General features: G+C 63.4%; 198 protein-coding genes, 4 tRNA genes, 3 pseudogenes, 1 riboswitch and 1 other annotated feature (2 of these 207 running past the window's edge). Of the genes and pseudogenes, 119 read left to right on the top strand and 86 right to left on the bottom strand.

Going from position 1 to position 230,686, the window contains the following annotated elements:
- Positions 1-288, top strand: the 3' end of a protein-coding gene (locus tag AAFP32_RS14975; RefSeq protein ID WP_350269797.1) for a 3-hydroxyacyl-CoA dehydrogenase. The gene continues 474 nt to the left of window position 1, outside the view; only the last 288 of its 762 coding nucleotides appear in the window; the start codon falls outside the window, past its left edge; it ends in the stop codon at positions 286-288.
- A gap of 42 nt (positions 289-330) precedes the next feature.
- On the opposite strand, the gene AAFP32_RS14970 is transcribed toward AAFP32_RS14975, so the two are convergent.
- The 4 genes from AAFP32_RS14970 to AAFP32_RS14955 form a co-directional block, all read right to left on the bottom strand.
- Entirely contained in the window at positions 331-1,011 is a 681-nt protein-coding gene (locus AAFP32_RS14970) for a response regulator transcription factor (RefSeq protein WP_350269796.1), read from the bottom strand.
- Positions 1,008-2,360 (bottom strand): sensor histidine kinase, encoded by a 1,353-nt coding sequence (locus tag AAFP32_RS14965; RefSeq protein WP_350269795.1) that lies wholly within the window; start codon positions 2,358-2,360, stop codon positions 1,008-1,010. Before AAFP32_RS14965 ends, AAFP32_RS14970 begins: the two co-directional genes overlap by 4 nt.
- 96 nt (positions 2,361-2,456) lie before the next feature.
- Positions 2,457-3,875: a serine hydroxymethyltransferase gene (glyA, locus tag AAFP32_RS14960; RefSeq protein ID WP_350269794.1), complete on the bottom strand. Its 1,419-nt coding sequence runs from the start codon at positions 3,873-3,875 to the stop codon at positions 2,457-2,459.
- Between the two features lie 347 nt (positions 3,876-4,222).
- Positions 4,223-5,257 carry a nitronate monooxygenase gene (locus tag AAFP32_RS14955; protein WP_350269793.1) on the bottom strand — a complete coding sequence of 345 codons (1,035 nt, stop codon included), beginning with the start codon at positions 5,255-5,257 and terminating at the stop codon, positions 4,223-4,225.
- A 521-nt stretch (positions 5,258-5,778) separates the two neighbouring features.
- On the opposite strand from AAFP32_RS14955, the gene AAFP32_RS14950 reads away from it, so the two are divergent.
- The 6 genes from AAFP32_RS14950 to AAFP32_RS14925 all read left to right on the top strand — a co-directional run bounded on the left by AAFP32_RS14950 (position 5,779) and on the right by AAFP32_RS14925 (position 12,344).
- Positions 5,779-7,059 (top strand): trans-sulfuration enzyme family protein, encoded by a 1,281-nt coding sequence (locus AAFP32_RS14950; protein ID WP_350269792.1) that lies wholly within the window; start codon positions 5,779-5,781, stop codon positions 7,057-7,059.
- Positions 7,060-7,347: 288 nt separating this feature from the next.
- Positions 7,348-9,288 carry a histidine kinase gene (locus AAFP32_RS14945; RefSeq protein WP_350269791.1) on the top strand — a complete coding sequence of 647 codons (1,941 nt, stop codon included), beginning with the start codon at positions 7,348-7,350 and terminating at the stop codon, positions 9,286-9,288.
- On the top strand, positions 9,276-9,920 hold the full coding sequence (locus AAFP32_RS14940; protein WP_350269790.1) for a response regulator transcription factor: 645 nt from the start codon (positions 9,276-9,278) through the stop codon (positions 9,918-9,920). The genes AAFP32_RS14945 and AAFP32_RS14940 overlap by 13 nt, the downstream gene beginning before the upstream one ends.
- A 1-nt stretch (position 9,921) precedes the next feature.
- Positions 9,922-10,902 (top strand): hypothetical protein, encoded by a 981-nt coding sequence (locus AAFP32_RS14935; protein ID WP_350269789.1) that lies wholly within the window; start codon positions 9,922-9,924, stop codon positions 10,900-10,902.
- 87 nt (positions 10,903-10,989) lie between these two features.
- On the top strand, positions 10,990-11,763 hold the full coding sequence (locus tag AAFP32_RS14930; RefSeq protein WP_350269788.1) for a hypothetical protein: 774 nt from the start codon (positions 10,990-10,992) through the stop codon (positions 11,761-11,763).
- 41 nt (positions 11,764-11,804) lie between these two features.
- A complete protein-coding gene (locus AAFP32_RS14925; protein WP_350269787.1) occupies positions 11,805-12,344 on the top strand; it encodes a DUF421 domain-containing protein in 540 nt (179 codons plus the stop codon).
- Between the two features lie 32 nt (positions 12,345-12,376).
- Here AAFP32_RS14925 and AAFP32_RS14920 read toward each other — a convergent pair whose 3' ends face one another.
- Complete coding sequence (locus AAFP32_RS14920; protein ID WP_101620733.1) at positions 12,377-13,324, bottom strand: amidohydrolase family protein; 948 nt, start codon at positions 13,322-13,324, stop codon at positions 12,377-12,379.
- Between the two features lie 80 nt (positions 13,325-13,404).
- Between AAFP32_RS14920 and AAFP32_RS14915 the strand changes: the two genes are divergently transcribed.
- Together AAFP32_RS14915 and AAFP32_RS14910 are read left to right on the top strand one after the other, a co-directional pair.
- Entirely contained in the window at positions 13,405-14,229 is an 825-nt protein-coding gene (locus AAFP32_RS14915; RefSeq protein WP_101620732.1) for a DUF402 domain-containing protein, read from the top strand.
- Between the two features lie 93 nt (positions 14,230-14,322).
- Complete coding sequence (locus AAFP32_RS14910) at positions 14,323-15,345, top strand: NADP-dependent oxidoreductase (protein ID WP_350269786.1); 1,023 nt, start codon at positions 14,323-14,325, stop codon at positions 15,343-15,345.
- A gap of 92 nt (positions 15,346-15,437) precedes the next feature.
- On the opposite strand, the gene AAFP32_RS14905 is transcribed toward AAFP32_RS14910, so the two are convergent.
- Positions 15,438-16,430 (bottom strand): asparaginase domain-containing protein, encoded by a 993-nt coding sequence (locus AAFP32_RS14905; RefSeq protein ID WP_350269785.1) that lies wholly within the window; start codon positions 16,428-16,430, stop codon positions 15,438-15,440.
- Between the two features lie 109 nt (positions 16,431-16,539).
- On the opposite strand from AAFP32_RS14905, the gene AAFP32_RS14900 reads away from it, so the two are divergent.
- The 7 genes from AAFP32_RS14900 (at position 16,540) to poxB (ending at position 26,958) form a co-directional block, all read left to right on the top strand.
- The gene (locus AAFP32_RS14900) at positions 16,540-16,950 is read left to right on the top strand and encodes an MmcQ/YjbR family DNA-binding protein (RefSeq protein ID WP_101620729.1); all 411 of its coding nucleotides are present in this window, start codon (positions 16,540-16,542) and stop codon (positions 16,948-16,950) included.
- A gap of 45 nt (positions 16,951-16,995) precedes the next feature.
- On the top strand, positions 16,996-18,459 hold the full coding sequence (locus AAFP32_RS14895) for a DUF3375 domain-containing protein (protein ID WP_350269784.1): 1,464 nt from the start codon (positions 16,996-16,998) through the stop codon (positions 18,457-18,459).
- Positions 18,456-19,163: a DUF4194 domain-containing protein gene (locus tag AAFP32_RS14890; RefSeq protein ID WP_350269783.1), complete on the top strand. Its 708-nt coding sequence runs from the start codon at positions 18,456-18,458 to the stop codon at positions 19,161-19,163. The genes AAFP32_RS14895 and AAFP32_RS14890 overlap by 4 nt, the downstream gene beginning before the upstream one ends.
- A complete protein-coding gene (locus tag AAFP32_RS14885; RefSeq protein WP_350269782.1) occupies positions 19,160-22,624 on the top strand; it encodes an ATP-binding protein in 3,465 nt (1,154 codons plus the stop codon). The genes AAFP32_RS14890 and AAFP32_RS14885 overlap by 4 nt, the downstream gene beginning before the upstream one ends.
- Before the next feature lie 41 nt (positions 22,625-22,665).
- Complete coding sequence (locus AAFP32_RS14880) at positions 22,666-23,913, top strand: Wadjet anti-phage system protein JetD domain-containing protein (protein ID WP_350269781.1); 1,248 nt, start codon at positions 22,666-22,668, stop codon at positions 23,911-23,913.
- Entirely contained in the window at positions 23,910-25,073 is a 1,164-nt protein-coding gene (locus AAFP32_RS14875) for an MFS transporter (RefSeq protein ID WP_350269780.1), read from the top strand. The genes AAFP32_RS14880 and AAFP32_RS14875 overlap by 4 nt, the downstream gene beginning before the upstream one ends.
- A gap of 169 nt (positions 25,074-25,242) precedes the next feature.
- Complete coding sequence (poxB, locus tag AAFP32_RS14870; RefSeq protein WP_350269779.1) at positions 25,243-26,958, top strand: ubiquinone-dependent pyruvate dehydrogenase; 1,716 nt, start codon at positions 25,243-25,245, stop codon at positions 26,956-26,958.
- 515 nt (positions 26,959-27,473) lie between these two features.
- Here the strand turns inward: poxB and ribH are convergent.
- The 4 genes from ribH to ribD all read right to left on the bottom strand — a co-directional run bounded on the left by ribH (position 27,474) and on the right by ribD (position 31,347).
- Complete coding sequence (gene ribH / locus AAFP32_RS14865; protein WP_350269778.1) at positions 27,474-27,944, bottom strand: 6,7-dimethyl-8-ribityllumazine synthase; 471 nt, start codon at positions 27,942-27,944, stop codon at positions 27,474-27,476.
- Positions 27,945-28,019: 75 nt separating this feature from the next.
- Positions 28,020-29,486, bottom strand: a complete 1,467-nt coding sequence (gene ribB / locus AAFP32_RS14860) for a 3,4-dihydroxy-2-butanone-4-phosphate synthase (protein ID WP_350269777.1) — start codon at positions 29,484-29,486, stop codon at positions 28,020-28,022.
- Positions 29,479-30,234, bottom strand: coding sequence for a riboflavin synthase (locus AAFP32_RS14855; protein ID WP_350269776.1), 756 nt, complete (start codon positions 30,232-30,234; stop codon positions 29,479-29,481). Before AAFP32_RS14855 ends, ribB begins: the two co-directional genes overlap by 8 nt.
- A gap of 42 nt (positions 30,235-30,276) precedes the next feature.
- On the bottom strand, positions 30,277-31,347 hold the full coding sequence (gene ribD, locus AAFP32_RS14850; RefSeq protein ID WP_350271508.1) for a bifunctional diaminohydroxyphosphoribosylaminopyrimidine deaminase/5-amino-6-(5-phosphoribosylamino)uracil reductase RibD: 1,071 nt from the start codon (positions 31,345-31,347) through the stop codon (positions 30,277-30,279).
- Positions 31,348-31,497: 150 nt separating this feature from the next.
- A riboswitch (FMN riboswitch) is annotated at positions 31,498-31,626 on the bottom strand.
- 166 nt (positions 31,627-31,792) lie between these two features.
- On the opposite strand from ribD, the gene AAFP32_RS14845 reads away from it, so the two are divergent.
- Complete coding sequence (locus tag AAFP32_RS14845; RefSeq protein WP_350269775.1) at positions 31,793-32,269, top strand: MarR family winged helix-turn-helix transcriptional regulator; 477 nt, start codon at positions 31,793-31,795, stop codon at positions 32,267-32,269.
- A 100-nt stretch (positions 32,270-32,369) separates the two neighbouring features.
- Positions 32,370-33,683: an MFS transporter gene (locus AAFP32_RS14840; protein WP_350269774.1), complete on the top strand. Its 1,314-nt coding sequence runs from the start codon at positions 32,370-32,372 to the stop codon at positions 33,681-33,683.
- Positions 33,684-33,766: 83 nt separating this feature from the next.
- Here the strand turns inward: AAFP32_RS14840 and AAFP32_RS14835 are convergent, their stop codons facing one another.
- Positions 33,767-35,263 carry a hypothetical protein gene (locus AAFP32_RS14835; RefSeq protein ID WP_350269773.1) on the bottom strand — a complete coding sequence of 499 codons (1,497 nt, stop codon included), beginning with the start codon at positions 35,261-35,263 and terminating at the stop codon, positions 33,767-33,769.
- Positions 35,260-36,033: an ABC transporter ATP-binding protein gene (locus tag AAFP32_RS14830; RefSeq protein WP_350269772.1), complete on the bottom strand. Its 774-nt coding sequence runs from the start codon at positions 36,031-36,033 to the stop codon at positions 35,260-35,262. Before AAFP32_RS14830 ends, AAFP32_RS14835 begins: the two co-directional genes overlap by 4 nt.
- A 229-nt stretch (positions 36,034-36,262) precedes the next feature.
- On the opposite strand from AAFP32_RS14830, the gene AAFP32_RS14825 reads away from it, so the two are divergent.
- A complete protein-coding gene (locus AAFP32_RS14825; protein ID WP_350269771.1) occupies positions 36,263-36,823 on the top strand; it encodes a DUF805 domain-containing protein in 561 nt (186 codons plus the stop codon).
- A 307-nt stretch (positions 36,824-37,130) separates the two neighbouring features.
- Here the strand turns inward: AAFP32_RS14825 and AAFP32_RS14820 are convergent, their stop codons facing one another.
- Positions 37,131-38,231, bottom strand: coding sequence for a tellurite resistance/C4-dicarboxylate transporter family protein (locus AAFP32_RS14820; RefSeq protein WP_350269770.1), 1,101 nt, complete (start codon positions 38,229-38,231; stop codon positions 37,131-37,133).
- Between the two features lie 242 nt (positions 38,232-38,473).
- On the opposite strand from AAFP32_RS14820, the gene AAFP32_RS14815 reads away from it, so the two are divergent.
- Positions 38,474-39,316 carry an ATP-binding cassette domain-containing protein gene (locus AAFP32_RS14815; protein ID WP_101620756.1) on the top strand — a complete coding sequence of 281 codons (843 nt, stop codon included), beginning with the start codon at positions 38,474-38,476 and terminating at the stop codon, positions 39,314-39,316.
- A gap of 60 nt (positions 39,317-39,376) precedes the next feature.
- On the top strand, positions 39,377-41,554 hold the full coding sequence (locus AAFP32_RS14810) for a YhgE/Pip domain-containing protein (protein ID WP_350269769.1): 2,178 nt from the start codon (positions 39,377-39,379) through the stop codon (positions 41,552-41,554).
- Positions 41,555-41,618: 64 nt separating this feature from the next.
- Here AAFP32_RS14810 and AAFP32_RS14805 read toward each other — a convergent pair whose 3' ends face one another.
- A complete protein-coding gene (locus AAFP32_RS14805; protein WP_350269768.1) occupies positions 41,619-42,341 on the bottom strand; it encodes an AAA family ATPase in 723 nt (240 codons plus the stop codon).
- A 106-nt stretch (positions 42,342-42,447) separates the two neighbouring features.
- Complete coding sequence (locus AAFP32_RS14800; RefSeq protein WP_350269767.1) at positions 42,448-43,047, bottom strand: LysE/ArgO family amino acid transporter; 600 nt, start codon at positions 43,045-43,047, stop codon at positions 42,448-42,450.
- Positions 43,048-43,116: 69 nt separating this feature from the next.
- Here AAFP32_RS14800 and AAFP32_RS14795 point away from each other — a divergent pair, with 69 nt between their 5' ends.
- Together AAFP32_RS14795 and AAFP32_RS14790 are read left to right on the top strand one after the other, a co-directional pair.
- Positions 43,117-43,755 carry a LysR family transcriptional regulator gene (locus AAFP32_RS14795; protein ID WP_350269766.1) on the top strand — a complete coding sequence of 213 codons (639 nt, stop codon included), beginning with the start codon at positions 43,117-43,119 and terminating at the stop codon, positions 43,753-43,755.
- Positions 43,749-44,051, top strand: coding sequence for a hypothetical protein (locus tag AAFP32_RS14790; RefSeq protein ID WP_350269765.1), 303 nt, complete (start codon positions 43,749-43,751; stop codon positions 44,049-44,051). Before AAFP32_RS14795 ends, AAFP32_RS14790 begins: the two co-directional genes overlap by 7 nt.
- Before the next feature lie 24 nt (positions 44,052-44,075).
- Here the strand turns inward: AAFP32_RS14790 and AAFP32_RS14785 are convergent, their stop codons facing one another.
- Positions 44,076-44,675, bottom strand: coding sequence for a TetR/AcrR family transcriptional regulator (locus tag AAFP32_RS14785; RefSeq protein ID WP_101620711.1), 600 nt, complete (start codon positions 44,673-44,675; stop codon positions 44,076-44,078).
- A 170-nt stretch (positions 44,676-44,845) separates the two neighbouring features.
- Between AAFP32_RS14785 and AAFP32_RS14780 the strand changes: the two genes are divergently transcribed.
- Both AAFP32_RS14780 and AAFP32_RS14775 read left to right on the top strand, forming a co-directional pair.
- On the top strand, positions 44,846-45,325 hold the full coding sequence (locus AAFP32_RS14780) for a hypothetical protein (RefSeq protein ID WP_101620710.1): 480 nt from the start codon (positions 44,846-44,848) through the stop codon (positions 45,323-45,325).
- 218 nt (positions 45,326-45,543) lie between these two features.
- Complete coding sequence (locus AAFP32_RS14775) at positions 45,544-47,667, top strand: RecQ family ATP-dependent DNA helicase (RefSeq protein WP_350269764.1); 2,124 nt, start codon at positions 45,544-45,546, stop codon at positions 47,665-47,667.
- 35 nt (positions 47,668-47,702) lie between these two features.
- On the opposite strand, the gene AAFP32_RS14770 is transcribed toward AAFP32_RS14775, so the two are convergent.
- The 3 genes from AAFP32_RS14770 to AAFP32_RS14760 form a co-directional block, all read right to left on the bottom strand.
- A complete protein-coding gene (locus AAFP32_RS14770; protein ID WP_350269763.1) occupies positions 47,703-48,464 on the bottom strand; it encodes a VOC family protein in 762 nt (253 codons plus the stop codon).
- Positions 48,465-48,548: 84 nt separating this feature from the next.
- Positions 48,549-49,322, bottom strand: coding sequence for an isocitrate lyase/PEP mutase family protein (locus AAFP32_RS14765; RefSeq protein ID WP_101620707.1), 774 nt, complete (start codon positions 49,320-49,322; stop codon positions 48,549-48,551).
- 96 nt (positions 49,323-49,418) lie between these two features.
- Positions 49,419-51,143 carry an amidase gene (locus tag AAFP32_RS14760; RefSeq protein ID WP_350269762.1) on the bottom strand — a complete coding sequence of 575 codons (1,725 nt, stop codon included), beginning with the start codon at positions 51,141-51,143 and terminating at the stop codon, positions 49,419-49,421.
- A gap of 172 nt (positions 51,144-51,315) precedes the next feature.
- Between AAFP32_RS14760 and mobA the strand changes: the two genes are divergently transcribed.
- A complete protein-coding gene (mobA, locus tag AAFP32_RS14755) occupies positions 51,316-51,951 on the top strand; it encodes a molybdenum cofactor guanylyltransferase (RefSeq protein ID WP_350269761.1) in 636 nt (211 codons plus the stop codon).
- Between the two features lie 179 nt (positions 51,952-52,130).
- Here the strand turns inward: mobA and AAFP32_RS14750 are convergent, their stop codons facing one another.
- Entirely contained in the window at positions 52,131-53,243 is a 1,113-nt protein-coding gene (locus AAFP32_RS14750; protein WP_350269760.1) for an APC family permease, read from the bottom strand.
- On the bottom strand, positions 53,195-53,542 hold the full coding sequence (locus tag AAFP32_RS14745) for a hypothetical protein (protein WP_350269759.1): 348 nt from the start codon (positions 53,540-53,542) through the stop codon (positions 53,195-53,197). The genes AAFP32_RS14750 and AAFP32_RS14745 overlap by 49 nt, the downstream gene beginning before the upstream one ends.
- A 157-nt stretch (positions 53,543-53,699) precedes the next feature.
- Between AAFP32_RS14745 and AAFP32_RS14740 the strand changes: the two genes are divergently transcribed.
- Positions 53,700-54,674 (top strand): ABC transporter substrate-binding protein, encoded by a 975-nt coding sequence (locus AAFP32_RS14740; protein WP_420883404.1) that lies wholly within the window; start codon positions 53,700-53,702, stop codon positions 54,672-54,674.
- 53 nt (positions 54,675-54,727) lie between these two features.
- Here the strand turns inward: AAFP32_RS14740 and AAFP32_RS14735 are convergent, their stop codons facing one another.
- Together AAFP32_RS14735 and AAFP32_RS14730 are read right to left on the bottom strand one after the other, a co-directional pair.
- Entirely contained in the window at positions 54,728-56,362 is a 1,635-nt protein-coding gene (locus AAFP32_RS14735) for a PDR/VanB family oxidoreductase (RefSeq protein ID WP_350269757.1), read from the bottom strand.
- Between the two features lie 6 nt (positions 56,363-56,368).
- Positions 56,369-57,550, bottom strand: a complete 1,182-nt coding sequence (locus tag AAFP32_RS14730) for an aromatic ring-hydroxylating dioxygenase subunit alpha (RefSeq protein ID WP_350269756.1) — start codon at positions 57,548-57,550, stop codon at positions 56,369-56,371.
- A gap of 180 nt (positions 57,551-57,730) precedes the next feature.
- Here AAFP32_RS14730 and AAFP32_RS14725 point away from each other — a divergent pair, with 180 nt between their 5' ends.
- Both AAFP32_RS14725 and AAFP32_RS14720 read left to right on the top strand, forming a co-directional pair.
- Positions 57,731-58,387, top strand: coding sequence for a GntR family transcriptional regulator (locus AAFP32_RS14725; RefSeq protein WP_350269755.1), 657 nt, complete (start codon positions 57,731-57,733; stop codon positions 58,385-58,387).
- Positions 58,388-58,543: 156 nt separating this feature from the next.
- On the top strand, positions 58,544-59,590 hold the full coding sequence (locus AAFP32_RS14720; RefSeq protein ID WP_193070202.1) for a succinylglutamate desuccinylase/aspartoacylase domain-containing protein: 1,047 nt from the start codon (positions 58,544-58,546) through the stop codon (positions 59,588-59,590).
- 74 nt (positions 59,591-59,664) lie between these two features.
- Here AAFP32_RS14720 and AAFP32_RS14715 read toward each other — a convergent pair whose 3' ends face one another.
- Positions 59,665-60,048, bottom strand: coding sequence for an IS30 family transposase (locus AAFP32_RS14715; protein WP_420883403.1), 384 nt, complete (start codon positions 60,046-60,048; stop codon positions 59,665-59,667).
- 15 nt (positions 60,049-60,063) lie between these two features.
- Positions 60,064-60,123: pseudogene (locus tag AAFP32_RS14710) on the bottom strand (hypothetical protein); the annotation flags it as partial.
- Positions 60,124-60,380: 257 nt separating this feature from the next.
- Here AAFP32_RS14710 and AAFP32_RS14705 point away from each other — a divergent pair.
- Entirely contained in the window at positions 60,381-60,845 is a 465-nt protein-coding gene (locus AAFP32_RS14705; RefSeq protein ID WP_350269754.1) for an SRPBCC family protein, read from the top strand.
- A 70-nt stretch (positions 60,846-60,915) separates the two neighbouring features.
- On the opposite strand, the gene AAFP32_RS14700 is transcribed toward AAFP32_RS14705, so the two are convergent.
- Complete coding sequence (locus AAFP32_RS14700) at positions 60,916-61,209, bottom strand: biopolymer transporter Tol (protein ID WP_350269753.1); 294 nt, start codon at positions 61,207-61,209, stop codon at positions 60,916-60,918.
- Between the two features lie 72 nt (positions 61,210-61,281).
- Between AAFP32_RS14700 and AAFP32_RS14695 the strand changes: the two genes are divergently transcribed.
- Positions 61,282-62,109, top strand: coding sequence for a hypothetical protein (locus AAFP32_RS14695; RefSeq protein WP_350269752.1), 828 nt, complete (start codon positions 61,282-61,284; stop codon positions 62,107-62,109).
- Positions 62,110-62,274: 165 nt separating this feature from the next.
- Here AAFP32_RS14695 and AAFP32_RS14690 read toward each other — a convergent pair whose 3' ends face one another.
- The 4 genes from AAFP32_RS14690 to AAFP32_RS14675 form a co-directional block, all read right to left on the bottom strand.
- Positions 62,275-62,898, bottom strand: coding sequence for an FAD-dependent oxidoreductase (locus AAFP32_RS14690; protein ID WP_350269751.1), 624 nt, complete (start codon positions 62,896-62,898; stop codon positions 62,275-62,277).
- 32 nt (positions 62,899-62,930) lie between these two features.
- On the bottom strand, positions 62,931-63,344 hold the full coding sequence (locus AAFP32_RS14685) for an integrase core domain-containing protein (RefSeq protein ID WP_350269750.1): 414 nt from the start codon (positions 63,342-63,344) through the stop codon (positions 62,931-62,933).
- A gap of 54 nt (positions 63,345-63,398) precedes the next feature.
- Entirely contained in the window at positions 63,399-63,800 is a 402-nt protein-coding gene (locus AAFP32_RS14680) for an IS3 family transposase (RefSeq protein WP_350269749.1), read from the bottom strand.
- Positions 63,762-63,890 (bottom strand) — a sequence feature (AL1L pseudoknot). (Overlaps the previous gene by 39 nt.)
- Complete coding sequence (locus AAFP32_RS14675; protein WP_350269748.1) at positions 63,851-64,162, bottom strand: transposase; 312 nt, start codon at positions 64,160-64,162, stop codon at positions 63,851-63,853. (Overlaps the previous feature by 40 nt.)
- Before the next feature lie 412 nt (positions 64,163-64,574).
- Between AAFP32_RS14675 and dnaK the strand changes: the two genes are divergently transcribed.
- From dnaK to AAFP32_RS14650, 5 genes are all read left to right on the top strand, one after another.
- Complete coding sequence (dnaK, locus tag AAFP32_RS14670; protein WP_350269747.1) at positions 64,575-66,437, top strand: molecular chaperone DnaK; 1,863 nt, start codon at positions 64,575-64,577, stop codon at positions 66,435-66,437.
- Positions 66,437-67,138, top strand: coding sequence for a nucleotide exchange factor GrpE (locus AAFP32_RS14665; protein WP_350269746.1), 702 nt, complete (start codon positions 66,437-66,439; stop codon positions 67,136-67,138). Before dnaK ends, AAFP32_RS14665 begins: the two co-directional genes overlap by 1 nt.
- 145 nt (positions 67,139-67,283) lie before the next feature.
- Entirely contained in the window at positions 67,284-68,309 is a 1,026-nt protein-coding gene (locus AAFP32_RS14660) for a DnaJ C-terminal domain-containing protein (RefSeq protein ID WP_350269745.1), read from the top strand.
- A 14-nt stretch (positions 68,310-68,323) separates the two neighbouring features.
- Positions 68,324-68,761, top strand: coding sequence for a heat shock protein transcriptional repressor HspR (locus AAFP32_RS14655; protein ID WP_350269744.1), 438 nt, complete (start codon positions 68,324-68,326; stop codon positions 68,759-68,761).
- Between the two features lie 87 nt (positions 68,762-68,848).
- Positions 68,849-69,721 (top strand): DUF1206 domain-containing protein, encoded by an 873-nt coding sequence (locus AAFP32_RS14650; protein ID WP_350269743.1) that lies wholly within the window; start codon positions 68,849-68,851, stop codon positions 69,719-69,721.
- Between the two features lie 149 nt (positions 69,722-69,870).
- Here the strand turns inward: AAFP32_RS14650 and AAFP32_RS14645 are convergent, their stop codons facing one another.
- The 3 genes from AAFP32_RS14645 to AAFP32_RS14635 all read right to left on the bottom strand — a co-directional run bounded on the left by AAFP32_RS14645 (position 69,871) and on the right by AAFP32_RS14635 (position 74,935).
- Positions 69,871-71,244: a hypothetical protein gene (locus AAFP32_RS14645; RefSeq protein ID WP_350269742.1), complete on the bottom strand. Its 1,374-nt coding sequence runs from the start codon at positions 71,242-71,244 to the stop codon at positions 69,871-69,873.
- Positions 71,245-71,489: 245 nt separating this feature from the next.
- Positions 71,490-73,568, bottom strand: coding sequence for a hypothetical protein (locus tag AAFP32_RS14640; RefSeq protein ID WP_350269741.1), 2,079 nt, complete (start codon positions 73,566-73,568; stop codon positions 71,490-71,492).
- A 251-nt stretch (positions 73,569-73,819) separates the two neighbouring features.
- Positions 73,820-74,935, bottom strand: a complete 1,116-nt coding sequence (locus AAFP32_RS14635; RefSeq protein WP_350269740.1) for a diacylglycerol kinase family protein — start codon at positions 74,933-74,935, stop codon at positions 73,820-73,822.
- Positions 74,936-75,032: 97 nt separating this feature from the next.
- Between AAFP32_RS14635 and serS the strand changes: the two genes are divergently transcribed.
- Positions 75,033-76,313 carry a serine--tRNA ligase gene (gene serS, locus AAFP32_RS14630; protein WP_350269739.1) on the top strand — a complete coding sequence of 427 codons (1,281 nt, stop codon included), beginning with the start codon at positions 75,033-75,035 and terminating at the stop codon, positions 76,311-76,313.
- 28 nt (positions 76,314-76,341) lie between these two features.
- On the top strand, positions 76,342-77,190 hold the full coding sequence (locus tag AAFP32_RS14625; RefSeq protein ID WP_101620688.1) for an HAD family hydrolase: 849 nt from the start codon (positions 76,342-76,344) through the stop codon (positions 77,188-77,190).
- 3 nt (positions 77,191-77,193) lie between these two features.
- Here AAFP32_RS14625 and AAFP32_RS14620 read toward each other — a convergent pair whose 3' ends face one another.
- The 5 genes from AAFP32_RS14620 to ilvA form a co-directional block, all read right to left on the bottom strand.
- Positions 77,194-78,030 (bottom strand): Cof-type HAD-IIB family hydrolase, encoded by an 837-nt coding sequence (locus AAFP32_RS14620; protein ID WP_350269738.1) that lies wholly within the window; start codon positions 78,028-78,030, stop codon positions 77,194-77,196.
- Positions 78,027-78,581 (bottom strand): hypothetical protein, encoded by a 555-nt coding sequence (locus AAFP32_RS14615; protein ID WP_350269737.1) that lies wholly within the window; start codon positions 78,579-78,581, stop codon positions 78,027-78,029. The genes AAFP32_RS14620 and AAFP32_RS14615 overlap by 4 nt, the downstream gene beginning before the upstream one ends.
- A complete protein-coding gene (locus AAFP32_RS14610) occupies positions 78,578-79,177 on the bottom strand; it encodes a proteasome activator (RefSeq protein ID WP_350269736.1) in 600 nt (199 codons plus the stop codon). Before AAFP32_RS14610 ends, AAFP32_RS14615 begins: the two co-directional genes overlap by 4 nt.
- A 61-nt stretch (positions 79,178-79,238) precedes the next feature.
- Positions 79,239-80,267, bottom strand: a complete 1,029-nt coding sequence (locus AAFP32_RS14605) for an NAD(P)H-quinone oxidoreductase (protein WP_350269735.1) — start codon at positions 80,265-80,267, stop codon at positions 79,239-79,241.
- A 94-nt stretch (positions 80,268-80,361) separates the two neighbouring features.
- Positions 80,362-81,648, bottom strand: coding sequence for a threonine ammonia-lyase IlvA (gene ilvA / locus AAFP32_RS14600; protein ID WP_350269734.1), 1,287 nt, complete (start codon positions 81,646-81,648; stop codon positions 80,362-80,364).
- Between the two features lie 204 nt (positions 81,649-81,852).
- On the opposite strand from ilvA, the gene AAFP32_RS14595 reads away from it, so the two are divergent.
- Both AAFP32_RS14595 and AAFP32_RS14590 read left to right on the top strand, forming a co-directional pair.
- The gene (locus AAFP32_RS14595) at positions 81,853-83,859 is read left to right on the top strand and encodes a maltokinase N-terminal cap-like domain-containing protein (protein ID WP_350269733.1); all 2,007 of its coding nucleotides are present in this window, start codon (positions 81,853-81,855) and stop codon (positions 83,857-83,859) included.
- Positions 83,860-83,961: 102 nt separating this feature from the next.
- Positions 83,962-84,052 (top strand) — tRNA-Ser (locus AAFP32_RS14590).
- Between the two features lie 272 nt (positions 84,053-84,324).
- Here AAFP32_RS14590 and AAFP32_RS14585 read toward each other — a convergent pair.
- The gene (locus AAFP32_RS14585) at positions 84,325-85,698 is read right to left on the bottom strand and encodes an APC family permease (RefSeq protein ID WP_350269732.1); all 1,374 of its coding nucleotides are present in this window, start codon (positions 85,696-85,698) and stop codon (positions 84,325-84,327) included.
- Positions 85,699-86,150: 452 nt separating this feature from the next.
- On the opposite strand from AAFP32_RS14585, the gene AAFP32_RS14580 reads away from it, so the two are divergent.
- Complete coding sequence (locus AAFP32_RS14580) at positions 86,151-87,233, top strand: MBL fold metallo-hydrolase (protein WP_350269731.1); 1,083 nt, start codon at positions 86,151-86,153, stop codon at positions 87,231-87,233.
- Positions 87,234-87,267: 34 nt separating this feature from the next.
- Positions 87,268-88,410, top strand: coding sequence for a C45 family peptidase (locus AAFP32_RS14575; protein ID WP_350269730.1), 1,143 nt, complete (start codon positions 87,268-87,270; stop codon positions 88,408-88,410).
- Positions 88,411-88,420: 10 nt separating this feature from the next.
- On the opposite strand, the gene AAFP32_RS14570 is transcribed toward AAFP32_RS14575, so the two are convergent.
- Both AAFP32_RS14570 and AAFP32_RS14565 read right to left on the bottom strand, forming a co-directional pair.
- Positions 88,421-89,446: a hypothetical protein gene (locus AAFP32_RS14570; protein WP_350269729.1), complete on the bottom strand. Its 1,026-nt coding sequence runs from the start codon at positions 89,444-89,446 to the stop codon at positions 88,421-88,423.
- A 67-nt stretch (positions 89,447-89,513) separates the two neighbouring features.
- Positions 89,514-90,218 carry a TetR/AcrR family transcriptional regulator gene (locus tag AAFP32_RS14565; protein ID WP_350269728.1) on the bottom strand — a complete coding sequence of 235 codons (705 nt, stop codon included), beginning with the start codon at positions 90,216-90,218 and terminating at the stop codon, positions 89,514-89,516.
- Positions 90,219-90,316: 98 nt separating this feature from the next.
- Here AAFP32_RS14565 and AAFP32_RS14560 point away from each other — a divergent pair, with 98 nt between their 5' ends.
- Both AAFP32_RS14560 and AAFP32_RS14555 read left to right on the top strand, forming a co-directional pair.
- Entirely contained in the window at positions 90,317-93,220 is a 2,904-nt protein-coding gene (locus tag AAFP32_RS14560; protein WP_350269727.1) for an MMPL family transporter, read from the top strand.
- A complete protein-coding gene (locus tag AAFP32_RS14555) occupies positions 93,217-95,625 on the top strand; it encodes a YhgE/Pip domain-containing protein (protein ID WP_350269726.1) in 2,409 nt (802 codons plus the stop codon). Before AAFP32_RS14560 ends, AAFP32_RS14555 begins: the two co-directional genes overlap by 4 nt.
- A gap of 367 nt (positions 95,626-95,992) precedes the next feature.
- Here AAFP32_RS14555 and AAFP32_RS14550 read toward each other — a convergent pair whose 3' ends face one another.
- Positions 95,993-98,287, bottom strand: a complete 2,295-nt coding sequence (locus AAFP32_RS14550; protein ID WP_350269725.1) for an FAD/NAD(P)-binding protein — start codon at positions 98,285-98,287, stop codon at positions 95,993-95,995.
- Positions 98,284-100,131, bottom strand: a complete 1,848-nt coding sequence (locus tag AAFP32_RS14545) for an LCP family protein (RefSeq protein ID WP_350269724.1) — start codon at positions 100,129-100,131, stop codon at positions 98,284-98,286. The genes AAFP32_RS14550 and AAFP32_RS14545 overlap by 4 nt, the downstream gene beginning before the upstream one ends.
- 726 nt (positions 100,132-100,857) lie before the next feature.
- Between AAFP32_RS14545 and AAFP32_RS14540 the strand changes: the two genes are divergently transcribed.
- The 6 genes from AAFP32_RS14540 to AAFP32_RS14515 all read left to right on the top strand — a co-directional run bounded on the left by AAFP32_RS14540 (position 100,858) and on the right by AAFP32_RS14515 (position 106,031).
- Positions 100,858-100,946 (top strand) — tRNA-Ser (locus AAFP32_RS14540).
- A 162-nt stretch (positions 100,947-101,108) separates the two neighbouring features.
- On the top strand, positions 101,109-101,702 hold the full coding sequence (locus tag AAFP32_RS14535) for a short chain dehydrogenase (protein WP_350269723.1): 594 nt from the start codon (positions 101,109-101,111) through the stop codon (positions 101,700-101,702).
- A 65-nt stretch (positions 101,703-101,767) separates the two neighbouring features.
- Positions 101,768-102,514, top strand: coding sequence for a GntR family transcriptional regulator (locus tag AAFP32_RS14530; protein WP_350271507.1), 747 nt, complete (start codon positions 101,768-101,770; stop codon positions 102,512-102,514).
- Between the two features lie 188 nt (positions 102,515-102,702).
- Complete coding sequence (locus AAFP32_RS14525) at positions 102,703-103,953, top strand: NAD(P)/FAD-dependent oxidoreductase (RefSeq protein ID WP_350269722.1); 1,251 nt, start codon at positions 102,703-102,705, stop codon at positions 103,951-103,953.
- 58 nt (positions 103,954-104,011) lie between these two features.
- A complete protein-coding gene (locus tag AAFP32_RS14520) occupies positions 104,012-104,911 on the top strand; it encodes a dihydrodipicolinate synthase family protein (protein ID WP_350269721.1) in 900 nt (299 codons plus the stop codon).
- A gap of 34 nt (positions 104,912-104,945) precedes the next feature.
- Positions 104,946-106,031 carry a proline racemase family protein gene (locus AAFP32_RS14515; RefSeq protein ID WP_350269720.1) on the top strand — a complete coding sequence of 362 codons (1,086 nt, stop codon included), beginning with the start codon at positions 104,946-104,948 and terminating at the stop codon, positions 106,029-106,031.
- Between the two features lie 343 nt (positions 106,032-106,374).
- Here AAFP32_RS14515 and AAFP32_RS14510 read toward each other — a convergent pair whose 3' ends face one another.
- Complete coding sequence (locus AAFP32_RS14510) at positions 106,375-107,994, bottom strand: PucR family transcriptional regulator (RefSeq protein WP_350269719.1); 1,620 nt, start codon at positions 107,992-107,994, stop codon at positions 106,375-106,377.
- Between the two features lie 184 nt (positions 107,995-108,178).
- Between AAFP32_RS14510 and AAFP32_RS14505 the strand changes: the two genes are divergently transcribed.
- The 3 genes from AAFP32_RS14505 to AAFP32_RS14495 all read left to right on the top strand — a co-directional run bounded on the left by AAFP32_RS14505 (position 108,179) and on the right by AAFP32_RS14495 (position 111,457).
- Positions 108,179-109,624, top strand: coding sequence for an aspartate aminotransferase family protein (locus AAFP32_RS14505; protein WP_350269718.1), 1,446 nt, complete (start codon positions 108,179-108,181; stop codon positions 109,622-109,624).
- Positions 109,625-109,850: 226 nt separating this feature from the next.
- Complete coding sequence (locus tag AAFP32_RS14500) at positions 109,851-111,227, top strand: inorganic phosphate transporter (protein WP_350269717.1); 1,377 nt, start codon at positions 109,851-109,853, stop codon at positions 111,225-111,227.
- Complete coding sequence (locus tag AAFP32_RS14495; protein ID WP_101620668.1) at positions 111,224-111,457, top strand: hypothetical protein; 234 nt, start codon at positions 111,224-111,226, stop codon at positions 111,455-111,457. The genes AAFP32_RS14500 and AAFP32_RS14495 overlap by 4 nt, the downstream gene beginning before the upstream one ends.
- Before the next feature lie 462 nt (positions 111,458-111,919).
- Here the strand turns inward: AAFP32_RS14495 and AAFP32_RS14490 are convergent, their stop codons facing one another.
- On the bottom strand, positions 111,920-113,752 hold the full coding sequence (locus AAFP32_RS14490; RefSeq protein ID WP_101620667.1) for a phosphoenolpyruvate carboxykinase (GTP): 1,833 nt from the start codon (positions 113,750-113,752) through the stop codon (positions 111,920-111,922).
- Positions 113,753-114,145: 393 nt separating this feature from the next.
- Here AAFP32_RS14490 and AAFP32_RS14485 point away from each other — a divergent pair.
- Both AAFP32_RS14485 and AAFP32_RS14480 read left to right on the top strand, forming a co-directional pair.
- Positions 114,146-114,218 (top strand) — tRNA-Arg (locus AAFP32_RS14485).
- Positions 114,219-114,350: 132 nt separating this feature from the next.
- Complete coding sequence (locus AAFP32_RS14480; RefSeq protein ID WP_350269716.1) at positions 114,351-115,154, top strand: alpha/beta hydrolase; 804 nt, start codon at positions 114,351-114,353, stop codon at positions 115,152-115,154.
- Here the strand turns inward: AAFP32_RS14480 and AAFP32_RS14475 are convergent.
- The 3 genes from AAFP32_RS14475 to AAFP32_RS14465 all read right to left on the bottom strand — a co-directional run bounded on the left by AAFP32_RS14475 (position 115,117) and on the right by AAFP32_RS14465 (position 119,293).
- A complete protein-coding gene (locus AAFP32_RS14475) occupies positions 115,117-115,944 on the bottom strand; it encodes a DNA alkylation repair protein (protein ID WP_350269715.1) in 828 nt (275 codons plus the stop codon). The genes AAFP32_RS14480 and AAFP32_RS14475 overlap by 38 nt on opposite strands.
- A 200-nt stretch (positions 115,945-116,144) precedes the next feature.
- On the bottom strand, positions 116,145-117,566 hold the full coding sequence (gene argG, locus AAFP32_RS14470) for an argininosuccinate synthase (RefSeq protein WP_350269714.1): 1,422 nt from the start codon (positions 117,564-117,566) through the stop codon (positions 116,145-116,147).
- Positions 117,567-117,793: 227 nt separating this feature from the next.
- The gene (locus AAFP32_RS14465; RefSeq protein WP_350269713.1) at positions 117,794-119,293 is read right to left on the bottom strand and encodes an APC family permease; all 1,500 of its coding nucleotides are present in this window, start codon (positions 119,291-119,293) and stop codon (positions 117,794-117,796) included.
- Positions 119,294-119,600: 307 nt separating this feature from the next.
- Here AAFP32_RS14465 and AAFP32_RS14460 point away from each other — a divergent pair, with 307 nt between their 5' ends.
- The 8 genes from AAFP32_RS14460 to AAFP32_RS14425 all read left to right on the top strand — a co-directional run bounded on the left by AAFP32_RS14460 (position 119,601) and on the right by AAFP32_RS14425 (position 129,232).
- A complete protein-coding gene (locus AAFP32_RS14460) occupies positions 119,601-120,689 on the top strand; it encodes a CPBP family intramembrane glutamic endopeptidase (RefSeq protein WP_350269712.1) in 1,089 nt (362 codons plus the stop codon).
- Between the two features lie 54 nt (positions 120,690-120,743).
- Positions 120,744-121,208 carry a DoxX family protein gene (locus tag AAFP32_RS14455; RefSeq protein WP_101620662.1) on the top strand — a complete coding sequence of 155 codons (465 nt, stop codon included), beginning with the start codon at positions 120,744-120,746 and terminating at the stop codon, positions 121,206-121,208.
- 30 nt (positions 121,209-121,238) lie between these two features.
- A complete protein-coding gene (locus tag AAFP32_RS14450; protein WP_350269711.1) occupies positions 121,239-121,805 on the top strand; it encodes an isochorismatase family protein in 567 nt (188 codons plus the stop codon).
- A 164-nt stretch (positions 121,806-121,969) separates the two neighbouring features.
- Complete coding sequence (locus tag AAFP32_RS14445) at positions 121,970-124,297, top strand: MMPL family transporter (RefSeq protein WP_350269710.1); 2,328 nt, start codon at positions 121,970-121,972, stop codon at positions 124,295-124,297.
- A 131-nt stretch (positions 124,298-124,428) separates the two neighbouring features.
- Positions 124,429-125,709: a sensor histidine kinase gene (locus AAFP32_RS14440; protein WP_350269709.1), complete on the top strand. Its 1,281-nt coding sequence runs from the start codon at positions 124,429-124,431 to the stop codon at positions 125,707-125,709.
- Positions 125,706-126,326 (top strand): response regulator transcription factor, encoded by a 621-nt coding sequence (locus AAFP32_RS14435; RefSeq protein ID WP_350269708.1) that lies wholly within the window; start codon positions 125,706-125,708, stop codon positions 126,324-126,326. The genes AAFP32_RS14440 and AAFP32_RS14435 overlap by 4 nt, the downstream gene beginning before the upstream one ends.
- A gap of 91 nt (positions 126,327-126,417) precedes the next feature.
- A complete protein-coding gene (gene chrA / locus AAFP32_RS14430) occupies positions 126,418-127,686 on the top strand; it encodes a chromate efflux transporter (RefSeq protein WP_350269707.1) in 1,269 nt (422 codons plus the stop codon).
- Positions 127,687-127,753: 67 nt separating this feature from the next.
- A complete protein-coding gene (locus AAFP32_RS14425; protein ID WP_350269706.1) occupies positions 127,754-129,232 on the top strand; it encodes a PQQ-binding-like beta-propeller repeat protein in 1,479 nt (492 codons plus the stop codon).
- On the opposite strand, the gene AAFP32_RS14420 is transcribed toward AAFP32_RS14425, so the two are convergent.
- The gene (locus AAFP32_RS14420; protein WP_101620656.1) at positions 129,215-129,799 is read right to left on the bottom strand and encodes a hypothetical protein; all 585 of its coding nucleotides are present in this window, start codon (positions 129,797-129,799) and stop codon (positions 129,215-129,217) included. The two genes, AAFP32_RS14425 and AAFP32_RS14420, sit on opposite strands and share 18 nt — an antisense overlap.
- Positions 129,800-130,112: 313 nt before the next feature.
- Between AAFP32_RS14420 and AAFP32_RS14415 the strand changes: the two genes are divergently transcribed.
- The 4 genes from AAFP32_RS14415 (at position 130,113) to gap (ending at position 134,619) form a co-directional block, all read left to right on the top strand.
- Complete coding sequence (locus AAFP32_RS14415; protein WP_350269705.1) at positions 130,113-131,810, top strand: serine hydrolase; 1,698 nt, start codon at positions 130,113-130,115, stop codon at positions 131,808-131,810.
- 113 nt (positions 131,811-131,923) lie between these two features.
- Positions 131,924-132,268, top strand: coding sequence for a carboxymuconolactone decarboxylase family protein (locus AAFP32_RS14410; protein ID WP_009882529.1), 345 nt, complete (start codon positions 131,924-131,926; stop codon positions 132,266-132,268).
- 123 nt (positions 132,269-132,391) lie between these two features.
- Positions 132,392-133,429 (top strand): GlxA family transcriptional regulator, encoded by a 1,038-nt coding sequence (locus AAFP32_RS14405; protein ID WP_350269704.1) that lies wholly within the window; start codon positions 132,392-132,394, stop codon positions 133,427-133,429.
- A 194-nt stretch (positions 133,430-133,623) separates the two neighbouring features.
- The gene (gene gap / locus AAFP32_RS14400) at positions 133,624-134,619 is read left to right on the top strand and encodes a type I glyceraldehyde-3-phosphate dehydrogenase (protein WP_101620653.1); all 996 of its coding nucleotides are present in this window, start codon (positions 133,624-133,626) and stop codon (positions 134,617-134,619) included.
- Between the two features lie 76 nt (positions 134,620-134,695).
- Here gap and AAFP32_RS14395 read toward each other — a convergent pair whose 3' ends face one another.
- A complete protein-coding gene (locus tag AAFP32_RS14395) occupies positions 134,696-135,010 on the bottom strand; it encodes an XRE family transcriptional regulator (RefSeq protein WP_350269703.1) in 315 nt (104 codons plus the stop codon).
- Between the two features lie 798 nt (positions 135,011-135,808).
- On the opposite strand from AAFP32_RS14395, the gene AAFP32_RS14390 reads away from it, so the two are divergent.
- Entirely contained in the window at positions 135,809-136,981 is a 1,173-nt protein-coding gene (locus AAFP32_RS14390; protein ID WP_219618701.1) for a zinc-dependent alcohol dehydrogenase family protein, read from the top strand.
- A 285-nt stretch (positions 136,982-137,266) separates the two neighbouring features.
- Here AAFP32_RS14390 and AAFP32_RS14385 read toward each other — a convergent pair whose 3' ends face one another.
- The gene (locus AAFP32_RS14385; protein ID WP_350269702.1) at positions 137,267-138,286 is read right to left on the bottom strand and encodes an alpha/beta fold hydrolase; all 1,020 of its coding nucleotides are present in this window, start codon (positions 138,284-138,286) and stop codon (positions 137,267-137,269) included.
- A 222-nt stretch (positions 138,287-138,508) separates the two neighbouring features.
- Here AAFP32_RS14385 and AAFP32_RS14380 point away from each other — a divergent pair.
- Positions 138,509-138,574: pseudogene (locus AAFP32_RS14380) on the top strand (hypothetical protein); the annotation flags it as partial.
- Between the two features lie 62 nt (positions 138,575-138,636).
- Here AAFP32_RS14380 and AAFP32_RS14375 read toward each other — a convergent pair.
- Positions 138,637-139,446 carry a DedA family protein gene (locus AAFP32_RS14375; protein ID WP_350269701.1) on the bottom strand — a complete coding sequence of 270 codons (810 nt, stop codon included), beginning with the start codon at positions 139,444-139,446 and terminating at the stop codon, positions 138,637-138,639.
- An 87-nt stretch (positions 139,447-139,533) separates the two neighbouring features.
- Positions 139,534-140,574, bottom strand: coding sequence for an L-glyceraldehyde 3-phosphate reductase (gene mgrA, locus AAFP32_RS14370; protein ID WP_350269700.1), 1,041 nt, complete (start codon positions 140,572-140,574; stop codon positions 139,534-139,536).
- Between the two features lie 158 nt (positions 140,575-140,732).
- Between mgrA and AAFP32_RS14365 the strand changes: the two genes are divergently transcribed.
- The 5 genes from AAFP32_RS14365 to AAFP32_RS14345 all read left to right on the top strand — a co-directional run bounded on the left by AAFP32_RS14365 (position 140,733) and on the right by AAFP32_RS14345 (position 146,177).
- The gene (locus AAFP32_RS14365) at positions 140,733-141,455 is read left to right on the top strand and encodes a GntR family transcriptional regulator (RefSeq protein WP_350269699.1); all 723 of its coding nucleotides are present in this window, start codon (positions 140,733-140,735) and stop codon (positions 141,453-141,455) included.
- On the top strand, positions 141,452-142,675 hold the full coding sequence (locus tag AAFP32_RS14360) for an anhydro-N-acetylmuramic acid kinase (protein ID WP_350269698.1): 1,224 nt from the start codon (positions 141,452-141,454) through the stop codon (positions 142,673-142,675). Before AAFP32_RS14365 ends, AAFP32_RS14360 begins: the two co-directional genes overlap by 4 nt.
- Positions 142,676-142,741: 66 nt before the next feature.
- Positions 142,742-144,247, top strand: coding sequence for a sodium:solute symporter (locus AAFP32_RS14355; RefSeq protein ID WP_350269697.1), 1,506 nt, complete (start codon positions 142,742-142,744; stop codon positions 144,245-144,247).
- On the top strand, positions 144,247-145,164 hold the full coding sequence (gene murQ / locus AAFP32_RS14350; RefSeq protein WP_350269696.1) for an N-acetylmuramic acid 6-phosphate etherase: 918 nt from the start codon (positions 144,247-144,249) through the stop codon (positions 145,162-145,164). The genes AAFP32_RS14355 and murQ overlap by 1 nt, the downstream gene beginning before the upstream one ends.
- On the top strand, positions 145,161-146,177 hold the full coding sequence (locus tag AAFP32_RS14345) for a BadF/BadG/BcrA/BcrD ATPase family protein (protein ID WP_350269695.1): 1,017 nt from the start codon (positions 145,161-145,163) through the stop codon (positions 146,175-146,177). Before murQ ends, AAFP32_RS14345 begins: the two co-directional genes overlap by 4 nt.
- A 19-nt stretch (positions 146,178-146,196) precedes the next feature.
- Here the strand turns inward: AAFP32_RS14345 and AAFP32_RS14340 are convergent, their stop codons facing one another.
- Positions 146,197-146,712, bottom strand: coding sequence for a GNAT family N-acetyltransferase (locus AAFP32_RS14340; RefSeq protein ID WP_350269694.1), 516 nt, complete (start codon positions 146,710-146,712; stop codon positions 146,197-146,199).
- Between the two features lie 113 nt (positions 146,713-146,825).
- Between AAFP32_RS14340 and AAFP32_RS14335 the strand changes: the two genes are divergently transcribed.
- Positions 146,826-148,079 carry an FAD-dependent oxidoreductase gene (locus tag AAFP32_RS14335; protein ID WP_350269693.1) on the top strand — a complete coding sequence of 418 codons (1,254 nt, stop codon included), beginning with the start codon at positions 146,826-146,828 and terminating at the stop codon, positions 148,077-148,079.
- Between the two features lie 122 nt (positions 148,080-148,201).
- On the opposite strand, the gene AAFP32_RS14330 is transcribed toward AAFP32_RS14335, so the two are convergent.
- The gene (locus tag AAFP32_RS14330) at positions 148,202-148,336 is read right to left on the bottom strand and encodes a hypothetical protein (protein ID WP_350269692.1); all 135 of its coding nucleotides are present in this window, start codon (positions 148,334-148,336) and stop codon (positions 148,202-148,204) included.
- Positions 148,337-148,409: 73 nt separating this feature from the next.
- Between AAFP32_RS14330 and AAFP32_RS14325 the strand changes: the two genes are divergently transcribed.
- On the top strand, positions 148,410-148,661 hold the full coding sequence (locus AAFP32_RS14325; protein WP_350269691.1) for a PspC domain-containing protein: 252 nt from the start codon (positions 148,410-148,412) through the stop codon (positions 148,659-148,661).
- Between the two features lie 82 nt (positions 148,662-148,743).
- On the opposite strand, the gene AAFP32_RS14320 is transcribed toward AAFP32_RS14325, so the two are convergent.
- Together AAFP32_RS14320 and AAFP32_RS14315 are read right to left on the bottom strand one after the other, a co-directional pair.
- Positions 148,744-148,816, bottom strand: a tRNA-Lys gene (locus AAFP32_RS14320).
- 161 nt (positions 148,817-148,977) lie between these two features.
- On the bottom strand, positions 148,978-149,916 hold the full coding sequence (locus AAFP32_RS14315) for a hypothetical protein (RefSeq protein WP_350269690.1): 939 nt from the start codon (positions 149,914-149,916) through the stop codon (positions 148,978-148,980).
- 168 nt (positions 149,917-150,084) lie between these two features.
- Between AAFP32_RS14315 and AAFP32_RS14310 the strand changes: the two genes are divergently transcribed.
- The 3 genes from AAFP32_RS14310 to AAFP32_RS14300 all read left to right on the top strand — a co-directional run bounded on the left by AAFP32_RS14310 (position 150,085) and on the right by AAFP32_RS14300 (position 152,611).
- Positions 150,085-150,672 carry a hypothetical protein gene (locus tag AAFP32_RS14310; RefSeq protein ID WP_350269689.1) on the top strand — a complete coding sequence of 196 codons (588 nt, stop codon included), beginning with the start codon at positions 150,085-150,087 and terminating at the stop codon, positions 150,670-150,672.
- A 259-nt stretch (positions 150,673-150,931) separates the two neighbouring features.
- Positions 150,932-151,597, top strand: coding sequence for a DUF47 domain-containing protein (locus AAFP32_RS14305; protein WP_233430482.1), 666 nt, complete (start codon positions 150,932-150,934; stop codon positions 151,595-151,597).
- Between the two features lie 3 nt (positions 151,598-151,600).
- Positions 151,601-152,611 carry an inorganic phosphate transporter gene (locus tag AAFP32_RS14300; protein WP_350269688.1) on the top strand — a complete coding sequence of 337 codons (1,011 nt, stop codon included), beginning with the start codon at positions 151,601-151,603 and terminating at the stop codon, positions 152,609-152,611.
- A gap of 19 nt (positions 152,612-152,630) precedes the next feature.
- On the opposite strand, the gene AAFP32_RS14295 is transcribed toward AAFP32_RS14300, so the two are convergent.
- The 11 genes from AAFP32_RS14295 to AAFP32_RS14245 form a co-directional block, all read right to left on the bottom strand.
- Complete coding sequence (locus tag AAFP32_RS14295; protein ID WP_350269687.1) at positions 152,631-153,092, bottom strand: DUF4383 domain-containing protein; 462 nt, start codon at positions 153,090-153,092, stop codon at positions 152,631-152,633.
- Between the two features lie 148 nt (positions 153,093-153,240).
- On the bottom strand, positions 153,241-154,989 hold the full coding sequence (locus AAFP32_RS14290; protein ID WP_350271506.1) for an ABC1 kinase family protein: 1,749 nt from the start codon (positions 154,987-154,989) through the stop codon (positions 153,241-153,243).
- Between the two features lie 90 nt (positions 154,990-155,079).
- Positions 155,080-155,637 carry a PadR family transcriptional regulator gene (locus AAFP32_RS14285; protein ID WP_350269686.1) on the bottom strand — a complete coding sequence of 186 codons (558 nt, stop codon included), beginning with the start codon at positions 155,635-155,637 and terminating at the stop codon, positions 155,080-155,082.
- A gap of 150 nt (positions 155,638-155,787) precedes the next feature.
- On the bottom strand, positions 155,788-156,567 hold the full coding sequence (gene pstB, locus AAFP32_RS14280; RefSeq protein WP_350269685.1) for a phosphate ABC transporter ATP-binding protein PstB: 780 nt from the start codon (positions 156,565-156,567) through the stop codon (positions 155,788-155,790).
- 113 nt (positions 156,568-156,680) lie between these two features.
- Positions 156,681-157,820 carry a phosphate ABC transporter permease PstA gene (gene pstA / locus AAFP32_RS14275; protein WP_350269684.1) on the bottom strand — a complete coding sequence of 380 codons (1,140 nt, stop codon included), beginning with the start codon at positions 157,818-157,820 and terminating at the stop codon, positions 156,681-156,683.
- Positions 157,821-157,822: 2 nt separating this feature from the next.
- Positions 157,823-158,713, bottom strand: a complete 891-nt coding sequence (gene pstC, locus AAFP32_RS14270; RefSeq protein WP_350271505.1) for a phosphate ABC transporter permease subunit PstC — start codon at positions 158,711-158,713, stop codon at positions 157,823-157,825.
- Between the two features lie 236 nt (positions 158,714-158,949).
- Positions 158,950-160,053 carry a phosphate ABC transporter substrate-binding protein PstS gene (pstS, locus tag AAFP32_RS14265; protein WP_350269683.1) on the bottom strand — a complete coding sequence of 368 codons (1,104 nt, stop codon included), beginning with the start codon at positions 160,051-160,053 and terminating at the stop codon, positions 158,950-158,952.
- Between the two features lie 277 nt (positions 160,054-160,330).
- Positions 160,331-161,305 carry an NUDIX hydrolase gene (locus AAFP32_RS14260; RefSeq protein WP_350269682.1) on the bottom strand — a complete coding sequence of 325 codons (975 nt, stop codon included), beginning with the start codon at positions 161,303-161,305 and terminating at the stop codon, positions 160,331-160,333.
- Positions 161,302-163,446 (bottom strand): RNA degradosome polyphosphate kinase, encoded by a 2,145-nt coding sequence (locus tag AAFP32_RS14255; RefSeq protein ID WP_350269681.1) that lies wholly within the window; start codon positions 163,444-163,446, stop codon positions 161,302-161,304. The genes AAFP32_RS14260 and AAFP32_RS14255 overlap by 4 nt, the downstream gene beginning before the upstream one ends.
- A 4-nt stretch (positions 163,447-163,450) precedes the next feature.
- Positions 163,451-164,425 (bottom strand): mycothiol synthase, encoded by a 975-nt coding sequence (gene mshD, locus AAFP32_RS14250; RefSeq protein WP_350269680.1) that lies wholly within the window; start codon positions 164,423-164,425, stop codon positions 163,451-163,453.
- On the bottom strand, positions 164,422-165,333 hold the full coding sequence (locus tag AAFP32_RS14245; protein WP_350269679.1) for a winged-helix domain-containing protein: 912 nt from the start codon (positions 165,331-165,333) through the stop codon (positions 164,422-164,424). The genes mshD and AAFP32_RS14245 overlap by 4 nt, the downstream gene beginning before the upstream one ends.
- A 177-nt stretch (positions 165,334-165,510) precedes the next feature.
- Between AAFP32_RS14245 and AAFP32_RS14240 the strand changes: the two genes are divergently transcribed.
- The 18 genes from AAFP32_RS14240 (at position 165,511) to AAFP32_RS14155 (ending at position 188,374) form a co-directional block, all read left to right on the top strand.
- Positions 165,511-166,314 (top strand): ammonia permease, encoded by an 804-nt coding sequence (locus AAFP32_RS14240; protein ID WP_233429380.1) that lies wholly within the window; start codon positions 165,511-165,513, stop codon positions 166,312-166,314.
- Between the two features lie 239 nt (positions 166,315-166,553).
- The gene (locus AAFP32_RS14235; protein ID WP_350269678.1) at positions 166,554-167,153 is read left to right on the top strand and encodes an FABP family protein; all 600 of its coding nucleotides are present in this window, start codon (positions 166,554-166,556) and stop codon (positions 167,151-167,153) included.
- A gap of 1 nt (position 167,154) precedes the next feature.
- The gene (locus AAFP32_RS14230; protein ID WP_350269677.1) at positions 167,155-168,291 is read left to right on the top strand and encodes a folate-binding protein; all 1,137 of its coding nucleotides are present in this window, start codon (positions 167,155-167,157) and stop codon (positions 168,289-168,291) included.
- Positions 168,292-168,543: 252 nt separating this feature from the next.
- Complete coding sequence (gene gabT, locus AAFP32_RS14225; protein ID WP_350269676.1) at positions 168,544-169,908, top strand: 4-aminobutyrate--2-oxoglutarate transaminase; 1,365 nt, start codon at positions 168,544-168,546, stop codon at positions 169,906-169,908.
- Between the two features lie 48 nt (positions 169,909-169,956).
- The gene (locus AAFP32_RS14220) at positions 169,957-171,612 is read left to right on the top strand and encodes a helix-turn-helix domain-containing protein (RefSeq protein ID WP_350269675.1); all 1,656 of its coding nucleotides are present in this window, start codon (positions 169,957-169,959) and stop codon (positions 171,610-171,612) included.
- 250 nt (positions 171,613-171,862) lie between these two features.
- Positions 171,863-173,323 carry a diaminopimelate decarboxylase gene (locus AAFP32_RS14215; protein WP_350269674.1) on the top strand — a complete coding sequence of 487 codons (1,461 nt, stop codon included), beginning with the start codon at positions 171,863-171,865 and terminating at the stop codon, positions 173,321-173,323.
- A gap of 221 nt (positions 173,324-173,544) precedes the next feature.
- The gene (locus tag AAFP32_RS14210; protein WP_350269673.1) at positions 173,545-174,534 is read left to right on the top strand and encodes a TAXI family TRAP transporter solute-binding subunit; all 990 of its coding nucleotides are present in this window, start codon (positions 173,545-173,547) and stop codon (positions 174,532-174,534) included.
- A complete protein-coding gene (locus tag AAFP32_RS14205; RefSeq protein WP_350269672.1) occupies positions 174,531-176,603 on the top strand; it encodes a TRAP transporter permease in 2,073 nt (690 codons plus the stop codon). The genes AAFP32_RS14210 and AAFP32_RS14205 overlap by 4 nt, the downstream gene beginning before the upstream one ends.
- A 230-nt stretch (positions 176,604-176,833) precedes the next feature.
- The gene (locus tag AAFP32_RS14200) at positions 176,834-178,660 is read left to right on the top strand and encodes an ABC transporter substrate-binding protein (protein WP_350269671.1); all 1,827 of its coding nucleotides are present in this window, start codon (positions 176,834-176,836) and stop codon (positions 178,658-178,660) included.
- A gap of 98 nt (positions 178,661-178,758) precedes the next feature.
- Positions 178,759-179,832: an ABC transporter permease gene (locus AAFP32_RS14195; RefSeq protein WP_350269670.1), complete on the top strand. Its 1,074-nt coding sequence runs from the start codon at positions 178,759-178,761 to the stop codon at positions 179,830-179,832.
- Positions 179,832-180,743: an ABC transporter permease gene (locus AAFP32_RS14190; protein ID WP_101620040.1), complete on the top strand. Its 912-nt coding sequence runs from the start codon at positions 179,832-179,834 to the stop codon at positions 180,741-180,743. Before AAFP32_RS14195 ends, AAFP32_RS14190 begins: the two co-directional genes overlap by 1 nt.
- Positions 180,743-182,398 (top strand): ABC transporter ATP-binding protein, encoded by a 1,656-nt coding sequence (locus AAFP32_RS14185; RefSeq protein ID WP_350269669.1) that lies wholly within the window; start codon positions 180,743-180,745, stop codon positions 182,396-182,398. The genes AAFP32_RS14190 and AAFP32_RS14185 overlap by 1 nt, the downstream gene beginning before the upstream one ends.
- Positions 182,391-183,641, top strand: a complete 1,251-nt coding sequence (locus AAFP32_RS14180; protein ID WP_350269668.1) for an LD-carboxypeptidase — start codon at positions 182,391-182,393, stop codon at positions 183,639-183,641. Before AAFP32_RS14185 ends, AAFP32_RS14180 begins: the two co-directional genes overlap by 8 nt.
- 93 nt (positions 183,642-183,734) lie before the next feature.
- Positions 183,735-184,571 carry a serine hydrolase gene (locus AAFP32_RS14175; protein WP_350269667.1) on the top strand — a complete coding sequence of 279 codons (837 nt, stop codon included), beginning with the start codon at positions 183,735-183,737 and terminating at the stop codon, positions 184,569-184,571.
- Positions 184,572-184,668: 97 nt separating this feature from the next.
- Entirely contained in the window at positions 184,669-185,700 is a 1,032-nt protein-coding gene (locus AAFP32_RS14170; protein WP_350269666.1) for a dipeptidase, read from the top strand.
- Positions 185,697-186,407, top strand: coding sequence for a type 1 glutamine amidotransferase (locus AAFP32_RS14165; RefSeq protein ID WP_350269665.1), 711 nt, complete (start codon positions 185,697-185,699; stop codon positions 186,405-186,407). The genes AAFP32_RS14170 and AAFP32_RS14165 overlap by 4 nt, the downstream gene beginning before the upstream one ends.
- A gap of 40 nt (positions 186,408-186,447) precedes the next feature.
- Positions 186,448-187,878, top strand: coding sequence for an APC family permease (locus tag AAFP32_RS14160; protein WP_350269664.1), 1,431 nt, complete (start codon positions 186,448-186,450; stop codon positions 187,876-187,878).
- Between the two features lie 100 nt (positions 187,879-187,978).
- Entirely contained in the window at positions 187,979-188,374 is a 396-nt protein-coding gene (locus AAFP32_RS14155; protein ID WP_350269663.1) for a universal stress protein, read from the top strand.
- Here the strand turns inward: AAFP32_RS14155 and AAFP32_RS14150 are convergent.
- On the bottom strand, positions 188,325-189,227 hold the full coding sequence (locus AAFP32_RS14150; RefSeq protein WP_350269662.1) for a hypothetical protein: 903 nt from the start codon (positions 189,225-189,227) through the stop codon (positions 188,325-188,327). The genes AAFP32_RS14155 and AAFP32_RS14150 overlap by 50 nt on opposite strands.
- A 444-nt stretch (positions 189,228-189,671) precedes the next feature.
- On the opposite strand from AAFP32_RS14150, the gene AAFP32_RS14145 reads away from it, so the two are divergent.
- A complete protein-coding gene (locus AAFP32_RS14145) occupies positions 189,672-191,897 on the top strand; it encodes an HNH endonuclease signature motif containing protein (protein WP_350269661.1) in 2,226 nt (741 codons plus the stop codon).
- A gap of 279 nt (positions 191,898-192,176) precedes the next feature.
- Positions 192,177-193,250: an LLM class flavin-dependent oxidoreductase gene (locus tag AAFP32_RS14140; RefSeq protein ID WP_350269660.1), complete on the top strand. Its 1,074-nt coding sequence runs from the start codon at positions 192,177-192,179 to the stop codon at positions 193,248-193,250.
- A gap of 2 nt (positions 193,251-193,252) precedes the next feature.
- On the opposite strand, the gene AAFP32_RS14135 is transcribed toward AAFP32_RS14140, so the two are convergent.
- Positions 193,253-193,495, bottom strand: coding sequence for a hypothetical protein (locus AAFP32_RS14135; protein WP_350269659.1), 243 nt, complete (start codon positions 193,493-193,495; stop codon positions 193,253-193,255).
- A 128-nt stretch (positions 193,496-193,623) separates the two neighbouring features.
- Between AAFP32_RS14135 and AAFP32_RS14130 the strand changes: the two genes are divergently transcribed.
- Positions 193,624-194,712 carry a C40 family peptidase gene (locus AAFP32_RS14130; protein WP_350269658.1) on the top strand — a complete coding sequence of 363 codons (1,089 nt, stop codon included), beginning with the start codon at positions 193,624-193,626 and terminating at the stop codon, positions 194,710-194,712.
- 199 nt (positions 194,713-194,911) lie between these two features.
- Here AAFP32_RS14130 and pepN read toward each other — a convergent pair whose 3' ends face one another.
- Positions 194,912-197,767 carry an aminopeptidase N gene (gene pepN, locus AAFP32_RS14125; RefSeq protein ID WP_350269657.1) on the bottom strand — a complete coding sequence of 952 codons (2,856 nt, stop codon included), beginning with the start codon at positions 197,765-197,767 and terminating at the stop codon, positions 194,912-194,914.
- 30 nt (positions 197,768-197,797) lie between these two features.
- Between pepN and AAFP32_RS14120 the strand changes: the two genes are divergently transcribed.
- Positions 197,798-199,000, top strand: a complete 1,203-nt coding sequence (locus AAFP32_RS14120) for an FUSC family protein (protein WP_350269656.1) — start codon at positions 197,798-197,800, stop codon at positions 198,998-199,000.
- A gap of 38 nt (positions 199,001-199,038) precedes the next feature.
- Here the strand turns inward: AAFP32_RS14120 and AAFP32_RS14115 are convergent, their stop codons facing one another.
- The gene (locus tag AAFP32_RS14115) at positions 199,039-199,641 is read right to left on the bottom strand and encodes an XRE family transcriptional regulator (RefSeq protein WP_350269655.1); all 603 of its coding nucleotides are present in this window, start codon (positions 199,639-199,641) and stop codon (positions 199,039-199,041) included.
- 65 nt (positions 199,642-199,706) lie between these two features.
- On the opposite strand from AAFP32_RS14115, the gene AAFP32_RS14110 reads away from it, so the two are divergent.
- The 6 genes from AAFP32_RS14110 (at position 199,707) to AAFP32_RS14085 (ending at position 204,304) form a co-directional block, all read left to right on the top strand.
- Positions 199,707-200,501: an AzlC family ABC transporter permease gene (locus AAFP32_RS14110; protein WP_350269654.1), complete on the top strand. Its 795-nt coding sequence runs from the start codon at positions 199,707-199,709 to the stop codon at positions 200,499-200,501.
- Positions 200,498-200,938 (top strand): AzlD domain-containing protein, encoded by a 441-nt coding sequence (locus AAFP32_RS14105; RefSeq protein ID WP_350269653.1) that lies wholly within the window; start codon positions 200,498-200,500, stop codon positions 200,936-200,938. Before AAFP32_RS14110 ends, AAFP32_RS14105 begins: the two co-directional genes overlap by 4 nt.
- Positions 200,939-201,189: 251 nt before the next feature.
- Positions 201,190-201,519, top strand: a complete 330-nt coding sequence (locus AAFP32_RS14100) for a DUF2516 family protein (RefSeq protein WP_101620059.1) — start codon at positions 201,190-201,192, stop codon at positions 201,517-201,519.
- Positions 201,520-201,540: 21 nt separating this feature from the next.
- The gene (locus AAFP32_RS14095; protein ID WP_350269652.1) at positions 201,541-202,356 is read left to right on the top strand and encodes an alpha/beta hydrolase; all 816 of its coding nucleotides are present in this window, start codon (positions 201,541-201,543) and stop codon (positions 202,354-202,356) included.
- A 9-nt stretch (positions 202,357-202,365) separates the two neighbouring features.
- Entirely contained in the window at positions 202,366-203,745 is a 1,380-nt protein-coding gene (locus AAFP32_RS14090) for a glycosyltransferase (RefSeq protein WP_350269651.1), read from the top strand.
- A 34-nt stretch (positions 203,746-203,779) separates the two neighbouring features.
- On the top strand, positions 203,780-204,304 hold the full coding sequence (locus AAFP32_RS14085; protein ID WP_350269650.1) for a YbjN domain-containing protein: 525 nt from the start codon (positions 203,780-203,782) through the stop codon (positions 204,302-204,304).
- A 40-nt stretch (positions 204,305-204,344) separates the two neighbouring features.
- Here AAFP32_RS14085 and AAFP32_RS14080 read toward each other — a convergent pair whose 3' ends face one another.
- Together AAFP32_RS14080 and AAFP32_RS14075 are read right to left on the bottom strand one after the other, a co-directional pair.
- Positions 204,345-204,926, bottom strand: coding sequence for a GNAT family N-acetyltransferase (locus AAFP32_RS14080; protein WP_350269649.1), 582 nt, complete (start codon positions 204,924-204,926; stop codon positions 204,345-204,347).
- A pseudogene (locus AAFP32_RS14075) lies at positions 204,923-205,974 on the bottom strand (bile acid:sodium symporter family protein). The gene AAFP32_RS14080 and the pseudogene AAFP32_RS14075 overlap by 4 nt, the downstream one beginning before the upstream one ends.
- A 129-nt stretch (positions 205,975-206,103) precedes the next feature.
- On the opposite strand from AAFP32_RS14075, the gene AAFP32_RS14070 reads away from it, so the two are divergent.
- Positions 206,104-206,847, top strand: a complete 744-nt coding sequence (locus tag AAFP32_RS14070; RefSeq protein WP_101643135.1) for a phosphoglyceromutase — start codon at positions 206,104-206,106, stop codon at positions 206,845-206,847.
- A 25-nt stretch (positions 206,848-206,872) separates the two neighbouring features.
- On the opposite strand, the gene AAFP32_RS14065 is transcribed toward AAFP32_RS14070, so the two are convergent.
- On the bottom strand, positions 206,873-207,784 hold the full coding sequence (locus tag AAFP32_RS14065) for a LysR family transcriptional regulator (RefSeq protein ID WP_350269647.1): 912 nt from the start codon (positions 207,782-207,784) through the stop codon (positions 206,873-206,875).
- 72 nt (positions 207,785-207,856) lie between these two features.
- Here AAFP32_RS14065 and AAFP32_RS14060 point away from each other — a divergent pair, with 72 nt between their 5' ends.
- Positions 207,857-208,807 carry an EamA family transporter gene (locus AAFP32_RS14060; RefSeq protein WP_350269646.1) on the top strand — a complete coding sequence of 317 codons (951 nt, stop codon included), beginning with the start codon at positions 207,857-207,859 and terminating at the stop codon, positions 208,805-208,807.
- A gap of 20 nt (positions 208,808-208,827) precedes the next feature.
- On the opposite strand, the gene phoU is transcribed toward AAFP32_RS14060, so the two are convergent.
- Positions 208,828-209,490: a phosphate signaling complex protein PhoU gene (gene phoU / locus AAFP32_RS14055; RefSeq protein WP_350269645.1), complete on the bottom strand. Its 663-nt coding sequence runs from the start codon at positions 209,488-209,490 to the stop codon at positions 208,828-208,830.
- Between the two features lie 215 nt (positions 209,491-209,705).
- Between phoU and AAFP32_RS14050 the strand changes: the two genes are divergently transcribed.
- Both AAFP32_RS14050 and AAFP32_RS14045 read left to right on the top strand, forming a co-directional pair.
- A complete protein-coding gene (locus AAFP32_RS14050; RefSeq protein ID WP_350269644.1) occupies positions 209,706-211,076 on the top strand; it encodes a sensor histidine kinase in 1,371 nt (456 codons plus the stop codon).
- A complete protein-coding gene (locus AAFP32_RS14045; RefSeq protein WP_350269643.1) occupies positions 211,073-211,756 on the top strand; it encodes a response regulator transcription factor in 684 nt (227 codons plus the stop codon). Before AAFP32_RS14050 ends, AAFP32_RS14045 begins: the two co-directional genes overlap by 4 nt.
- Before the next feature lie 120 nt (positions 211,757-211,876).
- Here the strand turns inward: AAFP32_RS14045 and AAFP32_RS14040 are convergent, their stop codons facing one another.
- Entirely contained in the window at positions 211,877-212,461 is a 585-nt protein-coding gene (locus AAFP32_RS14040) for a hypothetical protein (RefSeq protein ID WP_350269642.1), read from the bottom strand.
- Positions 212,462-212,746: 285 nt separating this feature from the next.
- Here AAFP32_RS14040 and AAFP32_RS14035 point away from each other — a divergent pair, with 285 nt between their 5' ends.
- From AAFP32_RS14035 to AAFP32_RS14020, 4 genes are all read left to right on the top strand, one after another.
- Complete coding sequence (locus AAFP32_RS14035; protein ID WP_009883639.1) at positions 212,747-213,229, top strand: CarD family transcriptional regulator; 483 nt, start codon at positions 212,747-212,749, stop codon at positions 213,227-213,229.
- A 41-nt stretch (positions 213,230-213,270) separates the two neighbouring features.
- Positions 213,271-214,119: an IspD/TarI family cytidylyltransferase gene (locus AAFP32_RS14030; RefSeq protein ID WP_350269641.1), complete on the top strand. Its 849-nt coding sequence runs from the start codon at positions 213,271-213,273 to the stop codon at positions 214,117-214,119.
- A 65-nt stretch (positions 214,120-214,184) separates the two neighbouring features.
- A complete protein-coding gene (gene ispF / locus AAFP32_RS14025) occupies positions 214,185-214,703 on the top strand; it encodes a 2-C-methyl-D-erythritol 2,4-cyclodiphosphate synthase (RefSeq protein WP_420883402.1) in 519 nt (172 codons plus the stop codon).
- 7 nt (positions 214,704-214,710) lie between these two features.
- Positions 214,711-215,658, top strand: coding sequence for a hypothetical protein (locus tag AAFP32_RS14020; RefSeq protein ID WP_350269639.1), 948 nt, complete (start codon positions 214,711-214,713; stop codon positions 215,656-215,658).
- On the opposite strand, the gene AAFP32_RS14015 is transcribed toward AAFP32_RS14020, so the two are convergent.
- The 5 genes from AAFP32_RS14015 to AAFP32_RS13995 all read right to left on the bottom strand — a co-directional run bounded on the left by AAFP32_RS14015 (position 215,616) and on the right by AAFP32_RS13995 (position 220,989).
- Entirely contained in the window at positions 215,616-216,926 is a 1,311-nt protein-coding gene (locus AAFP32_RS14015; protein WP_420883401.1) for an amino acid permease, read from the bottom strand. The genes AAFP32_RS14020 and AAFP32_RS14015 overlap by 43 nt on opposite strands.
- Positions 216,927-217,234: 308 nt before the next feature.
- Positions 217,235-217,906, bottom strand: coding sequence for an MBL fold metallo-hydrolase (locus AAFP32_RS14010; RefSeq protein ID WP_350269637.1), 672 nt, complete (start codon positions 217,904-217,906; stop codon positions 217,235-217,237).
- The gene (locus AAFP32_RS14005) at positions 217,906-218,997 is read right to left on the bottom strand and encodes an S-(hydroxymethyl)mycothiol dehydrogenase (RefSeq protein ID WP_350269636.1); all 1,092 of its coding nucleotides are present in this window, start codon (positions 218,995-218,997) and stop codon (positions 217,906-217,908) included. The genes AAFP32_RS14010 and AAFP32_RS14005 overlap by 1 nt, the downstream gene beginning before the upstream one ends.
- A gap of 320 nt (positions 218,998-219,317) precedes the next feature.
- Positions 219,318-219,422 (bottom strand): methionine/alanine import family NSS transporter small subunit, encoded by a 105-nt coding sequence (locus AAFP32_RS14000; protein WP_350269635.1) that lies wholly within the window; start codon positions 219,420-219,422, stop codon positions 219,318-219,320.
- Position 219,423: 1 nt separating this feature from the next.
- Entirely contained in the window at positions 219,424-220,989 is a 1,566-nt protein-coding gene (locus AAFP32_RS13995) for a sodium-dependent transporter (protein WP_350269634.1), read from the bottom strand.
- A gap of 296 nt (positions 220,990-221,285) precedes the next feature.
- On the opposite strand from AAFP32_RS13995, the gene cysS reads away from it, so the two are divergent.
- Together cysS and rlmB are read left to right on the top strand one after the other, a co-directional pair.
- On the top strand, positions 221,286-222,737 hold the full coding sequence (gene cysS / locus AAFP32_RS13990) for a cysteine--tRNA ligase (protein WP_350269633.1): 1,452 nt from the start codon (positions 221,286-221,288) through the stop codon (positions 222,735-222,737).
- A 79-nt stretch (positions 222,738-222,816) separates the two neighbouring features.
- On the top strand, positions 222,817-223,752 hold the full coding sequence (gene rlmB / locus AAFP32_RS13985) for a 23S rRNA (guanosine(2251)-2'-O)-methyltransferase RlmB (protein WP_350269632.1): 936 nt from the start codon (positions 222,817-222,819) through the stop codon (positions 223,750-223,752).
- 142 nt (positions 223,753-223,894) lie between these two features.
- On the opposite strand, the gene AAFP32_RS13980 is transcribed toward rlmB, so the two are convergent.
- From AAFP32_RS13980 to AAFP32_RS13965, 4 genes are all read right to left on the bottom strand, one after another.
- Complete coding sequence (locus AAFP32_RS13980) at positions 223,895-225,394, bottom strand: amino acid permease (RefSeq protein WP_350269631.1); 1,500 nt, start codon at positions 225,392-225,394, stop codon at positions 223,895-223,897.
- Positions 225,395-225,525: 131 nt separating this feature from the next.
- Positions 225,526-226,419 (bottom strand): SDR family NAD(P)-dependent oxidoreductase, encoded by an 894-nt coding sequence (locus AAFP32_RS13975; protein ID WP_350269630.1) that lies wholly within the window; start codon positions 226,417-226,419, stop codon positions 225,526-225,528.
- Positions 226,420-226,608: 189 nt separating this feature from the next.
- Positions 226,609-227,877: a DUF4032 domain-containing protein gene (locus tag AAFP32_RS13970; RefSeq protein WP_350269629.1), complete on the bottom strand. Its 1,269-nt coding sequence runs from the start codon at positions 227,875-227,877 to the stop codon at positions 226,609-226,611.
- Positions 227,878-227,880: 3 nt separating this feature from the next.
- Positions 227,881-228,588: an ABC transporter ATP-binding protein gene (locus tag AAFP32_RS13965; protein WP_350269628.1), complete on the bottom strand. Its 708-nt coding sequence runs from the start codon at positions 228,586-228,588 to the stop codon at positions 227,881-227,883.
- Between the two features lie 326 nt (positions 228,589-228,914).
- On the opposite strand from AAFP32_RS13965, the gene AAFP32_RS13960 reads away from it, so the two are divergent.
- Positions 228,915-229,895 (top strand): LacI family DNA-binding transcriptional regulator, encoded by a 981-nt coding sequence (locus tag AAFP32_RS13960; RefSeq protein WP_101620225.1) that lies wholly within the window; start codon positions 228,915-228,917, stop codon positions 229,893-229,895.
- Positions 229,892-230,686 carry the 5' portion of a LacI family DNA-binding transcriptional regulator gene (locus AAFP32_RS13955; protein WP_350269627.1) on the top strand. The gene runs 279 nt beyond the window's last position, so the window shows 795 of its 1,074 coding nt (coding positions 1-795); the start codon lies at positions 229,892-229,894; its stop codon lies off the right edge, out of view. Before AAFP32_RS13960 ends, AAFP32_RS13955 begins: the two co-directional genes overlap by 4 nt.

The following is a 230,686-nucleotide window of genomic DNA, read 5'->3' as shown; positions in this document are numbered from 1 at the left end:
TACTCCGCGTCCAAGGGGGCCATTGCCGCGGTGACCCTGCCGATGGCACGCGAACTCGCATCCTCACAGATTCGCGTCGTCACGATCGCACCGGGAATCTTCGAGACCCCGATGATGGCCGGACTGCCCGAAGAGGCTCAGGAATCCCTGGCGAAGTCGATTCCCCATCCTTCCCGACTGGGTAAGCCCGCCGAATACGCGCAGCTCGCCGAATCGATCATCGCCAACCCGATGCTCAACGGGGAGACCATTCGTCTCGACGGTGCCATTCGCATGGCCCCGAAATGATCTGAACTGCAAGGCCGCTGGGCCGCTGAAACTCTGAGCGGCTCAGCGTCTTTCGTTGACGAGCAGGGCCAGCTGGACGCGGGTGCTGACGTCGAATTTGTAGAAGATGCGCGCCAGGTGGGTCTTCACCGTGGCCGTAGAGACGAACAGCGCCCGCGCCACCTGTGCATTCGTCAAACCCTTTGCGACCGCCTCGGCGATCTCCCGTTCTCGTGAGGTCAGCGGCTCCAGCGGGTCGGGCCCACTGGAGTTCTGCAGTGCCCCGGCACCGGTGGGCCCGAAACGTCCCGCCTCCGTCGCCGAGGTGGTGGCCCCTCCCAGCAGGGAGTCGATGGCGCTCGGGGACAGGGTTCTGGTGCCGTTCGCTGCTGCGCGGACCGCGTGGATGAGCTCATCCGGTGGAGTGTCCTTGAGGATGTAGCCGGCCGCTCCCGAGCGCAGTGCCTGAAGCACGAACTCGTCGGTTCCGAAGGCGGTGAGGATGAGAACCTCGGGGTGGGAGGCCTGAGCCATGAGGGTCCGGGTCGCCTCGAGCCCGTCCATGACGGGCATGCGGATGTCCATGAGGATGATGTCAGGTGAGAGCTCACGGGAGAGTTCGATGGCCTCGGCACCATGGGCCGCCTCGGCGATGATGTCGATGTCATCGGCCGCGCCGAGGAGGAGGCGCAGGCCCGAACGCATGAGGGACTCGTCGTCGGCGATGATGACTCTGATGCTCACGCGATCTCCTCCTTCAGATTCGGCACGGGGATCCGGGCGCGCAGTTCGAAATCGGGGGTCCGAGCCACGCTGAGGTCTCCACCCATGGCTTCCATCCTCTCTTTGAGTCCGCGCAGGCCCAGTCCAGATCCAGCCAGCGACTGGTCCCGCGCTTTCGCGACTGTCGGAGCATCGGCGATATGGGCGTTGCATGCGAGCATCTCGACGCTCTCCAGCTCGGAAATCCACGACAGAGTGAGGAGGAGCTTCTGCCCGGGGGCGTGCTTGACCGCGTTCGTGATCGCCTCCTGGGCGAAGCGATAGATCGTCGTGCGTTCCAGCGCCCCGACAGAATGCAGGAGCTCCGGTGTGAGCGGCTGTGCGTAGGTCAGTTCCACAGTGTCTGATCGGTCGGCGATGAGGCGTTCCAGGTCGGGATCGATCACGGTGCCCTGATCGTCTCCGCGCAGCATGGTCAGCACCTCACGCAGCTCGATGCCCGAGCGGCGAGCGCTGGCCGCGATGAGGCGCGCACTCTCATGCACGGATTCGGGGTCGAGATCCCGGCGCACCGAGAGGGCACCGGAGTACATGGCGATGACACTGAGGTGGTGCGACAGCGAGTCGTGCATATCTCGAGCAATCCCGCGGCGCACCTCGGCGACGGCCCGGTCCTGGCGGGAACGTTCGCGCAGCAGGGTCTGGGCTGCAGTGTCGATGAGACCCTGCTCGCGTGCACCGCGGATGACCCCGATGACGACGAGTATGGCGAAGACAGCGCCGTTGACCAGGAAGATGGGCAGCTCGAACTGCCCGAACGCGTTCGGTGTCAGCGTATAGGCCATGCTCTGGGAGGCGATTGCGACCGCGAGACAGGCGAAGTCGAGTGACCAGCTGCGACGTGCCGACAACGTGATGAGGAGGGCGGAGGCGGCGACCGCGCCGAGGAGGCTGATCGTACCGAGGAGGATGCCGAGGAGCCCGACGGCCACCGGAATCCATCCGCCGGGTCGACGCTGCAGGGATTCGACGGACCCGTCTTCGGCGAGGAATTCCTCCCCTCCGCGGCCGCTGGCAGTCAGGAAATCGCGGAACTTCTCTGCGGCTAGCACCTTGGGTCGCAGGGTCTTGCGTGGGATGGTCCGTCCGTCGAAGAGCAGGACGATCGGCAGGCAGGCCAGAGCGACGATGCCGAAGGCGATGTGGACGAACAATTCGGCACGGAGCGCCCCGGCCTGCCCACCGGCATCCTGCGGATCTGGCCATTGGGCTCCGACGCCGATGGCCAGTATGAGCACGCCGACTGCCAGGCAGACGCCCGTCCAGAGGAGAGCATGCAGAAGAGTGTTGCCGCCGCGATGGTAAGTCACCACTCGAGGCTACCGGTCGCGCTCGCCCGCTGTTGTCGTCCGAAAGGATGAGATCAACCGTGCCGATGGCCGATGACCGACGGCCGCGTTCGTCACTCAAGCGGTGAACTTCACCTCGCTGAAGTCCTTGCGCCACCTCGATACTTCGGTGGCGATCTCGCTCAGAGCCACCTCGGTGCCGGGCCCTGCCCCCGTCTCTGTCACGGTCGTGTCCTGCGTCCGGCCGATGTCGAGGGCCCGCGCCATGAGTTCGGCCATCCGGGGCATATCGGCGGTGGTCATCCCTCGGCGCACGATCTCCGGGGTGCCGATGCGAAGGCCGTTCTGGACGCCGGGCTCTTCGGGCACGGGAAGGCCGATGCCCGAGGTGAGGAAGCCGGCGCGCTCCAAGGTCCGGGCCGCTCTCATGCCCCCGCCGAAGGGTGCGGCCAGCAGCCCGAACTGGTGGGAGTCGGTGAAGCCCTGCCTGCAGCGGAAAGGTTCGACACCACGCGCAGAGAGCTCGGTGGCCAGGGCGGATGCGCTCGCCCTCATCTCGGATGCATAGTCCTCACCGCATTCGATCCAGTCGGCCAGGGTCACGCCGAGCGCAGCGACGGCGCTTGCGTCGAAGTTCGCGGTCAGTCCGGGGAACGCGATCGCGTCGATGCGCTCCGAGAGCTCGGCGTCATTGCTCAGCAGCAGACCGTGGGAGGGCCCGCCGAGGCTCTTGTACGTGCTCATCGACATGAGGTGAGCGCCCTCGTCGAGTGGGTTGGCCCACTGCCTGCCGGCGATCATCCCGCACGCGTGGGCGGCGTCGAAGAGGAGGTGGGCGCCGACGGCATCAGCGATCTCGCGGACCTTCGCCACGGGATGTTCGAAGAGATTGAGCGAGCCACCCATCGTGATCACTCGCGGCTTCACCTCGCGGGCCAGTGCCGCGAGTGCGTCGAGGTCATAGCTGTAGGCGTTGATATTGACCGGGGCGCCGGTGGTCCTGAGCCCGTAGAGTCCGGCCGCGCCCTCGGCGTGGTGGGTGACGTGCCCGCCGATCGTGGTCGGGGAGGCGATGATGTCGTCGCCGGGTTGGCATGTGGCCATGAACGCGTAGAGGTTCGCCATCGCGCCGCTGGGCACGCGCACCTCGGCGAAGGAGGCGTTGAACAGGCGGGCGGCGAGTTCAGCGGTGACGACCTCCACCTGCTCGATGTGCTCGAGGCCCATCTCGTACTTCTCACCCGCATAGCCCAAGGAGGTCCGTGAGCCCGAGCCACTGGACAGCAGGGCCACCGCACGTGGGTTGAGGACGTTCGAGGCGGGGTTGAGATTGAACGCCTCCTCGTCGTGGAGCCGATCCGAGGCGGCGATGAGGTCTTCGATGCTCGCCACGACCTCAGGCATGGTGGCGCTCGTGTCGCCGCGGCTGCTATCGCGGCTCCCATTGCGACTGCTCTCGCCGAGGTGGGTGCGGGAGATGGCCTCGATGCGTTCGCGGCTGCCGGCGGGGACCCAGGTCTGCGGTGTCTGGAACAAGGGCGACTCCTTCGTCGTGGTGGACTCGTGGCGCGACCGGGCCGGTGCGCCCGGACACCTTCGATCCTAGGCAATCGCTGTCCGAATTCCGCGGTCCGAGCCGCAAGAGTGTGTATAAGGTTCATCGTGCGAACGTTGAACGATCAGCACCGCTGTGGACGATCGCAGGGAGGTGGTTCCCGCGACTCACACCGCGGGCAGCCTCGCGAGCACCTCGAACCCGCCCCCTCCGTGACTCCCTGGGCGGCACAGCGAGATTCCCTGGGTCCCTGAGTTGAGGAAGGAATGGGTCACTTTCTCGGGGTGAAATCAGCCCAAAACTTCCACAATTCGCGGTGGGGCTGCGACTACTCGCGCGCGAATGGAGCCCCGAGCTCCTTGATGACCGTTTCGGCGGAACCCGTGTGGGCGCCTCGATGGCCGGTGCCGGCCCACAGATGGAGCCACTGAGGATCGTCGTCCTTCTTCGCCTGGGCGCGGAAGGACTTCGTCAAGTGATGAACCGCCGGGTAGGCATCGACCGCGATCGGATCGAACTTCCGCACGAAGTCATTGACCAGCGCACGAGCCGGCCTGCCGGTGAAAGCACTGGTCAGCTGGGTCTCGTCGAAGTCCTCGGACTGCAGAGCAGCGCGGTGGGTCGGCGCAGTGCCTGCCTCATCGGTGAGCAGAAGTAGGGTACCGACGACCACGGCGCTCGCCCCAGCCTGCAGCAGCTCGTCGACTGCCTCGACACCATCAATTCCGCCTCCTGCCGCCACGGGCAGGTCCACTTCGGCGAGGACGTCGCGAACGAGGTCGGCAGTGGACCGATCCTCGATGGATCTCGTCGGGTCGGCGGTGCCCGAGTGCCCACCGGCACGGGGGCCTTGGACGATGAGAGCGTCGACTCCGCGATCGGCGGCTGTGCGCGCCTCGGCGGTGGTGGTCACGGTGGCGACCACTTGAGTTCCGACGCATTGGAGACGAGAGACCACCTCGGCGCTGGGAATGTTGAAGGTCACCGACACCAGGGGCACGGGATTGTCGACGAGGTAGTCGATCTTGTCGGTGTAATGATCGTCGTCATCAACGGGTTCTGGATCGATGGCGACTCCACGATCGGCCGCGACCGGCTCGAGCGCCGAGGCGAAGGCGTCGAAGGCGCCACGGTCTACGGGAAGGGGGTTCGGAGCGAAGAGATTGACTCCGAAGTTCTCGCTCGTCTCCCGCATGCGCTCGACCAGAGGGGCCAAAGCTTCGGCGCTGAGATAGCCGCCGGCCACGAACGGGAATCCGCCGGCTCGGGCGACTGCAGCTGTGAGTTCGGGCGTCGTCGTTCCGCCGGCCATCGGAGCTCCGATGATGGGCAGGTCAGTGGTCTCGAAGGCGATCGTCGTCATCTTTTCCTACTCTTTACTCGGGCTTCCTGGACGAGGTGGGCTCCTCATGGGATGAGTATTCCTCTGCCATTCTTGCACTCCTGCTGAGCTGTGGCGTTCCAGGTCGGCAGCGATGAGGGTACGTGGTCGGGGGAGCCCAGGCTCACCCGAAAGTAGCGCTTGGGCCGTCTCCGGTCGGAACTCAGAAGTGGTGTGCCGGCGGCCGGCCTGAGGGTGCAGGCGCCCGAGACAACGGCGGTCAGCTTCGACTGGGGGACACTTGGGGACCGATCGAAGTTTCATAGCCTCGGTTTGAACGTGGGCCCTGAAACTTCGATCGATCCCCAGCCAGCTCCAGCGCCGCCGCTGCTCACGCTTTCGACTTTTCCAACCCGCGTGACGAAGAATGACGCCGCAAGACCGGAACATGACGGCCGGTGACACCCAAGGTCAGGGGAGAGGGCATTGAACGAGCAGCCCATCCAGACTGGTGTGACTTCGACCGCGAAGTCGAAGTGTCGTCAGCGAAGGAAGGACCCGCCGTGAGCATCACAGAACCCTTGCACACCGCTCAGCCTGGCATTTCGACCCGCTCGGTGCATTCGGGTGCCAACCCCGAATCGCATACCGGTTCGGTTGTCGCCCCGATCTTCCAGACCTCGACCTTCATGATGGACGCCCCGGGCCAGACCCGTGCCGGCTTCGACTACGCACGCACCGGCACCCCGAACCGCAGCGACCTCGAACAGGTGCTGTGCGAACTGGAGAACGCAACGTTTGCGGCGGCGGTGAACTCGGGCACCTCGGCGGAGGTCGCGGTGTTCTCGGCACTGCTGGGCCCCGGCGATGAGATCATCATTCCCCGCGATATCTACGGCGGCACCTACCGGCTGCTCGTCAACGAGTATGAGCGCTGGGGAATCAGCATCCGCACGGTCGACCTCACCGACACCGAGGCGCTGGCGGCCGAAATCTCGGAGAAGACCGCGATCGTGTGGGTCGAGACCCCGAGCAACCCCGGCCTCGATATCGTCGACATCGAGGAGACGGCCAGGCTGGCACATGCCGCGAACGCGCTCCTCGCCGTCGACTCCACCTTCGCGACACCCATCCTCCAACGTCCCATCGAGCTCGGGGCCGATGTCGTCATCCACTCGACGACGAAGTTCATCAACGGCCACTCCGATGTCATCGGTGGCGCCGTTCTCGCCGGCGACGGCTCGACCTGTGCCCGCGCCGCCGAGGTTGTCGAACGTCTGCAGAACTACCTTGCATCCGTGGGGCTGGGCGTCGCCCCGTTCGATGCGTGGCTCACCCGTCGCGGCATCAAGACACTGCCGGTGCGCATGGCCAGGCACTGTGAGAACGCGCAGGCCGTGGCCGAATGGTTGGAAGGCCGTCCCGAGATCGCCGAGGTGCTCTACCCGGGTCTGCCTTCCCACCCAGGCCATGAGGTTGCAAAGAAGCAGATGAGCGGCTTTGGAGGAGTCGTGTCATTTCGCACGGATACCGAAGCACGTGCCCTGTCTCTGGTGCAGAACACTCAGCTCATCACTCTGGCCGAGTCGCTTGGCGGAGTCGAGTCCCTCATCGATCATCCGGCGACCATGACTCACCTGGCGGTCGCCGACTGTGAGCTCAGCGTCTCGCCGACGTTTATCCGCCTGTCCCTGGGCATTGAGGATATCGGCGACATCCTCGCCGACCTCGAATCGGCGCTTGCCGCGTCGGTGCAGACTCCAGACGGTGTGAGTTCTGGCGTGGAGGCTCCAGTTTCGGACCACTCACTGTCAGCTCTTAAACGCCCTGTTGCAACAGTATGATTTGAGGCTCGCAGTGCCGCGCGCTGTGCCAGTGGTAGCGCATGGAAGTACCGGTAGGAATCGTTGCCAGCGGTGCGTGGTGCGAAGGGTGGCTATGGCGCCTCAGGGTGGTTCGCACTAGGGCGGCGGCGATGGCGCCTCAGGGTGGTTCGCACTAGGGTGGCGGCGATGGCGCCTCAGAATACGAGGCGGGTGTGCGCGTGGTCACTGGGGCGTGGGGAAAACCCGACGTAGGCTAGGCGGTCAACGTGCTGTTGGCAGCTCGCCGACTCCCGTAGCGTATTTGCTATGAGTGAGAACACCCCCACGAACCCGCACGAATCGGAGCCGCAGGGCACCGATTCTCTGGAGCCCCAGTCACCAGAAGCGACACCAGAAGCGACACCAGAATCGGCGAGGTCCATCGGCGCCGAGGCGATCGTCAACGCGCCGCCAACCGCAGAGACTCTCGAGGTTCCACCGAGCCCAGAGTCCTCGGCCGGCGGTGCGACAGATGAGTCCGCTGACACGCCTTCGGCGACGGAAGAGGCGCAGCCATCCGGGTCACCCCAGGTTTCGAAGCCGCCGACGACCGACTATCCGACGCGGCAGGACACGCCAGCATCCCCCCAGACCCGCGTGATGAATGCGAACTCCCCACAGGGATACCCGGGGCAGGGGTTCCCACAGCAGACGCCCGGACAACAGTCCACCCAGGTGCACCCATCCCAGCCTGGCCATTCCCAGTATTCTGGCCATTCCGCACACACCGCAAGCGTCCCGCGCACCTACCCCAACCAGCAATCCGCCCAGTTGCCCAACCAGCATCCTGCATCCGCGGCCGGGCCCTATGGGCAGATGCCGATGCGCCCGGCGCAGCCGATGCAACCGCTTCGGCGGAAGAAGCCGAGGGCGGAGAACGTCACTTACGCACCTGTGACAGGGACGATGCCTCTCACCGCCGACGAGGTGACTGAGATCCCAGCCGACGGACCGATCGAATGGCCGCACAAGCGAGTCGGAATCGTCGGCGTCGCGAACCTCGTGCTCTCTGCCGTGATGGCTGTGGTCTGGGCCTGGATCCCGCTCGGTCTGCTGTTCACCGGCCTCGGTGGAATCTTCGCGCTCGGCCTCGGCGTGCTCGCACTCGTCGCCTGGGTCCTCGTCCAGCAGGGTGCCAACGTGTTCGAGCGCTACCGTGCTGAACTCATCTACGGCGACCGAATCCCGGTTCCGAAGATCGAACGCAGCACCCGTGAATCGGGATTCACCCGCTTCTGCCACAATCGCTGGCTGTACGTGAAGTCCGGCTCGTTCTGGCGCTCGAGTGCCCACCACTACGTGAAGATGCTGCTCGGCGCGATCGTCGTCTTCGGCACTGTCGCCGGCATCTGCGCCGCTGTCCTCGGCATCTTCAGCGCCATCAACCCGGAGGGTGTCACGACCTTCTTCCTCGGTTCTTCCGCCGGCGGGCTGGGACGCATCGGCGTTGCCATCGGCTCCCTCATCGTCCTCGCCAGCTCCCTGGCGATCCTGTGGTTCGCCCCTTACCTTGACAGGGCCCTGGATCGCAGCCTTCTCCCACCTGCACGGACCGCAGCGCTGCAGGCCGAGGTCACCGAACTCGACCGAGCCCGCATGGCCGGGATTGAGGCCGCCGGTGCAGAACGGCTGCGCATCGAACGTGACCTCCACGATGGAGCTCAGCCTCGCCTCGTCGCCCTGAGCATGACGTTGGGCATGGCGAAGTCGAAGATCGACAACGACCCCGAGCGTGCCAAGGAGTTGGTCTCCGAGGCTCACGCCGAGGCGAAGGGCATCGTCAACGAGCTGCGGCAGTTGGCGCGCGGCATCCACCCTGCGGTGCTCACCGACCGTGGACTCGACGCGGCTGTCTCCGCTCTGGCAGGGCGCTCGTCGATCCCGGTCGAGGTCGATGTCCGCCTCTCCGGACGCATCGACCGGGAGGCCGAAGCTGTGGCGTACTTCGTTGTCGCCGAATGCCTGACGAACATCGCCAAGCATTCGGGGGCAACACATGCCCGAGTCTTCATCGCCCCGATCGAGACGGGCGTCCAGGTCGTCATCACCGACAACGGTGTGGGCGGGGCGCGCATCGACCGCTCGGGCCGTCACACCGGGATCGCCGGTTTGCTCGATCGCGTCGGTGCCGCTCGTGGGACACTGAACCTGACCAGCCCTGCAGGTGGGCCAACTACTGTGGTTGTGGAGGTGCCATGCGCATCGTAATCGCCGAAGACTCTGCCATCTTGCGAGCCGGACTCGAGAGGCTTCTGGTCGATGCCGGCCACAATGTCATCGCCGCTGTCCCCGACGCCAACGAACTCCTGGCCACGGTCCACAACACTCCACCCGACCTCGCCATCATCGATGTGCGCATGCCACCGACGTTCACCGACGAGGGCATCCGCGCGGCCGTGCTCATCCGCAAGCAGAATCCCGACGTCAAGGTGCTCGTGTTCAGCCAGTATGTGGAGGAGCAGTACGCGTCCGAGCTCATCGCTGAGAACACCGGTGGCTTCGGATACCTGCTCAAGGACCGAGTCGCCGATGTCGAGGACTTCCTCGCCGCCGTCGACGAGGTCGCCTCCGGCGGCACCGTCTTAGACCCTGAGGTCGTCTCGCAGATCCTCGTGCGCACACGCAAGAAAGACGGACTCTCAACCCTGAGCCCACGTGAACTCGAAGTCCTCCAGCTCATGGCCGAAGGCAAATCGAATGCTGCGATCGCCCGCACCCTCTACCTCAGTGCGGGAGCGGTTGAGAAGCACATCAGTTCGGTCTTCACCAAGTTCGGTCTCACGGCCGACACTTCGGACAATCGACGAATCCTCGCCGTCCTCACTTTCCTCGGAGCATAGAATGCCTGCCACAGTCCACGTCAGCGAATCCACCCGCACGAGCATGCGCGTGATCATCACGATTGCCGCTCTCGTCGTCCTCCTCGTGCCCATCGCCTTCAGCGTCGCCCACGGGGCCTCACGCCTGAACTACACGAATATCGAAGTCACGAAGTCGTTGCCGCCCTCCGTCAAGGATCTGAGCTTCGACCTCGACACCAGTGCCTCGGTGACCGTCAAGACCGCCGACACAACTGAGCCATCTGTCAGGCTCAACGCCACCGGTCCCCGAGGTGAGGCGCCGAAGCTGCAGGTGAGAGGGTCCGGCAGCTCGTCGACCGTGTCGATCGATGAACATCGCAAACTCGAGAACTCCCGAATCGAGGTCATCCTCCCAGCAGCAAGCTCGAAGGAGATGAAGCTCGACTTCAACGGCGGCTTCGGTGCCATCGACATCGTAGGCGACTACCAGGAGATCGTTGCCAAGACCGATGGCGGCGCAGTCGACGTCAACGGCTCGGCCGATACCCTGCAGACCTCGACGGATTACGGCATGACGCATCTGAGCGGAACCTTCGGCACCATCGAGTCCAGGACCGATGTGGGTACCCTTGACGGTTCGAACCTCAATGTCAGTGACCATGTCGACGCTGTGACCTCGACGGGGACGATCGACCTCGACTTCTCCAACGATATGGTTCCGATGTCTGGCATCGTGGCCAAGGCCGACGAAGGCTCGATCGACATCCGTCTGCCGCGTCTGGACCTGGCCCAAGAGAAGATGGCCGCCGAGGCTCCCGCTTCCAAGGACGACGACAGTGAAGATGACGCCAAGGACCTCTTCTACCGCATCAACGCGAACTCGAATCAGGGCAGCGTCGATCTGGCCAAGGATCTCAAGAAGTACGACGCGTCGAAGGATTCCAAGGCCGCCGACGGCAAGACGATCATCCCGGTCGCAGTGAGTGCTGACACCGGAACGATCTCCATCGAACAGAACTAGTCTGGCGCATACGGTGCCCGTCGGCGCAACCGTCGGCGGGCACTGCGGCTCAGCAGTCACCACTCCACCGACATCATGGGATGAGACATGCAGATCACCGTTTATGGGGCTACCGGAACCTTCGGCCGCAGACTCGTGGCACACCTGCGTGAACGTGAGCATTCGGTGATCGCCGCCCACCGCGGCATCGGAGTCGACACGTATGCCAGCGAAGGCGTCACCGAGGCAGCGGAAGGCAGCGAGGTCCTCGTCGACTGCGTCAACCTCATGACGAATAACCGACACAGGGCACTTGACTTCTTCTCCCGCAGTTCACGTTCGATCGCCCTGGCTGCGGCAGAGAATCCGGGGGCGGCGATGGTCTGTCTGTCCATCGCGTTCCGTCCCGAGGTCGCCGCATCCAAACTGCTCGGCTACTACCAGGCCAAAGAACTGCAGGAGCGCGTCTATCGCAGGTTGGTGCCTGCCGATCAGCTGCTGATGTTCCGCTCGACCCAATGGTTCGAACTCGTCGAATCGATGACGTTCACCGCTGGTCCGGTGGCCTTCGTGCCGCGGATGCGAGTCCAAGCGCTGGCCGCAGACGAGGCCGCGCGAATGATGGCCGAGGCCATTGATGCAGGAGAACGGGGAACCCTTGACGTCGCCGGCCCCGAGGTCAGCGACTTCCCGACGATCGCCGGCCGGATCGCTGTGACGAATGCGGATGCAGACTCGGCCCGAGGTACCGGAACACGCTGGTCACGTGTCTCGAAGATCGTTCCCATCCCGCTCCCGGGCCCGATGTCGACCAACGGACTCATTCCAGATTCGCCGAGGTTGTCCGCCGTCACCGTCGATGACTGGCTGCGCACCCACTGAGTCCGCATGTGAAGTTGTAGAATCCAGTCGGGAGGACATACATGAACTGGCTGGAATTCGGGCTCGACGGCATCGACGCGGTGAGGATCATCGTGTCCTCCATTGCGTTCTATATCGGCATCATCCTCCTCGTCAGGGTCTTCGGCCAACGCACCCTGGCCAGCCTCTCAAGCTTTGACCTCGCCTCCATCATCGCTCTCGGCGCGATCATCGGCCGTGCGATCCTCGGAGACACTCCGACCATCATCGCCGGTCTGCTGGCCCTGGCCACCCTGCTGATGCTGCAGGCGCTGACCGGAAAGGCACGGCACTTCCACCGGATTGCGAGTATCGTCAACAGTCCCGCCATCGTGCTCATGGCCGGCGGTGAGCTGCTGACCGACAACCTCGCCAGGGCTCATGTCGATCCCGCCGAAGTGTATTCGAAGCTGCGCATGGCAGGCATCCGGCATCGCGGCGAGGTGGCCTGCGTGATCCTCGAACCGACCGGTCAGATCAGCGTGACCCGGCGAGGGGCGCCCATCGACGACGAGCTCCTCCGCGGCGTCATCGGAGCGGAGAGAATTCCCCGCGAGGACTGAGACTGCCTATGCTGCCCCGCGAGGACTGAGACTCAGCCTTCGAGCCCGAGGATCCGCGCGCCATTGCGCCACAGTACCGAACACATCCAGTCGTCGCCGAGGTCGAGCCCGGCCAGACCTGAGATCTGATCCGCATAGGGGTATGGAATGTTGGGGAAGTCCGAGCCCAGGATGATCTTGTCCTGCAGGCCGGCCAAGCGTTCACGGTAAGCGGGGGCCACCTCGGCGGGGGAGTTGAAGAACCCGGAGGCGTACATGGTCGTGTCCAAGTGCACTCCACTGTAGTCTTCGGCGAGGGTGGCGAAGGCGTCGTACTCGGGCATGCCCATGTGGGCGATGACGAACTGCAGGGACGGGAACCGTTCGAGCACCTTCGCCACAGCCTGCGGGCCGGTGTGGGTGCCGGGCAGCGGCTCGGAGCCGGCGTGGATGACGATGGGCACCTGCGCCTCGGCCAGTGCCGCCCACGCCGGATCGAGGACGCGGTCGTTAGGGGAGAAGCCGCCCACCTGGATGTGAACTTTGAAGAGCCGGGCACCCGCCGCCAGCGCCTCAGGGACATAGTCGGCGGATTCCGGCTCCGCGTAGAGGGTGGCGCAGTGGATGACATCGTCATGTGCGGCGGCGAACTCGCGGTTCCATTCATTGAGCCAGGCTGCCATGCCGGGTTTGTGCGGGTAGGTCAGAGCCGGGATCGCACGGACGCCCAGGTCACGGACGATCTGCAGGCGCGTCTGCGTGTCGTAGCGGTAGTGGATGGGCCACGGGTAGCCGTAGCTGGCTTCGGCAGCGTCGAAGTATGCCCACACCTTGTCGAGGACGTTGGGCGGCAGGAAATGGATGTGGATGTCGGCGAGGCCGGGAATGTCCAAGGCCTCGAGGTAGGCCGGAATCTCGGCATCGGTGCGCGGCGGTTGGGTCGCGGTCGCGTCGCTGCGATTGCTCGCGTCTTTGCGATCGGGAAGGGTGAAGTTCTCCATGCCTCCACCTTAGGCGGCGAACCCTGAGGAAGGTCAGCAGCATCCAGCACCCACCCATGCCGCGCACCTAGACTGCCCTCATGGAGTTCACCGATCCGTACGAGATCGACGTCCCGCCAGGCACGCGTGGCGTGGGCGAGGGGCCGTTCTGGGGCCCTGGCGACACCGTGACCTGGTCGTTCCGGCGATTCGACTTCGACCGCGACCACGCCGAGGTGGTCCGGCCGATGCGTGTGATCGAGGACGGGCCGGCCGGCGCCGTCCTGTGGCTGGCCGGTGGCACCGAGACCACCGACACGAGGATAGTCGGCTGGGAAGACACGGACCCCCATGATGTTCCGCTCCGTGCTCGGTTCCGTCCTCCCGCCGAGGCGCCCCGCCGGATCAGCGTCCCGGGCAGCTGGCGTGGGGTCGGGGTGCTGAAGATCGTGCCGCGCCACGCTCCGTTCTCCGTGTGGGTGCTGCTGAAATCCGGTGCGGCCGGATCGATCTCGGCGCTCTGGTACATCAACCTCGAGGCCACCCATCGTCGCGCGAACGATGCGCTGTACACGAGTGATCACATCCTCGACATCACGTTCCCGCTCGACAGCGAACCACTGCACGCGCGCTCGGCAGAGGGGGCGAACGGGGAACCAGTGCTCAACCCGAACGGGGCGGTGTTCAAGGACGTGGATGAGCTCGCCGCCGCGGCGAACTACGGTGCGTGGCCACGTGAGTGGTCGGATGCCATCCGGCACAATGGTTCGCAACTGCTTGACCACCTCGGCGAGTTCACCTGGGCGTTCGACCCGAAGTGGGAGATGAAGGCTCGAGAGCTGGCGTCCGAGATGACCTCGAATACTTCGCGAAAACAGGAACATCACCGGGTCCAAAGTGGTTGCTACAGCAAGGACTGGATTTAGGCGCTGCCGGTTCGGCCACTGCCGATTCAGCCTCGCAGACACGCAACGACCGCGCGCAGACAGTGCGCGGCGGTGATGAAAGGAAGCATCTCGATGACGACAAACCACAGGATTCGTCTGAATTCTCGTCCGGTCGGCGAGCCGAAGGCGGAGAACTACCTCCTCGACGAGGTTGACCTGCCGACGCCGCAGGACGGCGAGGTCCTCCTGCGCACCCTGTACCTCTCACTCGACCCGTACATGCGCGGCCGGATGTCGGAGGCGAAGTCCTACGCGAAGCCGGTCGAACTCGGCGACGTCTTGGGCGGCGCCACGGTTTCCGAGGTCGTCGAGTCGAACTCGTCGAACTTCTCCGCAGGTGACACCGTCCTCGGCTACGGTGGATGGCAGGAGTACTCCGTCGAGAACGCCGCGCACCTGCGCCGCGTCGATCCGGAGATCGCACCGATCAGCACAGCCCTCGGCGTTCTCGGAATGCCAGGCTTCACCGCGTACGCAGGTCTCCTGGAGATCGGCCGTCCGCAGCCCGGCGAAACCGTTGCCGTCGCTGCCGCCACAGGTCCCGTCGGCTCCGTCGTCGGTCAGATCGCGAAGATCAAGGGTGCGAAGGCCGTCGGCATCGCAGGTGGACCGGACAAGGTCGCCCACCTGAACGAGCTCGGCTTCGACGTGGCACTGGACCACCGGTCGGGCAACCTCAGGAACGAGCTCAAAGAATCGGTGCCGCAGGGTATCGACGTCTACTTCGAAAACGTCGGCGGAGATGTGTTCTCGGCAGTGCTTCCGCGACTGAACACCTATGCTCGTGTGCCTCTATGCGGCCTCGTTGCCAACTACAACCTCACCGAACTGCCGGAAGGCCCCGACCGTTCGGGTGCACTCATGGGCAACATTCTGACGAAGTCACTGACCGTTCGCGGCTTCATCCAGACCGAATTCGTCGAAAAGTACCATGACGACTTCCTGTCCGACATGAGCGGCTGGATCAAGGAAGGAAAGATTCGCTACCGCGAGGACATCCGCCCTGGGCTGGAAAAGGCACCCGAATACTTCAATGACCTGCTCAACGGCCGAAACTTCGGCAAGATGGTCGTGGCCGTCGGCGCGCAGAGCTGAGAACTGCTTCGGAGAGGTCTGTCGGTTGGTGCGTCAGACTACTTGACTGTCGATAGGTGCTGGTCGATCTGTGGCGGTTCCTCGACTGGCACTCACGCGAATTGGGCGAACGCCTCGGCGGGGTCAAGCCCCATGCTCAGGGCCAAGGTCAGGACGATGCGGGCCTTTCGGGAGTCGAGGATCCCGGCGGGAATGAGGCCGGACTCGAGCAGTCCGATCTCACCGCCGGGGTAGCCGTAGGTGCGGGTCAGGCTCGCGCCCGAGCCAGGCCGTGATGCCAGGATCACGGGCATGGCCTCGCCGAGGCGGGCCACCGCCGGCACCAGGTGCTCGGGGACGTGGCCACCGCCGACTCCAGCGAGGACTGCACCGGTGAAACCGGAGTCGATGAGCTGGGTCAGTGTCGCCTCGGGTTCGCCCATCCCCACCTCGACGAGTGCGACCGTGGCAAGTGCTTCGGGGCGGGGGAGGCCCGCGAAAAGCGAGACATCGACGGCGGAGGGCGAGTGGGGGAGTCGGACGGTGTCCTCGCTGAGCCACCCGATGGCGCCGAGGACGGGACCGGAGGAGAACGCCGCAGTCGAGGTCACATGGGACTTGCGCACGAAACGCGGATCGTGGATCTCGTCGTTGAAGACCAGGCTTGCGGGCAAGTTTTCGGCCAGGGGAGAGAGTGCGGTCAGGGCCGCAGCGCGCACGTTTGCCGGTCCATCGGCGCCTGGCAGGGTCGGGTTGCGCATGGCTCCGGTGGCGGCGATATGGGTCGCCGAATCATTGAGCAGCCAGAGGGCGAAGGCGCTCTCCTCCAACGTGTCGGTGCCCTGTGTCAGGACGATGCCATCGGCCTCGCATGTGCGGGCCAGTTCGCGGACCTCGAAGAGCATATCGAGGGTGACATTGGCGCTGGAGACCTGCGACACCTGGGTGAAATCGGCCTGCAGATCCGGCCAGATCTGGTCGAGGCCGGCAGCTGCGGCGATCTCCGCTCCGCTGAGTGCAGGGGCCACGCCTCCCGACTGGTTCGAGGTCGACGCGATGGTTCCGCCGAGGGCGGCGACAAGGAGGTGAGGAGAGTTCGCAGACATGGGGATGATTCTATCGGTCGGCCAGCTGGTTCGATGCTGACCCGTCCACCCTGACTCGTCCACCCTGACTCGTCCATTTAGTGTCATGGCCGTTTGCTAGCATCCAGGCATGGATCCTGACACCGTGCTCGCACTCGCTCATGACCAGGCGATCCAATATCCGTCGGTGGAGATCGAGCACCCGTTCGGGCCGGAGTATGCCGTGTACAAGGTGCGCGGGAAGATGTTCCTGATGTTCTTCGATCTGCGCGGCGTGCCCAGCATGAATCTCAAGATCGACCCACTCGACTCGGAGGTGCTGCGCGACGCCTACGAGGAGATCACCCCTGCCTATCACATGAACAAATTGCACTGGATCACGGTCGCCGGCGCAGGCGAGGAGGATGCCGCAGGCACTACCCTCGACGTGGACCTACTCCATGACCTCGTCCTCGAGTCCTACTGTCTGGTCGTTGCGAAGATGGCCAAACGTGATCGTCCCGTGGACCCGGCGACGTTCGGAGGCCGAGCCGATGACTAACCCCGAAGTTGGCAACGGACCCCACCGGCGCAGACAATAGGTGACATGTCCGCCCTCAGCTCCGCACTCGCCTACAGGCGGCTGCTCGATGCGAATGCCACACTGCGCATGCTGCGGGCCGACCATCTCCCGGTCATGGCCGCGGTACTGGGCACGCACCTGGGCAAGCCCGGCACTCGAATCTCCACCGAAGAGCTGCACGAGTCCATCGACTCGGACCTCGAAGAGCTGCGGGACCACTTCGATCTGTCCACGCGGACGGCCAAGGCCTACTGTGATGATTGGCGCCGGGCGGAGGTTCTCGTCCGCCGGCCCGCCACCTCGGCGAGGGGTGAGACCTACGAACTCTCCGCGGCGGGATTCGACGCCATCCGCATGCTCGAACAGCTGCGCACCCCACCCCAGACCGCGACCGAATCACGACTGGTCAGCCTCGCCCAATCGGTGCGCCAGTTGGCCATCGACACCGACCCGGACAGCTCCCGTCGGCTGGCGTCCCTGCGAGCCGAACGTGACCGCATCGATGCTGAGATCGCCCGCGTCCGCCGCGGTGACCCACGCTCGATCGTCCTCGACCGGCGCCGCGCGAATGAACGCGTTGGCGACATACTCCAACAAGCGCAGGGTTTGCCCGCCGACTTCGCCCGCGTCCGCGCCCGCTTCGAAGAGCTCAACCAGGAGCTGCGGATCTCGATACTGGCCGCCGAGGACTCACAGTCCCAGGTCCTTCACGAGGTCTTCCGCGGCGTCGACCTCATCGAGTCCTCCGATGAGGGCAGAACGTTCTCTGCCTTCTCCGCGCTCGTCCGCGATCCCGAGCAGGCCTCGGCCTTCGACGAGGACATCGCAGCGATCCTCGACCGCGACTTCTCGGCCACGCTGACGGTCGAGACCCGCCGGTCGCTGCGCACCCTGATGCGACAGATGAAGGACGGCTCCCGCGAAGTCTCCGACATCCTCTCCGAATTCGCCCGCGGACTGCGCCGCTACGTCCACTCCCACGAATTCCAACGCGACCGCGTGATGCGCGCGCTGATTCAGAATGCTCTGGCCGCGGCGGCCCCGGTCTCACAGGTCCGCAAACCCTACGACGACCTCGGCGTAGTTCTCGAGCTCTCGAGCATCGCTCTGGGCAGCGTCGGCGAGGTCGTCCTCCACGACCCAGACGAATTCGATGCCGGTGCCGAATTGGGCGAGGCGACTGAGACCGAAATCGACTTCGCTGAACTCATCGCCGTCGCCCGGGAATCCGAGATCGACTTCTCGGAACTGTGCGACAACGTCAACCGGGCGATCCGTGGTGCCGAGCAGATCTCCGTCGCCGAGGTGCTCGACCATTTCCCAGCCTCACAGGGCCTGGCCAGCGTCGTCGGCTTACTATCCCTTGCCAGCACCTATGGCAGCGTCGACCCCGAAGTGCGGGACCGACTCGAATGGGCAGGGGTGGACGGAATTGCGCGCAGCGCCACGATCCGACGCCACTACTTCACCGAAAGCATCACACTATGAGCGATTCCGCAGACACCCCCACAGAGGTTGAAGCCTCCGCCCAGAATCCGAGCGCGCTGTGGTTCGGCGACACCGGGACCCTGGGTGAGCGCACCCGCAGGGTTCTGCTCGAACTGCTCAAAGGCCCGTATGTCTCGGGCGCGCAGAGTCCGCAGCTGTGGTCAGCACTCGTCGCCGATGAGGCCATTGTGCGATCACGGCTCCACGACCTGTTCCTGGAGCTCGTCATCGATAAGATCGACGAATTCGCCTTCACCCGCAAGGTCGTCACCGAGGAGGTCGATGTGCCCGCGGCTGTGCGCAGCGAACGGCTGACCTTCCTCGATACCGCCATGCTTCTCGTTCTGCGTCAACTGCTCCTGGCCGCACCCGGCGAGCGGCGTGTGATCGTCGATCGCGAGGAGGTCTACGAACGCCTCGCGATCTACCGCACCGGCGACGAATCGACGTTCCAACGCAATCTCAACGGTGCCTGGAACCGGATGAGCAACCGTCTGCGTGTCCTCCACAAGGCCGGCGAGGAGCGTTTCGAAATCTCACCGATGGTGAAGTTCCTCATCGACGAGGACCAGGTGCGCGAGCTCATCGACGTCTACGAACGCATCGCGGCGGGAGAGGCCAAGGGCTCCGTCGCCGAGGCAGGTCTCGGTTCCGTCGAGACCGACGATTCCCAGACCGACGATCCTGAGGAGGACGAGGCATGACCGAGGCGCTCTTCCCGATCGACGCTGCGCTCATCGCGGACCAGGCCCGCGCCCGCGGTGCCGATCGTCCCGACGTCGGCAGCCAGTGGCGGCTATCGGAGATTCAGATCGCGAACTGGGGCACCTTCGACGCGGACATCCACCGCATCCCTGTCTCCCACAAGGGCCACCTGATCACCGGGCCCTCGGGTTCGGGTAAGTCCTCGCTGCTCGACGGCATCGCCGCCGTGCTCACCCCGGACAAATGGCTGCGCTTCAACGTCGCCGCCCAGACCGCGGGCAGTCGCATCGATCAGCGCAGCCTCGTCAGCTACGTTCGCGGGGCGTGGACTCGCACAGCGGATTCCGATGAGGACCGTGTCGTCAGCAAGTACCTGCGTCCGCGCGCCACGTGGAGCGGCATCATCCTCCGCTACGACAATGGCACGGACCGTCCGCTGTCGCTGGCCAGGCTCTTCTTCATCAAAGGCTCGGGCACGAAGATGACCGACCTGTCCGACGTCTGCATCCTCGAACGGGCGGGCCTCGACCTCGCCGACCTGCAGCAGTATGCGCGCAGCGGACTCGAGACCAGGAAGCTCAAGACCGAGCGCCCCGACGCACTCATCACCTCAAACGGTTCCCACGCCAGGTTCTACGCTCGGATGCGCAAGGTCTTCGGCATGGCCAGCGAATCGGCGCTGCAGCTGCTGCACAAGACCCAATCGGCGAAGAGCCTCGACAGCCTCGACCGACTCTTCCGTGACCACATGCTCGAACCCCCGGTCACCTTCGACCTGGCCGAGACTGCGGTCAACCAGTTCGGGGATCTCAAGGACGCCCACGACCACGTCGTCGAACTCCGCCGCCAACGCGATCACCTCCTGCAGCTGCGCGAGGCCTCGAACCGATACGACTTCGCCCATGAGTCCGCGGCGAAGTCGATCGCCCTCAACGATGCCCTGCTGCCGTTCCAGAAACGACGCGAACTCGACCTCATGCGCTCAGACCTCTCAGCCCAGCGTCGGGAGTTCGTCGAAATCGAGGTCGCCGCCGACCGGGCCAAGAGGGACTACGACGCTGCAGTCGACGAATACGACCTCGCCCGCCGCGCAACCCTCGACTTGGGCGGATCGGAGGCCGAACACCTGCAGCAGCGCATCGACACGGCTGAAACCGAACGCCGAGCCATCGCCGATAGGTGGGCCAGCCTCGAGCGACAGCTGAAGCAGGCGGACATCGAACAGGTGCCCACCTCGGCGGCGGAATTCGCCGAACTCCAGGCCCAGATCACGGTCACCCTCGACGAGGAGACACAGGCCGCAGGACCCAGCCATGCCGACCACGACCGTTTCTCCAAGGCCCGAGCGCGGGCCAGGGAACTGGAAGCTGAGATCGACTCCCTGCGTCGTTCCGGTTCGACCGTGCCGGGCAATCTGCTCCAGATCCGACAGGAACTGGCCGAGGGCACCGGACTGAGCGAGAAGGCGCTGCCCTTCGCCGCCGAACTCATCGAAGTCGACCCCGACCACGCCGCCTGGACCGGGGCGATCGAACGCGTGCTGCGTCCGCTGGCGCTCACGGTGCTCGTGCGCAGCGAGAACCTCGGTGCGGTCCGGTCCTGGGTCGACTCCCACCGGATCAAGGGTCGACTCGTGTTCGAGGAGATCCCCGCCCAGGCGGCGAGACCACGACCCGTGGGCAGCGCGAAGTCCCTGGTCAACAAGGTCACTGTCGCCGAAACAGGGTTCGGGGAGTGGATGCATTCCACCCTGTCCGAACGCTTCGACTTCGCCTGTGTCGAGCGCCCCGACGAACTTGACGACCATCCCCGTGCCGTGACCAGCAAGGGACAGATCAAGACCTCCCGGACCCGCTATGAGAAGGACGACCGGCGTCGCATCGACGATCGCAGCCAGTGGGTGCTCGGTGACCGGGAGAACAAGCTCGAAGCCCTCATCGCCGCCCTGAAAGAAGCCCAGGCGGAGCTGGCAGAGGCCGAATCCGTCGTCGACGCAGCGAACGCGGAGACCGCACGGGCCCACCGCCGGAAGGGCATCCTCGCCGGAATCCGCGAACAGTCCTGGCGCGATGTGGACCTGGCCGGGGCCAAGGAGACGATCGCGACCCTGGAGAAGGCCCTGCGTGAACTCGAGGACTCCGACGGTGACCTGCAGCAGGCGATCGGGGCCGAACGCGAGGCTCGTGCGGCGAAGGAATCCGCCGAGGCCGCCACCCGCGATGCCGACTACGGACTGCGGCGGGCGAACGAGGAGATCACGAGTCTGCGGGCCGGTCTCAGTCGTCTCGAGGACGACGTCAGTGCCGGGGTCATCCCCGAGGTGGATCCGAGGATTGCCGAGGCGCTCGAGGCCCGGTTCACAACGATCCAGCGCAGCATCAGACGCGAGTCTCTGCCGGAGATCGGCCAGCAGGTCTCCCAGGCCCTGCAATCGGAGAAGGACAAGGCGCAGGCCGTGGCGACCGAGGCAGGTCAGGCCGTCACCCGGCTGGCCGCTGAGTTCAAGGCCGCGTGGTCCTCGGTGGCCTCCGACCTCACCGCCGATGTCGCCGATCGGCATGACTATCTCGGGATGCTCGACGAAATCCTGGCTCACGGACTGCCCGATCACGAGAACAGATTCCGGGACCTGCTGCGGCAGCGCTCCCGCGATCTCATCGGCGAACTCCTCAACGAGATCCACGCCGCACCACGCGAGATCGAGGACCGGGTCGCGCCGATCAACTCCTCCCTCCTGCGGTCCCAGTTCGACGAGGGCCGCTATCTGCGGTTGAAGGTCAAGACTCGGCGCAGTGAAACCGTCAACGCCTTCATCTCCGACCTCCGCAAGGTCGCCGGCGGCACCTGGGGTGAAGAGGACATGGCGACTGCGGAGGACAAATACGACACCCTCGCCGAGGTGATGCGCCGGTTCTCCTCGAGTGAGCACGTCGACAAGGTGTGGAAGAACCAGTGCCTCGACACTCGTCTCCACGTGAGCTTCCTGGCCGAGGAGATCGACGACCACGGTCGCGCGCACGCGACCTACGATTCCGGTGCTGCGATGTCCGGCGGTCAGCAGCAGAAGCTTGTGATCTTCTGCCTCGCAGCGGCACTGCGCTACCAGCTGGCCGATCCCGATGAGGCGATTTCGAAGTACGGCACGATCATACTCGATGAGGCCTTCGACAAGGCCGACACGAGGTACACGCGCATGGCACTCGACATCTTCATCGAGTTCGGGTTCCACATGGTGTTGGCCACCCCGCAGAAACTTCTGCAGACCATCGAACCCTATGTCGGTGCGGCGACCGCGATCGAGAACCCGAGTCGGCAGAAGACCCTGGCAGCGACCATGGTCTGGGACACGGAGAATAGGGAGGAGCCCAGCGGTGGAGCCGACGCGGACGAAACGGTTGTTGGTGACCACGGAGGCATCGGCGATCACGCAGGCACGGATGAGAATGACGATGAGAGCTGAGCGGGTGAGGCGTCGATGAGGACTGACCAGGTGAGGCGTCGATGACGATGCTCACCGTCGCTGAGGCGCGGGCGAAGGCCCGCAACCGCCTGCGCTCATCCATGTCGACCTGGGCCACCCGGCATGAACCGATCGGCACCAGCCCAGACGAGGGCTCCGAGGTCAGTGCTCCCACCGCGGCGGTCGTCGAGATCGCCCTGCACCCGCCCACGGAGAAACAGGTGCTTCAGGACCAGCCGGCCGCAATGGAATGGGCCGGGAGCTGGCGGAAGATCGCCAGCCCCGATGCCGGCGATTCGAAGCCGGAGAACCTGAGCCATCCGGTCGTCGACTGGACCGAGCGCTCCTGGGCGCGGGTCGGCCGTCAACAGATCCCACTGCGCCTGCGGCTGGGAACCCCGGAGACTGTGGCGAATTTCGTCGGTGGGGACGATGCACGACAGTGGCGTCGTCTTCGGGACCGGACCGCGACGATCAGGTCACGGTTTCACGATCAGCACACGGCCGCCTCGGCGATCACGGCTCACACGAAACGGATCCTCGGACTCGGACAGGCCGAATTCGACACCCTCCTCGATGTTGTCGAATGGTTGCGCGATCACCCTGTGGGAACCCTGCGGCCCAGACAATTGCCGATCCGCGGAGTCGACTCGAAATGGTTCGAGACGCACCGCTCCTTGGTCACGGCACTGTTGGAGGCAACCAGGCGACCCGATGCAATAGACGTCCTCGACGCCCAACCGCGGATACGAATGCGCATCCTCGACCCAAATCTTGCGCCGTCAGGTCTGAGCGACATCACCGCGCCCGTGTCCCAACTGAGCGAGCTGACAATCGCGCCGCGGCTCGTCTTCGTGTTCGAGAACCTCGAATCTGTGCTCGCCATGCCCGCCTGGATCAGCGCCGTAGCGGTGCACGGCTCGGGCTATGCCGTGGACAATGTCGCCCGCCTGGCCTGGGTGCACGGGGCTCGCGTCATCTACTGGGGCGACCTCGACTCGCACGGCTTCGCGATCCTCTCGCGGTTGCGTACACACCTGCCGGGAGTGAAATCGACGCTCATGGACGAGGGCATACTCATCGATCACAAAGACCTGTGGGTGCAGGAGCCGAAACCACACGCAGGAAAGTTCCCGGAACTGACTGGGACGGAAGCCCGGGCGCTCGCCCGCCTGCGAACCGAGGGCGATGTCCGCCTCGAACAGGAGCGTATTCCCTGGGGCACGGTGCTGGAACGATTGACCGCCTCGGCGGGGGAGCCCGCGCTGACGGCGGGGGAACAGGGGTGACCGACCGCCCCCGCGGAGGACTGGCCGCCCTCTGCATTGCCGAACTGGCCAGCTGGGGCCTGCTCTACTACTCGCTGCCGGTGGCGGTGACGCCGATCTCTGCCGAGATGGGTTGGAGCCAGACGACCGTGACCGCGGCACTGACCATGGGTCTCATCGTCTCGGCGCTCGCCGGTGTGCACGTCGGCAGACTGCTGGACTCCCACGGTCCACGAACGCTCATGAGCCTGGGCACGGTCATCGGCATCGCGGCATTGCTGCTGGTGGCGGCAGCACCGAACCTCATCGTCTTCTTCCTTGCCTGGGTGCTCGCGGGATTCGCGCAGGCGGCCACGCTCTACCCGCCCGCCTTCGCCGTCGTCACCCGCTGGTACGGGGCAGACCGGGTCAAGCCGCTGACGACGATCACTCTCGTCGGCGGCCTTGCTTCAACTGTGTTCGCGCCGATCATCGCCTGGCTCATCGATGCCGCCGGATGGCGCACAACCTACGTCGTCCTCGCCGGGATCCTGGCAGTCACAGCACTGCCGCTCCACCTGTTCTTCCTCAACCGGAAATGGACCGACGAGGCAGCCGGACAGACTCGGACCCCATCGTGGGCTGAGATCCGCACGATCACACGGTCGAATCGTTTCATCATCCTGCAGCTCGCCGTTGCCCTGTCGACCTTCACCCTCTTCGCTGTGACGATCAACATCATCCCGCTCCTCCTTGAGCGCGGAGCCGCATATGGGCTCGCAGCTGTCGCCCTCGGGCTCGTGGGTTTCGGGCAGGTCGCCGGACGGATCTTCTACCCCGCCCTCGAACGTCACACCACCTCGCGGGCCAGGACTGTGCTGCTGTTCGCCTGTGGGGCGATCGGACTGTGGCTCCTGGCCTTCGTTCCCGGACCGATCTGGTTGCTCATCGGCTTCGGCATGCTCGCCGGCGGCGTGCGCGGATGCATCACCCTGCTGCAGGCGACTGCTGTCGCCGATAGGTGGGGGACAGCCAACTTCGGGGCGATCAACGGAGTCTTCGTCGCCCCCATCACCGTCGGCACCGCGCTGGCACCGGTGGCGGGTCCCGCTCTCGCCGGGCTTGTGGGCGGCTATCCGATGATGGTGATCGTCATGGCCGTGGTGCTGACCGGGACGACGGTGCTCTCGGCGAGGACGTGAGCGCACCGATGGTGGGTTCTCGTGCTGTCTCTGACCTCACAACCGCAGACCGCTGACCCCGGGGATAGACTGAAACCGCGGCACCAGCCTGCGTCGGCACTCTGACTGGGATGCTGACGCGGTCCACCCAGGAGCTGAGAGCTCCACGTGTTTCAACGGAAGGAATCCTATGCCCACCGTCGCAGGAAACATCGTCGATACGCTCGTGGCCAGCGGAGTCAAGCGCGTCTACGGGATCCCGGGAGATTCGCTCAACGGCTTCACCGACGCTCTGCGCGTCAACCCTCAGCTCGACTGGGTCCACGTCCGCCACGAAGAGGCGGCATCCTTCGCCGCCAGCGGCGAGGCCGCACTGACCGGTGAACTCGCCGTCTGCGCAGGCAGCTGCGGACCGGGAAACCTCCACCTCATCAATGGCCTCTACGATGCCCAGCGCTCCCGTGTACCGGTCCTCGCGATCGCCGCCCAGATCCCCAGCGATGAGATCGGTTCGAACTACTTCCAGGAGACCCACCCGACCGAGCTGTTCCGCGAATGCAGCGTCTACGTCGAACACGTGGCGACCGCGGAGCAGATGCCGCGCCTGCTGCGCATTGCGATGCGTGAAGCCGTTGAGAAGCGTGGTGTTGCAGTCCTCGTCATCCCCGGTGACGTCGGACTCACCGACATCTCTGCCGCCGCCGAGGTGGTTCGGTCCTACGCGCCCCGTGTGATCCCCGCCGAATCCCAGCTCGACGCGGCTGCGAAGGCGCTGAACAAGGGCAAGAAGGTCACGATCCTCGCCGGCGCCGGAACGCAAGGCTCCCACGATGAGCTCATCGCCATCGCATCCAAGCTGCAGGCTCCGATCGTGCACTCGCTGCGCGGCAAGGAATTCATCGAATACGACAACCCCTACGACGTGGGGATGACCGGACTGCTCGGGTTCTCCTCGGGATACCATGCCCTCAAGGGCTGCGACACCCTGCTCATGCTGGGCACCGACCTGCCCTACCAGCAGTTCTATCCCGAGGATGCGACAGTCATCCAGGCCGATGTCCGAGGCTCCCAGATCGGTCGCCGGACACGCGTCGACATCGGGCTGGTGGGCACCGTAGCTGACACAGTCGGCGAACTCTTGCCGCTGATCAAGCCGAATCGCAGCAGCACGCACCTGAAGTCGATGACCAAGCACTACGAAAAGACCCGCAAAGACCTCGACGAACTCGCAACTCCGTCGAAGCGGACGATCCACCCGCAGTACCTGACCCGCCTCATCGATGAGATGGCCGACGACGATGCGGTGTTCATCCCGGACGTGGGCTCACCTGTTGTCTGGGCCGCCAGGTATCTGACCATGAACGGCAAGCGTCGGCTGATTGGGTCCTTCAGCCACGGCTCCATGGCCAATGCTCTTTCCCAGAGCGTCGGCGTGCAGTCGGCGTACCCGGATCGTCAGACCATCGCCATGGCCGGAGACGGCGGATTGGCGATGCTGCTGGGCGAGCTCATCACCCTCACGCAGAACAAGCTGCCGGTCAAGGCCGTCGTCTACAACAACTCCTCGCTGAACTTCGTGGAGCTGGAGATGAAGGCCGCCGGCTTCGTCACCTTCGGTACGGAGCTGTCGAATCCCGACTTCTCCACCATCGCCGAGGCGGTCGGCATCAAGGGCTTCCGCGTCGAGAAGTCGAAGGATCTGCCGAAGGTCGTGCGTGAATTCCTCGCCTACGACGGTGCCGCGGTGCTCGACGTGGTCACCGAACGGCAGGAGCTGTCAATGCCGCCGACGATCACCGCGGAACAGGCCAAGGGCTTCGCCCTCTACGCCGTTCGCACGGTGCTCTCCGGCAAGGGCGACGAACTCATCGACCTAGCCCAGGCAAACATCCGCCAGCTGTTCTGAGGCTCAGAGTTCGCTGCAGGGTAGTCGCCTGACGGCGAACTGCAACGCAGAACAGACCCGTCGCCGGTAGAGCAGTTGTCTAGCCGGCGACGGGTCTGTCGTCGTACATGGGGTATTTGCCGACCTTTGGCGATCAGCAAGTTTCTTCGTCTACTTCACAGCGGACTCGCCCAACACCGCCTTAAACCGGACGAGCAATTATGGCACCCGTGATGCTGGGTATTCTGCGGCCGCGTTGACTATTTGTGGTGTCAGGTCTTCTTCGGGGACGATGCTGGCGAGTTCCCAGCGCCGATGAACAGGACAACGTTGAAGTCGATAGGCTCCGAGCCGGATAGCCTTGAACGACATCATGGGCACCCATCGCGACTCGTAGTAGGCGCCACGTGTGCATCTGACAATTTCATCACTCATAGCCATAGTGCCAAGGTACCGAGTGGGCGTTGGCAGCGCATCAGTCTGAAGGATGAATTTCGGCTCCCTCTGCGAGCTGAAATTTGAGGTTCCTTCATTGTTCACACGATCGGGTAGTCCGCCAGAGCCTGCGCGGTGACCAGTGCAGCGGTCATGGCTTCGTGGCCTTTGTCTTCCTGCGAGCCCTCGAGCCCGGCACGGTCGAGTCCCTGCTCCTCGGTGTCGCAGGTCAGCACCCCGAAACCGACCGGTTTGCACGAGTCGATGGCGACGCGGTTGAGGCCGTCAGTGGCAGCCTGGCAGACATAGTCGAAGTGCGGAGTGCCGCCACGGACGACGACGCCGAGTGCGACGACCGCGTCGAAGTGCGGAGCCAGACGTGCCGCAGCCATCGGCAATTCGAAGCTTCCCGGGACTCGAATCAGGGTGGCCTCGGCCCCGGCTTCGGTGGCTGCCCGCTGGGCTCCGTCGACCAGACCGTCCATGATCTGTGTGTGCCAGGATGCTGCAACGATGGCGACTCGAGTATCGGCCGCGGAGACGGTGAGCTCGGGTGCTCCGGAGTGTGCCATGGGTGGATCCTTTCGTAGCGGCCGTGGTGGCCGGCCCAGTCAGTGGTGAGGAGTTCGTGTGAGTGAAGCTGCTGCTCAGCAGTGGTGCTTCTCAGTGATGGACGCCCAGGCCGTGGAGCTTCCGACCACAGAGGGCAGGGTCAGCGTGTGGTGCATGCGTTCGCGCTTGGTGTTCAGGTAGTTCGAGTTCTCCGGCCGTGCGGGGATCTCGAGCGGAACCACAGCCTCGATCGTGATTCCCAGCGCTTCGAGCGCCCGGGTCTTGTCCGGGTTGTTCGTCAGCAGGCGGATGCGGGTCAGGCCGATCGAGCGCAGGATCTCCGCGGTTGCGTGGTAGTCACGGTCATCGTCGTGGAAGCCGAGCTCACGGTTGGCGTCGACCGTGTCCAGGCCCCGATCCTGCAGCGCATACGCGCGGAGTTTGTTGCCTAGCCCGATTCCGCGGCCCTCGTGGCCGGTCATGTAGATCACGGCCCCGCTTTCCTCGGAGATTCGCTGCATCGCCAGATCCAGCTGTTCTCCGCAGTCACATCGGTGAGACCCGAAGACGTCCCCGGTCAGGCACTCCGAATGCACCCGAACCAGAGGAGCGGGCCCCCGCAGCGAAGACTCCTGAGCTGTCGACTCATCGACAACGGCGGCAGAGTCCACTCCGGAGAACACGCCGAGGTGGTCGTGACCGTCGATCGTGAACGCGCGGGCTCTGAAGCTCCCGTGCTTCGTCGGCAGCGGCACCTCCGTCGAGGAATCGATCGCAGGCGGGTTCGCACCCGACTCATGCGTCGAGCTGTGAGCAGTCGAGCTGTGAGCCCTCGATTCGACATCCGAGCTGAGCGCGGCGCTCACAGTGCCTTCGCGTTCTGATTCGTTCAGGTAATCGACGAGTTCTTCGATCGAGACCATCACGAGTGTGTGGGCATCGGCGAACTCACGGAGGGCGTCGAAGCGCATCATCGAGCCGTCGTCGTGGACGACCTCGCCGATCATCGCCACAGGAGTGGCGCCTGCCAGACGCGCGAACTCGACTCCAGCTTCCGTGTGGCCGGGGCGTTCACGGACTCCACCGGATTTGGCGATGAGCGGGAACACGTGTCCGGGGCGCGTGATCGATGCCGGATCGGGAACTGCGGCGGCAAGGTGGCGTCCGGTCAGGGCCCGCTCGGCGGCACTGATTCCTGTGGTCACGCCGACTGCGTCGCAGCTGATCGTGTAGGCGGTTCCCTTCGGGTCTTCGTTGGCGGTGACCATGGGCGGCAGATCGAGCGCAGCGGCACGCTCAGCATCCATGGGTGCACAGATGACACCAGAGGTGTAGCGGACGAAGAAGCCCATGGTCGCAGCCTCGGCGAACTCCGCGGCCATGATGAGGTCGCCTTCGTTCTCGCGGTCCTCGTCATCGACGACGACGATGGGCCGGCCCGCAGCGAAGGCGGCGATTGCTTCGTGGATCGGGTCCAGCCGTGCGTGTGCCTGAACTCGATCGTGCCCAGCGCTCAGCGGAGTCGGGTTGGGCCGCGCGCCTGTCGGGGTGGTCTCAGTCATGGTCGGCTCCTTGCCGGGTGCTGGTGGTTGAGTTGAAGATGACGGTCGTATCTGGGGCGGCACCGAATGACAGCAGGCGGGCGGTGTACTTCGCGAGCACGTCCACCTCGACGTTGACCGGATCGCCGGGGGCCAGCTCGCCGAACGTGGTGTGGGTCAGTGTGGCAGGGATGAGTCCGACCTCGACCCAGGCGTTTTCCGCAGAGGGTTCGGACACCGCAGTCAGCGTCAGCGAGACACCGTTGAGGGCGATGGAACCTTTGCTGGCGGTATAGGGAGCGAGAGGACTCGGGATTGCGATCCGCAGCGTCGACCACTCGTTGTGGTCGTCTCGGCTCAGCAGCTCCCCGCAACCGTCGACATGTCCCTGCACCACATGACCGTCGAAGCGCCCCGCGGCGGGCGTGCATCTCTCCAGGTTGACCTGGTCCCCGGGGCGCAAGGCTCCCAGCCCGGTCAGACGCAGGGTCTCACCCATCACCTCGGCGGTGAAGGGGCCGGGCACTTCCGCGGTGAAGCTGCCAGACGACTCCGCGACAAAGGGGCCAGGCGACTCGGCAGTCGCGCTGCCTGGAGGCGAGGCATCGCCGGTTCTGACCGAGGTCAGGCACACCCCGTTGACGGCCAGTGAGCCGCCGAGACCGAGGTCGTCGACGAGGCCCTTGGCGTCGATGGTGATGACAGCAGAATCGTCCAAGTGGTCGATGGCCGCGACGGTGCCGAGCTCTTCGATGATGCCGGTGAACATGTGCCCTCCGAGTGAGTGTGCGAACAGTGAGTTGATGGTGTCTCAGATGGTGTAGTTGTCAGTGCCGTCAGTGCCGTCAGTGCCGTCAGTGCCGTCAGTGCCGCCGACGCTGGCGCTGCCAGTGATGAAGTGCAGCAGCACATCGGGTCCAAGCCGCTCCACTGCAGGTTCGGCCGTCTCGTCGGGAACCAGGCTGACGGCCTCGCTCAGCGTCGAAGTGCTCATGCCCGAGAGACTGGACTTCCCCGGCCCGATCAGCAGGGGCGCCTGATAGCAGAAGACTTCGTCGACTGCGCCGGCGGCGAAGAAGGCGCCAAGTACGCTGGGGCCGCCCTCGATGAGGATGTGCCGCATACCGTGAGCATGCAGTTCGCCCAGTGCCGCCGTGATGTCGCGTGTGCGCAGGTGAACCGTGTCAGGGTTGAGCGCGAGGAAGGATTCCGGTGGCAGGGGCGTCAGCCCGAGCACGATGGGCACCGGCTGTGAATCCAGCGGTTCACCGCCTGGGCCTCTGGCATTGAGCCGCGGGTCATCGGTGAGGACGGTTCCGGTGCCGACGAGGATCCCGTCGACCCGGGACCGGAACTGATGCGCATGCTCCCTCGACTCCGCCGAGGTGATCCATTGGCTGGTTCCGTCGGAGGCTGCGACCATGCCGTCAAGACTCTGCGCGATCTTTGCCGTGACGAACGGACGCTCGGCGTCGACGGCGTCCCGCCACCGGGCGTTGAGAGCCAGCGACTCGTCGCGGCCCAGGCCGGAGCGGACCCGGACCCCCGCCTCGGCGAGGGTGGCTTCACCGCCGGCAGCGACATCGTTCGAATCCGGCAGAGCGAAGACGACATCGGGGATCCCGGCAGCGATGATCGCCTGGGCGCACGGCCCGGTCCGGCCGGTGTGGTTGCACGGCTCCAGGGTCACGAACAGGGTGGTTTCGGTGAGGTCGACGCCGAGGTCGATGGCTGTGGTGATGGCGTCCACCTCGGCGTGGGGACTGCCCACTCCTGCATGATGGCCGACGACGATCTGCGAGTCCCTCGTCAGGATCGAGGCTCCCACCAGCGGATTTGCTCCTCGGTGGCCGTTTCGCGCAGCCTGCAGAGCCGCGGACATCGCTGTCGTTTCGAGATTGGTGAACCCCGCCTGCATGAAAAAACCTCCCGGCCGATGCCGGGAGGGAGGATATTGCGGGTGCAACTATCAAAAGCGCGCGAGCGTGTGCGACAGCGCATTGGGATGCACCGAACCACAGCGACCGCGGTCGCCATGCTCCTCCCATCCAGACTCTTACTGTCGGTCTCGGAATTTCACCGAGTCAACCACCTGCACGAATGCAGACAGCTCGCGGACTGTCACCGCCGGTACGGATTTTCACCGTCCCCGGAACATGTGACCACAGATTAGCACGCCTCTCGCCGAGGCGCCCATGACATCCATCACACGAGAGCAGCAGGCGCCCTGTCGCCCTACCGCCATGGGCGGTCTCACGAGCGGTGGCAGCTCTGATGGCGGGATGTAAGCCTTGCAATATTGCATAACTAAGGTATATAACTGAGTTATGGATGATGTTGATTCGGCGGAGCTTGTCACTGGTCTTGTCGTCGTCTCCTCGCGCCTGACCAGGGCACTGAGGAGAGTCGTCGGCAACGAAGGCGAACTTGTCACGCTGCGTGCACTCGGCGTTGTCGAGCAGTACCAGCCTGTTCGAGTAGGCCATTTTGCGCAGGGGTATCTGTGCTCTCAGCCGGCGGCGACGAAGGTCCTGGCCCGCCTCGAGGAGGCAGGCTACGTTCTGCGTGAAGCCAGCCTCAGTGACAGAAGGGCGTCACAGTTCTCGCTGACCGACGCCGGTCGCGCAAGGTTGGCCGAGAATCGCACCGTTCTGGCCGAACGGATGGAGCCCTACTTCGAGGCTCTGACTCCCGACGACAGACTCAGTGTCCATCGGGCGCTGGGGCTGGTCTCGCAGTATCTGCAGGAGCAGCATCCCGTGGATGCCGATGAGGTCCAGCAGGACGAGGCGCAGTCCGGCTGATGACGCCCCGCCTCGGCGGCAATCACATCGAGCTGACGATCACATCAGACCAACGACCACAAATCACCACAGATCGACGAAAGGGTGCGCAGGAACAGCAATGAGCGTCTCACCAGGTAATGAAGCACAGATGAAGGATGACGAGGGCGCGGAGGCATCTATTCTGCGTCAACCACGAGCAGTATGGGCAGTTGCGTTTGCCGCGGTCATCGCGTTCATGGGCATCGGACTGGTTGACCCGATCCTGCCCGCAATCTCCGCCGAACTCCACGCATCGCCGTCGCAGTCGATGCTGCTGTTCACCAGCTACCTGTTCATCACCGGTGGCATGATGTTCTTCACCAGCTTCGTCTCCTCCCGGATCGGCGCGAAGACCACGCTGCTCATCGGCCTCATCCTCATCGTCGCCTTCTCCGCCTTGGCAGGCTTCTCCAGCAGCGTCGACCAGATCATCGGCTTCCGTGCCGGCTGGGGGCTGGGCAACGCACTCTTCATCTCCACTGCGCTCTCGACCATTGTCGGTGCGGCTTCCGGCGGTGCCGAGAAGGCAATCATCCTCTACGAGGCCGCCCTGGGCATCGGCATCGCGACCGGTCCGCTGTTGGGCGGCCTGCTGGGAGGGATCTCCTGGCGCGGACCGTTCTTCGGCACCGCCGTCCTCATGGCCATCGGCTTCATTGCCATCGTGATCCTCCTGCCGGGTGGGAAGTCCGGCGTCGGTGGCCTCACAGGTTCGACCGAACCGATCAAGCTCAGTGCCACCTTCCGGGCCCTCGCACGCCCCGGTGTCCTCGTGCTCGGCATCGCCGCGCTGCTGTACAACTTCGGCTTCTTCATTCTGCTGGCCTACAGTCCCTTCCCTGTCGAAGCGGCTGCAGCGAAGGCCGGTATCGAAGACTTCGGGGCCATGGGTCTCGGCTACGTGTTCTTCGGCTGGGGAATGTGTGTGGCCATCACCTCTGTCTTCGGCGCACCTCTGCTGACCAAGCGTCTGGGCCGTCGCCGCAGCCTCGTCGTCGCATTGATCGCACTCGCCGCACTTCTGGCAGTGATGGGATTCCTCGTCGAATCCTTCGTCGGCATCATCGTCAGTGTGATCGTGGCCGGACTGATCCTGGGTGTCCTCAACACCGTCTTCACCGAATCAGCGATGGAGGTCAGCGACCTGCCTCGCCCCGTAGCCTCGGGGACCTACTCAGGCGTGCGCTTCATCGGCGGCGCCATGGCTCCCATCGTGGCCGGAGCTGTCTCCGAGTCGATCAGCACCGGCGCACCCTACTTCTTCGGCGCCGGCGTGGTGCTCCTGTCCGTCGTGGTCATTGTGATCGGATGGAAGGCCCTGCGTCGGGTCGACGGTCACATCGACGAAGCTCCTGTCGACGAGGCGTATGCCCTGACTGGGGGCGATGCCTGAGCTGAGTACACCGAAGGCGCCCGAGAAGCTTGGACTTCTCGGGCGCCTTTCGCGTTGTGAATCGGTTCTCGCAGGTAGTTGGTTCAGTTCCGCAGACGACGGCGTGCGCCACGCGCCATCATCAGAATCAGCACAATCGAACCCGCCATCCACCACGGGCTCGTCAGCGATCCGAGAACGATGGCCGCGACAGCGACCGGCCCGTACGCCACCGCATCAAACTGCCAGGCGAGGATCATCAGGACCGAGAAGTCTCCCACCGGCGTCGGAATCGGAGTCGTCAGCTGCGGCGGCAGCGGTCCTTTGGTGACGGCGTGGATCCGTGCCATTGCGATCTGGATCAGCCCCAGGACGGTGGCCCCGCCGAGGGTGGGGCCAAGGTACCCGATACCGCCGTTGACGAGACTTCCCAGGATCAGGCCCAGCGGCAGTCCGATGATCAGTATGAGCAGGATGTACGCGGCGCCGGTTCGAGCCAGCATTGCACCCGCACTCAGTCGGAAGACCGCCACCGAGCCGGCGGTCTCGGCAGCGAATTCGAGGCCCTCGGTGAATGCTCCGAAGCCTGCATAGATGAGCGAGAATGCTACGGCGAGGGCGGCACCGCTGATCACGAGGCCAGCCTGGGAAGTGTCGGTCATCCTGTCCAGTGAGATTCCGTATTCGAGGAGCAGGGCCCCGAGGGCAACGAGTAGGACGCCAAGACTCGCTCGGCGCGGGGTCCTCCAAGCAGAGAGCCACAATCCCCAGGGGGTTCGGGGAATCGCTGAAGCGAACCTTCGTGGGAGCACCCACGTCCTTCGTCCCGCGCTGGCAGCAAGCCGGTATTCACGGCTCGCCGCACTCCAGTCACCGGTCTTCGTCAAGGTGGAAGACGCCTCGGCGAGGATGGAATGTTTGAACACTGTCTCTGTGCGCAGACGCCCGAGGCAGAACGGAATCAGCCACGGTGCCGAGAGCGCGAGCAGTCCGACCTCGAGGATGACGACGACGGAGAAAACGTCATAGGTGATCGCGAGGATGCTCGTGGCACCAAGGGTTGCTGTGCACCACACAGTGAGGTAGGCGACCTTGGTCTGACCGAGCAGGCGAGCGTTGGCACACGCCATGCCCAGCAGCAGGCCTCCGAAGCTCGTGCACACAACGGTGTCGGTTGGCCAGTTCAGCGCAATGGAACCGGCGACGCCGACGAGCAGGCCGACAATGCCGAGGGTCAGCGTCGCCGCGATGAAGGATCTCAAGGCGATCGCGCCGAGCGACTTCCATCGCGGCTGCGGCGACTGCAGGCGAACCACAGCTTCGAAGAGGCCTGGTGCGATGGGGCCGCGGATCTCGCCGATGGCTATGGCGAAGAGCGCACAGAGACCGGCCGTGTATGACCAGTTCAGTGGCTGTGCAGTGCTCAGAGCGGAGACGACGAGCGGGTGTTGGAGCACGACGACCAGAACGTTGACGAGCACAGGTGTCAGAAAGACTGCGAGCAGCACCATGACGTAGACGGCCATCGTCGTCGACCCGAAGGCTCGCCCGATGCCTGCATGGCGTGCTCGGACGAATGCCCCCGCACTGCTGCCACTCACGAGGGCTCGGGCTCGTCCTGGGGATCATCGGCGGCAGACTTCTCGACGATGTCGATTTGATCGGATACCTGAGTCGCGTCCGCCCCGCGGTGTGCAAGGTGAAGATGGTCGTCGCCGAGGCGGTCGATGACTCGCGGTGAGTGGCTGGCGAGCACGAGCGTGGTGCCGTTCTCCGCACGTTTTTCGAGGACAGCGATGAGCAGATCGAGGCGAGTCGAGTCGAGGCGCTGCTCGGGCTCGTCGAGGATGAGCATCCGCGCGGGACGAACGAGAACCATAGCCAGCTGCATGAGTTGAGTCTGGCCCGAGGAGAGTTCATGGCCGAACCGGTCGGCCAGAAAGTCGATCTCGAGTTCCTCGAGCTGGTGCAGTGCTGCTGTCTGCGGCACGGCCAGTGACCAGCTCATTGCGATGGCTTGGAGATGTTCTGCAACGGTTAGCTCACGGCTGATGGGGGCCCGGCCGATCAGCCCGGTGACGGCTGCGCGGAAATCCGGTCGCCTGTCGTCGGGTGTCTGGCCGCAGACGCTCACCGTTCCCTGTGTCGGTGCCAGGAGGCCGGTGAGGACAGAGAGGAGCGTGGTCTTTCCGCTGCCGTTGTCGCCGCCGATCACCAGGTTGCGGTCCGCAGCCAGTGTGATGTCAGTGGGGGACAGGAGAGCGAACCCACCCGAACTAACGCCCAGACCTTCTGCGTTGATTTCCAAGCCAGGAGCAGCCGAAGTGCGCGACTGTGAGTCTGTCGGGTCGGATCCTGTCGGTCGGGTCATGGGGAGATCCTTCCGTGGTTTGGGCACTCGTCCAGCTTACTAGAATGGCATCCTGCCGCAGTCGAGATCTGACCTGGTCAGCGGTGGTGACGTGCTCGAGCTCGCGTCCGGTCCATTCCACGTTCCAGATCTGGAACACAGCGGATGCACGGTTCAGCGTCCTTTTGTAGCACAATTGATCTCGCACTTCCTGTGCAGAGACGATATTTTCCCTAACACGAAGGTCACCATGTCCTACGACGCGAACAACGCATATCCCGCAGGCCCCGGTGCCACCGGTCCAGGTGCCATGGGCCCTGGCGCTCAGATCCGCGGGGCCGCCAGCCCCGACGATCTCTCCCTTCCGCTCTACGGCGCATCCTTCGGCCAGGCCGTCAAGCGCTTCTTCAAGAAGTACGCCACATTCTCCGGCCGCGCATCGCGCAGCGAGTTCTGGTGGATGGCACTGTTCACTTTCCTGGTTCAGCTCATTCCAATGGTGCTGATCATTGTCGGTGTGGCAATGTCGGCAGGTTCTGCGGCAGCAGTCGATCCATATGACCCGGCTGCTGCGCAGGCGGCGACTTCAGGGCCAGGCATGGTGATTGGACTGATCGGCTATGGCCTCAGCGGCCTCATCGGTCTCGCCATGATCATCCCGAACCTGGCGATCATTTGGCGTCGTCTGCATGATGCGAACTTTGCCGGGCCGTTCTTCTTCCTCATCTTCATCCCCGGAGTCGGCGGGCTGATCTTGTTCGTCCTGGAGCTCCTGCCTTCCAAGCCTGAGGGCCAGCGCTTCGACGTGTGATCGTCTGAGCCTTCTCGCTTGAGGGGGACTCCAATCGCGGGGGTCTGGTCGCAGGGCTTGCCGCTCGAGCAGGCTTGAAGCTGCCGCATGCACACCCTGCATGCGGCAGCTTTTTCAATGCGGTGACGCCGATCGTTGCGTCGCCAACTCATACGCTCAGGGCCGTTCGACACCGCTGCTGCCAACTTATGCAGTTCGTTCCGCAAGAGGCCCCGTCCGCTCCAATCCCTACCGTTGCAGCTGTAGGGGGTGGAGCTGACTGGACGTGATGCTGCCCGCAGCCGCGCTCAGCTCCCCGCCACCAATCTCAACTTGCCTTAGCGTCAGACGAAGTCCGTGCGTTCGTCGACCGCACGAACGACCACACCATTGCGCAGAAGACGATGGCCCAGACGGTCAATCCGATCCAGTACCACTGAGCGCCGATCCACGAGATGATCGGCATCTGGTCGACCTGCCCCACGCTTGTGCTCGCCACGGAGTACATTCCGAGCGGAAAGACCATGCTCCACAGCCCGGCCGAGTATCCCAAGGGAATGCGGTGGCGCACGTGCCTCCAGATACCGGCGATGACGAGAGCAGGGATGAGCCAGGTCGAGATCGACCACAGGATCGCCGAGGCGCCCGCGATGATGACGGTCGTGGCTGCGAAGATCGGGGAGGTGCCTCCTTCGAGGATCTTCGATCCCGCGACGACTGAGATGGCCAGCGCGCCCATCATCACCCAGTACGGAGCGTCGAGGTCCTCGGGGCCGATCCGGTGGAGCAGTGCCCTCACGCCCACGAAGACAGCGCAGGCGAGGTACATGCCGACGCCGACGCTCCAGGCGATGACGGCGATGACTGCGAGCACGGCGCCGAAGTTCGCGTCGGCGGCGGGGGCGGGAAGTTCAGCCATGAGCCCGGACGCAGCGACCGCAACGGACTGAGCCGCCACCACGCAGACGAACCAGGTTCCATTGACCTGCGTGAGTATGGGTGACGTCGACGAGCCGAGGATGGCCGAGAAGGGAATGAGGTAGCCAAGAATCAGCCAGGCCAGGAGGCCGAGGCTGAAGAACGCGAGGGCGATGCGGAAGTGAGACTGCCCCTCCAATGCGGTCGCGAGCACGTTCGTCGCTGCGACGAACGTGAAGTAGCCGAAGGCCTTCGACGGATTGTGGAGATCGCCGCGCAGCTCAGCGGTGTGTGAACAGGCGCGCCAGATGACGAGCACTACGAAAAAGACATAGAGGACCACAGCCAGCCAGAATAGAACGGTCGAGAGCGCTGTCAGCCCCTTGAGGTGAGCACCGATCGACATGATGCCGGTGGCCATGACGGAGGCGAAGCATCCGGGGGTGACAGTGGCCGGGCTCAGCCCCCACGTGCTCTGCAGGTATGTCAGGCTCGTCTGTTCATTGCTCATTGCTCTATGATCTATTATCTGCAATTTGTGGGATTACAGACATTTGCGGCGTTTTCGAGCGCATATTCAGCTTCGATCACTATAGTTACCTATGGGTAACTTGACATGCGTCAGACGGAGCGCCTGCGACAGGGTCCATGTGGCGTAATGTGCTGGGAAGTGGAGCGCGTCAGACTCGCGTTCCCGACGTCATTGGCCAGCACGATCGGTCGACACAGTCGCACACAGTGGGAGCAACAGGAATGCAGAGCAATTCACAGACGCTCACCGACGAGACAGAACAAGCGGTGAGCCTAGTCAGCCTCCGGGATTGGGGGATGTCGGGCAAGCAGGGAGACGTGTTCTCCGGAATCGACCTCGACGTACCCCTGGGTTCGATCGCGATCATCCAGGGCGCGGCCGGAGCCGGCAAGACATCCCTGCTCCTCTCAATCGCGGGCCGCATGCGAGTGACCTCCGGTGAGGGCCACGTTGGCGAACTCGATATCCGGAAACAGACCCGTCGCGTTCGCGGGCAGGTCAGCGTCGGTCATGTCGCCGGGCTCACCGACCTCGAGGACGATTTCACCCTCGCCCAGCACATTGCCGAACGGCTGATCATGCTTCAGCCCTGGTACAAGCCATGGGTGTCGAAGTCCTCCCTGCGCGAGGTCATCGACGTCATTCGCAACACCTTCGAATCCGCCACCGAGGTCATCGACCGCCTGCCTGCTGGGACATTTTCGACGGCGGATGCCAAAGATGCTGATTTCCTCATCGATGACGAAGGGAAGACCTTCGTCTCCGAACTCAGCGGGCTGCAGAAGTTCCTCCTCGAGCTCAGTCTGGCCAGCATCGCTCAGGCACCGGTCGTCGTGCTCGACAACATCGACTATCTGCGCGAGCGGCAGGATCGCGCCCGCGCCTGGGCAGCAATCCTGATCTACCAGGAACTGCGCCGGACACGCGACCCCGAGTGTCCGCTCACAGTGATCGTCTCCTGTGAGGACTCCTCCGACGTCGACCTCGTCATGGATGCACTGCGCTCAGAGGTCTCGCCCACCTCGGTGAGCGAATTGCTCCTCACTCAGCACCCCCGCCACTGAGCGGCCCAGCCCATCCCCGCAAGCTTTTCGAATCTGATCCGATAATAAGGTGTTTCTGCGATGTTCTCTCTGCCTTGGCTCGAACTCTCTCGCTTCAAACGACACACGATCACTCGCCTGGCGATCATCGTCGTTGCCGTCATCCCCGCGATCTACGGCGGTCTGTACCTGGCCTCGAACTGGGCGCCGACCGATAACCTCGACAAACTCCAGGCCGCCGTGGTCAACACTGACGAAGGCGCGAAGAAGCCCAGCTCGGACGGCGAGAAGCTTCACGCAGGTGATGAGCTCGTTGACCAGATCACCCCCGAAGGTGAAGGCGGATTCGATTGGCAGGAGACGTCGCTGAAGGAGGCCAACGACGGCCTTGCCGAAGGCAAGTACTTCGCGGTCCTCGAGATTCCCTCGAACTTCTCCGAGCGACTCGTCTCGACGGGAGGGGACGATCCCGAGCAGGCAGGACTGAACCTGCGCACCGACGATGCGCACAACTACATCGTGGGACAGATGGCAGGAACCATCCTCAACGAGATCAAATCAGGGTTGAACGAGACCACCACGTCCGAATACGTCTCCGAGGTCTACCTCGGCTTCAACGACATCCACTCCTCGACAGAGAAAGCCGTCGACGGTGCAACCCAGCTCAACGACGGTGCAGTCGATCTCCACGACGGAACGGGCGAACTCTCCGACGGAGCACATACCCTCGACAAGGGAGTCGGCAAGCTGCAGACCGGCATCGGTGACCTCGACGACGGAGCCGGAAAGCTCAAGAAGGGCAGCGGCGACCTGAAGACCGGCGCAGATACGCTGGCCAGGAGCACCACCGAGGCGAAGAACGGCGCGAAGAAGTTGTCGACCGGAGCCGGACAGGTGGCCGATGGAACTTCGCAGCTGCGTGACACGGCGGATGAGACCACGGACAAGGCAGAGGACCTGCGGGATCGCGCCGGCGACCTCGTCGAAGGAGCACGACCCAAGCTGAACCAGGCGGAGGACGACTTCGACTCGGCGCGGAAGACGGTGCGCGGCGACGTGGATGACCGAGTTGCACAGCTGCGCGAAGATTACCCCGACGATCCGAACGTGGCGAAACTCGCCGACGACATGGACAACCTCGGCGGAGATCTCGACAAGGCCCACGAACGGGCGTCGAAGGCAGCAGATGAGGCTAAGGATCTCGAGGATCCGGTCAAGGATGCCGTTGATGACGTCATGGGCAAGATCAGGGACGCCGACAAGAAGATCGGCAAACTCGACGACGGTGCACAGAAGGTGGCCACCGGAGCCGACGACCTGCATTCGGGACTCATCAAACTCGACACCGGTGCGGGCGACTTGGCCAAGGGCGCCGGAGACCTCAACGACGGCGTCATCTCGCTCAAGGACGGCACCGAGAAGGCGAAGACTGGTGTTGCGGATCTCAAGGACGGATCCTCGCAGCTCGCGGACGGCTCCGATGAACTCGACAAGGGCGCGAAGAAGCTCGTCGACGGCTCGGGGGAGCTCGCGGACAAGCTCGCCGAGGGGCTCAAGCAGATCCCGACCTATGACAAATCCGACCGCGAGAATCGCTCGGACGTCGTCGCGTTGCCCGTCGATGCCGAGAAGCACAAGGACAACGCCGTGGATGCCTACGGGGAGGGCTTGGCCGCGTTCTTCATCTCTCTCGCCCTGTGGATCGGCGGCATGATCACCTATATGGTCATCAATGCGATCCCCTACCGTGCACTGATGTCATCAGCGAAGTCATCCCGAATCGCCTGGGCTGGTTACGTGCCCGGCATCCTGTTCGGAATAGCCCAAGTGGCGGTGCTCTATGGAGTGCTCACCTTCGCCCTCGACTTCTCCGCCGGCGCCTGGGTGTGGACCCTGCTGTTCTCGATCCTTGTGGCAGCCAGCTTCCATGCGGTCCACCAGCTCTGCGTCGCGGCCTTGGGGGGTGTCGGCAGGCTGGTCGCCCTGGTTCTGCTCATGATCCAGATCGCCTCGGCAGGCGGTACCTATCCGGTGCAGACGGCACCTGGCATCTTCCAGATCATCTCGCCGTTCCTGCCGATGACCCACGCGGTCAACGGCCTGCGGACCCTCATCGCCGGTGGGGACATGTTCATCGCCGCACAGGCTGCAGTCGTCCTGCTGCTCATGACTGCGATCGCTTTGGTGGCAACCATGTTCGTCTGCGGCCGGAAGCGGATGGTCACGCTGACCCAGCTGCACCCGAGCCTGTCGCTGTAGCGCTCACCCCTCGCCAAGGCGGCGGTGCGTTAGCGCGCACAGCCACCTCGGTGAGGGGAGACATTCACCCTTCATCGAAATGCCGTAGGTAGCGCTGAGGTTCATGCAGGAAGCGCCTCCAGTGGTCGACCATGTCGAGTCGATCCCATGTGGATTCGCGCAGCCCCCATTCGCCGACCTCGACGAGTTTGGCTCCCTCGGCTCGGGCGAGGACGGGGGAGTGGGTGGCCATGATGGTCTGGCGCCCCGCGCGATCTCGCTGTCGGATGAGCTGCAGCAGCGTCAGCGAGGCAGTGAAGGACAGCGCGCTCTCCGGCTCGTCGAGGACCCATAGTCCCAAGTCCATGAACTTCCCCGACAGCATCTCGATGAACATCTCGCCGTGAGACTGCTGCGAGTAGTGGTGGCCGCGACCCGCGCCGATCTCCATCAGGTAGGACATATTCTCGTGCATGGTCTCGGCGCGGAGGAAGAATGCGCCGCGCTTGGCAGCGGCACCACGCACGATCTGCACGTGCTCGCTCAGTTCGGGCACCTCCTCGGCGTGGTCTCGCACTTCCCATCCCGTACCGCCTCCGTGCGGGAGATCGAGGGCTGTGGCCAGTGCTTCGATGAGCGTTGACTTGCCCGAGCCGTTCTCCCCGACGAAGACGGTTGTGCGCTCGAACTCGAAGCCATCCAGGAAGTCACGGACCGCAGGAAGGTCGCGCAGCCATTGGCTGAGCTCTGGCGGAGAGTGCGCATGCTTGGTCACGGATCGCAGCGGCAGGTCAACACGAGGGTCCATGTGTCCGAATGTAGTCGCCGGCACGGACACGACAATGAGGGGCAACGACTGTGCGGCAACTGGCGAAGATGGCTGACGCGCCGATGATCCCGGCTCGATATAGCCGCTACCCGAACGCGAGCCGGGCCGCCAGGATCACCAGCACGAGCGCGATGATCACGTCGAGAACCTGCCACACCCGCGGCCTGGCGAGGTAGCGAGAGAGACCGCGGGCGCCGTAGCCGATGCCGAGGAACCACGTGAGAGATCCGAACATCGCCCCGATCGTGAACGGCAATGCTCCGCCGGGCCCCTGCTGATTCGCCAGGTTGCCGAGCATGACGACGGTGTCGAGGTAGACCCCGGGGTTGAGGAAGGTCAGCGCCAGAGTCGTTGCGATGATGGATTTCAGGCTGCGCTGATGCGTGTCCGCTTCGAGCCCCGATGCTTCGCGTGCCGAGCGCAGGCTGCCCCACGCGTACCAGAGCAGATAGGCCACCCCCAGCCACCGCAGGATCTCCAGAGCCCAGGGTGCCAGCAGCACGATCGCACCGATGCCCACCGTGCCCGAGCCGATGAGTGCGATGTCGGCCAGGATGCAGATCGTCAGAACCACGCCGAGGTGCTCGCGCCGAATCCCCTGCCGCAGAACGAGCGCGTTCTGTGGCCCGACGGCGATGATGAGCGACCAGCCTGCGAGTGTTCCGCTGATGAGATGAGTGAGCACCCAAGAAGACTATGGTGCGCTCGATGATAAGAAAAACAACAGAATCTTCATGTGATGCACAATGGCTTAATGAACATCGATCATGTCAAAGCCTTGGCTGCTGTTGTCGACGAGGGCACGGTGGAAGGCGGAGCCTTCGTCCTGGGTGTCACGCCATCGGCGACGAGCCAACGCATCCGCACCCTCGAATCCCGCATCGGGCAGGTGCTCATTCGCCGTACGAACCCGATCACCGTCACCGAGGCGGGGGAGGCGGTGCTGAAATATGCGCGGGAGGTCGAGCTCCTCGAGTCCGAAACCATGGATCGACTGCACGGCATCGACATCGACGCGCCCGACGGCATCGGCAAGGACAACGGTGAAGGGCCTGATCAGAGAAGGCGGGTGCCGACGGTGCTGCGCATCGGTGTCAACGCCGATTCGCTCTCGACATGGTTCCGCCCGATCTTCGCCGAGGTAGCCGGCTGGGACGATATCGTCATCCGCATTGAGGTCGCCGACCAGGACGCGGCCCTGCCGCTGCTGACGTCGGGGAGGTGCTGGGCACCATCACCTCGGCGGAGGCTGGCGGCTATGGCACCCAGGTGCAGAAGCTCGGTTCGATGCGCTACGTCGCCGTCGCGACGAAGGGACTGCTTGCGAAGTACGGCGCGGAGGTTTGTGCCGGACCAAGCGCCGAGGTGGACCTTGGGTCCCTGCCCATGGTGAACTTCGGCAAGGACGATGACCTGCAGTTCACTTTCCTCAGGCGCGCCGGCGTCACGACCATTCCGCCGATGTCGGTGGTGCCCAGCTCGTGGGAATTCGCGGCCGCAGTCGAGGCGGGTGTCGGGTGGGGGCTGATCCCCATCATGCAGCTGGGAGATCTCAGCAAGGACCTCGTGCCGCTCTCATCTGAGCCGAACATCGATGTCCCACTCTTTTGCCACCACTGGAATCTCGCTTCGGAGAAGCTCGGCCGTCTCACCGAGGCGCTCCACCGGTCGGCCGTGCAGATGCGGTGATGGTCGGCTGGATCAGCGCGCCGATCATTTCGGATCGGGTGCTGGTTCGAGTACCTTCGCGATCAGCCACCTGAGCTGATCGAGCGCGGCATCGACGGTCACGCGCTCCGGGGTCACGATCGAGTGCAGGGCCAGCCCATCGAGCATGGTGAACAGCGCAGTGGATGTGGAAGCCACCTCGGCGGGGTCGATATGACCTTCCTCGGCCAGGATCCCGAGCCACCGATGCAGGCACTCATAGGTGAAGTTGTGGCCGTATTCGAGGAGCCGTCGGGTCACCGCACGGCGTTCGGGCCCAAGGGCGCTGATGTGCATCGTGAGCCACAGCTCGAGCTGCATATCGCGGTGTTCGTGTGTGGGAAGGAACTGCGCGCAGCACTCAAAGAGACGATCGGCCGGATCGAGGCTGGGATCTGTGATCGAGAAGTCCTGAACTGCGGTGTCCATTGAATCGCGAGCGATCGCTTCGTGCAGATCGGACTGGGTGGGGAAGTAGTGGCGCAGTGTTGAGGCTCCGATTCCGGCTTCCTTGGCGACCTCTCGCACGCTGAGGTTGGCCTGGCCGGGAGCCGACTGCTCTGCCAGCCGGATCGCCGCCGAAATGATGTCATCGCGTCTGGACATTCGTGGTCCTCTCGGTTCCATGCGTTGTTTCGGTGTCGCGCATCGTTGCCATTCACTGTATAGTACAACGTGCTAGTACGCTGTGCTGGTGCGATGTGCTAAGAGTGTCGGGTGTGCTGAGCAGGTGAGCGCCTCGACCGAGACTTCACCCGATGAGAATGGAACCTCGCATGATCGAAAGTATCCAAGGATTCGCCGGTTCAATCCCCGACTGGCTGCAGTGGGCGGGCATCATGCTCGTCTCCGCGATCCCCTTCGTCGAGTCCTACTTCGGGTCTGTCATCGGCGTCGCCATCGGTCTGAATCCGGTGGTCGCGATCCTCATGGCCATCATCGGGAACGTGCTTTCGATGCTCGCATTCGTCTACGGTGCAGGGGCAATCCGCGACAAAGCGACGAAGAATAGGACCAAGGACGACGAGTCCTCCCAGAAGCGGCAGAAACTCAAGCGCATGTTCGACAAATTCGGCGTCCCCGGCGTCTCGCTGTTGGGGCAGACTCTGCTGCCATCGCAGATCACCTCGATGGCGATGGTCGGCTTCGGAGCCAACCGCAATGCCGTGGCCTTCTGGCAGATCATCTCGATCATCCTCTGGGGCGTGCTCTTCGGCGTCCTCGCCACCCTCGGAGTCAACCTCGCCCTGAGGTGACAGGTCGAGAGCGGGCGCGACGGGCGCGACGGGCGCGCCGGGTGCGACGGGCGGGACGGGCGGGACCAGTGACTAATGGAAACTATGGTCCGATTTTCGGCCTCGGAATCGGCCTAAAACTTCCTTTTGTCGCGACTGCTGCGGGTGCAAGGCGTCGTGTGAGACGCCTTGCGCGAAACGGCTCTTGCCGCGTCAGTGCGGGCATCTAGACTGTGCCCATGACCGAATCCACCCCGACTGCAACGACCATCGACGCCGACGAATTCGCCGTTGCGGCGCAGCGCATCCTGGCCGAACTCACCGCGAACCCCGAGGCACAGTTCCGCGACGGTCAGCTCGAATCGATCCGCGACCTCGTCGTGGAGAAGAAGCGAGTCCTCGTGGTCCAGCGGACCGGGTGGGGCAAGTCGGCCGTGTACTTCGTGGCGACCAGGATGCTGCGGGCAGCGGGCACCGGCCCCAGCCTCATCATCTCCCCTCTGTTGGCTCTCATGCGCGACCAGATCGCCGCCGCCGAACGCGCCGGGGTCCGCGCAGCCAGCCTCAACTCCTCCAATGTCACCGAATGGGACACCGTCCTCGACGATCTCCGGGCCGGCAACCTCGACGTTCTGCTCGTCTCGCCCGAGCGGCTGAACAACCCGGCGTTCCGTGACGAGGTCCTGCCGCAGCTGCTTGCCTTCCTCGGTCTCATCGTCGTTGACGAAGCGCACTGCATCTCCGACTGGGGCCACGACTTCCGCCCCGACTACCGGCGCATCGGACACATCCTGTCCGAACTTCCCGGTAACACCCCGGTCCTGGCCACGACGGCCACAGCCAATTCCCGCGTCGTCACCGATGTCTCCGAACAGCTTGGCCAGGACACCACCGTGGTGCGTGGCGAACTTGCCCGCGATTCGCTGAGACTGGGTGTCCTGCCCGGCCTCGACGCGAGTGGCCGCATCGCCTGGCTGACCTCCCATCTCGGCGATTTCACGGGCTCGGGAATCATCTACACGCTCACGGTCAGCGCAGCCGAGGACATCACTCGGATCCTGCGTGATCAGGGACACGAGGTCCGTGCCTACACCGGCCGCACCGATTCCGAGGAACGAGCAGAACTCGAGCAGCAGCTCAAGGACAACCGGATCAAGGCACTTGTGGCCACCTCGGCACTGGGAATGGGCTTCGACAAACCCGACCTCGGATTCGTCATCCACATCGGTGCACCGTCCTCGGCCGTCGCCTACTACCAGCAGGTCGGTCGCGCCGGTCGTGCCACGGACTCCGCCGATGTCCTGCTCCTGCCGGGGGTCGAAGACCAGGAGATCTGGAACTACTTCGCCACCGCCTCGATGCCCAGCCAGTCCGATGCCAATGCCGTGCTTCAGGCCCTCGCCGAGGCGAACGGGCCACTGTCTGTGGCCCGTTTGGAGACCCTCGTCGGAACCAAGCGCACCCGACTGCAGCTGTTGCTGAAGACACTCGAGGTCGAGGACGCCGTCACCAAGATCAAGGGTGGATACATTTCAACCGGGCGCGGCTGGGTCTATGACCAGGAGCGCTACGAAAAGGTCGCTGCAGTCCGCGCCGCCGAAGCGCAGGCGATGCTTGACTACGAGTCCACGCATGAGTGTCGCATGGAGTTCCTCATTCGTCAGCTTGATGATCCAGAGCCCAAACCCTGCGGGCGGTGCGATAACTGTGCCGGAGTCTGGTGGTCGACCGAGATCTCAGACGAGCAAAGGCAGGCGACAGCAGGGACTCTGCATCGCATCGGTCTGCCCATCGACCCACGCAGCACCTGGCCCAGCGGCATGGCCAACATCGGCGTCCCGCTCAAGGGTAAGATTCCCGCCGGAGAGCTGGCCGCCGAAGGTCGGGCCATCGCACGACTCAGCGATCTGGGGCAGGGGCAGGCTCTGCGATCGTTCCTCGCTCCGGACGCTGCCGACGCGGAGGTGCCGGCACAGATCGGCAAATGGTGCCTCGAGGTCCTGGGCCAATGGGACTGGGAGATCCGCCCCGAAGTCGTCGTCTCGGTCCCGAGTGCGCGAAGGCCGACCACGGTGAGGTCACTGGCAGCCAATCTGGCATCTGCGGGCAGGCTCATCGACGGCGGCGAACTCCTGCAGGTCCATGAGCACGGCAGCCCGGAGGTCAACAGCGCGTTCCGGGTCAAGGATCTCTATGACGCGTTCGTCGTCCCGCCCGAGGTCGAAGAGGCAGTGGCCGGAAAGGCGGTGCTGCTCGTCGACGATGAGGTGGTCTCCCGCTGGACGATGGCCATCGGCGCACGACTGCTCCGGCAGGCGGGTGCCACCGCGGTTCTGCCGTTCGCCTTGGCGCTGCGGGGCTGAGGCCAGCTGACGGAATCAAACTCAGACGCGAGCGCTCACGGATCCTGCTGGAGTTGGAACGTAGCCCCTTCCGGATCGGTGACCGTTACGATGCGGCCATACGGCGAATCCTCGGGTCCGGCGAGCACCTTGCCGCCTAGATCGCCCACCCTTGTCGCGGTGGCATCGGCATCGTCGACGTTGATGTAGTCACGCCAGAAGGACACCTGAGTCCACTCGCTGGCGTCGCAGATGCCGGCCACAGAATTCTCCTCGGCGCCATGCGTCGAATACGGGAAACCCTCCATCGCCACCAGGTCGAAGGAGAAGACATTCCGATAGAACTCGGTGGCGACGGGATAGTTCACCGTCATGAGTTCGAACCACACCGGAGTCCCGGGCGTCAGCGGAGTGTCGAAGCCGGTGAACTCGCCCGGCTGCCACATGCCCACACTCGCACCCGTGGGATCGGTGATGACTGCCATCTGGCCCAGTGGTCCGACGGACATCGGCTCGGCGATGGGAGCCGCTCCCGCGGTGAGCGCTGCCGCGTAGGTGCTCGCGATGTCATCGGTGTGCAGGTAGGTCGTCCACATCGCCGGGATCATCGGATTCGGTGTGCCGTCCATGTTCACAGCGCGCATGGCACCGCCGACAGCTGCTCCATCCTTCGTGATCATGTTGTAGTGGCCGAAATCTGGTCCCTGATCCTCGAATTCCCAACCGAAGATCTCAGAGTAGAACGTCGTCGTGGACTCGAAATCGTGACACGTGTAATCGATCCAGACAGGCTGTCCTGCACGGAGATTCTCAGGCATTGCGGCTCCTCAACATTGCGGTTGGCAGGGCGTGCTCAGCGCGGGTGGGGTTGTGTTGAATCAATGCGCTGGGGTGTGCTGTGGTCAGTGCCAGTTTCTGGTGAACTTGGCGAAGTAGTCATACATTGCGGACTGCAGCAGTGGCCCGAAGGTCACACGCTTCACCCCAAGGTCCTGCAGCTGCGAGAGATCGAGCTCGTCGGGCACGGCACCCTTGATCGGGTGAGCCGTGACATTGAGTGGCAGGCTCACCTGCGACAGTATGGTCTTGAGCGTGTCGGTGTCAGGCAGCCTGACCGGATAGACGGAATCCGCACCCGCCTCGGCGCACAGATTGAGGCGATGGATCGCCTCGGCGGTGGGATCGGAGAAATCACCTGGATTCTTGAACACATCGGTGCGGGCGTTGATCACCACGTGCACCCGTTGCGCGTCCGCGGCGCGACGCAGATCGCCGATGTACTCGGCATGCTCCTCAGCGCTGCGCATCCGTCCCTCGCTGTGGACGGTGTCCTCGATGTTGACCCCCACAGCACCGGCCTCGAGGAGTCCGGCGATGAGATCCGGCGCCGGGGTATCGTAGCCGGATTCCAGATCCGCGGAGACTGGAACGTCGACAGATCCGCAGACGCGCGCGATTCCGGCCAGGGCTTGGCTCAGGCTCATGGCCTCACCGTCGTCGGCCCCCACAGAATTTGCAAGCGGGTGGGATCCGATGCTCAGTGCATTGAACCCCGAGTCGACCATGGCATGGGCCGACCAGGAATCCCATACGGTCGGAAGGACGATCGGATGATCCTGTTGATGGGCTTCGAGCAGGGTGAAGGCGCGTTCGGCAAGAACAGTGAAATCAGTCATGTCCAATACTGTTCCACCGATTGGTTGCTACGATCCAGTAATCTGGCGAGTTCACCCGAAGATTTCAGTTGAATCCTCGTCTTCGCACCCTCGACTTCACAGCCTCGGTGTCCGCGGCGGCTCCTCACGACGGTCGCCGGTGGCTTCGAACGCTGCGGCGAGTTCGATGAGCAACGCATCGTCCCAGCCGCGCCCCGAAATCGTCAGCCCGATCGGAATGTCGGTGTCGGTCATCGTTCCCATGGGCACCGTGACTGAGGGGATGCCGAGGTGGCGTGGCACCAGGTTGCCGTTGGCGACCCAGGTGCCGTTGCGCCACCCGAGGTCCGCCGAGGCTTCGTTGACATCCATATCGGCCGGCCCCACATCAGCCATCGCCGGGTAGATGACGGCGTCGAGGCCGTTGGCGTCCATCCATTCCTCGAGGTCGATCCGGCGGGTCACCTCGAGACCACGGATGCCGTCTTCGAGCTCGGGGATCTCCGTCACCGAGTCATACGGACGGGCCCGCACGATCTCAGGGTAGGTCGCGATGTCGTCATCGAACCCGGTGTAGCGATCCGGGATGGCGCCGTCCGGGTGGGGAAAGATCCTCGACCCGTCCACCTCGGTCAGTGTTGACAGCTTCGGATCTCCGTTGGCGGCGAGAAAATCGTCCCAGGCCCATGCGGAGAGGTCATTGATCTCCCGATCGAGGTAGTCGGTGCCCACGATGCCACGCGTCCTGATCGTCGGGGCGCCGGGACGATCACCTTCGTAGTTGCTCACGACCGGGAAATCGGTTTCGATGACCTCGGCTCCGGCGGCTTCGAGGTCACGCCGGGCCTGTTCCCAGGCGGCGACCACGGAGGCCCGGGTTTCGACCCGCTGCCCCGTCGGCCCTCCGATTCCGCCCTCGGGATTCGTGCCTGCCTCAGTGTCGGCGTTGATGTACATTTTCGGAATGCCGAAGCGTCTGCCCGCCAGTCTCGAGCGGGCGGCGTCGGCATCGGCTGGAAGCAGCGACGCATACGAATCGGGGCGAACAGCAGAAGCGGCAGGGATCTCGACCCAGGGTTGGGTCCGCCAGAAGTCCCCACGGGGCTCGGCGTCGTCGGCGACGATGACGTCGAGAACCTCGCACAGATCGGTCATCGATCGGGTGTGCGGGACGACGACGTCCATCGTGGGCACCAGGGGCCAATTGCCTCGCACAGAGATGACTCCGCGCGAGGGGGTATAGGCGATGAGCGCGTTGTGTGAGGCCGGGGCTCGACCTGAGGACCAGGTCTCTTCGCCAAGGCCGAAGGCAGCGAAGCTCGCGGTCGTCGCCGTACCGGAGCCGTTCGAGGAGCCGGAGGCGAAGGCGCTGGTCAGCCACCCGGCGTTGTACGGACTTTCGGCTCGGCCGTAGAGCCCACGCTGCATGCCGCCATTGGCCATCGGCGGCATGTTGGTCAGCCCCAAGCAGATGGCTCCGGCGCCGCGGAGGCGTTCGATCGTGAAGGCATCCCTCTGTGCGATGAGGTCGGCGAAGGCGGGGGAGCCGGCGGCGACGGTCAGCCCGGTGACCATGTAGCTGTCCTTTGCCGTGTACGGGATTCCGTCGAGGGGGCCGAGCACCTGACCTCGGGCACGCCTGGCGTCGGAGTCGGCCGCCTCGGCAAGGGCTTCCGGGTTGGACACGATCACGGAGTTGAGCCGGGTCTTGGTGTCTGGACCGTCGAAGGCGGCGATGCGGGCCCGATAGGCCTCGACGAGTCCCACCGAGGTGGTCGTCCCGTCCTCGAGCGCCTGTCGCAGTGAAGCGATGGATGCTTCGACGACATCGAACTTCGTCATTCGCGATTCCTCCGTGCAATTCCGGTGTGTACGGGCGCCTCGGCCGGGTCGACGATGTCCCACGCGACACAGCCCGCCATGAACTGGTGATGTCTCACAGTATTGCTCACCGGCGTCGGAAATGTCGTGCGGATCCCGTTGCCGATGCCGTCGTCCCGCGTAGGATCGGGGCATGTCGATCACGGCGATCATACTCAGCGGCGGCCGCTCGAACCGCTTCGGCGGCGTCCACAAACCCGCAGTCGAGCTGGGCGGGATCACCGTGATCTCCCGCATCCTCCGCACGGTTCGCACAGTCGATCCCGACGCCGAGGTGTGGGTGGCCGGACCGGGCGACGGATTGTCTGCCACGGAGCAGGAATCAGTGCATTCTGTTCGTGAGGAACCCGCTTTCGCCGGTCCGCTGGCTGGGATCGCGGCGGCAAGTGCAGCAGCCCGTGCCCACGATGACGCATCGTATGCTCTCGAGTCTGCAACGTCTGCGGATGTGACCCTGGTGCTGGCCGCGGACATGCCCCTGATCACTGCCGACCACCTCGGCGATCTGATCGAAGCCTGCAGGCGCACAGGGTTTCCGGCTGCGGGGACCGATGACCGGGGAAAGACCCAGTTCCTCTGCGCCGCGTGGCCGACGGGGCTGCTGATTTCGCGCTTGGACGCCATCGGGGACCCGACGAACGGTGCGGTGAAGTGGCTGTTCTCGGGGCTCGACCCCACTCTCGTTGACGTGGATCCGGGCATCGTTGCCGACTTCGACACGGCCGCCGCCTTCGACCGAATCCGCACCCGCATCGACAAGGACAGTTGAACCTGGACCACATGTACTCGCCTCAGACGAACGCATGTGGTCGAGCGCAGCTGAATCTGGTTCCGAGAGTGCCGAAGCCGCCCCGACGCGTTCAAACGTCGAAGCGGCTTCGAAGGCGAATCTGCCATATAGACTCAGGCAGTACAGCCTTAGGCAGTACGAACTCAGGCCATACGAACTCAGTCGTCCGCACGCTGAGTCTGCTCGACAGCTTCCACCGCCTCTTCCGGGCTCAGCCGGCAGCTGATGCCGACGTAGAAGACGATGACCGAGAAGATCACGGTCACGACCTCGCCCCAGATGAAGCCCATGATGTCCAGGCCTCCACCGTAGTGGCCGATGAGGCTGAGGAGGACCAGGCCGGCCATCCACAGGATCATCCACCAGCCGGAGCGCATCTTCAGATCCGGCAGACGGGCCTTGTCCTTGGCGAAGATGTGGTGGAGGACCATCACGACATAGCCGATGGCCACAGCCAGGAAGAGCTTCCAGTTCGTCTCCCAGCCTGTCCAGTACACGATGAGGTTCGCGCAGATGAAGCCGATGATCGGCAGCACATCGTTGCCAGGCAGTTTGAACGGACGCTCCTGCTCGGGCAGCTGACGACGCAGCGCGGCGACGACCACAGGCCCTGTGGCGAACGAGAGCACCGTGCCGGAGGTGATGAATCCGACGAGCTTCGCCCACGAGGGGAACGGCAGGAACATGATGCAGGAGACGATGAACACGACGAGGAGCGAGATCCACGGAACACCGTGCTTGTTGAGCTTTGCCAGTGCGCGCGGAGCATTGCCGACCTTCGCCTGCGAGTAGGACAGGCGAGGAGCCAGCGCGGTGTAGATCAGGCCGGTGTCGGCAGGGGAGACGATGGCGTCGGCGTAGAGGATGACTGCCAGCCACACAGCACCCAGCAGCAGCGAGATCTCTGCGAGAGTTCCTGCGTCGTTGTTGAATGCGAGGTTCTTCCAACCGCCCTCGAGGAGGTCCGTGGGCAGGGCGCCGATGAAGGCCGCCTGCAGTGCGATGTAGATGACGCCGGTGACGAGGATTGAGCCGATCACTGCGAAGGGGACGTTCTTCTGCGGGTTCGTGGTCTCGCCTGCGAACTCGACCCCCTGACGGAAGCCGAGGTAGGAGAAGACGATGCCTGCTGCGGGGAGGGCTGCGAAGATCGGTCCGATTCCATTGGGAGCGAATCCGCCGAAGCGCTGGCTTGAGAAGTGGCCGGGGTTGAAGGCCAGGATCATGAACACGACGATGACGAGAAGGATGACGGCGAGCTTCCACCACACGAGGACGTTGTTGAATCGTGCGAAGAGCTGGACGCCGTAGAGGTCTTCTCATCGGCGCTGAAGAGGAACACGGGCTTGACGGTCACGGCCTTCTCGAGGGGTTCGACATCCTTCTCCTTCGAGACGATCTTCTCGGACTGGTTGTCGATGGTGACCTCGTGATCGGCGTCATCGGTGATGGTCTGGGGCCACTCCCCGGAATCGTTCGCTGCGGATTCGCTCGAGCTCTCGGAGGAGTCGGAGCCGCCGCATCCGGCCAGGCCGAACGTGTGTGACGTCAGATGGGTAAGGGGTGTCATCGGTTCTATTTCGTGTGCTCAGTAGCAGGTGGGGTCTTCATCACATTTATGCTATGTGAGCCTAACCTAAGAACTGAGAGGCTGGTCAGGTTAGACTGCCCTTACGAAGATTTCTTTTCCTCGGAGCGCCGCGGCGCTTGCTGCAGCAACCTTGATCATTGCCCTCCTCGCAAGCGGCTGCGCCGCCGATGGTGACCAGGGAGGTAGCGGCGAATCGGGCAACAAAGATGTCGCCACTGGTGGTGAGGCCTTCGGAACCGCGGATGAGGAGACTGCGAAGCTCGGCACCGACGCCGAGCCGGGGGAGTTCCCACGCACGATCAAGCACGCGAACGGGTCGACGGAGATTGAAAAGAAGCCTGAACGGGTCGTCGTCCTCGACACCGGCGAACTCGACGACGTCCTCTCGCTGGGCATCAAGCCTGTCGGAATGGTGACCACCGAAGGGTCAAACCCGGTGCCGAGCTACCTCGAAGACAAGGTCGACGGTGTCGAGACCGTCGATACGATCAATGAGCTCGATCTCGAGAAGATCGCCTCGCTCGAACCCGACCTCATCCTCGGCAGCCAGCTGCGGGCAGACAAGCTCTACGATGAGCTCGACTCGATCGCTCCGACGGTATTCTCGATCCGCCCTGGGTTCCCGTGGAAGGAGAACTTCCGCCTCGTCGGCGACGCCCTGGGAATGGAGAAGGAGGCCACCGCGGACCTCGAGGAATATGCGGAGGAAGCGAAGACGCTGAAGAAGTCCGTCGACGGCAACCCGACGATCTCTCTCGTACGGTTCATGCTCGAGAAACTGCGCCTCTATGCGAATCAGTCACTCATCGGAGTCATCCTCGGCGATGCCGGCTTCAAACGCCCGGAGAAGCAGGACGTCGACGAACTCGCCGTTGAGATCTCACCGGAGAACCTCGATCAGGCCGGCGGTGACTATATCTTCTACACGAGCTACGGTGATCCCAAGGCCACAGGCGAGGACAAGGCCCTCAAATCGAGTCAGTGGAAGGGTCTTGACGCGGTAAAGGACGGCAAGGCGATTCGTGTCGAGGACGCTGTGTGGTTCCTCGGCCTCGGGCCCACAGGTGCTGGGCTCATCCTCGACGATCTCGACGAGTACCTGACTAAGTGAACGTGCTGGGCAGTGCCCCGGTGGCTGCTACGGCAGCAGATGCCTGAAACCGGTCATTCGAGTTCGAGAGTGAGGCCGGAAGTTCCACACGAACGCGAGACGCAGATCATCATCGTCTCACTGTCCGTCCTCTCCTCCTCGGACAGGAGGCTGTCGCGGTGATCGACCTCGCCGTTGATCACCGCGGTCTCGCAAGTGCCGCAGATTCCTTCGCGGCACGAGCTCAGGGGTGCAAACCCTGCGTCTTCCAGTGATTCGAGAACCGACCTGTCAGCGGGAACCTCGACCGACTCGCCTGTGGTCAGCGTGACAGTGAAAGGAGCATCGCCGGTCGATCTGCTGTCGTCGGGGCCGTCGAAGAGCGAAGCTCCCGATTCGGCACTGCTCGGCCCGGGGCCATCTGAGCCGACACCGGCAGTGGTCGAACCGTCGGAGGGCTGAGCCAGGAACAGTTCGGTGCGTAGCAGATCGGGGTTTTCCCATGACTCCGCTGCTTCAGCCAGCTCATTGAGCAGCCCCGCCGGTCCACAAGCGTATGCCAGCTCCCCGGCGTCCGGTTCGATGAGATGTGCCCCGAGATTGAAGCGACCGTCCGCGCCACTTTCATGAATGTACACGCAGTCGCCGAAATCTTCGAGCTCAGCGACGAAGGCCATTGTCTCACGCGACCTTCCGAGGTAGTCGAGCGTCCAGGGGATGCCCCGTCGATGGGCCTCGCGTACCATGGCGATGATGGGCGTGATTCCGATCCCCGCGGCGATGAATCGATAGTGCTCGGCGGGCTCGAGTGGGAAGGTGTTCTTGGGCCCACGCAGCCGAACCTGAGAACCCGGCCGAAGAACCTCATGAACGTGAGCTGATCCGCCGCGCGATTCGGGTTCGCGCAGCACGGCCACCTTCAGAGGCTCCCCCGGTCGGGAGCACAAGGAGAACTGGCGCACCAGTCTCTCGCCCATGAGGACGTCAAGGTGCGCTCCGGGCTCCCAGCGGTGGAGGCCCACAAGTGATGGTGTCCCGGCTTCGCTCTCGCTCGGCGTGAACTCGACGGACAGTACGCCATCGGCCTCCACTCGCATCTGCGTGACGTATGCGTCGAAGAACGACAGCCGTCTGCGCGACCGGGGGCCTGCCTCGGCGGGGGTGTTGGATTCGGCGCCGGCGCCGGCTCCATCGCGAAGTTCTGCTGCGGCGGTGGGCGTCTCGACTGTTGATGGCATTCTCAACTCCTTGTGCGCTTCAGGGGACCCAGCGAAGAGCAGCGGTCCTGGTGGGGGTGAGGCAGTAGACGGTGCGGTCGATTGTGTGTCGGTGAGCTCGACACGAATGGTCTCGTTCACTTCGCCCTCGAGGACGAAGGAGTCACCGGGATGGATTCGCCGCTGCCAAGGACCATCGGGCACCGTGATGAGCGCTTCCCCCGTCTTGACAGCGACGACGATGACATCGCCGGTGCATCGTGTGAGCACAGTCGAGCAGTGGGTTGCGTCGAGAAGCTCGACCGTGTGGACGACGAAGGACTCATCAGTCTTCACAGAGGTGCTTACCCCGTCCGGCGACGTATGAAGAGTGATCGACCAGCGCCACGGGTCGCCGCGTTCGGCGCTGTCAGGGTTGGCGGCCAGGACGCGGCTGCCATCGGGCATGGTCGGTGCGGCGCTGAGGGAGTTCGCGCGCTCGAGCATCCACATCCCCGATCACCTCCCGCCGGCTGCGGTGCTCGTGGCCTCCGCCGAGGTGGTCGACTCGGCTGCGGACCTTCCCGCGCCGGCTGCCGCCGCCTTCTGCGCTTGTCGGCGAGCTGCTGCACCGATGGGCTTTGTATTCGCCGGCGCGCCGGGTCGGCGAGGTTCCTTCGCCTCGCGTTCCTTGGCTTCCTTCTTCAATAGCGCCTGGTGGATGCGACGGGCCTTGGCGACGCCGCCGTCCTGGGCAATGAGGACGTCGAACTCCCGGCCGGGGCGTGTCTGCATTCCCAGCTCCTGCGCCTCGAGCGCGTCCTTGTCCTCTTCGAGCACCAGACCCAGACCCTCACGAAGCTGCTCGGTGGCTTCGACGTTGTCGACGGCGAAGTTGCGGGCGAATGAATAGTAGTACCAGCAGGTATGAGCATCGATCGGGGTGATGGCGTTGAGCACTTTGATGAGGTAGCCCTCTTCTCGTGGCGCGCCCTCTGCCGTGATGCCCGAGTGAAGTGTGAGGTTGTTGGGGACAAAGAATTCGGTGGCGTGGAAGCGATCCCAGTTTCCGTCGATTCCCATCGTGTCTGCGTACAGTGGCGGTGCGGGTACGGAGGGCATGAGTCTGTCCACCAGCACCACATTGTCGTCGACTTCGACTGTGATGCCGTATTCGTAGATGTAGTCGTCGCCGACAGTCGTCTTGTGGAGGAAGGACTCGTGGGTGAGGTCGAGCAGATTGTCGTGCACGAGTTCGGCTCGACAGTCGACTTGGAGGGAGTGCTCGACGGAGGTCCAGTTGGGATCATTCATCCAATGGGTGTCCGGAATATCGCTGGGATCGGCATCCGCAGGGTCGCCCCCCATCCATACCCAGATCCAGCCGTCCTTCTCGTGAAGGGGGTAGGAACGGACGACTGCCCGCTCTGGCAGCGTCGTCTGGCCGGGAACCTTCGTGCACCGCCCATCAGGTCCGTAGGTGAAGCCGTGATAACCGCACTCGATGGAGTCACCCAGCATTCGACCTTTGGACAAGGGGAACGCCCGATGGGCGCAACGGTCGGCAAGCGCCTTGGCCTGATCATCGGAAATGCGGTAGAGAACGATGGATTGTTCGCAGATCATTCTCCGGATGGGTTTGTTCGTCACTTCATCCGACCATGCCGCAACGTACCAGGTGTTAAGGATGTGATCAGCCATGGGGAGCCTCCTTGCTCGAGTAAGCAGAACTTCTTCAATCTACTGTATACAGTGTGTACTATGTCGACATGATTTTGCAATCCGAGGCAATCGCGGAAGAGTAGAGGTAGCAGCAGCGCGGATCACGAGCATCGTGGTCGGCGGATCGAGCACGGACGCTGAGATCGCCGGGAGGAAACGATGGGCACGGAAGACGCCGCAGGCAAGCCGTTGGCCGAGCAGGTCTATGAGAACGTCAGTCGATTGATCGTGAGCGGGGAACTGGCCGCCGGTGAGCCTCTGGTGCAAGAGAAGATCGCGGCGCAGTTCGACGTATCCCGGACTCCTGTGCGCGACGCGCTGACTCAGCTGACGACCGATGGTCTGGCGACCTTGGTGGCCTCGCGCGGGTACTTCGTCACGGATCTCTCGCGAAATCAGGTCGAAGATGTCTTCGAGGTGCGCGCGGCTCTCGAAGAACTCGCGCTCCGATCGGCTTTCGGCAGGCATACACCCAGGGACCTGCTTCATCTGCGAACCCTTGCTGCTGAGGCGAGGCTGTGCAGCCCGACGGATGGTATGGAGGTTTTCGACGTCTCTCTCAGGTTCCATCGTCGATTGGTCGAGCCGTGCCCCAATGGCTACATGCTCGAGCTCCTGGGCTCGGTCTGGAGCCACCCTGTGCAGCGACGCATCGCACTGACGTACACGCCGGGCCGGGAGCACGTGGAGCGGGTCGCTTCCGATCATGAACGGATCATAGACGCCTTGGAGGCGCACGATCTGGCGAAGGCCACGGAGATTCTGCGGATCTGCCACGATCCCGCGGACGAACGTGGAGGCCCCATCGTGGAATGACCGCCGCCGATACGATTCGCCTCCGGCGCGATGTTGCCGACTGAAACGTTTCTGTATACAGTGTGTCCAACACTGGAGAGACTCGGGTTCTATCAATACGGTAAGTACATTCCCGCCAGGAATTCGAGCGATACCACTATTGCGCAAAGGAGCGTTATGACGGTCATTCGAGGCATCGATTTCGAAGAATTCGGAGTCCAGCACGGATATATCGGACTCACTCAGTCGGACAATGTCAACGATTCTGCTCTGATCCCAGTCCCGGTCACTGTTGTCTCGTCAGGTGCAGGTCCTACTGCGCTTCTGGTCGCGGGCACACATGGCGACGAATACGAGGGGCAGGTGGCACTGCAAGCGCTTGCCCGGGAACTGACGCCTGAACACATCAGCGGAACGGTGATCATCGTCCCTGCGGCCAATGCGCCGGCAGTCCGAGTCGGAACCAGGGTTTCGCCGCTCGACGGTGCCAATCTCAATCGTTCTTACCCCGGTTCGGCCGAAGGTGCTCCGACCTGCCAGGTTGCGGAATTCATCAGTCGACAGCTGCTTCCTAGAGCCGATGCGGCATTGGATCTGCACTCCGGAGGCAGCAATTCCGTCTATGTCGATGCGGCTTTCGTCTATCGGGGGCCGACGAAGGAGTTGTGGCAGACCAAATCGCAGATCGCTCGCCGTCTGAACCTTCCGTATGTCATCGTCGTGGCAGAGAAATTCGAACCGGGATCGATCAACTCGGCGGGGGACGACGCGGGGATTCCCGTCGTCGCCACGGAGCTCGCCGGGGGAGGCACAGTCGACCGCCGGACTCTCGCTGACATCCGCAGGGGTCTGCGCCAGTTTTTGACTGATCAGGGAATCCTGTCTGAGGACGTCGAGCTCGCGGCGCTTGCCGGCATCGCGTCGCCTCGAGTCGGTGAAGTCGATCGGCCGGCTCAGCAGTGGCTCGAGCTTGTCTCTGAATCGGGGATACCGGCTGAGATCCCGGGTCTCTTCGAACCGCTCGTCGGCCTCGGCGACGAGGTACTCCAGGACGATATCGTCGCTCTGGTGTACTCGGTCGACGATCCGCATCGAGCACCGGTCGAGCATCGCGCCGAAGTCGACGGTGTGGTCGCGGTGGTTCGTCGCCCGACACTCGTAACGCGCGGTAGCTTCGTCATGCACATCGCTCGCCGAATCGATGCGCCCGAGGGGTTGAAATGAGATTCGCGAGGCGGTCGATCGGCAGGTCCATCGTTGCATTTGCGCTGCTGGGCGTCACCCTTAGATTCAAATCGTCAAGGCAACACCTCTGGTTTTCGGGTGGTGAGGTCGTGCTGGGCCTCGAGCGGTGTTCGGAAGCTCAAACACTTTCGGGGTCGGGTGTTGAGCTCATGAGCAATGACGTCGAGAGCTGATTGGTCGTAGGCCCCGAGGTCGGTCTTCTTCGGCAGGAATTGTCGCGTCAGCCCGTTGGTGTTTTCGTTCGTTCCTCGTTGCCAGGGGCTGCGCGGGTCGGCGAAGAACACCTCGACACCCGTGCTTTGGCTGATGGCCTCGTGCTCGGCCAGCTCCATCCCTCGATCCCACGTCAGTGTCCTGACTCGTCTTCGGACCTGATTGTGATGGTTGAGGCGGTTGATGAGCTGGTCTTTGACGCAGGCAGCGCCACGTCCGTACAGCCAGGAGTTCTCGACTCGAGGCTCGAAGGGCGGAGCAGTCCAATTCTCCAAGGGTCCGGTCGGAACGACATCCACATGTCCTTGCAGGATCAGCGATCGGGCCTTGCGAGACTGCCGGCCGATAGCTGCCTACGATGTTGAAGTTTTGGTCGTCGGGCACGTACCTCTGTCGGCTATTCTGCATTCCTCAACGAGGATCCGGAAAAGCGACCACATTTGCTGTCATTGGTTGCGCACCCCCTCCCCTCATTCGGAATCAGGGTATACCGTGGCCCACAGGGACGGGTCGACCGACCCGTACTCCATCCACCACCTGACGAAAGGTGACAGACATGAGTGACACGAGCATCAGCGCTTCGCGGACGATCGATGCCCCCGTAGAGGACATCTTCCGAATCCTCTCCAATCCAGAGCGTCATGCCGAGATCGACGGCTCGGGAATGGTCCAGTCGGATGACAAGACCGATCGCATCACCGAGACCGGCCAAGTGTTCACGATGAACATGCACTGGGACAAGATGGGCGGCGACTACAAGACCGACAATCACGTCATCGGCTTTGAGGAGAACAAGCTTCTCGCCTGGAAGACGGCACCGGCCGGTGAAGAGCCACCGGGCTGGGAGTGGGTCTGGGAGCTCAAGTCCCACAGCCATGACTCGACCGAGGTCTCCGTGACCTACGACTGGAGCGCTGTCACCGACAAGGAGGTGCTCAAGCAGGTCGACTTCCCGGCCGTCAGCGAAGAGGACCTCGAATCGTCCCTCGGCAACTTGGCAGCCGCGGTGTCCGGAGTCTGACGCCCCGCAGCAGCGCGTGCACCCGGGCTGCTCACGCCTGATGAGGCTGATGAGGCGGCCCTGTTCGAGCTCACCGCAGTTCGTTCAGGGCCGTCTCCGCGCGTTGCCGGCGGTCTTCGACTGACATCTCCCACCAATACTCGCCGCGTTCGCCGAGGCCGTGCTTCGCGACATCCACCCTCCGTCTCGCCTCCGCGAGATCATTCTCAGCACCCCGCTTCTTCGCTTGCTTGACGGCATTCCTCGCAGCGCCGAGGCGGCTCTTGAGTTCCTCGATCACGCTCGGTTCCAGTGCTGGGTCTGTTCGTCGCCACCGGCGTCCCTTGACGATCAGCCACCGCTCGCCATCGCTGTTCTCGCTCATGCGCCGACTGTACCTCTCACCCCGGACGCAGCGCGTACGTCTCGTGGCACCGGCAAATGAGAGGATGGCCTGGTGTCTGACAACCGATCCGCCATCCCCGCCGATTGGCGTGATGCCTTCGCCCCACTCGCCGAGGCGGCTCCGCACTCGCACACGCCCGTGGCCTTGGGATTCGAGCTCGTCCAGGTCATCCCCCGCACTTGGTTCGAAGCTCAGCACTCCGTCCTCCTCGACAAGGACGACGTCACCCCGGGCGCGAATCCGAGCCTCGCGATCCGCCCGCTCATGCTCAGCGAGTCCGGCAACTGGGTGAAGAAGACCCTGACCTGGCGCACCATCGACCGCATGGCCCGGCAGTTCGACATCGACCCGGCCCACCAGGAATGGTTCACCCAACTCGCGGGACTGCGCACCCGCGGGAAGACCGACTTCACGCCCGACGGGGCGCCGTACCACCTCGGCGACTTCCGCACTCCCCTGCTGTGGGATCACTTCACGCAGGGGAAGAAGCTCGGCATCGAGTTCGTCGGCATCAATCCGGCCATGACCATCCGCATCGGGCACAGCGCGAAGGCCGCGATCGATATCCGCTGCAGCCAGAACCGCCTGCAGGTGCCAAATGCCCAGGCGGTTTTGACCGTGGGAAGCCGAGGCCAGGCAAGCCGGCCAATACCGGACGGCTGGGCTCACCTCCATCCGAGATCGGGAAGCTGCTGGGCATCAGCAGGGCACCTGTCTACCGCTACGTTGGTCTGCTGTCTGATGAGACCAAGGTATGACGGTCCTACTTGCCGCCGTCCAGTCATTTGCCGCCGGGCCCATGTGGGAATGAAACACCCGGGTTGGCCCGCCTCCGTGAATGCCTCAAGCAATGGCTCCAACGCCAACCTTGCCGGATGAATCGGCACCCATCTGCTTGATGCAATATGAGAACAACAACCGAAAGGTGTGGGGCCCGGGGTACACACCGGTGACCACGGTGGGAACGACGGGCTTGAGATCAGGAAGCCGCTGAGTCCTAAAAACGGACATCAACGGCTTCCCGCACTGCGATGAACCCCTGGGCTAGTGAACGTCGCTCTTCGACGCCCCGCCTGTGAACCTTGCCATGGTTTCATCGATTTCCTGGACGTGGTGCTCGGCAATCGCCAACGCAGATGTTGCGCCGGGAGAGGGGGCATTTCTCAGCGCAGTGACGCGACCCAGTTGTTCGATAACGAAGTCATCCACCAATTGCCCGTTTTCATCCATCGCCTGCGCGCGGATCCCGCGGGTAATGGGCGTGGATCGTGCTCCGTCCAGGGCCGGGGCGTAAGCGGCGGCTCCCGCAAGGAACTTCTTGCGGGAAACTACTGCGCCAAACTCGTGGATAGCGGCCCTGATATTCCGTGATGCGAACTTCCAGAAGGCTGCGCTGAAGACCACGTCGAGGCTGTCCTTGATCCCGATGCCCCAGCCGCTGTAGTTTTCTCGTCCAAACGAAAGGAACGCGTTGGGGCCCATTAGCATTTCGCCATCAACTCGCTTCGTGAGATGTACACCTAGGAACGGGTAGGCGGGGTCGGGAACCGGGTATACGAGCCCGTTAAGGATGCTCCGGTGTTTCGAAGCCAGCATCGAGTATTGGCCGAGGAAGGGAACAATCTTGGGATACGTTGCCCCTCCGGCGAGACGGGCAATGTCAAGCACCGGGTTTCATAGAGGCTGTTTTTCCTGGTTTTCTATGCAGCTACGCTCGCGGTCGCACCCTGGTTGGTCCACTCAGCTTGGACCTCGAACGGAGGTCGATATCCGATCGCCGAATGCAGTCGTTGCCGGTTGTACCACCCGATCCATTTCGATGTCGCTGCCATCACCTCGATCAACCCCGACCATTCGCGACGGTCGATCAGTTCCGCTTTGTAGACTGAATTCAGTGCTTCAGCCATGGCATTATCGTATGAGTCCCCGCGTGACCCCACCGACGCCACGATCTCGGATTCTGCCAGAGTCTCGCCATAGCGAATCGACCTGAATTGGACTCCGCGATCCGAGTGGTGGACAAGCCTGGACACGTCTTCGCCGGCCCGGAACTTCGCTGCCAGAGCCATCGTCAACGCGTCCCTGGCCAGCGACTCACGCATATGATTCGTCACCTGCCAACCCACGATCTCGCGGTGGAAGACGTCGAGAATGAACGTTGTGTATACTCACCCAGCCTGGGTCGGAATATAGGTGATGTCGGCGACCCAGAGACAGTTCGGACCCTCAGCTGTGAACTCACGTTCGACGAGATCCTCCGGGCACTCCTCGGCCCTGGCCGAGGCCGTCTTCGGACGCTTCCGCCGACGACGAACCCCGTCAATGCCCAGCTGGCGCATCAACCGCTCGACCGTGCACCGAGCGATATTCCCGAACCGGTCCGCATACTCGCGGTTGATCGCCTTCCACATCTTCCGCACCCCGTAACAGGAATAGTTCGCCTCGTAGACGTCCCGGATGGCGGTCTTGAGCTCCCGGTCCCGGACAGCACGGGCTGAAGGCTGGCGTAATTTGTACGCGTAATACGAGCTCACAGCAATCCGTGCAGCAGTCCCTGAAAGGGCGCGCACGATTGGCTCGACTCCGAACTCGTCGCGGTTGTTGTCGATGAAATCGACGATTACTTGGATGGGCGGTCGAGCTCCGCCGCGAAGAAAGCCGACGCCCGGCGAAGTATCTCGTTTGCCCGTTTCGCTTCGGTCAACTCGGCGCGCAGTCGACGGTTTTCGGCCTCAAGGTCGACCGATTCCGTCGGCGTGGCTCTGCCGGAGTCCTTGTGCTTGCGCACCCAAACTCGCAGGGTCTCCTTGCTCAGGCCGAGTTCGTTCGCGACGCGGGTGATTGCCCTGCTCGCGGTCTCAGGATCGGCCTGGGCATGAATGACGAGCTCGACGGCACGAGCTTTGAGCTCATCGGTGTATTTCACTGGCATGAGAGAATCTCCTTCTTCCAATCTCCCTGCCTCTATTATCCCCGGGGCGATCCATGCAGTATCGGAACGCTACGTTGCGAACGACCATATCCTCATGGTCCTCGATTGACAGGTGCGTGAGAAATTTGACACGCCATGGCCAAGAAAGTGAGAAAGTGACAACTTAATCGAGAACCTACAACAGGTCTTTTCCGAGAAACTTTCGTCTATCGGAATAAAATCTCCCTCAGCAAAGTTGAGTCTGGTGTACGCAACTTTGATGAGGCCGACTTGACGGTCGGAACCTCGAAGAGAATACTTGAGTCCGGTTGGCTCAATGTGTGCGGTCGAGTGGTTCTGACTCAAGAACCGGATCCGCCCGATCGCACACATTCGAGTCGAAGATACTCACGACATTTAAGGAGAGAACGTTATGGCACGTGCAGTTGGAATCGACCTCGGAACCACGAATTCCGTCGTCACAGTCCTCGAAGGCGGCGACCCTAAGGTCATCGCAAACTCGGAAGGCGGTCGTACGACCCCATCCGTCGTTGCTGTCAACAAGAACGGCGACTCCCTGGTCGGCGAAATCGCCAAGCGCCAGGCCGTCACCAACATCAAGAACACCGTCGCTTCGGTCAAGCGCCACATGGGAACCGACTGGTCCACAGAGATCGGCGGCAAGAAGATGTCGGCTCCTGAGGTGTCGGCTCGCATCCTGCAGAAGCTCAAGCACGACGCTGAAGAGTACCTGCAGGAAGATGTCAGCGAAGCAGTCATCACCGTTCCCGCCTACTTCAACGATGCTGAGCGCCAGGCCACGAAGGATGCCGGTGAGATCGCTGGACTCAAGGTCTCGCGCATCATCAACGAGCCGACCGCCGCAGCTCTGGCCTACGGCCTCGAGCGCGGCAAGGAAGACGAGACCATTCTCGTCTTCGATCTCGGTGGCGGTACCTTCGACGTCTCCCTGCTGGAAGTCGGCAAGGACGAAGACGACTTCTCCACGATTCAGGTCCGTGCGACCTCAGGCGACAACCGCCTCGGCGGCGACGACTGGGATCAGCGCATCGTCGACTGGCTCGTCGGTGAGGTCAAGAACGGCTACGGCGTCGACCTGAGCAAGGACGCGACAGCGATCCAGCGTCTCAAGGAAGCCTCGGAGCAGGCCAAGAAGGAACTCTCCTCGGCCACCAGCACCAACATCTCGCTGCAGTACCTGTCGATGAGCGAGAACGGACCCATCCACCTGGATGAGACCCTGACGCGGGCGAAGTTCGAGGACCTGACCAAGGACCTCCTTGAGCGCACCAAGGCTCCGTTCCACGCAGTCATGAAGGACGCCGGCGTCTCCGTCTCGGAGATTGACCACGTCGTTCTCGTCGGCGGCTCGACCCGTATGCCAGCCGTTTCCACCGTCGTCACCGAGCTCACCGGAGGCAAGGAGCCCAACAAGGGCGTCAACCCCGATGAGGTCGTCGCGATCGGCGCGGCTGTGCAGGCCGGTGTGCTCGTGGGCGAACGCAAGGACGTTCTGCTCATCGACGTCACCCCGCTGTCGCTCGGACTCGAGACCAAGGGCGGCGTGATGACCAAGCTCATCGAGCGCAACACCCCGATCCCGACCAAGCGTTCGGAGACCTTCACTACGGCTGAGGACAACCAGCCCTCCGTGTCGATCCAGGTCTTCCAGGGTGAGCGTGAGTTCACTCGCGACAACAAGAACCTGGGCACCTTTGAGCTGACCGGCATCGCTCCGGCCCCTCGTGGCGTGCCGCAGATCGAGGTCGCCTTCGACATCGACGCCAACGGCATCGTGCACGTGTCGGCCACCGACAAGGGCACCGGCACCGAACAGTCGATGACGATCACCGGCGGTTCGGCACTGCCGAAGGAAGACATCGACCGGATGGTCCAGGAGGCCGAGGAGCACGCAGAAGAGGACAAGAAGCGCCGTGAGGCCGCCGATGTCCGCAACAATGCGGAGAACCTCGCCTACCAGACCGAGAAGCTCATCACCGACAACGAGGACAAGCTGCCTGAAGAGGTCAAGACCGAGATCAACTCGGATGTCGAATCTCTCAAGGAAGCACTCAAGGGCGAAGACGACGACGCCGTGAAGTCGGCCTACGACAAGCTCGTCGCCAACCAGCAGAAGATCGGCGAAGCCATCTACAACCAGCCAGGTGCCGAAGGTGCCGCTGGTGAAGAGGCCGCGGGCGATGCCGATGCAAGTGCCGACGACGATGTCGTCGACGCTGAGGTTGTCGACGAAGAGGACGAGGAGAAGAAGTAATGACTGCCGAGGGCAACGATCCGTCGTCCGAGGAGCCAGGCTTCACCTTCAGCGACAAGCGCCGGATCGATCCGGACACCGGTGAACTCCGCCCAGAGGCCGACGCACAGTCGACCTCGGCGGAGGCCGGTGAGGCGAATGATGCCAACGGCGCCGAGGATGTCCAGGGCGCCGATGAGAATCTGGCCGATGCCAGTGACCTCGGAGTCGACATTCCGGCCGATGCTTCGACGTTGAACGACACCGAGGCAGCGCAGGGCGAAGAGGCTGCCGAACCCGCACCGGGAACTGAGGCCGCAGCGCACCTGGCCGACCTCAAGCGCATCAACGCCGAGTACGCCGCCTACCGGATGCGGGCCGATCGCGAACGCGAGCGGGCGGCAACCGGTGGCACGATCAAGGCCGTCGAGGCTCTGATCCCCGTGCTTGACGAGGTCCGTCTGGCGCAGGAGAACGGCGACGTCACGGGGCCTTTCGAGACCCACGTCAATAAGCTGATCGACTCGCTGACCAAGGTCGGCGTCGAGCAGTACGGTGACGTCGGCGATGAGTTCGATCCGCGACTGCATGAGGCACTCATGCAGCAGCCTTCGGACGACGTCGAGACTCCGACCGTCTCCCTGGTCATGCAGCCGGGCTACCGTCTTGGTGACCGAGTCATCCGGGCGGCGCGCGTAGGCGTTGCACAGCCGGAGGACTGAGAAACACACCTTCGCCGAGGTGGTCCCGCGAACGTGGAATCACCTCGGCGGCGGTCCGGATCTCCCGGGATCAAGGTCCCGGGGCTGCGGATTGTGAGGAGACAATTGAATACACTGATGAAGAAGACACGGAAGGAGGTGCCAGGTGAATACCGGTCCTCAGAATGATTGGTTCGAGAAGGACTTCTACAAGACCCTCGGCGTCTCCAAAGATGCTTCCGACGCAGACATCAAGAAGGCCTATCGCAAACTGGCGCGCAAGTATCATCCGGATGCCAATCCTGGTGATTCCAAGGCTGAAGACAAGTTCAAAGAGCTCGGCCAGGCGCATCAGGTGCTGTCGGACAAGGAATCTCGCGAACAGTACGATCAGGTCCGCGCCATGGGCGGCGGGGCCAGGTTCAGTGCCGGTTCCGGTGGGCCGGGAGGCAGCGCTGGTGGCGGCTTCGACGACGTATTCTCCGACCTCTTCGGCGGTGGCGGACGGACACGGACTCGTGCGTCCTACGGTGGAGGCGGGGGAGACGTGCCCCCTGACCTGGCTGACCTCCTCAACGGCTTCGGCGGAGGCGGAGGCTATGGCGGTGGTGGTTTCGGTGGCGGATATTCGCCACCGGTCAAGGGCGGTGACATCAAGTCCAGCACCACTTTGTCCTTCACAGAGGCCATCAACGGTGCCTCGGTGAAGCTGAACATGCCGGGTGGGAAGCCTCTGACCGTGCGCACGCCCATCGGCGTCAAGGACGGGCAGAAGATCCGGCTGGCAGGCAAAGGCAAGACCAGCCCCAATGGCGGCGAGGCCGGAGACGTGATATTGACGATCAAGGTCAAGCCACACCCCGTCTTCACCCGTGATGGTGACAACCTGCGGATGGATCTGCCGGTGAGCTTCGATGAGGCTGCCTTGGGCGCCGAGGTCAAGGTGCCGACGCTCGACGGAATGCCGGTGACGATGAAGATCGCCCCAGGCACGCCTTCGGGGCGGACGATGCGTCTGCGCGGCAAAGGCGTGAAAACCAAGAAGGGCACCGGCGATCTGCTGGTGACCGCGGAGATTGTTGTCCCACAGAATCTGTCGAAGGACGCCAAAGAAGCGGTCGAATCGTTCCGCTCGGCGACCGAGAACGAGGACCCACGGGACGGACTGCTCGACAAAGCCAAGGCCAGTTGAGGTGGTGAAGCACGATGCACATATCGACCAGTGCAGCGGTGTACGTCATTTCGGTGGCGGCGGACCTCGCAGGAATGCACCCGCAGACGCTGCGCCAGTATGACCGTCTGGGTCTCGTCATCCCCGAGCGCACCGCCGGCAGAGGCCGGCGGTACACGGGGCGAGACATCGCCAAACTCCGGCTGATTCAGCAGCTCTCGCAGGACGAGGGTGTGAACCTGGTGGGAATCAAGAAGATCATCGACCTGCAGAACCAAGTCGATGCGCTCCAGTCTCGGAACGAGGAGCTCGAGACTGAAGTCAGGTCTCGGATGTCAGCGAAGGAACGCGAAGCACGCGTCTTCGCTGCTGGCTCTGCCGGTGATGTTGTTTCGATTTCGCGTGGCAGGCGTCCTCAAGGGAGGCCCGAGCCGGGCGCGATGGTTCTGTACAACAGGTTCCGGCGCCGGTAGTTTCGAACTGATATGCCCGGAGACTACGGTCTCCGGGCACATCTGAATTGTCGATCGCATGACGCCAGTTGTGTAAAACTGTCTTTCATGGACAGATCCGACAAGATCAAACGGGCCGCCGATTCCGCGGACGAAGCAGTGCAGGAGGCGGCCGACAGCACGTGGTTCGAAAGGACTGCGCGAGCTGGCTTCCTCGCCAATGGGTTAGTGCACACCGTCCTCGGGGTCACCGCGGTCGCAGTCGGTTTCGGGCGAAGCGGTGAGGCCGATCAGACTGGTGCAATACAGCAGATCGCGGCGAAGCCGTTCGGCATGGTGCTCATCGTTCTGTGTCTGATCGGCTGTGCGCTGATGACCCTGTGGTGCCTGGTCAATGCATTCTTCGGCTCGTCATCTTTGCGCGGGGCCGAATCACGTGATCTCCAGGAGCACGAGGGGCGACGCCGATGGATCGACTTCTTCAAGATGTTCGGTTCGGCAATCGTCTATTGTGCGATTGCCCTGACCTTCTCACAGTTCGTCGTCGGCAGCGGGTCTGACTCGGGCAAAGCCAGTTCGCAGGCGTCGGTGACCTTGGCTAAGGCGCCGGGTGGGCTCTACCTTCTCATGGCCATCGGGGTCGTCATCGTCATCGTCGGGATTTCGTTCTGCATCAATGGCGTCGTGTGCAATTGGAAGGACGATCTGCGTATGCCGGGCCAGCGTCCTGTGCGCTCGCTGCTGCTCGCCACCGGGGTCATCGGGTACTTGGGGAAGGGTGTGACGCTGCTCGCGATGGGAATTCTGGTCTTCGTCTCTGCCGCAACCGGAGATCCCGAGGAGTTCACCGGGATTGATGGCGCACTCAAGGCGATGCGTGACCAGCCGTTCGGCCCTTACCTCATGCTCGCTGTCGGCATCGGTCTAGTGCTCTATGGCATCTTCCTCGGTCTGCGTTCGCGTTATGACCGTATGGAATGAGCGGCATGGTCCGGGGTGGACCGTGAGCGGTTCGAAGGTTGCACCCTTCGGCCGCCGCTCACTGCCCGAAGAGATGAAGAGCGCGAACCCGATCAGGATTCGCGCTCTTCTCAGTTGCGGATGAGCTCAGATGAGCTCACGGGCCGATATCAGATCTGTGAAGGATCCTGAACAGCCTTCTTGCGACGCATGGTCATCGTCACCGCAACTCCACCAACGAGGAGGAGTGCTGCACCGCCGACGAGGCCGGTGAGCTCGGTGCCGGTGCGGGGCAGATCGCCGCCACCATTTCCGTCTTCGTCGCCGCCATTGCCGTTGCCGTTGCCGTCTTCGTTTCCGTCGCTGCCACCGGCATTGGCGTCTTCGCCGACGGTGAATGCTCCGGTCATCTCGTCGTCGCCACAGGTGACGCTGACGTCATAGTCACCGAGGTAGGCCGACGGATCACTGGCAGAGGTGCCGTAGACGTTCACGGAGGCATTGCCCTCGTCATCGGCCTTGACGGTGTTGTCGTAGGCGGTGACGTTCGAGTTGCCCTTGGGGGTGACCAGGTAGCGAACGTCCGAGCCGGGCTCGCAGTTCTCGACTGCCAGCGTGACGCCCTTGTTGTTCACGACGAAGTCAGTGGCGTCGATGGTCTCGGGCGAGACGGTCAGCGTGGCTTCAGCAGCCGGGGTAGTCGGCTTCGGCTCTTCGGTCTCATCTTCGGTGACGGTGAACTGGACGGAGTTCGAGACTTCATCGGTCTCGGCGTCGACAGCGAACAGTGTGTAGTCGCCAGCTTCGAGCCCGTCTTCAGGAGCTTTGACAGTGCCGCTGATCTTGCCGTCTTCGTCAGCCGTGAGTTCGTTGTGGAAGAACGGCGACTGGTTTCCCGCTGCGTCGCTGTACATGTTCACCGTGCTGTCAGGAGTGAAACCCTCGCCGGTGACCTTGAGGCCGTCCTTCTCGAAGTCGGAGGCAGAGATCGTCTTATCGTCGAGGGAGACCTTCGGGTCGACCGAGGGTGCCTCTGTCTCTTCTTCGTCTGCGGTGACTTCGAATTCAGCCGGGATTTCCTGCTTCTCTTCGCCGCGCATAACTGTCACGGTGAAGTTGAGTACCTGAGGATCGATGGCAGCGGGATCACCGGTCTTGTTGTAGATGGTGTACTCGACGGTGTCGCCTTCTGCGGTCAGCGGTTCCTTGCCTTCGAAGGACGCGTTGTCAGTGACGGTGTCGCCAGCGTCGAGGCCCGAGACCGTGACTTTGACACCCATGGCCTCGTCAGCGAGGTCAGTCTGGCTGATCTTCTTCGGTGACACCGAGACGGATGCTTCGAGGGCGGCCTGATCCTCGGCGCCGTCTTTGGCTGCTTCCTTGGCAGAATCGGTTTTGTCTGCCTGGCTCTCGTTCTGGCTGACCACGATGTTGGTCTGTTCTAAAACGTCGGCGGAAGGGGCTGTGGGTGCAGCCATGACGGGGGATGCGGCCAGGCCGGTGATGGCCAGTGCCACTGCGGGGGCGAGTGCAAGCTTCTTCATAGTGTCCTTCGTTCTTATAGCTGAGAATGATCTCCTACGCAGGTAACAATAATGACATATTTACGACGTGCATAGTTGTGGTCGTTTTGTTCACACTTGTTGTACGGATCAGTGACAGGCGTCGTCGACCGGCTGGGACGGTGAACCTGTCGAAAATGAGTGTGGCCCCGACCGGAATCGGGGCCACACTCATTCAAGCGCTCACATGATCAATCACATTGAGTGATCACCTGGGTGGTGCCTGATCAGAAGTCGGAAGGCGACTGTCCGACCTTCTTGCGGCGACCGGTCATCGCGATTGCTGCTCCACCGACGAGAAGGAGAATCGCTCCCGAGGCGAGGCCACCAAGGTCTGCACCGGTGCGTGGCAGCTGGCTGCCATCGTTCCCGTCATTGTCGTGTCCGTCGCTGCCGCCGCCATCTGCGCCGGCGGTGACTGTGAACGATTCCTTCATCGTGTCGTCGCCACAGGTTGCACTGGCTGTGTAGGAGCCGACGTATGCCGACACGTTGGCGGAGGTGCCGAAGACACTGACCGAAGCCTTGCCCTCGTCATCGGCCTTGACCGTGTTCTCGTACGCGGTGACCTGGATGCCCTTGGGCGTGACCGCGAAGTGCACCTCCGCGCCGGGCTCGCAGCCCTCGACGGCCAGGGTGACACCCTTCTTGTCATTGGCGAAGTCTGCAGCTTCGAGAGTCTTGGGTGAGACCGAGAACGATGCCTCCGCAGGAGCTTCGGGAGTGTCCCCGTTGTCTCCGTCATCCCCATCGTCTTCGTTGTCTTCAGCGACGACGTTGATGTTGCCGTTCAGTGTCTGCGACTCGGTGCCCTCGCGGTCGATTGTGACCGTGAACGGCACCTTGCCCTCTTCGAGACTGTCCGGGTTGCCCTGGTAGTAGAGGTGGAGCGTGTAGTCTCCGTCGGCATCTGCTGTCTCGCTGTCCCCGGTCAGGGAGTCGGTGATCTTGTCACCCTTCTTCACACCCGAGACGGTGACCGTGACGCCCTTGTCCTTGTTCGAAAGGTCCTCGGCAGTGATCTTCTTGGGATCGACTGTGAGCGAGGCATCGATCGGATCGACGGCGTCGTCTTCGGTGACGGTGAACGCAACATCAGCAGAGTTCGAATCGTCGTCGGGGTCGATCGCCAACAATGTGTATGCACCGGGCTTGCGAATATCATCGGGTGCCTGGACGGTGCCGCTGATCTTGCCCTCTGCGTCAGCTGTGACTTCGCCGTGGAAGAAGGTTCCCGGGGATCCGTCTGGTTGGGTGCGCAGCTCCACCGTGCTCTCGGGGTTGAATCCCTCACCGGTGACCTTGAGGCCCTTCTCATAGAAATCGTGTGCACTGATCTCATCGGTGTCGAGCGAGATCTGCGGTTCGGCTTCGTCAGCAACGTTGATCTCGGCGTTGAGTGTCTCCGGCTCTTCGCCGTTACGCTGAACCGTTGCGGTGAGGGGAATCGGCCCCTCTTTGAGGGTCTCAGCAGGACCGTCGTAGTAGACGCCGAAGGTGAAGTCGCCATCAGCGTCGACAGTCCGGGGCTTGTCAGTGAGGTCATCGGTGACCGTGTCCCCTTCTTCGAGGTTGGTGATGGTGGCCTGGATGCCCTTGTCGGGGTCGGTGAGGTCCTCGGCAGTGACTTCGTCGGGGTTGACTGTGAGGTCGGAATCAATGGCGGTCTGGGCCTCGACAATGGTGGTCGAGCCAGACAACGACTGCGCCGCAACGCCCGCGCGCTGGACCTTGACGGAGAAGTTCTTGGTCCCCTCTTTGAGGTCCTCGGCGTCGCCGGAGTAGCCGAGGGTGAGCGACTCCTTGCCGTCAGCAGCGGCAGTCGTAGCCGGCGCCGTCAGTCCAGAGGTCGTGAGCTTGTCACCCTTTTCGAGGCCGGTCACGGTGACCCTGAGGCCGTCTGACGCGAGGTCTTCGGCCGAGACCGACGAGGTGGCAACCTGCAGCTGAGCATCTATTTTTTCGACTTCGTTCTGAGGATCCTCGGGATCCTTCGAGTCGTTGCCCTTGTCGTCGTCCTTGGGCGCAGGCTTCTTCGCATCTTTGGCATCATCGCCAGATTTTTTGTCTGCCCTGTCGTCCGCTGCTTTCTTGTCTGCAGCCTTCTTCTCGGCTGCGTCCTTCTTCTCCCGCTCAGCCTTTTCCTTCGCGAGCTTCTCGGCCTTCTCCTTCTTGACCTGCTCGGCCTTGGCCGCGGTGGAGTCCGACTGCGTCGACGATGACGGGGTCTCGGCGGCGGCGACTGGGGCGGCCACCAGACCAGTGAACGCGAGGGCCACAGCCGGCGCGAGAATGAGCTTCTTCATTGGAGTGCCTTCAATCTAGAGAGTGTGAGGGGGTGCACATCTGACTGCCATCCTAGATACAGGAAATCCCCTGAACTACTTATGTACGTTTAGTTCAGGGTGAATAGCTGTAACACTTTGGTGAACGATGTGACCACGTCGAGACGCCCTCGTGATGTGACTATCCAGTAGCCGTGACCACAGACGGACCAGTAACCGCATTCTCAGCGTTGCCAGTACCCGCACTCTGAGCGCGGCGAGTAGCCGAACTCTCAGACCGGCCAGGCCCCGGCCCGGATCTGTTTGCGCTGCTCCACGGTGGGCACACGAACGGTCAGCGCCGAAGGCAGGACCTCCATCGCCAGATATCCTGACTGGCCTATCGGATCCCCGTCCAGCTGCACATCGAGCTCCTCACCGGATTCGATGACGACCTTCTGGCACTTACGAATCTCCGTGTGCAGGCCCTTCGATGTCTTGCGGCCCAAGACGGAGGCAAGAACGCCCACCCATTGGCCCAGGTTCTTCGGGCTGACGATGAGGACGTCGAGCATCCCGTCATCGATGACCGCCTGCGGCAGCAGCTGAATGCCGCCCTGCAGCTTCCCGCAGTTGCCGCCGAGCACCGATCGCACGCGTGCCGAGATCCGATAGTCGTCGTCGAAGGTCACCTTCACGTGACTGGGACGGCCGACGAGCTTCCGAGACCCGGCCTCGACATAGGCCAACCAGCCAAGTCGTGACTTGAGATCGGAATTCGTATCGGCCATGACAGCGGCATCGAACCCCAATCCCGTCATCACGGTGAAGACATGAGGGTCCGCGTCCTCGGTGGTCTTGGCGGTTCCGACGTCGATGTTCCGGTTACGGCCCCACAGCGCGATTCGCAGTGCCCATTCGGTCTTGTCGAGGACGATGTCGAGGTTTCGCGACAGCAGATTTCCTGTTCCCAGCGGAACGATCCCCATTGGCGTCGATGTCTGGGCCAGTGCCGAGGCGACGGCTCGAACCGTGCCGTCGCCGCCGGCAGCGATGACGACGTCGACCTCTTCGTCGAGTGCGCGGCTCGCGGCGCCCTCGCCGGGATCCTCGGGTGTGGTCTCGATGACCAACGGTGGGTTCCAGCCTTCGAAGCGACAGATCGCTTCGGCGGTCGAAGCCAGTTGACTGGCATCGGTCTTGGTCGGATTCACGATGAGAGCTGCCCGGTAGCGGCTGGAATTCGCAGCCTCGAGTGCATCGGGATCGGTGCCCCGCGCATACTTCCGAACCCGGTTGAGGGCACGACGGGTCCCGGTGCGGTGGCCGACGAAGAATGCAACGATCAGCACCACGACGATGCCGGCGACGACGATCCACGTCATCAGGGAGTCCAAAGCGATGGTCATGCCTCAAATTTACAGTGCCCAACTTGAGAGTGAGCTGGTCACCCACTCCAGGGGTGCCCGAATGTCGAAAAGAGTCCAGGGCCGTTAAGCTGAGAGGGTGATCGATCTAGCGCTCCTCAGAGAAAACCCGGACCTGTTCAAGGCATCGCAGGAGGCCCGCGGCTCGTCCGTCGACCTCGTTGACGAAGTCCTCGCCGCGGATTCCGCACGCCGCTCTGCCATCACCACGTATGAGGACGCGCGCGCCGATCAGAAGTCCTTCTCCGCTCAGATCGCGAAAGCGGCTAAAGACGACAAGCCTGCGCTTATCGCAGAGGGCAAAGAGAAATCTGCCAAGGTCAAGGCTCTGCAGGCCGAGTCCGAAGAAGCGAGCTTTGCGTTCGACAAGCTTGCAGGCAAGCTTCCGAACCTCATCGTCGAGGGCATCCCCTCCGGTGGCGAAGAGAACTTCGTGACCCTGAAGACTGTCGGCGAACCACGCGACTTCAGCACCGACGGCTTCGAGCCTGCCGACCACCTGGAGATCGGTGAGACGCTCAAGGCGATCGACACCTCGCGTGGCACCAAGGTTTCGGGCTCGCGCTTCCACTACCTCACTGGATTCGGCGCCAAGCTGGAAATGGCCCTGCTCAACCTGGCCCGGGATGTGGCCGAAGAAGCCGGTTTCATCCCGACCATCACGCCCACTCTGGTCAAGCCCGAAGTCATGCGCGGCACCGGCTTCCTCGGCGAGCACGCCGACGAAATCTACCGACTCGAGGCCGATGACCTGTTCCTCGTCGGCACTTCTGAAGTGCCCCTGGCCGGACTCCACATGGACGAGATCGTGGATCTGACCGACGGCCCGCTGTGCTACGCCGGAATCTCCTCCTGCTACCGCCGTGAGGCTGGTTCCTACGGCAAAGACACCCGCGGAATCATCCGCGTCCACCAGTTCCAGAAGGTGGAGATGTTCGCCTACGTCGAGGTCGAGAACGCCGAGGCTGAACACGAGCGCATGCTGTCCCTGCAGGAGAAGATGCTGGGCCTGTGTGAACTTCCCTACCGCGTCATCGACACCGCCGCCGGGGACCTCGGCGACTCTGCGGCACGCAAGTTCGACTGCGAAGCCTGGGTGCCGACACAGGGCACTTACCGCGAGCTGACCTCGACCTCGAACTGCACGACCTTCCAGGCACGCCGCCTGCAGGTCCGCGAACGCTACGACGGCGCCACCCGCCCCGTCGCCACACTCAACGGAACCATGGCCAACACCCGCTGGCTCGTCCCGATCCTGGAGAACCACCAGCAGGCAGACGGTTCGGTCACGGTTCCCGCGGCACTGCGCCCCTACCTCGGCGGCATGGTCGCCCAGGGGCCAGAGGGCCCGCGCTACTGAAGTTCCGTTCCTCAAGCTTGGAGACAAATTGTCCAAACACCTCATCGCGCTCGACATCGACGGCACCGTCGTCAACTACGACGGTTCACTGTCCGAGCCTGTCCGTGAGGTGCTGACGCAGCTCGTCGAAGCCGGTCATCACCTTGTCATCTCCACCGGGCGGGCACTGCCCGGAGCACTTGAGGTCGTACACGCACTCGACCTCAAAGAAGGGTTCGTCGTCTGCTCGAACGGGTCCGTCGTCGTCAAGCTCGACCCGGCTTCGCCGTTGGGCTGGGAGATGCACCACGTCGTGTCGTTCGATCCCAAGGACGCACTGGAGAAGATGTACGAAGCACTGCCGAACGCATTGTTCCTCGTTGAGGACCCCGACCTGCACCGGTGGGCTTCAGGGCCGTTCCCCGCGGGTGAGCTCGCGGAATCGGACACTCTCGACATCGTCGACTTCGAGCAGCTCCTCGAGAAGACCGCCACCCGCATCGTGATGCGTGAGGTCAACGGCACTGCGGAGGAATTCGCCGAGGCTGTCGATCGTCTCGGTCTCCACGAAGTCAGCTATTCGGTGGGGTGGAGCAACTGGCTCGACATCGCTCCCGATGGAGTCTCGAAGGCCAGCGGCCTCGAGCTCGTCGAGTCCGAACTCGGCGTTGACCACGAACTGACCATCTGTGCCGGCGACGGACTCAATGACATCGAAATGATCGAATGGGCCCACCACGCGATCGTCATGGGACAGTCGAAGGATGTACTCAAGCAGCGTGCCTCCGTCGTGACGAAATCGGTCGACGACGATGGCCTGGCCGTGGCTCTCGTCGACTACTTCGACCTCGACCGCGAGGTGCTCTCACTCAGCGGTTCCCGCGACACCCACGCCTAAGGTTCAGCGCGAGGTGCGAGCGTCGAGCACGGCACCCAGATAGCGTGCGACGCCATCCTTTTCGACTGCATCGGTGACGGTGGCTGCGCAGTCCTTCACTGACTGCAGCGCATTGCCCATGGCGACGCCGTGGGCGGCCCAGGTCAGCATCTCGATGTCGTTGGGCATATCCCCGAACGCCATCACCTGTTCGCGAGCAACGCCCAGGTGGTCGCACATGCTCTCGAGCGTCTTCGCCTTCGTGACACCTGCTGGAGCCAGTTCGACGAGCCCGTTGACCGGGTCGGAGAACGAAGCATGGCAGTTGGAGGCGACGAGGGGATCGAGCAGATCGTGGAGAGCCTCTGAATCGTCGGAGCCGATGCTGACGAGGATCTTCACGACGTCACGTGTGGCCAGCTCCGACAGATCCTCCATCACGTGGGCTTGTCGGGGATTGCGCGAGATGAAGTTCTGGTCCACGAGGCCGCCGGTGAGCGTCTCGAATGCAAAATGCGTCTCTGGATGGGAAGAGGTGATCGTGGAGACGATCTCCTCGACGTCGGAGAAATCGATGGTGTGAGCCGACACCACACTCGCCGAGGCGATGTCATAGACGACTGCTCCGTTGAGGCAGATGACGGGACCGAGGTCGGGGATCTGTGCGGCGATCGCCTCCAACCACCTGATCGGTCTGCCTGTGACGAGGACGAAGGGGATGCCCATGTTCTGGCAGCGGTGGATCGCATCGATCGTGGCTGCGGAGATGGGTTTCCAGTCAAGCAGAAGCGTGCCGTCGATATCGCTGGCGACGAGGCCGAGGTCGAAGTCCTCAGGCGGTGTCATCATCTGTCCGGTCATGATTCGGGTGCTCCGTCAGGCCCATTCGATAGGTGTGTTCCTCCAGCTCCGGCGAGGTTTCCCTGGGCGCGATCGAGCAGCTGTGCAGCATCGGAGATGAACCGCTCGGTCGCTTTGACGCTCGGGCTGATCGATCGCCCAGCGATGATCTCCGTGCGGGCCATCGAGGCAGCGAGCACCGCCTCGGCGACCTTCGAAGAGGCCCTGGTCAGAAGTTCCGGAGTGTCACCGATAGCGCGACGGGTGTGGCCGGGAACGACCTGCCCAGAGACCGGGTGATGGGTGTGCAGCCACGCGGTGATCTCGTCGACGGCCGGCACCAGATCATTGAGGTGCTGCGTCCCATCGATGATCATGTTCGCGTCGGCGGATGGGCTCTGTCCCTCGGCTGACAGTTCGTGGATCGCCACGCAGGTGGTGTAGTAGCGGTCGACGGCGCGGATGAACCTGTCGCGGTTGTGTCGCCAGAGTCCAGTGCCGAACTGCTGGTCAGGGCCTTTGCGCGACGGGGATCCGCCCGGCCTGCGCAGCCCGGAGAAGATGTTCTTCACAGGTAATTTCCCGTGCGGCGGCCCTCGGTATCGTCCTGATCCTGGCCGTTCGTGGCTGCGGTCGGAGGAGTCCCAGGTGCCACCATTCCCGGTGGCAGCTCCCCACGTTCGCTGCGTTCCTGCTGAGCCATTGCCTGCTGCGCCATGATCGCAGTCTGAATGCCGTGGAAAAGTCCCTCCAGCCAGCCGACCAGCTGGGCCTGAGCGATGCGCAGCTCGGAGTTCGTCGGAGGCCCATCACTCGTGTCGAAGGGCAGATCGAGGCGTTCGAGTTCGTCGATGAGATCCTTGGACAGGCCGTCCTCGAGCTCGTCGATCGACCGGCGGTGGATCTTCGCCAGACGCTCGCGACCCTTCTCATCGAGATCAGTGCGGCGGACCTCTTCGAGGAGCTGCTTGACCATGGTCCCGATCCGCATCACCTTAGCGGGGGAGGAGACATCGACCGGCGATGAGGACTCCGCGACGAAATTCCCGGCAGGGCTCGTCGGCTGACCGGGAGTGCTCACGGACTGACCGGGGGCGTTGCCCGGCTGCTCCGGGGCGTCCCCTGGCTGATCGGAGGAGCTCTCGGACTGATCGGGATTGCTGGTCATGATCGGACACCTACTTCCTGCGCTGAGACTCAGACATGCTCGACCCCAGCCTCATTGAACCTCAGACGTGCTGTGCTGATTTCGCGGCCGGTGCTGACTCGTCGACGATGAGCAGCACCTTTCCGATGCTCGCGCCCTCTTCCAAAGCGGCATGTGCCTTCGGCGCCTCGGACAGCGGCATCGTCTCATGGATGATCGGGCGGATATCGCCTGAGATCACGGCCGGCCACAACTGTGCGGCCACCTCGGCGACGATTTCGATCTTCTGTTCCTTGGGGCGGGCCCGAAGCGTCGTTCCCGCAACCGACTTGCGCGGCTGCATGAGCGAGGCGATGCTGAGTTCGGCCTTCGCTCCGCCCTGCATGCCGATGATGACGAGGCGCCCGTCGGTGCCCAGTGCCTTGATGTTGCTCTTCAGGTACTTCGCGCCGATGATGTCGAGGATGACGTCGGCGCCGGTGGAACCGTCGGGGCGAACGCAGATGTCGTGGATGCGTTCGACGAAGTCCTCGTCGCGATAGTTGATGACGGCGTCGGCGCCGAGGCTGCGGCAGAATTCGGCCTTGCGCTCGGACCCGACCGTGACGACGATCTTCACTCCGAGGTGCGCAGCGATCTGGATTGCGGCCGTGCCGATTCCCGATCCGCCGCCGTGGACGAGGAGCCATTCGCCGGCCTGGATGTTGGCGTTGCCGACGATATTGGAATGGACCGTGGACAGGACTTCCGGCAGGCCAGCGGCCTCGGTGAGGTCGAGACTTTCCGGCACGCGAAGGAGCTGACCTGCGGGAACAGGGACCGACTCGGCGTATCCGCCACCTGAGAGCAGGGCGGCGACACGGTCGCCGATCTGCCAGCCGGTGACGTCGGAGCCGAGTTCCGCGATCGTTCCCGAGACCTCGAGGCCGGGGATCAGCGTGGCGCCGGCGGGTGGGTCGTAGAAGCCCTGGCGCTGGAGCAGATCGGCACGGTTGACGCCGGCTGCGTGCACTGTGACCAGAACTTCGTCGGCTGCGATGCCCGGGGTCGGTTCCTCGGTGACCCGGAGGACTTCTGGGCCGCCTGGAGTGGAAATCGTGATTGCTCGCATGATTCCACTCTAGTGGCTCTCGCGACTTTCGGCCGAGGCACCTTCAGGCCCTGAGACCAGGTTCAGAGACCAGGTTCGACTGGGACGGCTGGCCTCAGGCGAAGAGACGGAACATCGGTGAGTTCTGGTGCACGCGTTCGATCTCAATCTGTGAGGCGTCCATGCGTTCCAGCAGGTTCGGCAGATCCTCGGCATAGCCGAGTTCGATGCCGACGAAAGCAGGTCCGGTCTCACGGTCGGAGCGTTTGACGTACTCGAACATCGCGATGTCGTCTTCGGGGCCGAGGATCTCGTTGAGGAAGCGACGCAGAGCACCGGGCTCCTGCGGGAAGTCGACGATGAAGTAGTGCTTGAGGCCCTCGTGGACGAGGGAGCGTTCGAGGATCTCCGGGTAGCGGGAGATGTCATTGTTGCCGCCGGAGACCAGGCAGACGACGGTTGATCCCGGTTCGATGGTGATCGGCTTCCCGGTTCCCGGTGCCCCGATTGCCGCTGAGGCGATGGCCCCGGATGGCTCGGCGATGATGCCGTCGACCTGGTACATGTCGAGCATCTCCGTCGCGATTGCGCCTTCGGCAACGGGGCGGACATCGACATCGAGGTCGGAGACGATGTCGTAGGTCAGTGCGCCGGCGCGCTTGACCGCAGTGCCGTCGGCGAACGGGTCGATGTTCTCCAAGGTCACTGGGCGCCCGGCCTTGAGCGCTGCGATCATCGAGGCGGCACCCGCGGGTTCGGCGCCGATGATGGTGGTCGTGGGCAGGTGTTCGGCCGCGTAGGCCGCGACTCCGGAGATCACTCCGCCCCCGCCGACGGGCACGATGATGTAGTCGGGGTCGACCTCGAGTTGGGAGGCGATCTCCACGGCGACGGTTCCTTGGCCGGCGATGGTGCGCAGGTCATCGAATGCGGAGACGAGGAGAGCACCGTTGCGCTCGGCGTACCGGTGGGCCAGTGCCGATGCGTCGTCATAGGTGGAGCCGGAGATTTCGATCGTGACCCGGTCGCCGCCGAAATGGCGGACGCGTTCGATCTTCTGCCTCGGCGTGGTCTTGGGGACGAAGATGGTGCCTTGGATGCCGAGTTCCTTGCACGCGCGGGCGAAGCCCTGGGCGTGGTTGCCCGCCGAGGCGCACACGACTCCGCGGGCACGCTCGGTCTCGTCGAGCTGAAGCATGAAGTTGAAAGCACCGCGGATCTTGTACGACCGCACCATCTGCAGGTCCTCGCGCTTGAGGTAGACGGTGGAGCCGGTGGCGGCGGACAGCCGCTCCGAAATCTGCAGAGGAGACATGATCACGGAGTCGGCAATTCGCGTCGCGGCCGCCTCGACCTCGTTCGCGAGTGTTTGCTGCTGGGGTGACACGTCTTTTTTCAACACGACTCCATTGTGCTCCTACTGTCTTGGCCTTGTGCAACTCGTTCCGGGATAAGGACACCAGGCAGGCGGCCCACCGGCACTCCGCTGAGGCCTGGAAGACGCGGAATCCGGCGCGGAGTTGATGATTTCGGGTGCGCCCTGAACAGCGCGAAGGACGTAACATGATTGGATGGAAGATGCCCGTAATTCCTTCAAGGAGGCGACATGGCCATCAGCAGTGAGCTGGAGCAACTGTTAGCCGGCTGGATACCTCGGCAGTCGTGGTTTCCCAAGCTCGCCGCAGATTTCGGAACCGACCCCGATATCACCCCGATGTCAGTGGCTCGCGCCTTTGTCTACAAAGCCGAGGAGCTTGGTGGATTCGCCGGTCTCGTGACCGTGATCTCTGTCGGTGACGGAACGACTCTGCGTCGGCTCAACATTCCGCTCTCACTGCGCGGAGTCGAAGACATCCACCTGCGCAAGTCGCTGATCGGTCAGATCGACGACCTGGCGCTGGGGCACGTCTTCGTTTACGACGGCGCGGCAGACCCTGTGTTCGTCAATCTCATGGCTGACGCGATCACCAAGCGCAAGGTCTTCGACGGCGGGCAGCTGAGCACAGAATCGCTGCGCCACAGCCAGGAGAAGGCAGCATCACGGGACAAGCAGCCCGCACAGTCTTCAGTACCCGCACAGTCGGCTGCGCCTCAGTCCGCCGACGCCACCGCCGAGGTGGTCCCACCGAAGCCGTCGAAGGCTGCGCTGGTCACGGACTCCCGTGAAGAGCTGCCCATCGACATCCGCCCCATCGAGGTCGCCGATGCAGGCGCCCACAAATCGACGGTCATCATCCACGATGAGTACGAGCCGATGGAACTCAGCTTCTTCCGTGTACTGGAGAACGGGATGCCGTCATCGCTGACGATCCCGGTTCTGCTCACCGAGGCGGGCTCCCGCAGCGTCCCCGAAGTCATCGGTTGGGGCTCGGGCCGGTGGTATGACATGTTCGAAGTCACCGAGATGGAAGCTCCGATGGCGCTGCTGTCCCATGTGGACGTCGACGCCGAACCTGCTTGGCGCGAAGCCGTGGACATCGTGTGCGCCGTCGATTCGGGATCGATCGGTGCCTACAACGCTCAGGCCGCAGAGATGGGTCGGCGCATCGGCGAGCTCCACTCCGACATGGCCGCCGAATTCGGCATCGTCGAAGGCCGGGGAGAGCCGACGAAGCTCCTGGCCAAGAAGTGGATCGAGCGCATCGATTGGGCGCTGGGCCGTGCTCCGCTGGCCCTGGATTCCCTGGTGCCCGAGCTGCGTGCCCACCGTGCGAAGCTGCGGTCACTGGAGACGATCGGTGTGCTGCAGAAGATCCATGGTGAGCTGACTCTCGATCACGTGGTGAGCTCAGGGACCGAGGGATACTCGGTCGTGAAGTTCACGGACTCGACGAACTCGGATCCTAAACCGGTGGCACTGGACCTGGTGGCTTTGCTGCGCAGCGTCGACTACGCGGCCGGATTCGCCCGCCTGCAGCGGACCGGCGAGCTCGACTCCGAGGACGGCGGACTCGTCGTCAACGGCTTCGGCAACGACGCGTCTGCGCTGCGGACCATCTACGACTCCCCGGAATTCCTCTGGGCCTCGCAGGTGCAGAACTCGCTGCTCAGCGGGTACTCCCGCGCCCGTGGCGAAAGCCTGGGCCTCGGGGACCCCGTATTGCGCGCGGCCCTCATCGACAGGTTGCTCGTCGAGGTTGTCACCGAACTGCGCAATCGTCCGAACTGGCTCTCGGTTCCGCTCTCGACCCTGGCCCTGGTACTCAAGGGCAAGCCGGCTCGTTCCGGTGACACCCCCGCCGAGGCGGAGCTCAGTGTTCCTGCGACTGCCGCGGAAGCTTCGAGTGCAGACGCTGAATCTCACTCGCGCCCCGCGGCCCAGCGGGAGCGGAACGCGCAGTCGAGTGGTGCTGCCAGGCAGAGTAAGATTCGTCGCCCGAGCCCCGCTGAACTCTCAGAGACGGTCGATGAGGAGTTCGACGACGAAGAGGACGAGTTCGTCGTCTCGCCCGTGCCTGCTACGTTCGCTGCACGCGGTGCCACCGCGGAGGATTCGGATTCGACTGGTCGCCACGTCGTGGACGAGGGAAAGCACGAGAAGCCGCAGCCTGACGATTCCGAGAAGTCGCTCACCGATGAATCTGAGCAGGACAGCGGCTCAGAGAAGCATTGAAGTCAGGCCTTCGGGAATCGATTAGCACAAGACAATCGGTGTGTGAGAAACTGTTGTGGCTCAGCCTCGCGCTGAGCAGGCCGTGGTTCATGACGAACCCTTGGAAGCGTGTCCGAGCGGCCGAAGGAGATGGTCTTGAAAACCATTGAGCGGCAACCCCGCTCCGTGGGTTCGAATCCCACCGCTTCCGCCAAGTTAAAGTCCCCGTTCGCATCGTGAAAACGACAGCGAACGGGGACTTTTCTTCATCTCAGACGATTCCCATCACGCCTGCGAGCCTGTGGACCTGACCGTCCCCGGCCTTGAACACAACACGTTTCATCAGCCCGGGCTGCAGGCCGTCAATCTGGCGACAGGGATTGCGCAACCCGGTGATCACGAACCTGGCGGCCCCGATCGTCGGCTGTGCGAGCTTCCCGAATCTGCACGTCGAGTCAGATGGGCCGATCGTTTCGACCCGGGACCCTACTCAGTAGCGGCCTCCGGTTCGGACATCTCCGCATCGGCTTCGGGGTCATCGAAGCTGCGGACTGTGCGCTTGAAGCCACGGGTCAGCACGGCCAGATAGATGATCCCGATGGTCAGCCAGATCGCGCCGCCGATCAGTGCGGTCTCATGCAGACTCACCCACAGCACCCCGGTCAGTATTGCGCCGATCGCCGGCATCACCACGTAGTTGAACGCCGACTTGAAGTCGACGACCTGCCTGGTGCGGAAGGCGAAGTGCGCGATGACCGTGAGGTTGACGAAAGTGAAGGCGATGAGCGCTCCGAAGTTGATCAGCGCGGAGATGAATTCGAGGCTGAACGACATTGCCAGCAGGCACACCGCGCCGACCAGGATGATGTTGAACATCGGAGTATGCGTCTTCGGGTTGATGTAGCCGAAAGCCTTGCGTGGCAGCACGCCATTGCGCCCCATCACCAGCAGCATGCGAGAGACCGAAGCATGGGAGGCCAGGCCGGAGGCGATCGTCGCGGCGAAGGCCGCTGCGAGGAAGAAGCCCAAAAAGACGGGCCCCCCGGTGAGGAGGCCGATCTCCGGCAGAGGGTCATCAACGATGTTGAACTGCGAATTGTCGGGGAAGAGCTGCTGCGCGAAGTAGCTGGCAGTGAGGAAGATCAGGCCACCGGAGACCACCGTGAGCAGAATTGCCTTGGGCATGAGGTTCACATGTTTGGCCTCGTTGGTGTACATCGTCACGGCGTCGAAGCCGATGAAGGAGAAGCAGACCACGGTGGCGCCGGTCAGCAGCGCGGACATGTGCACACCCTCATGCATGAAGGGCTCGGGGCTGAAGACGATCCCGGAACCTTCCCCGTTGGTCAGATTGACGACGGCGATGACGCAGAAGAGAGCAACCATGACGATGGCGAAGATCAGCAGAACGGCGTTGAAGTTTGCAGTCCCGCGCATGGAGGTGGCGACGATGCCGGTCATGATCACGGTGTAGAGGACCACCCACACCCAGGGTGGGGCATCGGGGACGAGTGATTCCATATACAGCCGCGCGATGAGGCAGTTGACCATCGGCAGCAGCAGATAGTCCATGAGCGAGGTCCAGCCGACCAGGAACCCGAGTCCTGGGCTCATGGTTTCGCGAGTGTATGTGTAGGCCGAACCGGCGGTGGGGAAGACCTTGACCATTTTGCCGTAGCTGAAGGCCGTGAAGATCATGACGATGAGCGCGATGAGGTACGCGGCGGGTACTGCACCGTTGGTTTCTCCCGACACGATTCCGAACGTATCGAAGACCACCGTCGGCGTCATATATCCGAGACCGAGCCCGACGATGGACCACAGCCCGAGGTTGCGTTTCAGTGAGCCTGACGCAGCCATACCAATCCTCCTCAATGAGTCTTGCCGGATGTTCCAGCGATCGCACCCGACCGTGCATTCGCACAGGCGCAGAAGTGATCTGCGCCATAGATGCTATCCCTTCGGCAACCGAAAGCGCAATCAATCCCACGGATCGAAACGAAATTTCCCCCGACGGCGCGTTATCCGCAACGAATCCAGTAGCCTCTATTGCTGATTGCCGGCTGTGGTGCAACGCAGCAACCAGCAGCTCGCCGAGGTTGGCCGCTCACGCGCAGCACCTGTCCTTGCCTGTGGTGCCGGTCCCATCCCGCCGACCCCATCCCGCCTACCGAACGACCTTTCAGTAACAGCGAAAAGAGAGTAGGTTGATCAGCATTGGCAGTGTGGTCCCTCGGAGGCTTGGGGCCGCGATGGTCCGGTCCCAAGTGGACCCGGCCATGATGCTCGACGAAGAGAGGCAACGACGAACAATGGCGATCGAAACACTCAGTTCAGCGCAGTCGAAGGCGTGGAAAGACAGAGTTCTGCCCCCAGTGGAGAACGTGGCCTACGGTGTCTGGGCGATCCCCGTCCCGATCCCAAACAATCCACTCGTCTACACCTACTGCTACGGAATCGCAGACGGCTCGGGCCTGATCCTCATCGATCCCGGTTGGGACGGCAAGGACCAGTACGTGGCGCTCACCTCGGCGTTGGATTCTCTGGGGTTCACTGTCGCGAACGTGCACGGGATCGCCATCACCCACTACCACCGCGACCACATCGGGCTGGTTCCGGCGCTGCTGAACAAGAACCCTGAGATGTGGGTCGCCATGCACGGCGAAGATCTGCGTTCGATCAAACAGTTCTTCTCCAAGCGCGTGGACCTGGGCACCGGGATTGACCCGAGCATCAACATCGCTCGCGCCTACGGCGTTCCCGAAGACCGCTGGGCCGAGGTCGAGAGCCTCCAGGTCGGCAGCAAGAAGGACAAGGGCGGCGCCGGATCCAAGGATGATTTCGCGCTGCTGATGAACAGTATGCCCGACACCATCACCATCCTCGAGGACGGCTCCGATCTGCCCCTGGAGTCCGGGGCGCTGCGGGCAGTGTGGACTCCTGGTCACACCTACGGCCATTCGGTCTTCATCCGCGAGGAGGACCAGCTGCTGTTCTCAGGCGACCATGTGCTCCCGACGATCACGCCGAACATCGGGCTCGACAGCGGCGCCATCACGCACAGCCTCGGCGACTATCTGGGCTCTCTGGACAAAATCGGAAAGCTGGACGCGGAGGTGGCGGTCCTGCCAGCGCACGGGTTCCGGTTCCAGGGTCTCCACGACCGCCGACGTGAACTCATCGACCATCATCAGCAGCGTCTCCATGAGATCACCGAGCGCATGGACGCCACCGAGGATCACAGCGTCTACTCGATCGCGCAGGGCCTGCACTGGTCGCGCGGATTCGAATCTCTGCACAACTTCAACCTGTTCGCCGCACTGGCGGAGACAGCCGCCCACATGCACTACCTGGATGTCGACGTCGGAGTAGACTCGCTCGTCCCGCAGCTGTGAGGCGAACACGTCTACCTAAGAAGAGGAATCGTCCATGAGCACCGAATATGTTCCCGCCGCCGAGGTCAGGCCCGAGACCTTCACCGCCCGAGCCGCTGACCACGTCCAGCGGGGTGGCCAGCGCGGGCGTGAGCTGCGCACCGGCATCGAATCTGCGATTGCCGGCTATCGGCGCTACTTCGAATTCCTGTCCATCGCCGAGGCGGATGTTCGTGCCGCCGCAGGGTCGAGTCTGGCACGGCTCGAGGCGTGGTCCCCGGAAGCCGCCGAGGAGGTCGCGGCCGTGGCTGAGGGCGCGAAGGTTCCCATCGGCGAACTGATGGAGGTCATCGCCCGTACGGAGATCATGAGTCTGGCACCAGCCTCGGCGACGGAGTGCTCGACCGTGAGCTTCACCCGTCCGGGAGGCTCACTTGCGGCGCAGAACTGGGATTGGGCCGCCGACTTCTCGACGCTGTGGCACATCAATGATGTGGGAGCTGTGCCTGGCCAGCTGCATCACGTGGGCATCGCCGAATATGGGATGCTCGGCAAGATCGGACTCAACGAGGCCGGCGTCGGCGTTCTGCTCAACATCCTCAAACATGAGGGCGACGAGGTCGGGGGAGTGCCCATCCACATGATCCTCGAACGGGTCCTGTCGACTGCGACGACCCTGGACGAGGCGCTCGAGGTCATCCACTCGGCACCGACTACGTCCTCGTCGATCATCACGGTGGTCACCGCCGACGAGGTGGTCCAGGTCGAGATCGCCAATGCCCAGAAGCGCGAGCTTCGAGCCGGAGATTCGAACTCATCACCGGGTGCCGAATCCGGTTCAGGATTCCTGCTGCACACGAACCACTTCCTTCACCCCGACCTCGTACCCGGGAGCCTTGAGCTCAACGCGACGTCGACCTCGCAGGCACGCCACGCTCACCTTCAGCGACGCCTGGAGGACTACTCCAACCGAGCCGGAGCATCCGGTGGTCCCGAGTCGACGGCCGATCTCATCGACATTCTGACCACAGGGCCAGGCGAGGCGCCGGTGTCCTGTGCTCCGGAGCCCGATGCGGCGTACGGGGATCGCTCAGCGACTCTGGTCACCGTGCAGATCGACTCGAAGCGCAAGCTGATCGACCTGGCACCCGGCTCACCCGCCGATGGGATGCACGGCAACCGCCGCTACCAGCTCTGAGCGGTCACCATCAGCTCTGGTCAGCTTCGACGCCGTCCGCAGCGTCGACGCCGTCCGCCCCGTTCGCAGCCTCTTCGCTTGCGGCCTCTTCTTCACGCATAGAGATGATCGTGTCGAGGCCCGAAGCGATCGAGTCCGAATCTTCGAGCGCCGTCTGGGCCAGTCGCCACGGGACCATATCGAGGTTCTGATCACCGACGCGGAAGCGGATGAAGGGCTGCCTGCTGCGAGGGTCGTCGGCCTCGAGGCTCGCACCGTAGCGCCACTGCCCGAAACCGATCCGCCGGATGGTCTCGCCGATGAAGCGCATCGCTCCGGCGACGAATGGGGTCTCCTCCTCGCTCATCATCTCATCGCGTGAGTCGTAGCGGGCCTTGAGCTGCTTGCCCAGCCGGGCGAGGCTCTCGCGCCCGTACTCCCACGAGGAGGGATCGGCCTGCTCCTGGGTCCAGGCGGCGATGCCCGGTTCCACGGTGCCGATGAAGCGGGACAGGAACTCGACCTCTTCCTCACTGGAGTTCTCAGCGGTGAGCATCCCCATCGCCAGACCGGTGCAGTTGCGCCTCGGCTCTCCATCACCGCCGAGGTTCTCGCGGGCCTTGGTCAGCACAGCCGTGAAGACCTCGGCGGTGCGGGCATCGACCGCGGCGAGGATGATGGCCAGGATGGGGATGGGCTCGCCCTTCAGCGGCCCCTCTTCGGTGTCCGGACGGATGAACGGCATCCCGTTTCCGGTCTCCTCATCGTGGTCCCAGGCGCCGCCGATCGCGCGGAGATAGGTCTCGCCGAGGTAGCGGATGAGGCCTTCGACGAATCTGCGGTTCTCCGGGTCGATCACTTCGTCGGGGGAAGAGAAGCGGGAGAGGACGAAGAGTTCGAGCATCGGCAGGGACTTGGGGCCGAAGTCCTTGGGGAACTTCACCGTGGCCCCGTCTTCCTTGTCGAAGGTCTCGGGCAGGTCGGCGAGGACGAAGGCACCGAGGCGGACATCCATGTTGTTGATGAAGGCGTAATATTCGCGCTGTAGTTCATTCACGCCAACTACCTTAGTGCCTGAGAGCTGGGTCGTGGGTGCCCGGAACGGTCTTCGCCGGACAGTGCATCTAGGGCTTGGGTGTGAACTCGAGCAGCCGACCGAGGACGCGCAGGATCTGGGTCGAGTCGATCTCGACGACCTCATGGAGCTTCTTCCCCGCAGCTGCTCGCAGTGATGCTTGCGAATGGACGGCGGTGAGAGCTTCGATGAGGTCTGTGAGGGGAATCGTTGAGACGGCTTCCGCAAAGCCGATGGCGTTTTCGATCAGCGATTGGATCCGCTGGACTTGGAATGAGTTCAGCTCCGCGTACCTGGGGTAGAGCCCGGGTGTGCGCAGACAGTACAGCTCGATCTCATGCTCGGCGATCACCTCGGCGGCGGTGACTCTCTTCTGACTGAAGGTGTCCTCGACGAACTCCATGATGAAGTCCTCGATGTTCTCTGGCCCACTGTGGTTGAGCCGATCGCGCCACCGTTCGACGGTGGCGTCGAGCATGTCGAGGTCGTGCGAGGTGCGCTGTTCGATCGTGGCCAGGACCAGGTCATCACGGCTGGAGAAGTTCGAGTAGAACGCTCCACGGGTGAATCCGGCGGCCTCGCAGATCTCCTCGATCGAGGCCCCATCGATTCCCTTGACGGCGAAGACGGACACGCCCGCCTCCACCAGTGTGGACCGGGTCTGCCTTCTGCGGGCGCTGAGATTGTCTGTGTTCATCGGCATTTCGTCGTTGTGGCGGTGGCGCATCGGTTCGGCCTGGGCCTGAGCATCCAATGAGAATCTTCCAGAAACTCCTGATGCATTTGCGCTGAGGGCGTTGAGTCAACAACAATACAGTGCTGTATCCAATACACTTTTGTATCGAGGTCTTCGTGTCAACATTCTTGTACGCCCTGGGTCGTCGTGCCTACCGCGCTCCCATCCGAGTCATCGCTCTGTGGCTGGTGATCTTCGGGCTCGTCGGTGCCGGTGTCGCGGCCTTCGCCAAGGACTTCGACGATGACTTCACCCTTCCGGGGTCCGAAGCCCAGGTCGCACTCGACTCGATGCGTGCAACCTTCCCCGAAGCCTCGGGCGTCGCCGCTTCGGTCATCGTCGTCGCCGCCGACGGTGATTCGGTCGAGGCCCCGACATACAAGGACGAGATCGAGAAGGAAGTCGATCGACTCGAAGATCTCCCGCACGTTGACGCAGTGACCTCGCCGTTCGACGACACGGTCAAGGGCGCAGTCAGCGACGACGAATCCGCCGCCATGATCTCCGTCCAATACGACGGCACCCAGCAGGAGGTCGGCGAGGCCGCTCCCGACCAGCTCCTGAACGAACTGGATCCGCTTCGTGACGCCCTGCCCGAGGGTTCCCAGGTCGAAGGCGGAGGCGAACTCTTCCAGATCACCGGTGTGGCGATCTCCTGGGTCGAAGGCATCGGCGTTGTCATCGCGTTCATCGTTCTGCTGCTCACGCTGGGATCCTTCCGCGCCGCGGGCATGCCCCTGATCACGGCGCTCATCGGAGTCGGCATCTCCGTTCTCCTGGTCGTGGGATCCACGGCCTTCGGCGCGGTCAACTCCTCCTCGATCATGTTGGCGCTGATGTTGGGCCTGGCGGTCGGCATCGACTATGCCCTGTTCATCGTCTCTCGAGCCCGGGCACTTCTGGCCGAGGGGCATGACCCGCTCGAGGCCACCGGACGGGCGGTGGCCACTGCCGGCTCGGCCGTCGTCTTCGCGGGCATGACCGTGATGATCGCGCTGCTCGGACTGTCCCTGGCTGGAATCCCATTCCTCACCGTGATGGGCATCGGCGCCTCCGGCTCGGTCGTCATCGCTGTGCTGATCTCCCTGACGATGGTTCCCGCGCTGCTGGGACTGGTCAAGGACAAGATCACACCCAAGCCCACGAAACGCTACCGCCGGGCGTTGGCCACGGCCCAGAAGAAAGCCGACGCGCGCGTGGACTCCACTGCCGAGGTGGGGCCCGGCATCGCGGCTACCGTGTCCCGGGAATCGATCGTTGCTGAGGCTCACGCCGAGGCCGGCGAACCGTATCCGCAGACGATCATGAATAGATTCTTCGCGGGTTGGCTGCGAGTGGTGACGAAGATTCCGCTGCTGACGATTGTCATCATCGTGGGCGGACTCGCACTGTTCGCGATCCCCGCCTCCAATCTCCAGCTCTCTCTGCCCACTGCCGGAAGCCAGGAGGAGGGCACTCCCGCCCGGACCACCTACGACCTCATCGATGAGCATTTCGGCCCCGGTTTCAACGGGCCGCTGGTCATGACCAGCGAGATCGTGACCTCCGATGATCCCCTCGACGATGTCGAGAAGATCAAGAACGAGATCGAAGACGTCGAGGGCGTCGACCAGGTCATCCTCGCCACCCCGAACCGGGACGCGACCACGGCCCTGTTCCAGATCATTCCGACCACGAGCTCTGAGGATCCGGCGACTCTCGACACCGTCGACCGGCTCCGGGACCTGAGCGCGGACATCGAGGACGAGGACGGTTTCGACACCGCGGTCACCGGTGCCACCGCGATCCAGATCGACGTCTCCGACCAGCTCGGCAAGGCGCTGGTCCCCTTCGGCATCTTCGTCGTCGGCTTCTCGATCATCCTGCTCATGATGGTCTTCCGCTCGATCGCGGTCCCGATCAAGGCCACCGGCGGCTTCCTCCTGTCCGTTTTCGCCTCCTTCGGCACTGTGGTCCTCGTCTTCCACGACGGACTCTTCGCCGGTCCGCTGGGCATCGATTCGACGGGGCCGGTCATCAGCTTCCTGCCGATCATCCTCATGGGCATCCTGTTCGGATTGGCCATGGACTACGAGGTCTTCCTCGTCTCCGGAATGCGCGAGGCCTATGTCCACGGGGCGAGTGCACGGGATGCGATCAAGGCCGGCTTCGCCTCCTCTGCTCGGGTCGTCTCTGCCGCAGCGATCATCATGTTCTCCGTCTTCGCAGCCTTCGTTCCCGCGGGCGAGCCGATCATCAAGTCCATTGCCCTCGCCCTGGCCTCGGGCATCTTCGTCGATGCCTTCCTGGTGCGCATGTCCTTGGTGCCTGCCATCATGCAGATGCTCGGCGACAAGGCCTGGTGGCTGCCGAAGTGGCTCGACCGCATTCTGCCCAGGCTCGATGTCGAAGGAGAGGGCCTGGCCCACGAGGTGGCTCTGCGGGACTGGCCGGAACCGAATTCCGAGTACCGGGTCTACGGCCGCGGCATCGCAGTCAGCTCGGGCCGGCGCGGATTCTCCCAGGTCGATGTCTCGCTTCTGCCGGGCCAGATCCTCGTCGCCAGCGGCCAAGCCCGCAAGGTACTTCTGCTTGCCCTCTCCGGTCGCGTCGGGCTGACCTCCGGTGAGATGAAGATCGGAGACATGGTCCTGCCCGAACATGCGGGAAGGGTCCGTCGTCGTGTTCCGTACTTCGACCTCGCTGCGACCGGGCCGGGGAAGATGCCAGGGGCACGTGAAGTCTCACAGCTGCGCACCTCGGCGCCGGATCTGCTCATCATCAGCGAAGCAGGTGCACTGGCCGGTGAGAGCGGCCGAGCCGTACGCGATCTCCTGTTCGATCTGCAGGCCGAGGGCACGGCAATCGTACTGGGACTGCCCGACGGTGACGTCACCGGGGTTCTGTCCCCGAATACGAACTATTTCCATCTCGACCTCGATGAGGCCAAGCCCGAGACCGAGCGTGGAACCGACAATGACAACGGCGGCGTGCAAGCCCACGCAGCCGGTCGCAGCGAAATGGAAGGCGTGAAGTCGTGAGACTCGAACGTGCGAACTCGAAACGGCCCGTGACCTGGCTGTCCCTTTTCGGCCTGGTGCTCATCCCGATCATCGTGGCCGCCGGATTCATCATGGCCACGTGGAACAGCACCGACCGCCTCGACACAATCGAGGCCGCGATCGTCAACAATGATGACGGCGCCGAGGTTGATGGTGAGACCGTGCCGATCGGCCGGCAGCTCACCAGTGGGCTTGTGGGCGAAGAGGACAACAATATCCATTGGGTCATCACCGATGAAGAAGATGCCGAGAACGGCATGTCCGACGGGTCCTACGCCGCGACCTTGACGATCCCCGAGGGCTTCTCCCGGGCTGTGACCTCGGTCAGCGACGCCAAGTCCGCGACTCAGACGCAGCTCGACGTCGACGTCTCCGGTGTCGCTCCGGCCGCCGACACCCAGATCGCGCAGTCAGTGGCTGGGGTGGCACGGACGACCTTCAACACGAAGATGACCGAGACCTATCTCGACAACATCTATGTCGGCTTCAACGAGATCGGCGACCAGATGAAGGACCTCGGGGACGCCGCCGGCGAACTCGACGACGGAGCCGAGGGCTTGGCAGAGGGCACGAAGAAGTCCGCCAGCGGTGCGGGCGAACTCTCCGATGGTATGGAGAAGCTCGACACGTCCGGAGCCGAGCTCAACAAGGGCGCCGGAGACCTGTCCCAGGGCGCCGGCGAACTGTCGAAGGGCACCTCGGAGCTCTCGGGCGGACTGCAGGAGCTGAAGAAGTCGACCGCGGATCTGCCCGACAGCACGCAGAAGCTGGCCGACGGTGCCGGAGAGCTCTCCGGGGGAGTCGACGAGTACACGAAGTCGATCGATCAGATCATCAAGGGCTTCGCCGATTCCGGTGACTCCGGCTCCGGCGAGGGCGGAATCGACGAGCTCGTCAAGGGCGGCAAGGACCTCGATAAGGGCGCCCAGGGCGTTTCCGAGGGTGCCGAGGGCCTGTCCTCGGGGCTCGGCCAGTATCGAGACGGTCTTCAGAAGGGCGCCGACCAGGCTGATCAGCTCGCCAAGAGTGGAACCGTGACCGGCCTGGATGACCTCGTGTCGGCAGGCCTGATGTCCAAGGACCAAGCCGAGCAGGCGAGGGCCGGACTCTGCCAGCCGGGCACACCCGATGCAGTCTGTCAGGGCATGGAGCAGGCCTACGCTCAGGGGCTGCTCAATGGCACCTCGGGGGGACTGAACAGCGCCGTCGACGGCCTGGAGCAGAAGCAGGACGGGCAGTCACTGCTCGGAGGTGCGGACAAGCTGGCCGACGGTGCCGGTGAACTCAGCGACGGCATGAGCAAGTTCGTCAAGGGCCTCGAAGACGGCCTCGGCGAACTCACCAAGGGCATGGAGGACATCTCGAAGAACGCCCCGAAGCTGCTCGAAGCCTCGAAGGGTCTGCGTGAAGGTGCCTCCGGTGTCGCCGAAGGCAACCAGAAACTCGCCGACGGAATGCCAGAGCTCAGCGACGGCATCGCCCAGGTAGCCGATGGTTCGAGCGAACTCGACGACGGCGCAGGACAGCTCTCCGACGGACTCGGCGACTTCGCGACCGGCCTCGACAAATACACCACCGGTGTCTCCACCGCTGCCACCGGCACCTCTGATCTCGCGGCCGGGCTGGACACCCTGGCCGAGGGCACAGACAAGTATTCGGAGGGAGTCGGGAAGTTCGCCGACGGTGTGAAGAAGGGCGCGGACCAAGTTCCCTCGTATTCGGCTCCGGAGCGCGACAAGCTCTCCACCGTCGCCTCGGCGAACATCAAGGCGCCGAGCTCAGACTCGACGAGCGATGTGCTGCAGGGTTCGACACTCGCGCTGCTCATCATGCTCGCCCTGTGGGTCGGTGGGCTCGTCACCTACACGGTGCTCAAGCCGATCCCGGCCTCGACCCTGCTGTCGACGAAGTCCTCGGTGGCGGTCTGGCTGCGCGGTCTGGTGCCGGGCGTGATCGTGGGACTGCTGCAGGCGCTGGTGCTGTCGATCCTGGCAGTGAGCGTGTTGGACATCGATGCCGTCCAAGGCTTCGACATCGCCGTCCTGACGTTCGTCTCCGCACTGGTGTTCATGGTGCTCAACTTCGCCTTGGTGGCGTGGTTCGGCGGCGTGGGCAGGTTCCTGTCGGTGATCGCTGTGGTCCTCGCAGTCGCCGGGCGGACGATCGGCGCGGTGCCGCAGTTCTTCGACTTCCTCGCTCCGATCCTCCCGTTGACGCCCGCGATGAATGGCTTCTCCGCGATCACCGCCGGGACCACCGGGGTGGGGGCTGCCTATGGTGGCCTGCTGGCCTGGGCGATCATCGGAGTTGTGATGTCATTGCTCGCGATCGTGCGTGCCCGCACCACGAAGCCCGAAGCCGCTCTCCAGATGGCCGACGCATAGGTGGGCGCGTGGGTGGGCGCGTAGGAGCCCCCGCAGCTTTGAGGGCGCCCACCGCTGACTAGTGGTGGGGCCTCTGGGAGGCGTCATGAGGATTGTTCGGAGAAGCAGCTCGATCGAAGTTTCAGAGCTCACGTTTAAAGTAGAGCTCTGAAACTTCGATCGAGCTGTTTGCAACCAACTCAATCTGACTCAGAGCGCTCAGCCTGCCTCCGAGCGCTCAGTCGCGCCTCGCAGCTCGAGCCGCCTCGCGCTGCTCAGACCCGCGCCACACAGCTCGACCCGCCTCGCGCTGCTCAGACCCGCGCCGCCCTGCTCAGCTACGAGCCTCGCTCGGCGCCCCTCAGAGCATGTGCCGCGTGGGCGTGTCTCAGATGAGGTCGAGAATCGCTGTTGCTGCGGCGTGGGAGTCATTCAGTGTTGCTGCGTTCGTATTGGGATTTGCTGCGATCGCCAATCCCCACTGGACGGAGGAGAGCTGAATGGACAGCGCGAAACGGCGAGGGTGAACGGCGCCTTCGACATCGATCGTGCGGTAGGGACGCGGCGTGAGCGCCAGTCCGTTGAGGAACTTCTCACGACCGTCGTCCAAGGTCAGACGTGCGGGTGTGAGCTGACCACGTTCGACCATCCCGTGTATCAGCACATCGGCGGCCCGGGACACGGCGTTCGTCGGTGAAGCAGCATCTATGACGACGCTTCCCGTGATGCCGCCCGTGACCTGCGCCGAGGTGACCGTGAAGATCTGCGGCAACGGATCCCCGACCGCATACGCAGTGCCGTTGGCTGTCGGTGCTCCGCCCCTACCTGCTTGTGCGCCGCCCGTACCTGCCTGTGGCGCGACATCGGGATTAGCCTCAATGCGCATGTCCGGGCCGATGAATTCGACGAGGCCGGCTTCGGCCAGAGCGAGAAGTTCAGCAATGCGCTGAGGGGGAGGACCGTCGCAGATGCCGGAGACGAAGCTTTCGAACCAACCACAGATCTCCATATCGATGCTGACCCGGTCGATATGGCCGGCCACGATGAGCTCTTTGAGCAGCAGCCGAGACTGCCAGAGTACGGTGAACAGCGACTTCTCGGCGCTGCCTTCGGTGCCGGCTAGAGAATCGTGGAGGTCGGTGCGGAGGAAGTCGAGCATCCACTCGTGCAGGGAATTCGCCTCCCTGGGCCCTCGGCTGCCGAACTGTCGTCCCTCAAGAGGGTTGAGCAGCTCGTGCAGCGACATGCGGTGAGCGGGGTCGGGGACGAGGCTCTCCTCGATCTCCGACCACGCGAAGGCCTCACGGGTGACACGGCCCTGACGCGCAGCCTCGGCGGCTTCGTGCTGCCTCGACCCGGCAGCGTCTGTGTCCCCAGCGTGCGCTTCAGCGGACTCGCGTGACTCCGGGTGGGTCTCTTGCCAGGTGCGTCTGGTCAGGTGTCGGGACACTGCCTCGGCGATGGCCTCACGCAGCTGACCGGGGTCACCGGCGAACGCTTCGGGACGGATCCGGGACAGGGTGCTGTAGTAGGCGAGGCGAAGATCGGCCAGGATGAGCGGCCATAGCTGGTCGTTGAAACGTGCTCCCGCCTTGCGGTCGCTGTCGAGGTCGTCGAGGTCATCGAGGCCAGCCAGGAGCGCGATGTTCTCCCGCGTGAAGTAGCGCAGGGGCCAGGGTGAGCGCGGGTGGGCCGGGCAGATGGGCTTGCTGCGGTAGGGGACGCCGCGGCGTGAGCCGAGCAGCAGGCGAGGTTCCTCACCGCTGCGCACGTAGCGGAGTTCGCCCGCAATGTCGGGGTCTGGGTCGAAGCGGCCCCCACGTTCGTGGGTGAACAATGTCTGCAGGTCGAAGTAGTTCAGTCCCATGCCACGGACGATGACCCGGTTACCGGGTGCCACCTCGGCGACGGGAGCTTCCGCAGGCAGACCTTGTGGGAGGTAGCGTCCGCCGGTGCGCTGTGCGAAGGCCGCGAGTCGGGCACGTTCCTCGGTCTGCGCGCTGGGGATGTGGCCGACGGCGAGGACGACGGCGGAGGCGATGACGGCGGTTCCGTCCTCGCAGCGGACCAGCTGCGGCGGCACGGTTTCGGGATCTGTGGACGTGTGGCCCAGAGGTTCGACCGGCGGGAGATCGACGACCGATTCGACTGTCGTCGGGTGCTCGACGATCTTGACGAAGTCGGGTGCCGTGTCGCGGATGCGAGCATAGGCGTCGCGCAGATAGCGGCCGTAGAGAGTCCGGCTGGGGAACGTCGCATCGACGGGAGCTGTTCCGCCCTCATCGCGATACCACTGAGCCATATCGGGGCCGAAACGATCGGCCGTGTCGTCGGAGGAGACGCGCGGTGCGTCGAGAGAGGCGAAGGAACAGCTGGAGTCGGGGAAGATCGTCTGCTCGGCGATCGTCGTGTTCATCAGCAGGGTCTCGGGCTGATCCGTACGCCACACGATCCCTGCACCTGGCGGGTAGGGATCGATGAGATGGACGACGATAGTGGGCGGGGTGTCTGCGCCTAGGAACCGTTCGGCAGAGAGAGCGACGAGTCTCTCGAGGACCGAGAGCCCGCGGGGTCCGGCGCCGATGATCGCGACCGAGTGTGCCTGCGCGTCAAGAAGGTCCGAGGCGGGAACGTTCGTCTCAGCTGAGCTCCTGGTTCCCGAATGTGGTGAGGAAGTCGTCACTTTTCATCTCCGGCTCCCGGGCCTGGATAGCCGGGGAAGTCGTCGCCGGGCTTGAACCCCTTCGGGTAGCACTTGCCCTGGGCATTGGGCTCACCTGGCTGGGTTTCCTCGGCGCCGTCCTGGCTGCCTTCGCCGGCAGGCGCCTCCGTGGAAGCTTCGTCCTGGGGCTGGTCCTTGGCGGACTCGTCCTTCTTGTCCGTGCCTGCAGTGTTGGTGGGTTTGGGAGTCTCTTCACCCTTCGACGCGCCCTTGACCTCGCCGAGGATCCACTTGTGGAGGAGGTCGAAGTCGGGGTTGTAGGTGGGGGTGACATCATTGTTGATCTGCACCGTCGTGACATCGCCCTTCTGCATGGCGATCGCGAGTTCGATGAAGGCCGGGACCTCGTTCTGCGGAATCGAGGTGGCGATGTTCTGGGTCGCCGAGTTCGCGAGTTTGGGGTACGCCGTGGCGAGTTCGCGTGGGTTGATCTGATCGAGGGTGGTCTTGATCATGCGCTGCTGACGGCACATGCGATCGTAGTTGTCACTGCCTTCACGCGACCGCACGTACCAGAGAGCGTCCTTGCCCTTCAGCGTCTGCGGGCCCGGATCGACCCAGCCGTAGACCTCGTTGGCGACTCCGGACATGGACTTGCCGCCACCCATGGGGATGGGACGTTCGACGTCGATCTTCACGCCGCCGATGGCATCGACGACGTCTTCGAATCCGGCCATATCGACCGCCGCCCAGTAGTCGAGGTTGAGGCCGAGTGAGCCCTCAACTGCCTGCATCGTGGCGAACATGCCCGGTTCCAGGCCGTGCGTGTCGCCGATGTTGTCTTTGTTCTCCTCGCCCCACTGCCAGACGGAGTTGATGAGGTCGACCGACGATTGGCCCGTGGGCCGGAATCCGTCGGGCCAGGTCTTCGCCAATTCGCTGCCTTCGGGGAAGATCGGGAACGCGAGGTTGCGCGGCACAGAGATCAGTGCGGTATTGCCCGTCTTCGTGTCGATCGAGGCGACGAGCATGGTGTCGGGACGTGTGCCCTCACGGTCGTCACCGTTGTCGCGACCGATGAGGAAGACGTTGATGTAGGGTTTGTCGGCCCAGAGGTCTTCGGCGCTCTTGGCATCTCCTGTGCTGTCGCCGAACAGGTTCGAGACCGTATCGCCCTGGACTCGGGCGTAGACAGACCCGACGCCGAAGGGAATGCCGATGATGAGTGCGAGAGAGACGACGAGCACGCCGGCCATCTTGTTCTGCCACGGGGCATAACGGTGTCCTCTGCGCAGCCCGAAGTGGGAGATCACGATCGCGAGGATCCAGATCACGCCGATGATGGCGAGGGCGATCGCGAGGAAGGTCAGCAGCGTCGGACTTGAGACGACTGTGCCGAATGCGCGAACGGGCCCCTTGATGAGGACGTAGAGGAGGGCGATGACGAAGGTGAGGACGAATCCGCTGAGCAGGATGATGCCCAGTGGCCGGAATCGTGTGCGCAGCAGCCCGATGCCAGGGATCAGGGTACTCAGTGAGGTCCAGCCGACGAGGCCGGGGAAGGTTTCTCCGACGCGCGAGGAATGGCGACGTGCGCGCGAGCTTTCCGCCATGTCTGCAGCTTCGTCGGCTCGGCGGTCTCTGCGCCTCGGTGCTGCGCTCTCTTCGTCAGCGGTTCCATCCGCTGATTCCCTCGCCGAGGCGGGGCCGCGGTTGCGTGTATCGGTGGGCTGGGCAGCGTTGTCGGGGGTTGATTCTGGTGTGGCGGCGGTCTGTTCCGGTGTGCTGGCGTTGTGTTCCTGGTCCTCGGCGGCCGATGCCACACCTGCGGCGGAGGCTCCGCTGGCTCCTGCGGCTCGAAGCATCCGTGCTTCGCGGCGAGTGCGTGGTGCTACTGGACGAGGTGTCGGTGCCTTCGACTGACTGTTCGAGGAACTCGGCTGCTGTGAGGAGGGACGACTCGCATCGGCGGGGTCGTGCGATTTGGCTGGATTCTGAGACTGCGCGGGTGGGTTCTGAGACGGGGGAGAGGCCTGTTGCGACTTCGACTGCGAGTTCGACGATGGACGAAGTGAAGTCGACTTATCCTCACTGGCTGTGGCATCGCCGCGGAATCGAGGACGAGAAGAAGCGCGGAGACGGTGACCAGCCGGGCGAGAATCGGGGTCGTTCCCATTCGGCCCTTGCTTGTCAGGGGGAATCTCTGGCAAGTTCTTAACTCCTCGTAGGTGACATCTTGTGCAGTGTGCGTTGCTCACGATGCTGGCCTTCGGCTCGCATCATGATCGATGCCAGCGCAGGGCGCACCTCCGCAGCATCGTTTCCAGACCAGTCAGAGAGCAGACCGCAGAGCACTTCAGAACGATTTTACGCCCGTAGATTGATGAATGCTGGAACTCGCGTGTATGCGGGCAGGGGATCCTGGTCGCCATCCCCATTTATCCAGCGATCCGACTCTAACCGGTTTATGATCAAGGCCACACTTTGTGTGCGCGCTTTGCTCTTCGCCGTTGGTTTCGCATAGGCTGTTCCCCGTAGTGCGAACTGCAGATTCGAGACTCTCTTCGCTGAGAGGTATTGAGTCAATATTTGGAGTCGTGGCTGAGCGGCCGAAAGCGTCACCCTGCTAAGGTGAAGTCCCTTGAACTGGGGACCGAGGGTTCAAATCCCTCCGACTCCGCGTTGTGAATGACCCCCGTCGGGCCAGTGAAACACTGGGCTGGCGGGGGTTTTTCGTCTGCTGGCACTGAATCCCTGGTGTGATTGCTCGCGATCCTCTATGCTCTGGATTGTCAGTCAATCCTGAGTCGTCTGACTATTGCATCTACGAGGAGTCAGTGTCATGAAGATCTTGCTGGTCGGAGGCGCGGGGCACGTCGGAGGGGTTGCTCGAGTCGAGTTGGAAGCCCGAGGGCACGAGGTCGTTGCCGCTTCACGGTCGACTGAACCCGGAGTCGACACCTCGGATCCCGAATCGATCGCCGCACTGCTGGCGGCGGTCGGGTCAGTTGATGCCATCGTCGTTGCGGTGGGGTCCGCAGCGTTCAAGCCACTGACGGAGCTCACGCGTGAGGACTACGCTGAGGCCTTCACCTCGAAGACTCTGGGGCAGGTCGAATTCGTCACGCAGGGCCTCGACTATCTCAATGACGGTGGTTCGATCACGGTAACCACAGGAGTGCTCAGCCGAGAACCTGTGCCGACTGCAGCGGCCGCGGCACTGGCCAATGGTGCCGTCGAATCATTCGTCATCTCCGCCGCGCCCGAACTTCCGCGCGGAATCCGGATCAATGCGGTCAGTCCAAATGTGCTGGCGAACTCTCCTCACTTCCACGACGCATTCGCGGGAATGGTGCCGGTCACCGACGAACAGGTTGCAGCAGCCTTCGTGCGCTCCGTGGAAGGAAACGTCACCGGCAGGGTCATTGCCGTGTGACCCAGCCCGGTCGCCTGACTGAGCTCAGCAATCCGTATCGAGGAGGAGGCGCCGGAGTGGACTCAATGGGACCAGAGGAAGACGATATCGGACGCACACCGGCACGCACGTCCATGTCTCGTACCTCGCAGAATTCGTCCGCGAGCACGGTGGCGCCTCCCGCGTCCAACACGGAGCGCCGGCAGCGCGTCGTCGATGAGATCAAAAGGCGGATCGTCCTCGGCGAGATCCGACCGGGTCAGCGCATCATCGAAGCAGAAATCACCTCTTCTCTCGACGTCAGTCGCCCGACTGCTCGGGAGGCACTCAATCAGATGGCGAGAGACGGTTTTCTGATTCAGGAGGCCTACCGTGGCCTTCGCGTAGCCGATATTCAGTCCGATTCTCTGCTGGAGATCGCTCGTGTCCGGGTCGCTCTCGACACCGAGGCGATCAGCGAGATCCTTGCTGACACGACCGGTTCGCGGATGGGCGTGCTGGAAGACGCGTGGCGGGTCTTCGAGAAAGCGACCGCAGAATCGGACCCGCTTGCCCTGCATGAGGCGCACGTGCGATTTCACCGCGGGATCTGGGAAGCTGCGGACAATTATCTGCTCATGCGCATCTGGCCGGTGATGGAGGCGCAGATGACTATCGTCCTGGCCTATGACCAATTCACACGCACGAATCCCGCGCGGGCTCATGCCATCCATGCCGCACTGATGCGCGCGATTCGCACGGGTGATTCTGCGCAGATCCGGACAGCACTGGATGTCCACACTATGGATAGTGCTCAAGAGCTCGCGCTGCTGACTCCTGGATCGGCTGACTGACCGGTCCCGAGGCGTCAATCGGAGTGTCAGTCGATCCGGCGTGGAGGCCGTTGAAAAACTCTGTGCGAAAGAGCATTGACGCGGTCACATCGAGTGCGTAGCGTGAACCTAACAGGGATTGTCATACAATCCTTTCGGCGTGAAGCTGTGACCAGTGTGGGTCGCGGTCGGCACTGAGGGAGACCTGCATGAAGGTAGTCGTTGTCGGTGGTGGAGTGGTGGGACTGTCGAGCGCCTATGAACTGGCGTCCGCCGGCTGTGAGGTTACGCTTCTCGAATCAGGAAGGTGCGGCGCCGGCGCATCCCATGGCAATGCGGCGAAAGTGGCCCTGGCTGAGAGTACTCCGGTTCCCGGGCCGGGTGTCTTGCTGCAGGGCATCAGATGGATGCTCAGACCCGACAGCCCCCTGTCGATCAAACCGTCTTTGGCGCCCGGATACTTGAAGTTTCTGCTCCGCATGGCCCTGCACTGCAACGCCCAGGACTTTGCAGCCGGACTCGACGTGCACCTGCGGCTGGGAGAAGACGCGAATGCGCTCTTCGATGATTATCAGCGTCAGGGCATCGATTTCGAGATGCATGCTCGTGGGGTTCTCCTGGCATTTGAGACCACCGCTCGATTCGAAGAGCACAGTCAGACCCTGACCGCGTTCGCTTCGGCCGGTCACGCCGCAGAGGAGCTCCACGGCGATGACCTGCTGGAATCGGAACCAGCACTGAGCGACCGAATTCGCCACGGGATCTACTTTCCCGCTGATCGACAGATCGAACCCGACTCTCTGACCCGCGGACTGCTGGCGAAGTTGGGAGACCTCGGTGTGAGAGTGCGTGAGGGAGTGGCTGTGCGCAGCTTCGTGCACAGCGGTGACACTGTCACAGCGATCGTCACCACCGACGCAGAGGTCATCGCGACCGATGCCGTCGTCGTCGCCGCCGGTGTACCGACCGGTGCGCTCCTGGCTGAGCTCGGCGCCAGACTGCCCATCTATTCGGGCAAGGGATACAGCATCGACTACGCTCCGGCGCCGATAGAGCTGAGAACCTCACTGACTCTCGAAGACACCAGGGTCGCAGTCACCCCACTCAACGGCATGCTTCGTCTGGCGGGGACGATGGAGTTCGGCAGCAGAGATGACGAGGTCAACGACATTCGCGTCGAAGCTATCCGGAAAGCGGCCCGCCAATCATTCCGCGACTGGGGCGATGAACCGCCCGGCGAGCGGACTCCGTGGGCAGGCTCGCGACCCATGACACCGGACGGGCTCCCCGTGATCGGCAGTCTGGGGACAGCGAAGAACGCCTACGTGAATTCCGGCCACTCGATGTTGGGGCTGACCCTGGCGCCCGCCTCGGCGAAGGTGCTCACCGACATCATGCTTGACCGGAAATCCAATCTCAGTCCCGACCTCCTCGCGCGGATATCACCACAGCGATTCTGATCGACTCCCACTCTTCGTCCAACGCTGAACGACAGACACCAGTTGAAAGGCCACAATCATGTCACTCACCTTCACCGGCATCTATGCCGCTTGCATCACCCCGTTCAGTCCTGATGGCGGCGAGATCGATATCGCCGGCATCGGGACTCAGGTCGAGCATATGATCGCAAACGGCGTCCACGGATTGGTTCCAGGCGGCTCGACCGGAGAGTTCACCGCCCTCACAGTCGCGGAACGCAAGGCCTGCAACCGGGCCTACATTCAAGCCGCGGAAAAACGTGTGCCCGTGGTCGCGGGAACCGGGGCACTCTCAACAGCAGAGACCATTGAGCTGAGCCGCGATGCTGAGGAAGCAGGTGCCGATGCTCTGATGATCGTTCCTCCCTTCTACGACACTCCGTCATTCGAAGAGATCATCGCCCACTACCGGGCAGTCTCGGAAGTCGTTGACATCCCGATCATGTTCTACAACATCCCGGACGCCACCGGACTTGAGGTCAGTGCTGAACAGTTCGGGCGTCTCGGCCGAGAAGGAGGAGTCGGAAGCTACAAAGACACCAGCGGCGATTTCTCCAAGTTCACTTCCGTCTACCTCGACCATTCCGACGATATTCGGGCCATCAATGGCTGTGACACGTTGACCTTCGCCGCGCTCGCACTCGGAACCAATGCCGGAGTGTGGGGAGCGGCCAGCTTCATTCCCCGCCTGTGCGTCGATCTGTACAACGCGCTGGCTGCCGATTCCGACATGCCGCGGGCACGGGATCTGTGGGAGAAGATTCACCCGATATGTGTATTCCTGGAATCACATAGCTATGCCTGCGGCGTGAAGACCGGGGTTGAACTTGTCGGAATGCCAGCGGGCCCGACTCGCGGGCCGATTCTCCCTCTGGCTGCAGAGCACCGCGAGGAGCTTCAACGCCTCCTCAACGCAGCCGGCCTCGAAACCGTCGCCTGATCGCCTGTCGCCGGTCGAACGAGGTATCGACACAATGACCAACAGGCAGCTTATCCAAACGGTAGACGTTCACGCGGCGGGCGAACCGGGCCGAGTCCTCATGGGCTCTGGTCTGCGAGTCAAGGGGGCGACCATGGTCGAACGTCTCCGCTACTGCCAAGACCACCTCGACGACCTGCGCACTCTGATCCTGCAGGAACCTCGCGGGTACCCCGGGCTCTGCTCACCGCTCATCGTTCCGGCTGCAGATCCCAGTTGTGACTTCGGCATGATCGTCATGGAACAGGGCGGATATCGTCCGATGTCGGGTTCGAATCTCATCTGTGCGGTGACTGCGCTCATCGAAACGGGTGCGATCGATGTCAGCGAACCAGTCACCACTCTGCGCGTCGACACAGCAGTCGGAATCGTCACGGTGCGTGCAAAGGTGGAAGAGGGACGGGCCACAATGGTCACCTTCGACAACGTTCCGGCTTTCGTCCACGGCCTCGATCTGCCTTTAGACGTTCCCGGCTACGGAACGATTCCCGTCGACATCGTCTTCGGGGGACAGTTCTACGTCCAGACCACGGCCGAACACCTCGGCGTCGACCTCGAGCCGGCGAATGCGAAGGAGATCATCCGGGCCGCAGCGGTGATGAGGAAGGCCGCCGACGATGCATTCCACGTCGTCCACCCGCTCATCCCGGAGGTCGACTCGATAGCTCTGCCGATGATCCACGGGCCAGCACGAACCGAGGGCACGCACGGCCGCAATGCCGTGGTCCTGCCCAACGGTGAGGTCGACCTCGATGATCCGAGCACCTGGTCAGGCACTCTCGACCGGTCGCCGTGCGGGACCGGGACCAGTGGCCGCGTGGCCGCGATGTTCGCCAGGGGAGAGCTGGCGGTCGGGGACGAGTTCGTCCACGAATCGATGATGGGTACCACCTTCACCGCCGAGGTGAAGGAGGTGGCATCCGTGGGCGACTTTCCGGCCGTCATCCCAACGATCAGCGGCCGCGGGTGGATCACCGGGTTCCACCAGCTTGTCCTCGAATGCGACGATCCGTTCCCTGTCGGCTATACCGTCGGCGACATCTGGGGGCTGGGAATGGGCCGAATGACGGCCGGGGAGTGACCCGAGCGCCGGGAACTCCGACTGCAGAGCTACCGAGCACAGAAGTACCGGACAGCGATCGTTCGACCGCAATGGAGCAGAGCATGGAACTCAACGGTCACGCCAACCTCGTCGCCGAGGTGCTCGCCGGGATCACCCTGCGCGAAGTCACCCCGACCGAGGACGTCGCGGACCTCGAGCCAACGGCGGGTCGAGCGCGCTCGCGATCTCATCGCAGCGCAGCAACGTCGGGCGCACCATCAGGCCACGAGAATTCGCTGCCGCTGCCGTTCACCATCGAAGAGTTCGCTGGGATGGGAACGAATGCGCTCGGACATTCCGACCGCGCTGATCTATCCCACGGTCAGCCATTCGTGCGCAGCCACAGAATGGCGACGTGGAGTGCAGTGCGTGATTCCGCATCCTCCAGCGAGACGCCGAGCCTGCGCTGCAGCTTGTCCAGTCGTGCGTACAGTGCCGGACGGGACAGGAAGCTGCTGCGGGCAAGTGCTGACTTGTTGCCGCCGTGAGTGGTCAACTGCTCGAGGAGGGTGAGCATCTCCTCACCCTCACCCCCACCCCCACTATCGGCCTCGAGCAGAGGGGCCAGTTCTGCCTCGGCGAAGGCCCGAACACTCGGATCATCGTGCAGGGATGAAAGCAGCCCCCGCAGCCTCACGTCGGAGAATCGGTAGTACTGCCGTTGTCGCAGCTCGAGTGTCGACGCGATCTCGGCCACCTGGGTGGCGGATTCGAGCCCAATGGCAGCGTCGACGATCGACTTGCTCGTCCGCCCGACTCCAACTGTGGTGTCGCGGCTGGGAAGTTCAGCGATGAGCCGCTCGAGGACTGCATCGTCATCGGCACCTGGCGGCAGCGCCACCACGACCCCGAATGAGCCCGATTGCAGACCGGCGGACAGTGTGGAGCAGCGGTGAGCGGTTGCTGCAGATACGAAATCACGGTGCAGTGACCGTTCCCGCAGTTGCAGTGTTGTCGGGTCGGTGTTCGGGCCGCGATCAACGCGCACGACCACGGGAATCATGCGGCCTCGTGGTGTGAAGCCAAGGTCCGCCGCCCGATCTCGGACCTGCTTCTCGTCGACGTCTGCCGATTCGATGATGTCGCGGACCAATCCGCCCTGAGCCGCAACGAGGAGGTCCTGTTCGTCGCGTTCGGCCATCCTCGCCAGAGTCAGAGTCTGTGCGGCGCGCTCGATGACCTGCACGGCCGCCTCGTCAGTTCCCAGACGCCCCGGCGCCAGAAGGCGGCCCCACCGTCGATCTCGCAGTCCCACCGGGGTCTGCAGCCACCGCTGCCCGTGCCCGCTGCCCTCGCCGAGGTGGTCCGTCCCCGTGCTTTCGTGTTGCTCAGTGCGTGACGAGGGTGTGTCACCGGCGTAGGCGAGCAGTCGATGTCCGACGTCTTCGAGTATGACGGGTGAGCCCAGCAGATCCGCCGTTCGATCGACGATGTCCTGGGCTCCAGCACTCTCCAGACTCAACTGTGTGAAGGCCTCGTGGACCGTGCGCGCATGCTCAACGCGGGCCAGCTGGCGATTGAGCAGTTCCTGGTGGGCGAGCTCCGTGACGCGGACGAACTTGATGCGGTGGCGCAGAATCACGATCGGGATCTCACGATCACGGGCGGCAGCGCGTACGGTTTCGATGGCTTCGTCATCAGGTCGGCCATCGTCATGGATGAGTTCGATGACAGCGCCGGAGGCGGAAGCTGATTCGAGCTGATCGAAGAAATTCGCGGTCGATTCCGGTGAAGACCGGTAGGACAAGCCGGTGCTGAGCACGAGTTCACCGCCTTCGAGGAACTGTGCGACATTCTCCGAATCGGCGATGTGCACCCATCTCACCGCACGTCCCAGCTGGTCACCACCGGCTACGACTTCGGGATCGCCACGGCGGATCTCGTCGACGTCGAGCAGGCCCGCGATCGTCAGATCGGGTGCTCGCTGTGACCAGACGTCCAATGTGCGTTTCCTTTCGCCGGTTTGAGATCGCGTGATTTACACAGTGTAAGTCTGAAACGACATATGTTGACAGGGTGTTCATGGTGATTCGAGTTCAGCTGACTCACCATTGAAGAATCAGGGCCACCTCGGCGGACTGACCCACCTCGGCGATATGAAATGAAAAGCGAAAGGATGGCACGTCATGACTGCGATCAGTGCTAACGAAGAACTCGACCATGAGGTCAACGAATCCAACTCCGACGGCTCGAAGCACGACGTGGATCTGGATCACGGCGAACGGGCGTTCACCGCTGACCAGGTACGCGTGGGTCAGCGGGCTCATGACCTCGACCGGGCACACGTCTTCCATTCCTGGCAGGCACAGGGACCCTTCGACCCGATGACCATTCTGGCTGCCGAAGGCCCCTATATCTGGGACGGAGAGGGGCAGAAGCTGCTCGACATGTCTTCGCAGCTGGTGAACACGAACATCGGGCACCAGCACCCGAGGGTCGTCGCAGCGATCCAGGAGCAGGCGGCGAAGCTATGCACGATTGCCCCGCAGCACGTCAATGATGCCCGCTCAGAAGCGGCTCGACTCATCACCGATCGGGCGCCAGGCGACCTCGACCACGTGTTCTTCACCAACGGCGGCGCCGACGCGAACGAGCACGCGATCCGCATGGCGCGCCTGCACACCGGGCGGACCAAGGTCCTCTCCGCCTACCGCAGCTACCACGGCGGCACCCAGCTGGCAGTCAACGCCACAGGCGACCCGCGTCGCTTCGCCAGCGACTACTCGGCCGAGGGCATCGTTCACTTCATGCCCGCCTACCAGTACCGTTCGTACTTCGGCGCCACCACCGAGGCGGAGGAGACGCAGCGGGCACTGCAGCACCTCGAGGACATGATCACCTTGGAGGGGCCGAGCAACATCGCCGCGCTCATCCTCGAGACTGTGCCCGGGACGGCCGGAATCTACGGACCTCCAGCCGGATACCTCGAAGGGGTGCGGGAACTGACGGCCCGCTACGGCATCGTCTACATCGCCGACGAGGTGATGGCCGGCTTCGGCCGCACCGGACGCTGGTTCGCCGTCGACCATTGGGATGTCACCCCGGACCTCATCACCTTCGCCAAGGGCGTGAACTCGGGCTATGTGCCACTGGGCGGAGTCGTGATCTCGGATGCGATCTTCGAGACCTTCCGTGACCGTGTCTACCCCGGCGGTCTGACCTATTCGGGCCACCCACTGGCCTGCGCCGCAGCAGTCGCCACCATCAATGCGATGGACGACGAGGGAATGATCGGCAACGCCGAGCGCCTCGGCCGCGACATCATCGGGCCGGCGCTGCACGAGATGGCGCAGCGTCACCCTTCGATCGGAGACGTTCGCGGAATGGGGTGCTTCTGGGCCGTTGAGCTGGTCAAGGACCGGACCACGCGTGAACCACTGGCGGCTTACGGCGGCAGCTCTCCGGAGATGAATCGGGTGATTGCGGCGATGAAGTCAGGTGGGGTGCTTCCATTCGCGAACTTCAACCGGATCCATGTCGTCCCACCACTGAACACCCCCGATACAGACGTGCGATTCGGTCTCGAGGTGCTCGATGAAGCGCTGAGCGTCGCCGACGAATACGTCGTCTGACAAGCGTGTCCTCATCAGGTCGAGTGTGAACGTCGATACATTCTCTCGCCTGATGGGGGCACATTCCCCCAGCTCACAAGTGAACGCCGGGTGTCCTAAGCGCAGCAGCGCGGAACTGTAGGTGAAGATTCGGGGGAATAGGCGGTAGACTTTTTGCTGATTGAGGTCGCTGCCCGCCAGCTAAATCATCCACGGTCCGAATTGTGTCTACGTTCAAGGTCGCTTAGTGGAAATCATCTTCGTCGTTGTGCTGGTCATCGTGCTGGCACTGTTCTTTGACTTCACCAACGGTTTTCACGACACAGCCAATGCCATGGCGACTCCGATCGCCACAGGAGCGATCAAGCCAAAGACGGCGGTCACCCTGGCGGCAGTGCTCAACCTCGTCGGCGCCTTCCTGTCCACCGAGGTGGCTAAGACCATCTCCGGGGGCATCATCAAAGAGGGCGATGGGGGAGTCCAGATCACTCCGGACTTCATCCTTGCCGGCCTCATCGGTGCGATCATCTGGAACATGGCGACGTGGCGCTTCGGCCTGCCGTCGTCGTCCTCACATGCACTGTTCGGGGGGCTGATCGGTGCCGCGATCATCGGCGCGGGCCTCAACTCCGTCGACTTCGGCGTCTTCTTGTCCAAAGTGGTCCTGCCTGCACTCGCTGCTCCGATCATTGCAGGTGTGGGTGCCTATCTGTGCACGCGCCTGGCCTATGCCATCACACGACGCAATGGCGAAGGCAAGACCGCTCACCGGGCACCGTTCAAATACGGGCAGATCTTCAGCTCCTCGCTCGTGGCTCTGGCACACGGAACCAACGATGCGCAGAAGACCATGGGCGTCATCACCCTGGTGCTCGTGTCCGCGAATCTGCAGGACCACGGAACCGGTCCTCACCTCTGGGTGATCGGAGCTTGCGCGTTGGCGATCGCCCTGGGAACTTATATCGGCGGATGGCGGATCATCGACACCCTCGGCACCAAGCTCACCACCGTCAAGCCTGCTCAGGGACTGGCTGCCGAAACCTCGACGGCCGCGGCCATCCTCGCCTCTTCCCACCTCGGCTTCGCCCTGTCGACGACGCAGGTGGCGTCCGGTTCGGTGGTCGGCTCCGGTCTGGGCCGCAAGGGTGCGGACGTGAAGTGGTCCACTGCCGGGCGCATCGCATCGGGTTGGCTGCTGACCATCCCGGCGGCCGGAATCGTCGGTGGCATCGCAGCAGGCATCGCGCACCTCGGCACCATCGGCGTTATCGTCGACACAGTCATCGCGGTCGTCGCAGTCCTCTGGATCTTCCTCAGCTCACGCAAGGTCGCAGATCCCGAGCTCTCGAACTTCGACACCGTCGGCGAGGCCGTGGGGATCCGCGGTCGTAAGCGCAAGCTGCGCAAGGACCGCAACCGCAAGCGGGCAGCCATGAAGCGTGCCTCTCGCATCGAAGCCCGAGATCAGCGACTTGCTGACAGAGTGGATGCGAAGTCCGGTGCTGGCCTTGACGACGGCGCCAGTTCCGCTGTGGGTACCAACTCCGGCTCCAGCGCTGTGCGCAATCCTGCGGCGGAGACAGATGCTGACGGGGCACACGCAGACAAGGGAGATTCGAAATGATCGAATGGAGCTCTTTCCTCATCGTTGCGGTCGCGACCTGGGTGTCAGCGATCGTGGTCATCACGCTCTTCTCCAGTGCAGTGCGGATGCGGGCAGTCCACGTCGACCTGGCTGCCGAAGGCCAGAGCAAACCCCTGCTCAGGCTCGGCTACTGGGCAGTGTTCGGCGTCTGCAGCATCGTTGTGCTCGTCGGCGTCTACCTGATCGTCCCGGCACTCCACGGCGCCTGAGTGCGTCTCTGACCTTCATTGCATTCCCGCACTTCACGGCGTTGGAGCGGCCGGTATTCCGCGACGGTTGCGGAGCCTATGCTCCACGGTGCTGTTGCATCGGCTGTCGGACCGGCCCGCACGCTCTCTGCATTCCTCCGGGCAGACAAGCCTGAACGCCGAGTGGATGCCTCCCCTGATGTTCACGGTGACATTCGCCCGTGAAGGTCACATTCGCAACCGCTAGCTCTGCATGTCTTCCCCGGAGCATCTCGTCCTACATCTGCAAAGGTGTTCATCGGTGCTCCCGGTAGGTGATGCGCTGATCCCCGAGGACGCCGCTTCCTCGCACATGAAAATCCCCCAACCACCTCGGCGATGGTTGGGGGATTCTCTGTGCGGTTCAGAACCTCACTCAGTCAGCGACGCAACAACTCAGCGACGCAGCAACTCAACGAGGCAAAGACTCAGCGACTCGAAGACTCAGGCGAGGCCCAGGCGATTGCGCAGGTTGTCGACCTCAGCGCGGAGTTCGGCAGGTACCGAATCGCCGAGCTGCTCATACCAGTCTTCGATGAGTCCGAGCTCGGTCTGCCATTCCTCGGGCTTGATCTCAAGTGCCTTGCGCAGCTGCTCGTCGGTGAAGTCGAGTCCCTCGGTGTCCAGGCCGCCTTCGACTGGGGTCAGGCCGAGCGGGCTCTCGACGGCGTCGGCGGTGCCGGTGACGCGCTCGAAGACCCACTTGAGAACCCGTGAGTTCTCGGAGAAGCCTGGCCACAGGAACGAGTTGTCCTCGTCGCGGCGGAACCAGTTCACGTAGAAGATCTTCGGCAGCTGGGCGCCCTCGGTGTTTCCGATGTCGAGCCAGTGCTGCAGGTAGTCACCGACGTTGTAGCCGATGAACGGACGCATCGCCATGGGATCGCGACGAACGACGCCGACGGCTCCGGTGGCGGCAGCGGTGGTCTCTGAGGAGAGCACCGAGCCCATGAAGACACCGTGGTTCCAGTCCTTGGTCTCAGTCACGAGCGGCATGGTCGTCTTGCGGCGGCCGCCGAAGAGGATTGCCGAGATCGGCACGCCGTTCGGGTTCGTCCACTCAGGAGCCAGCGTCGGAACGTTGGCGATCGGGGTGCAGAAGCGCGAATTCGGGTGAGCGGCTGGGGTCTCGGAATCAGGCGTCCAGTCGTTGCCGCGCCAGTCGGTGAGGTGAGCTGGCTTCTCGTCCGTCTTGCCCTCCCACCACACATCACCGTCGTCGGTCAGGGCGACGTTGGTGAAGATGTTTCCGCCGGCTTCGATGGCCCGCATCGCGGTCGGGTTGGTGGTGTAGCCGGTGCCCGGGGCGACTCCGAAGAGACCGAACTCAGGGTTGACGGCGTAGAGCTGGCCGTCGTCGCCGAAGCGCATCCAGGCGATGTCGTCGCCCAGGGTCTCGGCCTTCCAGCCGGGAATGGTGGGCTCGATCATGGCGAGGTTGGTCTTGCCGCAGGCCGAAGGGAATGCGGCGGCGATGTACTTGACCTCGCCTTCCGGGCTCGTCAGCTTGAGGATGAGCATGTGCTCGGCCAACCAGCCTTCATCACGGGCGATCGACGAAGCGATGCGCAGCGCGTAGCACTTCTTGCCGAGCAGCGCGTTGCCGCCGTAGCCGGAGCCGAAGGACCAGATGGAGCGCTCTTCGGGGAAGTGAGTGATGTATTTGGTGGGGTTGCAGGGCCAGGCGACGTCCTCCTGCCCGGCTTCGAGCGGAGCGCCGACCGAGTGCACACACTCGACGAAGGTGCCGCCATTGGCCACGATCGCGTCGAGGGCGGTCTTGCCCGAACGCGCCATGACGAGCATGGAGAGGACAACGTAGGGGGAATCGGTGAGCTCGATGCCGAACATCGGCTGGTCGGCCTCAGCATGTCCCATCACGAACGGGATGACGTACATGGTGCGTCCGCGCATCGAACCGTCGAAGAGCGGCTTGAGGGTCTCCCTCATCTCGGCCGGAGCCATCCAGTTGTTGAGCGCCCCGGCATCCTTCTCCTCGACGGAGCAGATGTAGGTGCGGCCCTCCACGCGGGCGACGTCCTCGGGGTCGGAGGCCGCGTAGAATGAGTCCTTGGTGCCGGTCAGGCGAACGATGGTGCCGGCTTCGACGAGCTGGTCGGCGATGGTGGCCTTCTGCTCATCCGAACCATCGACCCAGACGATATCGTCTGGAGTGGTGAGGGTGGCGACCCTGCTGACGAACGAAAGCACCGGCTCGCTATCGGTCGGTGCGTTCTTCAGCTGGTCAGCGACGACGTCATGGTCGAGGACAGTCATGAGTGGTCTCCTGGTCAATCGGGATTACGGGGTTCCGCCTGTCGGCTGGTACATCTCCACCGTAGGGCTCGGACGGACCGGAAAATCCTGGTTTTGAGTTCTCGGAAGATGTGCATTGGGTCACAACACCACCTCTAAAGACGCACATAGATCAAAGCAATGATGTGTTTTTGCATACGCATGATGCTTCTTTGCAAAAGGTGCAGTTTCATGAAGGCAGTGACCTCAGTATTCTCGCCAGTTCGCTCGTATCAAAGGTCCGTTGAGACGGGCCTGAGGTCTAGGATTCTCCGAATCCGCGAATGTGGCGAAGCGCACTTCCGTCGAATTTGAGCTTGGGTGATTTTGGTGTGTATAGTTGATCGAGTTGCAGGGCGAGAGTCCGGGCGACATGCGCCACTAGCTCAACGGATAGAGCATCTGACTACGGATCAGAAGGTTGGGGGTTCGAATCCCTCGTGGCGCACAGTAGGGAAGCCCCTCACCAGCAGGAACAGCTGGCGAGGGGCTTCTTTTATGAGTTCACCCTCGAAGTCCGGAGAACGGCATAGTCATTGCGGACCCCGACTCCCGGGGAGTCCAGCGCTAGGATTGAACCGTGACCGCAATCATTGCCGATGACGGCGTCAGTCTCGAGTACACGCAGACCGGAGACCCCGCCGGTCGCCCCGTGATGCTGCTGGCGGGGTTCAAGGCACCGGCGACCAGCTGGCGCTACCAGGTTCAACCGTTGGCACAGGCTGGATACGAGGTGTTCTCAGTTGACCTGCGCGGCCACGGAGGTGCCGACCACCCCAAGTCTGGTGTGACCATGGAGCGGCGTGGTCAGGACGTGGCACAAGTTCTCGAGGCTTTGGATCTGCGAAATGTTCTGCTCGTGGGCGGATCCATGGGCGGCAACACCATCTGGTCCTATCTCTCCCAGTTCGGTGCCGATCGCATCACCGGAATCGCTGTCGTCGACCAGACGCCTAAGATGCTCAACACCGCTGACTGGCCGCACGGGTATTACGGCTACGAGGAGTCCAACGTCGACACCTACTTCGCCGAGGGCATTCCTCCCACGGGGCATGGCACCCCCGTCTGGAAGCGAGGCAGGCGCATGGTGCGTCTGCTCAAGGCCATGAAGGGTGTGGATCACAAGCTCAGCCGTGGCGAGCTGGGTCTGCTGGGCGACCATGCGAAGGCCGATTGGCGTTCCGTGATCGAAGGCGCCGACGTGCCTGTGCTCTTCGTCGCCGGAGCCGAGAGCGAGCACTGGCCCTCATCGCACGCAGCCGCATCCGCAGGCCTGGCTCCGCTCGGCTCATCGGCGGTCATCCCCAACGCTGGCCATGCCGCCAACATCGAGGCGCCGGGGGCCTTCAACCAGATCCTGCTCGACTTCGCCGAGTCCCTTTAGCCGCAAGCAGTGCATTCCGCTGCTCAGGCGACAGATGCTTCACCACTTCACGCATCGTCACGCCCGAGGCTCTATGGGCGCGCGGCAGCATCCAGTCGAAGACCATCTCCGGTCGTGTGCGGGCGGTGTCGCGCAGTACCCAGCCGATTGCTTTGCGGATGAAGAATTCCGTCTCTTCCAGCATCGCATCGGAGAGACGTGAGAATCGCTCGAAGTCTCCGCGGCCTTCCCGCAGTGGTCGCAGGTGGGCCAGCAGCGCTGAGCGTCGGATCCAGAAATCGTCGTCGCTCGCCCAGCGTTCGAGCACCGGAGCAAACTCCGCATCATGTTCAGACAACGGGCCGACGGCATCACCGGCGAGTGGATCTACGAGCGCCCAGGTGCGGGACTGTCGCAGCAGTCGTTCGAAGAAGTCACTGTCACCAGCGCCGAGGTGGTCCTTCATTTGGATGAGCACCATCGCCGCCGCGCTGCGACATTCATAAACCGGAGTCGCACTTCCGCTCGGCTCCAACTCCGGAGAACTGCTGTCAGGTCTCTCGTGGTCATTCATGCCGAGGTCACCCGCAGAGTTCCAGAGCTCCTCGGCGAGTTCGATGACTCCGTCGTGGTCAAGATCCGCCATCCGCAGTGCATTGTGGACCACTGCCCGAGTAGTGGGCACGCCGACGCCGTAGTGGACGAGTCCGCTCTTGAGGTAGGCGCGGTCCTTCGCCGCGCGTGCGGAACTGCCACGAGCGCGAAGTTCCGAGTCGATCACCTCGGCGAGGGAATGCGGGGAGCAGGGCATGCCAATGATCATCTCATCGGCTGGTGCGCATTGCCTGCCGCCCACGGTCAATGTGAGCGCCTCAACGAGTCGGCGTGAATGAACTCAGCAGTTGGTGCATTCACTTCGAAATCTGGTGTGAAATCGAAGCGGATGCACCAACTGCTGAGGATCGCCTGCAGTTCAGAGTCTGCTGTGCAGTAGGTACTGACGGTTCCTGGTCAGTCGGTGCCGGTGTCGAAGGCGGCGGAGAGGCCGGCACGGTCGCTGGCCGCGTCGACGTCGGCGGTGGAGTTCGCGATCTCCTCGGCGCCACCGGCCTCAAGGGAGCCGATGAGTTCAGAGGTCGGACCTGAGACGATGCCCATAGCGGCGTACTGCTCGAGACGGGCACGCGAGTCGGCGATGTCGAGGTTGCGCATGGTCAGTTGGCCGATACGGTCCTCGGGGCCGAAGGCGGCGTCGCCCACGCGCTCCATTGACAGCTTCTCCGGGTGGTAGCTGAGGTTGGGGCCAGTGGTGTTGACGATCGTGTAGTCGTCACCGCGGCGCAGGCGCAACGTCACTTCGCCGGTGATCGCCGAGGCGACCCAGCGCTGCATCGATTCGCGCAGCATGAGTGACTGCGGATCCAACCAACGTCCCTCGTACATGCGCCGACCCAAGCGGCGCCCCTCTTCGTGGTAGAGCGCGATGGTGTCTTCGTTGTGAATGGCGTTGAGCAGACGCTCATAGGTGATGTGGAACAGTGCCATGCCGGGAGCCTCGTAGATGCCCCGCGATTTCGCCTCGATGATGCGGTTCTCGATCTGGTCGGAGACGCCGAGTCCGTGACGGCCGCCGATCTCGTTGGCCTTGAAGACCAGGGCGACAGGATCGTCGTACTTCTGACCATTGATCGACACGGGACGACCAGCCTCGAAGCCGACAGTGACCTCTTCGGTTGTGACCTCGACGTCGTCGCGCCAGGCCGCGACGCCCATGATCGGTTCGACGATGTCGAGTCCGGCATCGAGGAATTCAAGCGTCTTGGCCTCGTGAGTCGCGCCCCAGATGTTGGCGTCGGTGGAGTATGCCTTCTCGGCAGAGTCACGGTAGGGGTAGCCGTGTTCGACGAGCCATTCGCTCATCTCCTGGCGTCCGCCCAGTTCCTCGACGAAGTCCGAGTCGAGCCATGGCTTGTAGATGCGCAGCTTCGGGTTGGCCATCAGGCCGTAGCGGTAGAAGCGTTCGATGTCGTTGCCCTTGTAGGTCGAGCCATCGCCCCAGATGTCGACGCCGTCTTCCTTCATGGCGCGCACAAGCATCGTGCCGGTGACCGCACGGCCCAGAGGGGTCGTGTTGAAGTAGGTCTTGCCGCCGGAGCGGACGTTGAAGGCACCGCACTGCAGGGCGACGAAGCCCTCTTCGACCAACAGGCGCTTGGCGTCGACGAACCGGGCGATCTCTGCACCGTATTCCTTCGCGCGCTCCGTCACGGAGTCGAGGTCGGGCTCGTCGTACTGGCCGATATCGGCCGTGTAGGTGCAGGGAATGGCGCCCTTGTGACGCATCCATGCGACCGCGCAGGACGTATCCAGTCCGCCGGAGAAGGCGATTCCAACGTGTTCACCGATTGGGAGTGCAGACAATACTTTCGACATGCTGACCAGCTTAACCGTCGGACCAGCTCATGTCGAATTGTTATACATGGACATGTATTTTTATGTGGTTGAGTGGAGGATCCCGACCCTCGCCGAGTTGGCCTGCACTGCCGGGCAGCTCACTGCGTGGAAACGAGCGGACCACTTGGCTTCGCAGGGACACCCTATAGCGGGTCCGCTCGAAACTAAGTGGTCCGCTCGGCGTTCGGCGACCCGTGGGCTGGATCTCAGCGATTCGAGCGGTGGGAGCGGATCGCCTCGGCGACGGCGATGGCGTCACCTTCGGGGGCGTCGGACTGCCGGTCCGGACGGGCGGTGAAGAGATAGACGACCCCGACCACGAGCACCACGACGAGGCCGAGAAGCACGATCCAGTCGGCGAAGAACGAACCCGAGTCGCCGGGCAGTGCCAACAGGATCATGGCGAAGATCCCATAGGCCAGCGCCGCGATGTTGACGATGATTCCCCAGCCCCGCAGCGACCACGGGCCTGCGGGCCTCCAACCCTTGAAGCGCTGCCGCAGCGCGCCGAGGACGACCATCTGGAATGCGAGGTAGATGCCGAGGATGGCGAAGGAGGTGACCGCAACGAGGATTCCATCATTGAACCAGATCAGCACGCAGATGAGGGCGGGGGTGATGCAGGCGACGATGAGGGCGTTGCGAGGGACCTTTGTGCCGTCGGTGACCTTGGACAGCCACTTGTGACCTGGCATCATCCCGTCGCGGGCGAAGCTGAATATCAGGCGCGAGGCCGCGGCCTGGAGGCTGAGCACACAGGAGATGAATGCGGTGATTGCGACGAGGAGGAAGATCTTCGCCCCGACCGTGCCGAGGCTGCCCTGGAGGATCGCGGGAATGGGGTCCTCGACCTGACCGGCCACGATCTCGTCGAGGTTCGGGGCTGCCAGCACGTAGCCGCCGAATGAGAACAGGGCCGAGACCGCGCCGACGAGGATCGTCATGAGCATGGCCTTGGGGATGCCGCGGGCCGGATCGGACACCTCTTCGGCGACGTCGCCGCAGGCCTCGAAGCCGTAGAAGAGGAAGAGTCCGGCGACCGCAGCGCCCATGAATGCGGCGGCGTAGCTGCCATCACCGGCGGTTCCCATGGAGTCGAAGAACACGCCGAAGCTGTGCTTGCGTTCGAAGATGAGCAGGAACAGGCCGAGGCCTATGACGCCGATGAGTTCGGCGAACAGGCCGATGCGTGCGATCCGGGCCAACCACTTGGTGCCGCTGAAGTTGATGGCCAGGGCCAGGACCAGCAGGCCCAAGGCCAAGAGAAGGGTGGTGTTGCGATTCAGTTCGAAGCCGAACAGACTCGACACGAATCCGGCACCGAACTCCGCCACCGAGGTGATGGTGACGATGAGGGCGCAGATGTAGACCCACGCGGCCATCCAGGCATACCGCTTACCCCACAGTCTGCGTGACCAAGGGTAGATCCCACCGGCGATGGGGAACTGGGAGACGACTTCACCGAAGACCAGGGCGACCAGCATCTGGCCGCACGCGACGATGATGATCCACCACATCGATGGTGGTCCGCCGGTGGAGAGGGCCACAGCCATGAGCGAGTAGACGCCGACGAGCGGGGAGAGATAGGTGAAGCCGAGGGCGAAGTTCGCCCAGGGGCTCATCGATCGTTCGAAGGAGTCCTCGTAGCCGAGGACCGAGAGGTGATCGGAGTCGGAGAGATGTGATTTCGGGGAATGTTCGGTCATGAGATTGCGCCTTTGCACGAATCGACGGTGATTCAACGGTGTTCATCGTATCTCAGAATATGGATGGTCGAGGACGGGAGGGGAGTGAGACGGGAGGGGAGTGAGACGGGAGAGGAGCGAGAACAGGAGCACTGCTTCGGCAGAGGCGAATCGACACGGGGGTCTCCCTCGGCCGGATGGGCGAGATCGATTTCAGTCACACGGCGGAGGTGCACGATCGGCCGACAACGTAGGTTGGATGATGAAAGCAGCACAGACAGCAGAGTGGACCCAAAAGGCAGCGTCGGTGCAGGACTGAGGAGGAACCGTGAGCACGGGAACGGACAGAAGCGACAACGCCACCGTGGGCACAGAGCCCGCAGCCACCTCGGTGGGGGAGGACGTGGACCCCAAGGGCCGACCGCTGGCGATCGTGCCGGCTCAGGTGCCGTGGCTCGAGGTCGCAGTCTTCGGTGTAGTGGCAGCGGTTCTCGCCTGGGTTGCGTGCCTGCCCCTGTGGTTGAGCGGTGAAGGGTTGGGCAATCCACTGCTCGTGCAGGTGTCGGGAATGGCCATGATGTTCACCCCGCTGATCGCTGTGATCGTGGCGATGATCATCCAGCGCCGTCGCACCGGTGAGCCTCGGGCCAGCATCGTCAGGTACCTCGGCATCTGGCCGCTGCGTCCCTTCGGCCGGGTTCTCGGGATGACCGCGCTCGCCTTCTTCGGGATATTCGTGCTCGTGGCCGTGGCCTACCTGCTGGGCGCAGCCTTCGGATGGATGCAGGTTGACCTGCTGGGTCTCTCAGGGTTCAAGGCTCAGTTGGCGCAGCTGCCCGGGCTGGACGAGATCCCGCTGGTCGTGGCTGTCATCGGCTACCTTGTGATCATGGCGCTGGGATCACTGCTCAATGTGATCGTCGCCTTCGGCGAGGAGGTCGGCTGGCGAGGCTGGCTGCTGACGAGCCTGCGTCCACTCGGCACCTGGCCCGCGCTCCTCATCGTCGGAGTGATCTGGGGCCTGTGGCATGCACCGCTGATCCTGCTCGGATACAACTTCGCGCGCCCCGACATCACGGGGCTGGCCTTCATGGTCGGCGGCTGTGTCATGGTGGGGATCCTGTTCGGCTGGCTGCGACTGCGCACGGGTTCGGTCTGGCCTGCCGTCGTCGCACATGCTGCGCTCAACGGTTCGGCGGGGATGCTGCTCGGGCTGTTCATCGACGGATCCGCCTCAACCCCGGACATGGCCTTGGTCTCGTTCTTGGGAGTCTCCGGTTGGATCGTCTCCGCAATCGTCATCGCCGTTCTCTTCGCCACGGGCCAGTTCCGGAAGCGACCAGAACTGGGCATCAAGCAACCGAAGGCTCCCGTGGCGCCTGCAGCCCCCGTGGCGCCGCACGACGAGGCGCTTTGAGGCTGAGCTCAGGCATCCGTTAAGCTCAAAACCCCAAACCTGAAGGAGAATCCCATGGCACTAGGATCATCGTTGCTGCAGACAGCAGGACGCGTACTCACCTCACCGATCTTCATCACCGGAGGATATTCGGCACTGACCAACCCCGGCGGTCGTGTCGCGGCTGCCTCTCCGACGCTCGATGCGATCCGCGAATACGTGCCGATCCTTCCCGAAGACGATGAACTCCTAGTCCGTGCCAACGGCGGACTCCAACTGCTCGCCGGAACCACCATGGCGCTGGGCATCAAGCCACGACTCTCCGCGCTCGCACTCGCCGGATCTCTGGTGCCGACCACACTGGCCGGCCACGCCTTCTGGGACATGGACGGTGCCGACGCTGCCGCTCACAAGACTCACTTCTCGAAGAACGTCGCAGCATTGGGTGGGCTCCTCCTCGTCGCCGGAGCCGGCGCCACCAAGAAGGCGGCCCGGAAAGCGGCGAAGAAGGCTCAGAAGAAAGCCCTGAAGCAGAGCTGACAATCCCGCGTCAGCGCCTATGCTCGAGGTATGGCGAAGGCACTTCTCATCGTGGACATCCAAAACGACTTCACCGAGGGCGGGGCGCTCGGCGTGGACGGTGGTGACGCCGTTGCCGCCGAGGTGACCCGCTTCCTCGGCGCCTCTGCAGGTGACTATGACGCGATCATCGCCTCCCGCGACTGGCATGATGCCGACAGCGACAACGGTGGCCACTTCAGCCAGAGCCCCGATTTCGTTGATTCCTGGCCCGTCCACTGCGTCGCGGACACCGAGGGCGCCGAATACGATCCTCTGCTGACCACAGATGCCATCACCCATCACGTGCGCAAGGGTCAGGGCACTCCCGACTACTCCGCTTTCCAGGGGACAACGGATGCTGGGGAGCGCCTCGGCGACCTGCTGAAGAGCCTCGACATCGCCGAGGTGGACGTCGTCGGCATCGCCACCGACCACTGCGTCTGCGCTACCGTCCTCGACGCGCTGAAGGGCGGATGGTCCGTCTGTGTTCGCCAGGACCTCATCGCTGGTGTCGGCAAGGACTCATCCATGCTGGCTCTGGCTGAGATGGACGCCGCAGGAGCGACGATCATCTGAGACACCTGCGGTGGCGGGTACGGAGATCGAGCCGGCTGACGAAGTGTTTATGCAGGTCACGGTGGTGATTGCCGCAGGTGATGCACTTTCTCCATCTAAAGTTGCAGGTTTAGTCTGAACTCCTAGGCGATGTTTCCAGCTCTGAGAATTGATGAGCTAGAGACATGAACACAACACTCACGAAAAGCGCGAACACGCTCGTGTCGAAGCGCGGGTCGTGGTTCGTCCTCGGCGGGGTCGTCATCCTCGTCACCCTCCTGTTCGGACTCCTGTCCGGGGCAGGCGAGGACCGAGCCAACGAATCAGCTCCGGCCGATGCCGAATCCACCCAGGTCGACCAGCTGTTGAAGAAGTTCCCGGGCGCCAACAAGCAGTCGGTCATGGTCGTTGCCTCCCACGACGACGGCTCGAAACTGAGCTCGAGCGAACAGACCGACTTGGGGAAGCTGGGCGGCTCGCTCGGCGACTACATCGACTCCTCAGGATCGTCTGACTCCTCTGCCAGCGGCGACGCATCCAAGGCGACCGGCCCGATTATGAGCGACGACGGCAAGGCCGCACTGCTCATGGTCCCCATCGAGGTCGGACTGACCAACAGCGACACCGCTGAGACCGTCGAGGGACTTCGTGACTTCATCGCCGGCGATTCGGTAGCCGGTCAGCTCGAGGACTCGGGAATGTCCCTCCTGGTCACCGGTGGTCCCGCGATCGGCGCCGACATCGCTTCCGCGTTCGGCGGTGCAGATTTCACACTCCTCATCGTGACCATCGTCATCGTCGCGCTGCTGCTCATCATCACCTACCGCTCACCGATCCTATGGCTGCTGCCGCTCATCGTCATCGGCACTGCCGACGGCCTGGCATCCACTGTGACCGCGGCCGTCGGCGATGCCCTCGATCTGCAGTTCGACGCGGGCATCATCAGCGTCCTGGTCTTCGGCGCCGGAGCCAACTACGCGCTCCTGTTCATCTCCCGCTACAGGGAGGAACTGGGCCGCGAAAACGATCACCGCATCGCGCTGGGCTCCGCGTGGACCCACACGGCGTCGACGATCCTCGCGTCAAACCTGACCGTGGTCCTGTCCCTGCTCAGCCTCGTCTTCGCCGTGATCCCAGGAACCCGGGGACTGGGCATCACCGCCGCAATCGGCCTCATCATCGCCGCAGCCGCCGTGCTCTTCGCACTGCCACCGGTCCTCGCGATCTGTGGCAAGGGCGTGTTCTGGCCCTTCGTCCCCAAGGTTCAGGAGGCCACTGACGAAACTGCCGCTGACGAGACTGCCGCTGACGAAACTGCTGCCGACGAAACTGCCGGAACGAAGCCCGCAGCGAAATCCTCCATCTGGCGCAGAATCGCGACTCGCGTGGTCAAGAAGCCGGGCATCCACCTCGGCGCCGGAATCATCATTCTCGGCATCATGGCCACAGGGCTCATCGGCACTTCGGTGGGGCTGGACCAGTCCGAGAAGTTCCGCGTGCAGTCCGAATCGGCACAGGGCCTCGACGTGTTGGCTGATCATTTCCCTCCCGGCGAGTCACAGCCGATCTGGGTTGTCACCGACTCGGCGCATGCCGATCAGGTCGCGGACTCCGTGGCAGACATCGACGGGGTCGTACGTGCCAACGTCACCGACGAGACGACGACCGGGGGAACCTCGATCGCGAAGGTCATGGTCACCGGCGAATACGAACCGGACAGCCCAGCGGGCCTCGACCTGGTCACGGACATCCGGTCAGACGTCCACGCGATCGACGGTGCCGACGCACAGGTCGGCGGCGCGGCGGCAACCGAACTCGATGCCCGCGACGGCAATGCTCAGGACTTCCTGACCATTGCACCGCTGATCCTGGCCATCAGCTTCATCATCCTGCTCGGCATCCTCCGTGCACCCCTCGTGGCGGGAACCCTGCTCGTGGTCAACGTGGCGTCCTCGGCCGCAGCGATCGGCCTCGGCGCATTCCTCAGCCGAACGATCTTCGGCCAAGCGGCACTTGATGCTCAAGTTCCGATCCTCGCGTTCCTGTTCCTCGTGGCATTGGGCATCGACTACTCGATCTTCCTGTCCCACCGGGCGAAGAAGGAATCGGTTGTCCACGGCGCCCGCCAGGGCATGATCGAAGCCGTCAGCCACACCGGCGGCGTGATCACCAGTGCCGGCATCGTGCTGGCCGGAGTGTTCGCGGCCCTGGGCATGCTGCCGCTGATGGTCCTGGGTCAGCTGGGACTCATCGTCGGAGTCGGCGTCCTCGTCGACACCGTGCTCGTACGCACGGTCATCGTCCCGGCTATCTTCGGTCTGGCCGGCAACCGGATGTGGTGGCCCAACAAGGCGATCACGCACTCGGAGCACAAGTACGCCGATGCAGCTGCTGCCGCGGCCGGTGACGAAGAGACTCGGGGCGGCCAGACAGATCAGTCCGAGGGAACCCACATCCTCGCCGAATCGGACCAGAACGAAGCCATGGCCCCAGCAGGCCACGGCAGGCACTGACACCGGCCCTGGCATTGGCACTGGTTGTCAGCACCATTGTCGGGGCCAGGGTTCGGTTCTGACGGGCCCCAGCCCAGTCGAAAGGCGCACGCGCCCGCCGCAGATGTGATTGAGTTGGCAGGAAGAACGACGTGCAGGAAGGTGAAACCGTGGGCACACGCGGGTGGACAGAGAGAACCATGGAGATCGGCCAGCACGCGATGGCGCTGGTGCTCACCGTGATCTCGTGCATCCGCGCGATCGGCGGGGGAGCGGCACCCCTGGCCGCGATCGCCGTGAGCATCGTCTTCCTCGCCTGGTACGCCCTCGGCGCCGTGCGAGCTGCCCGCAGCGGTGCGATCGTTCTGGCCAAATGGTGGCTGTTGGTGCTGGCCATCGCCTGGCTGTGCACGTTGCTGGTCTCCGCCGAGTTCATCTGGATGGCCTTCGTCCTGTGGCTGCTTGCCGGACACCTGTTCTCGATGCGCATCGCCGTGGTCTTCACCGCTCTGACTTATATCGCAACGGTTGTGGCGCCCCTGGCCCATTACGGCGAGGTCCAGACCGCGAGCATCATCGGATCGCTCATCGGCGCGATCTTCGCCCTGGGACTGTCCCGCGGCTACATCGAACTCCTGCGCGAGGGCCGCAGACGCGAGGAGCTGCTGCAGTCCTTGGAGGTGGCCCACCAGAATCTGCTCGACCTGCAGGACGAGCTCGCCCTGACCCAGCGTCACGCCGGTGAGATCCAGGAACGCACTCGAGTCTCCCGCGACATCCATGACACGATCGCGCAGGAGATCTCGTCGATCCGTCTCATCGCCCACGCCGAGGTGGACAAGACCACCGATGAACATGCCAGCCAGGTTCTGCGCCAAGTCGAGGATCTCGCGGCACAGAGTTCGCGCGACGTGCGCCGGATCATTGCCGCACTCGCCCCGGCCGAGCTCGAGGACGGAGCGCTGACTGCCGCCATCCGTCGTCTGCTCACCCGCCTGGAGGCCGACACCTCTATCCGCGGCCGCGTCGAGGTCGACGAGTCCGTGCCCTCGCTGCCCGCCGAGGTGGAGGTTGCGCTGCTGCGGACCGCGCAGTCCGCGCTCGCCAACGTCAGACAGCACTCTCAGGCCTCGCGGGTCATGGTCAGCCTCATGGATCTCGACGGGTCGATCCGCATGGACATCGTCGACGATGGTGTCGGCATGGCCGATCCGGAATCGCGACAGCGCGAGTCGGAATCCGGATTCGGCCTCGATTTCATCGGCTCGCGGATGCGTGAGCTGGGAGGCGAGCTTGTCATCGAATCGACGCCTGGTTCGGGCTTCGCGATCTCGGCCACCCTGCCCAGCAATCCGAGACCGACCTCCCGCCAGCACAGCCTCGGCGAGGCTGATGACATCAGAGAAGAACGCACACAAGGAGACAGCGCATGACGATTCGAGTGATCCTCGTCGATGACCACCCGGTGGTGCGGGCGGGCCTGCGGTCCGTCATCGACGCTCCCGACCACATCACCGTCGTCGGGGAGGCCAGCAGCGGCGAAGAAGCGCTGGCCGTGGTCGATGAGCTCGAACCCGATGTGGTGATGTGCGATCTGCGTCTGGGGGAGGGCATCGACGGCATCGAGGTGACGAAGCGGCTGAATGCGCGACCGAAGAAGCCCGCAGTTCTCATCCTCACGACCTTCGACAACGATGCTGAGATCGTTGCCGCCCTCAATGCGGGCGCGGCCGGCTATCTGCTCAAGGACATCAACCCCGAGGACATCTCGACCGCGATTGAGAAGGCCTCACGCGGTGAGACCTACCTGCCGCCCGAGATCTCATCGAAGGTCGTCGCCGCGATGCGCAATCCCGGCCCGAAACTGACCCGAAGGGAACGCGACGTGGTGAAGCTGCTGGCCACCGGTGCCTCGAATGCGCAGATTGCCCAGGAGCTCTTCGTCACCGAAGCGACCGTGAAGAGTCACCTGGTCAACGTGTTCACCAAGCTCGGCGTCGACTCTCGATCGCGTGCTATCCGCGTCGCCGAGGACCAGGGGCTGGTGTAGCTGCTGGCAGGGCGAGAGTTGGCCTGAAATTCATCGATGTTCTCTGTCGCGATGCCGGTCTGCCGGAGCCGCTGCCACCAGAATGGTGAGTATGGGCGAAGTGATGGCAGACGTGGGGAATGAGCGCAGGCATCCCGGCACGATCGCGGAAGTGTTCTGGGCGTTCCTGCGTCTTGGCGTGACCTCGTTCGGTGGCCCGGTCGCGCATCTCGGGTTTTTCCGTGAGACCTTCGTCGCCCGTCGGAAGTGGTTCTCCGACGGGGCCTACGCGGACCTCGTGGCACTGTGCCAGTTTCTGCCTGGACCCGCCTCAAGCCAGGTGGGCATCGCGATCGGACTGCAACGGGCAGGCATCGGCGGTCTGCTGGCTGCCTGGTTCGCCTTCACCATGCCTTCGGCCATCGTGATGGTCGCCTTCGCCTTCGGCATCGCCTCTCTCGATGGTGACACAGGCCTGGGTTGGCTGTATGGGCTGAAGGCCGCCGCGGTCGCCGTGGTCGCTCAGGCGGTGCTGGGGATGGCGAAGAACCTCACCCCGGATGCCAAACGCGCCACCATCGCCGGGGCCGCGATGATCATCATCCTGCTGATCCCGAACCCATTCGTGCAGGTTGCGGCGATTGCGTTGGGAGGTGTCATCGGACTGGTCTGGCTGCGTGGGGAAGCCGTTGGAGAGGCTGGCGGTCAGAATTCGGATGCGAGTGGACGGCCCGGTGGGGACAACGTGCGACAGGACTTCGCAGTGCGCATCTCCCGTCGGGTCAGTGTCGCCGCGCTGACCGCCTTCGTGCTGCTGCTGGTGGCGCTGCCGATCCTGACTGCAGCGACCGGAGATACGAGTCTGCGCTTGGTCGACGTCTTCTACCGCGCGGGCGCGCTCGTCTTCGGCGGCGGTCACGTCGTGCTGCCTCTGCTGGAGGCAGAGACGGTCGCGACCGGTCTCGTGGGACACGATTCGTTTCTTGCCGGGTACGGCGCTGCACAGGCGGTGCCGGGACCGCTGTTCACATTCGCAGCGTTCCTCGGGGCCTCGATAACATCAGGCCCGACGGGGCTGGTCGGCGCCGGCATCGCCTTGGTGGCGATCTTCCTGCCGGCAGCTCTCCTGGTCATCGCTGCTCTGCCTTTCTGGGAGCGTCTTCGTCGCGCACCGTTGGTGAGGCGGGCGCTGATGGGGGTCAACGCTGCCGTTGTGGGCATACTCGCAGCCGCCCTCTATGACCCGGTATTCACCCAGGGCATCACGTCACCTGCCACGCTGGCGCTGGCGGTCGCAGTCTTCATCGCCCAGGTGAAGTGGAAGCTGCCGGCATGGGCCGCCGTCATCGCCGCCGGGCTGATCGGGTTCGTCCTTCTCTGATTCCCCGACTGGGGCTGAAGCCGCGCGCCGCGACATATGATCAGGACATGACCTGGAGAACCGAACGATGAAGTGGAAATCAGCCTTCGCAGTGGTGACGTTGCTGCTGGTCCTCAGCGGGTGCAACGCCGCACCACCGCAGGAAGAAGAGGCGCCGTCTCCTGAGACAGCTCCCACGCTCGCCGACCCGATCGCACTCGACTACCACGCGACCCTGGTCGTCGACGATGGAGCCGGACATGCGCTTGTCACTGACTGGTCTGCGGAAAAGCTGCGCGCGATCGACTTCGCCGGCGATGAACTGTGGAGTATTGATGCCCAGCTCAATGACGACCTGGGCGGCGGTGCCCAGGCCTACTCCGTAGGAGAGAACGTGGTCATCAACGACCAATCGGGCGAAACCACAGCATACTCCTGGGACGATGGCAGCGAAGCTTGGTCATTCCAGATCCCGGAATCACCGAACGTCTGTCACCCGGCACAGGGATTCGCCTCACAGACGACAGGAACCAGCCCCATCCTCAGCGACGATGACCTGATCATCCTTGCATACCAAGGAGTGCTCGAAGACGATGGTTGCGAGCCGACCTCGGAGAACGGGAACGCATTTGTATTCGCCCTCGATCCTGCAACAGGCGAAGAAGCATGGCCGTCGCTGTCGACTGGACCTGAGGGGAAGACCTTCGGAGGCACCCCGATCCATGTGTCGCCCGATCGGCGGTACGGCATCGTGTCCTGGCAGGACGGAGACGAATCGATGATCACCCGAATTGCGCTGGACACTGGTCGGCACACGAGCGTCCCCATCACCTCGGCACGCTCCAACGACGACACCGGAGTCGACTACTACGACGTATTTCCAACGTCCGACCCGACGTCACTGCTCTACGTCTACGGTTCGGAGGACCCGGATGATCCGTACAGTTCGATGGTAACCAGGGTGGCGAAGCTGACGCTTCCCAGCGAACTTCCCGACTCAGATGCAGCGACGTTCGACGGTATCGACGAACTACAGGGCCTCACAATGGAGGACACCTTCGACTCAGTCTGTGCGACAGATCTGGTCTTCACTCCGGATGGCGAGCCCGCATGCATCCAACCCCAGCTGTTCGCCTCGGCGGTCAAATACCAAGGCTCGGATGGATCACCACAGGGATGGTCCGCGGATGCCCCCGAAATGGCGCTGGAATCGATCGGGACCTACGGGACACCGCAATATTTTCCGGTCGACACCAAAGATGGAACTCTGCTGGTCGTGCCGGGGAACGAATCGGGCATCATGGCGTTGAACGCGGAGACGGGAAAGACCGTCTGGAAGGCAGGCGACACCACAAGCGATATGCCCTGGGGCGGGCAAGGAGTGCTTCCGGAGCTCGACCTCGTCATCGTCACCGATAGCAAGAAGACGAGTTTCTACGAATCTGAAACGGGCAAACTCGTCGACGATCATCCCGCCAGCGAGTATGCTCGGCTGAGCTCTGGACAGCGTGTTGCACTTGTGGCCGACGAGGAGTCGACAACGATGTGGTCAGTGGTCGAGGCCTGACGGCTTGGTGAGGCTGTCTGTCTGCAGTCGAGGTAGGTGGCCGTCATCTGCTGGTGCACGCAGCTGTTCGAACGTCGCGAAGAGAGGCCAGAACTGGCTGGGAGGAAGCGGTGCTCCTGACAGTGAGGCTTCGAAGTAGGTGAGGTGGGTCAGCCAGCCGGTCAGGTATGAGTCGATGAGCTCTCCGAGACCAGAGTGTTGGAGGACCAGCGTCGATGCTGTGTTGTTGCCGGTATTTCCGGCGCGATCATTGGTGTCGAAAGTGCGCAGAGACAGGCGGCTTGGGGGATCATCGGGAAACTCCCATGACAGCTCCGCGGTGCTGGTGTGAGAGGGGCCGTCGTCGTGGGTCGCGGACAGAACATTGGAGCGGCAGAGGTACCCATCGTCATGATCGACGATGATCTCGCCGCCGACCCGAGCATCGAACGTTTTGGGCTGCCCCAGCCATTCGTGCACCGTCTCAGCATCCGTAAGATGCCTCCACGCCGAAGACTGGGCATGGGGGAGCGACCACTCGATGGTCAGAACGTCGGCAGGGCGATCCACATGAGCGCTCGTCAGCATTGTCGAATTCTCCTCGCTGAGATGTTCGTTCGTTCCCAGGGTAGAGGTGGGACCGCCAGAAGAGCCATAGGCCAAGCTCGAGACTTGCACGTCCGCCACGTAGGGAACGAGCCGCCATCGCCATGATGTAACTTGAATAACTGATAAGTAACCGATTGCGATGACGGGCCTGGTGGTAGGCTTGTCACCCGACGCGATGTGGTTCGGATTGTGCTCTGGAATGCGAACTCGACTGTGCCGGTTCCTCTCCTGCAGGTAGGCTCTTCCATGCAGATCGGCAGACCATGCAGATCGAGACGGGTGGAGGCGGACTATGGCAGATTGGGACAAGACCCTGCCCGGTTCTGTCGACGAATCAGGCGTACGCCGCGTCGGCGCACTCTCGGGAAACACCAAAGGCATTGCAACGCAGTCCCAGCAGACTGGTGACCAGGCCGACCCGGGCGAACCCCGGGCCGCTGGAGTCGAACTCCAAGACGGTTCCACCCAGCCCCCAGCGGATCCAGCCGAACTGCCCACAGATGGAGCCGAACCTCCAAGTGACGTGCTGCCGCTGCCGCGTGCCGGGGATCTCACCTCGGCGAGCGAAGACGCCATCGTTGACCCCTCCGAGGCGATTCTCGAACGCATCGACCTGGACTCGTGGAAATGGCCGGAGTACTTCGCGTTCTCATTGACTCGGATGGAAGAGCTCTTCCCTGTGAGCGGCATTCCGCGCGGCATCGGCTCGGTTCGCGACCTCGTGACCGAAGAGAACGATTTCCGCCCTCTGCCCATCGACCGTGAGAAGTGGTCCGGTGCGAACGAGAGTTGGTCGACCGTCGGAGATGTCCTGGCCAACACCTTCACCGACGCCTGGCTCGTCACTCGCGATGGGGTGGCTCTGGCGGAGGAGTACGCCTGGCCGATGAAACCGGCCCGCCGGCACATGCTGTTCTCGATCAGCAAGTCCATCGTCTCCGCAGTCGTCGGCGCTCTCACCGATGCCGACCTGCTCTCACCGGACGATCTGGTCACCACGCGCGTTCCCGCACTGTCCAAGAGCGGTTACGCCGGGGCGACGATCCGCGATCTCCTCGACATGCGATCGGGCATCAAATTCTCGGAGGAATACCTCAAGGAGGGATCCGAGATCCGGGCCCTGTTCGAAGCGGTCGATTTCGCGCCGCGGACAGCCACCTCGGCGCACGGGATCAAGAACTTCCTCATGGGTCTGAGCAGCGAGCGCAAGCACGGTGGTCCCTTCGTCTACCGCAGCTGCGAGACCGACGTCCTGGCCTGGATCTGCGAATCCGTCGTCGGGCAGCCCTTCTCCGTCATCGCCAGCGAATACGTATGGTCGAAGATCGGGGCCGCCCATGCCGCCCAGGTCTGCCAGGACCGCTGGGGCGGGTCGATTGCCGACGGCGCCATCAGCAGCACTCTGCGCGACCTGGCCCGGTTCGGTGAGATGATCGCCCGAGGCGGCACCACAGCAGAGGGGGAGCGTGTCCTGTCGGGTCAGTGGATCGATGACATCTTCACCGGTGCGGCCGATTCCGCCCAGGTCTTCGCCGACTCTCCCTCCGGACGGTCCTACCCGGGTGGGATGTACCGCAGCCAGTTCTGGGTGCCCTCGGCCAGCCGTGACGTGGTCATCGGCATCGGCATCCACGGCCAGATGCTCTACATCGACCGCGCCACCCAGACCGTGGGCGTCAAGCTCTCCAGCGATCCGCAGCCGGTGAGCCTGGCCCACCAGCACGGCACCCTGGCCATGTTCGAGGCCATCGCCGAGGCGGTTCCCCGGACGGAGGGATCCCAGACTGTGCCGCCGGCAGTCTCAGATGCTGCCGCAGCTTCGAACGCTGCAGCCGCTCCCGCCGCCGCAGCTCCGAACGCCGCAGCTCCGAACGCTGCAGTTCCCAGCGCTGCCGCAGCAGGCACCATCATTCCGAACGTCGCCGCGCCGGCTGCTGCCGCACCAAGCATCGCTCCGCAGCCATTCGCGGCTCAGCCCGGCATCTTCTGACCGGCGTTCATGTCCCGGTGTCCGTCCTCGTATGACGAAAACGGATGCATCCCCTTGCCTCTGGCAGTAGCGTCATGACTTGGAACGATTTCGATCCCAGGAGGTAGCGCACCATGACTGATTTCTTCGATCGCGAAGGCGATGGAAAATACGACAAGGCCTATAAGGAGACCACCCCGGACATCCTCAAGGCCTTCGGCGATTTCAACAATGCCGTCTTCGCCGAGGATGGGCGTGAGATCCCGCTGAAGTACCGTGAGCTCATCGCCTATGCCGTCGGACTGACAACCCAGTGCGCCTACTGCATCGATGCACACTCGAACGCAGCGGTCAAAGCCGGCGCCTCGGAGACCGAGCTGGCAGAGACCGCATGGACCGCCTCGGCGATTCGGGCCGGGGGCGCATTCGCTCACGGACGCCTCGGCTTCAAGCTCACCGGAGTCCACGACCACAGCTGAGTCCACGACCACAGCTGAGTCCACAACCACTGTTGAGTTGGACTCGGGAGTCGGATCTGGTCCTCGAATGCTCGAACTCGCTGATGGCCTTGGCGAGTTGATTGCCTAGACTGAAGAGCAATCATGACTGATGACTCCCGAACCTCACTGCGCAGAACACCCCGCCTGCAGACTCACCGAATTCTCGTGCTGGCTCTGGACGGGGTGTCTGCCATTGATCTCGGAGTCCCGGTCCAGGTCTTCGGCCGCGGCTCCAATGCGGTCAGCCCCACCGCATCGGTGAACCCGAGCGGCATCCTCCCCGGTGGAACCTGGCCGTACTCGGTTGACATCTGCGGGGACGCCCCGGGAATGGTCACCGGAGCCGACGGTCTCTCCTACTGCATCGATGTCGGACTCGACGCGCTGGAATCGGCAGACACGATCGTCATCCCCGGTGCCACCTCAGTCGTCGATGATGAGCCATCAGCAGCCGTTTTCGGTGCTCTGCTCTCTGCGTTCGAACGCGGCGCCCGGATCGCTGCGATCTCGACCGGTACCTTCGTCCTGGCACGCACCGGTCTGCTCGCGGGACGGCGAGCCACGACCCACTGGTCGACAGCGAAGGAACTGGCCCGACGCTATCCCTCGATCGAGGTCGACGAGAACGTCCTGTTCATTGATGAAGGAGCCCTGCTGACCTCGGCGGGAGCAGCCTCTGCGATCGATCTCTGCCTCCACCTCATCCGCCGCGACCACGGAGTGGGACTGTCCAACCAAGTCGCCCGCCGGTTGGTTGCGGCCGCCTACCGCAGTGCAGGGCAGGCCCAATATGTGCCGCGCAGCGTCCCCGATCCCCTCGGCGAGGTCTTCGCCGACACCCGGGAATGGGCCCTGCAGCACCTCGGCGAATCACTGACACTGACGGACCTCGCAGCAAACGCGGGAGTCTCCGTTCGCACGTTCTCACGTCGCTTCGTCGACGACACCGGATACACGCCGATGCAGTGGGTGCTCAGGGCCCGTGTCGATCTGGCCAGGGAACTTCTCGAGAACAGCGACCTAGGGATCGAGCAGATCGCTGACCAGGTAGGACTGGGCACCGGAGCGAACCTGCGCATGCACTTCCAACGCATCCTCTCGACCTCTCCCAACGAATATCGGCACACGTTCTCCGGCTGAGAATCCAGCCGAGAAGTCGCGCTTCTTCAACTACTTCGGTGCCCTGCTAAACGGCTGGCCAAATACTTTCGACATCTGGCAATACGTCTGGCGAGAACCTTGCGTAGAATGTCTCTATGGCCACTGTCGTCTTCCGTCTGAACGCGAGACTATGGATATGTACCCACATGCAGACCCCCTCCCAAGGAGTGACATTGACTCGCATCGCCATCAACGGTTTCGGTCGTATCGGACGCAGCACGCTGCGCGCTCTGAAAGAACGCGGCAGTGACCTGGAGGTCGTCGCCATCAATGACCTCGGCCCTGTCGAAGACCTGGCCAGGCTGCTCAAGTTCGACACCACGCTGGGCCGCTTCGGATTCCCAGTCGAGGTCTCAGGCGATGAGATCATCATCGACGGAAAGCCGATCAAGGTCCTAGCCGAGAAGAACCCTGCAGATCTGCCCTGGTCTCAGATGAACGTCGACGTGGTCCTGGAATCCACGGGACGCTTCACCAAGTCCGACAAAGCTCGGGCGCACATCACCGCCGGTGCGAAGAAGGTCCTCGTCAGTGCGCCCTCCAAGGGTGCAGACGTCACGCTGGCCTACGGTGTGAACACCGAAGCCTACAAGCCCGAACACACCATCATTTCGAACGCGTCGTGCACCACGAACGCTTTGGCCCCCTTGGCCAAGGTCCTCGACGACCTGGCCGGCATCGAACAGGGCTTCATGACCACCGTCCACGCCTACACCGGTGACCAGAACCTTCAGGACGGGCCACACAAGGATCCCCGTCGTGCCCGCGCCGCCGCGGCGAACATCATCCCGACGTCGACAGGGGCTGCCAAGGCCATCGGCCTCGTGCTTCCGCAGCTCGAGGGCAAGCTCAGCGGCGACGCCATACGGGTCCCCGTGCCGGTGGGCTCCATCGTCGAGATCAACACCACAGTCTCCCGTGAGGTCACTCGCGACGAGGTGCTCGACGCCTACCGCACGGCTGCCGACGGAGAGCTCAAGGGCATCCTCGAGTACGAGACCGAACCGGTCGTCTCAAGCGACATCGTCGGCCAGGCCGCGTCTTCGATCTTCGACTCCGCACTGACTCGCGTCGAGGGCAAGCGGGTCAAGGTCGTCGCTTGGTACGACAACGAGTGGGGCTTCTCTAACCGTGTCGTCGACAACTTGGAGCTCATCGCGAAGGGCTGACTTTCCAGCGAGACAAGAAATTGCCCCGATCGTGCACATCGCACGGTCGGGGCAACTTCTGTGTTCCCAGGTGGTCTCAGACGTCATCGTCGGCGGAAGTTCCGCCTTCGTCTTCCCAGCGCTCGATGGCGCGGACCTTGGCGCGGTTGAACTTCAGGCGCACTCCGTAGCCGCCGTGGGAGTCATCGCGGACGAACCTGGCGCCGAATTCTTCGAGAGCTTCGAGAATGCGGTGCTCCTGCTGTTCGGTGAGGTCGTCGTGTCCCTTCTCGAAGTCCTTGAGTTCGGACTTCTTCACATCGGCTGTGGACGCAACATCCTTGGCGGAAACGCGAACCAGGGCACGGGCTGAGCGAGCCAGCGGCCCGTCGAAGATCTGTTCATTGCTCATGGTCTTACCCTGCCAGAAGAACCCGGAACCTGCCAGAAGCCACCCTGGCTGCGCGAACAGCGGCCCATTCTTCCGATGCTGCGCATTCAGCCTGATGGGAGTCTCGGATGCACCGAATTCCGGATTCGAGGTCCTCGCCGTCCATGGTCACGTGTTCTGGGGAGGCCTCAAAAAATGAGCCGATTCCGCGGCCCGCGACTCAACTCGTCGTTGCGAAACTGATCGCGTGGCACTTCGACCACATGCGGCAGTGCACTGCGCTCCTCAGTGCGAGTGTGCCACGTGTGCGGTCTCGATCTCTTCAAAGGCTCATCTGCTCAGGGAGGTGAAGGAGCGCGGCGCCCGCATGCTCGATGGGTCGGGCGTGGCCGTCAACCAGGGGATCGACGCCTGAGCGCTCGTCAGCGCACGCACGACCGATCCGACGCGAATGCGCGAGATCTCCCTGTCCTTCGGAGCCCGAGGTATGAGCTTCACCCATCAGCGGCGGCGAACGTGGATCACTCTATGTCGGAATTCGAAATGGTGAGTGGCCCGGATACTGAACGAAGGTGTGTGCTGCCGGTGGAAAAGCGCTGGGATATTCCGGGGTGACGCAAGATTCAACACAGCACGAAAGCACGGGAGCACGAAAGTACAGAAGCATGGATTCTCGGAGCCGACGGGACGTCTTGGACACTAAGACCACGGCACAACCAATATTGTTGAAAAGGCCACCATCGAGTGACCACAGGGCACCACCGGAATGCTCCGCTCCAAAGCCGGAGACCCGGTTGTCGTAGAGCCGCGTGATAGTATATGGCACCGACTCTTCGAGGGCCGTTTCAGTCACTTCAGTCTAAATGGAGCGACACCCTTAACGTTCGGTTAAGCAATGTGGAACATCGATGTTTCACAAATCATGGAGGGATCAGTTCGATGCGAGCAGCTGTAGTCAAAGAAGCCAATCAGCCCCTAGTCGTAGAAGAAGTCAAGGACCCGACTCCGGGCCCCGAAGATGCGGTGCTGAGAGTCCAGGCATCGGGTATCTGTCGCAGTGACTGGCACGGATGGCAAGGCGACTGGAAGTGGATCGGACTCGGACTCGAGCTTCCGGCAGTTCTTGGACACGAGTTCGGCGGGGAAGTCGTCTCTGTGGGCAAGAACGTCAGTTCGTTCCGTGAGGGCGACAAGGTGACAGCACCATTCCACCATGGTTGTGGTCGCTGTGAATTCTGTCGGGCCGGACGTCCGAATCTGTGCCTCAATGTAGCGGTATATGGATTTGGTGGTTGGGACGGTAGTTACGCGGAGTATCTGCTGGTCACTCAAGCGGAAACCAACCTGATCTCGCTACCCGAGAACGTCAGCTCGACCGCAGCTGCCGCGCTTGGCTGCAGGTACATGACCGGGTTCCACGCTATCGATCGGGGCCAGGTGTCACCTGGTGACTGGGTCGCGGTGCAGGGTGCCGGTGGTGTTGGCCTCTCGGCGATCCAAGTCGCCGCCGCTGTTGGTGCACAGGTCATCGCCGTTGACATCAGTGACGACAAGCTGCAGCAAGCCCGCGATGCTGGGGCAAACGCGGTGGTTAATTCACGGACTGAGGACGTACCTGAGGCCATCAAAGAAATTACCGCTGGAGGCGCCCACGTAGGGATCGACGCACTGGGGATCCAGGAGACCATCTCCAACTCGATCAATTCGATCCGCAAGGGCGGACGCCATGTCCAGGTGGGTCTAACCGGCTCTGATGAACAGGGGATGGCACAGGTCCCCATCGACGCGATCACCGCCGCCGAAATCGAGCTCGTCGGAAGTTTCGGTAACCCCCAGCCGAAATTCCCGGGCCTGCTGTCTCTTGTAGCTCAGGGACGTCTTAATCCCCAGGCCCTGGTCGAACGGGAAGTTGGACTCGAGGATGTGAACGAGGTATTCAGCAGGATGTCGGAGTTCAAAACCAAAGGATTCAACATCATCACCGCCTTCTAATGCGCATGCTCGCTGGGAGCTGACGAGCGTTCAGTCCCGACATGGGGTCTGATTGCGGTGTTTACAGCCTCTACCAGGGTTTGGATTGCCGGCCCGCCATACGGGTCGGCGACCTAAGCGCTGGTAGACCCCAGATCTGGGTCGCCGTGTTGAGTCGTTTGAAGACACTTCTGGCTACGACCCGATGAGAGCTGTTGCCCTAGTACGGCCTGTCAAGCCACGCGCGCGGGGTCTGCGGGGTCTGAATGCGCGAAGGACTGACCGATGCCCATGTGACGAAACAACCTACTCTGAGCCTCCCAAGATTTCCTTGACCGCGCGATCGATGAATTCGGTGTCGGTGGGATTCGCGCCGATGCCGGCGAAGTGGCCCCAGACTCCAGGTATCTCTCTGAACTCACTGCCCTTGATGAACTCACCCGCACGCTTTTCCTCTTCCGGGGCGAAGTACCGGTCCTCGTGGGCCGGCATCTGGATCAGTGGCACCTTGATGGCGCCGAGTGCCTTGTTGGTGTCGCCGCCGAAGCCGGTCGTGTTGCCGACGTCCCCATGCTTCCACGTCCATAACATTGTCAGCAGATTGTTGGCGTCGCGCTGGAGAAAATGCCCCTCCCAGAAGCCCACCAGAAAGTCGTCGAGGGTCGCATACCCGAGCTGGCGCCACGCCTCGTCCCAGTAGAATTGTGCGGATAGACCCCAGCCCGAGTACACACGGGCGAATGCGCGAAGGCCCACGTCGGGCTGCTGGTCGTACCATCCGTTATGCCAAGCCGCGTCGGCGGTGAGCGCAGCTTCTAGCGAGTTCAGGAATACGATGTTGTTCGGGGACGTCTTGGGCGACCCACAGAATGGGATGAGTCCGTCCATCATGTCCGGGTACTGCACGCCCCACTGATATGTTTGGCCGGCGCCCATGGACCAACCCAACACGAGTCGCAGATGTTCGATGCCGAAGTGTTCAGTCACGAGCTGGTGCTGCGCCCTGACGTTGTCATAGAACGTGCAGTCAGGGAATCGAGAGCCATTGCGTGGCTTCGGTGTGTTGCTGGGGGAAGAAGATTCACCGTTACCGAACAAAGCCGGGATGATGATGAAATACTTCTTCGGGTCCAGGCCCATGCCCTCACCGACCAGCCAGAAGTTGTCAGCAATGAATCCTGAATACCAGGTGGGGTAGACGATCGCGTTGCTCTTCTCAGCGTTGAGCTCTCCGAATGTTTCGTATGCCAACTTCGCAGACTCAACCGTCATCCCAGATTGGAGTTCGAAGTCACCGAGTTCGTAAATCTCGTAGTTGCTTGTCATGATCAGCCATCCTTTTCAATGTGGGGCCGTCAGGTCTGTTAGGTCAGATCATGTGGCCAGGAGTGCTCAGCCTGGCGACGCAGAGAGCTGCATCGAGCGCGTAATCCTGCAGTTCACTCGATTGCGCGAGCTCAATCGCCAGAACCGGACTGCGACACAGTCCGTTAACCGCAAGTTAGCAGGGTTGCGGGTGAAAGCAATGGCAATAATCGCAGTTGTCATTCGGGCGGTGCCATCAGTTGCACGGTGATAGATCCCTGTGCCTTACTGCCCACGCTCACAGCCTGAGGCCATCGGTGCCTGAGTTCGACCACTTCGGAGCCTGAGTTCACCGGCGCTTCAGGCGGGGCTCACTCTGCGCGCTTCTGCTTCCGGTACTCCCTGATGTAGGTGAGGACGAAGATGCCGACAATGATCGCCAGCGTCAGCCACAGGGCGTATTTGTCGACGACCTTGAGCACATCGACGGCGGTCTCACCGAGCTGATATCCCAACGTCGTCCAGATGAGGGTGAAGATCAGGCAGCCGAGGAGGTCGGCGATGAGGAAGAGCGAGAGTCGCATCCTCGTCCAACCGGCGACCAGATAGACGAGGGTGCCCGGCACACCCGGGCATCGGGACACGATGGTCATGAGGAACAGGGCCCAATTCGGGATCCGTTTGAGTGACTCGATGCGCTTGAGCTGCCGCTCGTTCTGCGCGAAGAGCCGCAGCACTCCATCACCCCACCGTCGGCCGGCCAACCAGAACGCCCAGTCGAACTTCGCCATTCCGATGAACCCGGCGACCACGACGAGCCACAACGGAATCTCACCCACGCTGGCGTAGGCACCGGCCGCAACGACTGCGGTCTTCGCGCCATTGATGAACTCCTGCAGAACTGGTGCATTCACCAGCATCCAGGGACGCAGCGGCATGAGCGCCAGGTAGACGAGCGGTACTCCGATGATGATGAAGAGCAGCAGCTTGTCAAGACCCGCGGCCTTCCCCTGCCATGGCTTGAGCGCAGCCCAGGGGTTCTCCCTGGGAGCCGCGTCTGCCTCGCTGGTCGATCTGTTGGTCGCCTCGCCGGACATGCCGGCAGAATGTCCGTGATCGGAGTCGCTGATTTCGGAGTCCCCGCGCCGGGCCTCGTCATCGGGAAGGCGCTTGTCGCTCATCGAGGGCTCCTGCATGGGGCTGTGTGGTCGGCGCTCACGGTATCACGGTGGCACATGCGAACCCTGGCAGAACAGGGCAAGGCGCTCTCAGTCCTTCGTGCTGCGGCGGGCATCTCCCCAGATGTCGACGCCGGAATCGACCGCGAACTCATCGATGGCGATCAGCTCTTCGGCAGTCAGTGGCTGCGCATCGAGGGCCGCAACATTGTGCTCGAGCTGTTCGACTCGGCTGGACCCGATGACCAGCGAAGACACACGATCATCGCGCAGCGCCCAGCTCAGCGCCAGCTGGGCCAGTGACTGACCGCGCGCTGCCGCGATCTCGTTGAGGCCGCGAATGCGCTCGAGATTAGCGTCGGAGAGAAACCCGTCCTTGAACGACGGAGTGTTCTTGCCTGCGCGTGAATCGTCGGGGATCGCACCGAGGTACTTGTCGGTGAGCAGCCCCTGAGCGAGCGGGGAGAACGCGATGACACCCAAGCCCTCGGACTCCGTCGTGTCGAGGAGGCCATCGGATTCGATCCAGCGGTTGACCATCGAATAGGAGGGCTGGTGGATGAGCAGGGGAGTGCCCAGCTCCTTCGCCAGCGCCGAGGCGCGAGCGGTGTCGGCAGCCGAATATGAGGAGATGCCGGCGTAGAGGGCGCGACCCGAACGCACCGCGGTGTCAAGAGCCGCGATGGTCTCTTCCAGAGGAGTGGAGGCATCGGGGCGGTGGGAGTAGAAGATGTCAACATAGTCGAGGCCGAGCCGCTTGAGTGAGGCGTCGAGGCTGGCGAGCAGGTATTTGCGGCTGCCGCCCGGACCGCCGTAGGGGCCGGGGTGCATCGCCCAGCCGGCCTTGGTCGAGATGATGAGTTCGTCCCGGTAGGGCCCGAGGTCCTCGCGCAGCAGGCGCCCGAAGTTCGTCTCGGCCGACCCTGGAGGCGGGCCGTAGTTGTTCGCCAGATCGAAGTGGGTGACGCCTAAGTCGAAGGCCCGACGCACGATGTCGCGCTGATTCTGGAAGGCGATGTCGTCGCCGAAGTTATGCCACAGTCCCAAGGACAGTGCAGGGAGCACGAGCCCGGATCGGCTGACTGGACGATAGCGCATCTTCTCGTAGCGGTCTTCGGCTGCTTGGTACACGGTGCCTCCTGCGGCGGGAGATGGCTCGGGTGCTGACCTCAGCTTAATTGCAGGCAACGAGGATGCCGAGTCGCGAACGACGCAGCGCACCATCTCTCAAGCCGCGAAGTAGACCAGTGGTCTTGATTTTCTAGTGTGTTCTATGACTCAATAGTCACGTGACGAAATTCCACTCGATTCGGGATCAGCTTCTCGACCGCCTTGAGTCAATGGGCGCCGGCGAGCAGTTCCCACCCGAACGCCAGCTCGCCGAGGCGCTGGGCATCTCACGGATGACCCTGCGCCGCGCCATCGACGAACTGGTCGCCAAGGGAGCGGTCCGACGCCGCCATGGTGCCGGTGTCTTCGCCCTCGGACCCAAACTCGACCAACCCCTGGCCGCGAGTTCCTTCACTCAAGACATGCTCGCCCGCGGCATGCGCCCCGGATCTCGTGTGGTCTCCTTCGATGTGACGAGAGCCGGAGCCCACATCGGGCGCAGACTGCACGTCGACGAGAACGCTGAGGTCATCGCGATTCTGCGTCTGCGGCTGGCCGACGAAGAACCACTCGCGCTCGAAGAGCTGCATATTCCATCTGCCCTTGTTCCGGGACTGTGCGCCGAAGACCTGGAGAACAGTTCATTCTATGAGCTTCTGCGCTCGCGCTTCGATATCGTGCTCAACCACAGCGTGCAGACGATCGAACCGACCCTCCTCGATACGGACGAGGCGAAGGTGCTCGGAGTTCCCGAACAGTCACCGGCTCTGCTCTTCGAACGCACCTCGAGCGGGGCACACGGAGTGCCCTTCGAATTCGTTCGTTCCGTCTACCGCGGCGACCGCTACAAGATCCGCACCGAACTCACCTTGCCCGACCAGACCGAAGGAGACCACGCATGATCATCGCCGGACTCATGACAGGCACCTCCGCCGACGCCCTCGACGTCGTCCTCGCCGATTTCGCCCTTGCCGGCCACGACGGCAACGACGGACAGGGAGACGGGAATCAGCGCCAGGACGCCGCAGGCGAACTGAGCGTACGCATCCTCGCCAGCCAGGAGGTCGAATTCGATCACCAGCTGCGCCTCGACATCCTGCGTCTCCTCGAACCCGGCGACGTCCCCCTGTCCCTGGTCTCCAGCGTCGATGCCCGTCTGGGTCGGTTCAGCGCCGAGGCTGTGCAGCAGCTGTGCGCCGAGGTCGGAGTCGACTGCGATCTCGTCGTCTCCCATGGTCAGACGGTGCGCCACGACATCACCGAGGGCCTCGTCACCTCCACCCTGCAGATCGGCCAACCCGCCTGGATCGCCGAGGCGACCGGAGCTCCAGTGCTCTCCGACGTCCGCGCCCGCGACGTTGCGGCCGGTGGCCAGGGCGCCCCACTCGTCGGGATCCTCGACGAGCTCCTCATCGGCGAGGTCGAAACACCGACTGCGGTGCTCAACCTCGGCGGCATCGCCAACGTCACGGTCCTCGCGCCCGATCGCGGTCCTATCGCCTTCGACACCGGTCCAGCCAATGCGCTCATCGACGTCCTCGCCCGCAGGAACACTGCGGGAGAAGAGGGCTTCGACCGCGACGGCAAGCTGGCCGCACTGGGCCAGGTCGACGAGGAGCTGCTCAGTGCGTTGTTGGCCGATCCGTACTACCAGCAGCCGGCACCGAAGTCGACGGGCAAGGAACTCTTCCACGCGGACTACCTCGACCGTTTCCTCGGGACTCGGAGCCACCTCGGCGAGTATGATGCCATCGCCACGGTCACTCAGCTGAGCGCACGCACGGTCGCCGATGCCTGCCGGACCCACGGTGTCACCCGGGTCATCGCCTCTGGTGGGGGAACACGGAATCCGACGCTGATGCATCGTCTGCATACCGAACTCGGCGACGATGTCACTCTGACCAGCACCGATGAGGAATTCGGCCTGCCAGAGGGCAGCAAGGAAGCACTCCTGATGGCCCTGCTCGGATGGCTGACCTGGAACGGGCTGGCTGGAACGCAACCGGGCCTCACCGGTGCCGCCCATCCGAGCATCGCTGGGCGGCTGAGTCCAGGCGAAAACCCCCTGCAGCTGCCGGAACCGCTGCACCGAAGACCCACGTTTCTGAACATCCTGGCCTGACGAGAATCCTGCACCGACGCACAGCTCTCGAAGCAACTGACATCCCTTTGATGAAGGAGAAACACCATGCAGATCATCGACTTTCTGGTGATCATCGTCTACCTCGTCGCCACGGCGTGGTTGGGGCTCAAACTCAGCGGAAAGCAGAAGAACCTCACGGACTACTTCCTCGGCGGTCGGAGCCTGCCCTGGTGGGCGGTGTGCCTGTCCGTGGTCGCCACGGAGACCAGCGCCCTGACGGTGATCGGGATCCCGGTCATGAGCTACCTCGGCGATATCTCCTACCTGCAGCTGGGTCTGGGCTACATCCTCGGCCGGGTGGTTGTCGCCTTCTTCATGCTGCCCCGATACTACGACGGTGAAATGCTCACCGCGTATGCCTACCTTGGCAAACGCTTCGGTGCCTCGACCCAGACGACCGCGGGTGTGACCTTCTTGTTCACCCGCCTGCTGGCCGACGGCATCCGGGTCCTCGCCGCAGCCATTCCCGTCAAGGTGATCCTCGACGGGCTGGGCATCCACACGAACTACTTCGTCATCATCGTCGTCCTCTCCCTGGTCACGATCGCCTACACTTTCATCGGCGGCATCAAGGCCGTCGTCTGGGTCGACGTGGCCCAGATGTGCCTCTACGTCGTCGGCGGCCTCCTGACCATCATCGTCATCACCGCGACCTTCGGTGGCGGATGGGTGGCCGATGCGGTCGAGGCGGGCAAGCTCAACATGTTCGTCTTCGAGGGCAATCCGATCTCGGCAGATTCCTCGTTCATTCCTTCGCTGCTGGGCGGCGCGGTCTTCGCCATGGCCTCGCACGGCTCGGACCAGCTCATCGTCCAGCGCCTCTTGTCCTGCCGGTCCAAGATCGAGGCCCAGAAGGCACTCATCGTCTCGGGCCTCGTCGTCTTCGTGCAGTTCGCGATCTTCCTCGCGGTGGGATTGGCGCTGTGGGCCTACTACGACCACGCTCTGCCGGCCGACCTGGGACTGAGCCGCGATGACGAGATCTTCCCGCACTTCATCATCGAAGGCCTGCCTCCCGGCATCTCGGGACTGCTCCTGGCTGGCATCCTCGCGGCGGCCATGTCGACCCTGTCCTCGTCGCTGTCCGCACTGTCGTCGTCGACGGTCAACGATGTCTACGCACGGTTGAAGAAGACCCCGATGACCGACGCTGAGGGCTTCAAGGTCGGACGGTGGGCGACCATCGGGTGGGGCATCGCCTTCATCCTCCCGGCCACGATCTTCCAATCCGATGAAGGCAACATCGTCATCCTCGCGTTGGGCGTCGCAGGCATCACCTACGGCGGACTCCTCGGCGCGTTCGTGTTCGGCATCATCAACAAGCGTGCCACCGCGGTCGATGCGAACATCACCTTCGGCCTGGCGGTGGCGGTCAACGCCTTCTTCTTCATCATGGAGAAGTACGTCACCGGTGAGGTCTGGGTCGCCTGGCAGTGGTACCCGCTGCTCGGCGTCATCGTCATGGTCTGCGTCGGCGGGCTCCTGTCCCTGCGCCACCCGAAGGCTGCGAACCGGGCCACAGTCGCCGAGATGGAAGGCAGCAACCGTTGATGGCTGAGTCCCCGCGACCGTTGTCCCCGACCGAGCAGCGCAACCCCCGCAGCGCCGGACTCGACGAGCTCGACACCCTCGGCGTCCTGAAGGTGATGAACGGTGAGGACCAAGCCGTCCTCACCGCAGTCGCGAACGTCCTGCCGCAGCTGGCGGAACTCGTCGACATCGCGGCGAAGCGGATGCGCCGAGGCGGCACTGTCCACTACTTCGGAGCCGGTACCTCCGGTCGCTTGGGTGTTCTCGACGCCAGCGAACTCCTACCGACCTTCAACCTCGAACCGGGGCGTGTGGTCGGGCACATCGCCGGAGGTCAGGCGGCACTGGTCAACGCAGTCGAGAACGCCGAAGACTCCGCCGACGACGGTCGCAGGGTCGGAGGAGAGCTCGGGCCAGACGATGTGGCGATCGGAATCGCAGCCAGCGGCTCGACGCCCTACGTCCGCGGTGCGCTTGAGGCTGCCGGTGAGGCGGGCGCGCACACCGTGCTCATCTCGAACAACCCGCAGGCCCCCGTCGCCGAGGCGGCAGCCGCTCATATCGTGCTCGACACCGGGCCCGAGGTTGTCACGGGGTCAACCCGTCTCAAGGCCGGCACGGCACAGAAGCTGACCCTCAACGGCTTCTCGACGGCACTGATGATCGCCTTGGGGCGCACCTGGCGCAACCTCATGGTGTCCGTCGTCGCAACCAATGACAAACTGCGGGAGAGGACCGTGCGCATCCTCTGCGAGGCCGCGGACCTGTCTGATGCCGAAGCGCGAGACCTGTTGGAGCGCTGCGACGGCGAGCTCAAGACAGCGCTGGTCGTCTCCTTCGCCTCGGTGACACCAGCGACTGCGGCGACTCTTCTCGAGGACAACGACGGCTCCGTCAGATCCGCGATCGCGGCAGTGCCTGGACCCGAGAACGCATGAGCGTCTTCGTTCTCGGCATCGACATCGGCGGCACCGGCAGCCGGGTCGCGCTGGCGGAACTCGACGCGAACGGTGATCTCACCGTCGTGGCTACCCGGACAGGTCCCGGTGTCGAGGTCGGTGCGGGCGGAAGCAATGTTTTCTCCATCGCCTCCAGCCTTGTCGAAGCGGCCGAGGAGACGTGGGCCGAACCTTTCGGCCAACTCACCGGAGTCGGTATCGGCGCCACAGGAATCGCTTCGCTTGCCGAGAATCCTGCGCCCGTGCTCGCCGAGATCTCGGACAGAGTGAAGGCACCCGCAGCCGCGGCGATTGACGCGGTGACCGCCCATCTCGGCGCCCTCGGCGGACGGGGAGGTGTGGTCACGGTTCTCGGCACCGGGGCGATTTCGATCGCGCACTCGGGACCGGATGAGCGTGGCGTCTTGTCCCCGAATTGGACCCGAACCGACGGCTGGGGGCATCTGTTCGGGGACCGCGGGGGAGGAGCCTGGTTGGGCAGGCGGTCGCTCGAACTCGCGTTGCGCACCCACGACGGGGTCGACCCGGGTGGACGTTCACTGCTCGAGGCGGCCACGCGAACCTTTGGTCCTCCGGCCACGTGGCCGTCTCAGTTCTACACTCGCGACGGTCGAGCCGGACTGCTGGCCGGATTTGCTGTCGAGGTTGCCGCGCTATCTCGCTCCGGCGACGCAGTTGCCACAGGTCTGCTCCGCGAGGCTGGTGCAGAAGCTGCCCGCAGTGCTCTCGCTGCGGCAAGGCGCCGGAGCCGCGGAGCCCGTGGAACCGGCCCCGCCGATGACCTCGATCAGCCTCCCCATATTGCCCTCACCGGGGGATTGATTCGGGCTGGTGACGCGCTTGTCTCCGGATTCCGGGATGAGGCGACTCGTCTGCGCAGCGACGTCATCATCGAGGAGCCTAACGGTGGTCCATTGATCGGATCCGCGACGCTTGGCCGTCTGGCCGCTGAAGGGAAGCTCCGCGCTCAGGACACTGTGCTGTGGGTCTGAGTCTCTGTCGTGATGCGGATCAATGCAGTGAGACTTCGGGCCGCTCCCGGACCATCCGGACCTCACGCACCCCGTCGTGCTCATCTGTCTTGATCTCGCCATCGCAGGTGAAGCCGTTTCTGCGGTAGAAGGCCTGGGCTCGCGGGTTCGGGTCGGCGACCCAGAGAGACGTTCGCTCTTCGAGGTTGACGACCGCGTCAAGGAGGCGCTGCCCGACGCCCGAACCGTGGATCGCAGAATAGGTGTAGAGGACGAACAGGTGGCGGTCGTTGCCTCGTTCGTCGCCCGGAGAGGGGCCCGACAGAGCGATGCCGACGACGGTACCGTCCTGATCTGCGACCGCGGAGGAGTAGTCTCGCCGATTCTCTGGGGTGAGGAGTGACGTCCACATCCGCCTGCGATTTTCCACCATATCGGGAGAATCGAGCAGTTCATCGGGCATGAGCCCGCGGTAGGTCTCGCGCCAGGTTTCGACATGGACCTTCGCCACTGCCTCGACATCGTCGATGCCGTGAGGTCGAATCACAACAGACATACGCCAGAGGCTACAGCAGGTGGGGGCGAGCACCTACTGCGCGCCGACTGATGTCTTTCGGTTCGTTCGTGGACTAAAATCGGTCCTGTGCCACCAATGCGGAGGAGGGTGTCATGACAGACACCGCGCACGATCAGTTCAAAGACGAATACGACTGCATCATCTCCGGCGGCGGTCCCGCCGGAATCGTTGCCGGGCTCCTCCTGGCACGCGGAGGCGTCAACGTCGTGGTGTTGGAGAAGCACACTGACTTCTTCAGAGATTTCCGTGGTGACACCATCCACCCCTCAACACTGCGACTCCTCGACGAGCTCGGACTCTACAACGAATTCGCACGGATCACCCACCGCAGGGTGACCAACATCAGCCTCATCGGCGAAGACGGTCGCGACTACATCCTCGGCGACCTGTCCAGGCTGCACACGGCGCATCCGTTCATGACGATCGCTCCGCAATGGGACTTCCTCAATCTGCTGGCCAAGGCAGGGGAAGACGAAGCCGGCTTCGATCTGCGCATGGGAGTCGAGATGACCTCCTTGATCTGGGACGACGACCGGGTGATCGGTGTGCGCGCACAGACTCCCGAGGGTGAGGCCGAGCTGCGTGCGCCACTCGTCGTGGCTGCCGATGGGCGCTGGTCGAAGGCGCGGGACGAGGCGGCGCTGTCGATGCGGGAACTGCGCTCGACGATCGACCTGTGGTGGTTCCGGATCGACACCACGGCGCAGCTGGCCGACACTATCGCGCCCCGAGCCAAGGGCGGCAATGTCTTCGTCGCGATTCCGCGCGACGGGCATGTCCAGATGGCCCGCCTCATCCCGAAGGGCGAGGACGCACGGTTTCGTGAGCAGGGGATCGAGTCTCTTCGCCGCGCGGTCGCAGAGACATTCCCCGCGCTGGCAGACGACGTTGCAACGCTCCGATTCGATGACGTGAAGCTCCTCGACGTTCGGCGCAACGAAGCCAGACGCTGGTTCGTCGACGGGCTTCTGTGCATCGGCGACTCTGCCCATGCCATGAGCCCGCTGGGCGGAGTCGGCGTCAACCTGGCGGTCCAGGATGGTGTGGCCACGGCCCGTCTGCTGGCCGAAGCCCTGCGCGCGGGGAATGTCTCCACCCGCGAGCTCAGACGTGTGCAGCGCAGACGAATGCTGACGACGAAGGCCGTTGAACTGCTGCAGGGCGGCATCCACGCGATGATCGAACCGGTCGTCCACAACGGCGGAGCCATCCGCCCGCCTGCGCCGATCCTCTGGCTGCTGACGACGTTCCCTGCGCTGACCGTGGTTCCGGCGCGCATCCTCGGAATGGGTGTCACTGCCGAGCACGCTCCGGACTTCGCACGTCGGCAAGCGGAGCGGGTCTGAGGCTCAGCCCCGGATTCGCCGTTGCCCACCGCAGCAAACGCGTTCCGGACTGCATCGGCTGAATCCTCTGGCCGGGTGAACAGGTAGAAAACCACGAATATGACGACGAGCGTGAGGACGGTCTACTTCAACCACTTCACAAGGGACTCCTCGATGCCGCGCCCAAAATCTGTGATCGTGATCTCAGGCAATGAGAATTTCGTCTCATAAGTCGCCGAGGCGGCCCAGCTCTTCCAGTTCGGTCCCACAGTTGCCATTACGGTTTCCCTCAGCCCGGTTCGATGGTCAGCACCCCTGTGCAGACGGCAGAACCTGCGTACTGTTGAAGGTATGAGAAAACTATTTGATGCCATCCGCAATACCGGTTTCCGTCGTGGCCCCGACAGGGTTCTAGGCGGCATCGCGGGAAGTCTGGCCAGGTCGACGGGGCTGAATGTGTGGCTGATTCGTCTGCTGGTTCTCGCTTCGTTCCTGCTTCCGGTTCTGGGCCTCGGTGCCTATCTCGTCGCTTGGGTCATCACTCCGTGGCAGGACGGGAGCATCCCCGTTGAACAGGCTCTCGGCGGCCGCCTCGAGCAGTGACAGTCCCATAACCTGCAACAACAGCGAAGAACCCCTCCGATCGCGGTGCTGACACCGGTTCGGAGGGGTTCTGTCGTTTGGGTGGGCCCCGTGGGGATCGAACCCACGACCCACGGATTAAAAGTCCGTTGCTCTACCAACTGAGCTAGAGGCCCCGCCCCAACTCGGCCGCGCGAACATACGTCACATCGGTGTTGTTGGAGACTCAATAATATTAGAGGTAAGGGACCCGAATACTCAAACCAGCCAGCGGCAGATCGGAAGTCGACATGAGCCCGCTGCGTTGTCGGCAACAGCAGTGGAGCCCATGGTGTGATCATCCCTCCAGTTCGGGACGGTCATCTCCTGAGCGATTGTTCATCGAAGATCCCGCGTTCGACGAGTCTTCTTCGGCCGCCTCGTCGATGACATCTGATTCGATTGCCTTGTGCTTTTTGATCTTGCCGCGAAGCGCGGCGACGTTCTTCAGCCCTGCCAGCAGTCTGCGATCCTTCTTCGGGGCGACGAACTCCGGATCAGTCTCAAGCGGGAAGATCGTGGGTGCGGCACCGAAGGCTTCTTCCGCTTCTCTGGTCACCTTCCGAGACATCTGAGCGTTGACCACACTGCCGATGACCGCGCCGATGCCGAAGGGCAGCAAACGGCCGATCAGTGAGCCGCCGGCTCGTGCGGCGAATTTGCGGATGAACGTCTTCCGCAGCTTCCGCACCAGCAGGTCGACGACGGGGGCGGGCAGCTGCTTGGTCACGGTTGCGCCCCAGTTGCTGAACATCGACTCTGTGCCACCGGACTGCTTGTTGAAGCGCTGGACGAGGTTCTTCCCGTCCTTGCCGAGCATGAGCCCCAGCACCAGGGCATTCGCGCGATTGGCGTCCTGAACCGGAAGACCATGGATCTCGGAGACCGCCTGGGCGTACAGGGCGGTTCCTTCGAGAAATCCAGCGGTCTCAGCGGTGGCCACACCCAGTGCGGCGGTCGTGCCGAGTCCGGGAACCGCGGCGGTGGCACCGACCGCCGCGCCACCCGAGGTGGTCAGCGTGAGGTAGTGCCGACGAATGATCTTGATCAGCTCTTCCGGAGTCGCATCGGGATTCCTGCGACGCAGGCTGCGCACATAGGCAAGAGCCACTGGGCGCTGGACCGACAGAAGCTTCGACAGCATCGACTGGGCGCGGGGATTGAGGGATCCGTCTTCATTGACAGCGAATTTCGCTGCCTTGTCCAGACCCTTCTTCGCCACTGATGATTTCGCCACGGGAATTCCTCTTCGTTGACTGCGCTCGTCGCCTGCTGGTCGCTGGCACGGATTTGTCGCCAGTTTAGTAGTGGCCATTGTGAGTCGTACGAATGAATCCTGACCGGGAGACGAATTCCCGTCCGGGCTGGATGCTCACCCAGAGTGGGGGACTAGACTGCTCTGACGATGACACAGCCACGCTTCCACCGCCCGATACCTCTGGCCGATCTCGATTCCGTCAGCGACACGAGTGACCCGGTGACCAGGTCAGAGACCTCTCACGCGACCGCAGCGCTGCTGCTCGGAGACTCGAGCGGACAGCGTGATGAGGCTGCGACAAAGCGGTTCGTAGAGTTGGCCGACGACATCGGTCTCGAGGTCATTGCCGAAATGTGGTCTGCGGCGCCTGCCGTGTCCGCGCCAGGAGCGCTCTGGCGTCTCTATGCGCTGCGCGAATGGATCCTCACCGCTCCGCGCGAGCTCGCCGACATGTTCTCCGCCGGGCAGGCCAGGATGACTGACGGCCTCGGGCTCGACGACATCCTGGCCGGAGTCGAGCTTCCCGCAGGTCCCGATGAGGTGGCCCGTGCCATCGATGAGATCTTGGCTGGCGCCTTCCGCGGGGACGTCGTCATCGCCCTCTTGCGAGCTGCAGCGTTCATCGGCATGTGCGCCGAAGGCACCGACCGCTCCGAGACTGCCACTCGGCTGCGCCAGTTCGCGAAGGACCTCAAGGATGCTGCCATCGCCCACCGTCACGGTGGACTGGACTGACCGATCCGCCGCCTGGCTGATCCGAGGACTCGTCCTCCGGGCGGGGAGGCTGACCACATATGTCGACTGTGAGATTTTCAACTCTCGTTCGCCCGCCTCGGCGGTGGACTCATGAGCGTGAGCGAGTATCGTTGTGTGTGGCCCTCGTGGCCACCGGACGCTGGATCTGAAGCCCCGGGCTCCAATTTCAGCCGCTTCGAGCGGCCTACCGCCGAGAGGCGCTCTCGGTTCAGCGTCCGGCACATACAATTGAAGCAACATGCACATTCGTCCGGCTCGACCGGGCCCCGGGCAGGAGGAACGCGTGCGGCTCAAGCGAGTACCGCAGGACACTGTCTTCTACGAACGGCTGTCCGACCTGGTCGGACAGATGAGGCAATGCAATTTGGTGCTTGCCGAACTCTCCGGCATCGAAGTCAGTGAACGTCGGCAGGTTTCGGACCGCCTCCGTGAGATCGGCGATCAAGCCGATGAAGACATGGGAGCCGTGCTTCGTGCGCTGCGCGAGAACTACATCACACCCTTTGACCGCAATGACCTCTACCTGCTCGGTCATCACATGCGCGATATCTGCCACCTTCTCCACGGTGCGGGATTCGTCCTCGCCTCGGAGGCGTTCGATGAGCTGCCCTCCGGCGTCCTTGAAACTCTTGCCGCACTGTCCAACCAGACGGACCACACCTCCCGGATGATCACTCGGCTGCCGGGCAAGCTCGATCAGTGGGACTACGTCGACGCGATCAACCGGCTCACCTATCAGGTGGAGGCCCTGCAGTGGCGGATGTCTGACGCCGTGCCGAACTCGAAGCGCGGTCTGACATACATGACCGCGGTCTCTCAGTTGGGGCAGGCCTTCGTTCGTGCCGCGTATGGGTTCACCGAGCTCGGTAAGGTCGTCGCCGCCATCGCGATCAAGGAGTCGTAGTCCGTGGAGCTGCTCTTGGCGGGAGTCATCGTGACCGCGGTGATCTTCGCCGGTTCGAACGGTTTCCATGATGCTGCGCTGACGGTTGGCAACGCTGTCGTCGGACGTTCCATCAATGCGCGGTGGGCGCTGGGCCTGGCCGTGGTCTTCAACTTCATCGGAGCGCTTCTGGGTGAGGGGATCGCCTCTGTTGTGGCCAATCAGATCGTCCACTTCGAGGGAGACCCCGAGGTCATTCTCACCTCTCTGATCATCGCCTTCGTCGCCGCAACGGCGTGGAGCCTGTTCACGTACTACCTCGCGTTGCCGGTGTCCTCCACGCACTGCCTCATCGGCGGTCTCCTGGGTGCCGGCGTCGTGCTGGGCTTCTCGGTCAACTCCGCCGAGGCACTCGACTCGGTGATCCTGCCGCTCCTGATCTCGCCGATCCTCGGGTTCGTCCTCTCATGGGGGCTGACGGCTCTGCTGTCGAAGACCTTTGCTGCTTCGCCTCCCAAACCGCTCTTCCGCGGTGCGCGCATGGTCGACTCGGTGCTCACCGCCTCGCTGTCACTGGTCCACGGCGTTCAGGATGCACAGAAGATCGCGGCACTGGTCATGGTTGGCCTCCTCGCGGTGGAGGCCAACCCGTACACCCAGCTCTCTGTCGTCGAGATCTCCTGGCCGGTACGGTTGCTCATCGCCGCAGCGCTGGCGATCGGCACCGGCCTGAGCGGATGGCGGGTTGTCCGCACACTGTCGGTCCGCATGGCCGGCCTGGACCCTCTGAAGTCCGCGACAGCGGATGCCACGGCCACGGTGCTCATGTACACGGCGGCACTCATCATGCGGGTCCCTGTGTCGCTGACCTTCATTCTCGGATCAGCGATCCTGGGTACTCAGTACGCCGGCCGCAAGGGTCGAGCCCGTGCCCGTTTCATCCTTCCCATCGCCGGGGTCTGGGTGCTGACCATCCCCGCGGCGGCGGTATTGGCGATCATGATCGGCCTGGTGGTCCGACTGTTCGGTGGCTGAGGGGAAGTATGGCTCAGCTTCACCGCTTCGCGGCGGCGTAAGACTTGCGTCCAAAGACGATGCCGGTCGTGACCATGGCCACTGCGAGAACGAAGTGCAACCAGTTGTCGGCGGTGTTGAGCGGTACGAAGTTGCCCATTGATTCCATCGGAACGACGAGGCCGTAGATCCACAGCACCGCATAGACGATGCCGCCGACGATCAGGAAGGCCCTCGCAAGTCCCCGTGATCGCAGACCCAGGAGCCCGATGATTCCGAACAGCAGGTGGACGATGTTGTGGAGGACCGAGACCTGGAAGATCCCCAGCAGGACCGCCTCCGAGTGCTGGCCGGCGAACATGATCGTGTCCAGGTCCTGTGTGATGCCCGGGACGAACCCCAGGATGCCCACCAGAAGGAACACGGCGCCGAAAATGCCCGATACGAGCTGAACACTGGTGCGTGCGGTGCGGGTGGATAGAGGTGCGGTATGAGTGGTCATGACAAACCTTTCGACGATTCTTGGTGTACATGACCTTGTTCGGAGCCCGACTCGATTCGGATGGGTGGGCGCTCAGATTTTCTCCCCCCGTCCCACCTCACCAACACATCTTCCGCTTCACCGGTCCCGCCTCGCCGCTGCCACGGCTTCAGTCGCTCGAGATCCGACCAGCCGAGAGTCGGTGCCTGCGGCTGAGGCTCCTGTGCCGCAGCAGGGTGGACAGGCTGTGTATGAGCGCCGGGGCCGAGGCGATAAGCAGCAGCGCACCGCCCAGATCCGTCACCGGCAGCAGTACAGCTCCGCCGATGACGAAACCGGTGAACAGCACGGCCGAGATCACCCCGCGGGCCAGCAGCTCGAGGCCAGTGACCCGGCGGTCCAGCGAGGGTGTGGACACCGAGAGTTCGCCGTCCTCGATCCTCTGCACCAGAGAGTCGAGGCGTCCCGGCAGGCCAAGAGTCAGGCGCGCGAAGTGGAGTACTTCCTTCGCCGCAGTGCCGGCGGCCCCTCCCTTCTCATCCTCGATCAGTTCGCCCGCGTAGGGCTCGACGACCTCCCAGATGTTGAACGTCGGATCCAGCGAACTGCACAGACCCGACACCATTGAGAGTGAGCGGATGATGAGGAAGAGGTTCTCGGGAAGCTGCACGGGCAGATCGCGGACTACCGATTCGAAATCCGTGGAGAAGGCCCGCAGCTCCTTCTCACCGACCTCGCGCAGCTGCGCGAACCCCATTCCGCCGAACCGTGCGAAGAGCTCGGTGAGGGTGCGTTCGAGCTCGGCAGTGTCGGCGCCGTCCAGCAGCACTCCGATGAGTTCGACACTGGCGACGAGGCGGCGGGAATCACGGGTGGCCACGGCGATGATGAGTTCCCGTAGGCCGGCGCGCAGGTCCTTGGGCACCTGCCCCATCATCCCGAAATCGACGAAGGTCAGATGCCAGTCGGCCCCCGTCGAGGTGGCCGCGGCAGTGTCCGATCCCACCCCCGCCGAGGTGGCGACCGGGTGGTCCGGGGTCACGAAGATATTGCCGGGGTGGGGATCGGCGTGGAAGAAGCCGCTGCGGAAAAGCTGATCGAACATGGTGTGGGCGAAGGCGGCAGCGACCTCACGGGGATCGATTCCGGCTCGGCGCAGAGCAGTGACGTCATTGGCCTTGATCGCGGTGACGTCTTCCATGGTCAGCACCTGTGGTGTGGTCTGCTCCCAGACGATGCGCGGAGCCTGCACCGAGGCAGGCGAATCCACGGCGAAGGTCTCAGCATTCGCAGCTTCGTGGAGATAGTCGATCTCCTCGAGGCTGACGTGGGCGAACTCTTCGACCAGAGCCGGCATGTCGACGCGACGGGAGACGAACCGGACCCGTGAGAGCCACCCGGCGATCCGGCGCAGGGCACGCAGATCCACTGCGACGATATCGGCGATGCCCGGACGTTGGACCTTGACGACAACCTCGGCGAATCCCAGCTCTGCAGCCGCAGCCGGAGTCAGTGTGGCTGAATGAGCCTGACCCAAGGATGCTGCGGCCAGCGGTCGGGGGTCGAAGGAGGTGAAGGTATCGGTGAGGCGCATGCCCAGCTGCCCCTCGGCGAGGGTGCGGATCGGTTCGAAAGGGACAGGCGAGACCTCGTCCTGCAGTCCCTCCAGTTCCTTCGTGACCTCAGGCGGGAGAACATCCATGCGGGACGAGAGGAACTGACCGATCTTGATCATCAGTCCGCCTAGCTCCACCGCCAGGACGCGGAATCGCTGGGCAGTCGACCGCCAGCGCTCCACCCGTCGACGTGCCGCGAACCGGCCGAGGCCGATCCGCGGCAGCGTCAGCTCGAACCACCAGGCCACGACCATCTGGGCAGCGGCGAAGCGGAGGATCTTACCGGAGCGGGCCCTCAGCATTCGCCGCTGATCGGGGCGATTCTGAGTAGTAGGACTCGCCGTGGCGAGGTCCTGTGTCGGGGCGCCCCGATCGATTCCCGCCGCCATCGCTCAGTCCTGAGCGAGGATCGAATACAGCTTGCGCTTGGTCTCTTCCAACACGGTGACCGCCTCGGCGATCTGTTCCTTGCTGCCTGAACGACCGACCTGTGAGGCAGCCTGCGCCAGCTCGATGCCGGCCTTGGCCAGGTTCGCCGCCCGGGGAGCTTCCCTTCGGCTGGCCGATTCCCATGGGGCGTTGGACTCCGGATCAGATTCGACCTGCTCGCGTCCAGCCACGGTGAGTGAATAGGTTTTGCGCCCGCTCGAGGACTCCGCGCTGATGAGCCCCTCATCCGTGAGCAGCTGCAGCGTCGGGTAGACCGACCCCGGACTGGGCTTCCAGCTGCCGCCGCTGCGTTCTTCGATCTCCTGAATGATCTGGTAGCCGTGCATCGGTGCCTCGGCCAACAGTGTGAGGATTCCGGCGCGGACGTCCCCGCGGTTCATGCGGAAGGGCTGTTTCGGGGAGAAAGACGAACGCAGCTGCTCCATCGCCTCCCAGATGTTGGAACCGCCCCAGTCGCCGCCGCGGCGAGAAGAACCTCCGTGAGTGAATGGCTCGTTCATGATGACCTCCAGGTGTGAATGAAACGCTCTGACGATATAAAACGATATATCGCCGATGTGTTGCTGGGAAGACTGTTCGAGCGACCACGGAGGCAACTCCCAGAGCGTGTTCAGGCGAATCCGACGAGGAAGGAGGCCGGGCGCGGCAGATCAGCCGAAGCGGCCGGAGATGTAGTTCTCGGTCTCTTCCTTCTCCGGGTTGGAGAAGATCGTCGAGGTCTCGTTGAACTCGATGAGCTTGCCCGGCTTGCCGGTGCCCGCGATGTTGAAGAACGCGGTCTTGTCGGACACGCGAGCAGCCTGCTGCATGTTGTGGGTCACGATGACGACCGTGTACTGGTCCTTGAGGTCGTTGATGAGGTCCTCGATGGCCAGGGTGGAGATCGGATCCAGGGCGGAGCATGGTTCGTCCATGAGCAGGACCTCGGGCTCGACGGCGATCGCGCGGGCGATGCACAGGCGCTGCTGCTGACCGCCGGAGAGTCCCGAGCCGGGCAGGCTGAGTCGGTCCTTGACCTCGTTCCAGAGGTTGGCCCCGCGCAGCGCACGCTCGGTGAGGTCATCGGCCTCTGACTTCGACATGCGGCGGCTGTTGAGACGCACACCTGCCAGCACGTTCTCCTTGATGCTCATCGTGGGGAACGGGTTCGCGCGCTGGAAGACCATGCCGACCTCACGGCGCACATTGACCGGGTCGACGCCCGCCGCGTAGATGTCGTTGCCGTCCATGAGGACCTGGCCGGAGACCCTGGCGCCGGGAATCACTTCGTGCATCCGGTTGAGCGTGCGCAGCACGGTTGACTTGCCGCAGCCTGAGGGGCCGATGAGAGCCGTGACCGAGCGGGGTTTGATCTGCATCTGCACACCGTCGACGGCGCGGAAGTCGCCGTAGAAGATGTCGAGATCTTTGATGTCGATCTGCTTGGACAATGTGTTTCCTTATCGTTGGGAACGTCTGGAGCAAGTTGTGCGTGAGTCTGTCGTGTGCTTGAGTGTCCCGGGCCGCTGAGTGAGCGTGACAGCGCCCACCCGTCAGCGACTCATCAGCGCCCTGTCTTCGGTGCCAGCACCTTCGCGATGATGCGGGCCAGGAGGTTGAGGACCATGACCAGCGTGACGAGAACGAGGGCGGCTGCCCAGGCTCGCTCCGAGCTGGCCAGGGCCGCGTCGCCGGGGGAGACCGGGCGCAGCTGCGAGTCGTAGATGTAGGTCGGCAGCGTCGACATCCAGCCGGAGAACAGGTTCCAGTTGAGTGTCTTGGCGAATCCGGCGGTGACCATGATCGGTGCGGTCTCGCCGATGACGCGGGCGATCGCAATGGTGATGCCGGAGAGGATGCCCGACACCGAGGTGGGCAGAACGATCTTGACGATCGTCTTCCACTTCGGCACGCCCAGGGCGTAGGACGCTTCTCGCAGGTCCATCGGCACAAGCCGCAGGATCTCCTCCGTGTTGCGCACGACGATCGGAATCATGAGCACGGACAGTGCCACGGCGGCGGTGAAGCCGGTCTTCGCGATGCCTGCCGCATCCGGCATGATGACGTTCGCAATGGTGGAGAACAGGGCGAAGGCGAAGAGCCCGGCGACGATCGAGGGGATGCCGGTCATCACGTCGACGAGGAAGGTGATGGCCTTGCCCAGTCTGTTCTTGCCCGCGTATTCGACGAGGTAGATCGCGGTCAGCACACCGATGGGGATCGAGATGATGCACGCGGCCAGCGTGATCAGCACGGTGCCGACGATCGCGTGGTAGAAGCCGCCGGCCAATGTTGCCTCGCCGGCGACGTACTGCTGATCGAGGACGCCCTTCATGCCGAGCATCGTGCGGGAGAGGAGGTCGCCGTTGATGGCTGCTCCGCCCTTAGAGACGGTCAGCCAGAGCAGCGAGATGAGGGGCACGCAGGCGAGGATGAACGATGAGGTGACGATGGTGGTGGCCACCCGGTCGGTGGCCTTGCGGCGGCCCTCGTAGGACGTGGAGAGCGCGAACACGGCCACCACGTTGATGAGTCCGGCGAGGACCGCGACGACAGGGGTGTTGAATCCGGCGAAGGCGATGAAGCTGATGATGATCGCGACGATGATCGAGGCGAGGGCAACCACCCAGGGTGTGGCCTTGGGCAGCTGCTTCGAGGTGAAGGTGCGAGGCGTGATCGTCGGATTGTTCGTAGTGGTCAACATTCTCAACCGCCCTTCACCGAGGTCTTGGCAACAATTGCACGTGCTCCCATGTTCACCAGCAAGGTGATGACGAAGAGGACGAGGCCGACCGTGATCAGCTCGGACAGGCGCAGCCCGGCGGCTTCGGGGAAGTTCTGCGCGATCTCGGAGGCGATGGTCTGGTTGCCGCTGACCACCAGGGATGCGGTGAGCAGACCGGGGGAGAGGATCATGGCCACGGCCATGGTTTCGCCGAGTGCACGGCCGAGGCCGAGCATGGTCGCCGAGGCGATGCCGGACTTTCCGAACGGCAGCACCGACATGCGGATCATCTCCCAGCGCGTGGCGCCGAGAGCCAGAGCAGCTTCTTCCTGCAGACGGGGGGTCTGCAGGAAGATCTCCCGGGTCAGGGAGGTGATGATCGGCAGGATCATGATGGAGAGCACGAGGGAAGCGGTCAGCAGTGTGCGGCCGGTGTTCGATACAGCGCCGTTGGCATCGGGTGCGAAGATCGGAATCCAGCCGAACCACTTCGACAGCCACAGGTAGAACGCGGTGAGGTTGCCGGCCAGGGCGATTCCCCACAGGCCGTAGACGACGGAAGGTATCGCGGCGAGCAGGTCGATGACGTATCCGAGGACCGGTGCCAGCTTCCGTGGTGCCATGTGCGTGGTGAACAGTGCGATGCCCAGCGCGAACGGGGTGGCCACGAGCAGGGCGATGGCGGAGGAGATCAGTGTGCCGATGACCAGCGGCCAGACGTAGGAGAAGAATCCGTTGCCGCCGGTGATCGAACTCGGATCGTTGACCTGGGCTTCGATGGTGTCCTTGGACTGTGCCAGAAGGAACAGGGCGACACCCGCCAGGATGAGCAGGATCAGGATACCGGCGATGAGCGTCACGGCCGAGAAGATTCGGTCACCGGGACGAACGACGGCTTTGGGCCTCTGGCCCGTGCCGGTCTCGGGATGTGAGTCCGGTTCAGGTGTTCCGGCGGGGCCGGACACCGTGGTCTGTGTGCTGGTCGGCACAAGTGCTCCTCATGAAACTTGCGGTGGATCCGGTGGACGGATCCTTAGGCGCCGAAGAGCGGCGCAGGGTCGCTGCGCCGCTCTTCGACATATCAACTCTGCCGGTCAGTGGCCAAGAATCAGCCTGCAACCTTGATCGAATCGATGACGGTCTCGATCTGCGAACGCAGGTCATCAGACAGTGGTGCTGAGCCGGCAGAATCCGCTGCCGACTTCTGTCCTTCCTCGGAGACGACGAACTTCTCCCAGGCCTTGACCATGTCCACGGTCTCCTGGTCCTTGTAGGACGAGCAGACGACGTGGTAGGAGACGAGGACGATCGGGTAGGCGCCGGATTCGGTGGTATCGCGAGCCAGGTCGAAGGCGAGGTCGCCTTCGCCTCGGCCCTCGACCTTGTCCGAGGCGTCGACGACCTTGGCGGCGGCATCGGCGGAGAGCTCGACGTATTCTTCGCCGACCTTCACTTTGGCCGTGCCCAGCGATCCGACGGCGGAGGCGTCGGCGTAGCCGATGGCTCCATCAGTGTCGGAGACGGTCTGGACGACACCGTCGGTGCCTTGTGCGGCTTCGCCACCGAAGTCCTTGGGGAAGTCTCCGCTGACTTCAGCGTCCCAGTCCTTCTCGGCCGTGGCCTTGAGGTACTCGGCGAAGTTCTCCGTGGTGCCGGAGTCATCGGCACGGTGAACGGCGGTGATCTTCGTATCAGGCAGGTCGGCGTCCGGGTTGTCGGCCTTGATCGCCTTGTCATTCCAGTTGCTGATGTCGCCCTTGAAGATCTTGGCGATCGTCGAGGGGGAGAGATTGAGCTCGTCGACACCCTCGAGGTTGAACGCCACTGCGATCGGGGAGATGTAGACGGGGAACTCGTAGGCACCTTCGGCGCCGCAGACTTCTTCGCCCTGCTTGGCTTCGTCGTCGTCGAGGTGTGCGTCGGACCCGGCGAACTGAGCGTTGCCGGCCAGGAACTGTTCACGGCCCGCACCTGAACCATCGGGGGAGTAGTTGACGGTCACCCCGGAGTTCTCAGCGGCGAAATCGGCGGTCCATGCGTCCATCGCCGCCTTCTGCGACGAGGCGCCGATGCCGGTGAGGGTGCCCTGCAGGTCGCTGTCGCCACCGCTGCTTGCTTCTTCTCCGGTGGCAGAGGTTCCGCCGCAGGCCGACAGGGTGAGTGCGCCGGCTGCGAGGATTGCAGCGGATGGTGCCAGGTGCTTCAGCTTCACGAAGATGCCTTTCGAGTATGAGAACGCTGTTCGAGATTGCTCGATCTTTCGTGTCCCACGTTAAGGATCGTGTGTAAAGCCCTGGGAGTCGGCCAGTGAACGGGAGGTGAATGAACTCTGAAGGCTTGAGGTCCAGGTGAGTGCTCGACCACAGGGCGAGACGAATCCATCAGAGGGTCCTTCTCGGCACGACGCGGCAATGTACGTCGCAGCGACATGTCGGTCTTCGTCGAACGCATCGCTGGTGGTGACGCGGTGACCCGCGATTACCTCGAAATCAGGTGTCGATCGGGCGGAACCGTTCGAATTCGACGATGCGGGGCACCGCACCCGGACGCACATAGGCGACGAGGACCTCACCGGGTTTGAGGTAAGGGTCCTCGCGCGGCAGCTTCTCCGCGATGCGCTTCGGAGCATGCTTCGCATAGATCTCAAGGATCAGCGGCAGGACGGGCCGGTGGGTGCAGTAGATGACCGGCTTGCCCTTCTCCAACAGCTTCTCGATGAAGCGAGAGGTCTTGTCCGGGTCCGCGGTGCTCGCCTTCTCGCTCAGGCACGAGGCCCTCCGGATCGATTTGCCTGTCGCTGCGGACAGCGGAGCGAGCGTGGCCATGCACCGCTTCCAGGGGCTCGAGATCAGCTTCTTCGTCCCCCACGCTGAGAGCAGTCCGGTCAGTGCCATGGCCTGGCGGGTCCCCAGGGCCAGCAGTGGGCGCACATGCTCCGTCTCATGCCACTTCGCTCGGGGGAATGCCTTCCCATGGCGGACGAGAATGAGTGGCCAGGCCCGCAGGGCATCGGTTGAGTCGAACTTCTCCAGCGCATCGAGCTGGTCGCGATCGGCGTAGGATGTCAGCTTCGTTCGCGCCTCACCGACGGGAAACCACTTCACCTTGTCGACCTCGCGTCGGTTCATCGGTGCGAAGGTATGTTCGCCCTTGACCTGTGCTGACCAGTAGAAGACCTTTTTGAGGTTCTTTCCGCCGACCATGTATTCCGCTGCGGGCAGGGGGATGCCGAGGGTGATGTCGAGTCCCGTCTCCTCCTTGACCTCGCGAATCGCGGTCTCCGGAAGGGTCTCGCCGGATTCCACCTTGCCCTTGGGCCAGGACCAGTCGTTGTAGCGGGGGCGGTGGATGAGTGCGACTTCGAGACCGTCATCGCCCTTGCGCCAGCACAGGGCGCCGGCGGCGAGGACATCGGCGGTGACTCGCGAGGATGCCTGCGCGGAACCGACCGATTTCGCACTCACGCCTCGTCCCCGATCTGTCGTCGTTCGCGATGTCGGCGGATGAGCTCCGTCTGGTACTCGGTGAGACGGTTGCCCTCGTCGTCGGAGGTGCTGCGCGTCCACTTGCCGTCGCTGGCGAGCACGAACGCCGAGGTGGTGTCGGCGAAGGCGAGGTCGAAGAGTTCGATGACCTCTGCTTTGTGATTGTCGGCGATGAGCTCGACGAGGGTTTCGACGCGACGGTCGAGGTTGCGGTGCATCATGTCCGCTGAGCCGATGTAGACGAGAGGATCGCCGCCGTGGCCGAAGACGAACGCCCGCGAGTGTTCGAGGAAGCGGCCGAGCACGGAGCGGACAGTGATGTTCTCACTCACTCCGGGGATGCCCGGCCGCAGTGCGCAGATGCCGCGGACGAAGACCTCGATCTGGACTCCGGCCCGTGACGCCATGTAGAGGGCATCGATGATCGCCTCGTCGACGATGGAGTTGACCTTGATCCGGATCATGCCGGCACCACCGGCCTCGGCGATGGCGATCTCTTTGTTGATGAGTTCGGTCAGCCCCGAACGGACCCGAGTGGGGGCCACGAGCAGGCGTGAGTACTCGGCTCGCGGAGCGTACCCGGAGAGCTGGTTGAATAGCTTCGTGAGGTCGTCGGCAACGTTCTTGTCCTTGGTCAGCAGCCCGAAGTCCTCGTATCCGCGAGCGGTCTTCGGGTGGTAGTTGCCGGTGCCGACGTGGCAGTAGCGGGCCAGCCCCTCGGCTTCCTGGCGGACGACGAGGGAGAGCTTCGCGTGGGTCTTGAGGCCGACGATTCCGTAGACGACGTGGACGCCGGCGCGTTCGAGTTTGCGCGCCCACGTGATGTTGGCCTCTTCGTCGAAGCGGGCCTTGATCTCGACCACAGCCAGCACCTGAATGCCTGCCTGCGCGGCATCGACGAGGGCGTCGATGATCGGGGAGTCGCCGGAGGTGCGGTAGAGCGTCTGCTTGATGGCGAGCACGTTCTTGTCCGCTGCCGCCTGTTCGAGGAAGGCCTGCACGCTTGTGGAGAACGAGTCGTAGGGATGGTGGAGGAGAATGTCGCGGTTGCTCACGGCCGCGAAGACATCGACCTGGTCGCTGGATTCGCGCAGCGAGAGGTCCTTGTTCATCTGCGGGACCATCTTGCGGAAGTGCAGGTCATCGCGGGGGACGTCGGCGATGTCGGACAAGCCGGAGAGGTCGAGCGGGGTGGGCAGCTGGTAGATCTCGTTCTCATCGATGCCGAGTTCGTCCATGAGCATCTCGCGCACGCGCGGGTGGATGTTCTCCGTGATCTCCAACCGGACAGCGGGGCCGAAGCGACGTCGCAGGAGTTCCTTCTCCAGGGCCTTGAGAAGGTTCTCCGCATCATCCTCCTCGACCTCGACGTCCTCATTGCGGGTCACACGGAAGGTCGAGTGGTGGATGATCTCCATGCCCTCGAAGAGAGTGTCGAGGTGTTCGGCAATGATGTCTTCGAGCGCGACGAAGCGGGCGGGAACATCGCGGCCAACGGGGCGGTCCGACTCAGCAGCGACGTTGAAGAAGCGAGGCAGGCGCGGCGGCACCTTGACCCGGGCGAAGAGCTGCTTGCCGGTTTCCGGATAGCGCAGCAGCACGCCGAGGTTGAGCGAGAGCCCAGAGATGTAGGGGAACGGGTGTGCCGGGTCCACAGCGAGAGGGGTGAGGACGGGGAAGACGTGGCCGGCGAAGAATTCGTCGACTCGGGCGCGTTCATCCTCGGTGAGCTCGTCCACCTGGACCTTCGTGATCGACTCCGCATCGAGGCGGGGGCCGATGTCGTCCTTGAGCAAGGCGGCATGGCGGGTCATGAGTTCGTGGGCGCGGACGCCGATCGCGTGCATGACCTGCAACGGCATCCGGCCGGTGACGCTGGGCACGGCCAGGCCGGTGTTGATGCGGCGTTTGAGGCCGGCGACGCGGACCATGAAGAACTCGTCGAGGTTGGTCGCGAAGATGGAGAGGAATCGGACTCTTTCCAACAGCGGCATATCAGGGTCGGAGGCAAGATCGAGGACACGCTCGTTGAACGCCAGCCAGCTGAGTTCCCGGTCGAGGAATCGATCCTCCGGGTCCGGCAGACCCAGTTCCGCTCCGACTGCAGTGATGTCGTACATCGCGTTACTCCTGATTGCGTTCGGTCGAGGAAGCCGGCGCATAGGACACATGCGCCACCGCGACATGGAATCCCAGCCGCTCGTACAAGCCTAGCGCCGGTGCATTGTCGGACTCGACGTAGAGTTCGATCACGTTCGCGCCGGCGGCGACCATCCGGCGCATGCCCTCGATGGTCAGTGCCTTGCCCACGCCCTTGGCATGGATGCTCGGGTCGACCCCGACGACATAGACCTCGCCGAGGCGGCCCTCATCGTCTGAGTCCGTGAGCTTGGTCTGGTGGAATCCGATGATCTGATCATCCCGGATGGCCAGGATCACCGAATCCGGGTCGAAGTCGGGTGCCTGCGTGATCTCAGAGAAGTCCTCCGGCGTCTGCGATCCCTGCTCGGGATGCCAGTCGAAGGCCGCGTTGTTGACTCGCCGCCAGCCGTCCTCATCGCCGGGGGTGAAGGAGCGGATGGTGACGCCGTCCGGGGTCGAAGTCTGCGGTAGGTCGTCGAGGCTGAGACCAGTCTCGGTGCGCATCTGATACAGCACCCGGTCGCGCCCGAGCCCGTGCTTGTTCGCCAGTCTCTGGGCTGCAGGGTGGTCGCCGTGTGACCAGCACCAGGAGGAGGGCTCTTCGTCGAGGATCGCCGACAGCAGTGCCTGGCCATGGCCGCGTCCGCGGTGGTCGGGGGCGATGAGGAACTCGGCCGCGTGTCGATCACCCTGGAGAGCACGGATGCCGAACCCGATGAGAGTCTCGCCGCCCTGTCCGTTGACGCTGTCGGTGCTGTCATCGGCATAGACCCGCCAGACGCTCGAAGCCGTCGGGGCAGAATGTGATTTCTCGTCGCCGGTGGCGATGGCCAGGAGTCCGCCGGAGATCTCAGCGGACCCATCGGCGGCAGCCACGCGGTCGAGGAAGGTCACCTCCGCCTCGGCGAGAGTGATGATCGGTGAACTGGTCACGGCTCCACTGGCTTCGATTCTCATACCTTCACGTCTTCCTCGTTCGATTCTGCTTCTGGCTGTTCATGCCCCGACGCTTCTTCAGTATCCGACGCTTCGTCAGTATTCGACTCTGCCCCATCGCCGTGTGCGGCCGCGGAGTCGGGACTGAAACGGTAGCCGACGTAGCGGACGGTGTGGATGGCGTTCTCGAAGTCTTTGCCGAGTTTCGCACGCACACGACGGACATGCACATCGACGGTGCGGGTTCCGCCGAAATAGTCATCGCCCCAGACCGCGAACAGGATCTCGTCGCGGGTGAAGACGCGTTCGGGGTGCATCGCGAAGAACTTCAGCAAGGCGAATTCGCGGTAGGTCAGGTCGAGGCTGCGCTCGCCCAGGTGTGCAGTGAATGCGGTTTCGTCGATGCGCAGGGCCCCGCTGACAACGATCATGGGCTCGCCTGCGCTCGTCCAGGGACCGCTTGCGCTCCAGGACGGGCTATCGGGCCGCGGTCCTCCGGGCCCGGCCGCCGAGCCGGTTGTGCTCACGCCGGATCCGCTTCCCCACGGTGTGGCGCTCTGTGGCACCTGTGTTCGGTGGTGATCACGTGCCAGACGCAGGCGGGCCTCCACTTCGGCAGGGCCGGCAGTGGTGAGGACGATGTCGGAGACGTTCCATTTCGCCGAGGTGGTGGCCAGGCCGCCTTCGCTGAGCACGACGATGATGGGAGCTGCCAGGCACAACTGCGCCACCACCTCGGCGATGGCAGGCGCCAGGGACAGGTCGAGACAGGCGTCGGCGACGACGATGTCGGCAGTCACCGAGTCGGTCTCTGCCCGCCTCAGCTGATCGAGGCTGAGGCGTTCGACCTGGTGGCCGAGGTACTGCAGGCACGCTGGGGCCAGAGGGGAGTCGAGCCGGGGTGCGGGGCAGATGTGCAGGATTCGCATGTGCTGGCATCCACCTCCTCGAGCTCGGCGCGGCCGCCCAAGCTGCGGCCTGGGGAAAGTATACCGAGCCTGTATCCGTCCAGCCGAGCATGCATGAGCCGGTCTGCGGACATCGGAGAGGATCGCCGATCTCGGCTCAAATCGCGTCGTTGCGGCCGAGTAAGGCAACATAGTGCTGTGATCAGATGGATTCGAGTAGCTGTCGCCCTGGTATTGGCTCTGGCCCTCAGTGCCTCCGTGTACTGGGGCTACACCTTGTTCCTGCTGGCGACCGGACTCATCGTCTTCGGCGTCGCCTACGGATGGCCCCGGCTGACGGACTCCCCGCAGCCGCGCGCGACGTCGATCATGCTCGGCCTCTTCGGTGTGGCGGGACTCATCGCGGCGTTTCGCGACGACGCTGCACCCTATCTTGACTGGCTTCCGGTCCTGGCGGGCCTGGGCCTGCTGTGGACATTCGTGCAGAACCTGACCCGCGGAATCGGGGCATCGGACGCCGTAGCCAACGTCTCAGCCCAAGTTGCGGGCGTGGTCATCGCGCTGTCCGCAAGCACCTGGGTCGCGGCGATCACCGTGCCCGGCGACAAGGAAGCCATCGTCGTCGGCCTCGTCTCGCTCATCGTCGCCGGTTGTATGACAGCCCTGCCCTGGCCTGCGATATACACCTCTCCGCTGGCGATTGCGATGTCGACTGCGGTCGCCGGGATCCTCGCGGTCCTCATCTTCAAGGACGCTCTCAGCTGGCCCGTGTCGTTGGCCCTCGGTGCCATCATGGGACTGTTGGTCGCTGGGGTCGACCGCATGCTCGGGCTCATCGCCTACTCCCAGTACCAGGCTGTGAGCCTCGAGATCGCCCAGAACATCGAGCTGAAGAAGAGTGTGGAGAAGGCCCGCAGCTTCGCCGTTCAGCTCGCACTCGGAGCTACTCCCATCGCCCTCGGTGGTGTCGTCGTCTACTCCCTGGAACGCATCGCTTTCTGAAGTTCGACGTGAAGTCGGATGTGTAGTCCGACGTGGTGAGCTCGACTCTGTGCTGGCGCCGGGCTCAGAGCTTGGGCGGGGTGGGCGGAGGGCTGTGGGGAAATGTAGACTGAGGGCATGGAAAACCTTGTCGCTCTCGAAATCTTCTTCTCCAGTCTCGTCGGCATTGCCGCACTCGGCGCCCTGGGCGTCGGAGTCAAGGTCGTCACGGCGCTGTTCAAAGACAATCGCTGAACTCGATGATCGAACTTGATTCCTCGGTCCATCCCGAGCTCGTTCCCCTGTCCTGGCTGATCGGTTCGTGGGAAGGTGTGGGAGTCGTCGGCTATGCGGACACTCCCGAGAAGCAGTTCGGCCAACGGGTCGACTTCATCGCCCACCCCGATACACCCTTCCTGCAGTACACCGCGCATGCGTGGCTGCTGACCGAAGACGGCGAACTGGAATCGACGCTGACCCTGGAGACAGGGATCTGGCAGCTCGTTCGCCCGCGCGATGCCGGTGATGTGGGCCCGGGAATGCTCGTGCCCACCGAAGAGCCCAGCTTCACCTCGGCGGCCGCCGTCGACACACTGCGAACGAACGATGACGGATTCGAGATCGAAGCCGAAATCGTCCACCCGCACGGTGTGATGGAACTCTACGCAGGCCACGTCAAGGGCCCGCGTGTCGACCTCTCGACCGACATGGTCGCCCGGACCAAGACCGCGAAGGAGTACACGGCTTCGACCCGCATGTACGGCCTCGTCGGCGGGGAGCTCATGTGGGCCTGGGACATGGCCGCACTGGGCCACGAACTCGCCACGCATTCCTCCGCTCGACTGAAGAAGATTGCCTGATATGACTGCCTCATCGCTGAGTCGCCCACTGAGCTCCACAGCGGTCTTCGGTGCCGACGAGCTGGCGCACACTCCCGCGCACTACGGTTCGCCGCTGCGCGAACAGCGGGCACTTCTTGAAAAGGGCGCCATCGTCGATCTGCCGCACCTGCGGATTCTGCGTATGACCGGAGCCGACCGTCTCACCTGGCTGAATTCCATCACTACGCAGAAGCTCGACACACTGGCGCCGGGAGTCTCCACCGAGACCCTGGTGCTTGACCCGAACGGTCGCATCGAAGGCTGGCTGAAGCTCGTCGACGACGGTGAGTCGCTCTGGGCGATCAGCGAGCTGCGCACCGACGAGACCCTTGAGTTCCTCCGCAAGATGGTCTTCATGATGCGGGTGAGCATCGAGGACGTCAGTGATGAGTTCCAATGCATCGGCGGCGTCGTGACGCTGCCCGACAGCCTGCCCGTGACCCAGCTGTACTCCGACCCCTGGCCGCATATCGGCACCGGTTCGGCCTCGTACGCGCAGGTTGATCTCGGCCTCGAGGTGGCAGGGGAGGACCACCCCGGACTCGAGACTCAGTTCGTCATCGGCATCGTCAGGCGTACGGACCTGCAGGCCACCTCGGCAAGCGAATTTCAGATGGCCGGATACGACGCCTGGGAAGCCGTGCGGATCGCCGCCTGGCGGCCGGGTGTCAACGAGATCGACCACAAGTCGCTCGTCGGCGAACTCGACCTGCTGCGGACCTCGGTGCACCTGGCCAAGGGCTGCTACCGCGGTCAGGAGGCCGTGGCCCGCGTACACAACCTGGGTCAGCCGCCTCGGCGCCTCGTCTTCGTCCACCTCGACGGATCCGGGCACATTCAGCCCGAGGCCGGTGCCGAGGTGCTCGCCGAGGTCCGCGGTTCAGAGCGGTCCGTGGGGCAGCTGACCTCGGTGGCTCTGCACTGGGAACTCGGGCCGATCGGTCTGGCCGTGGTCAAGCGCAATCTGGGTGCCGAGGCCGAACTCAGTTTCGATCTGGGCGATGACGCGCACCGCGTGGCCGGGGCCCAGGAGACGATCGTCGCGCCCGTGCGTGAACACGACATCGAACTTCCGGGACGCAACAAGGACACCGACATGCGGAATCAGCACCGCTGAATTTCTCCCTCAGCGGAATCGGTGTCGTAGCTCTCGTCGGCTGCAGATCCGTTCACCGGCCTCTGTGTCCGAAGCCACACCATCCGGCGTTCGACCGCCGCGATTTCAGGTATTCTGCGACGGCTACGTCGGCATTTGAGACCGCATCGGCGACGACGGATTTCGTATCTCTGCATTCCTCGACGGGTGCAATCTGCTCAGCCTGCGGACGGTAAGTGACAAGAACCGTCGTGAGGCCCTATTCTTCCCGTTATGACAGCTTTGGAAATTGGCGGCGAAGCTCTGCCGCAGGAACGTAAGATCGTCACCGAGATCCCCGGGCCGAAGTCCCGTGAGATCGAGGCGCGTCGCCAGTCGGCAGTGGCCCCGGGAGTCGGTTCCAGCCTCCCCGCCTATGTGGTGGCAGCCGGCGGCGGAATCCTCAAGGACGTCGATGGCAACCAGATCATCGACCTGGGAGCCGGCATCGCCGTGACGACGGCAGGCAACTCGAACCCACGAGTGGTCAAGGCCGCCACCGAGCAGCTTCAGTCCTTCACCCACACCTGCTTCATGGTCAACCCCTATGAGGGTTACGTCGAGGTCGCCGAGGCGCTCAACCGCCTGACCCCGGGCGATCACGAGAAGCGCTCCATTCTGCTCAACTCCGGCGCGGAGGCAGTCGAGAACGCCGTCAAGATCGCCCGTGCCCACACCGGCCGCGACGCCGTCGTCGTCTTCGACCACGCCTACCACGGCCGCACCAACCTGACCATGTCGATGACTGCGAAGGCCAACCCCTACAAGGCCGGCTTCGGTCCCTTCGCCGGTGAGGTCTACCGCGCACCCATGTCCTACCCGTTCCGCGACAACGACGCGGCCGGGACCAAGGTCAGCGGTGAGGAAGCGGCCAAGCGCGTCATCACCATGATCGAGAAGCAGATCGGCTCCGAGCATGTCGCTGCGATCGTCATCGAGCCCATTCAGGGTGAGGGCGGCTTCATCGTCCCGGCCGAGGGCTTCCTGCCTGCACTGGTCGAGTTCGCCAAGGACAAGGGCATCGTCTTCGTCGCCGACGAGGTCCAGGCCGGCTTCGCCCGCACGGGCAAGATGTTCGCCTCTGAGTGGGAAGAGATCGTCCCCGATATCATCACCACTGCCAAGGGCATCGCCGGCGGTCTGCCGCTTTCGGCCGTGACCGGTCGCGCGGAGATCATGGACTCGGTCGGACCGGGTCGCCTGGGCGGAACCTACGGCGGCAACCCAGTTGCCTGTGCGGCAGCGCTCGGCGCCATCGCCTCCTATGAGGAAGACGGACTCGTCGACAATGCCGCGCACATCGGCGAGATCGTCACCGATCGCCTCACCAAGCTGCAGGGCAAGTACCCAGAGGTCGGTGACGTCCGCGGCCGCGGCGCCATGATCGCTGCCGAGTTCGTCCAGCGCGACTCGATCGATCCGAACCCTGACCTGGTCAAGAAGATCGCGGACTACTGTGCGAAGAACGGTGTCCTCGTGCTCACCACGGGAACCTTCGGCAATATCCTGCGCTTCCTGCCACCGCTGACGATCTCCGACGAACTCCTCAACGACGCATTCGACGTCATCGAAGAGGCTGTCGCCGCTTCTGTCGGCTGAGCCGATTCGCTGCACTGAACCAGCGCTCGCGTTGACTACAGTGGGCCTATGAGCGAAACGAATGCCCTGCGCGTCTTCCGTCTGCTGCGGGAGACCGCAGGGTTTCTGCTTCCCCTGACTCAAACTGATGCTGACGTCGAGGTGACTCGCATCGAGTTCGACCTCGACCTCGACCTCCGAGGTTCCACTGCCGATCTCAATTCCCCTTCTGATCGTGCTGGAGCGGTCGTCCTCGTCACAGAAGCCGTGGATGGTCCGGTGAGGCTCAATGCGATCCGTGAGAGGTACTTCGGTGCCGCGGCCCTGATCGTTCCCCCGGGAACGCATACCCACCTCGGGCAGGGAGCAGATGCAGCAGCGTCGCCCATTCTGCTCGAGCGGTCCACAGGTGTGACATGGTCCGAGGTGCTGGTGCAACTGCGTCAGCTCAACGAGGGTGCATCGAGCGCTCTGGCCTGGCCCGATGTCGATGATCTCAGTGCACTGACTGCGGTCATCGCGGAGATGACAGGGGCCTCCATCACGATCGAGGATCCCGCCTCGCGTGTACTCGCGCACTCCAACCTCGGCGATGAGATCGACGATATTCGACGGGAGACGATCCTGTCCGGTGCGATTCCAGATTGGCGGATTGCCGAGCTTGAGGAGTCCGGGTTCCTCGACGTTGTCCGCCGCTCGACCGACGTCGTCGAGCGGTCTGCGGCGGGATCCACTCCTGCCCGTTCTGTCATCGCACTGCGCAGCGAGGGCGAGCTGCTCGGCACGATTTGGGCCGCCTACCCGGATTCGGTGGATCCCGCATCTCTGCGCGACGTCCTCCGGGATGCGGCCCGTGCCGCGATTCCCGTGATGCTGCGAACCCTGCGACGCTCCCCGTTCGAGAAGCGGATCCGTCGTGAGGCCCTCGGCTCGATCCTCGACGGCTCACCGGACTTGGGCCCGGCCGCGACCCTGCTCGCGCTGCCCTTCTCGGGGCACTACGCAACCCTGGCCTTCGCCGAGGTAGCCCCCGACCGTGAGCCTGTTCTCCGGTTCCATCTGCGGGCGGCCTTCGCCGATGCCGTCCTCGCCCACGACCCTGTGCACGGGCACCTGGCCGTGCTCGTGCACATGGCTGAGAGCCTCTCCGCAGTCGAGATCAAGACTCATGTCGCCTCGGCGCTGCATCGGTCTCTGCCTCCCACCGAATCGCTGAACTTCGGCGTCGGTGCAGCTGTCGAACGCCTCGATCATGTTCATCGATCATGGACCGAAGCGGTCTACGTCGTTGACGCCCTGCTGGCCCGGGAATCGAATGTCGTGGTGGGCGGCGATGGTCCATCCGGAGCGCATGCTGCGGGGCCGAGCGCTGGTCCCTCCGGCGAGCTGGTCCGCGGAGCAAGTGCAGAGGACGTCGCGGCCGAACTCGTCGGGCTCGAAGCCGCTGACGCGCTGCTGTCCGTGGGGCCTCGCATCACGGATCCCGCCCACGTCCTTGCCAACCATGATGAGAGACACCAAGGGCAGCTGCTCGAGACTCTGCGCGTGTACTTCGCGACTGTCGGCAACTCCGCGGAGGCCTCCCGCCGTCTGCATGTCCACACGAATTCGCTGCGGCATCGCCTCAACCGGATCGAGGAGATCACAGGACTGTCGACCGCGGAACGGGCCGGGCGCCTGTGGCTGGAGCTCGCGGTGCTCGTGTTCGATCGCGAACACCGCTGACTCAGCGGTGTCGCACCACCGCCAGCAGCAGGACCGCGGCTGCTGTGTATCTCAACGCTGACGCACCGTCGCCGTCTGATCAGCGACGTCGGAGATTCCCAACCGCTGTCGTGAGTGCTCAAGGGCCGTGCTGACCATGTGGGCCTTGTGGTGATCGTACAATCGCTTTCGGCCAAGATTGGCAGATTATTGTCCGTTCATCCTGGTGCCTGCGTCCTAGAGTGACACCACACCACTAACGAAGGACAGCATGCACAAGAGTCAGTCGGGGCCGTCGGCCCAGGTCAGCCGGGATCGCGTGATCAGGGCAGTAGCGAATAGTTCCGCGGGCGCGAACGGTCCAGGCGGACTGATTCCGACTCTCGATGACACGACGCCGGTGATCGGCCTCATCGACCTCGACCACATTGCCGGCGCCTACGAGCAGCTGACCTCGGCATTCGTCGGCGAGCACGAGGTCCTCCACGCTGTGGCATGTAAGGCTGTGCCGCTGAGGCCGCTGCTGAGCTTCTACGCCGAGGCGGGTGGCGGCTGTGAGGTCGCCAGCCCCGGTGAGCTCGAGCTGGCCCTCGCCGCGGGCTTCGCTCCAGAGGCCATCGTCTTCGACTCCCCGGCGAAGACCCTGACCGAGCTGCGCCGGGCTGTCGAACTCGGGGTGTCGATGAACATCGACAATTTCGATGAGCTCGAACGACTCGACGCACTCCTCGAAGGGCAGACCACCTCGGCGAGGGTGGGGATCCGGATCAATCCGCAATCGGGAACGGGGACGATCGGTGCGCTGTCCACTGCCACCCAGACCTCGAAGTTCGGCATCGGGCTGGCCGACCCTGGGGCTCGCGAGGCACTTATTGAGGCTTACCTGGCACGTCCCTGGCTCACCCAGATCCACGTGCACTCGGGCTCCCAGGGCGTCAGCCTTGACCAGGCCGCCGAAGGCGTCGCCGCGATCGTCGAGCTGGCGCAGGAGATCAACGCCCGCGCCGCAGTGTGGAATGCGACGTCATCCCAGGTGCACGGGTGGGACCGCCAGATCACGCGCATCGACATCGGCGGGGGACTGCCGGTGAACTTCGCCGGGGAGGACATCACCCCGACATTCGCCGAATACCGGGCTGTGCTCGAAGCCCACGTTCCCGAGTTGTTCGACTTCGACATCATCACAGAATTCGGACGTGCGCTTCTGGCCAAGGCCGGCACCATACTCACCCACGTCGAATACGCGAAGACCACAGGCGGCCGCCGCATCGCCATGACCCACGCCGGCGTCCAGGTCGCCACCCGCACGGCCTATGCGCCCGACGACTGGCCGCTGCGAATCCTCCCGTTCCACCCTGACGGCAGTCCCAAGACCGCCGAGGCGGTTCCCACCGATGTCGCCGGTCCTGCCTGCTTCGCCGGTGACCTCCTGGCCCGTGACCGCATGCTGCCGCGCCTCGACGCCGGCGACATCGTGGCCGTGCCCGACACCGGGGCCTACTACTTCTCCAACCCGTTCTCCTACAACCTGCTCCCGCGGGTGCCGATCTTCGGATACCGCACGGTGCCGAGCACCCCGGGCACGGGCAACGCGGGTGCGGGCGCCGCGACCGGCGAAGGTGACGCAGGAACGGGCGCCGACGCCGCCCCCGGCGTCCACGATGGGGAGGTCGAATTCTCGCTCATCCGGCGCGCTCAGAGTCTCGACGAGATCCTCGCCGAGGCGACCTAGGGCGACTAGGGGATGCCGCTGCCGAGCACTGCAGTTCGGTGAGCCGAGGGACCGGACCTGCAGGTGCAGGGATCCTGATACCGTTCGTCCAGTGGTGTTAACGATTCAGCAAACTTTCAGCTTGGGGCTTCGTGAGACGACGTTTTCCGCTTAGTCTCTACTGAAGGCGGTCGAGTAAAGAACAACTCGGCCTGGGACATCAAACCGGAAGAGTGGATCAGATGATGAATATCAGACGTATGACAGTTGCGGCTGTGGCAGCGCTCGCGCTGACGCTGTCGGCTTGCGGCTCGAGCGGCGGCAGTGACGGCGGCGACGATCAGACCACAAACGACCTGACCTTCGGCACGGGTGGCACCTCGGGAACCTACTATCCTCTCGGCGGAGAGCTCGCGACGATCTTCGAAGACAATGTCGACGGTCTCACCGTCAACTATGTGGAGTCCGGTGCCTCGGCTGAGAACCTCGGCAAGATCTACCAGGGTGAGTGGCAGCTGGGCTTCACGCAGAGCGATACTGCCAACAACGCGGTCAACGGTGAGCTCGAAGACCTCGACGGAACGAAGATCGACAATGCCGGTTGGATTGCCTCTCTCTATCCCGAGGCCGCCCATATCATCGTCCGCGAGGATTCCGGCATCAAGTCGGTCAAGGACCTCAAGGGCAAGAAGATCGCAGTCGGTGACGCAGGGTCCGGAACCCGCGCGATCTCTGACGCAATCCTCGATGCTGCCGGCATCGGCGAGTCGGACTACACCCCGGAGATCACGGACTTCGGTGCGTCGACCGATATGCTCGCAGACAAGCAGATCGACGCCACGATCTTCGTCGTCGGCACGCCTGTGGCCGGGCTGACGCAGCTGGCGGCGACCACCGACGTCAAGCTCCTCGGCCTCGACAAGGAAACGACATCGGCAATTGAAGAGGACAGCGGTGCCGAGTCCTACGACATCCCTGCTGACGCCTATGACTTCCTGAAGGAGGACGTGCCCACGGTGTCGGTCTTCGCCTCCTTGGTGGCCTCCACGGACCAGGTCAGCGAGGACACTGCCTACAATATGACCAAGGTGCTGTTCGAGAACTCCGACAAGGTCACTCTGGATGTCGGGAAACTGATCACCAAGGACACCGCAATGCTGGGCATCGGCGATGTGCCGCTGCATCCCGGAGCCCAGAAGTACTACGAAGAAGAGGGCATTGACCTGCCGTGAGTGAGCACCCGACACCGCCCCGGCCATCCGAGTCCTCGGCCGGGGCGGTCGCCGAGCAGACTGCGAAGGCGGAGCAGGCATCCGCCGAGGTCCTTCGCAAGGTAGACACCTCGAGTCGTTTCCGCACGAATCTCGGGTGGTGGGCGTGGGTGATCGGCGGCATCTGCATCGCCTTCACCTTGTACCACCTCTACGCAGCGCTGGAGCGTCCATTCAACACCTGGATGCACTCGTCCCTGCACCTTGCGGGCGCGACTGCCCTGATCTTCTTCCTCTACCCGGCCAGCAAGAGGCTGCTCGACGCACCAACCAGCGGAAACCGGGTTGCGGATGTCCTCATCGGTCGCGGCAAGGGGATCCCCTGGTACGACGTCCTTCTCGGGCTGGCAGCTCTCGCCTGCAATCTCTACGTGTTCTTCGACTACACGCGCCTGGTGAGCAACTCGGTGCAGATTCTCGGGTACTCAGACCTCGACTTCGTCGTGGCAGTACTCGGCGTGCTTCTCATCCTCGAAGCCACACGCCGATGCGTCGGTCTGCCGATTGTCATCATCGCCGGCGTCGCCCTTCTCTACGGTCTCTTCGGCAACTATCTCCCGGTGTTCAGACACTCGGGACAGAGCGTCGAAGATCTCGCCACGAACATGTTCCTGTCGAGCGGCGGTGGCATCTTCGGCACACCGATCCAAGTGTCGGCGAACTTCATCTTCCTGTTCCTGTTCTTCGCGGTGATGCTCGTCCATACGAACATCGGTCAGTTCTTCAATGATCTCGCTTTCCGACTGACCGGCAGGTTCACCGGCGGCCCGGCGAAGGCGGCCGTGGTGGCCTCGGGCCTGCAGGGCATGGTCTCGGGCTCATCGGTGGCGAACACGGTCGCCTCGGGGTCGTTCACTATTCCGCTGATGAAGAGGGCCGGGTTCAAACCCCATTTCGCCGCCGCAACCGAGGCCACGGCCTCGACCGGCGGCCAGCTCATGCCACCGATCATGGGCGCGGCGGCGTTCATCATGGCTCAGAACGTGCCCGACCTCGAATACAACGGGCTCATCGTCATCGCGATCATCCCCGCTCTCCTCTATTTCCTCGGAGCATTTCTCTCCATCCACTTCGAGGCAAAGACGACTGGCATCCTCGGAATGGCGAAGAGCAGCCTGCCCAACGGCATCGACCTGCTCAAGCGCTTGGATCTGCTGCTGCCCCTGGTCGTCATCATCCTCACACTGCTCTCCGGCATGTCGCCGATCCGAGCGGCCCTGTTCGGCATCGGCACCGGATTCATCCTCAGCTTCCTGCGCAAGGCCACCAGGCTTACGCCGCGAGCTTTCGTCGAGCTCCTCATCGGGGGCGCACGAACTGCGCTGCCAGTCATTGCAGCATGCGCGACTGCTGGGATCGTCGCAGGTACAGTCACAGTGACCGGCCTCGGCGGGCAGCTGGGCAAGGGACTCGTGGATCTGGCGGGCGGCAACTTCTTCATCGTTCTGTTCATGGTGATGATCGCTTGCCTGGTGCTTGGAATGGGGCTGCCCACGACAGCGAACTACGTGGTCACGGCCACCATCGCCGCCCCGATCCTGTACAACAACTTCGACGTTCCGCTCATTGCCGCGCACATGTTCGTGTTCTTCTTCGGCATTCTTGCCGATATCACACCTCCTGTCTGTCTGGCAGCCTATGCCGGTGCGGGCATCGCGGGGGCGAACCCGATGCGCGCAGGAGTCACCGCGCTGCGGATTGCCATCGCGGGCTTCCTCATCCCCTATGTCTTCATCTTGGAGCCGGCGCTTTTGCTGCAGGGAAGCTGGCAGGACACGGTGATCGCCCTGATCACGCTGATCGTCGGTATGGTCGGGGTCGCGGCGGGTATGGCGGGCTACTACTTCGGCTCGGCGAACGTCGTCGAACGAGTGCTGCTTGTCGCCGGCGGCATAGCCTTGGTCTACCCGAGCCTGTGGATCTCGGCGGCGGGCCTGATTGTGCTGATCATCATCGCAATCGAGCAGAAAATGCGAAAGGCGACCACCTCTGAGCAGATCGCTGCGGGTCTCGCGGAGCAGAAGGACTGACTCCGGGGCGGATCGCGGTGCTGACGGTTCGTCGTCGGCACCGCTTGCCGGGGTGAGACTGTGCATTTCTCACAGTCAATCATGTGCGACATTGTGAGGTGTTGTGTCATTAACGCCGACGATCAGCCGTAAAGTGAGGCAGGACACAATGATTTGTCACAAGGTGCAGTGTGCGCCGGTGATGATCGAGTGCCGCTGAAATCACGGCCATCTCGAAGCGAAGGACAACGATGCTCACGAATCACAAGCTGCGCAGGCGGCTGGGAACGTGCCTTGCCGGACTTGCGGCAATGGCTCTTGTCGGATCCATGGCAGCCGCACCAGCCCAAGCAGAGACCACAGAAGCCGCCGAGGATTCTAAGGTGCTCCGGATCGCCACGGACGGTTTCATCGATTCGTTCAACCCGTTCACCTCCTTCTACCTGCTGCCGACGAACTCGTTCCGGTACATGTACGAAAATCTCGTGAACAACAGTGCCGAAGACGCTCAGCCCACCGAGGGTCTCGCCACTGAATGGGACACCGATTCCGAGGGCAAGGTCTGGACGTACAAGATGCGTCCCGATATGAAGTGGTCCGATGATGAACCACTCACCTCCAAAGACGTCGCCTGGACCTACAACCAGATGATGGAGAAGGACGAACTGTCGGTGGCCAACGGAGGACTCGTCGAGAACTTCGACAAGGTAGAGGCACCCGATGACTCCACACTGGTCATCACGCTGAAGAATCCCCAGTCCAACAACCCCGGCCAGGAGATCCCGGTCGTGCCCGAGCATGTCTGGTCGAAGATCGACAAGCCCGGTGAGTTCAAGAACGACGAGAAGTCCGTGGGCTCGGGCCCGTTCCAGCTCGAGAGCTACGAGGCGAACAAGTCTGTCACTCTCAAGTCCAACCCGAACTTCTGGCGCGGCGAGCCCAAGGTCGATAAGATCCAGTACCGCTACTACACGAACTCCGATGCTCAGGTGCAGGCCATCCGCTCCGGCGAGGTCGACTTCATCACCGGACTGAGCCCGGAACAGTTCAAGGCCATCGAAGGCGCCGACAACGTCGAGACCAATGTCGGCAACGGGCGTCGTTTCCAGGGAATCTCCATCAACTCGGGAGTGGCCGATGCCAAGAACAACGAGTTCGGCACCGGCAACGAGGCGCTGAAGGATAAGAAGGTTCGTCAGGCCATCCGTGCTGGAATCGACATTGACACCCTGCGCGATCAGGTGCTGCAGGATTACGGTCAGCCGGCCACGAGCTTCATCCCCTCGGTCTACGAGAAGTGGGCACTGCCTGCCGACAACCCAGTGGTCTCCGGCTTCGACGTCGAGAAGGCGAAGAAGCTGCTCGACGAGGCTGGCTGGAAGGAAGGCTCCGACGGCATTCGCGAGAAGGACGGTGAAAAGCTCGAGCTGCGCTTCCTCACAGATGCCGACGCCACGACCGAACAGAACACGGCGAAGTTCCTCAAACCGTGGATGAAAGACATCGGCATCATGCTCAAGAACGAAGCCAGCGATGTCGACACCGTCTCGGAGCGGACCACCAAGGGCGACTACGACATGTACTTCTCCGGCTGGTCGATCAACCCGGATCCTGATTACCAACTCGGCATCAACACCTGCGACAGCCGTCCAGACGCCGACGGCAACGGCGGCACCTCGCAGGATGGCTACTGCAGCAAGGACTTCGACAAGCTGTACGAGCAGCAGCACGTCGAACTCGATGAGAAGAAGCGCGTGGACCTCGTGCATCAGGCTTTGGCCCAGCACTACGAGGACACAGCTTCGATCACGCTGTGGTATCCGAGCCAGCTCGAGGCCTTCCGCTCCGATCGATTCACCGGCTTCACCAAACAGCCCACTGACGGCGGCATCATTGCCAACCAGGTCGGCTACTGGGGATACAGCTCGGTCGAGCCCGTCAGCGCGGAGGACGCTTCCGGCGACGGTGGCGGCTTGGGCGCCGGCGGCTGGATCGGCATCGCTGCCGCAGCCATCGTGGTCATCGGCGGAGGCGGCTTCCTGATCAGCCGTCGCAAGAAATCCGACGATCGCGAATAGTCCCAGCCCCAGAACCATCGTCCCGAGCGTCGTGACCACGGTGCTCGGGACGATGGTCCTGCACCACCTGCTTCCCCAGCGAGACCAGGAGTTCTCCAGTGACAACACCGACACACGATCTCCCCACCCCTGCCGGTGGCCCTGACCCAGGAGGCTCCGATGGCCAAACCGGTCGCGATATGGACGAGCCGCCGAAGGGCGGATCCTTCCTCGGTTACCTCCTGCGCAAACTCGGCGGCGCCCTGACCTCGATGGTTCTCGTCATCGTCCTCGGCTTCTTCGCCTTCCGGATGCTGCCCGGCGACCCCGTTCTCAAGATCGCCAAGGAACGGCCAATGAGCCCGGCACAGATCGCTGAGCTGCGCAGCCAGTACGGTCTCGACAAGCCGGTGATCGTCCAATTCTGGGACTATCTGGTCGGTATCTTCAGCGGCGACTTCGGCGAGAGCTATGTCTACCGCAAACCCGTTTCCGCGCTCATCGTCGAATACCTGGGACCCACGCTCCTGCTCACGGCCACCGCGGCCGTCATCGCGATCACGCTGGGCCTGTGGCTGGGCCAGCTCTCGGCCTGGCGCCGCAATTCGCTCTTCGACAAGATCGCCTCCTCGACCTCGCTCGTGTTCTGGTCGGTGCCCACCTTCTGGCTGGGCCTCATCCTCCTCATGATCTTCGGCGGCACCCTGCAGTGGCTGCCCACCGGCGGCATGATCACACCTGGGCTGAACCCTTGGTCATTCGCCGGCATCATCGACGTCATCAAGCACCTCATCCTTCCGGTCATTACGATGGTTGCTGTCGTCTATGCGCAGTTCCTCATGGTCATGCGCGCCTCGCTGATCGAAGAGATGAGTGAGGACTACCTGACCACTGCCCGAGCCAAGGGCCTGACCGAGGACGAAGTGCGCAAGAACCACGCGGTGCCCAACGCGCTGCTGCCCACGGTCACCGTCGTGTTCATGCACATCGGTGGGCTCATCGCCGGTGCCGTCACCGTCGAGGCCGTATTCTCCTGGCCCGGTCTGGGCAAGCTCACATTCGAAGCGATCAGCGGACCCGACCTGCCGCTGCTGCAGGGCACCTTCGTCGTGTTCTCGGCCATCATCATCGTCATGAACCTGGCGGCGGACATCGTCTACCGCTTTCTGGATCCACGAGTCAGGAGGGCATGATGAGCGATAGAACTCCCATCATCGACGGGGCCAAGCTCGTCCGCGAACGCCGACTGAACAATGCCAAGAAGAACTGGTCCCTGTTCCGCTCCGACATTCCTGCGATGGCCGGCGCGATCGTGCTCGTCTTCTTCATCCTCATCGCGATCTTCGCCCCACTCATCGCACCCGCGTCGATGCTCGACGTGACGAAGCAGCTCGACGTGCCCCGCTACGCCCCGCCGAGCCTCGCCCATCCGCTGGGCACCGACGATCTGGGACGCGAACTCTGGATCCGCATCCTCTGGGGAGCCCGGGTGTCCATCCTCGTCGGCGTCGCCGCCACGGTCATGTCAATGGTCATCGGCACCGTCATGGGTCTCGCAGCCGGACACTTCTCCGGGATCTTCGGTGCGATCGTCATGCGCATCATCGACTTCTTCATCGTCCTGCCCTCCCTGCTGCTGGCGATCGTCTTGTCCTCGGTCCTCGAACGCGGAGTCTTCACGATCGTCGTCGCCATCGGGCTGACCTCGTGGGCATCGACGGCGCGCATCGTGCGCTCCCAGACCTTGAGCGTGGAGTCCCGGCTCTACATCGAAAGGGCGCGCATCCTCGGCGCCGGACATCGCCACATCCTGTTCAAGCACATGCTGCCGGCAGTGATGCCGCTGGTGTTGGCGAACACGACCCTGACGGTCGGCAGTGCGATCATCGCCGAGTCGACCCTGTCGTTCTTAGGCTTGGGGGATACGAGCAAGGAGTCGTGGGGAACGATTCTGAAGAACTCGATGGACATCTCCGCCGCGACCTCGGGCTACTGGTGGTATGTGCTCACACCCGGAATCGCGATCCTGCTCGTGGTGCTCGCCTTCACGATGGTCGGACGCGCGTTCGAAGCCATCATCAATCCAGCCCTGAGGAGCCGCTGATGACCGACCTCAGCTTTGACAAGGTCTCGATCACCTACCGCTCGGGCTCGGCCCGTGGCGACGTCACCGCCGTCAGCGACATCAGTCTCGACCTGCCCACCGGAGCCACCCTCGGCATTGCTGGGGAGTCCGGATCGGGCAAGTCCACGCTGATCATGTCGGTGCTGCGCCTGCTGCCCAAGTCCGCGCAGATCGACGGGCAGGTGAGCCTCGGCGGGAAGGACATCAATGATCTCAGCTTCGGCGAGATCCGGGCAGTGCGCTGGGCGCAGGCCTCGATCATCTTCCAAGGCGCACTGCACTCGCTCAACCCGGTCCGCGAGGTGGGTGGACAGATCATCGAGGCACTCGTTCACCATGCGAAGAGCACATGGACGAGCCCAGCCAAACGACGAGATCGGATGTTCGAACTGCTCGAAGAGGTCGATCTCGATAAGAGCAAGGCCGTGGCGTATCCGCATGAGCTCTCCGGAGGGCAGAAGCAGCGCATCATGATCGCTATGGCGCTGGCTTGTGAACCGGACATCATCATCGCCGACGAACCGACCACCGCCCTCGACGTCATTGTGCAGAAGCAGATCCTCGAAGGTCTGGCCAGGCTCGTGGACGAGCGTGGAATCTCTCTGCTGATGATCAGCCACGACCTTGCAGTGCTCTCCGCTGTGTGTGAGAACCTCGCAATCATGCGCTACGGCAAGCTCGTCGAATACGGCCCCAGCGACCAGGTCTGCCTGGATCCCACTGAGGATTACACGAAGCAGCTGGCCGGTGCATTCCCGCAGATCGGGGACGCCGAGTCACGTATGAATCCGCGAACCCTCAAACCCGCCGAGGTGCGCCGGGCCCAGCCGTTCACCAAGACCGACGAGGTGGTCCTCGAGGCCAAGAACCTCAACGTCTCCTTCGACACCCGACAGGGCAGGGAGCGGGCCGTGCGTGACGTCGATCTGGCGCTGCACAAGGCGGAGATCCTCGCCGTCGTCGGCCAGTCCGGGTCGGGGAAGACCACGCTGGCCAGGTCCCTGCTCGGTCTGCAGGAAGTAGATCCGGGCTCGCAGATGGAGTTTGCCGGCCAGGCGCTGCCGAGAAGGGCGAAGGCGCTGCGGACCTTCCGCCGGCAGGTGCAGATGATCCTCCAGGACCCCTCGGGTTCGCTCAACCCGAAGCGCAGCGTCTACGAGGCAGTGGTCGAGGGGCTGCGCGTGCAGAAGATCACCGACAACGAATATGCCCGCGTCATCGGCGCTCTCGAGGCCGCCGAGCTGACGCCGGCTGCCGACTACCTCGAGTCGATTCCGCAGGAGCTCTCCGGCGGACAGCGACAGAGAGTCGTCATCGCCGGAGCGCTCGCCCTCGACCCACAGGTGCTCATCGCCGATGAGCCGGTCGCCTCCCTCGACGCCTCTGTGCGCGGAGAGATCCTGTCGCTGTTCCTGGCGCTGAAGAAGAACCTGGGCATGAGCGCCCTGATCATCACACACGACCTCGGCCTGGCCTGGAACATCGCCGATACTGTGGCCGTGATGAAGAAGGGTGAGATCGTCGAATACGGCGATGTCGATACCGTGTTGGCGAACCCGCAGCACGCATACACGCAGGAACTCCTCGCCGCAGTTCCCCGATTGGGAAGTCAGAGCCTGATCAAGCATGAATAGCCCGTACCTGGCCGCCTCCGCACGCAGCACACCAAGGTCCGAAGGCGTCAGCCCGTACCTCGACACTGCGCCGCTGCAGGCCGGCGACACCGTCCGCCTCATCGCGCCCTCGGGGCCCACAGACGAGGAGTCTCTGCTCCGGGCGATCGCGCAGCTCGAATCCTGGGGGCTGCGCGTGGTCCTCGGGGACAATGTGCGTGCTCATCATCCGCGTGTGAAGTACCTGGCAGGCACCGACGAGCAGCGTAGAGCCGACCTCGTCAATGCCTGGTGCGACGATTCCGCCGCGGCAGTCATTGCTCTGCGCGGCGGATTCGGGGCGATGCGGCTGCTCGACGGAATCGACTTCGACCTCATGCGCCGGCACGCTCTGCGACCCGACGGGCGGCCCAAGCTGCTCACCGGCTCCTCAGACATCACGGCCCTCCACCAGGCCTGGGACCATCATCTGTCAGTGGCGACGCTGTTCTGCCCGATGGTCGGCAACGATCCGTTCAAGAACTCCACGGTCGTCCCCGCCGAGGTGGCCGACTGGCTGTTCGAACCCTGGGGTGGCCGCGAACTCGGGTTCCCCGCGAGCAAGGACCACGCGGCCGAGGACGCGGCGGGTGAGAACGCGGCCGCGGCCGAGGACGCGGCGGGTGAGAACCCCGCCGCCGACGAGGGCGGCGCAGGTGAGAACGCGGCGGGTGAGAACTCCGCCGCCGAGAAATGGAAAGAATGGGCCGAAAGTACGGGGTCGAATCAGACCAAAACTTCCGCAACTGCGCAGGCTGGCCCGAGCCCGGCCGCTCGTCGTCCCTTCAGCAGGGCGCGGACGTTGGTTCCGGGCACGGCAAAGGGCCGCCTCGGCGGGGGAAATCTCAGTCTGGTCGCGGCCGGGATGGGAAGTCCGGAGCTGTCCGGGGTCCGTGAGCTGCGTGAACGCAGCGGGCCCTCGATCCTCATGCTCGAGGACGTCGACGAGGAGCTCTACAGGCTCGACAACCTGCTCGTCCAGCTGGTCCGCGGCGGCTGGTTCGACTCGGCGGACGCGGTGGTGCTGGGATCCTGGCAGGACTGCGCTGAGATCAACGAGGTCGAGGCACTGTTCATGGACTACCTCAGTGAGACGGGCATTCCGATCGTGAGCGAGATGGGCTTCGGGCATGACCCGGATGCGCCGAGCACGCCGCTGGGAGTCGCCGTCACGCTCGAGGCTCCTGCGCAGGGCAGACCTCGGATGTGGGTGGACGAGGCGTGATCTCGGATAATGGCCCAGCCGCAGCTGTGGGTGGACGGGGCGTGAGAGGACTGTGATGCTGGGAGACGTCGATGGAGAAGAGGGATTCGCACGATGACACAGGACATGAACATGGGGACAACGTCGAACATGGGTGACGTGGACTTCGACCGACTGCCGGGAGTGCGCTTCAGCGCCCTGGCCTTCGATATCGACAGCGGTGAACGCGTGTTCGCCCACAACGTGAACGACGAACTCGACACCGCCAGCATGGGCAAGGTGTTCCTCCTGCACACGGCCCTGCAGATGCACGTGGGCGGCACCCTCAACCTGTCAGAGCGCCTGTCGCGGCGGCCCTCGGAGCGAGTCGACGAATCCGGCATCTGGTACCTCATGGAGCAGGACGATCTGAGCGTCTATGACGTAGCCGTGCTCGTCGGAGCATTCAGCGACAACTTCGCGACCAATGTGCTCATCCGCCGCGTCGGCCTCGAGAACGTCGCCCGTCAGGTTCAGGATCTGGGATATCGCAACTCTGGCCTCCACGACTTCCTCCGCTGGCCTCGACCGGCGAAGTCGCCGCGCACCCTGTCGACGGGCACCGCGGCCGAGTTCAGCGACTTCATGGCCCGGCACGCGAAGGACGAGTTCTGGGACGAGTCGACGAACGAGATCTTCCGCCGCTGGTTGGGAGCCGGCGCGGACACCTCGATGGTCGCCTCGGCGTTCGACCTCGATCCACTGGCCCACTACAACTATCAGCGTGACGTGTGGGTCTGGAACAAGACGGGCACGAACGGGACGATTCGGGCCGATGCCGGAATCGCGATGACACCGACGCGGCGTGTCGCCTACGCGGTGTTCGCGAACTGGGAGAAGGACACTGACCGGGTCGTCGATGTGATGCCGATCATGCGCGAAGCCGGCGACGCCATCCACCGATTCCTCTGACCAGACTGCACGCCTCTGACCAGACCGCAGAACCACCTCGGCGACACAGACACTTTCGACACTCTCGACACTCTCGACACTCTGCAAAGGACACTCCATGACATACGACGTCTTCGACGGGCACAACGACCTCGCCTGGTACCTGCGCGAGGAACGCGACTACAGCGTTGACGGACTCAACGACCCCGACGTCTCGCCCTTCACCACGATGGATCAGCTGCGCGATGGCAGCGTCGCCGCCCAGTACTGGTCGGTCTACGTCCACTCCTCGATCACGGGTGCCGACGCGATCAAGGCGACCTGGGAGCAGATCGACGCAGTTCAACGTGTCGTCACCGCCTACCCGCAGCGACTCCAGTTCGCACGCACCGCCGCCGAGGTGGTCGCCTCCAGAGAGGCGGGAAAGGTGGCCTCGCTCATGGGCGTCGAAGGCGGGCAGCAGATCGACGAATCACTGGCCGTGCTCCGCTCGTATGCGCGGGCCGGGGCCCGGTACATGACCCTGACCTGGTCGACGACGCACTCGTGGGCCGACTCAGCCACGGACGAACCGCAGCATGGGGGCTTAAGCGAATTCGGCCGCGAAGTCGTTGCGGAGATGAACCGGATCGGCATGATCGTCGACCTCTCACACGTCGCACCCAGCGTCATGGGCCAGTCGCTGGACATATCGACCCTGCCGGTGATCTTCAGCCACTCGTGCGCCTTCGGGCTCAACCCGCATCCGCGCAACATCCCCGATGACATCCTCGATCGGGTGCCCGGCAACGGAGGAGTGGCGATGATGACCTTCGTGCCCTCATTCGTGTCGAATGCTCGACGCGAATGGGTGGAGGCAGGCGAGAACGGCACCGCACCCGAGGTGAGAGTGGCCGATGTCGCCGACCACTGCGACTACGTACGCGAGCGGATCGGAATCGACCACATCGGGCTCGGCGGGGACATCTGCGGTGTTGACGAACTGCCGGCCGGCCTCGGCGACGCCGGTCAGTACCCTGCCCTTTTCGATGAGTTGGCCAGTCGCGGTTGGTCGGATTCCGACCTGCGCAAGCTCGGCTTCGACAACGCGATGAGGGTCCTCGATGCACACGAAGACGCGTACACGCGTTTCCTGGGGGCATCATCATGACTCGGCTCCTCGTCATCGTCAACCACATAGAATCCCAGCCGGGGCTGCTCACGCAGTGGATGATCAGCGAGAACGTCGAGTTCGATCTGCGCATCGGCGGAGTTTCCCGACTGCCGGAACCCAGTGACCTGAACGACTATGACGGGCTGATCATGCTCGGCGGCGGGTATATGCCTGATGAGACTGATCGGGCGCCCTGGCTGGAAGCCGAGGCACGGCTGTCACGGCACGCGCTGGCGACAGATCTGCCGCAGTTCGGCATCTGCCTGGGCGGACAGCTCATCGCCCACGTCATCGGCGGGGATGTGCGGGCGCAAACCGGTGCACCGGAGAAGGGGTACACCTGGATCGATATGACCGAAGATGCGGCGCAGGATCCGGTGTTCTCCGCGATCGGGACTCGCGCGGCCTTCGTCGAGAGTCATGTCGATCGCATCGTCGATCTGCCGCCCGAGGCAACCTTGCTGGCGACCAGTACCGCCTGTCGGTTCCAGGCATTTCGGGTCGGCAATGCGTGGGGCACACAGTTCCATCCCGAGTCGACAGGGCAGAATATACGCAACTGGGACGCGAAAAAACTGCAAGAATTGGGTTTTGACAAGGACACGCTCCTCAACCAGGCCGAGGAGCGAGGCGAGGACAGTCGTCGGGACGCGAAGGCGCTCTTGACAGCCTTCCTCAACGTGGTCCGCAACAGGCACCAGTGATCGCAAGGCTGCGATCACGGGCGAACACGGAGGAACCATCGTGAGCCAGAGTGAGAGCACCACCAAGGCGGGGTCGGGGGCCGAACAGCATCCGGAAACGCTCAAGCGGGTCATGGGCCCCAAACTTCTGCTCCTCTTCATCGTCGGAGACATTCTGGGCACCGGTGTCTATGCTCTGACGGGCAAGGTCGCCGGGCAGGTCGGTGGTGCTGGCTGGGCACCGGTCATCCTCGCCTTCGCAGTTGCGCTGATCACGGCGTTCTCCTATATGGAGCTCGTCACCAAGTACCCGACAGCTGCCGGTGCCGCGCTGTACACGCACAAGGCGTTCGGGATCCACTTCGTGACGTTCCTCGTCGCCTTCGCCGTCCTCAGCTCAGGTATCACCTCGGCGTCGACAGCCTCCAACGTCTTCGCAGCCAACATGGTGGCCGGGTTCGGATGGGACATGTCGGGCACGGGAATCATGTGGATCGCACTCGGCTTCCTGGCAGTCATCGCGGCGATTAACCTGCGCGGCGTGGGGGAGAGCGTCTGGTTCAACGTCGTGCTGACCGTGATCGAACTCAGCGGCCTGCTGCTGGTCATCCTGGTCGGCTTCTTCGCACTGGGATCTGGCAGCGCCGACTTCTCTCGCGTGATGATCTTCGAAACCGCAGACGACAAGGGTGTGTTCCTCGCTATCACCGGTGCGACCTCGCTGGCCTTCTTCTCCATGGTCGGCTTCGAAGATTCGGTGAACATGGTCGAGGAGACCAAGGACCCGAAAGTGTTCCCGAAGATCATGCTCACAGGGCTCTCGGTCACCGGCGTGATCTATGTGCTCGTCTCACTTGTGACAGTCGCCGCGGTGCCGATCGGCAAACTCTCCGAGAGCGAGACGCCGCTGCTTGAGGTCGTCAGAGCCGGTGCTCCGGGGCTTCCGATCGATGTGATATTCCCGTTCATGACGATGTTCGCAGTCGCGAATTCCGCGCTCATCAACATGCTCATGGCCAGCCGTCTGCTGTACGGAATGTCCAAGCAGAACGTGCTTCCGCCCGTATTCGCGAAGGTGCTGCGCGGACGCCGCTCGCCCTGGGTGTCGATCCTCTTCACGACCGTCATCGCCTTCGCCCTCATCATCGCGGTGACCACGCTGCTGCCGGAGACGGTGACCGCGTCCTTGGGAGGCACGACTTCGCTGCTGCTGCTCGCAGTGTTCGCCGTCGTCAACGTCGCGGTGCTGATCCTGCGGAAGAAGCCCGTCGAACACCAGCACTTCAAGGCACCGACCTACCTGCCCTGGATCGGACTGTTCACCTGCGCGTTCCTCGTCGGACCGTGGGCGCGCCTCGACGACCTGATCCAATACCAGATCGCGATTGCGCTGATCGGCATCGGCGTCGTCCTCTGGGCCGTCACTTGGATGTGGAACCGCTCGGTCAAGGGCGCGAGCACCAAGTTCCGCGACCCCGAGGAGCTCACATGATCGCGGAACTCTCCGGCGTGGGTACCGCAGCGTGTACCGCAGTGGGTGCCGGCGGTCCCTGTGCGTCACATCCAATCCGCTCAACAAGTGAAGGTGAAAAATGACCATCGTCGTGGGCTACGTCAACAATCCAGCGGGTCACGCGGCCCTCGACAGGGGGATCGCGGAGGCGAAGAAGGACGGCCGTGATCTGGTCGTCGTCAACGCTTCCCGAACATCCGATCGCAGAGATTCCTACCGCCTCGGCGAAGGGGAGATGAAGTCGGTCCAGGACTATCTGTCGCGCTCCGGCGTGCAGGCGCAGGTGCTGGCCCGCGGCAGCGAGTACGAACCCGCTGAGCAGATTCTGGATGCCGCCGCCGAGGCGGGTGCTCAGCTGATCGTGCTCGGTACCCGGAAGCGGACCCCGGTTGGGAAGTTCCTCCTGGGTTCGACGATCCAACGAGTCATCCTCGAAGCTGTCTGTCCCGTGCTCTGTGTGAAGGCCAGCCACTGAGCTGAGTCCGCCGTCGTGGGGCGCACGCCATCGGCGATGCCCACGCCGGCTGGGGTGCTTGTTGCGGCACGGAGCTCATGATGAGGTCGGTGTTGATCTGCGCCCCGACCACGACACCGCTGGCTGCGCTCGCCACCACCCTGGCCGAGATGTCTGCGCTGTTTCCAACCGCCCAGATACCGGGCACAGCGACTGCTCCGTTCGCCTCGGCGGGTATGGGCGAGCCCATGCCGATCGGGTGGTCGACGACGATGCTGCCGAGCTGCTCGAAGACTTCGCCATTCGCATGGAAGTTGGGCCCTACCGCCAGAGCGTCGACTGTCTTCTCCGAGGGGCCGGAATCGGTGCCAGCACTGGTGCAGTGAAACGTGACACCGGTTCCGTTGTCGCGCGATGTGACACCGGTTCCTGCCTCGGTACGTTCCACCGCTTCGACTGCTGCGTCGACGTAGGCGATGCCAAGCCAGTCGAGCATTCTCATCTGTGCCTGTGCCTGTGCCTGTGCCTGAGCCTGAGCCTGATCTGGTACTGGAGCATTGTGTCGCAGAAAGGTGCCGCGGTCGCTGAGTTGGCTGGGATGTCGCTGAGTACCTCGTCGCAGCTGGAGCCTGGACAGCGCAAGCCCAGGTTGGAGGCTCTCCTGCCGTTGGCAAGCATCCACGGGCCACCTCTCGACGAGCTCTTCAGAACGCCGTCGATTGGAGACCAGCGAATTCACTTCACGCCACAGGAGATCAACGGCAGGGCCGTCCTGCAGCTCAGCCGAGGAGCCATCGGCGTCCAGGCGTCCAGGCGTCCAGGCGCTCAAGCACATCGCAGACGGCAGCCAGACACCGAAACTCGGCGTGCCCAAGACACACCCCGGATTCGACCGGGTCTGCGTGATCAGGGCAGACTCAGCCTGATTTCGGGCGACAAGTCGATGGCCCTGAACGGCAGGGGAGGCCGCTGAATTCGACACTGGCACCCCGTAGTGGTTCGGAAGCGCGGTGGAGCCCGGTGCGGAGAATCTGAGCCTATTCAGCCCGGAGGGACAGCGCGTTCACCTCATGAGATGACGTCGCCGAGGTTGCTGTGGGCTCGGTCTGCCAGCTGAAGCGGCGGGCGGACAATTGCCACATTCTGCCGGAGTCCGAGTCCGAGTCCGAGTCCGAAGAGAGCGAGAGATCGAAAGTAGTCGAATAGTCTAATGAAAAATCTAAAAAAATAGAACATAACTATAGACAATGTGTTTCTGATGAGAGTAAAATGGGACTCAAGCGGACAACACAGTAGTTGACGAATGGATTCCGAGATCATGACTCTCACCCCCGACCGCAGGCGCGACAAGCAGGACAGGCGTGACGAACCCGCCTCGTCCGCTGTGCCGGGCGGTGAGGTCGAGGTCAATGAGGGCAACGACTCTCCGACCTATCGAGAGCTTCTGCGCGGCGCCGGCTTCGACCTTGATGGTCACCCATTGGCAGATCGTTTCGACGAAGTAGCCACGCAGCCCCCGAATGATTTCGAATTCGCCGATGCAGAGCATCCTGTGGAGCCCACACAATCGACCGAACCCGCGAACTCTGGCGAGCCCACAGAATCTGAGCAACGAGCTCGTTGGGCTGGCCGCAACCTGTGGGAGGCGAGCGTTGACGATCTGGACGCGAAAGCCGAACTCAAGCGTCGAGCAGTAGAGATCGACGCTGAAAAAGACGAGTGGATGCGAAGGAAGGCCGCGGAGGCTGAAGTTGAGCGCACTGCCAGCGAGTGCGCCTCAGATAGTGGCGAAGACGACGACTGGGTGGCCTTCCTGGGTACGCAGCCCACGGCTGAATCGAACCGTGAAGAATCGCCGTACCGTCCACGACACGTCTGCGACACGGACTCCGCTTCAGCTCGGGGCGCTGCCTCGGACTCGGGCGGTGTCCCTATTTCGGGGCATCCTCTTCTTGACGAGCACGCCTGGGGGAGCTTGGCGCGCATCGCTCCGGAAGTTGTGGACAGTATCCAGGGACTTCAGTCCTTCGTAGGCGACCTCCAGTCGTTGAATCGTCTGATGGGCCCCGAAGATGCGATAGCGGTGATGGACGGGCTGGAGACCGTCAATCGTTTGGTCGAATCACTCTCAGTCGTGACTCTCTCCGTCTTCGAGCGGGTGGGGACTCCCCGAGACTACGGGGCGAAGTCGACGAAGGCACTGGTCCAGAACCGTCTCAACCTCTCCGAACGAGAGGCGTACCGTCGCTCTGACCTTGCCGAGCATCTGGGCAACCAGGTGAATTTCAGCGGCCAATCGATAGGCCCGAAGTTTCCTGTGGTGTCGGAGGCCTTGCAGAACGGATCGCTCTCATCAACGCAGGCCAGCACAATCATCGGATGTTTGAAGGACCTTCCACTTCAGGCAAGTCAGGATGAGCGTCTCGAAGCGGAACGAATCCTGGTCGAAAAGGCCCCGACGGTGCGTGTGAAGGACATCCAGCAGCTGTTCAACGAGATCCTCGGATGGCTTGACCCGGATGGCGAACTTCCAGACGAGGCCCCAAGACGTGATCACCTCTCGGTCAGCCTGCGCCAGCGAAAAGACGGAACCTGGGCACTTAAAGGAGTCCTTGATGCCGTAACGGGCGGCATCATGAGCGGACACCTCACCTCCCGGATCAAAGCTGACGACAACGAGAGCTCAACTTCGGACAAGCAGCGTGATTCGGCCACAGACACGGCCTCGCTCTCCGCGGGCACCACCTCGGCAGCGGACCAAGAAGTAGTCGACGTATTCAGCCAAGTCCTGCGAGGCGATCGATCTGACGCGGTAGACCCCTCGCTGGATCTCGGCTTCGACCATCAAGTCAGTGACGCGCTTGGAGAAGCGAAGGACGTGCGCACCACGGATGACCGCGATGTTCCGCCCGGATACGGAGTGAGGGAAGACGGCTCCACGGTGGCAATGGCTGGTCGCCAACCGAGCGTGAAGAACAGAATCTATGAACGATTCGCCACGATGATCGGCCGGATCGAAATGAATCGAGTGAGGGCGGGTTCGCCCTTCGCGCTCGTGGTCACGGCGAAAGCAGAGGACCTTGCGAAGCAGTCCGGTCGCGCCGTCACCGACGCAGAGGCATCATTTCCGATGCAGACGGCCTCCTACGAAGGCCTGAACGGTTCGGTGTTCTTCCACCTCATGAGCGAGAAGACGAAGAGCATGGAACTTGCCACCGAGAGACGATTCGCCACCTCGAAGCAACTGGCGATCCTTTCCAGCAGAGACCAAGGCTGCACGTTCCCCGGTTGCGACACCCCACCTGGATGGTGCGATGCCCACCACATAGTTCCGTGGGCGAACGACGGCAAGACCGATGTCAACAATCTGACACTGGCATGTGGGTCTCACCACCATCTGATCGACGATTCGGATTGGCACACCGTGATGCTCAAGGACGGTCGCCCTGCCTGGGTGCCACCTGCGTCGATCGATCCCGCTCGGCGCCCGATCTTGCACGCACGATTCATTGCTAAAGAGATCACCGATACTCTCTTCGACTAGTGCCAGTTGGATTGGGCAGGGGAGAGGTGTGCCGCTGCCTGCGACCAGTCCACCCCGTGCCCCGTGCATCCGTGCCCTCTGCTGCCTGCAGCTAGCTTCCGCCGGTAGAGTCAGGTCGAGAGCAAACGCGAGAGTCCGGGCGAGAGCAAACGCGAGAGCGAAGCCGCGAGCCAGGGTGAGCACACGTGGTCACCAGGACGTGAGCAAGGTCAAGTGGTGAAGTTACAGGTCTCGCGGGCGATCAGGAATGAAGCTCGTGGGGCAGCTGTTGCCTTGGTTATGGAGCTTTCTATTCTTGACCTTGTGCCGGTCCGTGTCGGACAGAGCACCTCAGATTCCTTTGCAGCCTCCCACGAACTGATTCAGTCCGCGGACAAGCTGGGTTACACCCGCTACTGGGTTGCCGAACACCACAATATGCCATCGATCGCCTCAACGATGCCGGGCGCTGAACTCATGTACCTCGGTCAGGGAACCGAACGCATTCGCCTCGGATCCGGCGGTGTGATGTTGCCCAACCACGCTCCTCTGGCAGTTGCGGAACTCTTCTCCCTCCTCGCTGCGGTCTACGGTGACCGTATCGACTTGGGGATCGGACGGGCACCCGGCACGGATCCGATCACCTCGGCGGCTATGAGGGGCCACCTCGGCGAGGGGCGAATGGTTGACCGTGAGGGACGAACCGTCGACCCCGTCGAGCAATTCCCGCAACATGTCATCGACACATTGAGCCTGATGAAGCCCGAGGGGCTGCGTGTTCCGCTCCATGGTGGCCGTGAACACGTTCTGCACGCAACCCCGGCGGCCGTGCCGGGAACGCAGCCGTTGCCGTGGCTGCTGGGCTCATCCGGTTACTCCGCTCGGCTGGCTGCCGAGCTCGGCATGCCCTATGTCTTCGCCAACCACTTCGCAGCTGGTGCCACGACCGGAATGAAGATCTATCGCGACAACTTCGTCCCGGGCGCCTACGGTGATAAGCCGCAGACTTTCGTCACGGTCAATGCTGTGGTCTCACCGACCGAGGAAGAAGCGCAGCTGCGCGCGGAGCCGTTCTTGCTGCAGATGTCTCGCCTGCGAACCGGCGGGCGGATGGAACCACTGCGATTGGCCGGCGACGACGTGCGATCGGTCAGGACAGATCAGGAGCGTATGGTCGGCGAAGAGATGTCTGAGAACTGGATCATCGGCGACGCCGCATCTGCCAAGGTCCAACTCGAGGAACTCGCCGGCCGGTTCGAGGTCGACGAGATCATGATCCAGCCCGTCGCAGGAGCGATGGAAGGGGAGGGGCTGCGTCAGGACGCTGCGAGGATACAGTCTCTCGAGCTGCTGGTAGCGGAGTTCCTCAACTGATATCAATGACCTGGGTTGGCGACAATGAGCCGGCCTGAACAGATCATGCTGAAGTGAAGGCGACGCCCCGCACCGGGTGCGCTGCCTTCAGCCGCAGAAAACGCCCGAAGTCTCATCTCTATATCGATTCGGACAAGGGCACTTCTTTTCAGCGCCGCATCGCGATATCCTGCCACAGTGTCGACGTTGTTGCCTGCTTCCAAGCGGGCGGTAATATTGGCGCTGTGCGGCGCTTCGATGCGCATGGGTTCGATCGATGTCGACCACAGATTTCGATACCGGTCGATGCCATGTGCGGCGGATCACGCATACCGAATGACCTTCGGAGACTTCCCCCACGCGGGCGTGACACCCGCAGACCGAAAGAGAAATAATGCGTACCAAAATTGCTGTTTCGGCGGCACTTGGACTCGGACTGGTATTCGGCGCAGGAGCCCCTGCGCTGTCGAGCAACCTGACGTCGACCGATAAAGAATCTGTAACCGATTTGGAAGCTGCAGTCGTCCCGGGCCAGGAGCTTGAGCGGATCACTGACGGCAAGATCGAAAAGGGCGAAACGGCCTACGTCGATGTCACTGTCGCCACTCTGTGGACCGATTCGACCGCGCCCCGGAAGGTCGACAAGCCTGCCCTCGGCCATCCGGTCGACCTCGACAAGTGGAACAAGAATCTGAAGAAGACCGATGTGCGACGCGGCCTGACTGGCAAGGTCGAAACCCAAGCCTCATATGGTGCCGAAGTCACTGTTCTCAAAACCAAGGGCGAGTGGGCCAAGGTCGCGGTCAAGGACCAGTCGACCTCCAAGAACAAGAAGGGCTACCCCGGCTGGGTGCCGAAGAAGCAACTGGTCGAGAACGACCGATTCGGGCAGCTCAAGGACGACCAGCCCCGCGCGGTCGTCACGAAGAAGAAGAGCGAACTCGAAGGCATCGAATTCACCAAGGACACCGGTGCGGACGTCAGCTTCAACGTGGATCTTCCGCTCATCGCCCAAGACGTCGACGATGTGCGCGTGGCGCTCCCCGGCGGCGGCGCTGCGTGGATCGACTTCGACGACGTCGCCGTCTACGACACCGATAGCAAGCCAGCGAAGCCCAGTGGCTCTGACCTCGTCAAGACTGCGAAGCAGTTCGACGGTCTGCGTTACCTGTGGGCCGGTGTCTCGCCCTACGGCTTCGACTGCTCGGGCTTCACCTACAGCATCTACCGGGCACACGGCATCGACATTCCCCGCGACTCGGGAGAGCAGGCCACAACCGGCAAAAAGGTCTCCGAAGGTGACCTCAAGGCTGGCGACCTGCTGTTCTTCTCGACCAGCTCGGGAACCGTCCATCATGTGGGAATGTACATCGGCGGCGGCAAGATGATCCATTCGCCCAACGCGTCCAAAGACGTCTACGTCAGCGACTGGAAATCGTGGGACACCGGCAATGAGTTCTCCGGAGCCCGCCGAATCATCTGAGTGAGAGGTTGAGCGGTCGGTTGTTCCCCGCCCGATGCCGCCGTCACAACACAGAGCGAAGGCCGATGCCCCACATGCAACGGGGTGTCGGCCTTCGTTCTGTATTGTCATACTCCTGCCCGGTAGCTGCAGCAGAGTCGGCAGCTCTGGTATCAGATCAGCGGCTACAGCCGACCGGCCAGGTCAACTGAAGTGACAGTCAGTGGCGTGAGTTCTGGGTCGATTTGAGATAGATCGCCCGAGCCAGATCGTCGCGCCGTTCGATGAGCAGCCGACGCAGTGCCGCCGGGGCATCGCTGTGCGCGGCCAGCCAGGCATCGGTCTTCTCGACCGTGGCCTCTTCGTCAACCGACCAACGCGGGTAGAGCCCGAGCACCAGGCGCCTGGCGATCTCGATCGAGTTGTCGGCCCAGAAGCCGGCAAGCCGCGAGAAGTACTCATCGACATAGTTTTCGATGAGCGGCATCGACGTGGGGGCCACAAAACCGGCGATGATGGCCGAGAGCACATCGTTGCTCAGCGCAGCCGCTTCGTTGATGACCTCCCACGCACGGATCTTCACGATCGGCAGCGGCATGGCCGCACTCGCCGTCTCTGCGTGGAGGCGACCCGATGAACTGGGGTCGGACTGGTTCTCTCGAGCGATGTCGGTCTGATCGGCCCACCCCAGGCACACGAGCGCGGTCAGTGCGTTCCACCGCAGAGCATGATCATTGAGCAAACCCTTGAATGGCAACGACGCCGCGTGGTCCGGAGCATCAGGTTCAGACCCAGCAGCATCTCCAGCTTCAGTGTGGCTCCCACCCGTTGGGGTGGTTCTCTGCTCAGCCGGTGCGCTCGGGGTCAGACGTTCGATCTCCTCCCCGACGGGAACGGCGAGGATCTGCGAGGCGAAGCTGCGGCCCATCGTGATCGCGGCACTTGCCTCAAAGCAACGTGCTGTACGCGACGTGAGAGCAAGAACCAGGTTCGCCAGATGCAGCTGAGCGTCCGAACCGGATCTGGCCGTAGCCAAGGCGTCGAGAGCAGCGCCCAACAGGCCGGAGATTGCGGTTTCGAAGTTCCTCTTCGAGACCCACTGATCCAGGCAGGTCAACGCCGTCTGGCTCAGCCCGGCCATGATGCCGGCATGGCTCTCCTTACCCAGGCTTCGGGCATAAGCCGTCAGATACCGCTGCACGGGGAGGAGGCCATCGCGAACGGCACTGTCCAACGCCGACCACACCAAAGCCCTTGAAAGCGGGTCGGCGATCCGGGACACCGACTTGATCGCGGCCTCCGTCGATGCCGGATCCAACCGCACGCGCGCATAGTCGTGATCGGCGTAGTTCACCAGCGTGATATCGCCGAGGGTGCGCCCAGCGAGCTGCTCCACCTCGGCGGATTCGGTGGAGAAGTCGAAGGCGAAGGTATCGATGGGGACCAGCTTGCGCCCCGATCGTCCCAGTGTGGCGATCTCGAGCGTGTGCGGGCGCAGCAGCTCGGCACCGCGAGCCGAATCGGCCTGAGTGATCCTCGCGCCGGTGATGCTCTCTCGTCCAGAGCGTCGTGCAGACGATGAGGCGCCGCTGACATTGCGGCTGCCGTTTGCGCTGGTGCTCGCCTTGGCACTGCCGGCACCAGAGCCGCTGGCTGTCGTCAGCTCCAGTGACAGCTCGGAGACTCCCGAGGTGCCCAACCAGGCACTGGCCCAGGTGGCGATGTCCCGGTCTGGGGCCGCCTCGGCGAGGCATTCGAGGAAGTCGGCGAGCTCGGTATTGCGGTAGTCGAACCGTTTGAAGTACAGACGCGAGCCGGCGAAGAATGCCTCCCGGCCGACGAAGGCGACGAGCTGCTTGAGCACGGACGCACCCTTGGCATAGGTGATGCCGTCGAAATTGAGCTTCGCTGCCTCGACATCGGGGATGTCGGCGACGATTGGGTGCGTAGTCGGATATAGATCCTGCGTGTACGCCCACGCCTTGCGACGCAGTGCGAAGGTCACCCAGCCGTCGGTGAAGCGGGTTGCCTCAGCCAGCGCCAGCCCGCCCATATAGTCGGCGAACGACTCCTTGAGCCACAGGTCGTCCCACCACTTCATGGTCACCAGATCGCCGAACCACATGTGAGCCATTTCGTGCAGAATCACGTTGGCACGCGACTCGTAGTTCGCGTCGGTGACCTTGTCCCGGAAGATCAATCCGTCGGTGAACGTCACCAGCCCAGGATTCTCCATCGCGCCGAGGTTGTACTCCGGAACGAAGATCTGATCGTATTTGCCCCAGGGGTAGGGGTAGTCGAACTCGGCGCTGAAGAAGTCCAGCCCGGCCTTCGTGATCGAGAAGATGTCGGAGGCGTCGAGGTGATCAACGAGGCTGGCGCGCGTCCATGCGCCCAGGGCGACGACCTCGCCCGTCGAGGGATCCGTCCATTCGTCGGTCGCGCCCTCGTAGGGGCCGGCGGTGATGCACGTGATGTAGCTCGACTGCCGCAGCGTCGGAGCGAAATGATGAGTGACCGCGGCGGAGTCCGTGTCGACCGTCTCTTGGCTCGTCTCCTGGCTGGGCCCCTGACTCGTCTCAGGTCGGTTCGACAGAACCTGGAAGTGCTCGGGGGCCGTCACGTTGAAGATGAACTCCGCCTTGAGGTCCGGCTGGTCGAAGTTCGCGAACACACGGCGGGCGTCGGTCGGTTCGTACTGAGTGTAGAGGTAGACCTTGCCGTCGGCAGGATCGGTGAAGCGGTGCAGCCCTTCTCCCGAGGTGGAGTAGTAGGCCTGCGCCTCGATCGTCAGGGAGTTCTTCCCCGTGCGGACGGGGAATTCCACGCGCGCCCCGTCAAACACTTCGGCTGGGTCGAGCGTCTCACCATTGATCTGTGCGAATGTGACCGAATCCGCGATCAGGTCGATGAATGTGCGGCAGTCGGCTCGAGCGTTGAACTCGACGACGGTACGTGACAGATATGTCGGAGCCCCAGTTTCCGCATTGCTGACGTCGATGTCGACGGTGTAGGTCGAGACATCGAGCACTTGGGTACGGCTCTGTGCTTCGTCTCGGGTCAGGTTGGTTGTCATTCATAGCCTCCTCGGCGCACAGACTTTAGCATGTCACAATTCCGGTACGCTGGGTACAGCGAAGGCGAGCATGAAGGGGGACTGATGGCGAAGTCCGAGGTCAGCGAGCTGCCCCAGCGCGCCTTCAACACTGTAGTGCATCGATCTCGGATGGGCCTCAAGCGCGTGCAGGCCAACGCCGGGCAGCTGATCCAGATCCCGATCGCGGCCACCGCGGCCTATGCCTTCAGCGTCTACGTCCTCGGCCATCCGTATCCGTTCCTCGCAGCCGTCGCCTCTGCCGTCGGCATCGGTCCGGTCGCAGACCGTCGTCTGCGGCGAGCGACTGAGATCGGCTTCGGCGCAACCTTCGGCGTGCTCGTGGGCGAGCTCCTCGTCAACGTCTACGGGACAGGGATCTGGCAGCTCACAGCGACCCTTGCTATCGGCCTCTTCATCGGCACGATGCTGAACTCCGGCGGCATCTTCATCACTCAGATCGCCGTCCAGTCCGTCTACGTCGTCGTGGTCCCTGCCACAGCCGCCACCTTGCCGTTTCCCCGCACCCTCGATGCCCTCACCGGGTCCGTGTGTGCGATCCTTCTCGCGCTCATTCTTCCGCGCGACCCCCGCAAAGTCCCACGTGGTCTGGCTGCGAGCATGCTCGACGAGATCAGTGCAGTCCTGCAGATGATGTCTCGGGCTCTGGCGGACTCCGACGTCGCACTCGCCAAGCGGGCGCTGACTCGTGCTCGTGAGACCCAGGACATCATCGACTCCTGGGGCTCCTCGCTCAAAATCTCGAGGGAAGCGGCGAAGATCAATGCCAGAGGCAGGCGTCATGCCGCCGAGGTGACCCGGCTGTCCCGTGCTCACACCCATTCCGATCGTGCCATGCGGACCATTCGAGTCATCGCCCGCAGGGTCGTAGGCATCACCGAATTCGGTGTGGAGAAGCCGATCATCGCCAGTTACGTCGGTTCGCTGTCCGAAGGGTCGAAGAAGCTCGAGGTTGCGCTGCGCAGAGGAACCGATCGGGCCCTGGCAGAAGCGGCGTTGGCCGAGGCCGCCTCCAGCCTGGATCCCCGGGCGGAGGAAAGCTGGGATATCCACGACGAGTCTCTTGTGCTGCTGTTGCGCCCGGTCGCAGTGGACCTCCTCGAAGCTTGCGGGCTGACCAACGCGGACGCCCAGAGCCGACTTCCCTCGCTCAGCGAAGACATGCGAGATACGGACGAACCGCCCGCGGAGTGACCCTCGAGCCGCCGAGGTGAGCAAAGATGCCAGAAAGCTCAGCGGCTCTCGACGATGAACACAACCGTCGTCTCCGGCTTGAGTGCCGTAAACGTGTGTGGCTGGTCGCCCGGGTATGTGAGGTAATCGCCGACGTGGAGTTCGTAGGACTGCCCGAGCACCTCGATGCGAGCCGCCCCCTGTCCCAGGATCACGTGCTCGACGGTGCCGACGGGGTGTGGCTGTGAGTCTCGCGGCTGACCCGGATCGGCCCGAATGAAATAGACGTCACGCCGGGCATTCGCCGGAGATGCTGAGAGCAGAGTCGCAGCATAGTTCGAGGTGTTCGACGGCAGGCTGGGCAGGTCCTTGGCATGCAGGAGTGCGACCTCATGCTGTGGGGGATCGAGCAGTCTGGCCAGAGGGATGTCGAGCGCGGCCGCCAGCGCCCACATCGTCTCGACGCTGGGATTTCCGGTCCCTGCCTCCAGGCCGGACATGGTCGACTTTCCGATCCCCGCCCGACGAGCAACCTCGGAGAGGGAGAGGTTCGCGCGCGCCCGCTCCCGCTTGATGGCGACTGCGATCTGCTCGCGCGGAGGTGAGGCCGACGAGGGGTCACCAGGCTCGACGTGGGCCTCATCGCGTGGTTGAGAACTCATGAGTTCACTATAGCGACAAATCGTTCGGCTTGACGAACAAGACGTGACTGTGCACTATATAGAACATGAGTTCTGTGTTTCGCACGATCGATCGAGTCCTGCCGGGATCGACCTATCGTGATGTCGCCATCGTCACGGTCACGATCATCGCGGTGGCCCTGTCCTACGGGGCGATCTCGGCAGTGTCCGGATTCCCCTGGTGGCAGACGCTGCTGCTGGCGATGTTCGCCCTCGGCGGTGCCGCGGAATTCACTTTCGTCGGCGTGATCGCGGCGGGCGGAGCACCGATCCTTGCGGTGCTGGCAGGTCTGCTCGTCAACTCACGGAACTTCGCCTTCGGCGTGGCCGTCGGGCCGTTCTTCCCACAGGATTGGCGGGCCCTCATTGCGGCCCACTGGATCAACGACGAATCGATCGCCATTTCCAGAACGGTCGGCAATGATCGCGCACGGTGGCACGCGTTCCTCCTCATGGGTGCCGCCATCGCCCTGATGTGGCCGAGTGGTGCCATGGTCGGGCAGTGGCTGGGCAGTGTCATCGACGCCGATCTTCTCGGCCTCGATGCGGCCTTCCCGATCATTCTCTTCTGCCTCATCCGGGGCGATCTGAAGAGTAGGTCCACGCGCTCGCTGACGGTTGTGGGCATATTCATCGCTGTCCTCCTGACTCCGATCCTGCCGCTCGGCCTCGGGACTGTGACCTCCCTGTCGGTGTTCGTGTTCGTGGCCGCCGGCTGGTCGATCCGGGCGGTCATCAGGAAGCGCCGAGGCAGCACTGCCCAGAGTGCCGCCAGCGCCGGACCTGCCCAGGCCGATGAAAGTGACGTCATCGATCTGGACCGACAGGAGGGGAGTCGATGAACCCGTTCAGCTTTCTCATTGCTCTCGCCGCGCTGAGCATCGGAACCTACGCCATGCGCTTGTTCGGTGTGAAACTTGGTGCGGCGATCGCCACGAAGGGCAAGCGGCGACAGCTCGCGACCACCTCGGCGGGGGCGGACGGAACCACAGGATCGGTCAACCCGGCAGAGGCCGTGGGGGAGTCTGGGGAGCTCGGGGAGCCTGAAGGTGACTCGACAGCGACGGTGACGAAGTGGATGGACCGGGCGACGGTCGTTCTCATCGGTGCGGTCTTCGCGACGACGGCGATCTTCGATGGTCGAGACATCGCGGATCCAGCACGGCTCATCGGTGTCGGGGTGGGAGTTCTCGCCTCAATCCTGCGAGTGCCGATGCTCATCTGCGTGCTGCTGGGCATGGGCGTCGGCGCAGGCATCCGAATGACCGGGATCCTGTGAAGGCCAGCGAACGTCAGAACGTGTGAACGCCAGAGCGCCTTACGGTCCCAATGCCGTGCAGTCCCAATGCCGTGCAGTCCCAATGCCGTGTTGTCTCAATGCTGTGGGGTCCCAATGCCGTGTTGTCTCAATGCTGTGGGGTCTCAATGTTGAGGCGGTTCATGTGCGGAGGGTGACTCGACAATGGGGATTCGCCCAGGATCCGAGCCGGCCCCGTGCCCGCAAGAGCTGTGATTGCTAGGCTGGATGGCATGGAAATCATTGCTGGCTTTCAGCGCATCGTCTTTCTCGCCTTGTCCGTCGCCGCCTTCGGTCTCCAACTGTGGGCGTTCATCGACTGCCTCCGCTACAAGGACCAGAACTACCGTGCCGTTGACAAGCAGAGCAAGAAGTTCTGGGTCATCCTCCTCGGCGTCGGTCTCGCGCTCGCCCTCATCGCGCTTCCGCCGATGGGCATGCGCATCATCTTCCTCAACCTGATCGCACTCGTCGCCGGCATCGTCTACCTCACCGACGTCCGCCCGAAGATCAAAGCCATCGACCCGCGCAATCGCAGCCGCAACCGGAACCACAGGCGCTGAGCCTGCGACGAGCACGCACAGATGACGAAAGACCTCAGTCTCCCGAGTGCCGAAACCGACTACATCGCCACCTTCGGCACCGGTGAGCCCCACACGCTCTTCGGCCACGGGTTCGCCGGCGCAATCCGCGACACCCGTCCCTTCGGCACAGGCATCACCGGCACCAAGCACTTCCTGCACCTTCCCGGCCACGGCGGCCGACCCTCACCGGGCCCGGGGTGGAACTATGGCCAGATCGCCGAGGCACTGGCACACGCCCTGACGTCCACCTCGGCGACACAGGCCCTCGGCGTCTCGATGTCCGCCGGCGGGCTCCTCCGCCTGCTCAGCACCACTCATCCGGCGGCCCGGAACCTCGAGCAGGTCGCCCTCGTTCTCCCTGCATCCTTCACCGGATTCTCCGCCGAGGTGGCCGAAGCCAACCATGCTCACCTGGAGAAACTGCGTGGCCTGGCAGCTGCCGGCGAGATCGAGTCCATCACGGACCTGATGCTTTCGCGCGAACCTGCCGAGGTGGCCGACCTCCTGCCGGCCAGAGCCTGGACCAAGACGAAGGCCGAGAACCTCGTCAACACGGACATGTCTGACGGGCTCGGCTTGGCTCTCGAGGTCGCCGTCGATGAGAGCGCGGGTGAAGACCCGCTGGGCGCTCTGGCCCGGTTCCCGGGGGAAGTGCTCGTGCTCACCCACGAGGATGACCCTGCACACCCGGTCGAGGTCGCCGAGGCGATTGCGGCCGCGATTCCCGAAGCTCGCTTGGAGGTCTTGCCGGCGGGCTCGATCCTGTGGCGCGGTCGCCACGAAGTTCGCCGTATCCTCGGCGAGTTCTTTGGCTAAACTGTCACCGTGCGCATATCCGTTCTCTCCCTCCACACCTCGCCCGCAGCTCAGCCGGGCCAGGGCGATGCCGGTGGCATGAACGTCTACGTCGACCAGTCGGTGCGCGCTCTGGCAGCCGCCGGGCACGTGGTCGACGTCTTCACTGCCGACCCGAGCGGCATCGACGGGCTGAGAAACAGCAACGGGCTGGGCGGGCGCGCCGACACCCTGCAGATTGCTGAGAACGTGCGACTCCACCAGCTGCCGATCGATGCGACAAGCAAGGATGAGCTTGCCGATGCCATCGACGAACTCGCGCTGCTCCTCCTGACCCAACCCAGCTTCACCTCAGCCGATCTGATCTGGGCGCACTATTGGATCTCCGCCGAGGCGGCACTTCGCGCTCAGGAGCTTCGCTCCGAGGAGACACTGGCACCGGTCGCCGCCGAGGCGACCAGATCAGGTGAGCGTCCGAGGGTCGTCGTGAGCATGCACACGATCGGCGCGGTCAAGAACCGCGACTCTGAAACCAGCCACGAACGGCCGCAGCGTCTGGAGGCAGAGGAGAGAATCGCCTCGGCGGTGGACCTGATTGTGGCCAACACCCCGGCAGAGCGTCGCGACCTCATCCACGAACTCGGCGCCGATGCGAATACCGTCGTGGTGGCCAGACCCGGCGTCGACCACGAACTGTTCTCCCCAGGCGATCGGGCCGAGGCCAGAGCTGACTTGAGGCTCGACCCAGACGAATTCATCGTCCTCTATGTGGGGCGGATGCAGTTCATCAAAGGCACCGATATCGTCGTCGACGCGATCTCCGGCCTGCGGGAGAACAACCCGCATCTGGCGTCGCGGACGCGTGGAATCCTCTTGGGCGCGGTCTCAGGTCAGGCGACTCCGACCGGATCTTCCCCGTACCTGCGTGAACTGAACTCGGCGATCGCCGCCGAACCCAGCATCGAGGTGCGACGTCCCGTCCCCGCGCACGAGCTCATCACCTACTACCGTGCGGCGGACATTCTTCTTGTCCCCTCACGCAGCGAATCATTCGGACTGGTCGCGGCCGAGGCTTCGGCATCTGGCTTGCCCGCCATCGCCTCGGCGGTGGGAGGTCTGCCCGACATCGTCGAACACGGGTATTCGGGCGTGCTCATCGCCGATCACAACCCGCGGCATTGGGCTATGGCGCTCGAACGGATGCTCCTCGACGACGAACTGCGGCGCGAGCTCGCATGTCATGCCGCCGACCGCTCAACTCGATTCGACTGGTCGGCCACGGCGGCGACGGTGCTCGGCGCCCTCGCCGTGCCGGATCTGACCCTGACCACGACGATGACTGGCACGGAAGAGACGACGGGCGCGGAAGGACTGGAGCCGAAGCCACGACTGGTTGGTCGCAACTGCTGAAGATTTCAATGATTGGCTGACGGAAGGACACATGATGGCGACCGAAACCGAGGCGATCCTGGCCGGAGTGAGGCAGTGGGCGCACGAGAACGAGGTCGAGGTCGACGCCGTTGAGAACTCGCAGATCGCCGTAGTCCTGCCGGGAGAGAAGAAGCTGAAGACGACCGTGTCGATCACCGTCTCTGCGCGAACGGTGGCGCTGCAGGCGTTCGTCATTCGCCATCCTGATGAGAACGCTGAGGAGTTCAATCGCTGGCTGCTGATCAAGAACATGAAGCCGGGTCCGGTGTCGTTCGGAATCGACACCCTCGGCGATGTGTATCTGGGGGCCAGCGTTCCCCGGGACCGACTTCTTGACGAACTCGACTCGCTGCTCGGAGCGATTCTGGCGGTCGCCGATTCCTCGTTCAACGAGCTTCTGCTCATCGGCTTCCTCACCGGCATGAAGAAGGAATGGGCCTGGCGGATCAGTCGGGGGGAGTCGACGAGGAACCTCGCAGCCTTCGAAGACGTCCTGAGTGGACCGGACAACGAATTTCTGGGGAAATTGGAAGGATGAGGATCGCACCATGACCACCACGACCAGCCGAGGTTGAACCTCAGTCCAGATCGAGCTTGAGCCCTTCATGACTGGCCTCGTAGCCGAGCCGTGCATAGAACCGCTGCGCATCCATGCGCGATTTATCGGTCGTCAGCTGAGCCAGCGATGCCCCGAATCGACGCCCGCAGTCATGAGCCCAGTCGAAGACCGCCGTGCCCAGGCCGAGGCCCTGCGCATCCGGCCCGATCCTCACCGCCTCGATCTGCAGTCGCGTCGAACCCCGTCGTGGCAGGCTCGGGATCAGCGTCAGCTGCAGGGTGCCGACGACGGCAGCCGACTGGGTGTCAGAAGTCTGCGCCTGCCCGCCGGCATGATGGTTCACAGATTCGTTGTTCACAGATCCGTTGCTGACGTCGTCAATGGCGACCAGAAGTTGATTGGGATCGGACTCGATGAGACTGAAGGCATGCTGGTAGCCGGCCTCTTCCTCGGCGTCGGCCCCCTCGCGACCGGCACCGAGGGCGTCATCGCGAAGCAGGGACACGAGGTCGCGCACATCGGAGCTGTTCGCACGCCGAATCAGGAACCTTCTGTCAGCGAGAGTGATCGTCGAATCGTCGAACCCGGAGAATCCGGTCACAGCGCTGACTCATGCGCGCGACTGTTCTCGGAGGCCTGCTCGCACGGCGGCGTTCCGTAGGGCCGACGTGCGAAGAGCGAGGCCAGGAGTGCGCCGGCAACGTTGTGCCAGACGCTGAACACGGCGCCGGGCAGGGCGGCCAAGGGGCCAAGGTGGAGGCGAGACCGGAGTTCTGCAGGCCGACCTCGAAAGACAGCGCGCGTCGGGTCGGGGTGTCCAGACGGCAGGCGGTCGCAACACCATAGCCGATGCCAAGCCCCAGAACGTTGTGAGTGATGACGGCCAGGAGGACGAGGAGCCCCGCCGAAGCGATGGAATCGGCAGAACCGGCGACGACGATCGCAACGATGTAGGCAATGGCAACGGACGCGAACCAGGGCAGGATCGGTGAGATCTTGTCGACGAACTTCGAGGCCACGACGCGGACCAGGACACCGACGACGACGGGTACGAGCACCGTCTGGCAGATCGAGACGAACATCGACCAGAACGGCACGTCCATGTATGAGCCGGCCAGCCACAGGGTCAGCAGGGGCGTGAGCACAGGGGCGAGGAGTGTCGACAGCGTCGTGACCGACACCGACAGTGCGGTATCGCCCTTGGCCAGGTAGGTGACAACGTTCGAAGCAGTCCCTCCAGGGGCGCAGCCCACGAGGATGACGCCGACTGCGATCTCGGCAGGAAGGTTGTAGACCGTGACGACCAGGAGGCCGAGCAGGGGCATTGCGATGAACTGTGTGACGACGCCGAGGGCGGCAATCCATGGCTTTTTCGCGATCCGAGCGAAATCCGGCAGTGTCAGTGTCAGACCCATGAAGAACATGACGACGCCCAGGCTCCACGTGATCGTGGGGGCGAGAGGAGTGAACGTGTCGGGGCTGAGGAACCCGAAGATCCCGGCGATGACGACGAGAACTGGCAGTGCAGTGACAGCGATGATCGAACTCCGGTCGGAGTTCGGCCGGTGGATCTGCGGGGTCGCGGATTGTCCCGCGTACGGGGTCGGTGACTGTGGGTTCGACGGCGGAGGTGTGGGGGCGTCAGGCATGCGCTCAGGCTATCCGTGCATATCGGAATGCAAGATGGCGTACCGAATAGTGAGAAAGTTCTCGGAAGCTCGTCGACCAGAGGGTGGGCGGCACTGTTCGCGTCGGCACGGTCGTGCGAAAATGGTGGCATGACGCATAACCTCATCCTGCTGCGCCACGGCGAGAGCGAATGGAACCAGAAGAATCTGTTCACCGGTTGGGTTGATGTGACCCTGACGGACAAGGGACGGGCAGAGGGCCAGCGAGCCGGCGAGCTCCTACGCGAGGCCGACCTCATTCCTGATGTCGTGTACACCTCCCGCCTCAAGCGGGCCATCCTCACCTCGAATCTGGCGCTCGAGGCCGCCGACCTCTCCTGGCTCGACGTCCATCGCAGCTGGCGACTCAACGAACGCCACTACGGTGCGCTGCAGGGAAAGGATAAGAAGGAGATCCGCGAGGAGTTCGGCGAAGAGCAGTTCATGACCTGGCGTCGCTCCTTCGACACCCCGCCGCCGGCCCTCGGCGACACGTCCGAATTCTCGCAGGCAGGAGATCCGCGCTACGCCAACCTCGGCGATTCCCTGCCTCGCACGGAATGCCTGGCCGATGTCATCGACCGCCTCCTGCCCTACTGGTACGACCGGCTCGTCCCCGAGCTCACCGTCGGACGTACCGTGCTCGTCGTCGCCCACGGCAATTCGCTGCGTGCCCTCGTCAAGCACCTCGACGGAATCTCCGACGCTGACATCACCGGCCTCAACATTCCCACCGGCATCCCGCTCCACTACGAGCTGACCGAAGACTTCACGCCGGTCAAGCCCGGCGGCACGTACCTCGATGCGGCTGCCGCCGAAGCCGCGATCGGTCAGGTCGCCAACCAGGGCCGCTGAGCCTCAAGGTCAGGGCCGCTGAGCCTCAAGCGCCCGCTCGCTCCTCGGCGACCGACTTCATCTGTTCAAGGAGAAGCGCGATCGCCGGGGATGAGGTCATCGATGATCGCCATACGAGATAGATCCAGCGGGCAATGCTGGGATCGTCGAGCTCGACGACGGCGACGTCCTCCGGCAGGTGCGGTCGGCCCAGCCTGGGCACCAGGGCAAGGGCACCGACCGCCCGCGCGAACTCGATCTGGGTGTCGTACTCCATGGCCCAGTACTCGACCCGCGGTTCGGCGTTGAGCGTGTCGAACAGGGCCGTAAGCCAGCGGTGGCACACGCCGTTGCGTGGTGCTGAGACGAAGACCTCGCCGAGGAGATCCTGACGAGTCACCTGTGCCCGCGAGGCCAAGTGGTGGTCGCGGTGCATGATGATATCGGCCCGATCGATGGCGATGAGCTCGGAGTTCAGCGTCGACGGCAGCGGGGGCAGGGATTCCCGCCAGTCGAAGATCAGGGAGGCGTCGATCCGACCGGCCGTGACCATGTCGATGAGTTCGTCGGGCTCGTCTTCGATATTGGTGATCGACAGTTCAGGTGCGATGGTCTTCAGGCGCGGCAGCGACGGCACCAGGACTCCACGGAGACCGGTCGAGAACCCGCCCACAGTGATGCGTCCACGCGGTTCTCCCGATCTCGCCCGAGCATCTGTCTCGAGGCCCTCGAGTTCCTGCAGCAGCTCGGATCCGCGACGGCTGAGCTCGCGCCCCATCGGGGTCAGTGCGATCCCACGGCCGGTGCGCTCGGTCACCGGGGCACCGATGTAGCGGGACAGCTTCTGCAGTTGGTGGCTGATGGCCGCCGAGGTGTAGCCCAGGGAGTCCGCTGTCGCAGTGACTGAGCCCACGGAGTCCAAGACGACGAGGGTGCGCAAGGCGAGTACATCGATCATCAAATTATCTTAACGAAACCATGCACGCTTGTTCAATAGAATTTTGATTGCGAACCTGTGAAACTTGACGATATGCGTCCCGTTCATTACCTGCTCGCCCTGCTCGTCGTCGTGCTCTGGGGCGTCAACTTCATCTTCATCGACTTCGGTCTGCGCGACTGGCCGCCGTTGCTGCTCGTCGCCGCCCGCTTCACCCTCGTCGTGATCCCGGCGATCTTCTTCGTCAAGTATCCCCGCGGAAGTTTCCGACGCATCCTCCTCATCGGCGTCTTCATGTCTGCGGGCCAGTTCGGGCTCCTCTACACAGCCATGTTCCTGGGACTGCCGGCGGGACTGACCTCGATCGTCATTCAGATCCAAGCCGCTTTCACGGTGCTCGTCGCGGCGCTTGTGCTCAAAGAATTTCCGAGTCGACGCCAGATCGTCGGCATCCTCATCGGCCTGTCGGGACTGTGCACCATCGGTTTGAGCCTCCAGGCATCGGTTCCGATCATCGCCTTCCTTGTCGCGCTCGCCGCGTCACTGTCGTGGGCGATCGGCAACGTCATCGCCCGCGGGGTCAAGAAGGGCACGAACGGTGTGCAGATGACCGTGTGGTCGGCCATCGTCGTGCCCGTGCCGCTGTTCGCGCTCTCGATTCTCGTCGACGGCCCCGCCGAGGTGACTCATGCCCTCGCGCACCCGACCTGGGCAGTCGCAGCTTCGGTCGTCTACACCGCAGGCTGCGCCTCACTTGTGGGTTACGTCATCTGGAATTCGCTGCTCGCGCGGTTCCCGGCATCCCAGGTGGCCCCGTTCTCGCTGCTGGTGCCGTTGGTCGGGGTGCTCTCGGCCTGGCTCGTCCTCGGCGACCGTCCCACCGTTCCCGAGCTCATCGGCGGAGCGCTCCTGCTCATGGGTGTCGCTGTCACGACCGGGGTTCTGAAGACCATTGCACGCAACATCAGCGGTGCGAACCGGAGGCAACGGAAAGTCATCGCCAGCGAAGAGCCCGAGATCGAACATTCGTCGACCTCGGGCTGATTCGGTGTTTGCCTCACACGTCACTTCTTCGACAGGTACGGCTCCCAGTTGCCCGTGAGCAGGTATTCGACCTTCTGGGACACTGACACCGCGTGGTCGCCGAAGCGCTCGTAGTAGCGCGAGAGCAGGGTGACGTCGGCGATGTGGCGAGGTGCCAGCGAGCCTGCCGGAGCCTCGGCGAGCTTGGCGAAGATGCTCAGGTGCAGTTCGTCGAGCTCTTCGTCGATCGCGTTGATCGTGGGCACTGCGGTCAGTCCCGGGTTCGACAGCAGGTTCTCAGTCGCCTCGGCGATCTTCTCTCCTGATTCGCCCATGCGGGTGAACGTGTCGGCGAAGTGGTCGGGGATCGCTGACTCCGGGTAGCGGATGCGCACCTGCTGGGCGATGTGGCGAGCCAGGTCGCCCATGCGCTCGAGAGAGGCGGACATCCGCAGGGAGCCGATGACCGCGCGCAGATCTGCGGCGACGGGTGCCTGGAGGGCCAACATCTCAGCGGCCTGCTGGTCGAGGGCGTACTGCATGTGGTCGATCACGGCGTCGGCTTCGATGACCTCTTCGGCCAGTTCGAGGTCATTGCTGCGCAGGGACTGGTTCGCCAGGCGCATCGCCGCGTGTACCTTGACGGACATCTCGACCAGCTGTGTGGCCAGGTCGTCCAGCTCATTTCTGAAGACTTCGCGCATGCCAACGGTTCCTTAATCTCGTGAATCTCTTGCCAGGCTGACGTGCCTCATAGTGTCCCGGGGCGGACAGCCGTCCGGTCAGGACAGGCACACTGTGTCAGCCTGTCACCAGCGAGTGAACGGTATCTGGCGTGCAGGTGAATTCCTGGGCAAAAGCGACGTTCTGGGGCTGATTCGGTGCGCCTGTGGAGCAGACTGCGCATAAGCTTGATGACGTGGACCTCTTGATCGTAGCGGTTCTGACCGGCATCGTCGGTCTGGGACTGGGCATAGCGGGAATTCTGGCGTTTCGTTTCAGCGAACGCTCCCGTGATGCTGCCGATCTGCATTCTGAGGACGACCTGCCGGAGGGCATCGCTGAGGTTCTGGCCGTGCTGCCCTCGGCCGCGATCGTTCTCGACGCCGGCGACGACGTCGTCAAAGCGTCCCCGGCCGCGTACACCTTCGGACTGGTCAGAGGGCATTCGCTGGCATCGCCCGAAATGCTGCGTATGGTTGGACGAGTCCGTTCCAGAGGTCTCATCGAAGAGATCGAACTCGAACAGAAGCGCGAGCAGACGGATTCGATCCTGCGGTTCCTCCATGCTCGCGTGGCGCCCTTGGGCACGGCCTTCGTTCTCGTCCTCTGTGACGACCAGACCGAGTCCAAGCGCGTTGACTCCATTCGGCGTGATTTCGTCGCCAACGTCTCCCACGAACTCAAGACCCCCATCGGCGCGATGTCCCTCCTCGCCGAGGCGGTCACCGACTTCTCCGATGATCCGCAGGCCGTCGAACGCTTCGGCGGTCGCATGCAGCGGGAGTCGAAGCGGCTGACCCAGCTGGTGCAGGAGATCATCGACCTGTCCCGCGTCCAGGACCACACGGCGCCGTCTGCGGCGGAGAAGATCTCGGCCGCCGAGGTGGTCGATGATGCCGCTGACCGTGCCCGTACCCGTGCTGAAGGCAAGAGCATCCACATCGAGGTCTCACCCCCGAGCAGACTGCTCATCGAGGGCAACTACGAACTCCTCGTCAATGCGGTGCGCAACCTCATCGACAACGCCATCAACTACTCACCCGACGGGACTCGCGTCGGCGTCGGCGTCGAGCTCGTCGATGAACGGGTCGAGATCTCCGTGACCGACCAGGGAATCGGCCTGTCCGCTCAGGACACCGAGCGTGTCTTCGAACGGTTCTACCGCGTCGACCCAGCGCGCTCGCGCATCACTGGCGGAACTGGGCTGGGGCTGAGTATCGTCAAGCACATCATTGCCACGCACGGCGGACAGGTGAAGGTCTGGAGCCGTCTCGGCAAGGGTTCGACCTTCACTGTTGTGCTCCCGCTGGCAGGCAACGTCTCCGATGACGAAGCGTCCTCCTCGGCGCCCGATGGGGTCCTGCTGAATCACTCGGCTCGGGCGGATGCCGGCGACGCAGGAACTGCTGAGGCAGCTGCCGGCGACGCGGAGCATGGCGTATCCGAAACCGGTGTCGATGAAGCCGCCGACCATGACACTGACGATGACAAGGGTGTCAGCACAGTGGAGAATGAGACAACCCAGGTTTTGAAAACCGGAAGCAAACAAAGGAAGCTCACAACGTGACTCGAATTCTGCTTGTCGAGGACGAGGACTCGTTCTCGGACCCTCTGTCGTACCTGCTCGGAAAAGAAGGATACGAGGTGAGCGTTGCCGATGACGGTTTGAAGGCTCTTGCGGACTTCGACCGCAACGGTGCCGACCTCGTTCTGCTCGACCTCATGCTGCCGGGAGTCTCCGGCACCGAGGTGTGTCGAGAGCTGCGCGCGAAGTCCAGTGTGCCGATCATCATGCTCACGGCCAAGGACTCGGAGATCGACAAGGTGGTGGGGCTCGAACTCGGCGCAGACGACTACGTGACCAAGCCCTATTCCTCGCGTGAGCTGCTGGCCAGGGTACGCGCGGTGCTGCGGCGCAACGTCGAATCGGAAGTCTTCGACGATGAGTCGGTGCTCGAAGCCGGGGGAGTCCGCATCGATGTCGAACGTCACGTCGTCAGCGTTCGCGGCGAAGAGCTGTCGATGCCGTTGAAGGAGTTCGAGCTGCTGGAGATTCTCATTCGCAACTCTGGTCGAGTGATGACACGCGGCCAGCTCATCGATCGGGTCTGGGGAGAGGACTACGTTGGCGACACGAAGACCCTCGACGTCCACGTCAAGCGTCTGCGTGCCAAGGTCGAGCAGAATCCTTCGGAGCCGCGTCTCCTCACCACTGTGCGCGGACTCGGCTACAAGTTCGAAGCCTGATCACCCGCAGAGTCTGACCTTTCGCAACGACGGTGCTCTCGCAGAACCGGGGATACTTCAAGGAGCCGCCCACATCGAGTGGGCGGCTCCTTGAAGTGTTCAGCTCTCGTGCGGCTGTGCTCAGCCGTTGGCGCCAGTGGCTGGCTCGCTCTGTTCACCGGACTGCGATGCGCCTTCGCTGGACTGAGACGCGTCGTCGCTGGGTGACTCCGTTGTCTTTTCGGTGGGTACGTACTGTTCGTAGTACGGCAAGCTGTTCGACAGAACCTGAGTCTGGATCGTCTTCTCGTCACTGCCGACCTTGACGGTGACATCGGCCAGGTCACCGGGCTTCGCCTTGAGGCTGTCCACGATAACCGGCTTCGACGATGTCGACGCCGAGCTCTCCGGGTCCTGAACGAAGGTCTCGCCGGGCTTGACCGACTCCGTCGTCTTCTTCCCACCGACGTCCAGGGACACCGAAGCCGAGGAATCGCCCTTGTTGATGAGCGTGAAGAACAGCTGGGCAGGGCCCTCGCCGGACTCGTCCATAATCAGCATCAGACCGCGAACCTCGACGTCTCCGACCGATCCCCATGCACCGTCACCGGCGTTGTAGTGGTATTCGGCGGTCTGGTGAGGCGACAGCAGGCTTGCACATCCGCTGACGGGGATGACGAGAGCGAGTGCGGCAACTGCGAGTGCCGCGCGGTTGTGCCGTTTCATTGTGCTCCTTGAAGTGGCAATACAAGATCAATCTGTATACTACCCGGTTTTTGACCGGCCGTAGAACCCGAAAAGAGACCGGACGTGTTCCTCCTTCGAGAACTCCAGCAACGCCCAGATCTGATGGCGTGCGTTGCGGCTGCGAGAACCCCGGCATCGCCCAAGATGACCTCCTGGTCAGTAAGCCGCGAGGCGGACCCTAGCACGAAGAATCCGTAGCCTGAACGATTTCTGTGGCGCGCCTCATGGTAAACTGGAGGTCCGCGAAAGGGGTTTGAAGAGAATATGAGTTTCGAGGTCGGCGACACAGTTGTCTATCCACATCACGGTGCAGCGACAATCCAAGATATCAAAAAACGAACCATCAAAGGTGAGGAGAAACTGTATCTCAAGCTCCAGGTCGCCCATGGTGATCTAGTGATCGAAGTTCCTGCGGAAAACTGCGACCTCGTCGGTGTGCGAGATGTCGTCGGTGAAGAGGGTGTTGAGAAGGTATTCAACGTCCTCCGCGCGGAATTCGTCGAAGAGCCCACGAACTGGTCTCGTCGCTACAAGGCGAATCTTGAGAAGCTGCAGTCCGGTGACGTGATCAAGGTTGCCGAAGTCGTTCGCGACCTGTGGCGTCGCGAGCAGGACCGCGGCTTGTCGACTGGTGAGAAGCGCATGTTGTCCAAGGCCCGTCAGATCCTCGTTTCCGAACTCGCATTGGCCGAGAAGAAAGAGGAATCCGAAGCAGAGGCCATTCTGGACGAAGTGCTCGCGTCCTGAGTATCTGCGTCATCGTTCCGGCTGCGGGGTCGGGATCGCGTTTGGGCAGTGCAGACCCGAAGGCCCTCGTTCGTCTGAACGGGAAGAGCCTTCTGGCTCGTAGTCTTGAGGCGATCGTCTCCTCGGGAGTGGCTTCTTCAATTGTGGTTGCCGCTCCCGAGGAGTTTTTAATGCGTGCCCGCAGCGAAATCGATAACATCTCGGAATCGGGGCTCGGGGATTCGGAAGCCAGTATTTCGGGCATTCGAATCACAGTTGTAGCAGGTGGAAATGATCGAATCGAATCTGTGCAATCGGCCTTGAAATATGCCGGTGCCGCTGACATTGTTCTGGTCCACGATGCCGCCCGCGCATTGACACCGTCCGACGTCTTCCGTCGTGTGGCCGCGGCTGTCCGCGCCGGCGCCGAGGCGGTCGTTCCTGTCTTGCCGATGACCGACACCGTGCGCCGCGCGGAGAGGCGTCCCGCAGTGAAATCGGATCACCGTCCCACCACGGCCGACGTACCCCCGGTCCCTCTGCCGCGACCAGACTCAAACGGTCGGCAGAACATGGTCGAATCCGGCGCCGACAGCGACCCGGAGTTTCCGACCGTTGAGGTCCTCCACGGTGATCTCGACCGTTCGCGCCTCCGCCGGGTTCAAACTCCACAGGGATTCACCTCAGCCATCCTGCGCCGAGCACACGAGGAATACGACCACGGCCAGGCCGCCTCATGGCCTGGGGGCCTCGGAGCCACGGATGACGCGGGACTCGTCGAGCGCCTCGGTGTCGACGTTGTCGCTGTCGACGGTGACGAGGAAGCACTGAAGATCACCTACCCGCTCGATCTCGTGCTCGGTGAGCACATCGCGAAGCAGCGGGATGGGACGACGAGGGACACGAAGTAGCGGGATGGGACGAGGAGCCACACGATGAGGGATGCAACGAGCGGAAGAGGGCAGCGACGATGACCATGGTGATTCCGCGCACCGGCATCGGAGTCGACGTGCACGCCTACTCCGACGATCCTGAGCGTGAGCTCTGGGTCGCGGGATTGAAATGGCCCGGCGAACGTGGGCTCGACGGCCACTCCGATTCTGATGTTGCCGCCCATGCGTGCTGTGATGCGCTGTTCTCCGCCGCGGGGATCGGTGATCTCGGTCAGCACTTCGGCGTCGACCGGCCCGAGTTCGCGGGCGCCTCCGGAGCCGTTCTCCTCGCCGAGGCGGCACGCCAGGTCCGCGCGGCGGGTTTCGAGATCGGCAATGTCTGTGTCCAGGTCATCGGCAACCGTCCGAAGATCGGCACCAGGCGGATCGACGCCCAACAGGTGCTGTCCCAGGCAGCTGGCGCCGACGTCTCTGTGTCCGGGACAACGACCGATGCACTCGGTCTGACAGGACGCGGCGAAGGAGTCGCGGCCATCGCGAATGCTCTTGTCTATCCCAGTGCGCGCGACGAGGCGTCGGTGGCAGCACCGACACCGCACTGAACTTCCCATGAAGGTCGTGTTCCAAGGCGGGGGAGCGATCGGCATCGCAGGTGCCGCGCTGTTCGGTCGACGGCACGAAACGGTGGTGGTCTCACGGTCGGTGAGTTCGACCCCAGATGAGGTGCCGCCGCGAGATGCCGCATACCCACGACAGGTGCGCTCCTTCGGGCGGGGTCCAGTGTGCCGGGTGCCCGTGGTCGATTGGGCTGCGGTGAGTTCGGAATCATGGGACCTCTTGGTGCTGACGACACGGCCGGGTGACCTCGACGAGGGAGTTGCCGCATCGATTGTCGCGACTTGTCCGGGCATCATCGCGATCACCAGCCAGGTCGACGGGGACCGCGACATTGCGGTGTCACTGTTCCCTGAATCCGAGATCCTCGTCTTCTCGCCCGCGCTCCTGTCCGAGAGGACGGCGGGCCGTAGCGTCAGCTACTGGCGCCCACCCGGGATGCCTGTGTTCATGGCCAGCGGCCGCCGGGAACCCGTGCGAGGACTGCGGCGCATGCTCGGTGGCCTCATCGTCGGTGTTCCGGCCGTCCTAGTCTCCGCTCCGCCGGCGGTGTTCATTCCCTATGTCGCGCAGCTGAGTGTTCGTGAGGGGAACTGGGCGGATCTGAGGACACACCTGCGACGACCTACGCAGGCCGCAGCGGAAGCTGTGCACGCCGTCACTGGTGTCCGGATGCCGCTGTCGGCCAGAGGCGCCGGACTCGTCCTCGACGCATTGGAACGATTCGTGCCCATCGACGTCAGTGAGTACGCGGGCCGACACTTCGCCCGTCACGAGGGCCAGACACTCGACATGCTCGACGGATGGATCAGACGAGAAGCCGAACGAGCCCCTGCGACGGGCCGATCACAGACACCCACGCCTGCCGTGGCGCAGTCGTCGGCGCTGCGCGAACTGGCTCAGATCTTGCTCTTGCGCGTGACCAGGCATCCGATCCCGTAGAGCGCCGCGGTGAAGACCAGAGTGCCGAGTATCTGGATCCGCACGGACTCCACAGTCAGGCCGAGGACGATGATCAAGGCGATGCCCGCCAGCGTCGCATAGGACAGCCAGGGGAAGAGCCACATCTTCAACGGCAGTTCGTCACCGGCGGCCTCGGCGCGACGCCGGATGATGATCTGGGACACCAGCGTCACGACCCAGGTGACGATGAGCGTCGACCCGACGACGTTGAGCAGTATTCTGAGCACCTCGGCGGCCCAGAAGTAATTCAGTGCCACCGCCACGAAACCAAACGCCGAGGTGGCCAGCACCGCTGCCATCGGAACGCCGCGTTTGGTCGTGCGACCCAGTCCTGTCGGCAGCATCTTCCGCTCGGACATGGAGAACGCCATTCTGGAGGCACCGTAGATGTTGGCATTCATCGATGACAGCAGGGCGATGACGATGACCGCGGCCAGGAGCGAGGCGACGGCCGGGAGACCGGCAGTGTCGAGGACAGCGACGAAGGGCGATTCGCTCAGCCGTTCGTCTTTCCAATCGAGGACGAGGACGATGATCGCGACAGAACCGATGTAGAGGAACAGGATGCGCCACACGATGGTTTTGATCGCCTGCGTCACGCTGCGGCTCGGATTCGCGGTCTCGGCCGCGGCGACCGCCACGATCTCGATGCCGCCGAAGGCGAACGCCACGACGAGAAGGCCAGCGGCGACACCGGGGAGACCCGTGGGCATGAATCCGTCGGTGAAGACCGCTGCCGGTGGTTCTGCGGGAGTCCAGCCGAACAGGTATGCGGCCCCGAGGACGAGGAACAGGGTCACGAAGGCGACCTTGATGAGAGAGAACCAGAATTCGAATTCTCCGAAGCTGCCCGAGGTGGTGAGGTTGATCGCGGTGAAGATGACCATGATGGCCAGTGCGATGACCCATTGCGGGATCGACGGGACGTAGCTGACCGCGATCTGTGCGGCGGCAGTGGCCTCTGCGGCAACGACGAGGCAGAGCTGGACCCACCAGAGGGCGCCGACGGCGAATGCGGCGGCAGGACCCATGGCTCGCCCAGCGTAGTGGGAGAAGGCCCCCGGGTTCGGGTCGGCAGCCACGAGCTCTCCGAGGGCTCGCATGACGAAGATGACGATGAGTCCGGCGACCACATAGGAGATGAGGACGGCGGGACCTGCAGCCTGGACACCGGCACCGGAGCCCACGAACAGGCCGGCTCCGATCGCCGACCCGAGGCTCATCATGACCAGATGGCGGGGCTTCATTCCGACCTTGAGGCCGGTCCCGCCCCGCGACGCATCAGATGTCAATGAATCTGACGATAGGTCTGCGTTTACAGGGGGCTGCGGTGATGGAGATTCAGGCACCAGATGAGTCTAGCGCCCGACCTCGATCCCGGGACAGCATGGTGCGCCTTGACGACAGAGCAGTGGAGACGAAGAGATGCCGTGGTCGCAGATCTGCGACCACGGCATCTAAATCTGACCGGCGCCGAGTGGACTCTTCGGTGCCTCAGAGCACCGTTTGGCGGTTGAGGTGGTGGCCATCTCGGCGAATCAGCGGTGTGAGAGTCTCACTCTCCGCGTTTGATCCAATCCTCCAGCGACGGCGCTTCGGCACCGATCGATGTCGGCTCACCGTGTCCGGTGAGGACGACCGTGGCATCGGGGAGCTTGAACAGGACGGTCCTGATCGACTCGATGATCGTCTCGAAGCTCGAGTGCGAACGGCCGGTGGCTCCCGGGCCGCCGTGGAAGAGTGTGTCTCCGGAGAACAGCACGGGGCCGACTGCTCGGCCCGCTCCCGCTGAGGCGGGCACCGGCAGCCCGGTTTCGATGAAGAAGCAGGTCGAACCGGGGGAGTGTCCGGGCGTGTGCAGGGCTTTGACCCTCACCCCGCCGACGGTCCAGGTGTCGCCGTCGGCGATTTCCGCGTCGGGGCGGTAGCTGTCATAGGTCATGTCCCACAGGACGTGGTCCTCGGGGTTGAGGTAGACGGGCGGGTTGCCTACCCGGTGGGCGAAGTCGCGGACGACTCCGACATGGTCGTCATGACCGTGGGTCAGCAGGATCGCCTTGACCTCACGTGACCCGACCTTCTCCGCGATGGCGTTGACGTCATGCGCGGGATCGATGACGATGACTTCGGAATCGTCGCCGATTATCCAGACGTTGTTGTCCACGTCCCAGGTTCCGCCATCGAGCGAGAACGTTCCGGACGTGACCAGGTGCTCGATTGCCGTCATCAGAACTCCACCACCGATCGCAGTACCTTGCCTTGGCTCATCTTCTCGAATGCCTTCTCGACGTCGCCGAGTCCGATCCGCTCGGAGACGAACTTCTCCAACGGAACGCGTCCCTGCTGATAGAGGTCGACGAGCATCGGGAAGTCCCGCTCGGGCAGGCAATCGCCGTACCAGGAGGACTTCAGGCGGCCTCCACGACCGAAGACGTCGAGCAGCGGCACGCTCAACTCCATCTCCGGAGTCGGCACGCCCACGAGCACCACGGTGCCCGCAAGATCACGGCCGTAGAAGGCCTGACGCCAGGTCTCGGGACGTCCCACAGAGTCGATGGCGACATCGACGCCGAAGCCACCGGTCAGTTCCTGGATGGCTGCGACAACCTCGTCCTCGCTCTTGCCGCGAGTATTGACCGTATGAGTGGCACCGAGATCCTTCGCCCACTCCAGCTTCGTGTCATCGATGTCGAGGGCAATGATCGTGCCGGCACCTGCCAGCGCAGAACCGGCGATGGCCGCGCAGCCGACTCCGCCGCAGCCGATGACGGCCACAGACTTGCCGCGGGTGACCTCGCCGGTGTTGATCGCGGCGCCGATTCCGGCCATTACGCCGCAGCCCAGCAGGCCCACGACAGCAGGGTCAGCCTCGGGGACCTTCGTGCACTGTCCGGCCGCGACCAGGGTCTTCTCCGCGAAGGAGCCGATGCCCAATGCCGCCTCGAGCTCGGTGCCGTCGGGCAGCGTCATCTTCTGTGAGGCGTTGTGGGTGTCGAAGCAGTACCAGGGCTCACCGCGCTTGCAGGCGCGGCACTCGCCGCAGATCGCACGCCAGTTGAGGATGACGAAATCGCCCACCTCGACTTCGGTGACGCCTTCTCCGATCTCTGAGACCGTGCCTGCAGATTCGTGGCCGAGCAGGAACGGGTAGTCGTCGCTGATTCCGCCCTCGCGATAGTGGAAGTCCGTGTGGCAGACGCCACACGACTTCACATCGACGATGACCTCGCCGGGGCCCGGATCGGGAATGACGATGTCGGTGAGTTCGACCGGTGCCCCCTTGCTGCGGGCAATGACACCTTTGACGGTCTGTGGCATAGCTTCTCCTAGTGCTCTGGGCGTTGTGCTCTGGGCGTGGGCCGAGGCCCATTGCGCCAGACGATGAGTTCGTTCAACCCCCACCCTAACCAGGCAGAGCCGTCGCGACCAGTGTGCCCGCCGAATGAGAATCGGTGGCTCGCAGGAAGGCCGTTTGTCAGGGTCGACACGATGAAGGCGGTCCGACTCCTGTTGCCAGGAGTCGGACCGCCTTCGACATCTTCGCTGTTGTCCAGAGTGCTCGCTGACTTTCAGCGGCCGTTCAGAACCTCAGCTGCGGTCACGTGACGTCGGTGAGAGTTCAATCCGTCACGGAGTGCTCACTCGCCGTCCGGGTGCTTGCGCAGGTGGACGATCGCGGCTCCGAGCCCGCCCCACACGGTGACAATGGCGATGATCATCATGATGATTGCTGACGTACCCATCTCAAACTCCCTTGTTCTGTTCAGCAGCTTTGTTCTCTTCTGCGACGGAATCGGCGATAGCGATCTTGGTCGCATCGATGGACGACTGCGGCCATTTCACCAGCGTGAGTACGATGGAGACCACTGCCAACAGGCCGATCATGCCCCAGCCGAAGACGCCCAACAGGCCTGGTGGGTAGTCCTCATAGCCTTCGGTGGCAAAGGTGATGATCTGCTGAATGAGCATGTAGATGAGCAGCACAGGCGTGATCACACCGACACAGGCGAGCCAGATTTTGTTGACCTTGAAGCTCGAGACCGCGTTGAGATGATCGCGCAGGACCGGAAGCTTGCGCAGGACCCAGCCGACCATGACCAGTGCGAGCACTGCAGCCCCGACGATTCCGAGGTTGTTCGCCCACGCATCCATGGTGTCGAGAACGTAGAGTCCGGTGATCGTCGTCATCAGCAGCACCGAGATAACGGCCATGAGGCCTCCGACGATGAAGACGGAGAGCTTGTTGCTCCAGCCGAACTTCTCGCGCAGCGCCTGGATCGGCACCTGCACGATCGAGATGAGCGAGGTGAGGCCGGCAAAGACAAGGCAGGCGAAGAACGCAAAGCCGAAGAAGGCACCACCGGGCATTTGCGAGATCAAGGTCGGGAACGCGACGAAGGCGAGGCCGATGCCGCCCGATGCGACGTCGCCGACGGCAGTTCCCTGTGCTGCGGCCATGAAGCCCAATGCCGCGAATACGCCGATTCCGGCGAGGATCTCAAACGCCGAGTTGGAGAACCCGACAACCAGGCCGGCGCCGGTGAGGTTCGTCTTTTTCTTGAGGTACGAGGCATAGGTGATCATGATGCCGAAGCAGATCGACAGTGAGAAGAAGATCTGACCGTAGGCCGCGATCCATACTCCCGGATCGGTGAGCGCCTCGAAGTTCGGCGTGAAGAGTGCATTGAGACCCGCGCCGGCACCCGGCAGGAAGAGTGACCTGATGACGAGGATGAGGAAGACGACGACAAGCAGCGGAATGAAGAGCTTCGAGAAGCGGGCGATTCCATTCTGCACGCCGAGGATGAGAATGCCGACGGTGACTATCCAGACCAGAATGACCGGGATGAGCACACCGGGGACGAATTCGAACGATACGCCGGGGTCGCCCAGGTGGAGGTACTCACCGAAGAAGAAGCTCTCCGCGTCGTCTCCCCACGACAGTTTGAGGGAGAAGAACATGAAGCAGCCCGCCCAGCCGATGATGGCGGCGTAGTAGATGCCGATGATGAAGGCGATTCCAGTTTTGAACCAGCCGATCGGTTCCGCAGCTCGGCTGAAGGAGCGATAGGCCAGAGGTGCAGCCGCTCGAGTCCGGTGGCCGAGCGCATAGGTGAAGAAGAGCAGCGGAATTCCGGCTGTGAGGAGGGCGATGAGGTAAGGAATGAGGAACGCGCCGCCGCCGTTCTCATAGGCGACATATGGGAAGCGCCAGATATTGCCGAGGCCCACTGCTGAACCGATGGCTGCGAAGATGAACGCGCCACGGGAGGCGAAGACCTCCCTCTGGGGTGATTTGGTGGAAGACATGGTGTTCCTTTCTGTCCAACCACGGGTGTATGAGATTGATGCCGGTGTCAGGGCTGCTGTGACCGTGCTGCCGGCAAGTTCGCGTTCCGCTTCCGAGGGGGTCTCCTCGTAGTGGAGCAGACGCGGTCGCGTTGACTTACTTTCCAGCATACTGGGAGTTTTCTGTGAAATGTGCCACATATCACGTGATCTGAGTTACAATCACATATCAAATGTTGGAGACCTCATAGTCGCCCGCTGGTCATGCTCTCCGCTCAGGCGGCAACACCCCGCCTGTCCCCGGTAGACTTAAATATGTGACTATCGCTCTGTACAACACCGCCAGCCGCACCACCGACGAACTGCGCCCCGTCAATGCCGGGCACGTGGGCATCTATGTCTGTGGTGCCACGGTGCAGGGCGAGCCCCACATCGGCCACCTGCGCTCCGCCTCGGTCTTCGACCAGCTTCGTCGCTGGCTGATGTACCGCGGCTACAGCGTCACTCTGGTCCGCAACGTCACGGACATCGACGACAAGATCCTGTCGAAGTCCGCCGAGGAGGGCCGGCCCTGGTTCACCCATGCCTTCACATACGAGCGGGCCTTCACCCAGGCCTACGCCGCCCTCGATGTGCTGCCTCCCAGCTACGAACCCCGCGCCACCGGGCACATCACGGAGATGATCGAGCTCATCGATCGACTCCTCGACGCAGGCTATGCCTACCAGGCTCTCGACGGCAGCGGTGATGTGTACTTCGCGGCCACCTCTTGGGCGGACTACGGGGAGCTGACCAACCAGCGCCTCGATGATATGGAGCCCGCCAACGATGCGGATATGCGGGGGAAGAAGGACGCCAGGGACTTTGCTCTGTGGAAGGCGCACAAGCCCGGCGAGCCCGACACCGCTTCGTGGCCGGCTCCCTGGGGTCGCGGCCGACCGGGCTGGCACATCGAATGCTCGGCCATGTCGACGAAGTACCTCGGCGAGAATTTCGACATCCACGGAGGCGGACTGGATCTGCGTTTCCCCCATCATGAGAACGAGCTGGCCCAGTCGCGCGCGGCTGGTGACCGGTTCGCCAACATCTGGATGCATTCGGGCCTGCTCAACGTGGGCGGGGACAAGATGTCGAAGTCACTGGGCAACTCGGTCTTCGCCTCCGAGCTCTTCCACCGTTACAGCCCGCTGGCTGTGCGGTATTTCCTCACCGGTGCCAGCTACCGGTCGATCCTCGAGTTCTCACCCGAGGCCATGGACCGGCAGACCGCCTCGCTCGACCGTTTGGCGAACTTTCTCCAGCGAGCTCGGCAGGCACTTCGAGACGAGGCGCCGGCACTGCCCGACGTCAGCGACTCCTACCGCGGTCGCAGCGTCGACGTGCCCGCGGAGTTCGCAGCCGCCCTCGACGACGACCTCGGCGTGCCCCGCGCACTGTCCGTGGTCTTCGCGAAGGTCACAGAGGGTGCGAAACTCCTCTACTCCGGCCAGGACCGGAACACACTCAGACAGATCGTCGCCGAGGTGGAGCTGATGCTCGATATCCTGGGAGTCAATCCCAGCGCCGAGGCGTGGGCTCAGTCAGGAGCGAATGCGACGGTGGAATCGGCGCTGGATTCCCTCGTCGATGCGCTCGCCGCACAAAGAGCTGAGGCGAAGGCGGAGAAGGACTTCGCCACCGCCGATGCGATCCGCGACAATCTGGCCTCCGCCGGAATCGTCATCGAGGACACGGCCGACGGTTACCGCTACCACGTCAAAGACAGTTGACCCCACTGCACTCTTCTCAGGAAATCTCTCCCGGTGACGAACTTCGGTTCGTGACCACCTACGACTCTTAAGGATTCACATGGCTTCCAACCCACGCGCCGGCGGCTCGAAGAAGGGCCCGACCAAGGGCTCCGGCGGCAAGAACAAGCGCAGCCTCCAAGGCAGGGGCCCCACGCCCAAAGCCGAGGACCGTGTCTATCACAAGGCACATAAGTCGGCAGCGGCCAAGAAGGCGTCGAGCGCCCATCAGGCCAGGCGCCGCAAGAAGGAGAACGGTCCGAACATGGTCGCCGGGCGCAACTCGGTGCTCGAAGCTCTGCGTGAGGACGTTCCCGCAACCACGATGTACGTCGCCGGACGCATCGACTCGGACGACCGTGTCCGGGAGGCCATCACCCTGGCGACCAAGCGCGGCATCTCGATGCTCGAAGCGAGCAAGCCCGACCTTGACCGGCTTACCGATGATGCGATCCACCAGGGCATCGCCCTGCAGATCCCTCCTTACGAATACGCCGAGCCCCGTGACCTGCTCGCGGTTGCAGCCGACCGCGCCGAGGCTCCGCTGCTCGTGGCACTCGACGGCATCACCGATCCCAGAAACCTCGGTGCGATCGTGCGTTCCGCCGCAGCCTTCGGTGGTCACGGCGTCATCATTCCCGAGCGTCGCGCCGCGTCGATGACCGCTGCCGCGTGGAAGACCTCCGCCGGTGCTGCGGCCCGCATCAAGATCGCCCAGGTCGTCAACCTGGCTCGCGCCATCGACGAGCTCAAGAAGCAGAACGTCTTCGTCGTCGGACTCGACATGGACGGAGACGTCGAGCTGCCGGAGCTGAGCTTCAGCCGCGACCCGCTGTGCATCGTCGTCGGCTCCGAGGGCAAGGGCATCTCTCGCCTCATCGCCGACAAGTGTGATCAGATCGTCTCGATCCCGATCGCGGCGACCACGGAGTCCCTCAACGCGGGAATCGCCGCGGCCGTCTCCCTCTACGAGGTCGCCCGCACCCGCCGCGGCTGATCTGCCGGCTGTCATCGCCCCACAACTACCTGAGGGCGGCCCAGCAACCTCGCGCAAGGTTGCTGGGCCGCCCTCAGGTAGTTGTGGGGGCTGTTGGGAGTGCTCCTTGAAGACTGCTTGTGCTGCGCCCGGTGCAGCCCGGCTAGCGTGAGATGCTGGCGCGGTAGTCGCTGGTGCTGAGTGCGCCGACGCGTGAGTGGCGGCGGCTGTAGGTGAGGTAGACGACGAAGCCGACGAGCATCCAGAGGCCGAAGACCACCCAGGTGGTCCCGCCGAGGTTGATCATGAGGAACGCGCATGCCAGGGAGCCGAGGATCGGGATGACCGGACCGAAGGGCACCTTGAATGAGCGCGGCAGGTCCGGGCGTTTGGCGCGGAGATAGATGACCGCGATGTTGACGAGACAGAAGGCGAACAGAGTGCCGATGCTCGTGGCATTCGCGAGTTCGCCCAGCGGGATCAGTGCCGCAGTTATCGCTACGAGCACACCTGTGACCAGGGTTCCCACCAGGGGAGTGCCCGTGCGCGGAGAGACGATGCCGAAGACCTTCGGGACCATGCCGTCGCGCGACATCGTGAGCAGGATGCGTGACTGTCCGTAGAGGACGGTGATGACGACCGACAGGATCGCGAGCACCGCGGAGACGGCGAAGATGAAGACCGCGAGGTTCGACTGCGTGAGTTCGTGGACGATCTGGACCAGGGGAGCGGTTGAGGTCTCGAACCACTGCCACTGCCGGGCACCGATTGCAGCCACGGCCACCAGTACGTACATGGTGGTGACGATGACCATCGAGAGGATGATCGCCCGCGGCAGGTCCCGTTTCGGGTTCTTCGCCTCCTCACCGGCAGTCGACGCAGCATCGAAGCCGATGTAGGAGAAGAACACACTCGACGCCGCGGCGGTGACTCCGGCGGCGCCCATAGGCAGCATCGGCGCGAAGTTGCCGGCCTTGAACGCGGTGAACGCGACGATGGCGAAGAAGATGAGGATGCCGAGCTTGACGAACACGATGATCGTGTTGACGATGCCGGATTCCTTGGCCCCGCGCATGAGCAGGACCGTGGCGAGGAGGACGACGACGAGTGCCGAGAGGTTGATGACTCCGCCTTCACCATCGGGGCCAGCCGACAGTGACGGCGGCAGCGACATCCCGAAGATCCGCAGCGTCTCATTGACGTAGTCGGCGGCACCGACGGCCACCGCAGCCACGGAGACCGCGTACTCGAGGACGAGGCACCACCCGCAGACCCAGGCCACGCCTTCGCCGAGGGTCGCATAGGAATACGAATAGCTTGACCCCGACACAGGAACCATGCCCGCCATCTCCGCATAGCTGACGGCAGAGAGCAGAGCGGTGATTCCAGCCAGGATGAAGGCCAGCCAGACGGCAGGGCCAGCGATCGGAACGGCCTCGCCGAGGATGACGAGGATGCCTGTGCCCAAGGTGGCGCCGACACTGATCATCGTCAGCTGGAAGACGCCGAAGGTTCTGCGCAGACCGCCGGTGGACGCGTCCTGGGTGTCCTCGACCATGCTGCTGATCGACTTGCGACGGACCAGCTGACTGGCCAGTCGAGGCCGATCGGTCGCTGTTGCAGAGGGCGCTGTTGTAGAGGTGACGTTGTCTCGAGCGGTCATGCGAATATTCTTCCACGCGCAGCCATGGCGGCCGCACGCGACCGCCTGCAACGGCCGCACGCGACCGCCTGCAACGGCCGCACGCGCCGGCCGCACACGCCTACATGCTGCGCCTGCGTTCGGCCGGAGCCTTACAGCCGTGGGGAGAAGCGACCGTCCTGGGCCATCCAGCCTCCGTCGACGAGCTGCGAGTGTCCCGTGACATACGTCGAGGCGTCGGATGCGAGGAACAGCACAGGTCCGGCGATTTCGTGGAGGTGCCCCCAGCGACCCAGAGCGGTCTTCTCCGCATAGGCGGTCCACCACTCCTCATCGGCCTTGATCTGCTGGGTCAGCGGAGTGTCGAAGGGCCCGGGCAGGATCGCGTTGACGCGCACGCCCTGTGGCCCCAGCTCACTGGCCAGCGTCTTCGTCAGCTGCACGACACCGGCCTTGGCTGCGGCGTAGAGGCCCTGACCAGGCTCGATGGCCAGAGCCCGGAACGATGAGTAGGTGACGATGGAGCCGCGGCCCCGCTCGGCCATTTCGGCACCGAATCCGCGCATCAGGCGATAGGTGCCTTTGAGGTTGATGTCGATGACCCGGTCGAATTCCTCGTCGGTTGTCGACAGCAGTCGCTTGCGCACGTTTGCGCCCGGGGTGATGACGAGCACCTGGGAGTGAGGATGGGCCGCGACGAGGGCGTTGACCGATTCGGTGTCGGTGATGTCGACGTGGGCGGCCTCGGCACCCGGCGCCGAGGTGGCGCTGTGCCCGCCCTTGCCTGTGTTGCCGGAAGCGCCCTGGCGTTCGGTGATGATCCGCACGGTCTCCTCGGCGCCATCGAGGTTGAGGTCGGCGACGACGACGTGGGCACCGGCATCGGCGAGGCCGATTGCGCTCGCCTGGCCCAGTCCGGATCCTGCTCCGACGACGACGGCGGTGCGGCCGCTGAGGTCGAAGAGGGAAGGAATTGAAGGGTTGTCCTCATTCGTCGGTATGGAATTCTGCTTCGTCGACGTTGACTTCTGCGGGACTTGCGACATCGGAGGTCCTTTTCATAGCGCTGGCGGTTCAGGCGGAGATCGCCTCATTGTTCTCAAAGATATGCCCGCCGAGGCGGCACGAGGATCCACGTTCCACCTGGTGGAATCCCAGCCCAACCGATCTCTGCCGAACCCAGCCCAAGCGATCCCTGCCGAACCCAGCCCAGGCCTGTTCCGGCTGGGTCGTCCTCAGAACTTCTGGCTGTTGACGTACAGTGCCTCGTCGGGGAGGTTCGCGAGGTAGTCGACGATGAAGTAGGCGATGGCCTCCATCGTGGGGATGTCGCGTTGCCTGGCAAAGGACATCACGCGCCGGTGCTCGACGAATTCGTAGAAGATCTGGCCTGGTTCGAGCTTGTGCGTGAGGTTCTCCGGGATGGCGGAGATCAGGGGCTTGTAGACCTCGTCGAGCCACAGCCGGGCGGCCTCGCCCTCGTCGAGTTCGACCGGCAGCCCACCCGAGCCGTGCGCTCCGCCGGTGAAGCCGGGAGCACTGCGGTGGGAGTCGAGGTCGTTGAGCATGGTCCGCGCCTGGTTCTCGTTGGCACCGATGCCCGTCAGGCGCAGAAGTCTGCGGGAATGGTGGTTGGGTTCGACGACCTTCGGTTCGACCAGCAGGCTGACGCCGTCGAGGTCGGTGGTCACGGTGAGTTCGCCCAGGTCGAATCCCAAGTCGTTGAGGCGGCGGATGCGCTCGTCGATGCGCCACCGTTCGTTGACAGAGAACTCCTCGACCCGAGTCAGCTCGGTCCACAGTCCGTTGTAGGCCTCGAACAGTCGCTCACCGGCCGCCAGCGGGTCGACCGCAGAATCGATGAGGCCCGCGGCCTGCAGGTCGAGGAAGTCACCGGCGATGTTCGTGCGCGCGATGCGCAGATCCATCTGCCGCTGACCGTCCGAGAGCTGGTCGTGAAGCTCACCGGTCTCCGCATCGACGACATAGGCCGCATAGGCATCGGCGTCACGCCGGAACAGGGTGTTCGACAGGGACACATCGCCCCAGTAGAAGCCGACGAGGTGAAGCCTGGCCAGCAGGACCGCCAGGGCATCAACGAGGCGACCGGTCGTGTCCTCGGCCAGGGCTCGTGAGAACAGCGCACGGTAGGGCAGCGAGAAGTCCAAGTAGGCTGTCAGCAGTGCTCCAGGCAGGTCCGTCGCCGAGGCGGTGGACCGGTTGGTCACATAGGCGCGGGGTTCGACCGTGGGGACAGCCAGGTTCCCGAGCACACCGAGGATGTCGAATTCGCGCAGGGCCCGTCGGTCGTCGGTCTCCTTGATGGCAAGGACCTCCTCGCCGATCTCGACGAAGCGCACGACGTGTCGGGAGATTCCGCGGGGCAGCCCGCCGAGGAAGTCCTGGGGCCAGTCACCGAGGGGAAGGTGCCACGGGAGTCGCGCTATCGCGGCATGGTCGGAACTGCGGACCGCGTGGATCTGCGGAGCTGAAGTCGCGGCCACCGATCAGGAGTCCACGTCCGCGACCGATGCGACGAGCGCCTCGGCGACTTCAGGTTTCTCCACCCCGATCAGACGCCCATGGTCGAGGAATGCGATGCGATCGCCAAGGACCTTCGCGTCCTCGAGGTCCGCTGTGGCATAGAGGGTGGTCAGCCCGAATTCCTGCTGCAGATCCTTGACCAGGCGCAGGGTGTCGGCCTGGTGCTCGGGGACGAGGTTGACGACCGGTTCGTCCATGATCAGGACCTTCGGCTGACGAACCACGGCCCGGGCCAGGGCGATCGTCTGGCGCTGCAGGGCGGAGAGATCACCGGGGACGGCATCGAGGATGTCGCGCAGCCCGATCTTCGAGGTCACGGACTCCACGCGTTCACGGATCTCCTCGGCAGGGAGACCATCCACACGGAGCGCGAAGCCGAGATTGTCGCGCACGCTCATGTGCGGGTAGAGGGCGTAGCTCTCCAGGGCAAGGGTGACATCGCGATCATTGACCGCGGCATGGGTGACATCGACACCGTCAATGAGTATCGTGCCCGTCTTGGGAGCCTCGAGGCCGTGGAGCATCCGCAGGATGGTCGACTTGCCGGATCCGGACGGGCCGTAGAGGACGACGAACTCGCCGTCGTCGATGAAGAGATTGAAGGGATGCACCGAGGGAGACACGGTGTTCTCATAAGCATGACTGAGGCCATTCAACGACACTGTTGACATGTTTCCTCCTAAAGTATTCCTGAGCAGCTGGTCATCGGTGACCTGGCAGGGATGCTCAGTCACGTTCATCCTAAGCCGTCGAATGTGCTCGATGACAGTCGATTCGACAAAGCGTAGAGTGATTCTCAGCACTGTGCCAGCGCGCAGCCGCGCAGCTGGGTGGATGCTGGGTGAGAATCCGCGGATCTCGCGATTGTGCCACAGGTCGTCGAATACTGATGCTGACGCTGACGCTGACGCTGACGCCGTTGACAACCGGGACAGGGACGGCGTTGACCATCGCCAAGGTGGTCGTCGGGAAGTCTGGCCCCGATAGACTTCACGGTATGAAGGTCAAGCTCGACGATGTCGCCGCCCGGGCAGGCGTGTCCCTGGCGACGGTCTCCCGCGTCCTCGGCAGGCGGGGCGCGGTGGCCGAAGAGACCCGGGCCCGAGTGCTCGACGCGATGGACTCGCTGGGCTACTCTCGCTCCACCCTCCTGCATGAGGCGCCGAGGCGGCTGGTCGCTGTCAGCGCGCCCGGAAATCCCGAATACTGGCAGGTTCAGGTCTGCACCCGCGTGGCCACCGAGCTGCAGGACCATGGTCTGCTCATCACCAGGCCTCCTGTCGAGACCGAAGTCGCTCCGCTTCAGGTTGCCGTCGATGCCGGCGCTGTCGCGCTCGTGACTCCGACGCTGACGAGCCTGCACACCGACATCCCCTGCATTCGCGTCGACGAACAGTCGGCAGTGGAGACCGATGATGCCAGCGGCGACATCATCGCCGCCCGCCTCGACCTCGGCGGGGGCATGACGACGGCCTTCGAACATCTCCAGGCCATCGGACACCGACGCATCGGTCTGATCTGCAATGACAGCGGTGAGCTTGCGGTTCAGCTGATCAGGCGATTCCGCGCCGAACACCCCTCACGCAACTTCGGGATCAGGCTCGACGACTGGATCGCGCAAGTCCCGAAGTCCTTCTCCGGCGGTTCACGCGCCGTCCTCGACCTCAAGGATGCGACCTGCACAGCGGTGATCGTGCAGTCGGCTCTGCAGCTGCACGGGGCTCTGCACGGTCTGCGCAACCGGCACCTGCAGGTGCCGCGGGACATGTCGATTGTGGGTTTCGGAGACTCACCGACGATGAAGTTCACCGGACCACCGGCCACCGTTCTCGGCATCGACGTCGAGGGGCTCTCGCAGGCACTCGTCACAGCAACCCTGTCGACGCTGAAGATCTCCGGTGAGGACCTCCAGTCGGTCCCGCCGGTATTCCGGCCTCGGCTGCTGGCACGAGCGTCGACGACGGCGGCGAGACAGTGAACCCGGACTCGGGCCCGGGTTCGATGCCGAGTGTGCCCGAATCCGGTGAGCATAAGCACGTCGGGCTCGGCGAGATCGCAGGTGCGGCAGGAGTATCGAAGGCGACGGCTTCGCGGGCTCTGCGCCACCCCGAATCGGTGTCGCCGGGCTCACTGGCCAAGGTCAGGCAGGCCATGGCGATCTTCGGCGTGGACTCGGGCAGCCAGGACACACCCACCGGGCCGATGATCGCCCTGGTCCGGCCCGCCGCACCGGCGGGCAACGTCGACCCCTATGCGCGCCTGTTCGACCTTCTGACCAGCAGAGTCTTCGCCCAAGGGATCGCTGCCGTACATGTGGAGGCCGTGGCGAACCAGGCGGAGTCACTGGCTCAGTCACTCCTCGGCCCGGCCGGCAGTGAACCTCATGTGCAGGGCGCGATCGTCCTCGGCGGGGGAGCGGCCGGTGAGCTTGCCGCGAAGCTGGCCGAGCGCCACCTGCCGCAGATCAGGGTCTCCAACGCCCGACACGAGGACGGGGTCTCCCGCATCGTCCTCGACGCCACGGACGGCATCGCAACCGCGGTGCAGCACCTCGTGCACCTGGGGCATCGTCGGATCGGGCTTGCCGTGCTCCGCGATTCCGCCGCTGCCGGGCGCATTGCCGGGTTCCGCAAGTCCATGGCCCAGATCCTCCACATTCCCGCCACCCGTGACCAGGCGCCCGTTGTCGAAGCCGCGGGAGGCACCATGGCCGGAGTCGCCGCGGCCGAGGAGCTGCTCCACCTGCAGTGTTCAGCCGTCATCGCCTGT

This window comes from Brevibacterium sp. CBA3109 (genome assembly GCF_040256645.1).
Taxonomy (GTDB): Bacteria; Actinomycetota; Actinomycetes; order Actinomycetales; family Brevibacteriaceae; genus Brevibacterium; species Brevibacterium koreense.
Note: the sequence above shows the minus strand (reverse complement) of the source record. Positions and strands in the feature narration are given on the sequence as shown.

Coding starts and splice junctions, on each gene's coding strand:
- AAFP32_RS14955 (WP_350269793.1), bottom strand. CDS start 5,257: ATGACGACGATCGCCTTCGAGACCACTGACCTGCCCATCATCGGAGCT.
- AAFP32_RS14945 (WP_350269791.1), top strand. CDS start 7,348: ATGAGTGAGAACACCCCCACGAACCCGCACGAATCGGAGCCGCAGGGC.
- AAFP32_RS14940 (WP_350269790.1), top strand. CDS start 9,276: ATGCGCATCGTAATCGCCGAAGACTCTGCCATCTTGCGAGCCGGACTC.
- AAFP32_RS14935 (WP_350269789.1), top strand. CDS start 9,922: ATGCCTGCCACAGTCCACGTCAGCGAATCCACCCGCACGAGCATGCGC.
- AAFP32_RS14930 (WP_350269788.1), top strand. CDS start 10,990: ATGCAGATCACCGTTTATGGGGCTACCGGAACCTTCGGCCGCAGACTC.
- AAFP32_RS14925 (WP_350269787.1), top strand. CDS start 11,805: ATGAACTGGCTGGAATTCGGGCTCGACGGCATCGACGCGGTGAGGATC.
- AAFP32_RS14920 (WP_101620733.1), bottom strand. CDS start 13,324: ATGGAGAACTTCACCCTTCCCGATCGCAAAGACGCGAGCAATCGCAGC.
- AAFP32_RS14915 (WP_101620732.1), top strand. CDS start 13,405: ATGGAGTTCACCGATCCGTACGAGATCGACGTCCCGCCAGGCACGCGT.
- AAFP32_RS14910 (WP_350269786.1), top strand. CDS start 14,323: ATGACGACAAACCACAGGATTCGTCTGAATTCTCGTCCGGTCGGCGAG.
- AAFP32_RS14905 (WP_350269785.1), bottom strand. CDS start 16,430: ATGTCTGCGAACTCTCCTCACCTCCTTGTCGCCGCCCTCGGCGGAACC.
- AAFP32_RS14900 (WP_101620729.1), top strand. CDS start 16,540: ATGGATCCTGACACCGTGCTCGCACTCGCTCATGACCAGGCGATCCAA.
- AAFP32_RS14895 (WP_350269784.1), top strand. CDS start 16,996: ATGTCCGCCCTCAGCTCCGCACTCGCCTACAGGCGGCTGCTCGATGCG.
- AAFP32_RS14890 (WP_350269783.1), top strand. CDS start 18,456: ATGAGCGATTCCGCAGACACCCCCACAGAGGTTGAAGCCTCCGCCCAG.
- AAFP32_RS14885 (WP_350269782.1), top strand. CDS start 19,160: ATGACCGAGGCGCTCTTCCCGATCGACGCTGCGCTCATCGCGGACCAG.
- AAFP32_RS14880 (WP_350269781.1), top strand. CDS start 22,666: ATGACGATGCTCACCGTCGCTGAGGCGCGGGCGAAGGCCCGCAACCGC.
- poxB (WP_350269779.1), top strand. CDS start 25,243: ATGCCCACCGTCGCAGGAAACATCGTCGATACGCTCGTGGCCAGCGGA.
- ribH (WP_350269778.1), bottom strand. CDS start 27,944: ATGGCACACTCCGGAGCACCCGAGCTCACCGTCTCCGCGGCCGATACT.
- ribB (WP_350269777.1), bottom strand. CDS start 29,486: ATGACTGAGACCACCCCGACAGGCGCGCGGCCCAACCCGACTCCGCTG.
- AAFP32_RS14855 (WP_350269776.1), bottom strand. CDS start 30,234: ATGTTCACCGGCATCATCGAAGAGCTCGGCACCGTCGCGGCCATCGAC.
- ribD (WP_350271508.1), bottom strand. CDS start 31,347: ATGTCCGCGGCTCTGCAGGCTGCGCGAAACGGCCACCGAGGAGCAAAT.
- AAFP32_RS14845 (WP_350269775.1), top strand. CDS start 31,793: ATGGATGATGTTGATTCGGCGGAGCTTGTCACTGGTCTTGTCGTCGTC.
- AAFP32_RS14840 (WP_350269774.1), top strand. CDS start 32,370: ATGAGCGTCTCACCAGGTAATGAAGCACAGATGAAGGATGACGAGGGC.
- AAFP32_RS14830 (WP_350269772.1), bottom strand. CDS start 36,033: ATGACCCGACCGACAGGATCCGACCCGACAGACTCACAGTCGCGCACT.
- AAFP32_RS14825 (WP_350269771.1), top strand. CDS start 36,263: ATGTCCTACGACGCGAACAACGCATATCCCGCAGGCCCCGGTGCCACC.
- AAFP32_RS14820 (WP_350269770.1), bottom strand. CDS start 38,231: ATGAGCAATGAACAGACGAGCCTGACATACCTGCAGAGCACGTGGGGG.
- AAFP32_RS14815 (WP_101620756.1), top strand. CDS start 38,474: ATGCAGAGCAATTCACAGACGCTCACCGACGAGACAGAACAAGCGGTG.
- AAFP32_RS14810 (WP_350269769.1), top strand. CDS start 39,377: ATGTTCTCTCTGCCTTGGCTCGAACTCTCTCGCTTCAAACGACACACG.
- AAFP32_RS14805 (WP_350269768.1), bottom strand. CDS start 42,341: ATGGACCCTCGTGTTGACCTGCCGCTGCGATCCGTGACCAAGCATGCG.
- AAFP32_RS14795 (WP_350269766.1), top strand. CDS start 43,117: ATGAACATCGATCATGTCAAAGCCTTGGCTGCTGTTGTCGACGAGGGC.
- AAFP32_RS14790 (WP_350269765.1), top strand. CDS start 43,749: ATGGTGAACTTCGGCAAGGACGATGACCTGCAGTTCACTTTCCTCAGG.
- AAFP32_RS14785 (WP_101620711.1), bottom strand. CDS start 44,675: ATGTCCAGACGCGATGACATCATTTCGGCGGCGATCCGGCTGGCAGAG.
- AAFP32_RS14780 (WP_101620710.1), top strand. CDS start 44,846: ATGATCGAAAGTATCCAAGGATTCGCCGGTTCAATCCCCGACTGGCTG.
- AAFP32_RS14775 (WP_350269764.1), top strand. CDS start 45,544: ATGACCGAATCCACCCCGACTGCAACGACCATCGACGCCGACGAATTC.
- AAFP32_RS14770 (WP_350269763.1), bottom strand. CDS start 48,464: ATGCCTGAGAATCTCCGTGCAGGACAGCCTGTCTGGATCGATTACACG.
- AAFP32_RS14765 (WP_101620707.1), bottom strand. CDS start 49,322: ATGACTGATTTCACTGTTCTTGCCGAACGCGCCTTCACCCTGCTCGAA.
- AAFP32_RS14760 (WP_350269762.1), bottom strand. CDS start 51,143: ATGACGAAGTTCGATGTCGTCGAAGCATCCATCGCTTCACTGCGACAG.
- mobA (WP_350269761.1), top strand. CDS start 51,316: ATGTCGATCACGGCGATCATACTCAGCGGCGGCCGCTCGAACCGCTTC.
- AAFP32_RS14745 (WP_350269759.1), bottom strand. CDS start 53,542: ATGACACCCCTTACCCATCTGACGTCACACACGTTCGGCCTGGCCGGA.
- AAFP32_RS14735 (WP_350269757.1), bottom strand. CDS start 56,362: ATGTGGATGCTCGAGCGCGCGAACTCCCTCAGCGCCGCACCGACCATG.
- AAFP32_RS14730 (WP_350269756.1), bottom strand. CDS start 57,550: ATGGCTGATCACATCCTTAACACCTGGTACGTTGCGGCATGGTCGGAT.
- AAFP32_RS14725 (WP_350269755.1), top strand. CDS start 57,731: ATGGGCACGGAAGACGCCGCAGGCAAGCCGTTGGCCGAGCAGGTCTAT.
- AAFP32_RS14720 (WP_193070202.1), top strand. CDS start 58,544: ATGACGGTCATTCGAGGCATCGATTTCGAAGAATTCGGAGTCCAGCAC.
- AAFP32_RS14705 (WP_350269754.1), top strand. CDS start 60,381: ATGAGTGACACGAGCATCAGCGCTTCGCGGACGATCGATGCCCCCGTA.
- AAFP32_RS14700 (WP_350269753.1), bottom strand. CDS start 61,209: ATGAGCGAGAACAGCGATGGCGAGCGGTGGCTGATCGTCAAGGGACGC.
- AAFP32_RS14675 (WP_350269748.1), bottom strand. CDS start 64,162: ATGCCAGTGAAATACACCGATGAGCTCAAAGCTCGTGCCGTCGAGCTC.
- dnaK (WP_350269747.1), top strand. CDS start 64,575: ATGGCACGTGCAGTTGGAATCGACCTCGGAACCACGAATTCCGTCGTC.
- AAFP32_RS14665 (WP_350269746.1), top strand. CDS start 66,437: ATGACTGCCGAGGGCAACGATCCGTCGTCCGAGGAGCCAGGCTTCACC.
- AAFP32_RS14655 (WP_350269744.1), top strand. CDS start 68,324: ATGCACATATCGACCAGTGCAGCGGTGTACGTCATTTCGGTGGCGGCG.
- AAFP32_RS14650 (WP_350269743.1), top strand. CDS start 68,849: ATGGACAGATCCGACAAGATCAAACGGGCCGCCGATTCCGCGGACGAA.
- AAFP32_RS14645 (WP_350269742.1), bottom strand. CDS start 71,244: ATGAAGAAGCTTGCACTCGCCCCCGCAGTGGCACTGGCCATCACCGGC.
- AAFP32_RS14640 (WP_350269741.1), bottom strand. CDS start 73,568: ATGAAGAAGCTCATTCTCGCGCCGGCTGTGGCCCTCGCGTTCACTGGT.
- AAFP32_RS14635 (WP_350269740.1), bottom strand. CDS start 74,935: ATGACCATCGCTTTGGACTCCCTGATGACGTGGATCGTCGTCGCCGGC.
- AAFP32_RS14620 (WP_350269738.1), bottom strand. CDS start 78,030: ATGACCGGACAGATGATGACACCGCCTGAGGACTTCGACCTCGGCCTC.
- AAFP32_RS14610 (WP_350269736.1), bottom strand. CDS start 79,177: ATGACCAGCAATCCCGATCAGTCCGAGAGCTCCTCCGATCAGCCAGGG.
- AAFP32_RS14605 (WP_350269735.1), bottom strand. CDS start 80,267: ATGCGAGCAATCACGATTTCCACTCCAGGCGGCCCAGAAGTCCTCCGG.
- AAFP32_RS14595 (WP_350269733.1), top strand. CDS start 81,853: ATGGCCATCAGCAGTGAGCTGGAGCAACTGTTAGCCGGCTGGATACCT.
- AAFP32_RS14585 (WP_350269732.1), bottom strand. CDS start 85,698: ATGGCTGCGTCAGGCTCACTGAAACGCAACCTCGGGCTGTGGTCCATC.
- AAFP32_RS14580 (WP_350269731.1), top strand. CDS start 86,151: ATGGCGATCGAAACACTCAGTTCAGCGCAGTCGAAGGCGTGGAAAGAC.
- AAFP32_RS14575 (WP_350269730.1), top strand. CDS start 87,268: ATGAGCACCGAATATGTTCCCGCCGCCGAGGTCAGGCCCGAGACCTTC.
- AAFP32_RS14545 (WP_350269724.1), bottom strand. CDS start 100,131: ATGCTTCGAGCCGCAGGAGCCAGCGGAGCCTCCGCCGCAGGTGTGGCA.
- AAFP32_RS14535 (WP_350269723.1), top strand. CDS start 101,109: ATGAAGATCTTGCTGGTCGGAGGCGCGGGGCACGTCGGAGGGGTTGCT.
- AAFP32_RS14530 (WP_350271507.1), top strand. CDS start 101,768: ATGGGACCAGAGGAAGACGATATCGGACGCACACCGGCACGCACGTCC.
- AAFP32_RS14525 (WP_350269722.1), top strand. CDS start 102,703: ATGAAGGTAGTCGTTGTCGGTGGTGGAGTGGTGGGACTGTCGAGCGCC.
- AAFP32_RS14520 (WP_350269721.1), top strand. CDS start 104,012: ATGTCACTCACCTTCACCGGCATCTATGCCGCTTGCATCACCCCGTTC.
- AAFP32_RS14515 (WP_350269720.1), top strand. CDS start 104,946: ATGACCAACAGGCAGCTTATCCAAACGGTAGACGTTCACGCGGCGGGC.
- AAFP32_RS14505 (WP_350269718.1), top strand. CDS start 108,179: ATGACTGCGATCAGTGCTAACGAAGAACTCGACCATGAGGTCAACGAA.
- AAFP32_RS14495 (WP_101620668.1), top strand. CDS start 111,224: ATGATCGAATGGAGCTCTTTCCTCATCGTTGCGGTCGCGACCTGGGTG.
- AAFP32_RS14490 (WP_101620667.1), bottom strand. CDS start 113,752: ATGACTGTCCTCGACCATGACGTCGTCGCTGACCAGCTGAAGAACGCA.
- AAFP32_RS14475 (WP_350269715.1), bottom strand. CDS start 115,944: ATGCCCTGCTCCCCGCATTCCCTCGCCGAGGTGATCGACTCGGAACTT.
- argG (WP_350269714.1), bottom strand. CDS start 117,566: ATGTCGAAAGTATTGTCTGCACTCCCAATCGGTGAACACGTTGGAATC.
- AAFP32_RS14465 (WP_350269713.1), bottom strand. CDS start 119,293: ATGACCGAACATTCCCCGAAATCACATCTCTCCGACTCCGATCACCTC.
- AAFP32_RS14455 (WP_101620662.1), top strand. CDS start 120,744: ATGGCACTAGGATCATCGTTGCTGCAGACAGCAGGACGCGTACTCACC.
- AAFP32_RS14450 (WP_350269711.1), top strand. CDS start 121,239: ATGGCGAAGGCACTTCTCATCGTGGACATCCAAAACGACTTCACCGAG.
- AAFP32_RS14445 (WP_350269710.1), top strand. CDS start 121,970: ATGAACACAACACTCACGAAAAGCGCGAACACGCTCGTGTCGAAGCGC.
- AAFP32_RS14435 (WP_350269708.1), top strand. CDS start 125,706: ATGACGATTCGAGTGATCCTCGTCGATGACCACCCGGTGGTGCGGGCG.
- chrA (WP_350269707.1), top strand. CDS start 126,418: ATGGGCGAAGTGATGGCAGACGTGGGGAATGAGCGCAGGCATCCCGGC.
- AAFP32_RS14425 (WP_350269706.1), top strand. CDS start 127,754: ATGAAGTGGAAATCAGCCTTCGCAGTGGTGACGTTGCTGCTGGTCCTC.
- AAFP32_RS14420 (WP_101620656.1), bottom strand. CDS start 129,799: ATGCTGACGAGCGCTCATGTGGATCGCCCTGCCGACGTTCTGACCATC.
- AAFP32_RS14415 (WP_350269705.1), top strand. CDS start 130,113: ATGGCAGATTGGGACAAGACCCTGCCCGGTTCTGTCGACGAATCAGGC.
- AAFP32_RS14410 (WP_009882529.1), top strand. CDS start 131,924: ATGACTGATTTCTTCGATCGCGAAGGCGATGGAAAATACGACAAGGCC.
- AAFP32_RS14405 (WP_350269704.1), top strand. CDS start 132,392: ATGACTGATGACTCCCGAACCTCACTGCGCAGAACACCCCGCCTGCAG.
- AAFP32_RS14395 (WP_350269703.1), bottom strand. CDS start 135,010: ATGAGCAATGAACAGATCTTCGACGGGCCGCTGGCTCGCTCAGCCCGT.
- AAFP32_RS14390 (WP_219618701.1), top strand. CDS start 135,809: ATGGCACCGACTCTTCGAGGGCCGTTTCAGTCACTTCAGTCTAAATGG.
- AAFP32_RS14385 (WP_350269702.1), bottom strand. CDS start 138,286: ATGACAAGCAACTACGAGATTTACGAACTCGGTGACTTCGAACTCCAA.
- AAFP32_RS14375 (WP_350269701.1), bottom strand. CDS start 139,446: ATGAGCGACAAGCGCCTTCCCGATGACGAGGCCCGGCGCGGGGACTCC.
- AAFP32_RS14360 (WP_350269698.1), top strand. CDS start 141,452: ATGATCATCGCCGGACTCATGACAGGCACCTCCGCCGACGCCCTCGAC.
- AAFP32_RS14355 (WP_350269697.1), top strand. CDS start 142,742: ATGCAGATCATCGACTTTCTGGTGATCATCGTCTACCTCGTCGCCACG.
- murQ (WP_350269696.1), top strand. CDS start 144,247: ATGGCTGAGTCCCCGCGACCGTTGTCCCCGACCGAGCAGCGCAACCCC.
- AAFP32_RS14345 (WP_350269695.1), top strand. CDS start 145,161: ATGAGCGTCTTCGTTCTCGGCATCGACATCGGCGGCACCGGCAGCCGG.
- AAFP32_RS14340 (WP_350269694.1), bottom strand. CDS start 146,712: ATGTCTGTTGTGATTCGACCTCACGGCATCGACGATGTCGAGGCAGTG.
- AAFP32_RS14335 (WP_350269693.1), top strand. CDS start 146,826: ATGACAGACACCGCGCACGATCAGTTCAAAGACGAATACGACTGCATC.
- AAFP32_RS14330 (WP_350269692.1), bottom strand. CDS start 148,336: ATGGCAACTGTGGGACCGAACTGGAAGAGCTGGGCCGCCTCGGCGACT.
- AAFP32_RS14325 (WP_350269691.1), top strand. CDS start 148,410: ATGAGAAAACTATTTGATGCCATCCGCAATACCGGTTTCCGTCGTGGC.
- AAFP32_RS14310 (WP_350269689.1), top strand. CDS start 150,085: ATGACACAGCCACGCTTCCACCGCCCGATACCTCTGGCCGATCTCGAT.
- AAFP32_RS14305 (WP_233430482.1), top strand. CDS start 150,932: ATGCACATTCGTCCGGCTCGACCGGGCCCCGGGCAGGAGGAACGCGTG.
- AAFP32_RS14295 (WP_350269687.1), bottom strand. CDS start 153,092: ATGACCACTCATACCGCACCTCTATCCACCCGCACCGCACGCACCAGT.
- AAFP32_RS14290 (WP_350271506.1), bottom strand. CDS start 154,989: ATGCTGAGGGCCCGCTCCGGTAAGATCCTCCGCTTCGCCGCTGCCCAG.
- AAFP32_RS14285 (WP_350269686.1), bottom strand. CDS start 155,637: ATGAACGAGCCATTCACTCACGGAGGTTCTTCTCGCCGCGGCGGCGAC.
- pstA (WP_350269684.1), bottom strand. CDS start 157,820: ATGTTGACCACTACGAACAATCCGACGATCACGCCTCGCACCTTCACC.
- AAFP32_RS14255 (WP_350269681.1), bottom strand. CDS start 163,446: ATGTACGACATCACTGCAGTCGGAGCGGAACTGGGTCTGCCGGACCCG.
- mshD (WP_350269680.1), bottom strand. CDS start 164,425: ATGAGAATCGAAGCCAGTGGAGCCGTGACCAGTTCACCGATCATCACT.
- AAFP32_RS14245 (WP_350269679.1), bottom strand. CDS start 165,333: ATGCGAATCCTGCACATCTGCCCCGCACCCCGGCTCGACTCCCCTCTG.
- AAFP32_RS14235 (WP_350269678.1), top strand. CDS start 166,554: ATGATCGAACTTGATTCCTCGGTCCATCCCGAGCTCGTTCCCCTGTCC.
- AAFP32_RS14230 (WP_350269677.1), top strand. CDS start 167,155: ATGACTGCCTCATCGCTGAGTCGCCCACTGAGCTCCACAGCGGTCTTC.
- gabT (WP_350269676.1), top strand. CDS start 168,544: ATGACAGCTTTGGAAATTGGCGGCGAAGCTCTGCCGCAGGAACGTAAG.
- AAFP32_RS14220 (WP_350269675.1), top strand. CDS start 169,957: ATGAGCGAAACGAATGCCCTGCGCGTCTTCCGTCTGCTGCGGGAGACC.
- AAFP32_RS14215 (WP_350269674.1), top strand. CDS start 171,863: ATGCACAAGAGTCAGTCGGGGCCGTCGGCCCAGGTCAGCCGGGATCGC.
- AAFP32_RS14210 (WP_350269673.1), top strand. CDS start 173,545: ATGATGAATATCAGACGTATGACAGTTGCGGCTGTGGCAGCGCTCGCG.
- AAFP32_RS14200 (WP_350269671.1), top strand. CDS start 176,834: ATGCTCACGAATCACAAGCTGCGCAGGCGGCTGGGAACGTGCCTTGCC.
- AAFP32_RS14190 (WP_101620040.1), top strand. CDS start 179,832: ATGAGCGATAGAACTCCCATCATCGACGGGGCCAAGCTCGTCCGCGAA.
- AAFP32_RS14185 (WP_350269669.1), top strand. CDS start 180,743: ATGACCGACCTCAGCTTTGACAAGGTCTCGATCACCTACCGCTCGGGC.
- AAFP32_RS14180 (WP_350269668.1), top strand. CDS start 182,391: ATGAATAGCCCGTACCTGGCCGCCTCCGCACGCAGCACACCAAGGTCC.
- AAFP32_RS14175 (WP_350269667.1), top strand. CDS start 183,735: ATGACACAGGACATGAACATGGGGACAACGTCGAACATGGGTGACGTG.
- AAFP32_RS14170 (WP_350269666.1), top strand. CDS start 184,669: ATGACATACGACGTCTTCGACGGGCACAACGACCTCGCCTGGTACCTG.
- AAFP32_RS14165 (WP_350269665.1), top strand. CDS start 185,697: ATGACTCGGCTCCTCGTCATCGTCAACCACATAGAATCCCAGCCGGGG.
- AAFP32_RS14155 (WP_350269663.1), top strand. CDS start 187,979: ATGACCATCGTCGTGGGCTACGTCAACAATCCAGCGGGTCACGCGGCC.
- AAFP32_RS14145 (WP_350269661.1), top strand. CDS start 189,672: ATGACTCTCACCCCCGACCGCAGGCGCGACAAGCAGGACAGGCGTGAC.
- AAFP32_RS14140 (WP_350269660.1), top strand. CDS start 192,177: ATGGAGCTTTCTATTCTTGACCTTGTGCCGGTCCGTGTCGGACAGAGC.
- AAFP32_RS14135 (WP_350269659.1), bottom strand. CDS start 193,495: ATGCGCATCGAAGCGCCGCACAGCGCCAATATTACCGCCCGCTTGGAA.
- AAFP32_RS14130 (WP_350269658.1), top strand. CDS start 193,624: ATGCGTACCAAAATTGCTGTTTCGGCGGCACTTGGACTCGGACTGGTA.
- pepN (WP_350269657.1), bottom strand. CDS start 197,767: ATGACAACCAACCTGACCCGAGACGAAGCACAGAGCCGTACCCAAGTG.
- AAFP32_RS14120 (WP_350269656.1), top strand. CDS start 197,798: ATGTCACAATTCCGGTACGCTGGGTACAGCGAAGGCGAGCATGAAGGG.
- AAFP32_RS14115 (WP_350269655.1), bottom strand. CDS start 199,641: ATGAGTTCTCAACCACGCGATGAGGCCCACGTCGAGCCTGGTGACCCC.
- AAFP32_RS14110 (WP_350269654.1), top strand. CDS start 199,707: ATGAGTTCTGTGTTTCGCACGATCGATCGAGTCCTGCCGGGATCGACC.
- AAFP32_RS14105 (WP_350269653.1), top strand. CDS start 200,498: ATGAACCCGTTCAGCTTTCTCATTGCTCTCGCCGCGCTGAGCATCGGA.
- AAFP32_RS14100 (WP_101620059.1), top strand. CDS start 201,190: ATGGAAATCATTGCTGGCTTTCAGCGCATCGTCTTTCTCGCCTTGTCC.
- AAFP32_RS14095 (WP_350269652.1), top strand. CDS start 201,541: ATGACGAAAGACCTCAGTCTCCCGAGTGCCGAAACCGACTACATCGCC.
- AAFP32_RS14085 (WP_350269650.1), top strand. CDS start 203,780: ATGGCGACCGAAACCGAGGCGATCCTGGCCGGAGTGAGGCAGTGGGCG.
- AAFP32_RS14070 (WP_101643135.1), top strand. CDS start 206,104: ATGACGCATAACCTCATCCTGCTGCGCCACGGCGAGAGCGAATGGAAC.
- AAFP32_RS14065 (WP_350269647.1), bottom strand. CDS start 207,784: ATGATCGATGTACTCGCCTTGCGCACCCTCGTCGTCTTGGACTCCGTG.
- AAFP32_RS14060 (WP_350269646.1), top strand. CDS start 207,857: ATGCGTCCCGTTCATTACCTGCTCGCCCTGCTCGTCGTCGTGCTCTGG.
- phoU (WP_350269645.1), bottom strand. CDS start 209,490: ATGCGCGAAGTCTTCAGAAATGAGCTGGACGACCTGGCCACACAGCTG.
- AAFP32_RS14040 (WP_350269642.1), bottom strand. CDS start 212,461: ATGAAACGGCACAACCGCGCGGCACTCGCAGTTGCCGCACTCGCTCTC.
- AAFP32_RS14035 (WP_009883639.1), top strand. CDS start 212,747: ATGAGTTTCGAGGTCGGCGACACAGTTGTCTATCCACATCACGGTGCA.
- ispF (WP_420883402.1), top strand. CDS start 214,185: ATGGTGATTCCGCGCACCGGCATCGGAGTCGACGTGCACGCCTACTCC.
- AAFP32_RS14020 (WP_350269639.1), top strand. CDS start 214,711: ATGAAGGTCGTGTTCCAAGGCGGGGGAGCGATCGGCATCGCAGGTGCC.
- AAFP32_RS14015 (WP_420883401.1), bottom strand. CDS start 216,926: ATGAAGCCCCGCCATCTGGTCATGATGAGCCTCGGGTCGGCGATCGGA.
- AAFP32_RS14010 (WP_350269637.1), bottom strand. CDS start 217,906: ATGACGGCAATCGAGCACCTGGTCACGTCCGGAACGTTCTCGCTCGAT.
- AAFP32_RS14005 (WP_350269636.1), bottom strand. CDS start 218,997: ATGCCACAGACCGTCAAAGGTGTCATTGCCCGCAGCAAGGGGGCACCG.
- AAFP32_RS14000 (WP_350269635.1), bottom strand. CDS start 219,422: ATGGGTACGTCAGCAATCATCATGATGATCATCGCCATTGTCACCGTG.
- AAFP32_RS13995 (WP_350269634.1), bottom strand. CDS start 220,989: ATGTCTTCCACCAAATCACCCCAGAGGGAGGTCTTCGCCTCCCGTGGC.
- rlmB (WP_350269632.1), top strand. CDS start 222,817: ATGGCTTCCAACCCACGCGCCGGCGGCTCGAAGAAGGGCCCGACCAAG.
- AAFP32_RS13980 (WP_350269631.1), bottom strand. CDS start 225,394: ATGACCGCTCGAGACAACGTCACCTCTACAACAGCGCCCTCTGCAACA.
- AAFP32_RS13975 (WP_350269630.1), bottom strand. CDS start 226,419: ATGTCGCAAGTCCCGCAGAAGTCAACGTCGACGAAGCAGAATTCCATA.
- AAFP32_RS13965 (WP_350269628.1), bottom strand. CDS start 228,588: ATGTCAACAGTGTCGTTGAATGGCCTCAGTCATGCTTATGAGAACACC.
- AAFP32_RS13960 (WP_101620225.1), top strand. CDS start 228,915: ATGAAGGTCAAGCTCGACGATGTCGCCGCCCGGGCAGGCGTGTCCCTG.